This window comes from Mesorhizobium sp. ORS 3428 (genome assembly GCF_001854785.1).
Taxonomy (GTDB): Bacteria; Pseudomonadota; Alphaproteobacteria; order Rhizobiales; family Rhizobiaceae; genus Mesorhizobium.
In genome coordinates this window covers 226396-457081 of record NZ_MDFL01000126.1, presented here as the reverse complement: position 1 = coordinate 457081, position 230686 = coordinate 226396, and the positions used below count along the sequence as shown (strand labels likewise).

Below are 230686 nucleotides of genomic sequence, written 5' to 3'. Positions count from 1 at the left end.
TACGATCGGACAGCCGGAATGGAGGAGCAGGAAACATGTATCGCGCACCGGTCGAGGATATTGCCTTCACGCTGAAGCATGTGGCCGGGCTGAAGCCCGCGCTGGAGGCCGGCATCTTCGGCGATCTCGGCGAGGATCTGGTCGACGCGATCCTGGCCGAGGCCGGCCGCTTCGCCGGCGAGGAGGTAGCGCCGCTCTACAAGATCGGCGACGAGCATGGCGCGGTGTTGACGGATGCTTGCGTCACCACGCCGCCCGGCTGGAAGGAGCTTTACCGGCGCTGGATCGACGGCGGCTGGAACGCGCTGTCCGGTCCAGAGGAATTCGGCGGCCAGCGCCTGCCCACGATGCTCTCCGTCGCCGCGCTCGAAATGTGGAACTCGGCCGCCATGGCCTTCGGCATCGGCCCGACCCTCACCATGGGCGCGGTGGAAGCTCTCGAAAAGCACGCATCCGAGGCGCTCAAGGCCAAATATCTGGCAAAACTCGTGTCGGGCGAGTGGATGGGCACGATGAACCTGACCGAGCCGCAGGCGGGTTCCGACCTCAACGCGCTACGCACCCGCGCCGAGCCCGCCGGCGACGGCACCTACCGCATCTTCGGCCAGAAGATTTTCATCACCTATGGCGAGCACGATTTCACCGACAACATCGTGCATATGGTGCTGGCAAGGCTGCCCGACGCGCCGCCCGGCACGCGCGGCATCTCGCTGTTCCTGGTGCCGAAATTCCTGGTCAATGACGATGGTTCGCTCGGCGCCCGCAACGACGTCTTCTGTTCAGGCCTCGAGCACAAGCTCGGCATCCATGCCTCGCCGACCTGTACCATGATCTATGGCGACGGTTTTCAAGGCATGACCCCCGGCGCCGTCGGCTGGCTGGTCGGCGAGGAAAACAAAGGCCTCGCCTGCATGTTCACGATGATGAATAACGCCCGCCTTGCCGTCGGCATGCAGGGCGTGGCAGTGGCCGAGACGGCGACGCAGAAGGCGATCGCCTATGCCAATGAGCGTCGCCAGGGCAAGGCGTCGGACTATTCAGGGGCCGGCATGGCGCCGATCGTCCATCACCCGGACGTGCAGCGCAATCTTTTGACCATGCGGGCGCTGACCCAGATCGCGCGCGCCATCAGCTATTCCTGCGCGCACGCCATCGACCGCGCGCGCGTCGCCGAAGGCGAGGCCGCCGCCAATTGGCGCGACCGCGCCAATCTGTTGACGCCGCTGGCGAAAGCCTTCTCGACCGATGTCGGCGTCGAGGTCGCGTCGCTGGGCATCCAGGTGCATGGCGGCATGGGCTTCATCGAGGAGACGGGCGCGGCAGCGCTTTATCGCGATGCCCGCATCGCGCCGATCTATGAAGGCACCAACGGCATCCAGGCGATCGACCTTGTCTCGCGAAAACTGCCGCTGGGCGGTGGCGACCATGTGCACAGATACATCGCCGAATTGAAGGCGGTGGYCGATGCGGTGCGCATCTCCAATGTCGAAGATTTCGGCCGCACCGCCGATGGCCTCGACCGGGCGCTGGACGACCTCACCGAGGCAACGCGCTTCCTGCAGACGCTGATGGTCCACGGCCGGGCCGATGCCGCGATGGGCGGCGCCACGCCCTATCTGCGCCTGATATCCCTCGCCGCCGGCGGCGCCTATCTGGCGCAAGGGGGGCTTGCCGATCATGGCCGCATCGCCCTTTGCCGCTTCTTTGCCGAAAACCTGCTAGGCGAAACGCGCGCCCTGAGGGAACGCGTCATTGATGGCGCCGACAGCCTCGCCGCCGCCGGCAAGGCGCTGATATCGGCCTGAACGCCCCGACATTCGAAGGAACCGACCGTGACCGACCATATCCTGATCGAGCGCCAGGGCGCCGTGCAGATCATCCGCATGAACCGGCCGGACAAGAAGAACGCGCTGACGCGCGCCATGTACGCCAAAATGTCGGCCGCTCTGGCAGAGGGTGACGCCGATCCGGCGATTCGCGTCCACGTCTTTCTCGGCGTGCCCGGCGCCTTTTCTGCCGGCAACGACCTCGCCGACTTCCTCGTCGTCGCCACCGGCGGCGAGGGCGGCAACGAAGTCTGGGATTTCCTGATGGCGCTGGCCAAGGTGGAGAAGCCGATGCTGTCGGGCGTCGACGGCATCGCCGTCGGCATCGGCACCACGCTCAATCTGCATTGCGACCTGACCTTTGCCACACCGCGCACGCTCTTCCGCACGCCCTTCGTCGACCTTGGCCTCGTGCCGGAAGCCGGCTCGAGCCTGCTGGCGCCGCAGATCCTCGGCCGCCAGGGCGCTTTCGCGCTACTCGGCCTCGGCGAAGGACTTTCGGCTGAGYGCGCCAAGGCAGCCGGCCTGATCTACGACGTCGTAGCGGAAGATGCGCTCGAAGGCGCGGTGCTGGCCGCGGCCGCTGAGATCGCCRCCAAGCCGCCGCAGGCGCTGAAGATCGCCCGCGACCTGATGCGCGGCTCCCGCGAGGAACTCATCGCCCGCATCGAGGTGGAGAGCGAGCATTTCCGCGAGCGGCTGAAGTCTGATGAGGCGCGCGCCGCGCTGACGGCCTTCATGACGCGTAAGAAGGGATAGACTAGAAGCCTGCGGGCGAGGGTGCCCCGCCGCAGCAGGCGCCGGCCGAAATCACGTCAGCTTCTTAACGGCCTGTTCGTCCAGCGCCTTGCCGAAAGCCTCCGGTGTCCAGCCGGCATCGAGCGCGCGATGGAACAGCGCCTGCTGCGTTTCCGGCGCCAGCCCGCCGATCGGTGGATCGCGATCGAGATTGGTCGGGAAGGAATAGCCTTCGGCGGTCGAGGCGATCGCGTTCGCGGCCGAAGCTTTCGAGATCGCGCCYGCGGCCAGCATCCTCTGGATCGCCGGGTAGAGCGTGCTGCTCATCCTCGTGCGGTCGACACTTTCCATCGCCCGGCCATAGGCTGACGAGACCTGCAGCAGATTGGCCATGCGGCGGATGTCGGCGGATCGGTTGTTGCCGGCGGCATGGAACAGGGCCGGATTGAAGAAGGCCGCGTCGCCCTTCTCCAGCGCAAGCTGCACATGATGTTTGGCGAAATATGCCCTGAACTCCGGCAGGCCTGTGGCGAGGTAGCCCGGCAGATAGGCTTGCGAATAGGGGAGATAGAGCGTGGGGCCGCTCTCCAGCGGCATGTCGCAATGGGCGACGGCTCCCTGCAGCGTCAGCACCGGCGAAATGCTGTGTACATGCACGGGATAGCGCTCGATGATTTCGGGCGTTTGAAAGCCCAGATGATAGTCGCGATGCGCCGATTGCGCCGCGCCGCCGGGGTTCACGGAGTTGATCTGCGACGTCATCTGATAGGCCGGACCGTGCCAGGCTTCCGAGATGAGCGCGATGATGTCGTTGCCGTAATAGGCGGCGAAGGCTTCGGGGTCGCGCAGGCAGAATTTTTCGAGCGCATTCCAGATGCGGTCATTGGCGCCCGGCTTGGCGAAATGGTCGCCGCCACCGGTGCCGGTCGCATGCTGCTCGGCGATCATCTCGTTGAACAGCCTTGTTGCGATGTCGACCGGCGCCGTATCGGCAAACGCCTTCTTGAAAGCCACGACGCCCGGCCCTCCGGTCAGCGCCTCGACCCATTCCGCCAGCAGTGCCTTTCGCGTTTCAGGATCGGTCGCCGCCTCGCGGACTGCGTCGCCGTCATAGATCAGCACGTTCTTTTCGACGCTCGCGGCGAACGGGTAATCGGCAGGATTGGTCGTTTGCCCGACGATCGCCCGGAAACCCTCGATGTCGCACTGAGCTTTCGTCAGCCAGACCCGCTCGGACCTGATCTTGGCTAGGTTGTCGGCCTTCATGACGCATCCTCCTGTTGCCGTCGTGGTTCTCGCTGCTGTATACCGCAATCTGGGGTGCTCGTTGCCTCTGAAACACCTCAAAAACACCTCAGAAGATGTCCCGCCCTTTTCTCCTCAAGGATATCGCCCTCCAGGCTGGGCTCAGTCTCGCGACCGTCGATCAACGAAAGGCCGGGCGTTCGCGAGCACACCATCCGCCGCGTCAGGCAGGCCATCGGCGAACTCGAAAAGCAGCGCGACCAGATCGGCCTTTCCGGCCGCAAATTCGTCCTTGATGTCGTCATGGAGGCTCCGTCGCGCTTCAGCGAGGCGGTTCGTCAGGGCTTGGAACAGGCGATGCCGTCGCTGCAGCCGGTGATATTTCGTGCCCGGTATCATTTCGCGGAGACGCGCGGAGTAGGCGATACGGTGGCGATCATCGAAGCGCTGCAGCGCCGCGGCAGCAACGGCGTGTTCCTCAAGGCTCCCGATGTCGCGGAGGTGAGGGGCGCGACCGCACGGCTCGTCGGCGCCGGGGTTCCCGTCGTCACTTTGGTGACGGACCTTCCCGACACCGGACGGCAGGCCTATGTCGGAGTGGACAACCGGGCGGCGGGCGAGACTGCGGCCTATCTTCTCGGCGAATGGCTCGGCGACGGTCCGGCACGCATTCTCGTGACCATCAGCAGCAACCGTTTCCGCGGCGAGGAAGAGCGCGAGATGGGCTTCAGGCAAGCGCTTCGCGAACGCTATCCCGCGCTTGRCATCGTCGAGGTCAGCGAAGGCCATGGCCTCGACCGCAACACCGGTATGCTCGCGCGGGCGGCCTTGCGGGAGCATGCCGACATTGCCGGYGTTTATTCGATCGGAGGCGRCAACCGGGCGGTCGTCGATGCTTTCGCCTCGCTCGGCCGACGCCGACAATCTCGAACTCCTGCGCGCCGGCCGCATCAGCGCCGTGCTGCATCACGATCTTGGCCAGGACATGCGAAACGCATGCCTGCACATCATGCGCGCCCACGGATTGCTGCCGAAATCGCCTGTCTCCGGCATGGCCAACATCCAGGTCATCACCCCTTTCAACCTGCCGCAGACGGCGGCAGGGCTGTAAGGCAGCGCCGCGTTGCCTCAGGGATAGAGCCGCGTCTTGTCCCAGCCGCCCTCGGCGTTGCGTGAAAAGACAACGCGGTCATRCAGCCGGAACGGCCTGTCGTGCCAGAACTCGATCGTCTGCGGCAGGATGCGGAAGCCCGACCAGTATTTCGGCCGCGGGATGTCGCCGATCGCGTAGCGCGCGGTGTACTCCGCCACCGCCTTCTCCAGCGCGAAGCGGCTTTCGAGCGGCCGCGACTGCTTCGAGGCCCAGGCGCCGATGCGGCTRCCGCGCGGCCGCGTCGCGTAATAGGCGTCGGCCTCGGCGTCGCTGACGATCTCCACCGGCCCGCGCACGCGCACCTGGCGGCGCAGCGATTTCCAGTGGAAGCACATCGCTGCCTTCATGCTGCCAAGAATCTCGCGGCCCTTGGCGCTCTCGAAATTCGTGTAAAAGACAAATCCCTTTTCGTCGAACCCCTTGAGTAGCACCATTCGCACATCCGGCATGCCGTCGACGTCGACCGTCGCCAGCGCCACGCCGTTGGGGTCGTTGATCTCGCTCTTGGTGGCGTCCTCCAGCCACGCGGCAAAGAGCCGGAACGGCTCTGCCGCCTCTGTGAAGTCACCGCTTGTTAACTCAGTTTCGTTCATAGCTTTCCAAATTTTTAACGTTGCGGGAGGAGTTCGCCGATTGTCGCGTATCGCGCAAGCTTTTGACAGCGGGCAATGGAGCGTCATCGCTTCGGCCAGCGCCAAGGCTGCGTTGCTGACATTGGTGCTCCCGATTGCCGCCTGCGGCGCCGGCGGCYTCAGCCTCGAGAAAGCGGCGGTCGACCGCTCGATCATAACCTCCAGCACCCCGTCCTCGCCAGCCGTGCCTGCGCCCAGCGACAAGGACTCCGACCAGACCACCATCGGCAATGCGGTCTCTTCCGCCGACATCCAGGAACTCGCCGGCCAGGCCGTGCCATGGGCCAATGCCGGCACCGGCTCGCGCGGCTCGATCACCGAATTGGTGGAGCTTAACGATGGCGGCCTGAACTGCCGTCGCTTCACCGCCACGCGCGAGAGTTTCGACGGCGTTGCCTTGTACAAGGGCGAGCTCTGCATGGCCGGCGCCGGCGGCTGGCGCATGCAGGAATTCAAGGCGCTCTGATCTGTTTCGGGGCGCCCCGTTTTTCGGTCGCCGATCGCTTTCGCGCTACTGGAATTTCTTCCTATGCAGGCGCATATAGGGGGCGACCATCTTCTCTTACAGGCAGGAAGCATGCGCGACCCCTATGAGGTGCTGGGCGTTGCCAGAAACGCATCGGCCAAGGAAATAAAATCGGCGTACCGCAAGCTCGCCAAGCAGCATCATCCGGACCAGAATCCGAATGATCCGAAGGCGAAGGAGCGTTTTGCCGCCGCCAACCAGGCTTACGAGATCGTCGGCGACGAGAAGACGCGCGCCGCCTACGATCGCGGYGAGATCGATGCCGACGGCAAGCCGAGGTTCCAGGGCTTTGAGGGCGCGGCCGGCGGCGATCCGTTCGCCGGGTTCCGCCGCCAGCAAGGCCCCGGCGGGGCGCATTTCGAATTCCGCACGGGACGTCCGGGCGGCGATCCGTTCGACGGCAACAGCGACATCTTCAGCCAGATCTTCGGCGATGCCTTTTCGGGTATGCGCGGCGCGGGCAGAGGTGGCGATCGCCGCCAGCCGATGCAGGCGCCTGACCTGAACGTCACGCTGGACATCACAGTCGAGGAGGCGGCCACCGCGGAGAAGGTGACGGCGATGTTCCCCGATGGCCGCAAGATGGYGGTCAAGCTTCCGGCCTATGTCGAGGACGGCCAGACCATTCGGCTGAAGGGTCAGGGCGAGCAGGGGCCGGGCCAGCCGGGCGACGCGCTGGTCAAGATCCACATCCGCCGCCATCCCCGCTACCGCATCGAGGGGCGCGACCTGCATGTCGACCTGCCGGTCGATCTGGCCGACGCGGTGCTCGGCGCCAAGGTGGCGGTCGAGACGCCGACCGGCAAGCTCGCCGTCAACGTTCCGGCATGGTCGAGCTCGGACAAGGTGCTACGCCTGAAGGGCAGGGGTTTGCCGGAAAAAGCCGGCGGCCACGGCGACCTCTATGCCCATGTCCGGCTGATGCTGCCTGAAGGCGGAGACGCCGGTCTCGAAGCGTTGTTGCGGCACCAGAAGGGCTGATTGAGAGAGTTTTCTCCCGCGGACAGTCCGCTTTCAACGCTTGAAGGGGCTCTGTGCCTGTGCGATAGGGCTCCACAAAGCTGACATTCTTGCGGAGAACGCGCACATGGCGGGTGTACAGGGCCTGATGGCCGGTAAGCGGGGCCTTATTCTCGGCGTCGCGAACAATCGGTCGATCGCTTTCGGTATCGCCAAGGCCTGCGTCGATCACGGCGCCGAAATCGCGCTGACCTATCAGGGCGAAGCCTTCAAGAAGCGGGTCGAACCGCTGGCGGCGGAGCTCGGTGCGCACATCGCCGGCCATTGCGACGTCACCGATCCGGCCAGTCTCGACGCCGTTTTTGCCGACATTGCCAAGCACTGGGGCAAGCTCGACTTCCTTGTCCACGCCATCGCCTTCTCCGACAAGGACGAGCTGACCGGCCGCTATGTCGAGACGACGCGCGACAATTTCCTGCGCACCATGGACATTTCGGTGTTTTCCTTCACCACCATCGCCAAGCGCGCCGAGCCGCTGATGGCCGAAGGYGGCTCGCTGCTGACGCTGACCTATTACGGCGCCGAAAAGGTGATGCCGCACTACAACGTCATGGGCGTTGYCAAGGCGGCCCTCGAAGCCAGCGTGCGCTATCTCGCCGTCGACCTCGGCGCCAAGAAGATCCGCGTCAACGCGATTTCGGCCGGCCCGATCAAGACGCTCGCCGCCTCCGGCATCGGCGACTTCCGCTATATTCTGAAGTGGAATGAATACAACGCGCCGCTGAAGCAGACGGTGACGCAGGAAGAGGTTGGCGATTCCGGCGTCTACTTCCTGTCGGACCTGTCGCGCGGCGTGACCGGCGAGGTCCACCACGTCGATTCCGGCTACCACGTCGTCGGCATGAAGGCGGTCGACGCGCCGGACATCTCGACCGTCAAGGACTAGTTCTCTCTCCGTCTACCCTCCGTCGAAAGCAATTCCAGGAAAAGCGCGTAACGGTTTCCGTCCGGAATTGCCAAAAACAAACAGTTGGAGCAGTTGRGCGATCCTACCGAACGCTGCACTGCTCGAGCCCCAGGCCCGACCTCCGGAAGACCTGATGTATCCGCTCGTCTACATCGCGCGTCATGGCCAGACGGAATGGAACGCCGAGCATCGCTTGCAAGGCCAGGCCGATACCGACATGAACGCGACCGGCCGCGAGCAGGCGCGCCGCAACGGCCGCCGGCTGGCCGAATTCATCGGCAATCCCGCTGATTTCGACTTCGTCGCCAGCCCGATGCGGCGCGCGCGAGACCATGGAGTTGATGCGCACCGCGATGGGGCTCGACCCGCTCGCTTACCGCACCGATCCGCGCCTGGTGGAGATGAGCTTTGGCGACTGGCAGGGTTTCACCTTTGCCGAGCTCGAGGCCAGGCTTCCCGGCTCGACCGACGGACGTCGACACGCCAAATGGGATTTCCAGCCGCCCGGCGATGGCGCGGAAAGCTACGAAATGCTGCTCGAACGGGTAAAGCCATGGTTCGACGCGCTTCGTGGGCAGACGGTCTGCGTCACCCATGGCGGCGTCATGCGCTGCCTGTTCCGCATCGTCGAAGGGATGTCGAAGAAGGAAGCGGCGAGCCTCGAGATCCCGCAGGACCGCCTGCTCCGGCTGGAAGGCCGGAGCCTGAAGTGGCTGTGAAGCAGACGACTCAACCTCGTCATCCTAGGGTCTGAGCGCGTCGCTCCGCTCCTTGCTTCGCCCTAGAATGATTGAGCTTTCGGCGTTCCGGCAAATTTCTTAAGTGGTCCTTACCGGCGCACCGCGTTGGCAAAGACCTCGCGGCGTAGATTAATTCTGGTCGCTGTCCGGCAACTGCATGTCAGTCACGACGTTCTCGCCGTTGGTCACGTCATAGGCGATTACGATGTCCATGCCGGGCTTGAGCGCATCGAGATCGGTTTCGGCGTTGAGCTTGTAGGACTTTCCGTCGTCGAGCGTCAGCGTCAGCGTTTCCTTGTCGACCTTCTTGATCAGCCCTTCGGTCTGGCCGGCGAACGCGGCGGTGGAAATCAGCAGCATGGCGCCAACAGCGCCAATCAGGGTACGCATCGTCGTCCTCTTTGGTCATTACGCCGGCTGCTCAGCAGCGGATCTCAATGGCGGATGGAAGAGAGCAGAAACCAACCGAATGTGTCAAAACTAAATCCGCCAGATCACAGTTTGATGCACCCGAACACCGTTTGACCGCTGTGGAAAACGCCAATAGAAGGCAGCCTACAGCGCCGCGCATCCTCTTGGGTGCGCAAGGACGCTGTAGGATTTTTGATTTGCGCGTGATCCTTTCTGATGTCGGGGTCATGCGTCAGCCGGCTGCGCTGCCGGGCAGGGCGTTTTCGATGTCTCACAACACATTCGGCCATCTGTTCCGCGTCACCACCTGGGGCGAAAGCCATGGGCCGGCGCTCGGCTGCGTGGTGGACGGYTGCCCGCCCGGCATCCGCTTCAAGCGCGAGGATATCCAGGCCGAGCTCGACAGGCGTCGCCCCGGCCAGTCGCGCTTCGTCACGCAGCGCCGCGAGCCGGACGAGGTGAAGATTCTCTCGGGCTTCATCCTCGACGAGGACGGCGAGACGATGATCACCACCGGGACGCCGGTTTCGATGCTGATCGAGAATGTCGACCAGCGCTCGAAAGACTATGGCGAGATCGCCCGCCAGTACCGGCCGGGGCACGCCGACTACACTTACGACGTCAAATACGGCCTGCGCGACCATCGCGGCGGCGGCCGCTCCTCGGCGCGCGAGACGGCGGCAAGGGTCGCGGCGGGCGCTCTTGCCCGCAAGGTGGTGCCGGGCATGGTGGTGCGCGGCGCGCTGGTCTCGATGGGCGAGAAATCCATCGATCGCGCCAACTGGAACTGGAATTTCGTCGGCGATGCCGAAAACCCGTTCTTCACCCCCGATCCGGCCTCGGTCCCCGTCTTTGCCGCCTATCTCGACGGCATCCGCAAGGCCGGCTCCTCGGTCGGCGCGGTGATCGAGATCGTTGCTGAAGGTGTGCCGGCGGGCCTCGGCGCGCCGATCTACGGCAAGCTCGACCAGGACATCGCTTCGGGCCTGATGTCGATCAACGCCGTCAAGGGCGTCGAGATCGGCAACGGCTTCGAGGCCGCCCGCATCACCGGCGAGCAGAACGCCGACGAGATGCGCATCGGTAATGACGGCAAGCCGGTATTCCTGTCCAACCATGCCGGCGGCATCCTGGGCGGCATCTCGACCGGCCAGGCGATCGTCRCCCGCTTCGCCGTCAAGCCGACCTCTTCGATCCTCACGCCGCGCAAGTCCATCGACAAGGACGGCAAGGACGTCGAGGTCATGACGAAGGGCCGGCACGATCCGTGCGTCGGCATCCGCGCCGTGCCGATCGGCGAGGCCATGGTTGCCTGCGCGATCGCCGACCATTATCTGCGGCATAGAGGACAGACAGGAAAGGCAGTAGGCAGTAGGGAATAGGCAGTAGCGGACGCGGCCCAGCCTGGCACCACCTTTTCTTTCCCTACTGCCTAATCCCTATTCCCTGCGAGCAAAGCGAGCGCCCATGTCATACGACCAGAAGAAGATCGTCGAAGCGATCCGCGCTTTTGAGCGCGGCGAGATCGTCGTCGTCATGGACGATGACGGGCGCGAGAATGAGGGCGACCTGATCGTCGCCGCCGTTCATTGCACGCCGGAAAAGATGGCCTTCATCGTCCGCAACACCTCCGGCATCGTCTGCACGCCGATGCTGCGCGAGGATGCGAGGCGGCTGAACCTTGCGCCGATGGTGGCCGACAATGATTCCGCCCACACCACCGCCTTCACCGTAAGCGTCGACTTCAAGCACGGCACTACGACCGGCATTTCCGCCGACGACCGCACGCTCACCGTGCGCAACCTTGCCAACGGCAATGTCGGCCCGTCCGATTTCGTGCGCCCCGGCCATATCTTTCCGCTGATCGCGCGCGAGGGCGGCGTGCTGATGCGCTCAGGCCATACCGAGGCCGCGGTCGATCTCTGCAAGCTCGCCGGCCTGCCGCCGGTGGGCGTCATTTCCGAGCTGGTCAACGATGACGGCACCGTCAAGCGCGGGCCGGAGGTTCAGGCTTTCGCCGAAGAACATGGCCTGAAGCAGGTCTCGGTCGCCGACCTCATAGCCTACCGGCAGCGCAAGGAAACCCTGGTCGAGCGCGTCGCCTGTTCCGACATCGAGACGCCCGGCGGCAAAGCACAGGTCTTCACCTACACGCTGCCCTGGGATTCCATGCATCACGTCGCGGTCGTCTTCGGCGACATCCGCGACGGCGAGGAGGTGCCGGTGCGCTTGCATTCCGAGGATGTGGTGAGCGACGTCTTCGGCACCGGCCACCGCCTGGAGGGCATCATGAAGGCGATGGGCGAGCGCAAGCGCGGCGTCATCGTCTATCTGCGCGAGGGCTCGGTCGGCGTCGCCCATCAGGAGCGCAGGCGCCCCGCCAGCGGCGAGCGCGAGGACCATGAGGAAGCGCGCCGCCGCGAGAGCGAGTGGCGCGAGATCGGTCTCGGCGCCCAGATCCTCAGGGATCTCGGCATTTCCTCGATCAACCTGATCGCCTCGCGCGAGCGCCACTATGTCGGCCTCGAAGGTTTCGGCATTCATATCGCCAAGACCGAGATTCTTTAGGCCACGGGCGGAGCACGGGGGCCTCGGCTAACTCCCAACCTCTGCAATGATCATCGGATGGCTGTACGTTCGTACCATCACTCAGCCGGGATCACTTCGCCCCTATCCACATCGCAGCCTTCCRCCGCCAGCCGGCATTGACCGACGAGCACGGTGGTCAAAGCGATCGCGCCTGCCGCGACGGACACCCAGAACCCATTTTGCGGGCCGAAGCTGTCGACCATCCCGCCGGCGGCGAAGGAGCCCAGCRCCATGCCGATGCCGATCCCGGTCGTCACCCAGGTGACGCCTTCCGTCAGCATGGCAGCCGGCACGTGGCGCTCGATCAGGCCGAAGGCGGTGATGAAGGTCGGCGAGATCGCGACGCCGCTGATGAAGACCGCAATTGCCAGCGTCAGCACCGTGTCGGCAAAGAGCAGCGGCAGCGTGGTGAGCGCGATGACGGTGACGGCGACAGCCAGTTGCCGCTGCAGCGGCGCCTTCAGGCTGAGCGCGCCGACGATAATGCCGAGCACGAACGACCCGAGCGCATAGACGCCGATGACGAGGCTCGCCGACTCGGGCTGGCCGAGTTGCTTGGTGATCGCGACGGTTGTGACTTCGGTGGTCGCGAAGGTCGCGCCGACGAAGACCAGGGCGAAGGTGATGATCTGCACCGGCCTGAGACGGATCGCCGAGCTGGCCGTGCCATGCTCCGCCGGCCGCACCGGCGGTTCCGTCGAGCGCTGCAGCAGGAATGCCGCCGAGCCGAAGGCGAGCAGCAACGTGCTCACCACCGTGCCTGCTTCCGGAAACAGCGCGGCGCTCAGGCCGACCGACAGCGAGGCGCCGGCGACATAGACCAGCTCGTCCGCCGCCGATTCGAAGGCAAAGGCCGTGTTGAGCTCGGGGCGATTGCGAAAAATCTCGGTCCAGCGCGCCCGCACCAGGGCCGGAATGCTGGGCATGGCCGCGGCAAACAGCGCGGAAAGGAACAAGGTCCATACGGGCCAGTGCTGATTGGCCGCCGCGATCAACGCCGCGAAGGAAAGCACCGAGACAAGCGTCGCCGGTACGGCAACCCGGGTCTGGCCGAGCCGGTCGACCAGTCGCGAGACCTGCGGCGACAGGAAGGCGTTGACCAGCGCATAGGTCGCTGAGACAGCACCGGCCAGCCAGTATTCGCCATGCGTCTGCGACAGCATCGCCACGATGCCGATCGGCGCCATGGCGATCGGCAGCCGCGCGACGAAGRCAGCTGCGGCAAAGCCCTTCGTGCCGGGAGCCCGAAAGATTTCCGAATAGGGGTTTCGCATGGTCCTACTCCTCGACAAGGGAAGGCGCCGCAATTACATACGCAGCGTATGAGTGTGCAGATAATTCATACGTCGCGTATGTCAATTGGCATACGTTGCGTATGTGAATAGGGCCAGAGGCCATGCATCGACCCCGCAAGGAGATGATCGCGGAGACGCGCGCCAAGCTGATCGCGGCTGCGCGCCATGCCTTTGGCACCATCGGCTATGCGGAAGCTTCGATGGACGATTTCACCGCTTCGGCGGGTCTGACGCGCGGCGCGCTCTACCACCATTTCGGCGACAAGAAGGGGTTGCTGYAGGCTGTGATCGCCGAGATCGACGGCGAGATGGCTGCCCGGGTGAACGAAGTGGCCTCGCGGGCTCCCACCCGCTGGCAGCATTTCGTCGATGAATGCACCACCTATATCGAGATGGCGCTGGAGCCGGAGATCCAGCGCATCATGTTCCGCGACGGCCCAGCCGTGCTCGGCGATCCGGCGCAATGGCCGAACGCCAATGCCTGCATCGCTTCGATGACCGATCACCTGACCAGGCTGCAGCAAGACGGCGTCGTCGTTCCCGACCTCGACCCCGAGACCGCCGCGCGGCTGATCAACGGCGCCAGCAGCCAGGCCTCTCAGCACATCGCCAATTCCAGGGATCCCGAAGCGACGTCGAAKAAGGTGGTGGCGGCATTCAAGCAACTGCTCGAAGGGTTGAAAAACGGGTAGCCCTAGCTCTCCGACATGTGTTCCCAGGCAACTATTTAGGTCGGCTCTGCCCCTCAGCCTTACCCTCTCTCCGATGAAGGACGGGGAGAGGGGGCGCMAGCGCCGGATCGTTTCCCTTCCCCCCTCGTTCACGGGGAGAAGGTGCCGGCAGGCGGATGAGGGGCGGCATCGGCTTAAACAATTGTCCCCCGCTCAAAATCGCTTCGACATTGACTTTGGCCGGCGTGAGCGCATCCTCTCCGGCCATTCTCTTACAGCGCCGCGCGTTCTTCGAACGCGCAAAGGACGCTGTAACACTTTTGATGTTGCGCATGATCCTGTCCGAAAATCGGCTCCGATTTTCGGGGTCATGCGCAGGGCGGGGAGTCGGGGCCATGTGGGACTTCAGCATCGGCCGGTCGGTGTCCATCATGATGCGGACATGGCCGTTCATCGTCTTTCGCATGATCGTCTATTTCGGCATCACGGTGGCCTACATCATAGCGACCGGCACCGGCGCCAGCGTCGGCTACGGTGTCGGTCACATCTCGACCGATCCGGACGGGCCGATGTCGTTTGCCTTATGGGGCGGGGTTGTCGGCTTCGGCGTCGTCTCGATCGCCGTCTACTGGATCCGCGAATACATCCTCTATGTGCTCAAGGCCGGCCACATCGCGGTCATGGTCCATCTGATCGATGGTCATGATGTTCCTGACGGCCAGGGCCAGATCGCCTATGCGAAGGAAGTGGTCACCCGGCGCTTCGCCGAGGCCAACATCCTTTTCGTCGTCGACCAGCTGGTCAAGGGCGCCATCCGCGCCATCACCGGCCTGATCGGCGGCATCGCCGCATTCCTGCCCATACCTGGCTTGAGCGGCATCGTCAGCTTCATCAACACGGTCATTCGCCTGTCGCTGACCTATGTCGACGAGATCATCCTCGGCTACAACATCCGCATCAATTCGAGCTCGCCTTTCGAGACCGCCAGGCAAGGCGTCGTGCTCTACGCGCAGAACGGCAAGCACATGGTCAAGAATGCCGTCTGGTTGGCGGTGATCATGTGGGGTGTGTCCTTCGTCATCTTCCTTTTGATGCTCGCGCCCGCCGGCGCGATCCTCTGGGTCATGCCGGGGCAGCTTGCCGGCTGGGCCTTCGTTCTGGCTATCGTCTTTGCCTGGGCCTTCAAGGCGGCCTTCATCGAGCCCTTCGCCATCGCGTCGCTGATGCAGGTCTATTTCGACACCATCGAAGGCCAGGTTCCGAACCCCGAATGGGACCAGCGGCTGGCCGAGGYCTCTTCGAAGTTCAGGGAGCTCCGCGACAAGGCGCTCGGCTCCTTCGGCGGCTCGCGCTGGGACGCGCCGAGGGCGGCCTGATCACGGCTTAGGTTGTTCCGCACTACCAAGGCGGGCGATCGCCGATTTGAGCGGCACCTCGCCGGCGCCGCAAAAGGTCTCGCTCATCACCAGGTCGGAGAGCGGCAGGCGCTTGCCCCACCCATGCGCTTCGAGGTCCGGCCGCGGCGCGAATTGCGAGACGCGGCCGACGCAGAGATAGGCGATCGGCGTCACATGCTCGGGGATCGCGAGCAGCCGTTTCAGCGCCTCGGTCTCGATGATGCTCACCCAGCCGACCCCCACACCCTCGGCGCGCGCCGCCAGCCAGAAATTCTGCACCGCGCAGACGGTGCTGTAGAGGTCCATTTCCGGATTGTGCCAGCGCCCGAGCGGCGAGTTCTTTGAACGCTGCCGGTCGCAGGTGATGCAGAGGTTGAGCGCGCTTTCGCAGATGCCTTCGAGCTTCAGCTTGCGGTAGAGGGCCTGGCGCTCCGCCTCGATCGCCGGCAGTTCCTGCTCGCGCGCGGCCAGAAACAGGTCGCGTACCTGCCGCCGCCTTGTGGCATCGCGGATAACGATGAAGTTCCATGGCTGCATATAGCCGACCGACGGCGCGTGATGGGCGGCCGTCAGCAGYCGCGCCAGCACGCAATCGTCGAGATCGTCGGAAACGAAATGGCTGCGCACATCACGCCGGGTGAACATCGCCCGGTAGACGGCGTCGCGTGCCAATTGGTCAAAGTCATCGCCGCCTGCGGCGGCCGCTCGTGCCTGCATCGCTTGTCCCCTTGCGATAGTCCTCCACCTGACCAAGCGGACGACCATGTCTGCCGGGCCGGTCTTCTGGCTCGGGATCAACCCGCTCCGGCGCCTTCCCGTCTTGGACAGTGGCTTTTGCCGGCGCGGTCCCCCTCACAGCGTTGGGCACGCCACGGAATTCAACCGTGTTCCCGATTCTCCCGCGTGTTGCGGGCACCAGGCAGCGATACGACCTTATCGTGGAGCAGAGGCCGCGCCAATGCCGCCAGCGACATGGCAGGGCGCGATTTCCCCAGCCATTCGGCGCTCAAACATGGTCATCCGGGCTGCGGGCGCCTAGATTAGGCGCCATGACCACCCGTCTCTACACCCATCCGGTATTCCTGGAACACCTCACGCCGCCCGGCCACCCCGAGCGGCCCGACCGTCTGCGCGCCATCGAGCGCGTGCTGGATGACGAGGCCTTTTCGGCCCTCGACCGCGTCCAGGCACCGGAAGGCGACGAGAGGGCTATCCTTTATGCGCATCCGGAAGACTTCATCGCCCGCGTTCGCGCCGCGATTCCCGAGACTGGCATCGTCTCGATCGATGCCGACACCAGCGCCAGCCCGAAAAGCTGGCAGGCCGCGGTAACGGCGATCGGCGCCGCCAATRCCGCCGTCGACGATGTCTTCGAAGGCCGCGCCGCCAACGCGTTTGTTGCCGCGCGCCCGCCCGGCCACCACGCCGAAAAGACGACCGCAATGGGCTTTTGCCTGTTCAACACCGCGGCGATCGCAGCCCGCCATGCGCAGAAGCGGCATCAGGCCGAGCGCGTTGCCATCGTTGACTGGGACGTTCACCACGGCAACGGCACGCAGGACATTTTTTGGGACGATCCCTCGGTGCTCTACTGCTCGACCCACCAGATGCCGCTTTATCCGGGCACTGGAGCCAAGAGCGAAACCGGCGTCGGTAACATCGTCAATGCGCCGCTTGCGCCGCGCACCGGCAGCGAAGCATTTCGCGACGCCTTCCTGTCGCGCGTGCTGCCGTCGCTCGACGCTTTCGCGCCCGACCTGATTATCATTTCCGCCGGTTTCGATGCGCACCATCGCGATCCGCTCGCCGAGATCAACCTGACCGAGGATGATTTCGATTGGGCGACCGGCCAGCTGATGGAGCGCGCCGGGCGCCACAGCGGCAACCGGCTCGTCAGCCTGCTCGAGGGTGGCTACGATCTGCAGRGACTGGCATTTTCGGTCGCCGCCCATGTCGGGCGGCTGATGAAGGGATAGGATATGGCTGGCGAAGGCAATGAGGACGTCAAGGCGATGAGCTTCGAACAGGCGCTCGACGCGCTGGAGAAGATCGTCGATGATCTGGAGCGCGGCGACGTCCCGCTTGACCAGTCGATCAAGATCTACGAGCGCGGCGAGGCGCTGAAAGCCCACTGCGACCGGCTGCTCAAGGCCGCCGAGGACAAGGTGGAGAAGATAAGGCYGTCCCGCGACGGCAAGCCGGTGGGAAYGGAGCCGCTCGACGGCGAATAGATCGGGAGGGGCGGGGAGGAGAAAGGCAAGGAGTTCAAGCATGTGCCGAAACATCAAGACCCTGTTCAACTTCGATCCGCCGGCGACCGACGACGAGGTCCATGACGCGGCACTGCAGTTCGTGCGCAAGCTGAGCGGCTCGACCAAGCCCTCCAAGCGCAACGAGCATGCCTTCAACCACGCCGTCGAGGCGATTGCCGCGGCCGCGCGCGAGCTCATCGATTCGCTTGAAACCACCCAGYATCCCCGCAGTCGCGAGGAGGAGGCCGCCAAGGCGAAAGCCCGGGCCGCGCTCCGCTTCGCCTGAGGCCGTCGCATGAGCTTCTTTCCAGGCAATGATCCTGAGGCCGGCGACGCCTTCGCCTGCGACCAGATCGAATTGATGGTCATCCCCAACGCCAAGGATATCGGCGGTTTCGAGGTTCGCCGCGCCTTGCCGACGGCGAAGCGCCGGCTGGTCGGTCCATTCATCTTCTTCGACCGCATGGGACCGGCCATCCTGCGCGCCGGCCATGCGATCGATGTGCGCCCGCATCCGCATATCGGGCTGTCCACCGTCACCTATCTGTTCGACGGCAAGATCAGGCATCGCGATTCGCTCGGCACCGAAATGGTGATCGCCCCCGGCGACGTAAACCTGATGACCGCAGGCCGCGGCATCGTCCACTCCGAGCGTACGCCGCAAGAGCTGCGTGGCGCTCCGATGTCGATTTCCGGCCTGCAGACCTGGCTGGCTTTGCCGGACGGCAAGGAGGAGATTGCGCCGATCTTCGCGAACACGTCGGTGATGCAGCTGCCCAGGATCGACGCCGAAGGCGTTAGCGGCCGCGTCGTGATCGGCGAATTTTCCGGGCTGCGCTCGCCGGTCGCGACCGCAACGGAGACGCTTTATGCCGACCTGCGGCTGGCCGCGGGCGCCAGTGTCAAAATCCCCGCCGACGCCGAGGAACGAGCCATCTACACGCTGGAAGGCGAGGTATCGATTGCGGGCGACCGCTTCCCGGCCGAGCGGCTTCTGGTCTTCAAACCGGGCGACGAGATAGTCGTTTCGTCCGAGCGGGGAGCGCATTTCATGCTGTTCGGCGGCGCCTCGCTCGGCTCCAGGCGCTATATCTGGTGGAATTTCGTCTCGTCGTCGAAGGAACGCATCGAACAGGCAAAGGAAGAATGGAAGACAGGCCGCTTCGACATCGTTCCTGGCGATGAGGAAGAATTCATTCCGCTTCCGGAAGGTTGAACCGCGTCACTGACACGCATTTACATTCGTACTCCGGCAGCCTATCTCCCGCATATAATGGCGCGTATTCGTGAAGGTTAGCGCAAGGTTAAGTTTCAGCAGGCTGCTCAAGAGTGAACCCAAAGCCCGACACGCCGCTCCTCGACAAGGTCCGCATCCCCGCGGATTTGCGGGCGCTTGACGAGAGCGAGCTGCCGCAGCTCGCGACGGAACTGCGCGCCGAGCTGATCGATGCCGTTTCCTACACGGGCGGCCATCTCGGCGCCGGTCTCGGTGTCGTCGAGCTGACGGTTGCGCTGCATTATGTGTTCAACACGCCGGAAGACCGGCTGATCTGGGATGTCGGCCACCAGGCCTATCCGCACAAGATCCTGACTGGCCGCCGCGACCGCATACGCACGCTTCGCCAGGAAGGCGGTTTGTCCGGTTTCACCCGCCGCAGCGAGAGCGAATACGACCCCTTCGGCGCCGCGCACTCCTCGACCTCGATTTCCGCCGGCCTCGGCATGGCCATGGGCCGGGACCTTTCTGGCGCCCGCAACAACGTCATTGCCGTCATCGGCGATGGCGCGATGTCCGCCGGCATGGCCTATGAGGCGATGAACAATGCCGGCGCGCTGGATGCCCGCCTGATCGTGATCCTCAATGACAACGACATGTCGATCGCGCCGCCGACAGGCGCTATGAGCGCCTATCTGGCGAGGCTCGCTTCCGGCAAGGCCTATCTTGGCCTGCGCGATTTCGGCAAGAAGCTGACATCCTATCTCGGCAAGCGCGCCGACCGCGCCATCACCCGCGCCGTGGAGCACGCGCGCGGCTACGTCACCGGCGGCACGCTGTTCGAGGAGATGGGCTTCTATCACATCGGTCCGATCGACGGACACAATCTGGAGCACCTGATCCCGGTGCTGAAGAATGTGCGCGACAATGCCGACGGCCCGGTGCTGATCCATGTCGTGACCCAGAAGGGCAAGGGCTACGCGCCGGCCGAAGCCGCCGCCGACAAATATCACGGCGTCAACAAGTTCGACGTCATCACCGGCGCGCAGGCCAAGGCGCCGGCGAACGCGCCGAGCTATACCAAGGTCTTTGCCGAAAGCCTGATTCAGGAGGCGCGGGAGGACGACCGCATCGTGGCCATCACCGCCGCCATGCCGAGCGGCACCGGTCTCGACCTGTTCGGCGAGGCGTTTCCGGCAAGGACCTTCGATGTCGGCATTGCCGAGCAGCATGCGGTGACCTTCGCCGCCGGCCTCGCCACCGAAGGCTACAAGCCCTTCGCCGCCATCTATTCGACCTTCCTGCAGCGCGCCTACGACCAGGTCGTGCATGACGTCGCGATCCAGAAGCTGCCGGTGCGCTTCCCGATCGACCGCGCCGGCTTCGTCGGCGCCGACGGCGCCACCCATTGCGGCGCCTTCGACACGACCTTCCTGACGACATTGCCCGGTTTCGTCGTCATGGCCGCGGCGGACGAGGCGGAATTGCGCCACATGGTGCGCACTGCCGCCCAGTACGATGACGGCCCGATCTCCTTCCGCTACCCGCGCGGCAACGGCATCGGCGTCGAGATGCCTGAGCGCGGCTCGGTGCTCGAAATCGGCAAGGGCCGCATCTTGAAGGAAGGCACCAAGGTGGCGCTTCTTTCCTTCGGAACGCGGTTGCAGGACTGCCTGCTGGCGGCAGAGGAACTCGGCGCCGCAGGCCTTTCCACCACTGTTGCCGACGCCCGCTTCGCCAAACCGCTGGACGAGGATCTGATCCGTCGCCTCGCTCGCTCGCACGAGGTTCTGGTGACGGTGGAGGAGGGCGCGATCGGCGGCTTCGCCAGCCAGGTGCTGCATTTCCTCGCCCATGAAGGCTTGCTGGAAAGCGGCCTCAAAGTGCGGCCGCTGGTGCTGCCGGACGAGTTTGTCGACYACGCCAAGCCCGAGAAGATGTATGCCGACGCGGGTCTCGATTCGGCCGGCATCRTTCGCACGGTTTTCGCCGCGCTTGGCCACGGCATCCAGGCGCAGCGCGCCTGAACTGAAATCTGAACCTGCTGAATCGCTTTGCCGGCTTCCGGCTGCAACTGTTTGTCAACGCTCCACTTTGGCGGTTCGCTCGCCCTATCTTTTGGGTGTTGCCTGACGCCGCAGCGGCCGCGCCCATTTCGGTTGAGCCTCCACCTACAGGCTTGATGTCGGCGATTGGGCGCCGCGCTTTACGGACTGTTTTCTAGAACCACATGTCGCGCACGCAGYGGCCATCGCGCGGCAGGTCGTCGAATGTGTCGAGACCGTCGAAATGGTCGATTGGCAGGTGGGCGACGGCCTCCGGCGGCGCCAGCCTGACATTGACGGCGATGCGGGTCCGGCCGCTGGCGCCCGTACGCAGGCCGCGCCAGGCGAGCACGCAGGCGCATTTCGGGCAGAACAGGATTTCAAGGGCCGGCTCGGCGACGTCCGCGCGCGTATAGGAACTCACCGGTCCCTCGAGGCGGATGCGTTCGTCGACATAGTCATAGGCCCAAAGCGTGCCATAGCGACGGCAAAGCGAGCAGTTGCAGGCCGTGATCGACCCCGGATCGCCTTCGAGGGTCCAGTGGGCAGCGCCACAGTGGCAGGTTCCCTTCAGCATCGCCTCCTCCTCGGCTGATGAAACGCCTCGCATTCTGCCGCCCTTTGCGCCAGATTCAAAACGCTGCCATTGCCTTCGCGTCCGGCTTTCGCCAATGAAGGCCRATGAACTCTCCTGTGCCATCAAGCGCGCGCCGGCGTCTCGACGAACTGCTTGTCGAGCGCGGCCTGTTCGCCAGCCGTTCGCGCGCCCGCGACGCGATCGAGCGCGGCACGGTCACGGTTGACGGTGCGGTTGCCCGCAAGCCCGGCCAACCCGTCGCGCCCGACTGCGTCGTCGCGATCAGCGATCCGGCCCAGGCCTATGTGTCGCGCGCAGCGCTGAAACTCATTGCCGGCCTCGATCGCTTTGGGCTCGATCCGTCGGCAAGCGAGGCGCTCGATATCGGCGCCTCGACGGGCGGCTTCACCCAGGTGCTGCTCGAACGCGGTGCTGCCCATGTCACGGCGATCGATGTCGGGCATGGCCAGATGCATCCCGACATCGCTGGCGACCCGCGCGTGACGTTGGTCGAAGGGCTGAACGCCCGCGACCTGACCTCCCGCGATCTTGCCGGGCGTATCCCGGATTTCCTTGTTTGCGATGTCAGCTTCATCTCGCTGAAACTGGCGCTGCCGCCGGCCCTTGCCTTGGCGGGCGAGGGCGCCAGGGCGCTGCTGCTCGTCAAGCCGCAATTCGAGGCCGGACGCGACGCGATCGGCAAGGGAGGGCTGCTCAGGGACCCCAGTGAGGCCCAACGCGTCGCCACCGGTTTACGCGACTGGCTTGCCGGCTGTTCCGGCTGGCGCGTGCTCGGGCTGCATCCGTCGCCGATCGAAGGCGGCGACGGCAATCACGAGTTTCTGCTCGGCGCGATCAAGGACGCTGCGCCGAAATGAGCGCGCGCTTCAGCATCGTGAGGCTCGGCTCGCAGGGCGACGGCATCGCCAGCGCCGAAGGCGGCGAGGTTTTCATCCCGTTCACGCTGCCGGGCGAGACGGTCACCGCCGCGCGCCAGAAGGATCGCGCCACGCTGATGTCGGTGCTTGACGCCTCGCCGCTCCGGATCGCTCCGGCCTGCCGTCACTTCACCGAATGCGGCGGCTGCGCGCTGCAGCATTTCGAGGCCGAAGCCTATTGGCAGTGGAAGCGCGAGCGGGTCGTGCAGGCGCTGAAGGCCAAGGGCATTGCCTGCGAGATCGAGGCGCTGGTGCCTTGCGCGCCGCACACTCGGCGCCGCGTCGTCTTCAGCGCGCGGCGCACCGAGGCCGGCATGCTGCTCGGCTTTGTGCGTGCGCTCTCCTCCGAGATCATCCCGATCGAGGAATGCCCGATCTCGCTGCCGGCGATCGTCTCGGCCCTCGACCGCCTTCGCACTCTTGCCGGGCTGGTCTGCGCCACGCCGCAAGCCTTCCACATGACGGTGACCGTCACCGCGTCCGGTCTCGATGTCGCCGTCCAGGATGCCGGCAAGCTCGGCGAGAACCAGCGCCGCATCGCCTCCAATTTCGTGATGGCCGAGGGCCTGGCGAGGCTTTCGGTCGACGGCGAGGTCATCGTCGAGCCGAAAAAGCCGGTGGTGCAGTTCGGATCGGTCGCCGTCGCGGTGCCGCCCGGCGCCTTCCTGCAGGCGACGGCGGCCGCCGAGCAGACGATGGCGAGCCTTGTCGGCCAGCATCTGTCGCGCGCCAAAAAAATCACCGACCTGTWCGCCGGCTGCGGCAGCTTCGCGCTGAGGCTCGCGGCGAAGTCGGAGGTTCACGCCGTGGAGGGAGACGCGCCGGCCCTTGCGGCGCTCGATCGCGCCTTCCGTTTCGCCGGCGGCTTGAAGCGGGTGACCAGCGAACGCCGCGACCTGTTCCGGCGGCCTTTGACCTTCAAGGAATTGAACGGTTTCGACGGCCTCGTCTTCGATCCGCCGCGCGCCGGCGCCGAGGATCAGTCGAAGCAGATCGYCCGCTCGGACGTGCCGCTGGTCGCGGCTGTCTCGTGCAATCCGGTGACGCTGGCGCGGGACCTGCGCATTCTTATCGACGGCGGCTATACGCTGAGGAGCGTGACGCCGATCGACCAATTCCTGTGGTCGCCGCATGYCGAAGCCGTCGCGCTGCTGGAGAAGCCGAGACGGCGCCGCTWGTCCACAACAGGCCGTTCGCCAGAAATTTTTGTGAAGTCTCTRTTCTTTCGACGAAATTGTGCCCTAAAGCCGCCTTTTTGCAGGGATCTTAATTCGCACTGTTAGGGAAACATTCCTGCCTCTCCGGCGTTAATGCTGCGGACGGATGGCGGATAGCGGATGGCAGACTGCAATGCGTACGCTTCAGAAATTCCTCGGCCTCGTCGTCGTTCTTATCTTTTTCGCGGTCAACACCACGACCGGGGCACTGGCACAAGGTGAAAAGCGGCTGGCATTCGTCATCGGAAATGGTGCCTATCAGTCCGGCGAGCTCGCGACTGCCGCCAATGACGCTGGCCTGATCGCGCAGACCTTGCAGGCGGCCGGTTTCGATGTTGTCGGCGCGCGCGATGTCGACCAGGAATCGCTGCGCGGCGCGTTGCGCGATTTCCTCGGCAAGGTCTCCGCTGCCGGTCCCGACGCGGTCGTCTTCGTCTATCTCGCTGGCCACGGCGTGCAGTTCGAAGGCGAAAATTACTTCTTGCCGGTCGATGCCCGGATCGCCAATCCAGCCGACGTGCCGCTTCAGGCGATGCGGCTCTCCGATGTCACCAAGTCGCTGGCCGGATTGCCGACGAAGGTCAACATCGTCGTGCTCGACGCGGCGCGCCCGAATGCCTTCCCGAAGATGAGCCAGCCTCTGGCCGGCGGCCTCGCGCTAGTCGATCCCGACCCGAATATGCTGATTGCGTTCAATGCGGCTCCAGGAACGGTCGCGCCGGAAGGCAAGGGCCCCTACGGCGCCTATGCTCAGGCGCTCGCCGAGATGATACGCGAAGGCGGGTTGTCGCTCGACGACGTGTTCGACCGCACGCGGCTGCGTGTCAACGAGGCGACGCAAGGTGCGGAAGTGCCGTGGAATGCCTCGAAGATCACCACGCCTTTCGTCTTCTTCGACCGTGCTGCGGACGCGCCCGCGCCCAAGGTTTCGGAGGCCGAATCCCGGTCCAATCGGACCAGGGCGATCCGCGATTTCAACGCCCATGACGCTTATGTCGCGGCTCTCGACCGCGACACGATGCGCGGCTACCAGGATTTCCTCGTCGCTTATCCACACGATCCGATGGCTAAGCGCGTGCGCGCCATCATCGCGGCGCGGAGAGAGGCTATCACCTGGCGCGAGACCTGGCTGGAGGACACGCCGGAAGCCTACTGGTCCTATCTGCGGCGTTACCCGCATGGCCCGCATGCGTGGGATGCGCGCCGGCGGCTCGAGCATTTCGATGCTGCCTTGGAGCCGCCGGAGGAATTCACGGTCTATGACTATGATGTGCCGCCGCCGCCGGAGGAGGAAATCGTCTATGTCGACCGGCCGGTGCTCTATTTCGCCGATTTCGACTTCGAGCCGCCGCCGCCGATTGCAGTGATCTTCCTGCCGCCGCCGCCGCCGGACTTCGTCGTGTTGGTGGCGCCGCCGCCACCGGTCGATATCTTCGTCCTGCCGACGCCGGTGTTCGTGCCGATACCCGTGTTTATCAACCCGCCGCGCAACATCGTGCCACCGCCGAACGACATCATCTTCAACAACATCCACAACACGACCGTCATCAACAACATCAACACGACGATCAGGAACGAGACCATCAATCAGGCCGCGCAGCCAAGCGGCACTGCTCAGGGCGGCCTCACTACAGGCCAGAAGACGGCCGGAGCTGCCATTGGAGTCGGCGCCACCGCGATGGCGGCCAGGGTCGCGCTGCCGCYGCTGCTCAAGAAGAAGGCGGACACGTTCCGTCAAGCCCCGTCCAATCAGCAACAGGGCGGCTTGCCGCCGAAAGCTGGCCAGCGTGTGACACAGGGCCAGCAGCCTGGTGCCGAGACTCCCCAGTCTAAGACCCTGTCCACCGGTAAGCTTGAAACCGAGCACGCCTTGCCCGGAGCGAACGGCAAGAAGTTGCCGCTCGTCAACGGCAAGCCGGTGCTCAACGGCGAGAATTTGCCCGGCAACAAGTCCAGGAAGCAGTTCGGCAAGCAAGGCGTCGTGGGCGGCAACCAGGAGGCGACAGGAAATGCCGGCGCCGCCGTCACCGGAGAGCAGGGCACGGGTGAGCAGAAGGGCAAAAAGCTCCGCAAGCTGCCGACCGTCAACGGCCTGCCGGCCGACAACGGGCAGAGCGCACAGGAGAAATTCAGGAAGAACAATCCGAATGCACTCTCCGACCAGACCAGCGGCAAACCGAAAAAGCTGACGCGCAAGGATCTCTCCGCCGGCCAGTCTACTGTCGAACCGAGCGAACAGGGCACGCCCAGCGGAAATGAAAAGGGCCGAAAGCTCCGCAAGCTGCCGACCGTCAACGGTGAGCCGGCCGAAAACCGGCCTAGCGTGCGGGAGCGGTTGAGGAAGAACAATCCGGAAGAGTTCTCCAACCAGGGTCAGGCTTCGGTCAACGAGAATGCCAGGGGCAGGAAGTTCCGCAGATTGCCGACTGTCAACGGTGAGCCAACCGACAACGGACCGGCCGTGCAGAAGCGGTTCAGGAGGAACAATCCGGAGGAGTTCTCCACCGAGAATCAGGGCTCGGCCAGCAGGACCGACAGGGGCAGGACGTTGCGCCGGCTGCAGAACAGCGAAGAAGGGGCCGCCGGCCCGGAGGTCAACGTCCAGCGCAACTTCAAGGTCAACAGGCCGAACGAGAATGCGCAGCGCCAGTTCAGGCAGGAAAGGCCAAACGAGCAGGTGCTCCGGCCGCAGAGATCGGAGCCGAGGCCGGAATTCCGCGCGCAGCCGAGACAGCAGATGCAAGAGCGGCGCCTCCCGCAGGAGCCGCCGCCGCAGCAATTCAAGAAGAAGCCGTCTTGCGGACAGCCGGGCGAACCGGCCTGCAACCAGTAGGCTGTCGCGGCCGGGCAGCCTTCTCATGGGCCGGAATTTCCTGGTCGATGATTTGCTAGAGCAATTCCAGGAAAAGTGCGCAGCGGTTTCCGTCCGGAATTGCGTCAAAACAATGAGATAGAGCGGTTCTGCGTTTCTTTGAAACGGCGAACCGCTCTAGGCGCGCGTCAGCCCGTCAAGGGCGGATCGCGCCGGCCGCTGAGTCTATGAGTTTGGCGACATGCGTTTCGTTGTGCCGCCGCGCTGGTTGATCGACACCCAGATGTTCGGGTTCTGCTGCGACTGGCGCTTGAGGAAGTAATAGCCGGTAGCGTTCCAGGGCCTGACCTCGTCGACAAGGTTGTCGAGGACGAGGTCGCCCTTGTCCGTCTTCACCGTCAGTATGGTGTGGCCTTCATTGTTCAGGTCGCGCACTACCGTCATCAGCAGCGCCTGGCGCGGAAACCCCGCTTCCATGAGAAGCTTGCGCTTGTAGAGCGCGTAGACCTTGCAGTCGCCCTTGCCGTCCACGGGATAGTCCCAGTGGTCCATCATCGTGCCCCAGTGCTCGTAGTTGCTGACGGGCTCGATGGAACTGTTCGCTTTTTGGTTTATCCGCTTGAGGATGCGCAGGTTCTGGGCGGTCAGCTTGACGTTCGCGGCCGGCAGGGCCRGCACATTGCACTCTTTCGGCCGGCGGTGGCAGAAATCGACCCACCCATAGGGAATGCTGGTGCGTCCTCCGACCGCGGCGGAGCGGACTCCGTCCGCCGAAGGCTGCGTCGATGGCCGCGTGAACAATGTCGACTGCGCCGCCGCCGGATCGACAGATACGGACGTCGCACCGATCAACGAAACAAGGCCGAGGAAGACAGAAGAGGTCAGGACGCCAGGGGAACACAACAATGCCAACACCACCGCAACGAGAAGACTGGCGATGAGTAAATGCGGAAACCGCGGTGCGATCAACTAAACAATTAATAATTTCCTAACGCGATTGTGTTCGCGCCCCAGCGAGGTCGCTAGCTTCCTCTAGGTGACATCAATCGCGAGCATGACGCTGTCGCGCTTCGGCAAGGACGCCCGCGTCCATTTCTTCCGTCGTTACGAGTTTTTCGGAGCCGGCCATTCTGGCGTACCTCGATATAGGACGAGGTAAGATTTGCCAATGTCGACCCAGATTCAACCTCAGCCAGCACCGGAAAGAATGCGCTCGACGAAAGCCGGCACCACTTATGTCGCCGGCCCTTCCACCTGCTCGGCGAAGCGTGAGGCCCAGCCTGCGCATTTCRGGTTGAGCTCGACCGTATGGGCGCCAGCGGCGCGCGCCCCCTCCACGAAACCCGCCGCCGGATAAACGCTGCCGCTCGTTCCAATCGCCGCGAACAGGTCGCAATCTTCCAGCGCCTCGCCGATCTCTTCCATGMGGTAGGGCATTTCGCCGAACCAGACCGCGTCCGGCCGCAGCCGACCCCTCACGCCGCAAGCCGGGCATTCAGATTGAAGTGCAATATCGTCACGCCATTTGCTGCTTTCGCCGCAGTCCTGGCAAAGGGCGCGGCCGAGTTCGCCATGCATATGTATCAGTTTCCGCGAACCTGCGCGCTCATGCAGGTCATCGATGTTCTGCGTGACGATCAGGACGTCGCCCGCGAGTTCCTGTTCCAACTTGGCGAGAGCCCGGTGCGCCGCATTGGGCTCGATGCTGCCCAACTGCCGCCGCCGCATATTGTAGAAATCCTGCACCTTGGCGGGGTCGCGGGCAAAGCCTTCAGGCGTCGCGACGTCCTCGAGCTTGAATTTCGCCCAGACGCCTTCGGGATCGCGGAACGTGGCGACGCCCGATTCCGCTGAGATGCCGGCACCAGTCAGGATGACGATCTTGGATCTGGACATGGCCGGGACGCCGGCATTGAAACATCGCTATCGCAGGCGATGTTACCGGAACGGTCCTGGCGGCTCAAACCCTGGTGCCGCCCACCGTCATCTGGTTCATTCGCAGATGCGGCTGGCCGACGCCGACGGGCACGCCCTGTCCGGCCTTGCCGCACATGCCGATGCCATTATCGAGCTTCATGTCGTTGCCGACCATGGTCACGCGATGCATGGCGTCAGGGCCGTTGCCRATCAGCATCGCGCCCTTGATCGGCTGCGTCACCTTGCCGTCCTCGATCATGTAGGCCTCGGTGCAGCCGAACACGAATTTTCCCGAGGTGATGTCGACCTGCCCGCCGCCGAAGGAGACGGCATAGATGCCGTTCTTGACCGAGGCGATGATCTCCTCCGGGTTCATGTCGCCCGAGGTCATGTAGGTGTTTGTCATGCGCGGCATCGGCTGATGCGCATAGCCCTCGCGCCGGCCGTTACCGGTCGCCTTCATGCCCATCAGCCGCGCGTTCTGGCGGTCCTGCATGTAGCCGACGAGCTTGCCGTCCTCGATCAGCACATTGCGCGCCRATGGCGTGCCTTCGTCGTCGACGGTAAGCGAGCCGCGCCGCTCGGCAATCGTRCCGTCGTCGACGACGGTCACACCCTTCGCCGCCACTTGGCTACCCATCAACCCGGCGAAGGCCGAGGTCTTCTTGCGGTTGAAGTCGCCCTCCAGTCCGTGGCCGACCGCCTCGTGCAGCATCACGCCCGGCCAGCCGCTGGAAAGCACGATATCGAACGTGCCCGCCGGCGCCGGGACGGCTTCCAGATTGACCAGCGCCTGCCTCAGCGCCTCGCGCGCGGCATGCTTCCAGCTCTCTTCGGTCAGGAACTCGCCAAAGCTCTTGCGGCCGCCCATGCCGTAGGAGCCGCTTTCCTGGCGGTCGCCATTGCCGACCACCACCGATACATTGATCCTGACCAGCGGGCGGATATCGCGCACAACCTGACCGTCGGCGCGCACGATCTCGACATGCTGCCAGGAAGCGGCGAGCGAGGCCGTCACCTGGCGCACGCGCGGATCGGCGGTGCGCAGCCAGGCGTCGATCTCCTGCAACAGCTTCGCCTTTGCCTCGAAACTGGGCGAGGGAATGGGGTTCTCGTCGCCATAGAGGTGGCGATTGGTGCGGGCCGGCGCGGCGGCGAGCGTGCCGGAGTAACCGCCCTTGACCGCCGAGACGGCGTCGGCCGCACGCAGCAGCGAGGCTTCGGACAGGTCGCTGGAATGGGCATAGCCGCTCGCCTCGCCGGCGACGGCGCGCAGCCCGAAACCCTGGTCGGTGTTGAAATTGGCCGTCTTCAGCCGGCCGTTGTCGAACATCAGCGACTCGCTCTCGCTGTATTCGAGGAACAGTTCGCCGTCGTCGGCGCCCTTGATTGTGTCGGCGACGATCTCTTTCACGCGATCGTCAGAAATGTCGAATTGGCCGATCAGGTTGTTCATGGCAGGGCTGTCCGCTGGCTGTTTCGGTTTCCCCCGATGTAGGGGCCGGGGCGGGTCGAGACAATCGGYGGCCTTTACATCAGCAAATCATCGCCGCGGGCCGACCTACGGCCGCACTGCTGCCGCAAGGCTCAGGGCAGGGCGGCGAAGCCTTCGGCGAATCCCTTGAGGTCGACGGGAATGCCGATGCCTTCCTCCGGCGTCTGGAAGACGATGAAGGTAGCCGAAGTGCCGTTCTTCAGCGTGTCGAGGAGCGGCTTCTCGAGGATCACTTCGGCATAGCAGCCGTCCTGGAAGCAGCGCACGAAATAGGCGCGGCCGATGTCCTTGCCGTCGACGTTGAGGCCAAGCCCGTTGGGTAGCAGAACGCCCAGCGGCGCGAGCACCCGCAGGATCTCGGCCTTGTTGTCGGCGGTGCGCAGCACCACCACCGAAAGCCCCATTTCCGGCCGGTCCTCGGCGACGACATTCTGCATCATCACGCATTGTTCGGAGGTCGCGCCGGCCGGTGTGTCGCAGATGATCGACCACGCCCCATGCGTCGACTTGACCGTGCCGCTGGGCGGCGCGGCGGTCTGAGGCGGCGCGGCGCTTGCCACGCCTGTCAGGCTGGCGCCAAGCAGGGCGGCAAGGAAGACGACCTTCGCCAAGGGTCTCGAAAGCCAGGAAGTCATGACGGCTCCATTGCGAATCACGGCACTTWAAGCTGCGCTAAAGCCAAGTAAAGGACGAGACGGTCGCCGGCCCGCCCCAATACCGGCAATTACCCGCTTTTCCATAGCAAATTCGCCCGAATTGCGACCGTGCGCCGCGCGGCGCGGCAATGGTCGGGAACGCCCCTCGGGTTGCGCGCAAAAATGCCGCACGGTTTCGCCCGCTCCTTCCTTGCGGAGGGGAATAGAGTATGGTTTGAACCACCCTGGGAGCGGACCGGGATTCCCAATCCCGGCGTCGTTCGTTATTGGTGCGATCCGATCGCAGGAAGTGGGAGACGAGAGGGCGATGAGAAAATTCCTGGCAAGCGCCAAATATCTGGCAGGTGCTGCAGCCGCAGGTGCGCTCCTCTCCAGCGCATCCGCCTATGCGGATCAGCCGCGGCCGTGGGAGACCGGCTTCCAGGCGCCTGCGACCGACATGATGCGGCAGATCGAGTGGTTCGGAAACTACACCTTCGCCTTCATCGTCGTGATCACCCTTCTGGTGCTGGTCCTGCTCGCCTACTGCATCCTGCGCTTCCGCGCGAGCGCCAATCCGGTCCCTTCGAGGACCAGCCACAACACGCTGATCGAGGTGATCTGGACGGTCGGGCCGGTGGTCGTGCTGCTGCTTATCGCCATTCCGTCCTTCCAGCTGCTCACCGCGCAGTACAYGCCGCCGGAAGAGGCCAAGCTGACCGTCAAGGCGACCGGCAACCAGTGGAACTGGGACTACGAATACCAGGTCGACAAGACCTTCTCCTTCAACTCGGCCGTGCTCCAGGATGCTGACCGCGCCAAGGCCGGCAAGGAAGATCGCAACCTTTACCCGCGCCTTCTCGCGGTCGACAACGAGCTGGTGGTGCCGGTCAAYACCATGACCCGCGTGCTGATCACGGCCACCGACGTCATCCATTCCTTCGCCGTGYCGTCCTTCGGCATCAAGATGGACGCCGTGCCCGGCCGCACCAACGAGACCTGGTTCAAGGCGGAGAAGGAAGGCCTCTACTACGGCCAGTGCTCGCAGCTCTGCGGCAAGGATCACGCCTTCATGYCGATCGCGGTTCGCGTCGTCTCCGACGCGCAGTTCAAGACTTGGCTTGACAGGGCCAAGACCGACGTGCCGGGCGCCAACAAGGCGCTGATGGCCGAGATCGACGGCGCCAACAAGGTAGCGGCCGCCGGCAATTGATGCCGCGGCCAAGCAGGAATTAGGGAACGGAGCGGAACATGGCAGAGGCAACAGCTCACGACCACCACGACCACAGGCCGCATGGCTGGGTCCGCTGGGTGTACTCGACCAACCATAAGGACATCGGCACGCTCTACCTGATCTTCGCGATCATCGCCGGCATCATCGGCGGCGCGCTTTCGGTCGCCATCCGCATGGAACTGCAGGAGCCGGGCATCCAGATCTTCAGCGGTCTGGCGCAGATGGTCTACGGCATGCATGGCGACGCCGCTATCGACGGCGGCAAGAGCATGTACAACGCCTTCGGCGCCGCGCACGGCCTGATCATGATCTTCTTCATGGTCATGCCGGCCCTGATCGGCGGCTTCGCCAACTGGATGGTGCCGATCATGATCGGCGCGCCGGACATGGCCTTCCCGCGCATGAACAACATCTCCTTCTGGCTGCTGCCGCCGGCCTTCCTGCTGCTGCTCGGCTCGATGTTCGTRCCGAGCGCGCCCGGCGCCTTCGGCCCCGGCGGCGGCTGGACGATCTATCCGCCGCTCTCGACATCCGGCCAGCCCGGGCCTGCGATGGACCTGGCGATCCTTGCGCTCCACATCGCCGGCGCTTCGTCGATCCTCGGCGCGATCAACTTCATCACCACCATCTTCAACATGCGCGCCCCCGGCATGACGCTGCACAAGATGCCGCTGTTCGCCTGGGCGGTGCTGATCACAGCCTTCCTGCTGCTCTTGTCGCTGCCTGTCCTGGCGGGCGCCATCACCATGCTGCTCACCGACCGCAACTTCGGCACCTCCTTCTTCGTGCCGGACAATGGCGGTGATCCGCTGCTCTTCCAGCACCTGTTCTGGTTCTTCGGCCATCCGGAAGTCTATATTCTGATCCTGCCGGGCTTCGGCATCATCAGCCACATCGTCTCGACCTTCTCGAAGAAGCCCGTCTTCGGCTATCTCGGCATGGCCTACGCCATGGTCGCGATCGGCGCCGTCGGCTTCATCGTCTGGGCCCACCACATGTACACGACCGGCCTGTCGCTCGACACGCAGCGCTATTTCGTGTTCGCTACCATGGTCATCGCGGTGCCGACCGGTGTGAAGATCTTCTCCTGGATCGCCACGATGTGGGGCGGCTCGATCAGCTTCAAGCCGCCGATGCTGTGGGCGCTGGGCTTCATCTTCCTGTTCACGATCGGTGGCGTCACCGGCGTTCAGCTCGCCAATGCCGGCCTCGACCGCTCGCTGCACGACACCTATTTCGTGATCGCCCACTTCCACTACGTGCTGTCGCTGGGCGCGGTGTTCGCGATCTTCGCCGGCTGGTACTACTGGTTCCCGAAGATGACCGGCTACATGTACTCGCCGGTGATCGCCAACACCCACTTCTGGGTCACCTTCGTGGGCGTCAACCTGATCTTCTTCCCGCAGCATTTCCTCGGCCTCGCCGRCATGCCGCGCCGCACCGTCGATTATCCTGACGCGTTCACCGGCTGGAACATGATCTCGTCTTACGGCTCCTACATCGCAGCCGTCGGCGTTGCGATCTTCCTCTACGGCGTGTTCGAGGCCTTCCAGAAGAAGCGGGTCGCGGGCGCCAATCCGTGGGGCGAGGGTGCCACCACGCTCGAATGGCAGCTGCCTTCGCCGCCGCCGTTCCACCAGTGGGAACAGCTGCCGAAGATCAAGTAAGCAGCGTCCCGACGCTTACGAGGCCGCCGGCGAGCCGGCGGTCTTGGCCAACGGAATGATGGACTTTAAGTACGCATGGCCATTGCCGACCACAGACTGATGGAGGAAGCGGGCTTTCGCATGTCGGAAGCGACCGCGGGCGATTTCTTCGCCCTCCTGAAGCCGCGCGTCATGTCGCTGGTCGTCTTCACGGCCTTTGTCGGCCTTGTCGCGGCGCCTGTCGCCATCAACCCGCTGCTGGCCGTGATCGCGATCCTGGCGATCGCCATCGGCGCCGGCGCCTCGGGTGCGCTCAACATGTGGTACGACGCCGACATAGACGCGGTGATGACCAGGACGGCCGGCCGTCCGGTGCCGGCCGGCCGCGTCACGCCCGGCGAGGCGCTGAGCTTCGGCCTGGTGCTCTCGGTTCTGTCGGTGATGACGCTGGGCGTGCTCATCAACTGGCTGTCGGCCGCGCTCCTTGCCTTCACCATCTTCTTCTACGCCGTCATCTACACGATGTGGCTGAAGCGCTGGACGCCGCAGAACATCGTCATCGGCGGCGCTGCCGGGGCCATCCCGCCGGTGATCGGCTGGGCGGCGGTGACCGGGTCGGTCAGCCTCGAAAGCCTTATCCTGTTCCTGATCATCTTCCTGTGGACGCCGCCGCATTTCTGGGCGCTGGCGCTGTTCAAGTCGGATGACTACGCTCGCGCGGGCATCCCGATGATGCCGAACGTCGCAGGACCTGCCTCGACCCGCCGCCAGATCTTTGCCTATGCGCTGGTCCTGGCGCCGGTCGGCGTGCTGCCCTGGGTGCTCGGCTACACCACGGCTGGCTACGGCGTCGTCTCGGCCGCGCTGGGCGCGGGCTTCGTCTGGTACGCCTGGAAGGTGCTCGGCATGGCCGACGACGACCGCGCGATGAAGCCGGCCAAGGCGCTGTTCGGCTACTCGCTGCTCTATCTCTTCGCAATCTTTGCCGCCTATCTCGTCGACAGCGTGGTCGGGCGCGCCCTCATGACGGGGGGAGCATGATCGTGGCCGACAAGAACCTCGAACTGGTCACCTTGACCGAGCGCCAGCAGAAGGCGCGGCGCAACCGCTCCGTCGCCATCGGCGTGGCGCTGGCCGCGCTCGTCATCATCTTCTACATCGCCACCATCGTGCGCTTCGGTCACAATGCCGCGGGYCTGATACCGACGAATCTGATGTGAGGCGGCGATGAGCGGCGAAAACACCAGACCCGTCAGGAAGAACAGCAACCGCATCGTCGTGGCGGTCTGCCTTGCCTTCTTCACCGGTATGGTTGGCATGGCCTATGCGGCGGTGCCGCTCTACAAGATGTTCTGCCAGGTCACCGGCTATGGCGGCACCACGCAGCGCGCCGAGAAGCAATATGCCGGCCGCGTGCTCGACCGCGACATCACCATCCGCTTCGACGCCAACACCAACGGCATTCMGTGGCAGTTCGAGCCCGTGGCGCGCTCAGTGACCATCAAGATCGGCGAGACCACGCAGGCGCATTACAGCGCAACCAACAAGTTCGACCGCCCCATCACCGGTCGCGCCTCCTTCAACGTGCAGCCGGAAATGGCCGGCGCTTATTTCAACAAGGTGGAGTGCTTCTGCTTCACCGACACGACGCTGCAGCCCGGCCAGACGCTGGATATGCCGGTCGTGTTCTATGTCGATCCAGACATCGTCAACGTGCCGGAACTGAAGGACTTGAAGACCATCACCCTGTCCTACACGATGTTCCCGGTCGAGAAGAAACAGCCGGTCGCAGCCGCCACCGGCGGCAGCAAAAAAGTTCCAGATTCCGAAGCAAGCCTCGGGGGTTGATATGGCAGACGCGCACGCAAAACCGAACCACGACTACCATCTCGTCAATCCCAGCCCTTGGCCTTTCCTGGGCTCGATCGGCGCGCTGGTGACCGCAATCGGCGCTGTGTGCCTGATGCGCTATCTCAGGGCCGACAGCTTCCCGGTCTTCGGCCACAACATCGCCAACCCGTGGCTGTTCTTCATCGGCCTTGTCATCGTGCTCTACACGATGTTCGCTTGGTGGTCGGACACCATCAAGGAAGCGCATGAGGGCCACCACACGCGCGTCGTGTCGCTGCACCTGCGCTATGGCATGATCATGTTCATCGCCTCCGAGGTGATGTTCTTCGTCGCCTGGTTCTGGGCCTTCTTCGACGCCAGCCTGTTCCCGGGCGAGGCGGCGCAATATGCCCGCGCCACCTTCACCGGTGGGATGTGGCCGCCGAAGGGCTTGGAAGTCCTCGACCCCTTCCACCTGCCGCTCTACAACACCATCATCCTGCTGCTTTCGGGCACKACGGTGACCTGGGCGCACCATTCGCTGCTCCATGGCGACCGCAAGGGCCTGATCAACGGCTTGGTGCTGACCGTYGGCCTCGGCATGCTGTTCACCATGGTGCAGGCCTACGAGTACATGCATGCGCCCTTCGCGTTCAAGGATTCGATCTACGGCGCCACCTTCTTCATGGCGACCGGCTTCCACGGCTTCCACGTCATCATCGGCACCATCTTCCTGCTCGTCTGCCTGGTCCGCGCGATGCGGGGCGACTTCACTCCGAAGCAGCATTTCGGCTTCGAGGCGGCCGCCTGGTACTGGCACTTCGTCGACGTGGTCTGGCTGTTCCTGTTCAGCTGCATTTATGTCTGGGCCTCGAACGGAGCCATGATCGAACCGCACTGACGCGAGCCTGCGAAAGTCAATGAGGCGGCTGCGGCGACGTGGCCGCCTTTCTTTTTGAGCGAAAGGGTCTACGGTGCGGATATGAGCGAAGACAAGGCGATCTGGCCCCCAATCGACCCGATTTCGGCCGGCCTGCAAGGCCGCTGTCCGCGCTGCGGCGAGGGCAAGCTGTTCTCGGGTTTCCTCACCGTCGGCAAGCGCTGCTACAATTGCGGCCTCGACTATTCCTTCGCCGATGCCGGCGACGGTCCGGCGGTGTTCGTCATCCTGATCATCGGCTTCATCGTCGTCGGCCTGGCGCTGTGGATGGAGGTGACGCTCAGCCCGCCGCTCTGGCTGCATTTCATATTGTGGATACCGCTGGCGCTGGTTCTCTGCCTGACGGCACTGCGCCTGATCAAGGGCGTGCTGATCACCCAGCAGTACAGCAAAAAGGCTTCCGAAGGCAGGCTGGACGCCGGGCAATGAGCGGCGCGACCGGTTCGACCACCGGCCGCTCGCGGCCGCGCAACGGTTTGCTGCTTGGGCTCGGCCTAGTCCTGTTCGCCATTCTAGTCGCACTCGGCACCTGGCAGGTCCAGCGCCTGCACTGGAAGGAAGGGCTGCTCGAGACCATCGACAGGCGCACCCATGCGGCCCCCCTGCCGCTGGCGGACGTCGAGAAGGAATTCGCCGCCTCGCATGATGTCGACTACACGCCGGTGAGGGTGAGCGGCACTTTCCTGCACCAGGGCGAGCGGCATTTCTTCTCCACCTGGGAAGGGGACACCGGCTTCAACGTCTACACGCCACTGTTGCTCGACGACGGTCGCTTCGTGCTCGTCAATCGCGGCTTCGTTCCTTACGACCTCAAGGATCCGGCCAAGCGGCGGCAGGGCGAGGTCGCCGGCAAGGTGACGGTGACCGGTCTTGCCCGCAATCCGCTGCCGGGGAAGCCGTCGATGATGTTGCCCGACAACGATATCGCCAAGAACATCTTCTACTGGAAGGATCGCGGCGCGATGGCCTCGAGCGCGGGCCTGCCGGCAGGCGCCGTGCTGGTGCCGTTCTTCATCGACGCCGACAAGACGCCGAATCCCGGTGGCTTGCCGGTCGGCGGCGTCACCATCATCGACCTGCCGAACAACCACCTGCAATATGCCGTCACCTGGTATGGCCTGGCGGCCGCCCTTGCCGCCGTGCTGATCCTCAGGCTCCGCCGCACGGCAAAGCAGGGGTGAATGCCGCCGCTCTTGACAGGGCAGGGGTAGGCACCTCATTTCGCGTCCAGCTTTTCGAGTGAACCGGCCCGTTTTGATGAGTAAGACCAAGCCACCGCTGACGATCAGGCTCTGCCAACCGCGCGGCTTCTGCGCCGGCGTCGACCGTGCCATCCAGATCGTCGTGCTGGCGCTGAAGAAATACGGCGCTCCGGTCTATGTCCGGCATGAGATCGTGCACAACCGCTATGTCGTCGAGGGGCTGCAAAGCCTGGGCGCGGTGTTCATCGAGGAACTGTCCGAGATTCCGCCTGAACATCGGCAATGCCCGGTGGTCTTTTCCGCGCATGGCGTGCCGAAATCGGTGCCGGCGGATGCCGAGGCGCGCAACCTCTTCTATCTCGACGCCACCTGTCCGCTGGTGTCGAAAGTCCACAAGCAGGCCATGCGTCACCAGCGGCGCGGCCGCCACGTGCTCCTGATCGGTCATGCCGGCCATCCGGAAGTGATCGGCACGATGGGCCAGTTGCCGGACGGCGCGGTGACGCTGATCGAGACCGAGGCGGACGCGGCGCGCTTCGTGCCGGCCGACCCCGCAGCGCTTGGCTTCGTCACCCAGACGACGCTGTCGGTCGAGGACACCGCCGGCATCATCCGGGCGCTTGAGGAACGGTTCCCGCAACTGCATGCGCCGGCGGCCGAATCGATCTGCTACGCCACCACAAACCGCCAGGAAGCGGTGAAGGAAACGGCCGCCGGCGCCGACCTCTTCCTCGTCGTCGGCGCGCCCAACTCGTCCAACTCGCGGCGCCTTGTCGAGGTGGCGGAGCGCGCCGGTGCCGCGATGTCGCTTCTCGTGCAGCGGGCCGCCGAAATTCCGTGGGATGAGATCGCCGACATTTCGACGCTCGGCCTGTCGGCCGGCGCTTCGGCGCCGGAAATCATTGTCGATGAGATCATCGACGCGTTCCGGCAGCGTTTCGACGTCACGATCGATCTGGCCATTACGGCCACGGAAACGGAGGATTTTCCGGTGATGCGGGTATTGCGCGATGTCGAACTGACGGCGGCCGACATGGCCTTCGTCAACGGAGCCGCGTGAAGCCAATGGCTGTCTACACCGATGTCAACGAAAGCGAGCTCACCACCTTCCTGAAGGCCTATCCGGTAGGCGAACTCCTGTCCTACAAGGGCATAGCCGAAGGCACCGAGAACTCGAATTTCCTCGTCCACGCCTCCACCGGCTCTTACATCCTGACGCTTTACGAGAAGCGCGTCGACAAGGCCGATCTGCCCTTCTTCCTCGGCCTGATGGGTCATCTCGCGCGAAAAGGCATTTCCTGTCCGCTTCCGGTCACCGCCCATGACGGCACCGTCATCGGCACGCTCGCCGGCCGCCCCGCGGTCATCATCACCTTCCTCGAGGGCCTTTCGCTGAGGCGCCCGACGGCGACGCACTGCGGCGAGGTCGGCAAGGCGCTGGCCGAGCTTCATCTCGCCGGCCGCGATTTCCCGATGCGCCGGCCGAACGCCCTTGCCATCGACGGCTGGCGCAAGCTCTGGGCCGCCTCGCGTGATCGCGCCGACGAGGTCGAGCCGGGGCTGGCAGCCGAGGTCGACGCCGATTTCGCCGATTTCGAGCGCAACTGGCCGACCGGCCTGCCGCAAGGCATCATCCATGCCGATCTCTTCCCGGACAACGTCTTCTTCCTCGGCGAGAAACTGTCGGGCCTGATCGATTTCTATTTCGCCTGCGACGATCTCTACGCCTATGATGTCGCCACCTGCCTCAACGCCTGGTGCTTCGAGAAGGACTTCTCCTTCAACCTCACCAAAGGCGCGGCGCTGCTTGCCGGCTATCAGGCGGTGCGACCGCTCGAGGGCGACGAAGAGGTGGCTCTGCCGATGCTGGCGCGGGGCTCGGCGCTGCGCTTCATGCTGACCAGGCTCTATGACTGGCTGACTATTCCGAATGGCGGCCTGGTTATAAAACGGGACCCGACCGAATATATTCGCCGCATGCGTTTCCACAGGGCGATCAAGTCTCCCTCCGAATACGGACTGACATGAACAAAGAAGTCGAGATCTTCACCGACGGCGCCTGCTCGGGAAATCCCGGGCCCGGTGGCTGGGGCGCGGTGCTGCGCTACAATGGCGTCACCAAGGAACTGTCGGGCGGCGAGGCGGAAACCACCAACAACCRCATGGAACTGCTTGCCGCAATTACGGCGCTCAACGCACTGAAGCAGCCCTGCACGGTCGATCTCTACACTGACAGCAAATATGTCATGGACGGCATCTCCAAATGGATCCATGGCTGGAAGAAGAACGGCTGGAAGACCGGCGACAAGAAGCCGGTCAAGAACGGCGAGCTCTGGCAGGCGCTCGACCAGGCCGCCAGTCGCCACAAGGTCATCTGGCACTGGGTGAAGGGCCATGCCGGCCACCCGGAGAATGAGCGCGCCGACGAACTGGCGAGGCAAGGCATGGCGCCGTTCAAGTCGAAGTCTGTGCGGCCGGCACCGGTTGCGACCGCGCCGAGGCCGGAAGGCGCTCCAGCGAGGAAACCAGTTCCCCGACGCTCGACCCAGAGCTACTGAGGTCGCAGGACGTTCTCTATCGGATCGCCAGCGCCGTCGAGAACAGGCCAAGCGCGAACACCGTGTGCGACACAAGGTTGAGGGCGCGCACCAGCATCGGATTGGGCAGTTTGGACGCTGYCCAGCCGGCGCCCATGCCCGGCGCCAGCAGGAACCAGCCGGCGCCGACGGTGACGATGCCGAGGATGAAGGCCGGCAGGAAGGTCGGCGCCGCCAGCCAGCCGGCGCCCGCGAGCGCCACCAGGATCACACCGTAGAGGATGCCGACGAGGTAGTGGAACACCCAGCCCAGCGCCTTCTCATGCGCATAGGGCATGGCCTTGCCGATATCGTCGTGGAAGACTTTTTCGGGCAGGTGCCGGACCCAGYGGCCGACCAGTCCCCAATTCGGCCTCGGCAGCCCGAACACCTTGTTGAGGAAAATCGCCCAGACGTCCATGAAGACCGTGGCGCCGATGCCGATCGCGACGGYGCGCCAGATGATGTCGAACATCAGAGCTGCTCGAGGATCTTGGCCGCGCCGCTCTCGGCGACCCCCGGCTTGGTCTCGATATTGAGGGCCTTCACCGTGCCGTCGTCGACGATCATCGAAAAGCGCTTCGAGCGCAGTCCCATGCCGCTTGCGGAAAGATCATTGTCGAGGCCGACCGCCTTGGCGAAATCGCCATTGCCGTCGGCGAGGTAGAGGAGCTTGCCTTCGCCGCCACTGAAGCGCGCCCAGGCGCCCATGACGTGGACGTCGTTGACCGAGACAACCGCGATGGTGTCGACGCCGCGCGCCAGGATGGCGCTGTGGTTCTCAAGATAGCCCGGCAGGTGGTTGTTGCTGCAGGTCGGGGTGAAGGCGCCTGGAACGCCGAACAGCACGACCTTCTTGCCGGCGAAGATTTCGGCGCTGGTCATCGGCTTCGCGCCGTCGGCGGTCATCACCTTGAAGGTTGCATCGGGCAGTTTTTCGCCAACCGAAATGGTCATGACTTTCCTCGCTTGGGAGATTGGGAAGGATCGACATCTGCGATATCGGACTGAGCGGCGTCCCGCAACCATTCACCAAGGCTGGATCAAGGGAAAGGCAGCAACCCGTCGACCGAACCCTCGGCGCTCGTCAGCGTGTAGTAGAGCCCGCCATCGGTGGGYGTCGCCGACGGCCGGTCGAGGATCGGCACTGTGAACACCAGCTTGCCGTCCTTTTCGCTGCGTTTCGGCGCGCCGAACATGTAGTCATGATCGCCGGCGATGAAGAAGTCGACGGAATCCGGATTGCCCGGCAAATGCGCCTCGACGACAAGCGTCTCGTGATCGCCGGGCAGCACCCGGATGCCGAAATCGGGCCGCGCAGGGGAGGGGAGCGTTGCAAGCGCCGTCTTCACCAGCGCGGCGTCGGTAGCGTTGTCCGGATCGTAAGCCGGATCGACGCTGAGCCGCGTCTGCACCGGGATGCAGATCGTCTCGCATATGCCGAGGAAAATGTTTGCGTCGATGGTCGCCGGCTGGTCCGGCGCCGCCAGCGTGAAGGTAACCGGCAGCGACACGGGGCGGTCGTAGCCGGCSCATTTGCCGTAGCCGTCATCGTGGCGCTGCGGCGGCGGAAACGAAAGCCGCGCGTCGGCGATGTTGGTGCTGGCCGAGACGTCGAGCTGCGGCGGCACGCCTGAATCGCCGGGGTCGCGCCAGTAGGTCTTCCAGCCGGGTTTGAGCGCAATGTCGAGGACGCCGTGGATCTTGCCCGCCTCGTCCGGCTTGCCGCTTGTCACCAGCCGCACCTTGCCGCCTTCGCTATTGTACCAGACCGAGGACGAGGCCACGGCCGGCAGAACCGATCCCAGGCCGATGGCGGCGCCGAGCGCCAGAATATTCAGGTATCGCATGGCGGTGATTTGATCGCCCGTTCTTGGCCGCGCAATGATTTCATGGTTCTGCCGGTATCATATTTGCGTGACATCCGGCACCCTGACCATCTTTTCGGCGCGGCGGAAACGCGTTACGCTCAAACCCATGGACTTGTTGCGCCACAAAAAGATGGCCGCCGGGCGCGGCTTCCTCGACGATCAGTTCCTGATTGCCATGCCGGGCATGAAGGACGACCGTTTCACGCGCTCGGTCATTTACATTTGCGCCCACAGCGACGAGGGCGCGATGGGCCTCATCATCAACCAGACTCAGCAGATGTTGTTCCCGGACCTCCTGGTCCAGCTCGGCATCATGAACGAGCAGGAAGCGATCCGTTTGCCGGCCCATGCCCGCGACTTCGTCGTGCGCAATGGCGGGCCGGTCGACCGCAGCCGCGGTTTCGTGCTGCATTCCGGCGACTATCGGGTGGAATCCTCGCTCAGCGTCTCCGACGACATCTGCCTGACCGCGACCGTCGACATCTTGCGCGCCATCTCGACAGGCCGCGGGCCGCGGCATGCGCTGATGGCGCTCGGCTATTCCGGCTGGGGCGCGGGGCAGCTTGAAAGCGAGATTGCCGAGAACGGCTGGCTGACCTGCCCGGCAACGCCCGAGCTGTTGTTCGACACCGACCTCGAACGCAAATACGACCGCATCCTCGCCTCGATCGGCATCGATCTCGCCCATCTCAGCGCCGCCGCCGGCCACGCCTGAGGGCCTCTACCTACGCTCGCGGTTAGTAGGACGCTCCCGACTTCGTCATCCTAGGGCGCAGCCGGAGCGAAGCTCCGTCGCGGAGACCCTAGGAACCATGCCGTTACATCGACCATGGAGTGTGCGGCGGTGCAGAATTCTGCACCGTCTAGGCCTGCGTAAGCGGATACTGCTCCCTCAGCGTCTTCAGCACCTGGTCCCCGGGCATCGGCGCGCCGAACATGAAGCTCTGGACATATTCGCAGCCCATCTGGCGCAGCTCCAGCGCGTCGCTGTCGTCCGAGATGCCTTCGGCAACGACGGACAGGCCGAGCTCATGCGCCATGTTGACCATGGATTTGAGCAGCACCGCCCGCTTCGGCGTGRCATCGTCGACGAAGCTCTTGTCGATCTTGATCGTGTCGAAGGGGAAGCGRGTCAGGTAGGAGAGCGACGAATAGCCGGTGCCGAAATCGTCGAGCGACAGCCCAATGCCGAGCTGCTTCAGCTTGGTCAGCACATGCGCGGTCTGCTCGGGATTGTCCATCACCAGCGACTCGGTGAGCTCCAGCCGGAAGCAGCGCGGCTTGAGGTTGGCGCGCGCGATGACCGAGCGGACGTCGCTGACCAGGTCGCGGCGGATGAGCTGCCGGCTTGAGAGGTTGACCGAGACCGACAGCGGCGCGTCGCCGATCTGCTTCTGCCAGGCCGCCAGATCCTCCGCCGCCTGCTGCATGGCGAACAGGCCGAGTTGCACGATCAGCCCGCAATTCTCCGCCACCGGAATGAAATCCCCCGGCGGGATCATGCCGCGCCGCGGATGATCCCAGCGCAGCAAGGCCTCGAAGCCCGCGACGCTGCCGTCCTCCAGCCGCACGATCGGCTGGTAGGCGAGCGTGAACTCACGCCGCTCAATGGCGCGGCGAAGGTCGGATTCGAACTGCAGCCGATCGGTGCCTACGGTGCGGAAGGCCGGCCGGAACGGCTCGATCCTGTCGCCGCCGAAGCGCTTGGCCTGGTGCATGGCAAGCTCGGCGTCCTTGACCAAGTCCTCGGACGAGGTTTGCGCCGTCGTCCAGGTGATCAGGCCGATCGATGCGGTGAGCACGATCTCGCGCTTGGCGAAGGTGATCGGGTTGCTGATCGCATGTTTGACGGCATCGGCCATGGCGGCGATGCGGGCCGGGTCCTGCTCGGAGAGCAGCATCAGCGCGAACTGGTCGCCGGCGAAGCGCGACAGCGAATCCTTCGGCTTCAGCAGCCGGTGCAGCCGGCGCGCGACGGTGAGAAGAATGGTGTCGCCGGCCGAGATGCCGAGGCCGTCATTGACCTGCTTGAAGCGGTCGATGTCGATGACGAAGACGGTTGGGCGCACCTTGTCCTCGGTGCGAGCGATCGAGATGATCGCCTCCAGCCGGTTCATGAACAGCTCGCGGTTCGRCAGGCCGGTCAGGTTGTCGTGCACGGCGTCGTGCAGCAGCCTTTCCTCGGACTTCTTCTGCTCGGTGACGTCGACCATGGTGCCGACGCAGCGGATCACCTCGCCGTCCGACCCGATCACCGGTCGCGCGCGCAGCGAGAACCAGTGATAGTGCCCGTCGGCGCCGCGCAGGCGGAAATTCTGCGCCACTCGGCCGCGGCGGTGCTCCAGCACCACGTCGAGCGTGGTGCGGAAGGTATCGCGGTCGTCGGCATGCAGCACCGGCAGCCAGTTGCGGGCAGCACCTGACAGGCTGTTGGGGGTGAGGCCGAGCTGCAGGCTGATATCGGGCTTGGTCACCACGCGGTCGCGCAGCACGTCCCAGTCCCACACGATGTCGCCCGATCCGGCAACCGCGAGCGCCTGGCGCTCGAGGTCGGAGAACAGCCCCTGATGCAGCGCGCCGCCGGCAAAGGCATGCTGCATGACGGTGAAGCCGATGAGCAGAATGATCAGGATGAGGCCGCCGCCCAGCGCCGGCTGGGCGATGTCGTTGTCGAGCATGCCGGTAATGGCCATCCACGAGCCGCATAGCCAGAGCAGCACCATGACCCAGCTCGGCACCAGCATGATCGCACGGTCATAGCCACGAATACCGAGGAAGATGATGAGTCCGAGCCCAGTGAGCGCGGTGGCGGCAAAGGAAATGCGGGCGATGCCGGCGGCGACCGCCGGATCGACGATGGCCACGCCGGCGATCAAGAGCAGCCCGAGGATCCAGACCAGCGCGCCATAGCTGAAATGGCCATGCCATCGGTTGAGGTTGAGATAGGCGAACAGGAACACCACGAAGGTCCCCGCCAGCGCCACCTCGGTGCCGGCCCGCCACATCTGCTCATTGCCGGGCGAGATCTCGATCACCTTGTTGAGGAAGCCGAAATCGACGCAGATATAGGCAAGCACCGCCCAGGCGAGCGCGGCGGTCGCCGGGAACATCGAGGTTCCCTTGACCACGAACAGGATGGTCAGGAACAGCGCCAGCAGGCCGGCGATGCCGATGACGATGCCGCGGAACAGTGTGTAGGAATTGACCGAGTCCTTGTAGGATTCCGGATCCCACAGATAGACCTGCGGCAACTTCGGCGAGGCAAGCTCTGCTACGAATGTCACCACCGTTCCGGGGTTCAGCGTCACCCGGAACACGTCGGCGTCGGGGCTGGTCTGGCGGTCGAGCGCGAAGCCTTCGCTGGGTGTGATCGCCGCGATGCGCGTCGAGCCCAGATCCGGCCAKAAGATGCCGGAATTCACCAGCCGGAAATGCGGCGCGACGATCAGCCGGTCGAGCTGCTGGTCGGTGCTGTTGGCGAGCGCGAACACCGCCCAGTCGCCGGTCGAGCGCGCATCATTGGCCTCGACCTCGATGCGGCGCACGATGCCGTCGGGGCCGGGCGCGGTCGAAACCTGGAAATGCTCACCCTGGTTCCGGTAGATCGCGACGGCGCCCGAAAGGTCGAGAGCCTTGTCGTCGCGCGCGATCTTGATCGGCTCGACGGCAAGCGCGGGCACGACTGCCGAAAGCGTGATGACGACTGCCAGTATGAGGGCGAACAGCGACGCTACTCGCGGAAAATTCGTCACATATCAGCCCTTCGTTCCATCGCCCGGCGGATCGTCCGCGATCCGGGCGTAGAGGTAGTGATCCTGCCAGATGCCGTTGATCCTGAGATAGGATCGCAGAAGTCCTTCGCGCCGGAATCCGGCTTTTTCAAGCACGCGGATCGACCGAGTGTTTTTGGGAATACAGGCAGCCTCGATCCGGTGCAACCTCAGCGTATCGAAGGCAAAGCGCGACACCAGCTTGACCGCCTCGGTCATCAGGCCGCGGCCGCCGAAGCGCTCGCCGATCCAGTAGCCTATATGGCCGCTTTGCGCGACGCCGTGGCGGATGTTGCCGAGCGTGATGCCGCCGGCGAGCTTGCCGCTCGACTTCTCGAAAATGAAGAAGGCGATGGCCGTGCCTTGCGCATAATCCTCGCGATAGCGGCTGATGCGCAGCCGCCAGGCTGTGCGGTCGAGCTCGTCCGGCTGCCAGCGCGGCTCCCATGGTTCCAGGAAGGCTCGGCTCTCGCCGCGCAGCGTCGACCATTCCCGGTAATCGTTGGTCAGCGGCACGCGCAGCGTGACCTTTTCGCCCTTCAGTGCCGGCAGGTCGCGGCGAAAGAAAGGAAGCGCGAACACGACTTTTGGTCGGAGATTAGACGGCGAGCCTGCGGGCCGTCGTCTGCGGGCCCGCAAGCGATTCGAGAATCGCCTCGTAGGGCGCCAGTGTGCCTACAGGGCCGACGGCCGTCAGCGTCGGCTTGGTCGAGAACAGACGCGACGAAAGGTCGGTCAGACGGTCGACGGTCAGCGCCGCCAGCCGCTCCATCAATTCCTCCTTGGCGATCGGCCGGCCGAACAGCAGCAGCTGCCTGGCGATCTGCGAGGCGCGGCTGGCCGGGCTTTCGGCCGACATGATGAGCCCGGCGCGGTATTGCGCCCGCGCCCGGTCGAGCTCCTCCTGCAGGATGCTTTCGCCGGCTTTTTGYAATTCGTCGATGATGACCGGCACCAGCTCGGCGATGTCGCTCTGGCCGGTCGCGGCATGCACGCCGAAAATGCCGGTGTCGGAAAAGCCCCAGTGGAAGGCATAGACCGAGTAGCAGAGGCCGCGCTTCTCGCGCACTTCCTGGAAGAGCCTCGACGACATGCCGCCGCCCAGGATCATCGACAGCACCTGCGAGGCGTAGAAGTCGCGCACATGGTAGGCGCGGCCCTCGAAGCCGAGCACGATCTGCGCGTCCATCAGGTCGCGGTCCTCGCGGAAGTCGCCGCCGACATATTGCGCGTATTGCGGGATGTTGCTGGTGGCCTTGGCGCGGAAGCCGCCGAGCTTCTTCTCCACCTCGCGCACGAAATTGTCGTGCTTGATGTCGCCGGCGGCCACGATCACCATGCGCTCGGCGCCATATTGCCGCTCGATGAAATCGTGCAACTGCCTGGAGGTGAAGGATTTGACCGTCTCCGGCGTGCCGAGGATGGAGCGGCCGATGGTCTGGTGGCGGAACGCGGTTTCGGTGAAGCGGTCGAAGACGATGTCGTCGGGCGTGTCGTGCGCGGCGCCGATCTCCTGCAGGATTACATGCTGCTCGCGCTCCAGCTCCTCGGGGTCGAATTCGGACTCCTGCAGGATGTCGGCCAGGATATCGACCGCCAGCGGCACGTCGTCGGAAAGCACCCTGGCATAGTAGGACGTCGTCTCGACGCTGGTTGCGGCGTTGATCTCGCCGCCGACATTCTCGATTTGCGAGGCGATCTGGAAGGCGCTGCGCCGCCTTGTGCCCTTGAACGCCATGTGCTCGAGCAGATGGGCCATGCCATGCTCTTCGTCGCGTTCATTGCGGGCGCCTGACTTGACCCAGGCACCTAGGGCAACGGATTCTAAGCTTGGAAGGGTTTCGGTGGCGACTGTCAGGCCGTTCGACAGACGGCTTACCTCAACACCCATATGGCAAGTACTCCCTAACGCGCCGCCCGCGTGTGGCGGCTCACGTAATCTTCCACCATTTTCAAGTCGGATGGAAGTATCGTGTATTTTTCGTCGGCTGTCATCAAGCCGCCGAGCCAGGCGGGGAGCGCAGGCTTGACGCCGCTGGCAGCCTCGACAGCCGCGGGGAATTTTGCCGGATGCGCGGTGCCGAGCACCACCATCGGCACTGCACCGGAGGCGTGGCCGGCGGCCACATGCACGGCAGCCGCTGTGTGCGGATCGAGCAGATAGCTGCTTGCCTCAAGCGTCGAGCGGATCGTGGCGGCGACTTCGTCGACGCTGGCGCGGCCGGCGTCGAATTCGGCGCGGATCCTCGCCATTTCGCCGGCCTCGATGGTGAAGGCCCCGGACTGCTTGAGCCCGTTCATGTAGCGCCTGACCGTCGCGGTGTCGCGGCCTGCCGCCTCGAACAGCAGGCGCTCGAAGTTCGACGACACCTGGATGTCCATCGACGGCGAGGTGGTGGCGAACACGCCCTTGGTGCGGTATTCGCCGCTCGCCAGCGTGCGCGCCAGTATGTCGTTGTCGTTGGTGGCGATGACCAGCCGCTCGACCGGCAGCCCCATGCGCTTGGCGGCATAGCCGGCGAAAATATCGCCGAAATTTCCCGTTGGCACGGTGAACGATACCGGTCGCTCGGGCGCGCCGAGCGACAGCGCCGAGGAGAAGTAGTAGACGATCTGGGCCATGATGCGGGCCCAGTTGATCGAGTTCACGCCCGACAGCGACACCCCGTCGCGAAAAGCGTGGTCGTTGAACATGTCTTTCACCAGGCCCTGGCAGTCGTCGAAATTGCCTTCGATCGACAGCGCGTGGACGTTTGCAGCGCTCGACGTCGTCATCTGCCGCTGCTGCACCGGCGAGACCTTGCCGTTGGGGAAGAGGATGAAGATGTCGGTGCGGTCGCGCCCGGCAAAGGCGTCTATCGCCGCGCCGCCTGTATCGCCCGAGGTGGCGCCGACGATGGTGGCGCGTTTGCCGCGTTCGGCAAGCACATGGTCCATCAGGCGGGCGAGCAACTGCATCGCCACGTCCTTGAAGGCGAGCGTCGGGCCGTGGAAGAGCTCCAGGATAAAGCTGTTGGTGCCCGTCTGCACCAGCGGGCAGACCGCCTCGTGCCGGAAGGTTGCATAGGCTTCCCGCACCAGCCGTTCGAAGACCGGCGCCGCGATCTCGCCGCCGAGGAAAGGCGTGAGCACCCGGATGGCGAGGTCCGGATAGGCAAGGCCGCGCATGGCGCGGATGTCGGCGGGCGAAAATTGCGGCCATTCGCGCGGCAGGTAAAGTCCGCCGTCGCGCGCCAGCCCGGCCAGAAMCGCGTCGGAAAATCCAAGCACGGGCGCATCCCCGCGGGTACTTACATATTGCATCGTCAAAGGCCTATTGCTGCCGGCCGCGTCATCCACGGCAATTGGTTAATTTTCCGAGCCGGCTCAGTCGCATTTTTGCCGCGGCGTTGATATACGTCACCGGCTTTGTGAGAGGGAAGTGCACTTCATGGGGTTTTATTCGGTCAACCGTCGTTTTGTCGCGGGTCTGGCGCTTGCCGGCTTTATGCTTGCCGCCGCCGGCTGCCAATCGAGCGACAATGGCATCCTGAACTTCGGTTTTAGCAAGAAAGACCCGACCGCGCCGCCACCGCCGCAGAACCCTCAGGTGCTCGCCAGCCAGCTGCGCGCCTACTGCCCGAAGGTGACGCTGCGCGACGGCACCGCCTTCTTCAACACCTATGCCAAGGGCGCTGCCGCCAAACCCAAGAAAAAGAAGGGCGACGCAACGGCGGATGCCGATGCCGCGGCTGCTGCCGCGCAGCTGGGGCCCAATGGCCAGCCGATCGATCCCAATCACGATCCGTCCAAGATCATCTACCAGGCTTCGATAACCGACGTGACGCGCGACTGCACCCATGCCAACGGCCAGCTGACGATGAAGATCGCGGTGGCCGGCAAGGTCGTGCCGGGACCGATGTTTGCGCCCGGCACCGTCACCATGCCGATCCGCATCGCGGTCCAGCACGGCACCGACGTGCTCTATTCGCAGCTGCATCAATACCAGGTGCAGATCACCGATCCGTCGGCCGCCACGCAGTTCGTCTTCACCGACGCCAATGTCGTGGTGCCGGAACCCAGCGCGACCGACTACCAGGCCTATGCCGGCTATGACGAGAACGCGCCGGCTGCAACGGACAAGTCGAAGGTGAAGAGAAAGAAGCGCGTCGTCGCAGCGGCGACGAATTAGGGAGTCTTGGGCAGGGTTCGTTCGAAACTCGCAGGAGCGAGCTTCCAGCGAACCCTCAAGCGTCTTCCGACCACTCCGAGAGCGCGGCAATCGTGCTGCCGAGTTCGGCGAAGCGGCGAATRACCGTTTCGGCCCCGGCCTCGGTCAGCGCGTCGGCGTGGCCGGGATAGCTGTGTCCGGCGCCGGTGAAGCCGATGACGCGCATACCGGCTGTCCTGGCGCCGGTAACGCCGTGCACCGAATCCTCGATGACGAAAGTGTTCTTCGGGTTCGCRCCGAGCTGCTCGGCGGCGAACAGGAACACGTCCGGCGCCGGCTTGGTCTTCTTGCTGGGGATGTCGAGCCCCGAGAAGATGCGGCCGGCGAAGAACGGCAAAAGCCGCACCTTCTCCAGCATGAACTCGATCCGCTCCGTGCGCGAATTGGAGCAGACGGCGCGCGGCGCGGTGACGGCCGCCACCGCTTCGTGGGCGCCGTCGATGACGCGCACGTCGCTGCGCAACCTGCGGTCTACAAGTTCCTCGGCGCGGTCGATTAGCGAGGCCTGGAACGGGATATGCGACTTTTCCTCGAGCCGCAGCATGATGTCCTTGAAGGTCAGCCCGGCATAGCTTTCGAAAATCTCCTCCGCCGAGATCTCGAACCCGGCCGATGTCAAAAGTTCGGCTTCGACGCGCGCGGCGACGATTTCGGAATCGACGAGCACGCCGTCGCAATCGAAAATGACAAGGTCTGGCTGGGGCATGGCAATCCGGAACGTGGGAGAAAACATGGCCTGACTGGCCCAAGCGGCGCGGCATACACCAATGGGCTTGTCTTCGCAAACCGCGCGCGCAAGGCTCTGCAGCTTTCACCGAATGTTTACGCTGATCGGTAACCATAACGGCCAGTTAAACGTAACGCGTGCCTTGGGTGTAACAATGTCTGCCGTGCGTCTTCTCGACGAGCTTTCCCGCGCTCCCCAGCAGTCCGAATGGCTGGACAAGATCCTGAAAGGCGACTGCGTCGCCGCCCTCGACAGGCTGCCAGAAAAGTCGATCGACGTCATCTTCGCCGACCCGCCCTACAATCTGCAGCTCGATGGCGACCTGCACCGGCCCGACCAATCCAAGGTCGATGCGGTCGACGACGACTGGGACCAGTTCGAGAGCTTCGAGGCCTATGACGCCTTCACCCGCGCCTGGCTGCTTGCGGCGCGCCGCGTGCTGAAGCCCAACGRCACCATCTGGGTCATCGGCTCCTACCACAACATCTTCCGCGTTGGCGCCCGCATGCAGGATCTGGGCTTCTGGATCCTGAACGACGTCGTCTGGCGCAAGACCAATCCGATGCCGAACTTCCGCGGCCGGCGTTTCCAGAACGCGCATGAGACGATGATCTGGGCCTCGCGCGACCAGAAGGCCAAGGGCTATACCTTCAATTACGAGGCGCTGAAGGCCTCGAACGATGATCTCCAGATGCGCTCCGATTGGCTGTTCCCGATCTGCACCGGCGCCGAGCGGCTGAAGGACGAGAACGGCAACAAGCTGCATCCGACGCAGAAGCCGGAAGCGCTGCTTGCCCGCATCATGATGGCTTCGACCAAGCCGGGCGACGTCGTGCTCGATCCCTTCTTCGGTTCGGGCACAACCGGTGCCGTCGCAAAGCGGCTCGGCCGCCACTTCGTCGGCATCGAGCGCGAGCAGGCCTATATCGACGCCGCCAACGAGCGCATCGCTGCCGTTCGCCCGCTGGAAGGCGCCGACCTGACCGTGCTTTCCGGCAAGCGCGCCGAGCCGCGCGTCGCCTTCATCAGCCTGATCGACACCGGCCTTGTGGCGCCGGGCGCCACGCTCTACGACGCCAAGAAGCGCTGGGCCGCCAAGGTACGCGCCGACGGCACGCTGGCCATCGGCGACAGCGCCGGCTCGATCCACAAGATCGGCGCCGAGGTGCAGGGGCTCGATGCCTGCAACGGCTGGACCTTCTGGCACTATGAACGCAGCGGCGGTCTCACCCCGATCGATGAGCTGCGCCGCATCGCGCGCCTCGGCATGGAACGAGCAGGCGGCTGATACGCCTGAATCAAGAGTTGAATCAACGCTTCAACGGATCGCCGCAAGCGATTCAGATCAAGCCGCAATCCCCAGCCGCTCAAGGTCTGCTTGAAGCGCCTTGGCGTCGGTGAACAGCACTGCCTGCCAGCCCGCGGCCTTGGCGCCGTCTACATTCTTCTGGCTGTCGTCGATGAACAGCGTCGCCGGCGGTTCGAGCCCGAAGGCGGTGACGTGGTGATCGTAGATGGCGCGGTCCGGCTTGATCAGGCCGATCTCGCCCGAAACGGTGACGCCGCGCGGACGCTCGAGGAATTCGAAGCGCCGGCGGGCTTCCACGAAAGTGTCGGCGGCGAAGTTGGTCAGCATGGTCACATCGCGGCCGCGCTCGATCAGGCCGACCATGATGGCGACGCTGTCGTCATAGGCGTGTGGCACCATCTCGTGCCAGTAGCGGCGGAAATTGCGGATATTCTCGGCATGACCGGGATGCTCGGCGATCAGCAGCGCCTCGGCCTCTTCCCAAGTCCGTCCGCGATCCTGCTCGATGTTCCAGGCGCTGGTGCAGACATTGTCGAAGAACCATTTCCGCTCCTCGGCGTCCGGGATCAGCCGGCTGAACGGAAGGTCCGGATCATAGTGGATCAGCACCTTGCCGATGTCGAACAYGATGTGGCGGATTTCGGTCATTGCGGTCCTTTCGATGCGGGTGCTGCGGGCGTTGCTTCTTGGTCGCGCCCGGTATCGCCGCTTCGATCACCTTTTTCATGACGGTCGGCAGCGCTTCCCCGGAAATTTCATGGGCCAGCGACCAGAAATGCCCATTGGGTGGGTCACCCTTGATGTGGGCATGGAAGACGTCGAGTTCGAGCGCGAAATGGGTGAAGACGTGGCCGATCCGCCCGGCGCGCCGCCAGTCGGCCGGGAAGGGCGCTGCGTCTTCCGTGGTCGCCCCATCGATCCGCGCGGTCCAGGCCGTGGTCGGCACTTCCGTCATGCCGCCCAGCAACCCTTTGTCAGGTCGCTTGCGCAAAAGAATGGCGCCATCATCGCGTTGGGCAACAAAGGCGGCACCGCGCCTGAGCGGCTTGTCGTCCTTGGGCAGGCGGAGCGGAAAACGCTCCGGATCGCCCGACAGGATGGCGCTGCAATCCTCCCTCACCGGGCACAGCATGCAACGCGGCCGCCGCGGCGTGCAAATCGTCGCGCCGAGATCCATCATCGCCTGGGCGAAATCGCCGGGCCTTTTCTGCGGCACGAGCTTTTCGACCAGCGCGCGGATCTCGGGCTTGGCCTCGCTGAGCGGCGTTTCAACCGAATACAGCCGCGACACCACGCGCTCGACATTCCCGTCGACGACAGCCGCCGGGCGGTCGAAGGCGATTGCCGCGATCRCCGCCGCCGTATAGGCGCCGATGCCCGGCAACTCCTTCAATCCTGCCTCGGTGTCGGGAAAGCGACCGCCCAGCCGCGCTACGAGATCGGCACAGGCCTTCAGGTTGCGCGCCCTGGAATAGTAGCCGAGCCCGGCCCAGGCCTTCATCACCTCTTCGGCGGGCGCCGCCGCCAGTGCCTCGACGGTGGACCATTTCTCCAGGAAGGTGCGGAAATAGGCTTTCACCGCTTCGACCGTGGTCTGCTGCAGCATCACCTCGGACAGCCATACGCGATAAGGGTCAGGTTTCGCGCCACGCGCCAGCGCGGCCGGCGTCACGCGCCAGGGCAGGTCGCGGTGATGCGCGTCGTACCAGGCAAGCAGGCGAGCGGCGATGCTGCTATTTCCGGATACGGCCTTCTCGGCCTTGCGGGTCTGGTCTTGCGGTGCCATTGATCGGGCGAACTGAGGATCGGAGAACGCACATGGCAGGGAAAGGGCCGTTCGGCAATCCCGTTCCGGTGAGCGATCTCGCGACCGAGATCCTCGATCCGGTGCTGAGGAAGCGTGCCGGCATGTCGATCGGGCTGGTGCAGTCCTGGGAAGAGATCGCCGGTCCCCGTCTTGCCCGCCATTCGCGCCCGGAGAAGATCCAGTGGCCGCGCCGCCTGCATGAGGACGACCCGTTCGAGCCGGCGCTGCTGGTCATTGCCTGCGAAGGCATGGCGGCGCTGCACCTGCAGCATGAGGCCGGCGAGGTGATCAACCGCGTCAACGCCTTTTTGGGCTTCAACGCCATCGGCCGCATCAAGATCGTTCAGAAACCGGTGCTGACCGACAAGGCCCGCCCGAAACCGGTGCCAAGGCCGCTCAGCGAGGCCGAGAAATCGAGGCTGGCGCGCACGGTCGGCAAGATCGAGGATGCCGGCTTGCGCGCGTCCCTGGAGCGGCTTGGGGCAACCATCCTGGGACAAAAAAGGTCATGAGCATGTCTCCCGAAAATGTGCAGCGGTTTCTGGAAAGGACATGCGGCGTGCTGCAAAAATGTCGTCGATATCGCGTATTCGTGATCGCGTCCGAAAAATTTGGCGATTGGATTGGGGACGGCGATGCCTTAATTCGCGCCAACTCTCGCCTTTTCTAGCCTTTGCATTGCAAAATCCAACCGATATCAGGTGATTCGCATGAACCGTCCGCCGTTTGCAAAAAGCTTGTCCCGCAGAAACCTTCTGACCACGCTGGCCGCCGTTCCTGCAGTGGCGCTGCTTGCTGCGTGCAGCAACTCGGACGAGGAGGCGAAGGCGGCCGATGTGAAGCCCGCCAATCCGTCGACGCCCGCCAAGCCGGCCACCCCGGCGGCGGTTCAGGCGCCGGAAGCGCAGGGCACGGTCGATATGGCGGAACTGCTCAAGCCCGGCGCTCTGCCTGAAAAGCAGCTCGGCAAGGACGACGCCAAGGTCACCATCGTCGAATATGCCTCGATGACCTGCCCGCACTGCGCGCACTTCAACAACACGACCTTCCCCGAGTTGAAGAAGAAATACATCGACACCGGCAAGGTCCGTTACATCCTGCGCGAATTCCCCTTCGACCCGAGCGCCGAGGCCGGCTTCATGCTGGCGCGCTGCGCTAAGGACAACTACTTCGCRATGGTCGATGTGCTGTTCAAGCAGCAGCCCAGCTGGGTAGGCGTCAACAACACCAAGGAAGCGCTGCTGCAAATCTCCAAGCTCGCCGGTTTTACACAGGAGTCCTTCGAGTCCTGCTTGACCAACCAGAAACTTCTGGACGATGTGAGAGCAGTCCAGAAACGCGGAGCGGACGAGTTCAAGGTCGACTCGACGCCGACCTTCTTCATCAATGGAAAGACCTACAAAGGGGCGATGTCGATTGAGGAAATGTCGGCCATCATCGACCCTCTGCTCTGACGTTCAGGCCGCGCCGAGGCGATCGCACCTCGGCGTTCTAGGCTCCATGGGGCGGCGCGAATGAAGTTTTCGCGCCTTCGCCTCCTCGGTTTCAAGTCCTTCGTCGAGCCCGGCGAGTTCGTCATCGAACGCGGGCTGACCGGCATTGTCGGGCCGAACGGCTGCGGCAAGTCGAACCTTGTCGAAGCGCTGCGCTGGGTGATGGGCGAAAGCTCCTACAAGAACATGCGCGCGTCCGGCATGGACGACGTGATCTTTTCCGGTTCCGGTGCGCGTCCGGCRCGCAACACCGCCGAAGTCACGCTCTTCCTCGACAACAGCGACCRCACGGCGCCCGCCGCCTTCAACGACGCCGACGAGCTGCAGGTGTCGCGCCGCATCGAGCGCGAGGCCGGCTCGCTCTATCGCATCAATGGCAAGGAAGCCCGCGCCAAGGACGTGCAGTTGCTCTTCGCCGACCAGTCGACCGGCGCGCGTTCGCCTTCGATGGTCGGCCAGGGCCGCATCGGTGAGCTGATCCAGGCCAAGCCACAGGCGCGCCGTGCGCTTCTGGAAGAGGCTGCCGGCATTTCCGGCCTGCATACGCGCCGGCACGAGGCCGAGCTCCGGCTGAAGGCGGCCGAGCAGAATCTGGAACGCCTGGACGACGTCGTCGGAGAACTGGAAAGCCAGATCGACAGCCTGAAACGCCAGGCGCGCCAGGCCTCGCGCTTCAAGAACCTGTCGGCCGATATCCGCAAGGCCGAGGCGACGCTCTTGCATCTGCGCTGGACGCTGGCCAAGACCCAGGAAGGCGAGGCGCGCTCGGCGCTTGCCGTAGCCACCACATTGGTCGGCGACCGCGCCGCAGCCCAGATGGCCGCTGCCAGAGAGCAGGGCATCGCCGCGCACCGGCTGCCTGACCTGCGCGACGCCGAAGCCGCCGCGGCGGCCGCCTTCCAGCGCCTATCGATCGCCAAGACGCAGATCGAGGAAGAGGCCGGCCGCATCCGTTCGCGCCAGGCGGAATTGGAGCGCCGGCTGCAGCAGCTCGACGGCGACATCGCCCGCGAGGAGCGGATGGTGCGCGACAATGCCGACATCCTCGAGCGTCTGCGCAGCGAGGAAGCTGAACTAAATTCCGAAAATGCAGGCGCCGCCGAGCGCGAGGCAACAACGCGCGCCGCCTTCGAGCAGGCCGGCGCGACGCTGTCGCGAAGCGAAGCGAAGCTTGCCACGCTGACTGCCGAACGCGCCGAGGCCGCCGCGTCGCGCCACCAGATCGAGCGCACGCTGCGCGAGACCGCCGAGCGGCGCGACCGCTTCGCCCGCCAGCTTGCCGAGGTCGACCGCGAGCTCTCAGACATCGTGGCGCGCATTTCCGGCCTGCCCGATCCGGCCGAGAAGCGGCTCTTGGTCGAAGATGCTCTGGCCCGCCTGGAAGAGAGCGAGGCCGGCGCCATCGCCGCCGAGCAGGCGGTCGCTGAGGCGCGTGCCGCCGAAAGTGCCGCCCGCCAACCGCTGCAGGACGCCAAGGCCGAGCTCGCGCGCATCGAGACGGAAGCGCGCACGCTGGCCAAGATCCTCAACGCCGCAAGCGGCGACCTCTTCCCCTCGGTGCTGGAGCAGATCAGCGTCGAGCGCGGCTACGAGACCGCATTGGGTGCGGCGCTCGGCGAAGATCTCGATGTCCCGCTTGATCGCAGCGCGCCGGTGCATTGGGGCGAGAGCGCGGTCCAGCCCGGCGATGCGGCGCTCCCCGAAGGCGTGAAGAGCCTTGCCAGCGTGGTGCGCGCGCCGGCGCAGCTTGCACGCCGCCTCGCGCAGATCGGCATCGTCGATGCCGCCGACGGCCGACGGCTGCAAGCGTTGTTGGCGCCCGGCCAGCGGCTGGTCAGCCGCGACGGCGCGCTCTGGCGCTGGGACGGCCTGACCGCCAGCGCCGACGCCCCGACCGCCGCCGCGCAGCGGCTGGCGCAGAAGAACCGCCTGGCCGAGCTCGATGCCGAAGCCGTGCAGGCGACCTGCCTCGTACGCGAGGCCGAGGAGGCGCTGGCGCGTGCCGAGCAGGCGATGCGCCAGGCGAGCGAGGCCGAACGCAACGCCCGCCAGGCCGGCCGCGATGCCCAGCACGGGCTGGATGCCGCTCGCACCGCGCTGGCCGAGGCCGAGAAGGCCGGCGGCGAGGTGGCGAGCCGGCGTGCCGCGCTCGAAGAGGCGCGCGCCCGCATCGTCGACAGCCATGAGGAGACGCAAGCTGCGTTCCTCGAAGCCGAGGAGATGCTCAAGGACGCGCCTGATCTCGGCGACCTGCAGCTGCAGCTCGAACAGGCTTCCGCCAATGTCGCGCGCGACCGCGCCACGCTCGCCGACGCGCGCGCCGTGCATGAGGGACTGCGCCGCGAGGCCGAGGCGCGGATCCGCAGGCTCGATGCGATCGGTGTCGAGCGCAAGAACTGGCTCGAGCGTGCCGAGAACGCCTCGACGCAGATCGCTGCCCTTGACGAGCGGAAGGCCGAGGCCGAGGCTGAGCGCGCAAGACTGGCCGACGCGCCCGACGAGATCGACGCCAAGCGTCGTGCGCTGTTAACGCAACTTTCCGAGGCCGAGGCGCTGCGCCAGGCAGCCGGCGATCGCCTGCAGGAGGCGGAGAACCGCCAGGCCGAGCTCGACAAGGCGGCGACTGCGGCCATCCAGTCGCTCGCCGAGGCGCGCGAGACGCGCGTCCGCGCCGAAGAGCGGCTGACGGCGGCCGACGAGCGGCGCGCCGAGGTCGAGGCGCGCATCCAGGAAGCGCTGAACACGCCGCCGCATCTCGTCATCAAGCATACCGGGCTCGAAGCCGACGATCCGATGCCCGACATGGCCGAGGTCGAACGCCAGCTCGACCGGCTGAAGATCGAGCGCGAGCGCCTCGGCGCCGTCAATTTGCGCGCCGAGGAAGAGCAGAGGGAGCTGTCCGAGCGGCTGGAAACCATCGTCTCCGAACGCGAGGACATCATCGAGGCGATCCGCAAGCTCCGCCAGGCGATCCAGAACCTCAACCGCGAGGGACGCGAGCGGCTGCTGTCGGCCTTCGAGGTGGTCAACGGCCATTTCCAGCGGCTGTTCTCGCATCTGTTCGGCGGCGGGACGGCCGAACTGCAGCTGATCGAGTCGGAGGATCCGCTGGAGGCGGGGCTGGAAATCCTCGCCCGTCCGCCTGGCAAGAAGCCGCAGACGATGACGCTGCTTTCCGGCGGAGAGCAGGCGCTGACGGCAATGTCVCTGATCTTTGCCGTGTTCCTCACCAATCCGGCGCCGATCTGTGTGCTCGACGAGGTCGACGCGCCGCTCGACGACCACAATGTCGAGCGCTTCTGCAACCTGATGGAAGAGATGGCGAAGACGACCGAGACGCGCTTCGTCATCATCACCCACAACCCGATCACCATGGCGCGTATGGACCGCCTGTTCGGCGTCACCATGGCCGAGCAGGGCGTCAGCCAACTGGTCTCGGTCGACCTGCAGGCGGCCGAGGCGATGCGCGAGGCAAGCTGAGCCGCCTCGGCGCCAGGATCAGCAAGTCTACTTCTCTGATGCCGAGGCCGGCGCGGTGTAGCGGCGGCGCACGGCTTCCAGCACCAGCTTGCGGCTTTGCTCGGGCGACAGCCGCTTGTCCTTCTCGGCCTCGGCCGTCTCGCGGGCCAGGTCCTTATCCCTGATCTGGTGGCGGAACCATTTGGAATAGTCGCCGGCGCGCAGGTGATGCATCCAGGTCTTGTCGTCGACGCCTTCCGCCATCCGGGCGAAAATGATCAGATTGTGGGCCCTGAGTTTCATCGCCTTCTTCGGTCCGGTGAAATAGAAGCTGCCTGCCTCGTCCAACTCGCCTTCGGCATATTTGCGGCTGTGCCGCTTCAGCGACTGGTCGGGCTCGATCGGCTTCACGGTGAAAGGCATCTTGTCGTCGTGCGGTCGCCACAGCAGCACGCGGTTGCCCTCCGGCGTGGGAATGTCCTTGGGCGCCTTCAGTCCGGTCTCCTTGCAGAAGGTCTTGATGACGTCCTTCGCCTTCGGGCCGAGCGCGATCACGGCGGTGACCAGGCGCAAGACCCCCGTCGAGACCGCTTCAGGATGCACGGTGATCAGTACCGTGCCGGGCAGCTCGAGCGAAAGCACCGCGCGCGTGTCCTCACGCTTCTTGGGCAGGAGGTGATGCGCCTCGTCGATGATCAGCCAGTGCGGCCTTGCCGTGCGGTAGCGGACGCTGCCGAGGCCGGGCAGCAGCTCGGCAAAGAAGTCGGGCCGCTCGTCCACCTTCAGCGCCAGTCCGTTGACCACAACATTGGTACCCGGCTTGTCGATCAGCTCCAGCAGTTGGTCCTTGCTCGGCGCGCTGGCGGCATTGCCGAGAGGCACCGCGCCCGCCAGGCCATCATAGTCGCCTTCCGGATCGAAGATGCAGAACTGCAATCCCTTTTCGACGAGCCGCTCGGTCAGTGCGGTGGCCAATGTGGACTTGCCGATGCCGGAACTTCCGGCGATCAGAACCGTCTCGACCGGCGACAGATAGACGTTCCTCTCGCGCGCGGTCCCGAGCAGGACACCGCGCGAGCGCTTGCGGACGATCAGATGGTCGAGCTTGATGAGCTTTCGGATCAGCTCCTCGACGCCCTTGCCGCGCGCGCTTTTCGTGACGAGGTCGGCGGTCTCCTTGACTGCCGGCAAGGCATTGGCGACGGCGACGCTCAAGCCCGCGGCACGAAGGAAGGCGTGATCGTTCTCGGCATCGCCGATGGCCGCCACATTGTTCGGCGACAGCTTGAGATCGGCAAGCGCCGCCGCGAGTCCCGTCGCCTTATTGGTGCCGCTGGGCAGGATCATCACCGCGCCCTTGTTGAAGCTGATCTCCAGCTCCAGCCCGAGCTTCTTGATGACGTCGAGCACTGTGGCCTGGTGCGGTTCCCAGGTGGCGACGATCGAGCGGCCGACCGAGAGCGGCTTGACGCCGCGCTTCTTCAGCCTGTCGATGAGATCGGCGGAAGGGCAAGGCGAAATCGCGCGCTCTTCCTCGCTGGCCGGGGTGTAGATCAGCGCGCCGTTTTCAGCGACGACCTTGTCGAAGATGCCGATCTCCCGAAACGTTTCCTTGAGGTCGCGCAATTCACGGCCGGTGACCAGGATGAGCTTGCGGCCGGACCTTTTCAGCTTCTCCAGGGCCGAGAGCGTGCTTGCCGAAACCAGGCCGTTATGCGCCAGCGTGCCATCGTAGTCGCTGGCCAATGCCATGAAATACATCGGGTGGTCCTCTCCGCTGGCGGTCGCTCGGTGCTTCCGGAACGAACAACGTCTGTCGGCGGAAAAGGTTTAGGCCGACGGTTTGAGCAGCGAGGAATGCGGTGTCCCGGCCAGCAGCCTGGATGCAGTGATAGCCGATACGCTGCGCAAGGAGTGAAAGGCGATCAAAGACCGCCTGCGGGCATGTTCGGCCCCAAGCAGACCGTTGCCGATTGGCTTTCGCCGGGCGCGAGCACCATGCGGCCGGTGCCTTCCTCGAGGCGGTTGAAGGCGTCCGTGATGACCAGCCTTTCGCGCCCGCCGGCGGCGCTTATTTCAAAATTCCCGTCCATCTTCCCCCGATGCCTTGACTCTCGTCGTCGCCTGGATAAGACATATCATATGAATAGTWTGAAGAATACGAAGTCCTTCAGCACCGCGCGCACATCGCGGGTCGTCGCGGCGGTCGCGAGCGGCTCGACGGCGCTGCATGCGACGGTGGTCGAGCAGATCGGGCTGCGCATCGTGCAGGGCGATTTCCTGCCGGGCGAGGCGCTGCCCAATGCCGATGACTCCAGCGAGATGCTGGGTGTCAGCCGCACCGTGCTGCGCGAGGCGATCAAGGTCCTGGCGGGCAAGGGGCTGGTCGAGTCGCGGCCGAAGACCGGAACGCGGGTGCGGCCGCGCTCCGACTGGAACTTCCTCGATCCTGATGTCCTTTCATGGCGTTACGCGGCCGGCGTCAGCGCCGAGGACGTCACGGCGCTGTTCGAGTTGCGCCGCGCGATCGAGCCGATGTCGGCGGCGCTCGCGGCCAGGCGCGCCACGCCGGCGCAGCTCGCCGAGCTCAATGCCGCTCTCGCCGAAATGGAAGCCGTGGGCGACGATGGCGATCGCTTCGCCAAGCCCGACCTCATCTTCCACCAGACCATCCTGCGCATGACGGGCAACGAGCTGATCGGCTCGCTGGCGGCGCTGGTGGAGACGGCGCTGATGATGAGCTTCCGGCTTTCCAACGACAATCCGGAGGGGCAGCGTCACTCGCTGCCGCTGCATCGCGAGGTGGCCGAGAAGATCGCCGCCGGCGATGGACCGGGCGCGCAGCAGGCGCTGCTCGTGCTCATCGACAATGCCGAGGAAGACGTTCGCCGCAGCGTCGAGAACCGCAACAGGCGCCGCAAGGAACAGAGACGTGAGTGACGAAAAGCGCAAGCTGCGGTCCGCGGCGTGGTTCGGCGGCGACGGCAAGAACGCCTTCATGCACCGCAGCTGGATGAAAAACCAGGGCATTCCGGCCGACGCCTTCGACGGACGCCCGGTGATCGGCATCTGCAACACCTGGTCGGAGCTGACCCCGTGCAATGCGCATCTGCGGGCGCTCGCCGATCACGTCAAGCGCGGCGTCTACGAGGCCGGCGGCCTGCCGGTCGAGTTTCCGGTGACCTCGCTCGGCGAAAGCAACATGCGCCCGACCGCCATGCTGTTCCGTAACTTGGCGAGCATGGACGTCGAGGAATCCATCCGCGGCAACCCGATCGACGGCGTCGTGCTCATGGTCGGATGCGACAAGACCACGCCGGCGCTGCTAATGGGGGCGGCGTCGTGCAACCTGCCGACCATCGCCGTGTCGGGCGGGCCGATGCTCAACGGCAAGTTCCGCGGCCAGGACATCGGCTCCGGCACTCATGTCTGGAAATTCGCCGAGGAGGTGAAGGCAGGCCGCATGAAGGTCGAGGATTTCCTCGCCGCCGAGCAGGGCCAGAGCCGCTCCGCCGGCAGCTGCATGACGATGGGCACCGCCTCCACCATGGCCAGCATGGTCGAGGCGCTGGGCATCGGCATGCCGGACAACGCGGCGATACCGGCTGTCGATTCACGCCGCGGCGTGCTTGCGCAGCTCGCCGGACGGCGGATCGTCGAGATGGTCCACAAGGACGTGACGATCTCGCAGATACTGACACGCGAAGCCTTCGAGAACGCCATTCGCGTCAACGGCGCCATCGGCGGCTCGACCAATGCGGTGCTGCACCTCATCGCGATCGCGCACCGCGTCGGCGTCGACCTCAGTCTCGATGATTGGGACCGCCTGGGCCGCGACGTGCCGACCATCGTCGACCTGATGCCGTCGGGCCGGTTCCTGATGGAAGATTTCTACTATGCCGGGGGGCTGGCTGCGGTCATGGCGTCGCTCGATGGAGTGGGGTTTCTTCATCGCGACGCCATGACCGTCAGCGGAAAGACCATCGGCGAGCTGATCGACGGCGCACCGAACTACAATCCCGAAGTCATCAGGCCCCTCGACCGGCCGCTGACCAGGGAAGGCGGCATATCGGTGCTGCGTGGCAACCTCGCGCCCAACGGCGCCGTCATAAAGCCGTCCGCAGCGACGCCGGCGCTGATGCAGCATCGGGGCAGGGCGGTGGTCTTCGAGAACATCGAGCATTACTACGCCCGCATCGACGATCCGGACCTCGACATCGACGCCTACTCGGTGATGGTGCTCAAGAATTGCGGGCCGCGCGGCTATCCCGGCATGGCCGAGGTCGGCAACATGCCGCTGCCGGCGAAGCTCCTGAAGCAGGGCGTCTCCGACATGGTGCGCATCTCCGATGCGCGCATGAGCGGCACCGCCTATGGCACCGTGGTCCTGCATGTCRCGCCGGAGGCCGCAGCCGGCGGGGCGCTCGCTTTGGTCCGCGACGGCGATCTCATCGATCTCGACGTGGCCGGCCGGCGCCTCGAGCTGCTGGTTTCCGAAGAGGAACTTGCCGCCCGCCGCCGCGACTGGAAGCCGCCGGCTCCGCCTCAGGGCGGCTACCAGAGCCTCTATGTCGAGCGCGTGCTGCAGGCCGACAGGGGCTGCGATTTCGATTTCCTCGTTGGCCGCCGCGATGCCGGCATTCCCCGCCATTCGCATTAGGTGCCCGCGATGAGCAATGAGACCGGCTACGCCATCTATCCCAGCCTCAGGGGCCGCAGCGTCTTCATAACCGGCGGCGGCAGCGGCATCGGCGAAAGCCTTGTGCGCCATTTCTGCGCGCAAGGCAGCCGTGTCGCCTTCGTCGACCTGGCGGTAGAGTCGTCGAGGCAACTGGTCGCGGCGATCGCCGCCGAAGGCCATTCGGCGCCGCTCTTCATTCCTTGCGACCTGCGCAATATCGAGGACCTGCAGGCCGCCGTCGAGCAGGCGAGGGAGCATAACGGCTCCATCCAGGCGCTGTGCAACAACGCCGGCAATGACGATCGCCATCAGACCGCGGATGTCAGCGTCGCCTACTGGGACGACCGCATGGCGGTCAACCTGCGCCACCAGTTCTTTGCGGCACAGGCCGTGCGGCCGCAGATGAAGGCTCAGGGCGGCGGCTCGATCATCAATTTCGGCTCGATCACCTGGATGGTCGGTGACGCGGATTGCCCGGCCTATGTCACGGCGAAGGCGGCCGTCTACGGTATGACGCGGGCGCTCGCCCGCGAGCTCGGCCCCGAGCGCATCCGCGTCAACTGCATGGTGCCGGGCTGGGTGATGACGGAGCGCCAGATGCGCCTTTRGCTGACGCCGGCCGGAGAGCGCCAGATCGAGGAAAGGCAATGCCTGCCCGACCGGCTGCAGCCTTCCGACATCGCGCGCATGGCGCTGTTTCTCGCCGCCGACGACAGCCGCATGTGCTCGAGCCAGCAATTCATCGTCGATGGCGGCTGGGTGTGACCGGCATCGGACCACAGCAAAAAGGGTGCATCATGCGTCTCGTTCAGTTCCAATCGCCCGATGGCAGCCGCCACGTTGGCCGCGTCAGCGCCGATGGCGATCACCTCCATTTCCTCGCCGGCACGAGCACGGTCCTCGACCTTGCCACGGCGGCGATCGCCGAGGGCAAGTCGATCGCCTCGCTGGTCGAGGAGCGGACCGGCGCCGAGAAGGCTGATTACGACCGGCTGCTGCGCGACGGCCGCGTGCTTGTGCCCGTCGATCATCCGGAGCCGGCGCGCTTCCTCGTCACCGGCACCGGCCTGACGCACACGGGAAGCGCTGCTGCACGCGACAAGATGCATGTGCTGACCCATGGCAAGGACGCCGCCGAATCCGACTCGCTCAAGATCTTCCGCATGGGGCTGGAAGGCGGCAAGCCGGCGCCGGGCAAGCTCGGCGTCCAGCCCGAATGGTTCTTCAAGGGCGTCGGCACCTGTGTCGTTCCGCCCGGCGCGCCACTGCCGCTGCCGGCCTTCGCCAAGGCGGGCGCCGAGGAGGCCGAGATCGTCGGCCTCTATCTCAACGGACCGGACGGCCGCCCCTATCGCATCGGCTATGCGCTGGGCAACGAATATTCCGACCATGTGACTGAGGCCGAGAACTACCTCTATCTCGCGCACTCCAAGCTGCGCTCCTGCTCGATCGGTCCCGAATTGCTGATCGGCGAGCTGCCGCGGGAGGTGCGCGGCCATTCCCGCATCCGGCGCGACGGCGCTGTCATCTGGGAGCAGGAATTCCTGTCGGGCGAAGCGCACATGTCGCACTCGATCGCCAATCTCGAGCACTACCATTTCCGCTACCCGATGCATCGCCGGCCGGGCGACCTGCACGCCTATTTCTTCGGCGCGGCGGTGATGAGCTACGCCTCGGGCATAAGGACGGCGCCGGGCGACGAATACGAGATCGAGGCGCCGGAATTCGGCAAGCCGCTGTGCAACCGCATGCAGGCTGTGCCGGACGAGGGATTGGTCGCCGTCACCGCGTTGTGAGGGTCCAAGCGCCGTTGGCTGCGATCCACCGGACAACAAATGCCGCAACAACAAATGGGAGAATGATCATGCTGCTGAAAAAACTGCTTCTAGGGATAGCGAGTGTCGGCCTGGGCATCGGGCTGATGGCGTCGTCGGCGCTGGCCGCGAACCTGCGCGTTTTGGCCTGGGACGGCTATGCCGATGCCGACTGGGTCAAGGAATTCACCGCCGAGAGCGGCATCGGCGTCGATGTCGTCTTCATCGGCAGCGACGACGAGATCTGGGCCAAGATCAAGGGCAGCGAAGGACAGGACTTCGACGTCTTCGCCGTCAATACCGCGCAGCTGCAGCGCTATATCAAGGCCAATCTCGTCACGCCGATCGACCTGTCGAAGCTGCCCAATCAGAAGGACACGCTGCCGCGCTTCCGCGACATCACCAAGGTCAGCGGCGATACCAAGGACGGCAAGGTCTACGGCATCCCATTCTGCTTCGATTCCATCGGCCTGATCTACGACACCGACAAGGTGAAGCCGGCTCCGACCTCAATGTCGGTGCTGTGGGACCCGGCCTACAAGGGCAAGGTGCTGGCCTATGACAATGGCGAGCACAATTTCTCCTTCACCGCGCTGACGCTGGGCTACAAGGATCCCTTCAATCTCAGCCCCGAGCAGATGGCGGCGGTCAAGGCCAAGCTGATCGACCTCAAGCGCAATGTCCTGAGCTTCTATACCACCGCCGACGAGGCCCAGCAGATCTACCAAAACAACGACGTCGCGCTGATCTGGGCCAATTACGGCCAGCAGCAGGTCAAGGCCCTGCAAAAGATTGGCGCCCACGTCGCCTACATCAATCCGACGGAAGGCGCGCTTGCCTGGCTCGACAACTGGGTCATCTCCAAGGGCGTCCGTGACAAGGACGCGGCCGAGAAGTGGATCAACTTCATGCTGAGCAAGAAGGTCAGCGGTGCACTGTCCGAGCGGACAGGCTTCGGCAATACCGTGGTCGAGTCGAGCAGCGCCGGCGGCAACGACAAGCTGGTCTGRCTCAACAATGTCGAGGATCCGCTGAAGCGTTCCGACCTTTGGAACGAGATCAAGGCGACACCCTGAGCTACTCTCGCTGCGTTTGAGGACTTGGCGGTCCGGATCCTTCCGGGCCGCCGATACGGCATTTTTTGAAAGTAGGCCATGAACCAGACTGGCGACCTGCTCACGCTACGCTCCGTCTCGAAATCCTATGGCACGGTCCCCGTCCTCCACGATATCGACCTTGCGATCCGCGACGGCGAGTTCCTGACCGTGCTGGGGCCGTCCGGTTCGGGCAAGACCACGGTGCTCAGGCTGATCGGCGGCCTCGAGCCGTTGACGTCGGGCGAAATCCGGCTCGACGGCCAGGATATCAGTGGCATGCCGATCAACCGGCGACCGTTCAACACCGTTTTCCAGGACTATGCTCTGTTCCCGCATCTGACCGTCGCCGGCAATGTCGGTTACGGGCTGTCGGTTCGCCATGTGCCGCGCAAGGAGATCGCGCGCCGGGTCGCGGAAGCGCTGGAGCTGGTGCAACTCGGGCGCTTCGCCGACCGTTTTCCGGCCCAGCTCTCCGGAGGCCAGCGCCAGCGCGTGGCGCTCGCCCGCGCCCTGATCTGCCAGCCCCGCCTCGTCCTGCTGGACGAGCCGCTTGCTGCGCTCGACCTCGAATTGCGCCGGCAGATGCAGGAGTTCCTGAAATCCATCCAGCGCGAGGTCAAGACCACCTTCCTCTTTGTCACCCACGACCAGGAGGAGGCGATCGGCATGGCCGACCGCATCTGCGTCATGCAGGCCGGCCATATCCGCCAGCTCGGTACCCCGCACGAGCTCTACTACAAGCCGAATTGCGAGTTCGTGGCGCGCTTCTTCGGCGAGAACAATCTGGTGGCCGGCACGCTCGGCGAGACGCAGGGCGAGTTCCGTGCGATCGAGACGGCGCTCGGCCGGCTCGTCTGCTCGATCGCCGGCCAGCCGCATCTAAAAACGGCGGCCGCCGGCGCCGCCGGCTTCGCGGCCTTCCGCCCCGAAGCGCTGCGCCTTGCCGGCGACGACGAGGCCGAGAACCGTCTTTCCGGCACGATCGCCGATCTCGCCTTTGCCGGTTCCTCGACGGTCGCCACCATCACGGCCGGCGGCGATGCCGCGCAGCGCCTGAGGCTGCGCTTTCCGAGCCAGGTCAACGGCAGCGCGTTGAAAGCCGGCGAGACCGTGGCGCTTTGCTTCGCGCCGCATGAAGGCCATCTGGTGCTGGCATGAGCGGGACCGGCTCGCCGCAACCCCTCGACGGGCGGTGGTCGCATCTGGTGACGGCGCTCGCCTTCGCGCTGCCGGCGATCTTTGTGCTTGCGCCGCTGGCGATCTTCCTCGTCTACAGCTTCTTCAGTGTCGACCAGGGCCAGATCGTCTACGCGCCGACACTCGCCAACTATGCGCGTTTCTTCACCGATCCGGTCTTCCTCCCGGTGTTCTGGCGCACGATCGTGCTCTGCCTTTCGGTGGCGGTGATCTCGATCCTGCTCGCCTATCCGGCGGCCTATTTCCTGACGACGCTTGAAGGCCGGTGGCGCTATGCGCTGCTGATGCTGCTCATGGTGCCGCTCCTGATGAGCTACGTCATCAAGATCTACGCGATCCGCAGCATCCTCGGCCTCAACGGCTTCCTCAACAAGGCGCTGGTGGCGCTCGGCATCATCGCCGAGCCGTCGACGCTCTTCGTCTTCAACATGAATGCCATCCTGCTCACGCTAACGCTGCTCCTGATCCCCTTCGCCATCCTGCCGATCTTTMTGGCGCTGGAGCGCATCCCCCAGGTGCTCTTGCGCGCCTCCGACGATCTCGGCGCGAGCGGCCTGCAGACGTTCCTGCGCATCACCTTGCCGCTGTCCTTGCCCGGCGTCGCCTCGGCGGCGAGCTTCGTCTTCGTGCTGGCGATCGGCGATTTTCTGACGCCGCAGATGGTCGGCGGCATCAGCGGCTTCACCTTCGGCCGCATTCTCTACAGTCAGTTCGGTACCGCCTATAACTGGCCCTTCGGCGCCGCTCTATCGGTGGCTTTGGCCATCGTGGTGATCGTCGCGATCCTTCTCGGCGAGCGGTTCGGGCGCAACCGGGGGGCTTCGCATTGATCGCCGCTCCGCGCCTGTCCACGATCCTTCTCGCCGCGGTCACCACGCTGGTCGCGGCGCTGCTCTACAGCCCGCTTTTCGTGCCGATCGTGTCGTCCTTCTTTCCGGTAGCGCGCGGCGAGGTTGACTGGTCGTCGCCGACGGTCGAGACCTATGTCGCGCTGGCCGGAAACCACGAGATCCTCCTGGCGCTGCGCACCACGCTGGTCGTCGGCGCCTGCACGGTCGTGCTGTCGGTGGTCAGCGGCACGCTGCTTGCCCTCTATTATCACGGCCGCCGCGCCGGCCGGTCGCTGCTGCAGTTCATCATCTTCCTGCCGTTCTTAATGCCGCCCATCATCAGCGGCCTCGCGCTGCTGATCTTCTTCCGCGAGGTCGGCATCGAGCGCTCGCTGCTGACGGTCATCGTCGGCCACACCGTCTTCGTTCTGGCGATCGTCTACCGCACGGTGCTGACGCGCCTGCAGTCGATGAGCCGCACGCTTGTGGAAGCCTCCTACGACCTCGGTGCCACGAAATGGCAGACCTTCTGGCGCATCATCCTGCCCAACCTGTCGAGCGCCATGGTCGGCGGCGCCATCCTGGCCTTCGCCCTGTCGTTCGACGAGACCATGATCACCATCCTCGTCACCGGCACCCAGACGACGCTGCCCGTCCGCCTGTGGGCGATGATGCGGCTCGGCTTCTCGCCAGACATCAACGCGCTGGTCGCGCTGATCCTGATGTTCACGGTGCTGTTGTGCGCCCTTGCGGCGCGGTTCCTCATCCCGAAGCAGATCGCCACGCAGCGGACCTGAGCGCTGACGCCGCAACGCTGAAAAGCCGTTCCAGGCGTCCGCCTGGAACGGCTGCATTGGGGGAGGATGGCCGCACTTCCTGAGTGCGTTGGCGCTCGAGTCTATTGCGCGGGCACCTGGGCCGGCTGCGGCTGTTGGGCTTGCTGCTGCAGTTGCTGCTTCAGCTTTCGTGCTGCCTTCTGCTTCTTGTGCAGTTCATGGCCGGCGACACAACCGCCCATCGCGCCCAGCACTCCGTGGCGCCCTGCGTAATGTCCGGCAATGCCGCCGGCGATCGCTCCTGAAATGCAGCCGACGGCGCCCGCCTGCGAGGCATGCATGGCAAGAACCGGGACAAGCAGGGCTGCAATCGCGAACTTCCTCATGGGGTGGACCTTTCAGGGCTGATGAGCATTTGCAGCCAGGTGGAATTGCTTGGCGTGGCGGAAATGCAGCTAAAACAAACAGATAGGCGGGTGCCGACTTCCTCATGCTGTAGCGGAAACCGAAGGGTCGAAGCATCTGGCGAAGGTTATGATTGCCAATGACCAAAGTCATAYGGTCACGGTACAGTCGATGGAACTCTGGTCGGGACGGTGACGTTCGGTCCGGAGTATCGCTCGAAATCGCCGAAGCCCTGGAGCAGTCGGCCGGAGCAGGAGGCCCATCCGATGTATGTTTTGCTGAAGGTCCTGACCGTCATCCTCGTGGCGGGCGCGATGGCCATGGCGTTCGCCCATGCTCTGGAGCTGCCAGGCAAAATGCGGCTGGGCAGGCATGAGTATTTTGTCGTCCAACGGATCTACTATCCGGGCTTCACCATCGGAGGCGGCATCGCCGAGGTCGGCGGCATCGTCGCGACGTTCGCGTTGACGCTGATGTCGAGCGGCGCCGTCCAATTCCGGCTGATCGCCGGCGCGCTCGCCGCGCTCCTCGGCATGCAGCTCGTCTTCTGGTTCATGACCCAGCCGATCAACAAGCACTGGCTGCAAGAGGTGGAATTGACTGCGCCGGCGAAGCGCTTCTTCGCGACCGAGGGCAGCGACGGCACCACGCTCCCGCCGAAGGAAGAGTGGAAGGCGCTTCGTGACCGGTGGGAGCTCTCGCACGTTCTCCGCGCGGGGTTCGCAATGCTGAGCCTGATCCTGCTGACCACGGCAATTGCCATCGAAAGCAGCTGATGTCTGGCTGGGCTTTTGCGCCCGAGCCGCTCGAAATCTCAAAGCAGGACAGGGCTGATCTGTCGGTCGGGCGCTTGACCGGGCCTCACGACTATGTCGGCAGCACCAGAGTGTTGTGCTCGCTCTCGCTCAGGCGAACGTGCCCCCCGAAGCGCCGGCATTCGCGGTCCAGCGTCTGGCCGAGCCAGGCGGCCTCCTCGTCGGATGCGCGAGCGAGCCGGAATTTCTGCATGCGGAAGGGCACCATCTCGAAACTCAGAAGATGATGGCTCATGTCATCCAAATCGACGAAATAGGCCAGTGAGAGGTCAGGGCGGAACGCTTCGTGTCCGCCGATCCCTTCATAATCGTTGATGAAATCGCCGCATCCGTAAAGGATCGGCTTGCCCGAGCGGACCTCGATCGCCAGGGGGTGGTGCGAAGAGTGCGCGTGGACGACATCGACGCGGGCGCTGTCGATGAGCCCGTGGGCGAAGCGTGTATGCGCGACAGGCACTTCATAGCCCCAGTTGGGACCCCAATGGACAGAGACAAGGACTACGTCGCCGGGTCGGCGCCAGCGATCGATGGTGTGGATGACGGCTGCCAGCGCATTTTCGTCCAGACTGGCAAGGACATTCACTCCGGGCCGTCTCTCCCGGAAGCCCAGCCGTCGGGAACCCCGCTGGATGGGCAAGCGAAGGCGAATACAAGAAGCCGCCTGCCCGGTGTGGTTTCGAGGATGGCGGGAGCGGCAGCCGCATCGGCATCCAGCCCCGCGCCGGCCGTCGCGAATCCCGCATCTTGTGCCGCGCGCAGCGTATYCCTCAGGCCGGCCGATCCCCAGTCAGCGGCATGGTTGTTGGCAAGGACGCAGCAGTCGATATCCGCGGCAGCTATGCAGCCCAAATTCGCAGGATGCATCCGATAATTGATGCCCTTCGGCTCAGGTTTTCCGTCGGCAGTGACGCTGGTTTCCAGGTTGATGATCCTCAAATCCGGTTCACGGCGATCGATCTGGTCCAGCGCGTCGCCCCAGATATAGTCGAAGGGCGCCCCCCTCGGGATTTCGCCCGAACGACTTTCCGCCAACTTCACGTAGGCAAGAGCAGAGCGGATATGCGGTTCGTGCAAGGTCGGATCGCAAGGCTGCGGCATGATCTGGTCGATGCCACGACCGGTCATCACATCGCCGCACAGAAACAGTTTCATTTCGCGCAATTCCCTTCTTCACACACTGGATCTGGTGGAAGACGCCGAAGGTGYAAGRCTCTATCCCTTCRAGCCAGAGGCCCGAGCGGCTGCTAAACAGTTCAGAGCTTGGCGATGCCGGGGAAGAAAAGATAGCAGGCGAYGCTGATGACGATGAGATAGCAGAGCACCACCAGGCACCAGAAGAAATTGTGCCGAATGACCGCGCCTTCGTTGCGCACGAAGCGCGTGGTGGAAACGCCGACACTGGCGGTCTGCGGCGCGATCGGCTTTCCGATCTCTGCGCCGACCGAGTTTACGGTCGGCAACAGCAGCGGCGGAAAGGCGAGGAGTTGGCCGACCAGCGCCTGGAACTTGCCGAACATCGCGTTGGTGGACGTGTTGCTGCCCGAAAGGGCGACCCCGATGAAGCCGAGCAGCGGAGCGACGATGATGAAGGCGGGGCCGAGCGACGCAAAGGCCTTCGCCAGCGAAGCCGCCATGCCGGAATAGTTGTATACATAGGCCAAGCCGAAAATGAACACGCCGACGAGGCAAGCGCCCCACATCTGCGACCATGTCGTCGTCCAGATCTCGGCAAGCTGCCGGCCGTTCACGCGAAGCAGCAGCGCGACAATGATCCATGACGCAAGGATGGCGGAGCCCCCGACGAACGGGGTCCAGCTGAAGGCGGCGGTGATCGTCGCGCCCTGCGTTATCGAGGATGCTGCGGCCACCTGCATTTTTACAAGCGAGATGCTGGGCAGCTTGGACCATGGCCCGGTCCAGGCCACCACGACGACGATCAGAACCGCGATCGGCAGCCAGGCCTGGAAGATGTCGCCGGCCGAAAGGCCGTGAGATGTTGCAGTTGCAGAACCGGTGAGCGGCTCGCCGCCATAGGCTCGCATCTGCTTCGGCTGCCAGACTTTGAGCAACAGCAGCAGGCAGACAAAGCACACGATTGCGCCGGCAACATCCGGCAGGTAAGGGCCGAGATAGGTGCCGACCGGCAGCTGTCCGGCGATGTAGGCGAGGGATCCGACCACGGCCAGGGGCCATGCCTCCCACATGCCCTTCCTGCCCGAGACGAGATACAGAAGGATCCAAGGCGGCAACAGCGCCAAGAGCGCAACGATCTTGCTGATCGAGCTTGACAGCTCCAGCAACGGATAGCCGGTAACGGCCGCGAGAGCGATGATCGGCGCACCGAGCGCTCCGTACGAGACCGGTGCGTTGTTGGCAATCGCGGCAACCCGGATGGCGTCGAGGTCCGGAATCCCGAGGGCGATCAGGATCGGGGCGACGAACGCCCACGGATAGCCGAAGCCGACAAGACCTTCCAGGAGGGCGCCGAACGCCCAGGCAAACATGATGGTCTGCACCCGGACATCCTGCGTCCCCTGCGCTACCAGCCAGCGCCGCAATTTGTCGAACGCGCCGGAGACGACCAGCGTGTTGAACAGCATCACGCCCCAGAACGTGATCCAGTCAACGCTCCATACGCCTGTCGCGGAGCCGTAGAGATAGGCACGGATGCCATCACCAAGCGGCATGCGCCACACCCACAGTCCGAGCGCAAGCGTAATCACGGAGCCGACGAGCGTCGCAACCCAGGCCGACCAGCGAAGCGCAGCGAGCATGAAAAGCAATGCCGCGRCCGGGATCAGGGCCACGAGCCAGGTGATGAACAGGTTTCCGGTGGGGTTGAGAATCTGGCTGAACATGTGAAAGACCGCCCATCTTGAGGTTGGCGCAGACGTTTCGTGTTCAAGCAGCGAGGGCAGGGACCAAGGATTCCCAGTGGTCCAGCAAGGGCGCTTCAATTGCTTGCCAAAGGCCCCTGCGACGCGTCGCTTGCCGCTCCGGCAATCGGACCCTCAAATTAGCGGATTCTTAGATTAGCAGATTTTGCATGCAACGTTAACACRAACCTGGAACCRCAACGACGCGATCCATCAGGCTGCGTGGCCAATGCTTTGCATCAACTGCTCGATTGGAACTTCACCGGAGCAGTTCACCGATTCACGGAAACGCAGACTGTTCCGTCTCCTTGTTTTGACGCAAATCCGGAGCAGCAAACCGTTTCGCACTTTTCCTGGAATTGCTCTAGGAGATTGAAAAATAAGGGAAAACAAGTGGCTGGGGCGCCAGGATTCGAACCTGGGAATGTCGGTACCAAAAACCGATGCCTTACCACTTGGCGACGCCCCAGCAGCCGGGCCGTGCCCGCTGCGCGCGGCCTTATAGGACGAGGCGGGAGAAAGCTCAATGGTGGGAATAGGGGAATAAGGGAATAGCGAGTAAGGCAGTAGGGAATAGGCACGAGTTTCCTTACCGACCGCCTTGCTCCCTACTCCCCTATTCCCCCCAGACCGCGAGTTCGTTGCCGGCCGGATCGGTGAAATGGAACCGCCTGCCACCCGGGAAGGGGAAGATCGGTTTGATGATGCTGCCGCCGGCATTCTCCACCGCCTCCAGCATCTCTTCCAGGTTTTCGGAGTAGAGCACGGGCAGYGGCCTGGCGGACGCCTCGCCGGCATCGGCCTGGAAGYCGCCATCCAGCCCCTCGGCAAAGGCGGAATAGGTCGGGCCGTAATCGGTGAACGACCAGGAAAACGCCGCGCTGTAGAACGACTTGACGCTGTCCAGCGTTCCGCCGGTCGCCGGCAACTCCAGATAGTCGAGTTTTCCGTTGAGTTTCATCGCGCTACTCCACCCTTGTTCTTGATATGTTCTATATGGCAAGGCCATCTGCCGGCAAGTCCTTTTGACGCAGCGTTTGATTAATCGATTTGTAGCACCCGGCTTGCCCTGCCGACGCCTTGCCATTCGCACTGCAGCATCATATCGCTCGGACCGGAAGGACGGGGAACCGGACCTGGGTCCGGGTGTTGTATATCTTCCAAGGACTTGGAGGGCGAGCATGACCAAGTGGGTTTACACCTTCGGCGACGGCGCCGCCGAAGGGCGTGCCGGCGACCGCAATCTTCTCGGCGGCAAGGGTGYCAACCTGGCCGAGATGTGCAGCCTCGGCCTGCCGGTGCCGCCGGGCTTCACCATCACCACCGAAGTCTGCAACGCCTACTATGCCAATGGCCGCACCTATCCGTCCGAGCTTGAGGCCGATGTCCTTGCGGCGCTCGACCATATCGGCAGGATCACCGGCCGCCGTTTCGGCGACCCGTCGAAGCTGCTTCTGGTATCCGTGCGTTCCGGCGCCCGCGCTTCGATGCCCGGCATGATGGACACCGTTCTCAATCTGGGCCTCAACGACGAGACGGTCGAGGCGCTTGCCGCCGATTCCGGCGATGCGCGCTTTGCCTATGACAGCTACCGCCGCTTCATCCAAATGTATTCCGATGTCGTCATGGGCCTCGACCACGAGGTGTTCGAGGAAATCCTCGAGGACCAGAAGGCGAGCCTCGGTCATGAGCTCGATACCGAGCTGACGGCCGTCGAGTGGCAGGGTGTGATCGCGCTCTACAAGGCCAAGGTCGAGGAGGAGCTCGGCAAGCCTTTCCCTCAGGATCCGCGCGAGCAGCTCTGGGGCGCCATTGGCGCTGTGTTTTCGAGCTGGATGAACAACCGCGCCATCACCTACCGCCGCCTGCACGACATCCCGGAAAGCTGGGGGACAGCGGTGAACGTCCAGGCCATGGTGTTCGGCAATATGGGCGACACGTCCGCCACAGGCGTCGCCTTCACCCGCAACCCTTCGACCGGCGAGAAGCAGCTCTACGGCGAATTCCTGGTCAACGCCCAGGGCGAGGACGTGGTGGCCGGCATCCGCACGCCGCAGAACATCACCGAGGTGGCGCGCATCGCCGCCGGCTCCGATAAGCCGTCGCTGCAGAAGCTGATGCCGGATGCCTTCCAGGCCTTCGTCGACATCTCCGACCGGCTTGAAAAGCACTACCGCGACATGCAGGACCTCGAATTCACCATCGAGCGCGGCAAATTGTGGATGCTGCAGACTCGCTCCGGCAAGCGCACCGCCAAGGCGGCGCTCAGAATTGCCGTCGAGATGGCGAAGGACGGGCTGATCACCAAGGAGGAGGCGGTAGCCCGCATCGACCCGGCCTCGCTCGACCAACTGCTGCACCCGACGATCGATCCGAAGGCCGAGCGCGATGTCATCGGCGTCGGCCTGCCAGCCTCGCCTGGCGCCGCAACCGGCGAGATCGTCTTCTCGTCCAGCGATGCAGAGGAGGCCAAGGCGCAGGGGCGCAAGGCGATCCTGGTGCGCATCGAGACCAGCCCCGAGGACATCCACGGCATGCATGCGGCCGAAGGCATCCTCACCACGCGTGGCGGCATGACCAGCCATGCGGCCGTGGTGGCGCGCGGCATGGGCAAGCCCTGCGTGTCGGGCGCCGGCTCGCTGCGCGTCGACTACAAGGCCGGCGCGCTGATTTCGATGGGCCAGACCTTCCACAAGGGCGACATCATCACCATCGACGGCGGCAACGGCCAGGTGCTGAAGGGCGCGGTCGCCATGCTGCAGCCGGAGTTGTCCGGCGATTTCGCCGCCATCATGGAATGGGCCGACGCGGCGCGCCGCATGAWGGTGCGYACCAACGCCGAGACGCCGCTCGACGCGCGCATGGYGCGCTCCTTCGGTGCCGAGGGCATCGGGCTTTGCCGCACCGAGCACATGTTCTTCGACGGCGACCGCATCGTCGCCATGCGCGAGATGATCCTCGCCGACACCGAGAAGGACAGGCGCGCCGCGCTGGACAAGCTCCTGCCGATGCAGCGTTCGGATTTCCTCGAGCTGTTCGAGATCATGGCCGGCCTACCGGTGACGATCCGCCTGCTCGACCCGCCGCTCCACGAATTCCTGCCCAAGACCGAGGCCGAACTCGCCGAGGTCGCGGCTGCCATGAACGTGCCGGCCGACAAGCTCCGCCAGCGGACCGAGGCGCTGCACGAATTCAACCCGATGCTCGGCCATCGCGGCTGCCGGCTCGCCGTCTCCTATCCCGAGATCGCCGAAATGCAGGCGCGTGCCATTTTCGAGGCGGCGGTCGAGGCCGGCCACAAGGCCGGCGCGCTGGTTGTGCCCGAAATCATGGTGCCGCTGGTCGGCCTGGTGAAGGAACTGGAATACGTCAAGGCGCGCATCGATGCGGTGGCGAAAAGCGTCATGCAGGAGACCGGCACGAAGATCGATTACCTTACCGGCACCATGATCGAATTGCCGCGCGCGGCGATCCGCGCCCATGTCATCGCCGAGGCTGCCGAATTCTTCTCCTTCGGTACCAACGATCTGACGCAGACGACCTTCGGCATCTCGCGTGACGATGCGGCCTCCTTCCTGGAAACCTACCGGCAAAAGGGCATAATCGAGCAGGATCCGTTCGTTTCGCTCGACGTCGACGGCGTCGGCGAGTTGGTGCGGATCGCGGCTGAAAAGGGCRGGGCGACACGCCACAGCATCAAGCTCGGCATCTGCGGCGAACATGGCGGCGACCCGGCCTCGATCCGCTTCTGCGAGGAGGTCGGCCTCGATTATGTGTCGTGCTCGCCCTATCGCGTGCCGATCGCGCGGTTGGCCGCCGCGCAGGCGGCGGTGCAGGCCGCGAAAGGCAAGGCAAAGCGCGCCGCCTGACCGGCGCGCACCTTACAATTTTGTATGGAAACTCACGCGAACGTGCGCGTGCTGGTTCAGAATCTGGACATCCTTCCCAAGCAGTGTCTTTGTTCCGAATTCCTCGGCGCGAGAAACGGATGTTGCAGATTTCCCCCAGTTCTGTCCGGTCGATCCTGATCCTGCAGACCAAGTTCGTCGGCGACATCGTGCTTGCCTCGACATTGGCGAAGAACCTGCAGCTCGAATATCCGGGCGTCAGGATCGTCTTCTTCTGCGAGGCCCGCTTCGGCGGCTTCCTCACGGCGCATGGCATCGCGTCCGAAGTCATTACCTTCCGCCGTGCCCATATGCGCGGCACGCCGCTGCAGCGCGGGCGCGAGATGCTGCGGACCGTGCGCGAATTGCGCCAGCATCACTTCGACATGGTTATCGACATAGCCGACTCGAAAACCACGCGAATCATTTCCGGTCTGATCGATGCTCCGGTCCGGATCGGTCACTACCCGACCGAACGGCCGATGCGCTGGTACGAGCGCCAGCCGGCAAATGTCAGGATGAAGCCCTTCGGCTTTGGTGAGCAGCATTATCTCTACCGCTATCTGTCGCCGCTKGAGGCGATTGGCGTGGAACTGCGCGTGAGGGCGCCGGCGATCCGCCCGTTGCCCCCCGAAACGACGCGGGCGCTCGCTTTGCTCGGCAAATATCATCTCAAGCCGAACCGCTTCGTGGCGGTGCATGCCGGAGCGAGCTTCCCCGGCCGCCGCTGGCAGCCCGAACGCTTTGCCGCCGCGATCGACCGGATATCGACCGAAACCGGGCTGGACGTCGTTCTGGTCGGCGGTCCCGACGAGAGCGAGGCGGCGGACAAGATCATGGCGGCTGCGAAGACGCCGGTCGTCAACCTGGTCGGCGCGCTCTCGCTGGAAACGCTGCTCGCGCTCTTCAAGGAAGCTCGGCTGTTCGTCGGCAACGAGAGCGGCCCGATGCATATGGCGGCGGCGGCCGGCACTCCGGTCGTCGGCCTGTTCGGCCTGACCAACCCGGTTGAGTGGGGGCCCGTCGGCGTCCCTAGCATCTCGGTGCGGCCGTCCATGCCTTGCGACTGCGTCGGCGGCGATCTGTGCCGCCGGACCGATCCGGCCAAGGCGTGCTGTGTCTGGCGCCTCGAAGTGGATGCCGTGGTCGACGCGGCGCGCGAACTCCTGTCGCGGACCGAGGTGACACTGGACCAGGCGGTCTAGCAAGTAAGGATTCGAGGCGCGTCGCCTGAAATCCGTTTCGATGCGACGCGCACCAACCCCCACGCAAATTGTCGCGCTGCATCTTTTCGGATGCGAGCCGTCCCGATTTTCGCCTAGATCGAGGTCTTGGTGCCGCCTTGTCTCGCGGTGAACGGCTGGGCGTGCCGGGCTTGGGAAGAATGACGGGTCTGCTTCGGAAATCTCTTTGCGCGATCGCGCTGTCGCTGGCGTCGATCTCGGCCGGCAATGCGGGGACACTTGTCGAGCCGACATTGCATCTGACGCCGCAGCAGGGCGGCGGCGGTCGGGTCGCGCTTACGCTCGACGCCTGCGGCGGACAGACCGACACGCGCATTCTTTCGGCGCTTGTCGATAACAGGATTCCCGCGACCATCTTCGTTACCGGCATCTGGCTGAAGCGCAATGCTGCCGCTGTCGAGATCATGCGGGCGCATCCGGACCTGTTCGAACTGGAAAATCACGGCGGACGCCACATCCCGGCGGTCGACACGCCGCGCAAGATCTACGGCATCCGCAGCGCCGGCAGTGCGGAAGCCGTTGAGGCCGAGGTCGAGTCGGGCGCCGCTGCGCTTGGCAAGGCCGGCGGGCCGGCGCCGAAATGGTTCCGCGGCGCCACCGCCGAATACAGCCCGTCGGCGATCGCGGTGATCCGCAAGCTCGGCTTCAAGATCGCCGGCTTCTCGATCAACGGCGATGGCGGCTCGCTGCTCGGGGCGAAGGAGACCACCCGGCGGATCGCCGCCGCCAAGGACGGCGACGTCATCATCGCCCACATCAACCAGCCGACCCATGCGGCGGGCGAGGGCGTCGTTCAGGGCCTTCTGGCCCTGAAACAGAAAGGCATGACCTTCGTGCGGCTGGACGATGCCGAGGGTGTCGGCAACGACGGCACCACGGATTGATTCCCGGTGCCGAAGGGCCAGGGATTGTAGCGTCCGGCGGGTTGTAGCCCGAGCGTCGTCATCCCAGGGCGAAGCAGGAGCGAAGCTCCGTCGCGAAGGCCCTGGGATCCATGCCGTTACCCCAGCCGAAGAATGCAAACGGAGCAAAATACCGCATCACAGCAGCGCTTCGAGCTCACGGCATGGATCCTTGGGTCTGCGCTCCGCTGCGCATCGCTACGCCCAAGGATGACGACGCGGCAGTCGTCCCGGCTAATCTCCAGCGTTCATGACCTGTGGGACGTTGCGATGGTTCCCAGTCAATTGCGTTCAGCCCGGCGTGGCCTCGACCGTCACCTTGCTCGTATAGAACGCGCCGTGATCGCGGATCTCGGTCATTTCGTCGAAAGGCTGCTCATAGGCCCACATCGCGTTCTTGCCGGTTTCGCCGGCTGACAGCATGCTCCAATAGCTCGCATCGCCCTTATAGGGGCAATGCGTCGAATGCTCGGTCCTGGCGAGCTTGTCGAAATCGATGTCGTCGAAGGGAATGTAGAAAACGGCCGGATAGGGTGGTTCCGACAAGAGCAAGGCTCGTGTTGACCTGGCGATGACAGTGTCGCCCGCGCGCACCGTGACGGCGCCGTGATAAGGCTCGACCGTTATTACCTTGTCGGGATTGCGCTGAAAGCCGGGGGCGGGGTTGGCGCGCTTGTCCATGACGGTTCTCCTCAGCAACTTGCTTGGCGGTTGTCCGTCAGAGGTGGGTTRGATCGGYACCTCGCGCAAGGCTGAGYGTACGCGAATCGCGTCCCAGCGAAAAAATCCTAACTGATACCGACGATCAGGCGGCGGCCTTGAACGCGTCCATGAGGCCTGCATAGGCGGCGGCGATGCCGGCCACCGGATTGGTGCTTCTCGCCGCTGTCTCGACCTTCAGCGCGCCGCCCGAGGTCGGCAGCGTAAGCAGCAGGAACTGGCGGTTGCCGCCGTCGCCGACACATGCGGCTGCGACGTGCTGGCCTTCACCGTCATTCTCGACGCACATCTTGAACAGCAGGGTTCCGCCGACAGCCTCCAGTGCGCCGCCGACGACTTCGGCAAATTCGTCGTCGGAAACGGTTTTGGAGTCCGGCGTCAGATCGTCCAGACTTTCGGCAAGCGTGCTTTCGAGGGCTTGTTCATCGAGCTGCACGTCCATGCGAACCTCTCCATTCGCCAATCTCGCCCAGCCCGTTAACGATCCTTAACGGCGACGATGGCCGGATTATGGCGGGTTTCCGGGGCCGTCCGATCCATCCGCCGCCTTGGACTTATGACGGCTGGACAATCCGCCGGATCATTCCACAATGCATGAAACAACGACGCAAAAGCGCAAAAAGGGGAGGAGCCGAGATGYTCGGACTGATGCAGGAATGGCCGCTGCTCTGCCACAAGCTGATCGATCACGCCGAACGCCAGCACGGCGGGCGCGAGATCGTGTCGCGTTCGATCGAAGGCCMGATCGTGCGCACGACCTTCGCCGATATCCGTCATCGGGCGCTCAAGGTGGCRCAGCGGCTGGAGCGAGACGGCTTCGCGCTCGGCGACCGCATCGCCACGCTTGCCTGGAACACCGCCCGCCACATCGAGGCCTGGTATGGCATCATGGGCATTGGCGCGATCTATCACACGCTCAATCCGCGCCTCTTTCCCGAACAGATCGCCTGGATCATGAACGATGCCGAGGACAAGGCGATCTTCGTTGACCTGACCTTCGTGCCGCTGCTCGAAAAGATCGCCGGCCAGGTCAAGTCGCTGGGGCAGGTAATCGTGCTGACCGACCGGACGCATATGCCGCAAACATCGCTGCCGAATGCGGTTGCCTATGAGGAATGGCTGGCCGAGGCCGACGGCGACTTCGCCTGGAAGACCTTCGACGAGAATACCGCCGCCGGCATGTGCTACACCTCCGGCACCACGGGCGACCCGAAAGGCGTCCTCTACAGCCATCGTTCCAACGTGCTRCATGCCATGATGGCCGCCATGCCCGACGCCATGGGTGTTTCGACGCGCGACGTCGTACTGCCCGTGGTGCCGATGTTCCATGCCAATGCCTGGGGTCTCGGGCAGGCCGCGCCGATGATCGGCGCCAAGCTGGTGATGCCCGGCTGCAAGATGGACGGCGCTTCGATCTACGAGTTGCTCGACACAGAAAAGGTCACTTTCACCGCCGCCGTGCCGACGGTGTGGATGATGCTGCTGCAATATCTTGAGGAGACCGGCAAGAAACTGCCCTATGTCAACAAGGTCGTCATCGGCGGCTCGGCCTGTCCGCGCGCCATCACCGCCAAATTCCAGGACGATTACGACGTGCAGGTGGTGCATGCGTGGGGCATGACCGAGATGTCGCCGCTCGGCACGCTCTGCACCATGAAGCCGCAATATGAGGCGCTGACCGGCGATGCCCGGCTCGACGTCCAGGRCAAGCAGGGCCATCCGCCCTTCGGCGTCGAAATGAAGGTGACGGACGATGAGAACAACACGCTGCCCTGGGACGGCAAGACCTTCGGGCGTCTGAAAGTCCGCGGCCCGGCGGTCGCGCGCGCCTACTATGGCGGCGTCGGCTCCGAGCAGTTCGACGCCGAAGGCTGGTTCGACACCGGCGACGTCGCGCATATCGACGCCGGCGGCTACATGCAGATCACCGACCGCGCCAAGGATGTCATCAAATCGGGCGGCGAATGGATCTCCACCATCGATCTCGAGAATCTCGCCGTCGGCCATCCCGATGTGGCGGAGGCGGCGGCGATCGGCGTGCCGCATTCCAAATGGGGCGAGCGGCCGCTGCTGGTGGTTGTGCGCAAGCCGGGCAAGGAGCCGAGCAAGAGTGACATCCTCGCCTTCATGAGCGGCAAGGTGGCCAAATGGTGGATGCCCGACGACGTCGCCTTTGTCGGCGAAATTCCCCACACGGCCACCGGCAAGATCCAGAAGATCACTTTGCGCGAGCAGTTCAGGGATTACCGGCTGCCGACGGATTGAGGAATGTTCAATCTTTCGACTTCAAGCCTGGGCCAAAAACATCTAGGAGCAATCCCAGGAAAACTGCGCAGCTGTTTTCCGTCCGGAATTGCGCAAAAACAAACAGTTAGCGCAGTTCAGCAATTTCGCCAAACGCTGAACTGCGCTAAGTCTCGGCCGGGCTGGGGTGATGCGGCAGACGATGGCTACTATTCCTGAACGGCAGACGTCGAGGGCGGCCGGCTGGTCGCGGAGGATCGGAGCATTTTCGCTCGTCCTTTTGCTGACCGTCTTTGCCGGTTATCGCCTCGACCTCGTCGACACGCCGCCCTTCCTGTGGGTGCTGGCGATCGTCGCGCTGCTTGCGGCGCTTGCGCTGCTGCTCGCCGGGCTAGYACTGTCGAGGCTGTGGAATTTCGGCGGTCGCGGCGGCCGCGATCTCAGCGTCGGCGCGCTGCTGGCGCTGCTGGTGCTTGCCCCTTTCGGCGTCGCCGCCTATTGGGCGACGATCTACCCGCCGCTGCGCGACATCTCGACCGATCTCGACGATCCGCCGGTGCTCGACACCAGCGACCGGACAAGCGACATGAACGGGCTGTCGGCGCCGACGCCCGGCGAGCAGACCCTGCAGGCGCAGGCCTATCCGCTGGTCACCGGGCACAGCTACAACCTGCCCTTCGAGACCGTGGTCGACGCCGTCGAAACCGTGCTCGACCGGCGGGACTGGCAGCTGACCGCGCCTTATCCCGACATCCACGGGCAGAGCGAGGCGACGATCACTGCGGTTGCCAGAAGCCTCGTGCTCGGCCTGCCGGCCGACGTTGCCATCCGCATCACCGACGAAGGTGATTCGGTCATCGTCGACATGCGCTCGGCCTCGCGCTACGGCCGCTACGACCTCGGCGACAATGCCGCCCGCATCACCGATTTCCTCGCCGAGCTCGACCAGGAGGTCGCCGGCCAGGTCGGCGCGGCGCCGGCCGAATAGAGCAATTCCAGGAAAAGTGTGCAGCGGTTTTCCGTCCGGAATTGCGCAAACAAGGAGGCGCAATTCCAGGAAAAGTGTGCAGCGGTTTTCCGTGCGGAATTGCGCAAGAGTAAACAATTCATGCCGGCGTGAAGATGCCGTCGATCGCGGGGTCGCCGTCGGTGGCGACGAAGCCGCGCGCCACCAGGTCCTCGAGATGGGCGAGCACCGACAAGCCGGCGGCGCCGTGGAGCCGCGGGTCGGTGTCACGATAGATCGCCGCGACCATGTCCTTGATCGTCCGGTCGCCGCTTCGGATACGCTCCAGGATCGCGCGCTCGCGCATCTTGCGATGCGCCTTCAGCTCCAGCATGAAGCTGCGGGGTGCGGTGACCGGCCCGCCATGGCCGGGCAGAAGCAGGCGGTCGTCGCGCTCGATCAATTTGTCGAGCGATTTCATATAATCGGCCATCGCCCCGTCCGGCGGCGCGACGATGGAGGTCGCCCAGGCCATGACATGGTCGGCCGAAAACAGAATACCTGTCCCTTTGAGCGCAAAGGCCGCATGGTTGGCGGCGTGGCCCGGCGTCAAGACCGTGCCGATCGTCCAGCCGTCGCCGTGGGTAAGGATGCCGTCCGCCAGCGCGACATCGGGGATGAAGCCCGTGTCGGCGCTGGCATCCAGCGGGTTCACCTCGCCGATGCGCAGCGGCCGCGCCGGTCGGTGCGGACCTTCGGCAAGCACGGATGCTCCCGTGCGCTGCTTCAGCCGCGCGGCGAGCGGCGAATGATCGCGGTGGGTGTGGCTGACGAAAATATGGCTGACCGGCCTGCCGCCGATTGCCGCCAGCAGCGTTTCGAGATGTTCATCGTCATCCGGTCCGGGATCGATCACGGCAAGCGTGTTGCGGCCGATGAGGTAGCTGTTGGTGCCATGGAAGGTGAACGGGCCTGGATTCCTGGCGGTGATGCGCAGCACATCCGGCGCGACCGGAACCGCCTGGCCATAGGCGGGATCGAAGCGTGTGTCGAATTCAAGCGTCATGCGAACCCTGCTGCTTGAGCGGCAAAATCATTGCCGGTTCCTGCGTAAGCCAATATAGGAAAATCAATGCATGTCTCCCAAAACTGCGCAGCGGTTTGGGAGAACGACATGCATCAAGACAAAATTTTAAAGCGCGTCGCTGGACTCGTTTCTCCGCGACGCGCTTTAAGCCAGCAAATCAGCCACAATGGGGAAGACCATGGCAACTGCAACCACGATGCGCCCGCTCGTTTCGCTCGCTCTGCCCGACCAGGGCGTGGCCAGGCTGGCGACGCAGCTCTTTCTGGCGCTTGCCGGAACCCTCCTGCTCACGCTTTCGGCCAAGACGAAGGTCGTTCTCGGTCCGGTCGACATCTCGCTGCAGACGCTCGCCGTGCTCCTGATTGCGTCGGCCTTCGGCATGCGGCTCGCCGTGGCGACGCTCATCCTCTACCTCGCCGAGGGCGCGTTTGGCTTGCCCGTTTTCCAGGGCACGCCGGAAAAGGGCCTCGGCATCGCCTATATGCTCGGCTCCACGGGCGGCTACCTGGCCGGCTTCGTGGTGATGGCCGCGATTGCCGGCTGGGCCGCCGACCGCGGCTGGGACCGCTATCCGGTGAAGCTGTTCGGCGCGATGCTCGCCGCCGAGATCGTCATGATGGCAATGGGCTTCGCCTGGCTGGCGGCGCTTATCGGGCCGGAAAAGTCGTGGCAGTTCGGCGTCGCGCCGTTCATCGTCGGCGACCTGATCAAAGTGGCGCTCGCCGCCAGCCTGGTGCCGGCCGTCTGGGCGCTGCTGCCGAAGCGGTCCTGATCAATCCATTCCAGCAGATCGAACAAAAGGCCGGCGCCCGAGCGCCGGCCTTTTTCATGCAGCGGCCGGATTTGCCCGAGACCGTCGCCTGCCGGATGACAGGAAAGCGAAGTAGCTTCTGGAGAATTCCAAGCCGACAATTGACAAGCCGGTGCCCGAAACCTAAGCACGTGCAACTTGGCGTCGAGGCGGGGGCCGCGGTAGTTCAAGGAGAGCTTGTTGAAAGGAATTATCCTTGCGGGCGGCAGCGGAACACGTCTCTATCCGCTAACATTAGCTGTATCTAAGCAAATCCTGCCGATCTACGACAAGCCGATGATCTATTACCCGCTGAGCGTGTTGATGCTCGCGGGAATCCGCCAGATCCTGATCATTTCAACTCCGCGCGACTTGCCGGTCTTCCGTGAATTGCTGGGCGACGGGTCCGAATTCGGGCTGGAGCTTTCCTATGCCGAGCAGCCGCAGCCGAATGGTCTGGCCGAGGCTTTCATCATCGGGCGCGACTTCATCGGCAGGGACGGCGTGTCGATGATTCTCGGCGACAACATCTATTTCGGCGACGGGCTGTCCAAGCTCTGCCGCACGGCGGCGGCACGCGAAAGTGGCGCCTCGGTCTTCGCCTACCATGTCGACGACCCGGAACGTTACGGCGTGGTCTCGTTCGACAAGGCCACCGGCAGGGCTTTGACCATCGAGGAGAAGCCGCAAAAGCCGAAGTCCAACTGGGCGGTCACTGGCCTTTATTTCTACGACAACAATGTCGTCGACATCGCCTCGACGATCCGCCCCTCGGCGCGCGGCGAGCTCGAGATCACGGCTGTCAACAACGCTTATCTCGAACGCGGAGAGTTGCAGGTCCATCAACTCGGCCGCGGCTATGCCTGGCTCGACACCGGCACGCATGACAGCCTGCATGAGGCGTCGTCCTTCGTGCGCACCATCGAGCACCGCYAGGGCATAAAGGTCGCTTGCCCCGAGGAGATCGCCTTCGAGCAGGGCTGGCTTGGCGCCGACAAGGTTCTGGAACGCGCCGCGCGCCTGGGCAAGAATGAATATGCCGCCTACCTTCGCAAGCGGGTCGCCGATCTGACGGAGGAACGAGTTGCTTGAGGTCATGCCGCTCGGCCTCGAGGGCGTGCTGGAGATCGTGCCGAAACGGCATGGCGACGCGCGCGGTTTTTTCAGCGAGACCTGGAATGCCGAGCGATTCGCCGAGGCCGGCATCGATCTCGTCTTCGTGCAGGACAACCATTCCTATTCCGCGGCGGCCGGCGTGCTGCGCGGGCTGCACTACCAATTGCCGCCAYGCGCCCAGGACAAGCTGCTGCGCGTGGTCCGCGGCAGCATCTTCGATGTCGCAGTCGACATCCGCCGTTCCTCGCCGACCTTCGGACAGTGGGTGGCGCTGGAGGTGTCGGCTGAGATGGGCAACCAGATTCTGGTGCCGAAGGGGTTCGCGCACGGCTTCGTCACGCTCGTGCCGGATACTGAGGTGCTGTACAAGGTAACCGACACCTATTCGCCCGAGCATGACCGCTCGATCCGTTTCGACGATCCCGAAATCAGCATAAAATGGCCGGCGGTTGCCGGAGGGTTCCAGCTGTCGGACAAGGACCGCAACGCGCCATTGCTTGGCCTAGCCGAGGTGTTTGCGTGAGGAGAGCGGGCGGCATGAATTTCCTGGTCACCGGCGGCGCCGGCTTCATCGGCTCGGCCGTTTGCCGGCATCTGTGCGCCAATCCGGCCTATCGCGTCACCAATCTCGACAAGCTGACCTATGCCGGCAACCTCGCGTCGCTCAGGCCGATCGAGAACGCGCACAACTACCGTTTCGAGCAGGCCGACATCTGCGACGAGCGCGCGGTGCTGGAGATTTTGCGCCGCGACGACATCGACATCGTCATGAACCTCGCCGCTGAAAGCCATGTCGACCGCTCGATCGACGGACCGGGCGCCTTCATCGAGACCAACATCGTCGGCACCTACCGCATGCTCAGCGCCGCGCTGGAATACTGGCGGGGCCTGCCTGAGGCTCGCCAAGGCCGCTTCCGCTTCCACCATGTCTCGACCGACGAGGTGTTTGGCGACCTTCCCTTCGATGGCGGCATGTTYGTCGAGGAGACGCCCTATGCGCCGTCTTCGCCCTATTCGGCTTCGAAGGCGGCGTCTGACCATCTGGTTCGCGCCTGGCACGAGACCTACGGCCTGCCGGTCGTGCTTTCCAACTGCTCGAACAATTACGGCCCCTATCATTTCCCCGAGAAGCTCATCCCGCTGGTCATCCTCAACGCGCTCGACGAGAAGCCGCTGCCGGTCTACGGCGTCGGCGCTAATGTGCGTGATTGGCTGTTCGTCGAGGATCACGCGCGCGCCCTGGAACTGGTCGCGACCAAGGGTCGGCCGGGCGAGAGCTACAATGTCGGCGGCAATTCTGAGCGCAGCAACCTCAGCGTCGTTGAGGCGATCTGCGACCTTCTCGATCGCAAGCGCCCGCGCGCCGGCGGCGGCAGCTACCGCGACCTGATCACCTTCGTCACCGACCGCCCCGGCCACGACCGCCGCTACGCGATCGACGCCTCCAAGATCGCGCGCGACCTAGGCTGGGCGCCGCGGGAGAATTTCGACAGCGGCCTGGCAAGGACGGTCGACTGGTATCTCGACAACAAATGGTGGTGGGAGCCGATCCGCGAGCAGCGCTACAATGGCGAGCGGCTGGGCCAAGGCCCAATTGAAAACGGAAAAATCGAAAACAGCCCGATCGCTAACCGGCCGGTCGAGAGCAGGGAGGGGGCCGCGTGAGGCTTGCCGTGACCGGACGCGAGGGCCAGGTTGCCTTGAGCCTGATCGAGGCGGCGCGGAGCCGCAACGACGTGGAGGTCACCGCAGTCGGTCGGCCGGCGCTCGACCTGGCACGGCCAGACACGGTGTTTCCGGCACTCGAGGCTGCGAGGCCCGACATTATTGTCTCGGCCGCGGCCTATACGAATGTCGACCAGGCCGAGGTCGAGAAGGACCTGGCCTTCGCGGTGAACGCTGCCGGCGCCGGCGAGGTGGCCGAGGCGGCGGCGCGGCTCGGCGTTCCCGTCATCCATCTGTCGACCGACTATGTCTTTGACGGCACCAAGGACGGCGCCTATGTCGAGACCGACCAGACCGCGCCGCTCGGCGTCTACGGCGCCTCCAAGCTCGCCGGCGAGGAGAGGGTGGCGGCCGCCAACCCGCACCATCTCATCCTGCGCACGGCCTGGGTCTACAGCCCCTTCGGCAGGAACTTCGTCAAGGCTATGCTGCGGCTCGCCACCGAGCGCGACGAGATTGYGGTCGTAGCGGACCAATGGGGCAATCCAACCTCGGCGCTCGACATCGCCGCAGCCATCCTGCACGCGGCTGCGAGGCTGCACGGCGACAACAATTTTGTCGCCTACGGCATCTATCATCTGGCCGGCAGCGGCGAGACCAACTGGAGCGGCTTCGCCCGTCACATCCTCGACACAAGCCGGGCATTGGGTGGTCCGCATGCCAGCGTGCGCGACATCGCGATCAAGGACTATACGACCAAGGCGCGACGGCCGGCTAACTCGCGGCTGTCCAGCGCGGGGTTTCAGGGCGCGTTTGGGTGGACGGCGCCGGAGTGGAGGGAGGCGGCGGAAGGAGTTGTGCGCCGGCTTGTGCAAGGCGAGATGAGACAGGCATTGAGTGCATGAACGAAAATCCGTCCCCTAAAAATCTGGAAAATGYCGCACGACTGGCGGGCGCCGGCACGGCTGCGTCAAAAGCTCGCAGGAGAGCAAAGCGTGYGGCGGCGAAGCTAGCCTCGAAGCGCACCTGCATCATGGTGCTCGGCATGCATCGTTCGGGCACGAGTGCGCTGACCCGGATACTGAATCTGTTGGGGGCCGGGCTACCAGAACGGGTTATTGCTCCGGATGAGAACAATGCCAATGGCTACTGGGAGCCGACTAGCCTCAACACCCTTAATGAAAAAATGCTCGCGGAAGCTGGCAGCAGTTGGGATGACTGGCGCCCGTTCGAGGAGCAAAAGCTACCGGGAGGGCGAAGAAAGTTTTATCGAAAGCAAATCGCCCGGATCATTGGCGAGGAATACGGCRGCACGCCTCTATTCGTTATCAAGGAACCGCGCATTGCGCGCTTCGCCGAAATGTACGCCGACATATTACAATCGCTGGAAATCGATGTCCGCTATGTGTTTGTGTCCCGAAATCCTTTGGCGGTTGCTGCTTCGCTTGAAAAGCGCGGCGGCTCAAGTCAGGAGTTTGGGACACTGCTGTGGCTTCGGCACGTACTGGACGCCGAGCACGCCAGTCGTGGTAACCTCAGAGCTTTCGTCTCGTATGAAGCAATCGTGCAGGAATGGCGACCCTGTCTGCAAAGGATAGAAAAGACCCTCTCGCTGACTTGGCCCCGTTCCTTCGATGAGGCGGAATTGGATATCGACGCCTTCATCTCATCTGCTAGCCAGCATCATCACGCGAGTCTGGATCAACTTGACGCTGGTACGACGGTCGCAGGGTGGGTGAAAGACAGCTACGCCGCACTTCGGACTCTTGAAAACGACCCTCACGGCCTACAGTCGCGTAAAACGCTTGATCGTGTGAGACAAGCATTCGATGGGGTCGCCACTACGTTTGGTGATGCGGTCTATCCTGATCGTTATGCGCTCAATGCCTCGTTGGATGCTGBGGAACGCCGCATTCAGGATATCGTAGCGGAAAGTAGTGCCAAGCTTAATGCCTTCAGTCAGGCGTTAGCTCAGCAGAAGATTGAGTCTCAATTGCGTGAGAATAAGCTTCAGGAGCAACTTGTCAAAGCACGCACTACTGCGAACGAGTGGCGCAAGAAGGAGAGGCACTTAGTCGAGATGCTGAAGGATGAGCGAACAGTCGCTCTGGCGCAAGTTGGACAACTAGCCGCAATGCGCGACGAACTGGCAAGCATTCGACAAACCTTGGAAACGGCGTCAGCGACTAACGGCCCGTTTTCCGTCGTCCAAAGTGAACGTCAGCAGCTCGAAATTGCACTTGCTCGCAGCCAAGCAGAAGTTGCAACTTACRCAAAGGCGATTGAGCAATTGCGCAGCAGCACAAGTTGGCATATTACCGGTCCATTTCGTGCTGCCAAGTATTTGTTGACCAACCCTCGTGGTTCCGCTGGCGCACTGCTTGGATTTGGAAGGCGAGTGATACGTCGCCTGCCGGTTCCAAGCAGTATCAAGCATGCCGTCAAAACGCGCCTTCTCCGCTATAATGTCGTGCGAARGGCTGGAAGTTTATCCCGTCAAGATACAATCGATAGCCCCGGGGGTAGCGGCACGACCATAGCAACTCCGTTACCCCTCGGCAGCAGCCTTAACATAGAGGCTGAATATATCAGCCAAGTTCTTGCAATCGCGAAGCGTCCTGTCGGCACGGATTTGGCCTATGTCCCGCGCTCTGAGGAAGTCATAAATTTCGAGCGCTCACAATTGAAGGTAATAGCGTTCTATCTGCCGCAATTCCACCCGATACCTGAGAACGACGAATGGTGGGGGAAGGGATTCACAGAATGGACGAATGTCTCCAAGGCAGTTCCTCAATATATTGGTCATTACCAACCACATCTGCCCGGGGAACTGGGATTCTACGATCTGCGGATCGTTGATGTCATGCGGCGGCAGGCAGACTTGGCCAAGGCCTACGGAGTAGCGGGGTTCTGCTTCCACCATTATTGGTTTGGCGGCAAACGGCTACTTGAAAAGCCAGTCCGGCAATTCCTGGAGAATACGGATATCGACGTCGAGTTCTGTCTGTGCTGGGCAAACGAGAATTGGACACGTCGGTGGGACGGTCAGGAGCATGATGTGTTGATGGCACAGCARCACTCGCCCAGCGATGACGTTGCATTTCTCGATGACATCCTTCCGGCGTTGCGAGATCGGCGCTACCTGCGGCACCAAGGTCGCGCAGTTCTTATCGTTTATCGTGCAAGCCTGCTTCCTGATCCCGCTGCAACGGCGGCCCGGTGGCGTGAGCGCRCTCAAGCCGCAGGCGTCGGCGATCTCTATCTTGTCGCCRCACAAACTTTTGGAATATTGGATCCGCGCCCGCTGGGCTTCGATGCTGCCATTGAATTCCCGCCCCACATGGGAATGGCGTCGGGCCTAAACGGTCAACTGAAAATCGTGAACCCAGACTTTCGCGGTCAGGTCTATGATTACGAAGAGCTTGCGGCGTCCTATGGCCAAAAAAGGCGTGCGCCTTATCAACTTATCAAAACGGTGAGTCCGAGTTGGGACAACGAGGCGCGGAAGCCGGGCAGCGGCCACAGTTTCTATGGCGCAAATCCGGCCACCTATGCCAAGTGGCTCAGGACCGCATGCGATATCACCACGGACAATTTAGCGAATGATCTCACGCAACCACCAATGGTATTCGTTAACGCTTGGAATGAGTGGGYAGAAGGCGCGCATTTGGAGCCTGATCGAAAATTCGGGTACGGCTACCTGCATGCGACCRCCAACATATTACGTGACTTCATCGTGCCCGACCGGCACCTCGTTGAGTTGGCTGAAAAATCTCGGAAGTCGTTTCGCAAGGGATCAAGGTTAGCTGTTGTCCTGCACTTACACTACGACGATTTGTTCGAGGAGATCCGTGAAAGTCTCTCTAATGCTGGTCGCGCTGACCTTTTCGTAACATTGAGACAAGATGCGCCAGGCATTGTGGCTGAGCGCGTTCTCGACGCCTTCCCTAACGCGCATTTGTCATATTTCCGCAATCGCGGGCGCGACATTCAGCCGTTCCTCCAATCGTTGCCGCTTCTGCTGAGTGAGGGCTACGAAATAGCCTGCAAGGTGCACAGCAAAAAGTCGCTACATCGACGTGATGGCAATGCTCTCAGGGACAGTGCGCTGAAGAGCCTTCTAGGGTCACGCGAATGCGTGGAGCAGATAATCGGGCGTTTCGACGAGGATCCTAAGTTGGGGCTGCTGGCGCCAGCCGGATCGCTTCTCGACTTGGGCGAGTTGGATAGGAACATTCTCAACCGCAATTGGCTGGATCAGCTTTTGCCAAGACTGGGAATGCYGGCTCAAGTTGGACGTTACGACGCAGTTTTTCCTGCGGGTTCGATGTTCTGGTTCAGACCGAAGGCGCTTAGACCGCTTGCATGTTTAGCGCTCAATCCTGACGAGTTCGAAGACGAGGTCGGGCAGATCGATGGAACGCTTGCACATGCAGTTGAGCGACTGACCGCCGCAGTGGCTTTGCACACCGACCACTCGGTTGCTGAAACCGATTCTCATTGAAGGACGAGCGATGACTACCATTGAGAATTTCCGACATTACTCGGATAGTGAACGGCGGGACATGCTCGTAACGAATGTTCGAGACCCCGTGCTTTCCGGACTCAGGTTTCCATCATTTCCGGCAGATCACCTGCAGTCACAGTTCGTCGGCTCCGGCAATGAGAACGCACTTCGGGAGGCATACAGCTTCTACGCGCGGTCGACGGTCGAGCCTTGTCCCATACGCTAAGCGGACGACACTGAGGCGATGGCCTCAGACCTGGATAAATGAGCGCTAACCTCGTCCTGTCTCTTATTCGCCGCGAAGTTGCCGGCCGCTATCGCGGATCGGTGCTTGGGCTGTTGTGGTCATTCCTTAACCCACTGTTCATGCTGGCCATATACACTTTCGTTTTCGGCGTAGTCATGAAATCTCGCTGGACGGTCCCTGATCAGCAGAGCGCYGTGCATTCCACCGGTGAGTTTGCCGTCATTCTTTTTTGCGGCCTGATCGTCTTCCAGTTTTTCGCGGAAGTGGTGTCTCTGGCGCCCGGGCTCGTTGTTGCAAACGCCAACTATGTCAAGAAGATCGTCTTTCCGATCCAGATACTCCCAGTAGTTTCAACTGGGGCCGCTCTGTTTCACGCGGTCGTTAACCTAGCGGTTCTGCTGTTCTTCACTTACGTGGTGTTTGGTGGCATTCCGATGACAGTGGGACTGGCACCGGTGGTTTTCGTGCCTTTGGTTGTCTTGGTGCTCGGAATTGCCTGGATACTGGCTTCAATTGGCGTCTATTTTCGCGATATAAACCAGATTGTGGCGCCGCTGGTTACGGCGACCTTATTTCTGTCGCCGGTGTTTTTTCAAAGGACGTCGCTGCCGAGCTGGCTGCAGCCTTGGCTTTCGCTTAATCCGCTCGCCGTCCCGGTTGAGAGTTTCCGCAACGTAGTGGTGTTTGACGTTCAGCCAGATTGGACGTCGCTTGCCTATTATTCGGTAGCAGCGATTGCAGTCGCGCTTCTCGGCTACCAGTTCTTTCAGAAGACACGTAGGGGCTTCGCCGATGTCCTCTAATGTGCTTGGTGTCGATACAAGCGGACGTGGCTCAAATGTTGCTATTCGTGTGCGCCAGGTATCGAAGCACTATGCCATGTTCGAGCGACCGGAGGACCGCTTCAAGCAAATGGTCGTGCCCCGGTTAGAGCGCCTGATTGGCAAGGCGCCCCGTCGCTACTACCGTGACTTTGCAGCGCTGTCCGACGTTTCGTTTGAGATAGGCCGCGGTGAAACGGTCGGCATCATAGGGCGCAATGGGTCGGGCAAATCGACCCTTCTGCAAATTATTTGCGGCACGTTGCAGCCCAGTGGCGGCTCGGTCGAGGTCAATGGCCGCATCGCCGCGCTGCTTGAACTTGGAGCTGGTTTTAATCCTGACTTCACAGGTCGCGAAAACGTCTTTCTTAACGCTTCGATCTTGGGCATTCCGCGCAACGAGATGGAATGGCGCTTCGATGACATAGCGCGTTTCGCCGATATTGGCCCCTTCATCGACCAACCGGTAAAAACCTATTCGTCTGGCATGTATGTGCGTCTGGCATTCGCCACCGCGATCAATGTCGACCCAGATATTTTAGTGGTGGATGAAGCTTTGTCGGTAGGAGATGAGGCCTTTCAGCGCAAATGCTTTGCCCGCATCGAGCAGATCAAGGACAAGGGCGGTACCATTCTGTTCGTCAGTCACGGTGCTCAAACTATCGTTCAATTGTGCACACGAGCCATACTAATCGATAGCGGTGAGAAGATATTTGAAGGACGACCAAAAACGGTGACCGGCCATTATCAGCGACTGGTCAATGCAAGTCCGGAAGCTGCTCCAGAAATCCGTGCCGGGATTCTGGCGCTGAATTCTACATCGCCGAGGACCCAAGTGCCGGATGGAGTTTTTGATGGAGGCTTCGAAGAACCAATTATTGCCGACTCCGCACAGGTAATCAATTTGAACAAGACGCCAGTATCCGAGGATGATGGGCTCGCAGATTACCACGATCCCAATCTCGTTTCACAGTCCGCAGTCAGGCTTGAGGAGCGAGGCGCAAGCATACACGATATTCGCCTAATCACGGTCTATGGGGATGCCGTCAATGTATTACGGATGGGTAGGCGATACGTACTGKAATATAATGTCGATTTCCACTTGGATGCTGAAAACGTATCGTTTGGTTTTGCAATTAGAACTGTTAGCGGCTTAACGGTGGCCGGTGCGATGAGTACCGATATTGCATCACTGAAAACCAATGTGATCCGTGGGTCGCGCCTTAAGGTTTGCTTTGAATTCAACTGTTTGTTGCTTCCAGGCACATATTTCCTCGGTGGGGCCGTCTATGGAATCAGTGAGAAAAGTTCGGACCTGATGCATCGGATGGTTGACGCGCTAGTTATCCGGGTGGCTCCCGAAACCGATCTACTTGCCAAGGGCTTATTCGACCTGTCACCGCAGTTAAGCCTGCACAATATTGAGGGCTAGATAATCGTGCGTGATCCGCTTTTGGGAAAGGACGAGGTTGGCCGAATCATTCTGCGGGCGGCTAAACGCCACGCCGGCTTCTCCTTTGTGCGCTTGGGTGACAGCGAGGGTGCATTACTTCTTTATGATCCCAAGACGGCTACAGAAGAAGATTATAAGTATTTTCGTTGGATGTTTGGCCCAGATGTTAATCCAGACATGTTGGTGCAATTGGCGCGACGGTTGTCGGAAGCGCTATCAACCGCCGATTTGGTTGGCAACCGAGACGACGTCTGGTATGCAGACTCGTCGGCGCGCCACCTTAAACTCGAAGATCCTGATTTCACAAATCGGTTTCGTAAAAGCCTCAAATTGCGTGAAGTTGAAAGGTCGCTGGAAGACCATGCGGTGCGGCGACTATTCGGGTTGCACCGATGGAGCCTCGCCCATACGCGGCACGGCACACCTCTCTGCTCATCTTGGGTAGCCTACGATTTAGCGCTGCAACATTTTTGGGAAAGACTGATTGCTCGCCACAAGTCAGTGACGCTTATTCATTGCTCACCTACGTTGCCGGATCGGCTAAGGCAAGTACTGGGCGTCGAGGTCAGGCATATCCGAATCCCCGACATGGCCGTCCACCGCGATCGGTGGCCGGACGATGATGGCACAGAGGCAATCTACCCAGATAGCTTCGATCGGGTGCATAAGGTAATTGACGTGCCTCAGCATGGCCGGCTTGTACTGATCGGGGCGGGAATACCRGGAAAAGCCTATGCGGCAACAATCAAGCGGCAAGGCGGAATAGCACTTGATCTCGGTGGGTTGTTGGATGCGTGGGAYGGTCGAGGCACACGTCCTCTTGTCTATGCTACGAAGACACCTGCCCAGGAGCCTTCTCGCGGGCATGAGCCTTACATGCTGCAAAGGCCTTCACGTCTTCCCGATTGGATGCGTCATCTCTCGCAGCGATTCCACAGATAGGCACAGAATTCCTGGCCAATCAGAAAGGACCGGAACGCCAAAAACCCCCTAGCCCTCTCTCCCGCTCCGCGCTAAGGCGATAACCGGGTCGCGGGGCTGGGGATTCGCAATCTGGAGTAGCGGCGGGACGATGGTCGGCCCGGCGCGGTTCTGGTAGTGATAGCCGTACGCCTGGAGTTCAGTACTACCCAATGACATCCTACGTAGAAGCCGTATCGGGCCTGCGACCAAGGATGCGGCGCGCCATCATCATGGTTCAGGACCTGATCATGGTCCTGATCGCGGTGGCGCTCAGTCTCACGCTCTCGCAGTCGCGGCTTTCGTTCGACGCGTTCTCCGCCGGCGGGCTAGCCTGCTGGACAGTCATCGTGCTCTTCGCCCATCTGCTGTTTCGCTCTTGCGGCCTCTACAACACCGTGTGGCGCTTTGCCTCCACGCCCGACTTCTTCAACATCCTCAAAGGCTGCGGAAGCCTTACGGTCGTCCTCTATCTGGCTTCGCTCGCATTCCGCACCTTTTTTCAGCCGGTAGCCGGTCTCAACGAACGCCAGTTCATCGTCTTCTTCCTGGTCTCCTTCACCATCATTTCGGCGCCCAGGCTCTACTACCGCTTCCTTCGCGACGGCGCGAGCTGGCGCATCCTGCGCCGCGCTTCCGGCGACGCGCCGGTCAAACAGGCGCTGTTCATCGGCCGGCTGGGCGAGGCCGACGTGATCGCCCGCTTTACCCGCACGGCCGTGCCGGCCGAATATGCCATCGCCGGCATCATGGCGACCGAGCCCAACGTGCCGCTCGGCACCAAGATCCAGGGCGTTCCGGTGGTCGCGGTCCGTCCGCGCCTAGTCGAGGTGCTGGAGGAATATGYCAAGGGCACCGAAAACCTCGATCTCCTGATCTTCGGCAAGGGGGTCGAGCGCGAGATCGAGGACTATGCCGAACTGGTGCGCGTTGCCCGCCACAGCGGCATCGCGRTCGTCCAGTTCTCCGGGCTCTCGGAACTGGGGCAGGGCGGCAAGCTGGTGCTCGACACCGTCGAGATGGAAACCATCATGCGCCGGTCGGCGGTCGCCACCGACACGACGCGCATCGGCGCCTTTGTCGGCGGCAAGCGCGTGCTGGTCACGGGTGGCGCCGGCTCCATCGGCCGCATCCTGGTCAAGCGCGCGCTGGAGCTCGGCGCCGAGGCGGTGCTGGTGGCCGACAATTCAGAGTTCGGCATTTTCCAGCTCGATCAGATGATCGACGATGAGCATCGCGACCGGCTGACGAGCCGCATCGTCGACGTCACCGACCGCCCGCACATGACGCGCCTCGTCAGCGAGTTCAAACCGTCGATCGTCTTCCATGCGGCGGCGCTCAAGCACGTGCCGCTGCTGGAAGAAAACTGGGAAGCGGCGATCGAGACCAATGTCTTCGGCACGCTTGCCTGCGCCGAGGTGGCCGCCGCATGCGGCGTGCCGCAATTCCTGCTCATCTCCAGCGACAAGRCCGTCGACCCGACTTCGGTCCTCGGTGCCACCAAGCGGGCGGCCGAGCAGATCGTCGCCTCGCTGCATGAAACGCACGCCGCGCCGTCGCAACAGCGTGCCGGCGGCCTGAATGGCCATCATGCCGGCGTCTCTCGTCCAGATGTCACTCGTCCAGGCACCAAATTCATCGCCGTGCGCTTCGGCAATGTCTTCGGCTCCAACGGCTCGGTGGCGACCATCTTCCAGGCGCAGATCGAGGCCGGCGGCCCCGTCACCATCACCGATCGGCGCATGACGCGCTATTTCATGACCGTGGCCGAGGCTGTCGATCTCGTCATCATGTCGGCCGCCGACGCCGACCAGCGCCAGGGCAGGGACGACTACGCCATCTATATGCTCGACATGGGCCAGCCGGTGCCGATCCTCGAAGTCGCCGAAACCATGATCCGCATGGCCGGCAAAAGTCCTTACACCGACATTCCGATCCGCTTCACCGGCATCCGGCCGGGCGAGAAGCTGCACGAGAGGCTGCATAGCGAGAACGAAGAGGTGGTCAAGCTTGATATGGCCAAAGTCTTCGGTCTGCGGACCGACGTCGTCGACTGGGGAAGGATAAAGGCCGCGCTGCCGGCGCTGGTGACCGCGATGCGGGACCAGGACAAGGCCGCGGCGCTTGCCATCCTGGCGGGGCTGCACCGGGCGCAGGAGGGGCTAGTCGAATCGTCCGAGCGGGCGGTGCCGAAAACAGCCGGACAGATCGGCTAGACCTGTGCTTTGCGCCCGCGATTGGCTGTTGAGGCCCGCCCGAACGCCCGCGATTGAATGGTTCTGAAGCCGTGACCAGACACGATCACCGCGTCGCCGTCTTGATGGGCACGAAGGATGGCGCGGCATTCATCGACGAGCAATTGCAATCCTTGCTCGCGCAATCATGGCCTGCCGTCGACCTCTGGGTTTCCGACGACGGCTCGACGGACGCCACGATCGCAATCATCGAGGCGTGGCGCGCGCGCTGGGACAAGGGTTCCCTGACGCTGGTCGAAGGCCCGCGAAAAGGCTTCGCCGCCAATTTCCGCTCGATGATCATCGATGCGCGCATCGATGCCGACTACTACGCCTTTTGTGACCAGGATGATGTCTGGGAAGCGGACCGGCTGGAGAGCGCCATCCGCTGGATGGAGTCAGAGGACGCAAAAACGCCGCTCCTGTTCTGTTCGCGCACGGCGACCATTTCGCAGACCGGCGTTCCAGCCGGCTATTCGCCGCTGTTCCGGCGCCCGACTTCTTTCCGCAACGCGCTGGTGCAAAGCATCGCCGGCGGCAACACCATGCTGCTGAACCGCGCGGCGCGCGACCTTCTGGCCAAGGCGTCCGCGAGAGCCGAATTCGTCAGCCACGATTGGTGGGCCTATCTCGTCGTCACCGCCGCAGGCGGCAAGGTGCGCTACGAGCCGCGGCCGCTGGTCAGATACCGACAGCACGGGGCAAACCTTGTCGGCGCCAATGTCTCGTGGAGGGCGAGGCTTTCAAGGCTCGGCCGTCTGTTCAAGGGCCAGTTCGCCATCTGGACCGACAGCAATCTCGGGGCTCTCGCCGTCAACCGCGACCTCATCACGCGCGATGCAGCACTCTGCCTTCGCCTGTTCATCCGGGCGCGCAAGGGCAGCGTTTTCAGGCGCTTCAGCCTGCTCGGCAAGAGCGGCGTCTACCGCCAGACCCTCATGGGAACGCTCGGGCTCTACCTCGCCTTCCTCTGGCGGCGGATCTGATCCGTGGCGGCGAAGCGCGCCTTCGACCTGATTGTCGCGGCGGTGATGCTGGCGCTGACGTCGCCTGTCGTTTTGGTTGCCATGCTGGCCATCCGGGCGACGTCGCCGGGACCGGCAATCTTCTCCCAGATCCGCGTCGGYCGGGGAGGTGCTCCCTTTTCCTGCCGCAAACTGCGCACGATGCATCGTGACACGCCGTCCCTGCCCACCCACGAGGCGCCGGTCAACTCGGTCACCGCGGTCGGCAAGGTGCTGCGCCGGACCAAGATCGACGAACTGCCGCAGCTCTGGAACGTGCTCAAGGGCGAGATGAGCCTTGTCGGCCCCCGTCCGTGCCTGCCGACTCAGACCGCACTGATCGAACAACGGCGACGACTGGGCGTGCTGGAGGCGCTTCCCGGCATCACCGGGCTCGCGCAGATCAAGGGCATCGACATGTCGGACCCGGGGCTCTGCGCCGAGACCGACGCCGCCTACCTCAAGGCGGCATCGGTCGGCTTCGACCTCAGAATTTTGCTCGRCACGCTCTTCCGGGCATCAAAATGAGGACCTAACGCGCTTCGCGCTTCAAGCGATGCGCCAGGTCGCGAAGCCGATGAAACGTGTCTGCCTCCGGCGTCCAGCCCTCCGATGCCAGCAGCGACGGATCGCAGATTTGCGTCGCGGTCAGTGCCTGCCATGACGCCCGCTTGCCGAGCAGCGTCGCTGCCAACCCAAGCGGCAGGGAAGGCAGGGGAAGAAGGCGGGTCGGACGGCCGAAACCCTGCCGGAACGCCGTGATGATTTCGGATATCGCCAGGGGCGCGGCGCTGCCTGCGACATAGGCCGGTCCGAGCGGTCCGGGACGGCTGAGAAGATGCAGCACCGCCCCCGCAGCCTTCTCGGCCGAGATCAGCGAACGCACGCCGGCCAGAGCGCCGGCGGGCAGCGGCACGGCGCTGTCGGCCACATGCATCAGCGCCGCCATGTTCCCCTTCATGCCCTCGCCATAGACAGGCGGCAGGCGCAGCGCCGCGGCATCCGCGCGTCCGGCCGGTGCGTAGGCCCCRAGCACCGCGATCTCGCCTTCGCGCTTGGAGCGGCCATAGGCGCATTGCGGGGCAGGGGGCGACGCTTCGTTGATCGTGTCGCTGAAGCCGGRACCGGCCACTGCGCGGATCGAGGAAAGGTAGATGAAGCGACCGCCGGCAGATGCTGCCGCCGCCTTGGCCAGCCGCCCGCTCAGCGTCGCATTGGCGGCCATATAGTCCGCTTCGCTGGCTTCGCGATCGTTGTTGAGCGCAGCGCAGTGGACGACATGCGCCACGTCGCGCATCAGCGCCAGGAAGGCCTCTTCGGGCGCATCGGCGCCGGGCAAGTGAACGGCGTCGCCGACAGCCGAAAGCCTTTCCGGCCGGCGCGAGGCGATCCGTATGTCGAACCCGCCCTCGCGCAAGCGGTCGACGACCCGGCTCCCGATAAAGCCTGTCGCGCCGGTGACCAGGACCTTCATGGTTGTCGGCTGGCGTCCGGCGTGGTGGCCGGCGCGCTCTTGCCGATTGGCGGCACCGTTCGTCCGCTGGCGAGGTAGGTTCCGCAGATCAGGAACACCATCAGTGTCGAATCGAAAATATCGTGTCCGACGATTATGCCGGTCATTCCGCCGGTCAGGTAGGTGATCACGGTGACGATGAGCATCGTTGCGCCGAACCGCTCGACCGGGTCGGCGCTGACGCGCACCACCCGTATCGCATTCCAGGCCGCGACCACGAAGATCGCCGCCAGCGCCAGCGCCCCCAGCAAGCCGGCCTCGACCAGCGCGGTGATAAAGCCGTTGTGGAAGTGGCTGAACCCTTGCGTCATGCCGAACAGGTCGTGAAAGCCCTGCTGCATCACTGCCCTGCTGCCCGAGACGCCGTGGCCGAAGACMGGCATCTCATGAAATCCACGCAGCCCGATCTCCCACATCGCCACGCGCAGGCCGAGCGCCRTCGAGTGATCGCCCTTGGTGGTCAGCGCGTCGTAGTCGCTGAACAGGAAATCGGTGCGGTCCACGATGACGGGGTAGCCGATTGCCGCAATCACCAGGCATACCGCGCCCGCTATCGCCGCCAGGCGTATCAGCTTGACATGGGCGAAGCGGCGGCGGTTGATCAGCACGATGGCGATAGCGGCTATCGGCAGGGCCAGCCATATCATGCGCGATCCTGAATAGACGACGGCTACTGCTCCTGCCAGCGCCGCGGCGGCCAGCGGCTTCCAGCCCTTCACCATCCCCGAGAGCGCGCCCGCAAGGCACGTCATGGCGGCAAGGCAGGTCACGGTCGCGAATACGATCGCATTTCCCGCGCCGCCCTCGGCCCTGATGCCCATCCAGTGATACTGGAAGACAGCCATCGCCAACGCRCCGTAACATGCCGCGGCGCTCGCAAGAATGGCGATGCGCACAAGGGTGACCTTCTCCGTGATGCTCCAGGTCGARTAGGAGATCGGGAAGAACAGCAAGGTGATGAGCGGCAGGAAATATCTCAGATCCGCTCCGAGCGCGCCATTGACGATCGAAGCCAGCACCATGGCGGCGCAATAGGCATAGATCGCCGCCGTCATGGTGAGCATCGGCCGGTCGAAGTTGAACTGCCGCCGCCCGACGGCAAGCAGGAGCACGGACCAGACCGCGCCGCCGTGGAAGACGAAGCTCACCGCCGATCCGAGCACCGGCGGCGAGAAGAAGCAGAGGATGGAGAAGTAGATGTTGATCTGTGTTGGCGTGAGGTGGCGCCGGAGCGTTGTAAACGGGTTCAATGCCTTGCTTCGCAATCTTCAAGGTTGTGTGCAGAACTGCGGAGGCGGCCAACAGCTGCCCTCGACCGATCTCCGTTCCGTTGCACTCGCCCCGTTCCCCGCGCCGGTATAGCGGCTGGTTCCGCTCTCCGATAGGGTGGCTGATGGATGTCCAGCCAAAAATCGGTGGCGTGGACGAAGGCCCTTGGATGTCAATTCACCCGATCGGGGTAATAGGTTTTTCGGCGCCTTTCAATTAGTCCAACTAGCTGGGAGGATTTTCCATTTTCTCGGAGCTACTTGGAAAATTCATTCCCGAACCGCGACGCTTGGCAAGTGTCTTGCATTGTTATGGGCAATGACRATCTGCTAAAACGCCCGCGAGAAGTGTCCAGGGCTTGACGGGCTGTTTGAGGGGAAACCGCGCCAATCGCCTGCTGCAAGGTCTGGCCGGCACGAAAGAACGCTCAATAGCCCATGAACATCGCGCTCACGCATCTGCAGCGGCTCGAGGCCGAGTCCATCCACATCTTCCGCGAGGTCGCCGCCTCTTTCTCCAAGCCGGTCATGCTCTATTCGGTCGGCAAGGACTCCTCGGTGYTGATGCATCTCGCGCTCAAGGCCTTCTATCCCGCCAAGCCGCCTTTTCCCTTCCTGCATGTCGACACCACCTGGAAGTTCCGCGAGATGATCGCCYTTCGCGACCAGATGGCGCAGAAGCTCGGCTTCGACCTGCTCGTCCATGTCAACCAGGACGGCGTTCGCGACAACATCAATCCCTTCGACCACGGCTCCAACACTCACACCCATGTGATGAAGACGGTGGCGCTGCGCCAGGCGCTCGACAAATACGGCTTCGACGCCGCCTTCGGCGGCGCGCGGCGCGACGAGGAGAAGTCGCGCGCCAAGGAGCGCATCTTTTCCTTCCGCAACGCCCAGCATGCCTGGGACCCGAAGAACCAGCGGCCGGAAATGTGGAAGATCTTCAACACCCGCATCGCGCCTGGCGAATCGATCCGCGTCTTCCCGCTGTCGAACTGGACCGAGCTCGATATCTGGCAGTACATCCTGCAGGAGAACATCCCGATCGTGCCGCTTTATTTCGCCAAGGAGCGGCCGGTCGTGGAGCGGGACGGCATGCTCATCTTGAAAGACGACGACYGCATGCAACTGCGCCYCGGCGAGAAGGTCGAGAACCGACTCGTACGTTTCCGCACGCTGGGCTGCTACCCGCTGACGGGCGCCATCGAATCTGATGCCGACACGCTCGAAGCCATYGTCGGCGAGATGYTGACCGCTCGCACGTCCGAGCGCCAGGGCCGCCTCATCGACCGTGACGAGGCAGGCTCCATGGAAAAGAAGAAGCGCGAGGGGTATTTCTGAGCATGCGCCACATCACGGCCGACAGCCTCGCGCCCACCGACTCGATCCGCGACTACATGGCCGCGCAGGAAAAGAAGTCGCTATTGCGCTTTCTCACCTGCGGCTCGGTCGACGACGGCAAGTCGACGCTGATCGGCCGGCTGCTCTCCGACACCAAGCAGATCTTCGAGGACCAGCTCGCCGCGCTCGAGCGCGATTCGCGCAAGCACGGCACCACCGGCGACGACGTCGACTTCGCGCTTCTGGTCGACGGGCTGGAGGCCGAGCGCGAGCAGGGCATCACCATCGACGTCGCCTATCGTTTCTTCGCCACGCCGAAGCGCAAGTTCATCGTCGCCGACACGCCCGGCCACGAACAGTACACGCGCAACATGGCGACCGGCGCCTCGACCGCCGATCTCGCCATCGTGCTGATCGACGCGCGCCAAGGCGTGCTGCGCCAGACCAGGCGCCATTCGATCATCGCCTCGCTGCTCGGCATCCGCCACATCGTGCTTGCCGTCAACAAGATCGACCTCGTCGGCTTCGACAAGACTGTCTTCGACAGCATCGTCGCGGACTACAGCGCGTTCGCGAAAGGACTGGGCTTCACGAGCGTCGTGCCGATTCCGATGTCCGCGCGCTTCGGCGACAACGTCACCATCCGCTCGGAACGTACCCCCTGGTATTCCGGACCGTCGCTGATCGAGCATCTCGAAACCGTGTCGGTCGACGAGGCGGCTGTCGAATTGCCGTTTCGCTTCCCCGTCCAGTATGTGAACCGACCCAACCTCGACTTCCGCGGCTTTGCCGGCACCGTCGCTTCCGGCACGGTCTCGCAAGGCGACGAGGTTGTCGTCGCCAAGTCCGGCAAGGTCTCCCGCGTCAAGCGCATCGTCGCGCATGGCGGCGATCTTGAGCAGGCGGTTGCCGGCCAGGCCATCACGCTCGTCCTGGAGGACGAAGTCGAGGTATCGCGTGGCAACATGCTGGTGTCGCCGGCCRCACGTCCGCAGGTCGCCGACCAGTTCGCCGCCAACATCGTCTGGTTCGACGAGCAGGCGCTGCTGCCCGGCCGCTCCTACATACTGCGGACCGAGACCGACCAGGTGAGCGCGACTGTCACCGAGCTCAAATACCGGGTCAACGTCAACGATTTCGCGCATGAGGCGGCGAAGTCGCTCGACCTCAACGAGGTCGGCGTCTGCAACCTGTCGACGCGCGCGCCGATCGCCTTCGACACGTTCGCCGAGAACCGCACGACCGGCGCCTTCATCCTGATCGATCGCATCAGCAACGCCACCGTCGGCGCCGGCATGATCCTGCATTCGCTGCGCCGCGCCGAAAATATCCACTGGCAGTCGCTCGACGTCGGCAAGCGGGGCCGCAGCGATTTGAAGAACCAGCGCCCGGCCGTGTTCTGGTTCACCGGCCTGTCCGGCTCGGGCAAGTCGACCATCGCCAACCTATTCGAGAAGAAGCTGTTCGCGTCCGGCCGCCACACCTATATCCTCGACGGCGACAATGTCCGCCACGGCCTCAACCGCGACCTCGGCTTCACCGATGCCGACCGCGTCGAAAACATCCGCCGCGTCGCCGAGGTGGCCAAGCTGATGGCGGATGCCGGACTGATCGTCATCGTCTCCTTCATCTCGCCTTTCAGCGCCGAGCGGCGTATGGCGCGCGAACTGATGGCGGAGGGCGAGTTCGTCRAGGTGTTCGTCGACACGCCGTTCGAGGAATGYGCCCGCCGCGACCCGAAGGGCCTTTACGCGCGCGCATTGAGCGGTGAGATCAAGAACTTCACCGGCGTCGATTCCCCCTATGAGACGCCGGCGAATCCCGAAATCCATCTCAAGACGTTGGGCAAGACGCCTGAGGAGATGGCGGAAGCCCTGGAACACTGGCTGGACGAACGCGACATTGCCGAAGAACAGTATGACAATGGCGGCGGTATCTGACGACGAGGCGATGCTCGGCCTGTTCGAGCGCCTGGCGCTCGATGCCGGGCGCGAGGTGATGCGCGTTTTCCATGAAGGCTGCGCGGTCGACAGCAAGTCCGACAGCTCGCCGGTGACGGAAGCCRACCGGGAAAGCGAGAAGATCATCCTCGCCGGCCTGCGCGCGTCTTATCCGGACATTCCTTGCGTGGCCGAAGAGGAGGTTGCGGCGGGGATCGCCACGCCCGACCTCGAGGGCGCCTTCTTCCTGGTCGATCCGCTCGACGGCACCAAGGAATTCGTTAACCGCCGCACCGATTTCACCGTCAACATCGCGCTGGTACGCCGCGGCGTGCCGGAAGTCGGCGTCGTCTTCGCGCCCTGCACGGGACGCTTTTTCTCCGGCCGGCCGGGCAAGGCGGAATCCATCGAAGTCGACGGCGACTACCGCATCGTCGGCCGCAGGCCGATCACRGTGCGCGAAGGGGGCTCACCCCTCGCCGTCGTGGCCAGCCGCTCGCATAACACGCCGGAGACGGACGCCTTCATTCGCGATCTCGGCGCGGCCGAAATCGTCTCGATCGGCTCCTCGCTGAAATTCTGCCTCGTCGCCGCCGCCGAGGCCGACGTCTATCCGCGCTTCGGCCGCACCATGGAATGGGATACCGCGGCGGGAGACGCGGTGCTGCGCGCCGCCGGCGGCATGACRCGAACGCTGGATGGCCAGCCGCTCGTCTACGGCAAGCGCAACCAGGCCAACGACACCGATTTCGCCAACCCGCATTTCATTGCGAGCGGGAAGAGCGGGGCTTAGGGCTTTGGTGATGGCCGCCCACCTCGCGTCGTCATTCTAGGGCGGAGCAAGGAGCGAAGCGACGTGCGCAGACCCTAGAATCCATGCCGTGACGCTAAGGCGTTGTATCGTTTACAGAATTCTGCCCCGCCGCGCGCTACACAAAAGTCACGGCATGGATCCCCGGGTCAAGCCGGTCAAGCCCGAGGATGACGAAGGCGCTGTTTAAGCCGCCGCAACCTGCGCCGAGTTCGAGCCGATATAGTTGCGGATCGTCTCGATGATCCGATCCTGGTCGGCTTCGCTGAGATAGGGATGCATCGGCAGGCAGAGGATCTGCTTCGGTAAGCCTTCCGAGACGGCGAGGCCGGTCGGCGTGCGCGGATAGTCGCGATAGGCGACCTGCTCGTGCAGCGGCTTCACATAGTAGATGACCGACGGGATGCCCTTTTCGCCGAGATGCGCCTTCAGCCCGTCGCGCTTCGGCGTCTCGATGGCGTATTGCGCCCAGGCCGAGCGGCCGTGGCCCAGGTTGCGCGATGCCTTGACGATGTCGCCAAGGCCTTCGGCGTAGCGTTGCGCCACCACCTGGCGGGCCACCATCTCTTCTTCCAGGATGGCGAGCTTTTCGATCAGGATCGCGGCCTGCATCGTGTCGAGGCGCGAGTTGATGCCGACGCGGATATTGTCGTATTGCGTCTCGCCCTTGCCGTGGAAGGCGAAGGATCTGAGCTTGTCGGCCAGCGCATCGTCATTGGTGAACATCGCGCCGCCGTCGCCGTAGCAGCCGAGGGGCTTGGCCGGATAGAAGCTGGTCGAGCCGACATGGCCGAAGGCGCCGCACATTGTGCCGTCGGCGGAGCCGCCCATCGACTGCGCCGCGTCCTCGATCACCAGCAGCCCTTCGCGCTTGGCGATCGCCATGATTGCGTCGTAATCGGCGGCAAGCCCGAACAGGTCGACCGGAATGATCGCCTTCGGCTTCAGCCGGCCTTCCTTCTTGATCATCTCGATCGCCGCCTCGAGGCTGGCGATGTCGATGTTGTAGGTGTCGGGATCGACGTCGACAAAGACGGGCTCGGCCTTAGCGAGCGCCACCACTTCGGCCGTTGCGGCAAAGGTGAAGCTCGGCACGAACACCGCGTCGCCGGGCCCGATGCCGGCGGCAAACAGCGGCAAAAGCAGCGCGTCGGTGCCGTTGGCGCAGGCCACTACGTTCTTGACGCCGACGTAAGACGCGAGCTTCTTCTCGAATTCGGCGACCTGCGGGCCGAGAATGTAGCGGCCGTCCTCGACGACACGGTCGATGGCGGCCTTCAGCCGGTCGCGGATTCGTTCGCGCTGCGCGCCAAGATCGATGAACTGCATGTCGGCCTCAAATGCTGCCAATAAACCGGCCCGCTGGTACCAGACTTGGCACGGCTGAGAAAGCCGGCCGAGAGCAGCGCAAATTGCTGAAGTGTCGCAGCTTGTTACCGTCTTTTGCCGGGGCCGTGCGTGAAGGAAGCCGGAAAATCCGGCTTCGAAGGGCATTTTCAGCGCCTGTCATCGCGGTGTTCCGGATCTTGGAAACATAAAGTGATCGCTCGGGCAGGGGCGGTCGGCCGGCCCGCGCGACCGATCAGGCGATTTCATGCCGCCAGGGCGGGTTGGCGCCGGCCCGTGACACGGTCACCGCGGCTGCCTTGGCGCCAAGCTCCAGCGCCTTGCGGATCGCGTCTTCGGACAGGCCGCCGATCGCCGCCTTGGTGAGCAGGCCCTGCTCGTGCAGCGAGGCGAGGATGCCGGCATTGAAGGTATCGCCGGCACCGACCGTGTCGACCACCGTCACCTTCTGCGGCACGACCGTGACCTTGTGCTCCCGACTGTAGCCGACGGCCCCTTCGCTGCCATGGGTGACGACGATCAGCTTTGGTCCGCGATCGAGCCAGTTGCGGACAACGTCCTCATGCGAGCCCGCCTCGTCGAACCAGTTGAGGTCCTCGTCGGACAGTTTCACGATGTCGGCCATGGCCATCATCTCGCGGATACGTCTCAGATGCTTGGCCTTGTCCGGGATGAAGTTCGGCCGGATGTTGGGGTCGAGCATCATCACCCGGCTCTTGTGCTCGCGCCRCATGAACTCCTCATAGGCCGACCCGGCCGGCTCTGAGATCAGGCTGATGGCACCGAACAGCATCGCCTCGATCTCGGCCCCGAGCTTCGGCAGGTCCTCGACGGTCAGCATGCGCCCGGCGGTATTCTCGTCATAGAAAGTGTAGGTCGCCTGGCCGTTGTTGAGCCGCACGAAGGCGAGCGTCGTCGGGCGGGGGGAGGTGTGCGCATAGGTGGAGCTCACCTTGCTCGCCTCCAGCGCCTCGCGGAACTGGCCGCCGAACAGGTCTGAGGAGAGGCCGCAGAAGAACGCCGCCGGCGCACCGAGCCGGCCAAGCGCGATCGCCGTGTTGAACACCGCGCCGCCGACATATGGCGCGAAGGCCGCTTCGCCTTCGGTGGTCGTGCGCGGCAACATGTCGATCAGGGCTTCCCCACAGCAGAGGATCATGGCGTCTGGCTTTCTGGCGGATGGATCACGCCCTTGCGGATGATGATGTTGGCGTAGAGCCTGGGTTCGCTGGTCGCGACGATCGCATGCGCGGCCTTGACGCGTGCGTAGAAGTCGGGGCCGGCCAGCGCAACCACCTTGCGGCCTGGCGCGCGACTTGCGCAGACCGCTTCCATTTCATGGTGCACCGGATCGGCCAGCGCCGGATCGCCTTCGACTGAGGCGCGGAACAGCGCCTCCGGCACCGCCTCGTCCACCGGCAGCACGCTGAGGATCGCGTCGAGCACCGGAATGAGATGGTGGCCGTCGGCGCGGACCAGCCGCCGCGCCTRCTCCTCGGCGGGATAGTTGCCGTCGACGATGGCGATCTCGTCGCCGTGGCCCATGGCCCTGAGTGTCGCAAGAAGCTGTGGGCCGAGCAGCGACGGGATGCCGATCAGCATGGTCAGGCGCTCCTGGAGATCGAGGTCGGCCCGATCAGGAAACGTTCGGAAAGCGGCAGGCTGGCGCCGCCCAGGGCCCGCGCATGGATGCCGACTGTTCCCTCGCGCACCACGGGCAGCTTCAGCCCCTCGGCGTCGAGGCCGGCGATCGCGTCGGTCACCGCATCGACCAGTCGGCGTCTCACCTCGATCGGCATCCAGCCGTCGATAACCGCCGCTTCGAAATCGATGACCGAGGACGCGGCGACGATGGCATAGGCCAGCGCCTGCGCGGCATTGGCAATCCATTCGTCGAGCTCCGCGCCGATCTCCCCCCATTCCTGCGGCGAGGTCCAAAGATAGGAGCCGTCGATGCCTTTCGCGCTGAGCGCCTTTTCCAGCATCGCGATCGAGGCCACGTCGATGAGCTGCGCCGGCTTGCTGCCTGGGCTCGGCACCGGCATCGAGCCCAGCGCGCCGGCATTTCCGGTCGGGCCGCTGAACAGGCGGCCGTTGAGCACGATGCCGCCGCCGGCAAAGGCGCCGATATAGAAATAGACGAAGTCGCGCGCGCTTCCCCCCTGGCCGAAGACGAGCTCCGCCCCGCAGGCGGAGGTGGCGTCGTTCTGCAGGTAGACCGGAAAGTCGCACTGGGCCTGGATGTCGGCGCGGATGTCGCGATGGCGCCATTCGTCCATGATCTCGCGCGGCGCGCCGGCGGTGTCGGCCCAGTTCCAGAGCTCGAACGGCATGGCGATGCCGAGCCCGGCAATGCGCTTGTCCTGCGCCGGGGTCAGTTCGCCGCGCATCTTCTTGATGCCGGCTGTGACGAACTCGACCGTCTCGCGCGGCGCCGGGTAGCGGTAGGAATTCTGCAGCATCGATCGCACATTGCCGAGGAAGTCGATCAGCACCAGCTCGGCGCTGCGGCGGCCGATCTTGAGGCCGATGAAAAAAGCGCCCTCCGGGTTGAGCGCCATCGGGATCGACGGCTGGCCGATCTTGCCGCGCAGCGGCGGCTGGCGAAGAAGCAGCTTGTCTTCYTCGAGCTCGCGCATGATAACTGACACAGTCTGGGCCGACAGCCCGGTCATGCGCGCAATGTCGGATTTGGCCAGGCTCCCGTGCTGGCGCACCAGGGACAGCACGAGCCGCTCGTTGTGGTCGCGCATGCCGCTCTGGTTCGTGCCGCGATGCAGGCGGCTTTCCAGAGCCTCGGGCGAACCGTGCCTCGCAATGCCGGTCTCCACCCTGTTCCTCCCGTCGGTTTCCCCTCGCTAGTTTTCGTTCAGAATGAGTGAACGGCGCAAGCCTGTCAATAATAAATAAGAGTGATTTAATTATTGACAGAAGTCTCGGACTGGTGTCTTTTGAGGTGGCGTCCACGCTGGGAGAATGGTTGGATGCGCTTGAGACGCCGGGTTGGCCGGCGTCCGGAATGGTTCAATTGGGAGGAAATCGTGACCAAGAAATCGCTGCTGAAATCCACCGTGTTCGCTGCTGCCGGGCTGGGCTTGATGGCGTTCGCCTCGTCCGCGTCGGCCGCCGGCGTCGGCGCCTGCCTGATCACCAAGACCGACACCAACCCCTTCTTCGTCAAGATGAAGGAGGGCGCGACCGCCAAGGCCAAGGAACTCGGCGTCGACCTCAAGACCTATGCCGGCAAGATCGATGGCGACAGCGAGAGCCAGGTGGCCGCGATCGAAAGCTGCATCGCCGACGGCGCCAAGGGCATCCTGATCACCGCCTCCGACACCAAGGGCATCGTGCCGACGGTGAAGAAGGCGCGTGATGCCGGCCTGCTGGTGATCGCGCYCGACACGCCGCTCGATCCGATCGACGCCGCCGACGCGACTTTCGCGACCGACAACCTCGAAGCCGGCAAGCTGATCGGCGCCTGGGCCGCCGCCACGCTCGGCGACAAGGCCAAGGACGCCAAGATCGGCTTCCTCGACCTCACCCCCTCGCAGCCGACCGTCGACGTGCTGCGCGACCAGGGCTTCATGATGGGCTATGGCATCGACGTGAAGGACCCGAACAAGATCGGCGACGAAACAGATCCCCGCATCGTCGGCCACGACGTCACCAACGGCAACGAGGAAGGCGGCCGCAAGGCGATGGAGAACCTCCTGCAGAAGGACAACTCCATCAACGTCATCCACACCATCAACGAGCCCGCCGCGGTCGGCGCCTACCAGGCGCTCAAGGCCGTCGGCCTCGAAAAGCAGGTGCTGATCGTCTCGGTCGACGGCGGCTGCCCCGGTGTGAAGTCGGTTGCCGAGGGCGTGATCGGCGCCACCTCGCAGCAATATCCGCTGCAGATGGCGGCGCTGGGCATCGAGGCGATCGCCAAATACGCCAAGGACGGCACGAAGCCGAAGCCGACCGAAGGCAAGAACTTCTTCGACACCGGCGTCAATCTCGTGACCGACAAGCCGGCGAACGGCGTGAAGTCCATCGACACCAAGGAAGGCCTGGCCAAGTGCTGGGGCTGATGCCTGCCTGACAGGCCTGTAAACCTGGCGGCCGGGGGGCTTGATCCCCGGCCGCATCGGGTGGACGATACATTTTCGTAGGCGCTGATAAGCCGGCGGCAGACCGGAATGCGTGAACGCGGCGCGGAGYCGTGACAAAGCTCCGTAAGACGGGAGGAGATATGTCGCAGATTCAGGAATTCGAGAAAGGTCTCTCAGGCAGCGATACCAGCGTCGCCGCCTTCGAGGAGCACGGCAAGTCGTTCGTCAAGCGCGCCCAGCATTTCCTGCATTCCACGCCGGCGGCGGTGCCGCTGATTGTGCTGGTGCTGTCGATCATCATATTCGGCATTGCCATTGGCAGTCGTTTCTTCTCGTCCTACACCTTGACGCTGATCCTGCAGCAGATCGCCATCGTCGGCATTCTGGGCGCCGCCCAGACGCTGGTCATCCTGACCGCCGGCATCGATCTGTCGATCGGCGTGGTGATGGTCATCTCGGCTGTGGTCATGGGCAACTGCGCCATCACCTACGGCATGCCGACAATTCTGGCGGTGCTGATCGGGCTTGCCGCGGGCGCCATATGCGGCCTGCTCAACGGGCTGCTCGTCGCCTACATGAAGCTGCCGCCCTTCATCGTCACGCTCGGCACCTGGAACATCGTCATGGCCACCAATTTCATCTATTCGGCCAATGAGACGATCCGCGACGCCGATGTCGATRCCCAGGCGCCGCTTCTGCACCTTTTCGCGCTGAGCTTCAGGGTCGGCTCGGCGGTCCTCACGGCCGGCGTGATCGCCATGGTCCTGCTGGTGATGTTCCTGTGGTACGTGCTCAACCACACGGCCTGGGGCCGCCACGTCTACGCCGTCGGCGACGATCCCGAGGCCGCCAAGCTTTCCGGTATCCAGACCAAGTCGGTGCTCGTGGCCGTCTACACGCTTGCCGGCCTGATCGCCGCCTTCGCGGCCTGGGTCTCGATCGGCCGCAACGGCTCGATTTCGCCGTCCGCCGCCGTCACCGACTACAATCTGCAGGCGATCACCGCGACGGTGATCGGCGGCATCTCGCTCYTCGGCGGCCGCGGCTCGATCCTCGGCACGCTGTTCGGCGCCATGATCGTCGGCGTCGTCTCGATGGGCCTCAACATGCTGGGCGCCGACCCGCAATGGAAAGTGCTGCTCACCGGCGTCCTGATTATCGGCGCCGTGGCGATCGACCAGTGGATCAGAAAGGTTTCGGTGTAACCATGACCCAGCAGGCTGTCCTCACCGCGCGCGGCCTCACCAAGCGCTATGGCCGCGTGACCGCGCTCAACAACTGCGACTTCGATCTCTATCCGGGCGAAATCCTGGCGGTGATCGGCGACAACGGCGCCGGCAAGTCGACGCTGATCAAGGCGATCTCCGGCGCCGTGCATCCTGACGAGGGAACCATCGAACTGGATGGCAAGCAGGTGCAGTTCAAATCGCCAATCGAAGCCCGCGAGGCCGGCATTGAGACCGTCTACCAGAACCTCGCGCTTTCGCCGGCGCTGTYGATCGCCGATAACATGTTCCTCGGCCGCGAGATCAGGAAGTCCGGCCCGCTCGGCAGCTGGTTCCGCATGCTCGACAGGCCCACGATGGAAAAGCGCGCCCGCGACAAGCTCACCGAACTCGGCCTGATGACCATCCAGAACATCAGCCAGGCGGTGGAAACGCTCTCGGGCGGCCAGCGCCAGGGCGTCGCGGTGGCGCGCGCCGCTGCCTTTGGCTCGAAAGTGGTGATCATGGACGAGCCGACGGCAGCACTCGGCGTCAAGGAAAGTCGGCGCGTGCTGGAACTGATCCTCGACGTCAAGAAGCGCGGCCTGCCGATCGTGCTCATCTCGCACAACATGCCGCATGTCTTCGAGGTCGCGGACCGCATCCACATCCACCGGCTTGGACGGCGCCTTTGCGTCGTCGATCCCAAGCAGATTTCAATGTCGGATGCCGTCGCGCTCATGACCGGCGCCAAGAAGCCGCCGGAAGACGCKCTGGCGGCCTGATCTCCATCCACCACGGTAAACTGCCGCCGCGGAACCAGATGACATCGCAGCCTAAATCGATTGAATGTATGCTGCAATGCGGTAGAGRGGGGTAGGAGGAACCGTGAAAGCCGGTATGATCGCGGCAACAGCACGAGAGGCGATATGACATCCGCCATGACGATCGAAGCCCCCGCTTTCGACAACTCCGACCCCAAGACGCTCGCCGACGAAGTCTTGATGTCGCTCAAATACCGGCTCGGCAAGGACATCACGGTCGCCACGCCCTATGACTGGCTGACCGCCTCGATCAAGGTCGTGCGCGACCGCATCGTCGATCACTGGATCCAGGCGACCAAGGAGGCCTACGACCAGCAGGAAAAGCGCGTCTACTACCTTTCGCTCGAATTCCTCATCGGGCGGCTGATGCGCGACGCCTTCTCCAACCTCGGCCTGATGGAGAGCATGCGCAAGGCGCTGGCTTCGCTTGGCGTCGATCTCGACCTCATTGCCGGCCTCGAGCCGGACGCCGCGCTCGGCAATGGCGGCCTCGGCCGGCTCGCCGCCTGCTTCATGGAAAGCATGGCAACAGTCGACATCCCGGCGCACGGCTACGGCATCCGCTATGCCAACGGCATGTTCCGCCAGGAGATCCATGACGGCTGGCAGGTCGAACTGCCCGAGACCTGGCTCGATCACGGCAATCCCTGGGAGTTCGAGCGGCGCGAGCGTTCCTTCGAAGTCGGCTTCGGCGGCTCGGTGGAATCGATCACCTCCAAGGACGGCCGGCTGGAACGCCATGTCTGGAAGCCGACTGAGCATGTGCTGGCTGTCGCCTACGACACGCCGGTCGCTGGCTGGCGCGCCAGGCGCGTCAACACGCTGCGGCTCTGGTCCGGCATGCCGGTCGACCCCATCCTGCTCGACAAATTCAACGCCGGCGACCACATCGGCGCGCTGGCCGAAAGCAACAAGGCCGACGCGCTGTCGCGCGTGCTCTATCCCGCCGATTCCCATATGGYCGGGCAGGAGCTCAGGCTGAGGCAGGAATATTTCTTCTCGACCGCCTCGCTGCAGGACATCGTGCAGCGGCATCTCAGCCAATATGGCGACCTCAAGTCGCTGCCCGAGAAAGCGGCGATCCATTTGAACGACACCCATCCAGCGGTCGCCGTGCCGGAGCTGATGCGGCTGTTGATGGACGTCCACGGCATGGATTTCGACCTCGCCTGGGACATCACCAAGCGCACCTTCGCCTACACCAACCACACCCTGCTTCCCGAAGCTCTGGAAAGCTGGYCGGTGCCGCTTTTCGAGCGCTTGCTGCCGCGCCACATGCAGATCGTCTACGCCATCAACGCGCAGGTGCTGTTGGAAGCCCGCGCCACCGACCAGTTCTCGGGCGAGCAGATCGCCCGCATCTCGCTGATCCAGGAAAACGGCGACCGCCGTGTGCGCATGGGCAATCTCGCCTTCGTCGGCTCGCATTCGATCAACGGCGTCTCTGCCCTGCACACCGAGCTGATGAAGGAGACGGTGTTCGCCGATCTCCACAAGCTCTATCCGGACCGCATCAACAACAAGACCAACGGCATCACGCCGCGACGCTGGCTGATCCAGTGCAATCCCGGCCTGACCGGGCTTGCCCGCGAGGCGATCGGCGACCGCTTTATGGACGAGATCGAGGCGATCAAGGATCTCGATCCTCTCGCCGACGACGCAGCCTTCCGCGAGAAGTTCGCCGGCGTGAAGCGGCAGAACAAGGCGAGGCTGGCGAACCTCGTCGCCGACCGGCTCGGCATCAGGCTCGATCCTTCGGCGCTGTTCGACATCCAGGTCAAGCGCATCCACGAGTATAAGCGCCAGCTGCTCAATATCCTGGAGGCGATCGCGCTCTACGACCAGATCCGCTCGCATCCCGAGCGGGACTGGATGCCGCGGGTGAAATTCTTCGCCGGCAAGGCGGCGCCCAGCTACCACAACGCCAAGCTGATCATCAAACTGGCCAACGACGTCGCCAGGGTCATCAACCGCGATCCGGCGGTGCGCGGCCTGCTGAAAATGGTATTCGTGCCGAACTACAATGTCAGCCTGGCCGAGCTGATGATGCCGGCCGCCGATCTTTCCGAGCAGATCTCGACCGCTGGCATGGAAGCCTCCGGCACCGGCAACATGAAGTTCGCGCTCAACGGCGCCTTGACCATCGGCACGCTCGACGGCGCCAATGTCGAGATCAAGGAGCGCGTCGGCGACGACAACATCTTCATCTTCGGCCTCACCACCGCCGAGGTGGCCGACCGGCGCAACAATGGCTATGAGCCGCGCGGCGTGATCGAGGCTTCGCCGGAGCTGTCGCAGGCGGTGTCGGCGATCTCGTCCGGCGTCTTCTCGCCCGATGATCCCAACCRCTACCGCGATCTGATGAACGGCCTCTACCAGAGCGACTGGTTCATGGTGGCGGCCGACTTTGATTCCTACGCCGCTTGCCAACGCGAGGTGGACAATGTGTGGCGCAACAGTCCGGACTGGTACGCGCGCGCCATCCGCAACGTCGCCCGCGTCGGCTGGTTCTCGTCGGACCGTACCATCCGCCAATATGCGAAAGAAATCTGGAACGTGCCTGCCTGATGTGATTGCATGAGGCCACGAACAACGTGGTCCAGTTCCCAGGGAGGGACGCTGCCTGATGAGGAAGCCGCGCGCGACCACTGCGACTAGCGGGCCGGACGGACTGGCGGCAGCCGGCGACGTCGCTGCGATTGTCGCCGGAACGCACGGCGATCCCTTCGCCGTTCTGGGCGTGCATGAGGCCGGCAAGGGTTTCGTCGCCCGCTGCTTCGTGCCGCATGCCGAATTCGTCACCGCCCATACTTTGACCGGCAAGGAAGCCGGCGAACTGACCCGCCGTGACGATGCCGGCTTCTTCGAGGGCAGACTGTCGATCCGCAAGCGCCAGCCGCTGCGCTATCACGCAAGGAATGCCGGCGGCGACTGGTGGCTGACCGATCCCTATTCCTTCGGCCCGGTGCTCGGTCCGATGGACGATTACTATATGGCCGAGGGCTCGCACTTAAGGCTCTTCGACAAGCTCGGCGCGCATATCATCGAACATGAGGGCGCCACCGGCGTGCACTTCGCCGTCTGGGCGCCGAATGCCAGACGCGTCTCGGTGGTCGGCAATTTCAACGAATGGGACGGTCGCCGCCACACAATGCGCGGCCGCAAGGACACTGGCATCTGGGAGCTGTTCATCCCGGACCTCGGCTCAGGCCGGCCCTACAAGTTCGAGATCATCGGCCCCGACGGCGTCAGGCTGCCGCTCAAGGCCGATCCGTTCGCCTTCGAATCCGAGCTGCGTCCGGCGACCGCTTCGGTGACGGCGCCGCCGATGGCGCATCAATGGGGCGACGAGGYGCACCGCAGCTTCTGGCAAAAGGCAGATCCCAGGCGTGAGGCGATCTCGATCTACGAGGTCCATGCCGGTTCGTGGCAGCGCCGCGACGACGGCACGTTCCTCACCTGGGACGAACTCGCCGCGCGGCTGATCCCTTACGTGGTGGAGACGGGCTTCAGCCATATCGAGTTCCTGCCGATCTCCGAGCATCCCTACGACCCGTCCTGGGGCTACCAGACCACCGGCCTCTATGCGCCGACCGCCCGCTTCGGCGATCCCGAGGGCTTTGCCCGCTTCGTCGACGGCGCGCATCGCGCCGGCGTCGGCGTCATCCTCGATTGGGTGCCGGCGCATTTTCCGGTCGACGAGCATGGGYTGGTGAAATTCGACGGCACCGCGCTCTATGAGCATGCCGATCCGCGCCAGGGCTTCCATCCCGACTGGAACACCGCGATCTACAATTTCGGCCGCCGTGAGGTTTCTTCGTTCCTCGTCAACAACGCGCTGTTCTGGGCCGAGAAATATCATGTCGACGGCCTGCGGGTCGATGCGGTCGCATCGATGCTCTACCTCGACTATTCGCGCAAGGCGGGCGAGTGGATTCCCAACGAGAGGGGCGGACGCGAGAACCTGCAGGCGGTCAGTTTCCTGCAGAAGATGAACAAGGAGCTTTACGGCCATCATCCCGGCGTGATGACGATCGCCGAGGAATCGACCTCATGGCCGAAGGTCTCGCACCCGGTGCACGAAGGCGGCCTCGGCTTCGGCTTCAAGTGGAACATGGGCTTCATGCACGACACGCTGGAGTATCTCTCCAAGGAGCCGGTCTACCGCAAATACCATCACAACGAGATCACCTTCGGCCTGATCTACGCCTTCTCCGAGAATTTCGTGCTGCCGCTCTCCCATGACGAGGTCGTGCACGGCAAGGGCTCGCTGCTCCACAAGATGGCCGGCGACGACTGGCAGAAATTCGCGACGCTGCGCGCCTACTACGCCTTCATGTGGGGCTATCCCGGCAAGAAGCTTCTGTTCATGGGCCAGGAATTCGCCCAGCGCCGCGAGTGGAGCGAAGCGCGCGCGCTCGACTGGAACCTGATGGATTACGCTCCGCACCGCGGCGTCTGGCAGGTGGTGCGCGACCTGAACTACCTCTACCGCTCGCGCCCGGCGCTGCATGCGCGCGACTGCGAGCCGGAAGGCTTCTCCTGGCTGATCGTCGACGATCACGACAACTCCGTCTTCGCCTGGCTGCGCAGCGCGCCGGGCGGCAATCCGATCGCCGTCATCTCCAATTTCACGCCGGTGCCGCGCGAGAACTATCGTGTGCCGCTGCCGCAGGCGGGAGAGTGGCGTGAGATCATGAATACCGACGCCACCGACTATGGCGGCTCCGGCAAGGGCAATGGCGGCATGGTCGTGGCGAGCAGGGAAGGGGGCGGCACGTCGGCGACGATGCTCTTGCCGCCGCTCTCGACGATGATGCTCGAATTCGTCGCGGACTGAAGCAGATGATGTCTCATCGTGCTCAAGCAATGTTCCGGACAGCTCAGGAGGGAGGCAGACAATGGCAGAAATCAAGAGAACCCAGCCGCTGGCGCGCGATGCCATGGCCTATGTGCTGGCCGGCGGCCGCGGCAGTCGCCTCAAGGAGCTGACCGACCGGCGCGCCAAGCCCGCGGTCTATTTCGGCGGCAAGACGCGCATCATCGATTTCGCACTGTCGAATGCCCTCAACTCCGGCATCCGCCGCCTCGGCGTCGCCACCCAGTACAAGGCGCATTCGCTGATCCGCCACCTGCAGCGCGGCTGGAACTTCCTGCGGCCGGAACGAAACGAGAGCTTCGACATTCTGCCCGCCTCGCAGCGCGTCTCCGAAACGCAATGGTATGAAGGCACGGCCGACGCCGTCTACCAGAACATCGACATCATCGAAGCCTACGGCCCCGAATACATGGTCATCCTCGCCGGCGACCACATCTACAAGATGGACTACGAGCTGATGCTGCGCCAGCACGTCGATGCCGGCGCCGACGTCACCGTCGGCTGCCTGGAAGTGCCGCGCATGGAAGCGACCGGCTTCGGCGTCATGYATGTCGACAAGAAGGACACCATCATCTCCTTCATCGAGAAGCCCGCCGATCCGCCCGGCATCCCGGACAAGCCGGACTTTGCGCTGGCCTCGATGGGTATCTATGTGTTCAAGACCAAGTTCCTGATGGAGCAGCTGCGCCGCGACGCGGCCGAACCCGGTTCCAGCCGCGACTTCGGCAAGGACATCATTCCTTACGTCGTCAAGAACGGGAAGGCGATCGCTCACCGTTTCGCCAAGTCCTGCGTGCGCTCCTCCCATGAGGCCGAGCCCTACTGGCGCGATGTCGGAACCGTCGACGCCTATTGGGAGGCCAATATCGACCTCACCGACGTCACCCCCGCACTCGACCTCTACGACCGCGACTGGCCGATCTGGACCTATTCGGAATTGAAGCCGCCGGCAAAGTTCGTGCATGACGAGGACGGCCGCCGCGGCGAGGCGATCTCCTCACTGGTCTCCGGCGACTGCATCGTTTCCGGCGCCTCGCTGCGGCGCAGCCTGATCTTCACCGGCGCCCGCATCAATTCCTATTCGAAGCTCGAGGAGGTGGTGATGCTGCCCGACGTCCAGGTCGGCCGCAACGCGCACCTCAAGCGCGTCGTCATCGACCATGGCGTCCGCATTCCGGAAGGGCTGGTGGTCGGCGAGGATCCGGAGCTTGAYGCCAAGCGCTTCCGCGTCTCGGAGAAGGGCATCAGCCTGATCACCCAGGACATGATCGACAAGCTGTCGCTCTGATCGACAAAGTTGCCAGTCTGATCAACCACTTGTCAGTCTGATCAACAAGCTGTCACTTTAGGTTGTTTTTGTGCATGTCATTGTCCCAAAGCCGCTGCACACTTTTGGGCGACAAGCACTAGGAGCGGATCGTTAAGCGCATGCAGGTTCTGTCGGTCACGCCCGAAATCTTCCCGCTGGTAAAGACCGGCGGGCTTGCCGACGTGACCGGCGCGCTGCCGATCGCCCTCGCCGGCAAGGGCGTGGCGATGCGCACGCTGGTTCCCGGCTATCCGGCGGTGATGGAGCGCTTCAAGAAAAAGAAGGCCGTCTACCACTACCCGCTGCTGCACGGCGGCAAGGCCTCGGTCCATGCCGTCAGGATCGGTGAACTCGACCTCTTCGTGCTCGACGCGCCGCATCTTTTCGACCGCCAGGGCGGGCCCTACGGCACCGCCTCCGGCTCCGACTGGCCCGACAACTGGCGGCGCTTCGCGGCGCTCAGCCAGGCCGGCGGCGACATCGCCGCCGGCGCGATCTCCGGTTACCAGCCCGACATCGTGCACGCCCATGACTGGCAGTCGGCGATGACGCTTGCCTATATGCGCTACGGCAAAGCGGTCGGCGTGCCGTCGCTGATCACCGTGCACAACCTTGCCTTCCAGGGCCAGTTCGGGGCCGGCATCTTCGGCGAGCTCGGCCTCCCGGGCGCGGCCATGCAGCTCGACGGCGTCGAATATTATGGCGGCGTCGGTTTTCTCAAGGCCGGCCTGCAGGCCGCCTGGGCGATCACTACGGTGAGCCCGACCTATGCGCAGGAGATCCGCTCGCCGGAATTCGGCATGGGCCTCGACGGCTTGATCAACATGCGCGCGGTCGACCTCTACGGCATCGTCAACGGCATCGATGTCGGTATCTGGAACCCGGCGACCGACAAGCATCTGGTGGCCAATTATTCGGCGGAGAAGCTGGAGGCTCGAGGCCTCAACCGCAAGGCGGTCGAGGACCGCTTCAATCTCGAGAGCGACGACAGCCCGATCGTCTGCGTGGTCAGCCGGCTGACCTGGCAGAAGGGCATGGACATTCTGGCCGCGGTGGTCGACGGCATCGTTCAGCGTGGGGCGCGACTGGCAGTCCTGGGCTCCGGCGATGCCGGCCTCGAAGGCTCGCTGCTTGCCKCCGCGGCGCGGCATCGCGGCCGCGTCGGCGTCGTCATCGGCTACGACGAAGCGCTCTCCCACATCATGCAGGGCGGGTGCGACGCCATCGTCATCCCGTCGCGCTTCGAGCCTTGTGGGCTGACGCAGCTCTACGGACTGCGCTATGGTTGCGTACCGGTCGTCGCTCGCACCGGCGGCCTCGCCGACACCATCATCGACGCCAACGAGGCGGCGTTGTCGGCGGGCGTCGCCACCGGCTTCCAGTTCGCGCCGAACAATGGCGGCGCGCTGCTGCATGCCATCCGCCGGCTGGTCGAGGCGCATGCCAGGCCCGCGAGCTGGGCCTCGATCCAGCGCCAGGGCATGAAGGCCGACGTCTCCTGGGACAAGAGCGCCGAGAAATATGTCGAACTCTATCGCTTGCTGCTTTCGAAAAGGGCTGCCTGAGGCATGATCAAGACCGTCCCCACCAAACCCTATACCGACCAGAAGCCCGGCACCTCGGGCCTGCGCAAGAAAGTGCCCGTGTTCCAGCAGGAGCACTATGCCGAGAACTTCATCCAGTCGATCTTCGACGCGCTGGAAGGCTTTGAAGGCAAGACGCTGGTCATCGGCGGCGACGGCCGCTTCTACAACCGCGAGGTCATCCAGAAGGCCATCGCCATGGCCGCCGCCAACGGCTTCGGCAAGGTTATGGTCGGGCAGGGCGGCATCCTCTCGACGCCGGCAGCCTCCAACATCATCCGCAAATACAAGACTTTCGGCGGCATCATCCTGTCGGCCAGCCACAATCCGGGCGGCCCGCACGAGGATTTCGGCATCAAATACAATGCCGGCAATGGCGGCCCGGCGCCGGAGAAGATCACCGACGCGATCTTCGAAAAGACCAAGACGATATCGAGCTTCAAGATCGCCGACATCGGCACGGTCGACATCGACACGATCGGCACCTTCCAGGCCGGCGGCATGACGGTCGAGGTCTTCGACCCGGTCAAGGACTAYGCCGAGCTGATGGAAAGCCTGTTCGACTTCGACGCCATCCGCGCCAACTTCAAATATGGCTTCCGCATGCGCTTCGACGCCATGCATGCGGTGACTGGTCCCTATGCCAAGGAAATTCTTGAGCGCCGGCTCGGCGCGCCGAACGGCACCTGCCGCAACTTCAAGCCGCTGCCGGATTTCGGCGGCCATCACCCCGATCCGAACCTGGTGCACGCCAAGCATCTCTACGACGAGATGATGGGACCGGATGCGCCGGATTTCGGCGCCGCCTCGGATGGCGACGGTGACCGCAACCTGATCATCGGCAAGGGCATCTTCGTCACCCCGTCGGACTCGGTGGCGATGCTTGCCGCCAACGCGCATCTGGCGCCCGGCTACAAGGAAGGCCTGAAAGGCATCGCCCGCTCGATGCCCACCAGCGGTGCCGCCGACCGCGTCGCCGAAAAGCTCGGCATCGGCATCTACGAGACCCMGACCGGCTGGAAGTTCTTCGGCAACCTGCTCGACGCCGGAATGGCGACGATCTGCGGCGAGGAGWGCGCCGGCACCGGCTCCAACCATGTGCGCGAGAAGGACGGGCTGTGGGCCGTGCTTTTGTGGCTCAACATCCTCGCGGTGCGCGGCGAGAGCTGCAAGGACATCGTCACCAAGCACTGGGAAACCTACGGCCGCAACTACTATTCGCGCCACGACTATGAGGAGGTCGAGACCGAGCGGGCGAACGCGTTGGTCGATGAATTGCGCGCGAAGCTCGGCTCGCTGCCCGGCACCAGCGTGCGCGGCATGAAGATCGCCAGCGCCGACGACTTCGCCTATCACGATCCGGTCGACGGCTCGGTGAGCAAGAACCAGGGAATCCGGATCCTGTTCGAGGGCGGCTCGCGCGTCGTCTTCCGCCTCTCCGGCACGGGCACTTCCGGAGCCACACTGCGCGTCTATATCGAGCGCTACGAGCCGGACAAGAGCCGGCACGACCTCGACACGCAGGAAGCGCTCGCCGATCTCATCGCAGCCGCCGACGACATTGCCGGCATCAAGCGCCACACCGGCCGCAACAAGCCGAGCGTGATTACTTGAGGGTGGCATCGAGCGCCTTCCCTTCTCCCCTTGTGGGAGAAGGTGGCCGAGCGAAGTTCGGTCGGATGAGGGGTGCTCCAGCTTGGCGCAGGCCTGCGTTCAAATCGGTAATGCCTCATTCCTTCCAACACCCCTCATCCGTCTCGGCGCTGCGCGCGGATCCACCTTCTCCCACAAGGGGAGAAGGGGRGGGCGGGCCGCGCCCATGACCCAGCTCGGCGCAACCGTCACCAGCGGCGGCATTCGCTTTGCCGTCTGGTCGTCATCGGCGAGACGGCTGTGGGTTTCGATTTTTGACGATACGGGAGCCCGCGAAGTAGAGCGGCTGGAACTGAAGCCGGAAGGCGAGGGGGTGCATACCCTCTTCGTCTCCGCACTTTCAGAAGGCACGCGCTACGGTTTTCGCGCCGACGGGGACTATGCGCCGGATCGCGGTTTATGGTTCGATCCGGACAAGCTTCTCACAGATCCCTATGCGGTCGAGATCGATCGACCCTACCGCTACCACTGGCGGCTCGCCGCCAAACGCAATGAAGGCGCCGACACCGCCGCGTTGATGCCAAAGGCAGCGGCGCGCACGCTGCCGCAGCCGCTATCGCCCAAGCCGCCGCTCTTCCAGCCCGGCGGCCTGATCTACGAGATCAACGTCCGCTCCTTCACCAAGCTGCATCCGGATGTCGCGGAAGCGCAGCGCGGCACCATCGCAGCGCTCGCCCATCCTGCCGTCCTCGAGCATCTGAAGCGTCTCGGCGTCTCCACGGTCGAGCTCATGCCGATCACGGCCTCGATCGACGAGCGGCACCTCCCGCCGCTGGGGCTGAAGAACGCCTGGGGCTACAACCCCGTCACCTTCATGGCGCTCGATCCGCGTCTGGCGCCCGGCGGCCTGACGGAATTGCGCGACACCGTCGCGGCGCTTCGCGATGCGGGCGTCGGCACCATCCTCGATCTCGTCTTCAACCATACCGGCGAGAGCGACCGGCTGGGGCCGACGCTGTCGCTGCGCGGCCTCGACGCGCAGGCCTATTACCGGCATTTGCCGGACGGCAGGCTGGCCAACGACACCGGCACCGGCAACACGACGGCCTGCGATCAACCGGCCGTGCAGCAGATGGTGCTCGACACGCTCCGCCATTTCGTCCGCCATGCCGGGGTCGACGGCTTCCGCTTCGACCTCGCGTCGGTACTCGGCCGCGTGGAGGGGACGTTCGAACCAAACGCGCCCCTGCTCGAAGCCATCGCCGGCGATCCTGTGCTCGCCGACCGCGTGCTGATCGCCGAGCCGTGGGACATCGGTCCGAACGGCTATCAGCTCGGCAATTTCCGGCCGCCATATCTGGAATGGAACGACCGCTACCGCGACGATGTCAGGCGCTTCTGGCGCGGCGACGCCGGCGCGATCGGTGCTTTGGCCACCAGGCTTGCAGGCTCGTCCGACGTTTTCGGCGGTGCAGGGCAGCCAGCGATCCGCAGCGTCAATTTCATCGCCGCGCATGACGGCATGACGCTGGCCGATCTCGTCGCCTATGAGAAGAAGCACAACGCGGCCAACGGCGAGCAGAATCGCGACGGCCATGACGACAACCTCTCCTGGAACAACGGCGTCGAGGGCGAGACGGCGGACGCGGCGATTACCAAGGCGCGTTTCGACGACCAGCGAGCGCTGCTTGCGACGCTCTTTGCTTCGCGCGGCACGATCATGCTGACCGCTGGCGACGAGTTCGGCAGAACACAGAAAGGCAACAACAACGCCTATGCGCAGGACAACGCCATCACGTGGCTCGACTGGGACGGCCGCGACCAGGCGCTGGAGCAATATGCCTTTGYGCTCGCGACGCTGCGCCGGGCCTTCCCGGCGCTGTCGGACACGCATTTCCTGACCGGCAAGCCGGCGGACGGTTCAGAAATCCCTGATGTCGCCTGGTTGACCGAGACCGGCGCGCCGCTCGGCGAGGCCGACTGGAACGATCCCGGACGACATCGCCTCGTCATGATGCTCGGCGATAGCGGGGCCGGTCGCCTTGCCGTCATGGTCAATGGCGACCGCCGCCAATGCGTATTCACCTTGCCCGCGCGGAAAGGTTTTGAGTGGCATTCCGCTATCGAGACGCAGGCGATCGACCTTGCGCGGCCGCTGCCCGGCCGAAGCGTGAATTTCATGATCGAGCGCCGGGCCGCAAAAGCCCGCGCCAGGAAGGGTCCGTAATGGCTGGCGAAAATGCTGAATGGTGGCGCGGCTGTGTGATCTACCAGATCTATCCGCGCTCCTTCCAGGACACGACCGGTAACGGCAGCGGCGATCTCAAGGGCATCACGTCGCGTCTTGCCCATGTCGCTTCCCTCGGTGTCGATGCCGTCTGGCTCTCGCCCTTCTTCAAGTCGCCGATGGCCGACATGGGCTATGACGTGTCGGACTATCGCGATGTCGATCCGATGTTCGGCATGCTGGAGGATTTCGATGCGCTGGTCGCTGAGGCGCACCGGCTCGACCTGAAAGTGATCATCGACCAGGTGATTTCGCACTCGTCCGACAGGCACGAATGGTTCGTCGAGAGCCGCGCCAGCCGCGATAATGCGAAGGCCGACTGGTATGTCTGGGCCGACGCCAAGCCAGACGGCAACCCGCCGAACAACTGGCTGTCGCTGTTCGGCGGGCCGGCCTGGGAGTGGGATGCCACCCGCCGGCAGTATTACATGCACAATTTCCTCGCCGCGCAGCCGGACCTCAACTTCCACACCCCGGAAGTGCAGGACGCGCTTCTCGACACGGTGCGTTTCTGGCTGGAGCGCGGCGTCGACGGCTTCCGGCTGGATACGGTCAACTACTATGTCCATGACCGCTGGCTGCGCGACAACCCGCCGCTGGCTTCGAGCGTGGCCGGCACCAATGTCGCGACCACAACCTATGCCTTCCAGGAGCATCTCTTCGACAAGACGCGGCCGGAAAATCTCGACTTCCTCAAGCGTTTCCGCGCGTTGCTCGACGAGTATCCGGACCGGGCGGCGGTCGGCGAAGTAGGCGACGAGGAGCGCTCGCTGCAGACGCTCGCCGCCTACACCTCCGAGGGCGACAAGCTGCAAATGTGCTACACCTTCGACCTGCTCGGCCCGCAATTCTCGGCCGCCCATGTGCGCGGTTGCGTCGAGGCTTTCGAGAATGCGGTTGTGGACGGCTGGGTTTGCTGGGCCTTTTCCAACCACGACGTCACGCGCCATGTCAGCCGCTGGATGCGGCCGGGCGAAAATCCGGATACGGTGGCGAAATTCGCGATCGCCCTGCTTTCGTGCCTGCGCGGCTCGATCTGCCTCTACCAAGGCGAGGAGCTTGGGCTGGAGGAAGCGGAGCTTGCCTATGAGGACCTGCGCGATCCGCTGGGCATCCGCTTCTGGCCGGGCGTGAAGGGTAGGGACGGCTGCCGCACGCCGATGGTCTGGGAGGCGGCCGCCGAGAATGGCGGCTTCTCCACGGCCAGGCCCTGGCTGCCGGTGCCGCAAGCGCACCGCGCCCGCGCTGTCGATGTGCAGAACGGCCAGGAACAGTCGGTGCTTGCCGCCTATCGCTCGATGCTGTCCCTGCGCAAGCGCCACCCGGCGCTGGTAAACAGCTCCATCCGATTTCTCGACGCGGAAGGCGATGTGCTGGCCTTCGTCCGCGAGCGCGACGACGAGAGGCTGCTCTGCGTTTTCAATTTCGCCGGCGAGCCGGCCGACTGGCCGTTGCCGGAGGAACTCGGCGGCATCGAGCCGATCGCCATTGCCGTCGATGCCAGCGGAGTTCTTGAAGAGAGAGCGCTCGCGCTGCCGGCTTTGGGCTGCTTTGTCGGGCGGACAGGCTGACGGGCTATTACTGCACCAGCACCGCGCGCCCGCAGGTCGCGCCGGTCACCCGAACGTCGGCCTCGCCGACATGCACCCCAAGCGCTGCAAGCACATTGTAGACGAGATTGTCGACCGGCGCGGTCACRCCATCGAGCAGCGTCGTCACCGCCGGCTTCACCGTGCCGAGCAGGGCGCTCACATCGATGYCGAGGCCCACTGCTTTAACCGACAGCGACAGGTTGTTGACGAGCGAGGTCGTGAGCGACTGCGTCAGGTTCTTCGTCGACGCGGTCTTGATCGTTTTGTTGGCAATGTCGGTGGCACTGAAGGCCAGCTTCGTCGGTGCCGTGTTGGTGATCGYGGTCGCCGCGGATCCGGTCACCTGCAGCAACGGCACGAGCAACACCTTTAGATCGGCGATCTCGGCGTCGTGGAAGGACTGCGGCCTGGTGAAGTCGACGAAGCCGCTGGCATCGCTGTCGGCAAGGTGCGCCTCGACAACGCCGGGCTGCGCGGCAATCGAGACCTTGATGCTGGAAGGGCCTGTGGGGCAACTGATATCGGTCAACTTTGCCTCGGCATAGGCGACCTCGACATTGAGCGGCAGGTTGACGGCGAGCAGCTTGGTGCCGCTGCCAAGGTTGGGCGTGCCGACGGTGACGCTGGCATTGAGCTTGATGCGCGTCTGCGCGGTGCGCACCACTGTACCCGCTTCTCCGACCGCCAGCCAGGGCGAGTTCTGCATGGGCTCGCCGACGGCGATGTCGAGGGTCGTCGATGTCAGCCCGGGTATGGTGGCGCCGAGATTGAGGGCAACCTGGTTGGTCCCGTTGGCGAGCGCCGCGGCCGCGGTCAGCATGCTCAGGGCGCTTGCGCCCACCGAAAGCCCGGCGGGCTTCTGGCCGAGGCCGAGGCTGCCCACCGAGCCGAGGTCGACGAGATGGCTGAGCGGGATCTTGACCGCGTTGGTGGCGCTTGAGGCCATTGTCTGCAGCGCGACCTTGGCCGTCCGATCCAACCCGGGAACGTTGGCCATGGCGGTTGCGATCTGGCCGACCGTAGCCTTCGAGGCCAGCACGTCCGAATAGCTCACGCCGGTCATATGCAGTTGCGTCGCCAATGCATCGGTAAATGAGAGCACGTCGACATCGGCCGAGATCAGCGAATTGTAGTCCATCACGCTGAGCGAGATGTTGCCGCCGAGAAGCCCGCCGAGCAGCGCGTTGAGAATGCCGCCATTGACGCTGGCAAGCCGCGAGCCGACCGAGAATGCCGCTTCGGGCTGGGCGCTGGCGGTGGCCRTCGTGCCGATCACCGGCGGTGCCATCACCGAGGCGGCGAAATAGAGCGTGCCCTGTTTCTTCAGCGACACCTGGACGGCGTTGTAGGGGCGTTTGCCTGCCTCGAAGCGGCTGCCGGCCGCTATGGAACTGACCCCGGAATAGCGTCCAGGCACGACCTGCACGACTGCCTTGCGGCCGGTCGGCGCGATGTTGCTCCCCGAGTGCTGCACGGCGACGGACGTGATTCCATTGTCCTTCAGYGTCGTCAGCACCGCTTGCTCGGCATTGTTGATGTTGGCGGCGGCGGTGATCGCGGCGAGGTCGACGATCGACTGCGCGGCGCGGCGCTCATTGTAAAGCGAGCCTTCGTCGATTGCGAAGGCGGTCAGCGCCAAAGCGACCGGCGTGCAGAGCGCGGTCATGACCGCAAAATTGCCGCGCCGGTCGGCCATCAGCCGCCGGGTGGCGCTCATCAATCCCCCCGCGGAATTGCGCATCAAATGCCCCCGACCCGGATTGTCGATTGACGCTGGATCGTCACGCCGGGCAGCGGCAGGTCGTGCAACAGGTTCCAGATCGGCAGGTCGCGCGCGTCATAGCTGACCGAGACGACGAACTGGCTGCCGTCGACGGCGCTGTCCCTGGCGTYGACCGTCAGCTTGTTGGGGTCGACAAAGGGATAGCCCGCGACATCGTGGGTGATGAAATCGGTCACCAGTGCCCGGCGCTCGGTTTGGTTGAGACCGGCGATCGCCGTGCGCGCCGCGTCGGCGGCGATCTGCTGGACCGAATGGCTGGCACCGAAATATATTCCGTATGCAACCATACCGAGCAGAAGCAGGATGAAGATCGGCGCCAGCATGGCGAATTCGACCGCCGACGTTCCGGCGGCGTCAGTCGGAAAACGAGACCAGGGAGCAAGCAATTTTCGGTTCTTCAGCATGGTCCGGACAATGCCAAAGCCCACCTGCAAAAATAGAAAACGACCGGAACAACCGAAAGCTGCACCAAGTTGAACGGCGACATAAACTTTAGATTTCGCTGTTTTAGCGAGGCGCCGCTCACTCAACGTCAAGCAGCGGGTAGTTGAAATAAGATTTCGCTCTGTCTAGTCTCGCCGCCACCAGCTGCCGGAAGGGACCGGCGGCACGCTCAAAAGGAGCCCGTCGAACGGTTCCGGGGCGTCAACTTGAAAGGCGTGGTTGAGGGGCCGCGTCCAAAGGGAGAGACTTTCATGCTGAAAAATCTGCTGAAGGCGACCGTGTTCGCCACCACCATGGCCTTGGCCGCCGGCACCTTCTACACGCCGGCCTTCGCCGAGACCGTCTACAACCGCGGCGCCGCCGCCGAGGCGGAGACCGTCGATCCGCACAAGACGTCGACGGTCTACGAAGCCGATATTATACGCGACCTGTTCCAGGGTCTCGTCATGCATGACCAGAAGACCAACCTCATTCCGGGGGCAGCCGAAAGCTGGACGGTGTCCGACGACGGCACTGTCTACACCTTCAAGCTGCGCAAGGACGGCCTCTGGTCGGATGGCAGCCCGGTGACGGCGGACGACTTCGTCTATTCGTTCCGTCGGCTGGAAGATCCGGCCACCGCTGCAGAATACGCCTCGATGCTCTATCCGGTGAAGGGCGCCGAGGACTTCAACACCAAGAAAGGCAAGGCCGAGGACATGGGCGTGAAGGCGATCGACGCCAACACGTTGCAAGTCACGCTGAAGGCCCCGACGCCCTACTTCCTGGAGATGCTGACCCACCAGGCGACCTATCCGGTCAACAAGGCTTCCATGGACAAGCTCGGCGCTGACTGGATCAAGCCGGGCAAGCTGGTCTCCAACGGTGCCTATACGCTGAAGGAGTGGGTTCCCAACGACCACATGAAACTGGTCAAGAACCCGAAGTTCTGGGACGCCGGGAGCGTCAAGCTCGACGTGGTCAACTACATCCCGACCGAGGATCGCTCGTCGGCGATGAAGCGCTTCGAGGCCGGTGAACTCGACAGTTATGGTGACCTGCCGACTGAACAGCTCGCCGATCTCAAAACCAAATTCGGTGACCAAGTCCGTGTCGGGCCATATCTCGGCACCTATTATTATGCGATCAAGACCGACAAGGCGCCTTGGAACAATGTCGAGCTGCGCAACGCCATCTCGATGGCGATCGATCGCGACTTCCTCGCCGAGAAAGTCTGGCAGAACTCGATGYTGCCCGGCTATTCGATGGTGCCTCCGGGCATCGAGGGCTACACGCCGGCACTGGCCAAATATGCCGACATGTCGCAGATCGACCGCGAGGATGCGGCCAAGAAGATCCTGGAAAAGCTAGGCTATACACCCGAGCATCCGTTGAAGATGGAGATCCGCTACAACACCTCGGAGAACCACAAGAACACGGCGGTCGCCATCCAGGAACAGCTGAAGCCGCTCGGCATCGAGGTGACGCTGCTCAACACGGACACCAAGACCCATTACGGCTTCCTCGAGCAGAAGGGCAACTACGACGTCGCCCGCGCCGCCTGGATCGCCGACTACAAGGATCCGGAGACCTTCCTCGGCATCTCGCGCAAGGCCAGCGGCAACAACTACTCGAACTATAACAGCCCGGCCTATGAGGCCGCGATGGACAAGGCAGCCGCCGCCGGCGGCAAGCCCGAGGAGCGTATGAAGGATCTCGCCGCGGCCGAGCGCATCCTCGTCGACGACGTCGCCCAGATCCCGCTGCTCTACTACAGCTACCACGACATCGTCTCTTCGAAGCTRCATGGCTTCACCGACAATGTGATGGACATTCATCCGTCCCGCTTCATCTCCAAGGACTGATAAGAAACCTTGGCCGTGCCGTCGCTCTCTTTTTGGGAGCGGCGGTTGCGGTCTGTCGTCGTGCCKGGCCGAAAGTCGGATTGGATTTTCGGCAATGCTGGTGCGAAGATCAGAGATGCCAGCGCGCCACGGTCTCGTCTGGAGAGCTGTCGCCCTGGCTGAAGCGGGGCGCCGATGCTGCGTTATGTCTTCCGGCGGCTGTTGACCGCCATCCCGACGCTATTCGTCATTGTGACGGTGGCGTTCTTCCTGATCCGGATCGCGCCAGGCGGCCCGTTCAACCAGGAGCGGGGCTTGAGCCCCGAAATCAGGGCCAATCTCGAAGCCCAGTTCGGCCTCAACGATCCGCTCTGGCTGCAATATGTCCACTATCTCGGCAATCTTTTGCGCGGCAGTTTCGGACCGAGCTACAACCTGCCGGACTTCACCGTCACCGAGCTCTTCGCCAAGGGCCTGCCGATCTCCGTCCAGATCGGCACGTCGGCACTGGTGCTGGCGCTGCTGCTGGGCTCGATCCTCGGCACGATCGCTGCGCTCAACCAGAATAAAATAGCCGACTATTCAGTGATCGCTTTAGCCACCGCCGGCAGCACCATCCCCACCTTCGTCACCGCTCCTGTGATCCAGCTCGTCTTCGGGCTTTCCTGGAAGCTGTTGCCGATCGGCGGCTGGGGTGACGGCGCCTTGATCAACAAGGTCGGGCCGGTGTTGACGCTCGCCCTGCCGCAGATCGCCATCGTCGCCCGCCTGATGCGCGGCTCGATGATCGAGAGCCTGYGTTCGCACCATATCCGCACCGCCCGCGCGCTTGGCCTGTCGGACTGGTCGGTGGTGGTCAAGCACGCTTTGCGCGGCGCCGTGCTGCCGATCGTTTCCTTCACCGGTCCCGCAGCGGCGGCATTGCTCACCGGCTCGATCATCGTCGAGACCATCTTCTCCATCCCGGGCGTCGGCCGCTATTTCGTCGATGCCGCGCTCAACCGAGACTACACACTGGTCATGGGCACGGTCGTGGTGATCGCGCTCTTCACCATCGTCTTCAACCTGATCGTCGATCTCCTCTACGCGGTCGTTGATCCGAGGGTGCGCTATGACTGAGCTCGCCGTAGCCGTTCCGGAGCCGATCGTCGGCCGCTCGCTGTGGGGCAATGCCTGGGCGCGGCTGAAGCGCAACCGCGCCGCCATGTTCAGCCTCTATTATCTGGCGCTGATCGCCGTCATCAGCGTGTTCGGCCCCTGGTTTGCGCCGCATGAATACACCACCATCTATGGCGACTATGTGCGCACGCCGCCGAGCCTATCGGCCTATCCGAAGCCCGACATGATCCAGGGCGCGCTGGCCGACGCCATCAAGCGCATGCGCGTCGACATCAAGGAGTGGCACCAGGACGGCAGCCGCGTCATCGTCACGGTCACCTCGACCAAGCCGATCGACGACCGCAGCGTCCGCTATCTCGACCGCTCCGACRCTTTCGACGACACGAAGATCGAAAGCAAGTCACCCGACGGGCGCGAAGCGACGATGAGCTCGGCCGTCAGGCAGCAATATTTCATCTTCGGCACCGACAATACCGGCCGCGACTTGCTCTCGCGCACGATGATGGCGGGGCGAATTTCGCTCGCCATCGGCCTGCTTGCCGGCGTCGTCGCCGGCGTCATCGGCGTCATCTACGGCGCGACGGCCGGCTTTGCCGGCGGTCGTGTCGACGAGGTGATGATGCGCATCGTCGACGTGCTTTATTCGCTGCCCTTCATCTTCTTCGTCATCATGCTGGTGGTGTTCTTCGGCCGCAACTTCGTGCTGATGTTCCTGGCGGTTGGCGCGGTGCTGTGGCTCGACATGGCGCGCATCGTGCGCGGCCAGGCGCTGTCGATCCGCAGGCAGGAATATGTCCAGGCGGCGGAAGCGATGGGCGTCGGCCAGCGCGGCATCCTGGTGCGCCACGTCATCCCCAATCTGCTCGGCCCGGTGGTCATCTACATGACGCTGCTCGTGCCGCAGGTGATCATCCTGGAAAGCTTCCTTTCCTTCCTCGGCCTCGGCGTTCAGGAGCCGATGACCAGCTGGGGCGTGCTGATCTCGGTCGGCGCCAAGAACATCGGCACCGCCAATTGGCTGCTTCTGTTCCCGGCCTTCTTCCTCGTCTCGACGCTGTTTGCGCTGAACTTCATCGGCGACGGCCTGCGCGACGCGCTCGACCCGAAAGATCGATAAGGATGGGGATCGCTGACATGGGCTCCGAAACGATCCTCAGCGTCAAGGACCTGCGCGTCCGCTTCCAGACCCTCGACGGCACCGTGGAGGCGGTCAAGGGCATCAACATCAAGGTCAATGCCGGCGAGACCGTCGCCGTCGTCGGCGAATCCGGGTCGGGCAAGAGCCAGACGATGATGGCGGCGATGAGCCTGCTCTCCTCCAACGGCGAGGCGACCGGCCAGGTCGATTATCGCGGCCAGAATCTTCTGTCGATGACCAAGAGCGAGCTCAACAAGGTCCGCGGCCGCAAGATCAGCATGATCTTCCAGGAGCCGATGACCTCGCTCGATCCGCTCTACACAATCGGCAACCAGCTGATGGAGCCGATCCGCAGGCATCGCGGCTTGAACGCCCAGGCGGCGCGCGAAGAGGCATTGAAGCTCTTGCGACTGGTGCACATCCCCGATCCCGAGCGTCGGATGAAATCCTATCCGCACGAAATGTCGGGCGGCCAGCGCCAGCGCGTCATGATCGCCATGGCCCTGGCCAACGATCCCGACATCCTGATCGCCGACGAGCCGACGACGGCGCTCGACGTCACCATCCAGGCGCAGATCCTGATGCTACTGGCCGAACTGCAGCGCAAGCTCGGCATGGCAATCGTCTTCATCACCCACGATCTCGGTATCGTGCGGCGCTTCGCCGATCGCGTCTATGTCATGCGCCAGGGCGAGGTGGTGGAGGAAGGCGAGGCGGAGGCGCTCTTCGCCAACCCGCAGCATGCCTACACCAAGATGCTGCTCGCGGCCGAACCGACCGGCACCAAGGCGGCGCCGCCCGCCAGTTCGCCGGTGCTGCTCGAAGGCAGGAATGTCGAAGTCGTCTTCAAGATCGGCGGCGGCTTCCTCGGCGGCGAGCCGCTGATGCTGCACGCCGTCGACAAGATCTCGGTCAGGCTGAAGCGCAACCAGACGATAGGCATCGTCGGCGAGTCCGGTTCCGGCAAGTCGACGCTCGGGCGCGCGTTRCTCAGGCTCCTGCCCAGCGACGGCGTGATCCGCTTCGGCGACCGTGACATTTCCGAAGCCGATCGCCAGGCGATGCGGCCGCTCAGGCGCGAATTGCAGCTCGTTTTCCAGGACCCGTTCGGCTCGCTGTCGCCGCGCATGACGGTCGGCCAGGTCATCACCGAAGGGCTTTTGGTGCACGAGCCCTCGCTGACCGGCAGGCAGCGCGACCAGCGCGCCGTCGAGGCGTTGCGCGAGGTCGGCCTCGATCCCAACGCGCGCAACCGCTATCCGCACGAATTCTCAGGCGGCCAGCGCCAGCGCATCGCGATTGCCCGCGCCATGATCCTGAAGCCGAAAGTGGTCGTGCTGGACGAGCCGACCTCGGCGCTCGACCGCTCCGTGCAGAAGCAGATCGTCGAGCTCTTGCGCAAGCTCCAGGCCGACCACCAGCTGTCCTACCTCTTCATCAGCCACGACCTCGCGGTGGTGCGCGCCATGGCCGACTACATCATCGTCATGAAGCAGGGAAAGATCGTCGAGGAAGGTCCGACCGAGGAGATTTTCGGCAATCCGCGCGAAGCCTACACGCAGACGCTGATGAACGCGGCGATCGATTCGACCAGGTTCCGCATCAGCGCTTGAGGACGGCCGCCGTTCGGCTGCGCGCAGCTCAATGCGAGGACGGGCATTGGCGCTTCCTTGCCGCGATGATCGCCTGCTGCTGTTGCTGCAACCGCTGGATCCTCGCGGTGTCCCGATTGGCGACCACCGTCTTGACTCGCTCGCCGCCCAGCAGCCAGTTCGGCACGCTGGTGCTCGCGACCTTGCCTCGGCTGATCGCCGTCCGCGAGATGTCGGTGGCGATGTCGCCGAGCGCGCTGTTGAGCTCGGCGCAGCYCATCTTGTCGTATTGCCCCGCATCGATCGATACGACGGTTGACGAGCAGCCGGCCGCGAAAAGCAGCATCGCGGTCACCGGCAAAATGGCCACAGGCGTGAACGTCATGCTTTCACCTGGTCTCGCCGTCCCAATCGCCCCGCTTAAAACAAAGGCAGGCGCCATTAGGCCAAGCTAAGTGTTCGCTGTCGAGCACAATGGGCGCCAGTGGCCGTTCGGGCTCGCAGTTTGACGCCGAAAGATTAATGCCGAGGCGGGAGCAACAAGCATCCAAGTGCTTGTTTTTTCTGGTCGGAGTGGCAGGATTTGAACCTGCGACCCCATCGTCCCGAACGATGTGCGCTACCAGACTGCGCTACACTCCGTGACCAGACGGCGGGCTTATAACCGCCACTTTCCGATCCTGCAAGCGCCAATGGTTGCGCGAGTGTCGCATTTCTTTCGCTTTCGCCAAGCTTCCTGGATGGCATGGGATTTAGTCGTCGGGTAAAGACCGGCTTAAAGGCTTCTGTGACAAGCCGTGCCCCCATGGATCGGCTTTCGGCCGCTGGAGTTTCAACCCTTGCCCTTGATGATCATCGGTGAAGCCCGGCCCAACAGCTTCGAATTCGAGACCTCGGCGCTGATCAGAGCGTCGGGTTTTCGCGAATATGACGCGCGCTGGTGGTTCGGCCATCCGGGTTCGACGAAGGCGCCAGATCTCAACCTGATCGGCGTCCAGGCACTCGGCATGGGGCTGGGTACGCTGATCCGCCGTCTGGGCGTCAGGCCGGACATCGTCGCCGGCCACGATTTCCGCTCCTATTCGCTGTCGATCAAGCTGGCGCTGGTCTCCGGCCTGATGGCGGCGGGCGCGCGGGTCAAGGACATCGGGTTGGCCTTGTCACCCATGGCCTATTTCGCCCAGTTCGCGCTGGACACGCCTTCGGTCGCCATGGTCACCGCGTCGCACAACGAGAACGGCTGGACTGGCGTCAAGATGGGTGCGACGCGGCCGCTCACCTTCGGTCCGGAGGAGATGAGCGCGCTGAAGAGGATTGTGCTTGCAGCCGATTTCGACCTTGCCGGCGGCGGCACGTATGAGTTCGTTTCCAGCTTCCGCCAGACCTATCTCGACGATCTTACCAAAGGCAAGCGCGTAGCGCGCAAATTGCGCGTTGTCTGCGCCTGCGGCAATGGCACTGCGGGCGCCTTCGCGCCGCAAGCACTTTCCCGCATCGGCTGCGAGGTGATTCCGCTCGATGTCGAGCTCGACCATGACTTCCCGCGGTACAACCCGAATCCTGAGGACATGCAGATGCTGCATGCGATCAGTGAAAAGGTGCTGGAGGCTGGCGCCGACGTCGGTCTGGGTTTCGACGGCGATGGCGACCGTTGCGGCGTCGTTGACAACGAAGGCAACGAGATCTTTGCCGACAAGATCGGTGTCATGCTCGCCCGGGACATTTCATCGCTCCATCCCGGCTCGACCTTCGTTGTCGACGTCAAATCGACGGGGCTCTTCGCCACCGATGTCGTGCTCAAGGCAAACAGTGCGGTCACCGATTACTGGAAGACGGGCCATTCCTACATCAAGCGTCGCGTCGCGGAACTGGGCGCCGTGGCCGGCTTCGAAAAATCGGGCCATTTCTTCTTCAACCAGCCGATCGGCCGCGGCTATGACGATGGCCTGATCACCGCGATCGCCGTCTGCCAGATGCTTGACCGCAATCCGCAAAGCTCGATGGCCGATCTCTACCGCGCGCTGCCGCTGACCTACGGAACGCCCACCATGTCCGCTAGTTGCGCGGACGAGGCGAAATACGGCGTGGTCGACCGCGTGGTGGCGGATTTCCAGGCGATGCTGCACGATGGTGCCGACTTCGCCGGCCAGAAGATCGCCGCTCTGATCACCGTCAACGGCGTACGCGTCGTCGCCGAGGACGGCACTTGGGGGCTGGTGCGCGCCTCTTCCAACAAGCCTGAGCTAGTCGTCGTAGTGGAGRGCCCCGTATCGTCCGAGCGGCGCCGACAGATGTTCGAGGCAGTCGACGCCGTGCTGCGGCGCAGCCAAGAGGTCGGCGCTTACAATCAGACTTTTTAGCTGGTTGATGAAACCCGTTCGAGGATGCGGCAGCTTCACGGCCGCTGCCCAGTTGCTTGCCAAGCCGAAAACGACGGTCAGYCGCCGTGTCGCTGCGCTCGCGCGCGAGGTCGGGGTCCGGCTGCTGCAGCGCACGACGCGCAGCCTCAGCATGACGGATGCGGGTCGCCTCTATTGCCTGCGGAGTAGCGAGGCGCTGCGCACAATCGAGGAAGCAAATCTGCGCCTTGCCGAGACCAGGGCGGAACCGTGGGGTACTATTCGCATTTCTGCTCCCGTCGGCTTTGCCGGCCATTTTCCCACGCAGCCGCCATCTTTCGCCTCTGGTCAAGATCTTCATCGATCTGGCAAAGGACCGGATTTCCAAGCGGGTAAACACCGCTTAAAGCATCTGCTATCGGCCCAACTTTTGAGTGCGAGATCCGAATGAGCCAGCGCATCGTCAGTTTCGTCATGAGCGGCGGTGTTGGCTCACGGCTCTGGCCGCTGTCGCGCGAGGACAATCCGAAGCAGTTTCATGATTTTTCCGGTGACGGCTCGATGCTGGCCAAGACCTTGCGCCGGCTGGCGTCCCGGCCGGAAGGCGAGACGCCGATCTTCCTGATCGCCTCCGAGCRCCACGCCGGGCGCGTTCATGCCGACCTTGCCGGCGTTGACCTCGCCGGGGGCGGCCCGCTCTTCGAGCCCACGGGACGCAACACCGCTGCCGCAGTCGCCCTGGCCAGCCTGCGCACGCTCTCCGAATATGGCGACGAACTGGTTCTGGTGGTGCCTTCTGATCATGAAATCGCCACCGAGCACCAGTTCTGGCAGAGCATCGAGGCGGGCGCCGAGGCAGCTTTGGCCGGCCGGCTGGTGGTGTTCGGGATCAAGCCGATGCAGCCCGAGACCGGCTATGGTTATATCGAGGTCGCGTCCGACAGGGCCGGCGTGTTCAATGTCTCGCGCTTCGTCGAGAAGCCTAATCTCGCCACCGCGCAGGCCTATCTCGATGCTGGCAATTTCTACTGGAACACCGGCATCTTCCTGTTTCGCGCCGGCGCCATGCGCGACGCCTTTGCCGCTTTCGAGCGAAGATCTGGCAGGCGACCGAAGCCGCCTACAAGGCGGCGACCAGCGATCTCTCCGGCCTCTACATGCCGCTGGAGCTCTATTCGGCCATCCCGTCGACCTCGATCGACTACGCCATCATGGAGCGGGCCAGTGACATCGCCATGGTGCCGGCCGGCTTCCGCTGGAACGATCTCGGTTCCTGGCAGTCGCTGCTAGATGTCGGCCCGTCCGACGAGCATGGCAACGTCATTGTCGGCGACGTCATCGCCATCGATTGCGAGAATTCCTACATCCGCGGCGATGGCCGGCTGCTGTCGGCGATCGGCATGAAGGATGTGGCCATCGTCTCGACGGCAGATGCCACCTTCGTCGCGCCGGTCAGTCACAGCCAGCACGTGAAGAAGATCGTCGAGCAGCTGGAGAAATCCGGCCGGCTGGAGACGCGGTTCACGCCGGCGCATGACCGCGTCATCGAGAGCGGCGCCTGGCAGCGGCGTGTGCGGCACTGGCTGTTCGAGGAGACGCTGCCGCTGTGGTCGACGCTCGGCGTCGACGAACGCCATGGCGGCTTCCACGAGGCGCTGGGCTTCGACGCCGCGCCGCTTTTGAAGCCGAAGCGCATGCGCACGCAGGCGCGCCAGGTCTATGCTTTCGCCGTCGCCAAGGAGCGCGGTTGGGATGGTCCGGCCGACCGGCTGATCGCGCATGGCATCGACTTCATGGCCGGGAAGGGCCGCACCGACAGGGGCGGCTGGGCCAGAACGCTCAATATCGACGGCTCGATCGCCGACCCGGTCGAGGATGCCTACGACCATTCCTGCGTGCTTCTGGCGCTTGCGCATGCTCACATCTCCGGTCATCCCGACGCCTTGCGGCTTGGGGAGGAGACCTTTACGTTCCTCGATGCCCATCTCGAGGACAGCCGCATGACCGGCTTTCTCGAAACCTCGGACGGTGCGGGCGAGCGGCGCTCCAACCCGCATATGCATTTGCTCGAGGCATTCTTGGCCTGGCACAAGGCCACTGGTGAGCGCGCCTATCTGCGCCGTGCCGCGCGCATCATCGACCTCTTCCGAAGTCATTTCTTCGACGCTGAAAGCTGGACGCTCGGCGAATATTTCGACGAAGCCTGGAAGCCCGTGAGGGGTGAGAAGGGCGGTTGGACCGAGCCCGGCCATCATTTCGAATGGGCCTCGCTGCTCGTCGACTTCGCCGCCCGCAGTGGTCAGACGGAGCTCAGCGCGTTCGCCCGCAAGCTCTACGCCTCGGCCGTCGCCAACGGCCTGAACCGCGCCACCGATCTCGCCTATGGCGCCGTCACACGCCAGGGCCTGCCGCTCGATCGGGTGTCGCGCAGCTGGCCACAGGCGGAAGCGGTGAAGGCGGCGATCGCGCTCGACGGTTCCGGCGGACCGGACCTCAAGCCCGAGATCGAGGCGCGCGTCGGCCGGCTGTTTCGCTGGCACATCGACCCGGCGCCGCTCGGCCTCTGGATCGATCGCATCGACGAGCGCGGCCGCTCACTGGCCACCGACGTGCCGGCAAGCATCTTTTATCATCTAGTCTGTGCTCTGACACAGTATCTGGACGGGACGGCGGAGACTGGGTGAGCGGAGATTGGCCGTTCGCCTTCGCCCGTCAATACGGGCTCGCCACGTCGCCGGTCTCGACATAGACAGCCTTGAGCTGCGAATAGTGYGCCAGCGCCGCGAGCGAGTTCTCGCGGCCGATGCCGGACTGCTTGACGCCGCCGAAGGGCATTTCCACCGGCGTCAGATTGTAGGCGTTGATCCAGCAGGTGCCGGCCTGCAGCTCGGCGATCACCCGATGGGCGCGCGGCAGGTCGCGGGTGAAGACGCCGGCGGCGAGGCCGAATTCGCTGTCGTTGGCGCGCTCGATCACCTCGTCCTCGCTGTCGAATTTGAGCACGCTCATCACCGGCCCGAAAATCTCCTCGCGCGCGATGCGCATGTTGTCGGTGACGTCGGTGAACACCGTCGGCTCGATGAAGAAGCCGCCCTCGAAACCCTGCAGCGACGGCACGTTTCCGCCGTAGGCGAGGGCGGCTCCTTCCTGCTTGCCGATCGCAATGTAGAAGACGACCTTGTCCTGCTGCGCCTTGTTGACCAGCGGTCCCATCTGCGTTTCCGGATCGAGCGGATCGCCGATGCGGATCTTCTTGGTGCGCTCGATCAACCGATCGACGAAGCGGTCATGAATGCCCCGCTGCACGAAGACGCGCGTGCCGTTGGAGCAGATCTGGCCGGTCGAATAGAAATTGCCGAGCATGGCGCCGCCGATGGCGTTTTCGAGATCGGCGTCGTCGAAGACGATCAGCGGCGACTTGCCGCCGAGCTCCATCGTCGCGTGCTTCATCTTCGAGCCGGCAAGCGACAGCACCTTGCGGCCGGTCGGCACCGAGCCGGTCACCGAAACTTTTGCCACGACATCGTGGCCGACAAGGCCGGCGCCGACATCGCCATAGCCCTGCACGACGTTGAACACCCCGTCAGGCAGGCCGGCCTCGCTGTAGATCTCGGCCAGTGCCAGCGCCGAAAGCGGCGTGTTCTCGGACGGTTTGAACACCATGGCGTTGCCCATGGCGAGCGCCGGCGCCGACTTCCAGCCGGCGATCTGGATCGGATAGTTCCAGGCGCCGATGCCGACRCACACGCCGAGCGGCTCGCGCCGCGTATAGGCAAACGGTCCGCCGAGATCGACCATCTCCCCGTTGAAGGAGGCGACTGCGCCGGCGAAATATTCGAGGCAGTCGGCGGCCGAAGGCGCATCCGCCACCAGCGTCTCCTGGATCGCCTTGCCGGTATCCAGCGTCTCGATGCGAGCAAGGTCGGCATTGCGCGCCCGCAGAATGTCGGCGGCGCGCCGCAGGATCCGCCCGCGCTCGACCGGCTTCATCCGAGCCCAGGCCGGCTGGGCGGCGCGCGCCGCCTCGATGGCGAGTTCCAGCACATTCGGCGTCGCCGAATGCAGCGTCGCGATGGTCTCGCCTGTCGCCGGGTAGATAACCGGCAACGGCGCGCCGCCTTCGTCCTCGATGTAGCGGCCGTTGACATAATGCGATGCCGTTGGCTGGGCGCGCATGGGCGGTTCTCCAGTTCTCTTTCGAGGGCGAAGCGATCCGCCCGGATCATGCGCTATCTGTCGGCCACCTGCCAGCGCGGATTGATCCATGGCTCGTGGTTGGACGGCGCGAGCGGCGTGCGACCGAGGATGTGGTCCGACGCCTTCTCGCCGGTCATGATCGAGGGCGCATTGAGGTTGCCGTTGGTCACCCGCGGGAAGATCGAGGAGTCGGCAACGCGCAGGCCCTCGACGCCAATCACCCGGCATTCCGGATCGACGACGCTGGTAAGGTCGTTGGCGCGGCCCATCCGGCAGGTGCCGCAAGGATGGTAGGCGCTCTCGGCATGGTCGCGGATGAAGGCGTCGAGCTCGTCGTCGGTCTGCACATGGCTGCCCGGCGAAATCTCCATGCCGCGGAAGCCGTCGAAAGCCTTCTGGCCGAAGATCTCGCGCGTCAGACGGATGCAGTGGCGGAACTCGCTCCAGTCGTCCGGATGCGACATGTAGTTGAAGCGGATAACCGGTTTCGCTTTCGGATCTGGTGAGCGAAGCGTCACCGAACCGCGCGACTTGGATCGCATCGGCCCGACATGCGCCTGGAAGCCGTGCGACTTCGCCGCCGCCTTGCCGTCATAGCGCACGGCCGCCGGAATGAAATGGTATTGGATGTCGGGGTAGTCGACGCCCGCCTGCGAGCGCACGAAGGCCGCAGCCTCGAAATGGTTGGTGGCGCCGAGGCCCGACTTGAAGAACAGCCACTGCGCGCCGATCATTGCCTTGGAGAACGGATTGAGCACCGAATTCAGCGTGATCGGCCTGGTCGATTCCTGCTGGATGTAGAGCTCCAGATGGTCCTGCAGATTGCGGCCGACGCCCTGGCGGTCGGCGATAACCTTTATGCCGTTCTCCTGCAGATGCGCGCCGGGGCCGATACCTGACAGCATCAGGATCTTCGGCGAATTGATCGACGATGCCGCAACGATCACCTCACGTCGCGCCTTAACGAGCTGAATCTGTTTGTTAGYTTCGATCTCGACACCGATGGCGCGTTGATTCTYGATCACCACACGGCGGGCGAAACCCTTGAGCAGGCTAACATTCTTTCGCTTGAGAGCCGGCTTCAGATAAGCGTTGGCGGCCGACCAGCGGCGCCCACCCCAAATCGTCTGTTCCATCGGGCCGAAGCCTTCCTGCTTCGATCCGTTGTAGTCGTCGGTGAGCTCGAAACCGGCCTGGCGGCCAGCCTCGATGAAGGCGCCGTAGAGCGGATTCTTCCGAGTGCCGCGCTGCACATGCAGCGGGCCGCCGTGGCCGCGCCAGCCGGCCTCGCCGCCGTCGGAATCCTCCATGCGCTTGAAATAGGGGAGCACGTCGGCGAAGCCCCAGCCGGTCGCGCCCTGTTCGGCCCAGTGGTCGAAGTCGCGCGCATGGCCGCGCACATAGACCATGCCGTTGATCGAGGACGAGCCGCCGATCACCTTGCCGCGCGGGGTGGCAAGCACGCGGCCGCCGAGATGCGGCTCGGGCTCGCTGGCGAAACCCCAGTCATAGAGGCTCATGTTGAGCGGGATCGACAGGGCCGACGGCATCTGGATCAGCGGCCCCATATCGGTGCCACCGAACTCGATGACGATCACCGAATGCTTGCCGTCCTCCGACAGCCTGTAGGCCATGGCCGAGCCGGCGGAGCCGGAGCCGATGATGACAAAATCCGCTTCAAGCATTGTTCATATGCGCCATAAAGTCGGCGAGCGAGACATTGCCGCCGGTAGCCACTACGAGGACGGTCTTGCCCGCCACATCCACCTTGCCGCCCAGCAGCGCTGCGAGCGATGCCGCGCCCGAAGGCTCCAGCACCAGCTTCATGCGCTCGAAGGCGATCTTCATTGCACGCCGCACCGAGGCGTCGTCGACGGTGACGCCGCGGACGCCGGCAGCACTCACTGCCGCGAAGGGCGCTTCGCCGGGCTTGCGGGCCATCAGCCCGTCGCAGATCGATTTCGGCCCGATCGGCATCGTCTCTATCGCACCGTGCGCCAGCGACGAGCCCATGCCGTTGAAGCCTTCGGGCTCGACGGCGATGATCTCGGTCCTCGGCGACAGATAGTGGAAGGCGAGCGAAACGCCGCCGATCAGCCCGCCGCCGCCGACCGAGCAGAAGACAAGGTCGGCGTGAGCCTTCGTCGCCGCCAACTGGTCGAGCGCCTCCAGCCCCGCGCCGGCCTGGCCGGCGACGATCTCCGGATCGTCGAAGGGATGAAGCAAGGTGAGATGTTCAGTCTCGGCGATCTCGCGCGCCTTGGCGGCGGCTACCTCCTCGCGGGCGCGATCGCCATGATCTGTGAGCACCACGCGCGCGCCGTAGCCGGCGGTCGCCTCCCGCTTGGCCGCTGGAGCGTCGATCGGCATGACAATGGTGACGGGAATGCCGAGCGCCTGGCCGGCCGCCGCCAGCCCTTGCGCAAAATTGCCGGAGGAATAGGCGACTACACCCTTCTTCGCCTCGTCGGGCGACAACCGCTTCAGCCGCCAATAGGCGCCGCGCACCTTGAAGGAGCCTGCCCATTGCAGCGATTCCGGCTTGACGAAGACGCGCGCGGCGCCCGTTTCCCTCGCAAGTGCCRCCGATTCGAGCAGCGGCGTCACCTGCGTGGCCACGGAGGTCACGCCATAGGCCTGTTTCAGATGGTCGAGGTCGGGGACGAGAACGTCTGCCATCATTCGCCTCGCGGAAAGCGCTTCTGTTCCTCGAGATTGTCGAGGTTCATGTGATTGCGCATGTAGCGCTCCGAGGCCTTCTGCAGCGGCTGGAACTCCCATGGGTAGTAGGCGCCGTTGCGCAGCGCCGGGTAGACCACCCAGCGCCGCGCCTGGCTGGCGCGCACGGCGGCATCGAAGGCGGCCATGTCCCAGCGCGTCCTGACCTTCTCCATGAAGGTCGAGACGAGACCGGCATGCGCCGGATCGGCGGCGAGGTTGGTGAGCTCGCGCGGATCGGCCTCGAGATCGAAAAGCTGCGGCGGATCGAGCTCGCAATGGACGAATTTGTAGCGTCCTTCGCGGATTGCCACCATCGGCGCGTAGGAGCCTTCGGCGGCATATTCCATCAGCACCGGTGCGGAGCGCGCTTTGCCGTCCAGCAGCGGCAGCAGCGACTGGCCGTCCGTCCAGGGCGCTATTGCCGCGATATCGATGCCGGCGAGTTCGCAGAGCGTCGGCGTCACGTCGAGATTGGAAACCGGCGCGCTGACCAATCCGGCATTGATGCCCTTGCCAGCCATCATCAGCGGCACGCGTGCCGAGCCCTCGTAGAAGCACATCTTGAACCACAGGCCGCGCTCGCCCAGCATGTCGCCATGATCGGAGCAAAACAGCACGATGGTGTCGTCGAGCATGCGGGTGCTTYCCAGTACCGAAAGCAACTCCCCTACCTTGTCGTCGAGGTAGGAGATGTTGGCGTAGTAGCCGCGTCGCGAGCGGCGGACCTGCTCCGGTGTGATGTCGAAGCTGTCGTAGTCGGAAGCCTTGTAGAGGCGCTTCGAATGCGGGTCCTGCCGGTCATAGGGAATGAAGCCGACCTCCGGCCCCAGGGCCGGGCAGTCGGCGTAGAGATCCCAGTATTTCCGTCGCGCGACATAGGGGTCGTGCGGATGGGTGAAGGAGACGGTCAGGCACCATGGCCGGCGTGCGGTATCGTCCGAGACGCGCGCGAACTCGTAGAGCTTCTGCACGGCGTGGAAAGCGACCTCGTCGTCATACTCCATCTGGTTGGTGATCTCGGCGACGCCGGCGCCGGCGACCGAGCCCAGATTGTGGTACCACCAGTCGATGCGCTCGCCGGGCTTGCGGTAGTCCGGCGTCCAGCCGAAATCGGCGGGATAGATGTCGGTGGTGAGCCGCTCCTCGAAGCCGTGCAACTGGTCCGGCCCGACAAAGTGCATCTTGCCGGACAGCACCGTGTGGTAGCCGGCGCTGCGCAAATGATGCGCGTAGGTCGGGATCGAGGAGGCGAACTCAGCCGCGTTGTCATAGACCTGGGTTCGCGACGGCAGCTGGCCGCTCATGAAGGAGGCGCGRCCTGGCGYGCAGAGCGGCGAGGCAGYGTAGTTGCTGGCGAAGCGCGCCGAGCGGGCGGCAARCGCTTTGAGGTTGGGCGCATGYAGGAAATCGGCCGGACCGTCCGGGAAGAGCGTGCCGTTGAGCTGATCGACCATGACGATCAGGAAATTGGGTCGCCGGGTCGTCAAGGCAGGCTCCGTCCGTTGAGTTTGGTTTCGAGATAGTCTTCGACGAGCGCGATCGCGCTCTGCGCGTTGGGCACCCCGTCCTTCAGCGCGCGCCGGATGTAGAGACCGTCGATCAGTGCCGCGGCTGCCTCGGCCACTCGGTCGGCCTCGGTTCTTGGCAGAATGCCGGTCAGCCCGCTCATCAGGTTGGAATTGAGCCGCCGCGCATAGACGCGAAGCAGACGCCGCAAGGCGGAGGACTTCTGCGCCTCGACATAGAAGGCGAGCCATGCGGCTATTGTTTCGGGCTGGAACTGCTCGTCGGAGAAACTGACCGCGACCACGGCCGAGACGCGCTGGCGCGGCGTTGTTGCCACGCGAAGCGCACGCCTTGCGTCGGTGTTGAGTTCGGCGAGGATGTGCCGCATCGTCGCGAACAGCAGCTCGTCCTTGGCGCCGAAATAGTGATGCGCCAGCGCCGACGACACGCCGGCGCGGCCGGCGATCTCCGACATGGTCACGTCCAGCGAACCGCGTTCGCCGATCGCCGAGATCGTCGCGTCGATGAGCGCCTTGCGGCGCAGCGGTTCCATTCCGATTTTCGGCATCTGCGGGTCCAATTTGCAGCGAGATTATTTTTTATTGACGGATCAATCAATAAAAATCGGATTGGGAACAACCGATCGTCCCGCTCTGGCTCATCCGTCGGACTRGAAAAAAGTTCACTATTGAACAATATTGAATCACGTGCCGTGGCAGGAACGTGTTAGGCTGCGCGGCAAATGGAGGCTGCCATGACCGCATGCATCGTCGGCTGGGCGCATTCGCGCTTCGGCAAGCTCGAAGGCGAGACGCTGGAGGGCCTGATCACCAAGGTCGCCGTGGACGCGCTCGACCATGCCGGCATCGGCCCGGATGATGTCGACGAGATCGTGCTCGGCCATTTCAACGCCGGTTTCTCGCCGCAGGATTTCACCGCCAGCCTGGTCCTGCAGGCCGATGACAGGTTGCGCTTCAAACCGGCGACGCGCGTCGAGAATGCCTGCGCCACCGGCTCGGCCGCCGTCAGGCAGGGCATCCGCGCCATTGATTCCAACGCCGCCCGCATCGTGCTGGTGGTCGGCGCCGAACAGATGACGACCACGCCCGGTCYCGAGATCGGCAAGAATCTGCTCAAGGCCTCCTATCTGCCGGAGGATGGCGACACGCCGGCGGGCTTTGCCGGTGTCTTCGGCAAGATCGCGCAGGCCTATTTCCAACGCTATGGCGACCAGTCCGATGCGCTCGCCATGATTGCCGCCAAGAACCACAAGAACGGCGTCGATAATCCTTATGCCCAGATGCGCAAGGATTTCGGCTATGAGTTCTGCCGCCAGGAGAGCGAGAAGAACCCCTTTGTCGCCGGTCCGCTGAAGCGCACAGACTGCTCGCTGGTCTCGGACGGTGCGGCGGCGCTGGTGCTTACCGATACCGCGACGGCGCTGAAAATGCGGCGCGCAGTCACCTTCCGCGCCAATGAGCATGTCCAGGATTTCCTGCCCATGTCGAAGCGCGACATCCTCGCCTTCGAAGGCTGCGAGCGGGCCTGGGGCCAGGCACTGAAGAAGGCCGGCGTGACGCTCGACGACCTCTCCTTCGTCGAGACCCATGACTGCTTCACCATCGCCGAGCTGATCGAATATGAGGCAATGCGGCTGGCGAAGCCCGGCGAGGGTGYGAAGCTGGCGCTGGAAGGCGCGACGGCGAAGGACGGCCGCCTGCCGGTCAACCCCTCCGGCGGCTTGAAGGCCAAAGGCCACCCGATCGGCGCCACCGGCGTTTCGATGCATGTGCTGACAGCCATGCAGCTGACCGGCGAGGCGGGCGGCATTCAGGTGCCGGGTGCGAAACTCGGCGGCATCTTCAACATGGGTGGCGCCGCGGTGGCGAACTACGTTTCCATCCTCGACCGGATCAGGTAGAAGCGGCCCGCATTGAAGCGGCGCCCATGCGCCCGCGCGGGAGACATCATGGCAAATCCGGTTCTCGTCGAGGTTTTGCGTGGCGCGGTGGTCGAAAGCGCGCATCGTGGCGCCGTCAGCGTTTTCGATGCCGACGGCAAGTCCGTCTTGGAGATCGGCGACACGGCGCGACCGGTGTTTCCACGCTCGGCGGTGAAGGCAATCCAGGCGCTGCCGCTCGTCGAGAGCGGTGCCGCCGACGCCTTTGGCTTCGGCGACCGCGAATTGGCGCTGGCTTGCGCCTCGCATTCGGGCGAGCCGGCGCATGTCGAACTGGCGCAAGCGATGCTCGCCAAGGCCGGTCTCGACAAAACTGCGCTCGAATGCGGCTCGCACTGGCCGTTGAGCCAGGCCGCGACAATTGCGTTGGCGCGTGCCGGTGGCGCGCCGAACGCGCTGCACAATAATTGCTCCGRCAAGCACGCCGGCTTCCTCTGCACCTGTGTGCATTCCGGTGTCGCCCATGGCGGCTACGTCAAAGCCGACCATCCGCTGCAGGAGATGGTACGCGACGCGATGCATTCCGTGACTGGCGCCGCGCACGATGTCGACCACTACGGCACGGATGGCTGCTCGATCCCCACCTATGCCGTGCCGCTGAAGAGCTTCGCGCGCGGCTTCGCCCGGATGGCTACGGGCAGGGGCTTTTCGCCGGAGCGCGCCAGGGCGGCGAAGCGGCTGCTTTCGGCCTGCATGGCCGAGCCTTTCCTTGTGGCTGGCACCGGCCGCGCCGATGTCGCGCTGATGCAGGCCGCCCCCGGCCGCATCTTCGTCAAGACCGGCGCCGAGGGCGTCTATTGCGCGGCCTTGCCCGAACTCGGCCTCGGCATTGCGTTGAAATGCGATGACGGCGCCGGCCGTGCCTCCGAGGTGATGATCGCGGCGGTGCTGGCAAAGCTGCTGCGCAGCGACGAAGCACTCGCGGAAAAGCTTGCTGAGCTCACCCGTCCGCTGGTCGAAAGCCGGAACGGCGCCAAGGTCGGCGAACTGCGGCCGACGGCGGCGCTGAACTAGAGCCGTTCACCGTTTCACGGAAACGCGCAACCGCTCTATCTCCTTGTTCTGACGCAGTTCCGGACGGAAAACCGTTTCACGCTTTTCCTGGAATTGCCTCTAGCTGACCTTGTTCCGCTCGACGGTCAGATGCGCATAACCGCTACCGGTTGACTGCGTGAGATCGCCCGTCACCGGATCGGCCCAGCGCTGGCCGATGATGGCGCCGTTCTGCGCGCCGTCGATGACATTGTCCGAGATGACGGCGGTGCCGGAGCCCTCGACGACGCTGACGACGATTCCGGTGCCTGCCTTGCGGATGATGTTTCCGGTCGCCACGACGTTGCGCAGATAAGGTCCCCAGCCGAGCTGCATGCCGTAGAGCGGTGCGTTCTCGACGACATTGCCCGAAACCGTCGTATCTGCCTCGGCACTGATGCCGACACCGAAGCCCGGCGGATCGGCGGTATAGGGGCCGATTGTCGAGAGGTTGCGCACGATGTTGTTCGAGCACACGGCCATGCGGCCGCCTTCGTTGAAGTTGACGATCGAGATGCCGTTGGCGGCGCCGTCGACCAGATTGTTGCTGAGGATCGCGCCTTCGAAGGAGAATTCCGAGTAGATCCCGGTCTCTCCTGAGCGCGAGCAGGTGTTGCCGGTGATCTGCAAATTGCTGGAACTGTTGGCGCGGATCGCCGAGAAGGCGCAGTCGGAAACGATGTTGCCCGAGATGATAACATTGCCGGCGCGGAAGGCGTTGATGCCGTTGCCGTTCTGGCCGGTGCCGCCGCTCCTCGCGCCGATGCGCTGCACGCGGTTGCCRCTGACGATGGTGCCGTCCTCCGCCTGTTGCCAGCGATGCACCAGAATGCCGCCATTGCCGCAGTCCGAGACGGTGTTGCCCGAGATTTCCAGCCCGCCCGCCTCGACCGAATAGATGCCGGCGTCCGCCGCTCCCGAAATGTCTGAGCGGCCGACACGGCCGGCGACATGTTCCAGCGCCACCCCGTTCTTGCCGCTCCCCGTGACCTGGCAATTGTCGATGACGAGATGGGCGACTCTGCGCAGATCAAGCAGGCCTTGCGCATAGTCGGCCAGCCAGCGGTTGCTGCCGTCGAGCACCAGTCCGCTGAACTCGATATGGTCAGCCTGTTCGGCCATCATCAAGTGGCCATTGCCGCCATAGACGATGCGCGTGGCGCCTGCCACGCCGGACAGGCGCACGCGTGCGGGCAGCTTCAGGTTGGAAACGACATAGGTGCCCGGCGGCAGGAACACCGGCGCGTCGCGGTCGCTGGCGTCACTGAGCATCTTGGCAAAGACCTTGCTCTGGTCGTCCAGCGCGCCAGGCTGCACGCCGATCTCGATGGCGTTGATCGAGCCGCGCATGGCGGCCATCTCGATGCCGGGCAGCATCTTCGCCGATGCCTTGCCGGCAAAGAGCCCCGCGACGGCAAAGCCCGCGGATTGGGCAAGCAGCGTTCGTCTGTTCAGCATCGGCACAGGTCCCGGCGTTTCGCCCGGTCCCTCGCAGGAATCGTGCCAAAGCTAGGTGGTCGGCAAATCGCTTGTGCAGAGCCCGCGCCGGGCCTAAGTTCATGGTATGAGCAGAGCTTTCACACGCGAAGAAGACAGCGAAAATGCCATTGCCGGCGTTGGCGAACGGCCGATCAGCCCGCACCGCAATCTGGTGACCGAGCGGGGCCTTGCGATGATCGAGGAGAATCTCGCCGAACTGCGCGATCTGATGGCCAAGGCCGAAAGGAAGGGCGATCGCGAGCGCCTTGCGGTCGTGTCGCGCGACCTGCGCTACTGGACCGCCCGGCGCGAGAGCGCCGAGCTTTCCGTGCCTGAGCCGGGCAGCGACGTAGTGCGCTTCGGCATGGGCGTCACGCTGGAAAACGACGGCGGCAAGAAGGTGCATTGGCGCATCGTCGGCGAGGACGAGGCCAATCCTTCAAAAGGCAGCATTTCCCATGCCTCGCCGATGGCTGTCGCGCTGTTCGGCAGGAAGGTGGGCGAGGTCGTCACCGTCAACGGCAAGGAATGGGAAATCGTCAAGCTCTCGGACAAGGTCGAGAATTAGCACCCTAGCGCAGGGATTTTGACCGGTCGGCTATRCTTGCGTTGCAGGTCGCATGCCTTGGAGATTGGCCGAAACGCCCGTCCCGTTGTCATCTTTGGGCGGAGCGGGAAGCGAAGTGTGGCGCGGAGCGTCTACTTTGCCAGCTTTTGCAATCCGACTGAGAATTTGTCCATGACATCGCGAGCGGCACTCATCTGCCGTTCGAAATTGTCGTGCACTGGCCTTAGAATGATGCCGTCGCCAGTTTCGATGATCTGAAGCTGATCGCCCACTTTAAGGTTCAAGCTGTCGAGCATTTCGCGCGGCACGATCACGGCGCCGGATCCATCGTCGAGCTTGTGAATGATCGTTTTCATGATGGGGCTCACCCTTGGTTGTAGCAATCATTATGGCACAACCTTAAGCGATGCGGCAACGTTCGCTAAGCCGCCAATAGCCGATCCATCAGCCTGTCCGCCGCCTGCGGAATCACGGTGCCCGGCGGGAAGATTTCCGCCGCTCCCGCCTTCAGAACTGCATCATAGTCCTGCGGCGGGATGACGCCGCCGGCGACGATCAACATGTCGCCATGGCCGAGCTTCCTCAGCGTTTCCTTGAGCTCGGGGATCAACGTCAAATGCCCGGCGGCGAGCGAGGACGCGCCGATGATGTCGACACTGTGCTGCACCGCCAGCTTTGCGATCTCTTCCGGCGTCTGGAACATCGGTCCGACGGTGACGTCGAAGCCGAGATCGGCAAAGGCGCTGGCAATCACCTTTTGGCCGCGGTCGTGGCCGTCCTGGCCCATCTTGGCGACCAGGATGCGCGGCTTGGCGCCGGATTTCTTCTCGAATGCCTCGATCTTTTCCTTGAGCCGGTCGACTGCCGGATTGTCGCCGAGCGCGTCGCGATAGACACCGGAGATCGTCTGCACAGTGGCCGCATGGCGCCCGAACACCTTCTCCAGCGCCAGCGAGATCTCGCCGACGGTGGCATTGGCGCGTGCCGCGCGGATCGCGAATTCCAGCAGGTTTTCGCCGCTCTCGGCCGCGCGGGTGAGGGCGGTTAGCGCATCCTCCAAGGCAGCGACGTCGCGGGTGCCCTTCAGCCGCTGCAGTTTTGCCAGTTGCCGCGCCTTCACTTCGGCATTGTCGATCTTGAGCACATCGACCTCGATATCCGCTTGCGGACGATGCGCGTTGACGCCGACCAGCACCTGCTCGCCGGAATCGATGCGCGCCTGGGTGCGCGCGGCCGCTTCCTCGATGCGCAGCTTCGGAATGCCTTTCTCGATAGCGGCCGCCATGCCGCCGAGGTTTTCCACCTCCTCGATATGGGCAAGCGCACGGGCCGCCAGATCGTGGGTCAGCCGCTCGACATAGGCCGAGCCGCCCCACGGATCGATCATGCGCGTGGTGCCGGATTCCTTTTGCAGGATGAGCTGCGTGTTGCGGGCGATGCGCGCCGAATGGTCGGTCGGCAGCGCCATCGCCTCATCGAAGGAATTGGTGTGCAGCGACTGCGTATGCCCTTGGGTCGCCGCCATCGCCTCGATCATCGTGCGGGTGATGTTGTTGTAAGGGTCCTGCGCCGTTAGCGACCAGCCGGATGTCTGGCAATGGGTGCGCAGCGAAAGCGAGCGCTCGTCCTTCGGCGCAAAATTCTTCTTCATCAGGCTCGACCAGAGAAGCCGGGCGGCCCGCAGCTTGGCGACCTCCATGAAGAAGTTCATGCCGATCGCCCAGAAGAAGGAGAGACGGGGCGCGAAGCGGTCGATATCGAGGCCCGCGACGACGCCGGCGCGCGCATATTCGATGCCGTCGGCAATCGTATAGGCAAGCTCGAGATCGGCCGTCGCGCCGGCTTCCTGCATGTGGTAGCCGGAGATCGAGATCGAGTTGAACTTCGGCATATGCCGCGAGGTATAGGCGAAGATGTCCGAAACGATCCGCATCGAAGGCTTCGGCGGATAGATATAGGTGTTGCGGACCATGAACTCCTTCAGAATGTCGTTCTGAATCGTCCCTGCGAGATCCTTTTGCGCGACGCCCTGTTCCTCCGCCGCCACGATATAGAGCGCCATGATCGGCAGCACGGCGCCGTTCATCGTCATCGACACCGTCATTTCATTGAGCGGAATGYCATCGAACAACTGGCGCATGTCGAGGATGGAATCGATAGCCACGCCCGCCATGCCGACATCGCCGGCGACGCGCGGATGGTCGCTGTCATAGCCGCGATGGGTGGCGAGGTCGAAAGCGACCGAGAGACCCTTCTGGCCGGCGGCGAGGTTTCGCCGGTAGAAGGCGTTGGATTCCTCCGCCGTCGAGAAGCCCGCATATTGCCGGATCGTCCAGGGCTGCTGGACATACATGGTCGGGTAGGGGCCGCGCACGAAGGGCGGCAGGCCCGGATAGGTGTCGAGATTGGCAAGCCCCTTGAGATCGCCTTGGCCGTAGAGATGCTTCACGGCGATTCCTTCCGGCGTCATCCGCTGGCCCTTGAGCTCGACCGGCGCGCGGCGCGGCGCCGACCAGCCGATCTGGCTGAAATCGGGGATCATGATCCGGCTCCGATCGATTGGTCGATGCGCACCGGAAACAGCGGCTCGCACATGGCCACGCCTTCCGTCAGCGCCGGCCGGCGCTCGGCCTTCAGCGTCTCGACCGGGCGCTCGCTGCCGGCGCGGTAAAGCGTGGTGCCGACGATGCCGCGTTCACCCGCCCGATAGGCGGCATTGCGTTTCGCCGCGGCTGTCTGCACGCGGTTCTGGATATAGCCCTGCTGCAGGCTGTTGAGCACGCCGCCTTCGGCTTCGATGCGCTGGAATTCCTCCCAGGCCGCAGCGCAAAGATCGTTGGTCAACGCCTCGACCGCGCCGGAGCCGCTGGCCGGATCGGCGACATGATGGATATGGCTTTCATGCGCCAGGATGAGCTGCGCATTGCGGGCGACGCGGCGGGCAAAGCCGCCCGGCAATCCGTGCGTAATCGTGTGCGGCAGGATCGAGATCGAATCGGCGCCGCCGGCGGCAGCCGCGAAACCGGCGATAGCGGTGCGCAAGATGTTCGTCTCCGGATCGGCAACGGTCATCATGCGATAGGAGGTCTCGGCGTGGACGCTCGCCGTCGAGGCCGGGATCGAGCAAGCTTCCTGAATCCGCGCCCAGAGCTTGCGCAGTGCCCGCACCTTGGCCATCGACAGGAACTGGTCCTGGTCGACGCTGAGCGCGAAGCCGATAAACGGCGCCGCATAGACCAGCGGCTGGCGCGCCTTCTCGAACATCCTGAGATAGGAGACGGCCGAGGCCATCATCGTGCCGAGCTCCTGCGCTTCGGTGGCGCCGGCATTGTGGAACACGCGGCCGTCGGCTTCGAGCAGCACGCCGGGCACGCCCATAGAGAAGAAATGTGCGAGCGACTGCGGCATCGACTCCTGCAGCGCCTCGATGGAGGTGCGCAACCGCCCGGTGCCGGCGAAGATCGCCGCCGGGTCGATGCCGAAGGAAAGGTTGAGCTTCGTCGGATCGGAGCGGCGCTTGGTCAAAAAGGCGAGCAGCCAGTCCGCCACGGCGCGGCTCCAGGGATGTGCATCGATGCGGACCTGCATGCGGTTCAACGGCACGCCGTCGAGCACCGCTTCCAGCGCTTCGGCTGTCCTCGGCAGGCCGTAGCCGAAGGCGTTCGGCGCGCCCTCGAAAACCAGCGACAGGCCGGTCGCGCCCTGCGCGATGTCCTCGAGCGTCTGGGCGCTGGCGCGGGCGAGGTCCGGATCGTCGACGCGCTGGCTGACGATCCAGGGCGACTTCGGATTGGTGCGCACCAGCGGCTCGGCCGACTTCGAGCGTTCGCTGAGCGGCTCGATGCGGATGCCGTCATCGGTGTGTGAGACAAGCTTCTCCTCGAAGGAGCCGCCGGCAAGCGCTTTTTCCGCCAGCGCCAACCAGCGCTTGGCGTCCGGGTTCGGAAGGTCGACATCCCTGGTCAAGGCGCCGGCGCCCATCGCACTCCTCGTCTTCTTGCCGCATCAGCCGCCAGTCTAAGGTGCTCGGTCGGATATCACAATGCAACATCCGTCGCGGTCGCCATGGCGGCCGCCAAGCGATTGCCAAACATGCTCAAAATCCGCAAGCTTCGAAAGGTCGATTTCGGCAGCGGCCTGGTTTTCGCCGACGGCCCCGATTTCGAAGACGGGCATTGTCGCTCAGCGGCAGCGTTACTATACCTCGATTGAGGCTCGGACGTTTTTGACAAGCAGATTGCGGAGACCGGATATATGGCTGACGACACCAGCATCTTCATCGGCGCCAGTCGCAAGCCCGACGATTCCTACCAGCGCGCCGAGGAGCTTTTGCTGCGCTACGGCAACCGCCACGGCTTGATCACCGGCGCCACGGGCACCGGCAAGACGGTCAGCCTGCAGGTGCTGGCCGAGGGCTTTTCCAACGCCGGCGTGCCGGTCTTCTGCGCCGACATCAAGGGCGATCTTTCCGGCATCGCCATGATGGGCGAAGCCAAGGATTTCCTGGTCAAGCGCGCCGGAGAGGTGAAGCTCGATCCTTACCAGTTCCAGGAATTCCCCGTCATCTTCTGGGATCTGTTCGGCGTGCAGGGCCATCCGATCCGCGCCACCATCTCGGAAATGGGACCGCTGCTGCTCTCGCGGCTGATGAACCTCACGGAAGCGCAGGAAGGTGTCATGAACATCGCCTTCCGCATCGCCGACGAAGAAGGCCTGCTGCTGCTCGACCTCAAGGACCTGCAGGCGCTGCTGGCCAACATCGCCGAGCGCGCCGACGAACTCAGCGCCCGTTACGGCAATGTCACGAAGCCGTCCGTCGGCGCCATCCAGCGCACGCTCTTGGTGCTGGAGAGCCAAGGCGCCGCGAATTTCTTCGGCGAGCCGGCGCTGCGCATTGCCGATCTCATGCGCACGACCCGCGACGGCCGCGGCGCGATCAGCGTGCTCGCCGCCGACAAGCTGATGATGAATCCCAGGCTCTACGCCACTTTCCTGCTTTGGCTGATGTCGGAGCTGTTCGAGGAACTGCCCGAGGTCGGCGACCTCGACCGGCCGAAGCTGGTCTTCTTCTTCGATGAGGCGCATYTGCTGTTCGAGGACGCGCCGAAAGTGCTGATCGACCGCGTCGAGCAGGTGGTGCGGCTGATCCGCTCCAAGGGCGTTGGCGTCTATTTTGTCACGCAGAACCCGCTCGACATTCCGGAAAAGGTGCTGGCCCAACTCGGCAATCGCGTCCAGCATGCGCTGCGCGCCTATACGCCGCGCGAGCAGCAGGCGGTGCGGACCGCGGCCGAGACCTTCCGGCCGAATCCCGATTTCGACTGCGCCACCGCCATCAGCCAACTCGCCACCGGCGAGGCGCTGGTTTCGATGCTGGAGGACAAGGGCGTGCCGGCCATGGTCCAGCGCACGCTCATCCGGCCGCCGTCCTCGCGACTCGGGCCGATCACCCCGGACGAGCGCCGCAAGATCATCGCCGAGAGTCCCGTTGCCGGCCAGTACGACCAGGCGGTCGACCGCGAATCGGCCTTCGAGATACTGCAGAAGAAGGCCAGGGAGGCGCAGGACGCCGAAGCGCAGGCGCAGCAGCAAAACAGCGGCGGCTCGCGCTGGACCATTCCGGGCCTGGACGACATCTTGGGGTCGGGCGGCCGGCGGTCCTCCAACCGCCAGACGGTGGCGGAGGCCGCGATCAAGTCGGTGGTGCGCTCGGTCGGCTCGTCCGTCGGCCGCGCCAWCGTGCGCGGCATCCTGGGCAGCCTGGCCAGAGGACGTTAGGGCATGTCGCCCAAAAAGTGTGCAGCGGTTTTGGGAAAACGACATGCATGAGAAATGCATGCGCTCAAAGCGCCTTCGAATCCGCTTCAAACCGGGCGGCCGGGATCATGACGGCAATCTCAGCCTGACCTTGGCGGCAGGAGCGGCCGGCGACTTTGTCGGAGGCTGYACAGCTCTAACCCCCTCGCGCTGAAAGGGTTGTTCAAGCCGCCGCTCCCGCACCTGCGGCTGCCGCGCTTGATCAGCGCTCCAGGCGCTGATCGCCTGGGCGGCGCCCAGCCACAGCAAAGGCACGATTTCGATGACCACCCGATGTTCCACCAGGCGTCCGAAAAGCACGGTGGATACGAGGAACGGTACGCCGAACCACAGCAGGGTCCGTTTCAGCACAGGGTCAAGATACCGGTGCAGGAGTAGAATGGGCAGGTAGAGACCGGCCCCGAAGCGGGCGAAATAGGTCAACAGATAGAGGGGGTTGGTGAACAGCGAGAGATTGTCCGTCAGATGGATCTCGTAGTTGGTCCCCGGGACGCTGGCATAGGGATTGGGCATCCCCGGAATGAACCATCTGATGGCAGCCTGGAGCGCGATAAAGATGATCACTTGCGCCGCCAGCGCCTTCGCCAGCGTACGGCGCTCGACCACCCCCCAGGACGCCGCAACGAAGGCCGGCACCATGAACATGGCGGTTTCGCGGTTCACGGTGGCGAGCGCGAACACACCGAGATAAGCCATCAGCCAGGCTGTTCGCAGAGTCTGAACGAAGCGTGCAAGACAAAGCACGAGGGCCAGCATGAAGACCGCTGACGGAAGGTCGTACACATAGCGGAAATACGGCACCGCCAGCCATTTGCCCAATGCAAGAACGCCGCTGTCGACCCCCAATACCGAGTGGACTTCCAGGTTGGGTACGATCAGATGCAGTGCCACCGGAACCGTGATCGTCAGGGCCAGAATCCCGCCTAAGAGATCCGATGTCGCGATGCGAAACGCCTGAAGGCTCTTGTGTGCCACGACGACCAACAGCATCCATGCGACGACTTCGGTCGCGGCAAACAGGAGGTCGACATCGAACCAGGGGGCGACGCTCTTGATCGCGTGCACGATAAGCGGCATCAGCACCCGGCTCTGAAATGGCGCCGCCGCGATGAAGTCGGCCATTCGCGCCGGACTCGCGATCCACCAGATGTTCGTCGAGGCATAGTGAAACGCCGTCAGCAGGATAGCGTAGGACAGTAACGCGGCGAACCATGCCAGCCGCATGACGCGGGTACTGGTGCCGATCGGCGCATTTGTTGGTACTGCCAGGACCACGGGCACCTCCGGATTATCGAAACGTGTGGCCTACCGCAGACATCGGTCCGATTGTGACTAACCCCTATCGAGGAGGTGGGTTCAATCACTCATCCGGACCGAGAGTCGCACTCTGTGAGGGAGGAAAGTCTGCCGCGGCCAATTGGCGGCTGGATTCCTCGCATATCTCTCCAGCGCGGGACCCGAGACGGCCTGCCTATTGTTTTTTCGCGAAGGCGCCCTGCGCGAGCCAGCCTGGACCGTACGGCAGTCTGCCTGCCCCTTGTTGGTGCAGAAAGAATTATAAGAATCAATAATTTAAGTACTTTATCCACTGAAAAGTCACGTCCTCGGCGTTGTCATGCGACACCCGTCGCAATTCCGCCATTTCTACAACCTACGCGGCAAGCTACTTGGGGTAGTGACTACAAAAGGGGCGCTGCGTGGGGCGATATTTTTTGCTCGTCTTCTTGAATCTGTCGTGTCTGGGCGTTTTATTAAGTCTTCCTCCTGCTGATCTGCGTGGCTCCACCGTAACGGCGTCTGCTGCGCCGTCTAAGCCGCCGGCTGCGTCGCCGGYTGAGGCCATGAGAGCTGTTGCAGYGGTCGGTATGGCCAAAGGGGACGTCATGCCTTTGCGCTTGCTCGGYACCGAGATGATAAGTCAGGTCACCGGCAAGAATTCCCGGAACGACACAGCTGCGCGCTGGGATGTCCACGGGACCGACCTTGGTCACATGTTCTGGCACCGGGGCCAGCTCTATATGGTCTTTGGCGACACTTTCGGGCCAGGTGGCTTTGGCGGAAAGAACTGGCGCAGCAACGTCATGGCCCGGATTGCCGATYCGGATCCGCGCCACGGGTTTCCGTTCGAGACCATGATCACCGGGCCTGACGGCGCGGCAAAGGAATTGATCCGCTCCCGCAAGATCGATGGCGACGAGAAGACCGTCATCCCGACCCAGGGCATCTCCCTTGGGGCGCGCATATATCTCCACTACATGTCGGTGCAGCATTGGGGCGAGACAGGCGGCAACTGGACCGTCGGCCATTCAGGCATCGCCWATTCCGATGACGACGGACAGACATGGACGGCGCCGGCGGGCGCGACATGGCGCGAGGCCTGCGGTTTCGAGCAGGTTGCCTTCGTCGCGGCGGACGGATTTCTYTACAGCTTCGGCATACCTGAAGGGCGCTTCGGCGGAGTGAGGCTGCGCCGGGTTGCGCGTGAGCATGTCCTTACGCCCGATGCCTACGAATACTGGGACGGCGCGAAGTGGGGCGCCGATCCGAAATCCGCGGCCGTCGTCGTGCCCGCACCGGCAGGTGAGCTCTCCGTCGCTTGGAGCGAGCCTCACCACCGTTGGCTGATGATGTATCTCGATGAAAAGCGGCGGGCCGTGGTGCTGCGCACCGCCCCCGCGCTAACTGGCCGCTGGAGCGATGCTCAGGTGGTGGTGACCGCGGATCAATATCCGGGTCTCTATGCTCCCTACATCGTCCCGGGAACCGAGATCGATGCCGATCTTTACTACACGATGTCCCAATGGGGTCCTTATAACGTCTTCCTCATGCACACGAAGCTCGATCCGGCCGCCCCGGCAGTCGCCTCCGCCGGCGCTCCGACCGCGCCGCTTGGCGCCGCGGTAACACCGGTCGCCTCGAAGTGATCGGCCGCTTCGTCGCTTTTTGGATTTGCACACGTATTTGGGCGCAACTGGCAGAGCCGCTTGGCCGGATGACCTATTCGGCACAGGAGCAGAGTTCGTCCGGTTCACGAATGTGTTAGGACCGGCCTGCTGTCGCGTGGTTGCCTGGTAACAGAGCGTATCAACTTATTAAAACCGATAACTTTTCCGGCCAGAGCCATGGGACGCGCCCAGACCTGGGTGGCCGGCCGATGGCCAGGCGCTAGATGTAAGCCCGGAACCGGACCGCGGCGGGCAGCATTCCCTAAAGTCCCTTGTTGTCCACGCCGGTCCCTGTTGTCCACATCGGATTGTCAAGGTCTTGGAATCGGGGGGCAGCGAGAATGGCTGTGAACGATCCAGGAGACATCTGCGTAGACGGACGAACCGTCGCTGCGCTCTCCCCGGTCAGAGCCATCCTTTAGATGAGGAGGCCAGGATATGAGGAGGTTCATCGCCTCGATCTGCTTCGTGATGGCATTGACCGTTCCGACAGCCGCTTTCGCCTATGTCGGGCCAGGAGCAGGTTTGGGCCTGCTGGGCGCCCTTTGGGCACTCGTTGCCGCGCTGGCAACGGCTCTTTCGTTCATCATAGCCTGGCCGTTTCGCAAAGCGCTGAGGCGCCGGCGTACTTCGCGTGGAAGGGACCCGACCGAAAAGCGCGCCGACCCGGCCCGCCGGGCTGAACGTCAGGGCTCGAGCGACGAACCTGGCCATTGAGGCAATCCGATGGGTCTCCTGGATCTGCCTTCGCCGCTTCTCTCGGTGCTGGACAATTGGCTGACGCCATTCCTGCCGTCGGCAGCCAAGCTCGTGCTTTGGGCGGCGCTTGGGGCTTTTCTTTGCATGGAGCTCTACCGGGTCCTGTCGCCGCAAAAGCGCATTGCAGAAATCAAGCTGGCATATGCGCGGGCACGGCAGATCGTCGCCGACTTCGACGGCGAGTTCGAGGAAGCCTGGCCCCTTCTTCGCCGCATGCTGACGCTGGCGCTGCGGCGGGTGGCGTTGGTGTTTCCGGCAACCATCGCCGCTTCCCTGCCTTTGCTCCTGGTCGCCGTTTGGCTCGACGGCCAATACGGGGATGTCTACCCGCCGCCGGACGCACAAGTTGGGGTCGTTGTATCCAACGACTTCACGGGACGCTGGGTGAGCGGCAGCAATGGCGTCCCGCACGCGCAGATCGTCGACCGGACGGGAGCGGCAATCGCCGAGGTGCCGGTGACAAGGGCGGTTTCCGTCATCCGGAAATGGCGTTGGTGGAACGTGCTGATCGGCAACCCCRCCGGCTACCTGGCGGACGACTTGCCGTTCGATAGGATCGACCTGGGCCTGYCCCGGCAGCAGGTTCTGGGGATCGGTCCTGCCTGGCTGCGCGGCTGGGAAGGCATCTTCTTCGCGGCGACGCTCCTTGTTGCGCTGATGCTCAAGAGCCTGCGCGGCATCGCATGACAGGCAGGCATCATAGCCGGGCGGCGAGTCTGGAGGTCGATGGCTGGACGGAGGCTGTCGGCGGGCTTCTCGAGCGTTTCCCGGGTTTCTGGATCAAGGTCGGGGACTGGGAAACGCGACTGCTTGCCGAGCGGATCGACGGCACCGGGGTGAAGCAGCCAATCTACATTGCCGGCCTCGCCCGTTCGGGCAGCACGATCCTGCTCGAACTGCTTGCACGCCATCCCGACACGGCCAGCCATCGCTATCGCGACTTTCCTTTGGTGCCCGCGCCCGTGGCATGGAATTGGTTCGTCGACCGCGCCGGGCGCACAGGGCAAGTAGCTGCCGAGCGAGCGCATCGCGACCGCATCAAGGTGACGCCGGAGAGCCCCGAGGCATTCGAGGAGGTCCTCTGGATGGCTTTTTTTCCGAACCTTCACGATCCGTCGACGAACGCGGTGCTGAATGAAAGCGCGTGCCACCCCAGCTTCGAAGCCTTCTATCGGGACCATATCCGCAAGCTGCTCGTGTTGCGGAAAGCCAGCCGCTATCTCGCCAAGGGCAACTACAACGTCACGCGCCTGCGCTATCTGAGGAAACTGTTTCCCGATGCCCGCTTCATCGTGCCCATCCGCGATCCGACCTGGCACGTCGCATCGCTGATGAAGCAGCACCGGCTCTTTTCCGACGCGGAGAAAAAGGACCGGCGGGTCCTGCGCCACATGCGCCGCAGCGGACATTACGAGTTCGGATTGAATCGCGTGCCGATCAATGTCGATGGCCGGACGRCCGCTGAGATCGTCGGGCTCTGGAAAAGCGGCAAGGAGGTCGCGGGATGGGCGGCCTATTGGGCCTCGATCTACGGATATGTCGCGACGGTGCTGGATGATCCGGCCATGGCCGGGAGCATATTCGTCATCCGCTACGAGGACCTTTGCCGCGATCCAGGCGCTATGGTCTCGGCGGTACTCGACCACTGCCGCCTTGAAGACCGCGGCCTGAAGCAAACGGCGCAAGCGACCATGAGCTTCCCAGCCTATTACGAGCCATCKTTCACGCAGGCCGAGCGCAGCGAGATCCACGACCGCACGGCGGCTGTTGCTGGCCGGTTCGGATATGGGTGAGCACAAGGTCATGTTCAGGTTCTTTCCACCGCGTTTCACGGTAACGACGCGTCGGGGGCAGAAACAGCCCTTGCGCCGGGCTTCCCGTGCCCGCCTTGCGCAAAAGACAGAGCAGCAGCCGAGCAGTTCGGCAACCCATCGCGGCCGAGGGCCTGGACGCGCGATGGAGAAAATCGGAACTGCGCTCTTCCTGTTGATGATCGTCTTTGTCGCCTTCGTCGCGGGAGCGATGACGGTCTTCGGCCGGGTATTTCCGTCGGAATTTCTTCGCGACGCCTATCGGGCTGGAGAAGCCCTGGTCCTGCAGCGGCAGATCATCGACAACCCGGTTCTCGCCAATCTCTATCAGCCGGCCCGCACTCCTGCCCGCGGCGTCACCATCTATGAYCCGCAGCGTGCCGAACCCGGATATACGCTCTACACGTCCGGAGACGACAATGCGGCGCGTCTCGTCGCGATGGACGGCCATGTGGTGCACGAGTGGCGCCGCCCGTTCAGCGATATCGCGAAGAGCGGTGCCTTCGGCAGAAAGCCGCAGCCCGACTCGCTCGTCTACATGGACAGGGCGGTCGTCTTTCCGAACGGCGATCTTCTGGTCATCTACATTTCATCCGCCGATTCCCCGTGGGGCTACGRCATGGTCAAGCTCGACAAGGATTCCAATGTGATCTGGAGCTACCTCGCTCCCGTCCATCACGATCTGACCGTCGCGCCGGACAATCGCATCTACACGCTCTCCAATGAGTTCGACTTCAACCCAGTCGAAGCCGCGCCGCAGCTCGACCGCCCACACCTAGACGATTTCGTGGTCGTCCTTTCGCCGGACGGAAAGGAGATCAGGAAAGTATCGCTGACGGACGCCTTCCTGCGCTCGCCCTACTTCTCGCTTTTGGYCGTCCTGCCCTACTTCGCTCTTGCCGATCCGCTCCATCCCAACACGGTCGAATATATCGACGCGAACAAGGCGAAGAACTTTCCATTCGCCGAGGAGGGCGATGTGCTGGTTTCCTTCCGGGACATGTCGCTCATCGCGGTCCTTTCCATGAAGACCGCTGAGATCAAGTGGGCAACGCGCGGCCCGTGGCTCGGACAGCACGACCCGAGAATTCTGCCGAACGGCGACATCATGCTTTTCGACAATCTCGGCGGCATCCRGCACGGCAACAATTCCAGGGTGATCCAGTACGACCCGCGCACCTCGAGCGTAAGGTGGAGCTACGCCGGCAATGCCCAGCACCCGTTGTCCAGCGCGCTGCGCTCCGATGCCCAGCGTCTTGCCAATGGCAACACGCTGATCACCGAATCCGACGGTGGGCGCATTTTCGAAGTGACGCCCCCGGGAGACATCGTGTGGGAGTTCGTCAATCCGATCCGTCGCGGCCCCCACGACGAGCTTATTCCGATCGTGAACGGTGGCGAGCGCATAGATCCCGCGATGTTCGATTCCGCGTTTCGCAAAACGCTCGAAGGAGAACCGCGCCAGGCCTCACGCTAATGCATGTCGCCCAAACGTGCGCAGCGGTTTGGGGAACGACATGCATCAAAACAAAGACTTAAAGCGCGTCGTCTGAATACGTTTCAGCGCGACGCGCCTTTGTGCACGTTACAGCTTCAGCGCCTTGAAGACGCGGCGAGGCATCAGGCGGATTGCCAACATGATCCAGCGCCAGAACGACGGCACATAGACGACGTCCGTCCCCTTGAGGATGGCCCGATGGATGCGCCTGGCGACGGTTTCGGGCTGCGCCCAGAGCAGGCCTTTCTCGAATCCCGCAGTCATTGGGGTGTCGACAAAGCCGGGCCTGATCGTGGTCACGCCGACACCGGCCTTGTAAAGCCGCTGCCGCAAGCCCTCCAGGAAAGTGTCGACAGCCGCCTTGGCCGCTCCGTAAACGTAATTGCTTTGCCGCCCGCGATCGGCAGCGACTGAGGTGACGACCGCGATCCGGCCGCTTCCCTTGCGTTCCATCAGCTCCGACAGGCGCGTGAGCAGTGCGACGGTGCTGACGGCGTTCGTCTGGATCTCCTGCACTGTCAGCTTGGCCGATGCCTGACAAAGCTGTTGGTCGGGCAAGGTGCCGTGTGCCACCAGCGCCACGTCGATGCCGCCGAGAGCCTGCTCGGCTTGCTCCAGAACCGCGCGGTGGCGGTCCATCTCGTTGACGTCCAGGACTTCACACCCCGCGATCTCGGCGCCTCTCACGGCAAGGTCGTCGGCCTCAGCCTTGAGCCTGGCCTTGCGCCTTGCGACGAGAAACAGCCTGTCGCCGTTTTCCGCGAAGAGACGGGCCGTTGCTTCGGCAATTGCCGAGGTCGCTCCGATGATCAGCACCTTATGCATCGGCTGCCCCCTCTCTCGTGTCGCCGGAAGTCACGCGTCGCCAGAAGTTGGACATGAAAGCGGGATCGCGATAGCGCTCGAAACGATGCAGCGCTGGATAGCCGCGCTCGAAGATCCTTGCCTTCATGCGGGCATCCTTGGCCGGATAGACGGCGCCGCCCGCCTCGGCGGTGATCTCGTCCAGCGTATCGAGCAGGGCGAGCGTCGACCGGCCACGATCGGGAAAATCGAGGGCGAGCGTCGTCCCGGGTCTCGAGAAGGACAGCCAGCCTGGCGGCTTGCGGTCGCCGAAAACCTTCAGCACGGAGAGAAAAGATCCTTCCCTGGCTCGTGCCACCCGGGTGATGAGCTCGCCGATCGCGCCCTCTGCCTGGTCCTGCGGGATGACGCATTGATATTGGTAGAAGCCCTTGCGGCCGAACAGCCTGTTCCAGTTCGGTACGGCATCGAGCGGATAAAAGAACGGCTCGTAGTGGACGATCGCGCGCCGGGGGCGCGGCCACCGGTAGACGGCGGCGTTGAACAAGCCGACCGCGGCCCGCGGCAGCAGCGAGATCGGCGGCGTGAACGGCAATCCCGGCTTGCGGCGGGAAGGCGCGACGGCATGATTCCCGGCTGCGTGGTTGCCGCGGAAGAAAAGCCCGCGAGCACCGCCCGGCCCGGGTGTGAGGGAATCGATCCAAGCGACCGTGTATTCGTAGGCATTGTGCGAGGCGCGGCTGAGTTCCAGGAACTCCTTGACGCGCGAGAAGCGCAGGCTCTCAACCTCGATTGCCGGCCCGTCTATCCGCTTGAGCGCAATCTCGGCCCAAAGAATGACGCCGGTGAGTCCGAGCCCGCCGATGGTTGCTCCGAACCAGTCGGCATTCTCGCGCGGCGAGCACAGAAGCCGGCTGCCGTCGGAGCRCAGCAGCTCGAAGCGCCGCACATGATGRCCGAAGCTTCCGGCCCAATGATGGTTCTTGCCGTGGACGTCGTTGGCGATGGCTCCGCCGACCGTCACCTGCTGCGTGCCCGGCGTTACTGGGAGAAACCAGCCCTTTGGAACGAAACGGGCAAGGATATCCGACAGGAGAACGCCGGCTTCGCATCGGAGCACACCCGTCTCGGCGTCGAACGAGATGAACCGGTCGAGGTCGCGAAGATCGACGAGAGTGCCGCCGCTGTTCAGGCAGCTGTCGCCGTAGCTGCGCCCGTTGCCATAGGACAGGAAGGGACCGAGGCCCTCGGGAAGCTGTTCGTCGCGCCAGTGCAGACGGATCGCGCCTTGCGTGCCCGGCGCCGACGGTCGCCCCCACGACCGGTATCGGCCATCGCGTCCCATCACATCGCCAGCCAGATTACGGCGCCTCCAAGGACTGCGAATGTCAGGCTGAGACGGTCGCGTGCGGCGAAGATCAGCGGATCACTGCGCATCTCGCCGCGGCAGGTCTTGATCCAAATCCGCGTCACCCAAAAAACGAGAACGGGCACGAAAACCCAAAGAAGGTCAGGGCGAGTATAGGCAACCAGGACCTGCGGGGTGCTGAGATAAAGGGCAAGGACGAGGGCTGCGACATAGCCCGCGCCCACCCCCATGCTGTTGAGCATCTGCAGATCGGCAAGCAGATACCCTCGGCCCGAACTCACCTTCTTGCCGTGCCGCTGCATCAGCAGCAGTTCCGCGCACCGCTTGGCGAATGCGAGGCTGAGAAAAATGAAGATGGAGAAGGTGAGCAGCCATTGGGAGAGCGGGATGTTTGCCGCCGCGCCGCCGGCAAAAACTCTCGTCGTGTAGAGCAGGGCGAGCGTTACGACATCGACCGCCTCCAGGCGCTTGAGGAAAAACGTGTAGGCGAGCGTGACGGCATAGTAGAGCGCGAGCACGGCACCGARCTGCCAAGGCAGGAACGAGCTTAGCGCGACGGATCCCGCCAGCAGCGCCGGAATAAGCATGAACCCTTGCGCGATCGGAAGACGGCCTGAGGCAAAGGGCCGGCTGCGCTTGTCGGGGTGATGCCGGTCGTCCTCGATGTCGACGATATCGTTGAGCACATAGACGCTCGAGGCGCAAAGGCTGAAAGCGAAAAAGCCTGTCACAAGCGCCACCAGCGCCTCGGTGTCGGTAAATCTAAGCGCGGCAATCAACGGGGTGAAGACAAGCAGGTTCTTCAGCCATTGGTGCAGGCGCAAGGCATGGACGTAAACGGAAAGCGTCGGCTTGGTGCGCGGAAACACCTCGTCGACATTCGCGTTGGCAAACGCCCAGTTGAGCGTGCGCGGCGACGCATTGACCACAGTCGCAAATCGCGCGGCGCGCCAGATCGGAAAGTCCGCAGCAGCATTTCCGGYATAGTCGAACCCATCGGCGCCGAAGCGATCGCGCAGGGCGGCGAGCTTGTCGTGGCTCGTCAGGTTGCGCTTTCCGTCGCTGGCAAAAACCTCCTCGAACAGACCGAGCTGATGCGCGATCTGATGAGCAAGGGATTCGTGYGCGCCGGTCGCCAGAACGAGCGTTCGGCCACGGGCTTTCTCCTGTTTCAGGTGTTCGACGAGCGGTCTGTTGAAAGGCAGGGCCGAGAGGTCCAGCGCCACCCTTTTTGTGACCTGCGCCTTGAAGGCGGCCTTGCCGCGCATGAGCCAGAGCGGCAGCAGCAGGATCGACAGGAACGACCGCTTCACAAGCACGATGACGGACTCCACCAGCAGGTTGCTGCGGATCAGTGTTCCGTCGAGGTCGACGACAAGGGGAACCGACGATTTTGCGGCGCGCGGCGGTTTATCGGCCTTCGGGATCGCTTGGAGATGCTGCATGAGGGCTCTTTCTCTCTGACCTGTGCCCCGAACCTGCCGCTATCGGACCGGGAAAGGCTTCGATAGCTGACCAGGCGCCTAGTCCGAGCGCCACCGCGAACCAGAGCGTGGCGAGTCGAACAATTGTGGTTGTTGCAACGGCTGCGGGCGCCGTTGCGCCGGCGTAAGCAAGAAGGGAAATCATCACGATTTCTGTGCTGCCGAGGCCGCCGGGCAGAAAGGACAACGCGCCGGCAAGCATGGCGGTTGCGTAGATTCCGATTGCGAGTTGAGGCCCAATATTGAGGCCTAGTTCCCTGGCCACGATGTATGTGCCGATGCCTTCCGCGCCCCAGGCAAGGAGGCCCAGAAGGGTTCCGATGACGGCAAGCCGGACCGTCATCATTGACCGGACGTCATGAAGGAACGCCGTTGCAGTATTGGCCAGGGACGGAACGAGCCGTCCCGGCAGAAACCCGGAAAGCCGTTCGAGACGCGCAATCGTAGCGGGATGCTGGGCAGCGACCAGCGCTGCCACCAACCCTGCGCCGAGAAGGCCCAACCAGCGGATGGCGGCGCCGGAAGAAGCAGCGATGAACATCGCGAGGATGCCGACCGCGACCACGTCGAACAGGCGCTCGTTGTAGAGAGCCGCCAGACAGCGCCTCGGGCTGATGCCAAACGGGCGGAGATAGAAGGTGCGCAGCGCTTCACCGACCTTTCCCGGCGTCGTAGTCAACGCAAATCCGGTCAGATAGATCAGGAAATGCCTGGACGGGGGCAGCGCGGTCGAAGAAGGGGAAAGCATCAGCGACCAGCGCCAGAATCTGAGCGCGTAGTTCGCCAGGGACAACAGGAGAACGATGGCCAGCACGCGCAAGTCGATTGCTGCCATGGCGGCCATGACGTCGCGAAAGCCGACGCTCGAGGAAAGCACCAGATAGGCAGCGACAAAAATAACGATTGTTGGAACAAGAAAGCTTCTCGCGCGAAGTATGTTTCTGCCTTGTTCACTACTCAGCATGTGCACGCGCGCTCCGGAACTCGCGGTCTGGTATGCGTATCTTTGCGGCTGGGCCGTGAAGCGAACTTCCGGAATCCGGCCGGACTCTGCACCCGGCGTTTGGGCCCGTCTCCCGGCCAGGGGCGATGACCGTTGGTCTTTGCGGTCTGCCATGGCCTGGACCTTCCGACCCAGGCCTCGGTCATGAACGCCGCAGATTCTGCAAAGTTCCAGACGCCGTTTGCCTGGCGGCGATCCATCCAGCGAAGCCAACGCGGTGGAATCTGACGCGCTTGGTGGCGGTCTACCGAGCGACCCAAATCATGGCGCTTGGCCAAATCTTGACTTTTGGCTTGTACGCCGTCGGCCGAGTTCGATGGCGCCGAGCCAAGATCGCTGGAAAAGGGGCGGCGCAGCCGTTAAGCTGGATCGCCGCAAGCTACCGGCTCATTGGCTAAATTTCGCCCTTTGTGCTTTCAGTTTAGGCAGTGAAACGCACCGGTTCGCGCGAGGAAAGATTTTCCCTATCGAACCGCAATTTCTTGAAATACCGGCCGCCTCAAATTATGGCCTTTGACGTGTTGTTTGCCGGGGGCAGACTCGATAATGCCGATACCGCATGCGATCACGAACCATTGTGCCCGGGAAGCCGAAAGCATCTTCCAAGGTTGCGGCAAGGCCGCAGGGGCATCAGGAGTCCGAATGGCGGCGCGGTGATGATCTGTCGGCCTGGTTTCCAGACATTCCTGCTGAGAGACAGYCGCTGCTGAACGCCAAAGGCGGGCTGTCGGTCGGTCATACTCGGCTGGTGCAGCAATTCTTGAGCAAGAATTTCTCCCGAAAGCTTTCGCTCGCGGAGATGGCGGCGGTCTGCGACCTCTCTCCCTACCATTTCGCCCGCGCCTTTTCGAAGACCTTCGGGATATCGCCGCATCAGTATGTCCTCATGCTTCGCTTGGATTTCGCCGAAAAGCTGCTTGCTGAAAGTGACATGTCGATCACGGACATCGCCGATTTGATCGGGTTTTCGAGCCAGAGCCACTTCACCACCACCATGAAGAGGTATCGCAATATCACCCCTTTGCAGGTGCGGGAGAGGCGATCGCAGGCCGGTAAGTAAGGTGGCGATAATTTGTTGGTCGGTTATTTATCGGTCGGCTTATAAAAGGAATATCTAAAGTAAATTTGCGTTAACCTCCAGAATATCGGCTGTATATTTTCATACAAACAGCAATTTGTTGAAATACGAGTTTCTGAAAACGTGTCTTTCTCCGGCAGGCTGGGCATTTCGGATTCTGAGCGGGCTGAGGGAGACATGAGCGACGATACGGCTATCGGCCGGGGCCTTTCCGAGGAGATCGGCTACTGGCTGGAGTCGGCATCCAGGACGCTCGATAAGCGCTATGGAAATGGCGTGCCCCAGGCCAAGCAAGATGTGCTGCTCGCCCATTATCTCTATGGTCTCACCACCGTGATTCACGCAAAGGACGCGCCTGCCGTCCATCTGGCGGCGGTGCGGTCCTACCTCGGCCGGCTCCTTTCGGACGAGCGGGTCACGAGAGCGCTCCAGGCCGTGCCGGAGGAGGGGGACTCCTGGCTTGAAAACACACTCGATCGCGTCGAGGCGATCGGTGAAAAGCAAGGCCATGCGCTGCTGGCGCGCGGCCTCGACATCGTCATCCCATTTCCGAGCAGACACGCATCGGCGGCGGGGTCGGCGGAACCTGCCGCGATCGAGCGCGACCCATTGAATGAGGCACTCCCGCAATGAATCTCAGGCAAGGACGAACCATCCGGCACGGATCGGCCCGCTTCGCTGGAAACTGGGTTCCCGGCGCTGCCGACAGCCGCTCGTTTCGCCGCCGCTTGATGGCGGCGCTGCGCAAGGCGCATCGCGTGCTCGGCATGAAACGTGAGCGGTTGGGGCATGGGATGCTCGGCACCGGCGGGGCGGCCGGCGCGCTGCTCGTCGTGGTCGGGATCATGACACCGCAAGCGGCGTTCGCRCAGGTTGCCATGGGCAATKGGGTTGTAAGCAATCCCGCAAACTGCACCAATCCCAGTGCTGCGACTGCAGGCAGCACCGCTATCGGCTGCGGCAGTAGCGCCGGGCCCAGTGCGACAGCCATTGGCTATGGCACCGTTGCCAATGGCCAGAACGCCCTGGCGATAGGTGACGCAAACAGCACGACCGGCGATGGTTCGATCATCATCGGCTATGCCAATTCGGCCAACGGCCTCAATGCGATAGGCATGGGTGTCTTTGCGAACGCCACCGGCATCAACGCCCTTGCGGTAGGCGGCAATGCCCACGCCAACGGGGACGGATCATCTGCCTTCGGCGTCAACACCACTGCAAACGGCGCAGGTGCGACCGCGATCGGCAATGGGACGAGTGCTTCGCTGAATGCTGCGGCGTTCGGCCTTGCTGCCGCGGCAAGCGGGCTGCGCGCCACCGCGCTCGGGTATGGGGCGAAAGCGTCGGGAGTGGATTCGTTTGCCCAGGGCAACAACGCCAGCGCAAGCAACCAGAATGCCATCGCGATAGGCTTCCAGGCGGTCGCGTCCGACATCAACACCATTAATATTGGCGGGCGCACTGTCGCGGGAACGGGTGCCCTTGCACAGGGCGCCATCGCCCTTGGCACGGATGTGATGGCATCTCAGCAAAGAACCGTTGCCATAGGCGTCCTGACCAAAGCAACGGGAACGAGCGCTACGGCGATGGGCAACACAGCCAGCGCCTGGGGCAACCAGTCCATCGCCCTCGGCCTGGGTGCGCAGGCAGGCGTTCAGGCCAATACGGCTTTGCCAAATAGCATCGCGATCGGCACGAATTCGCTGTCTTCCGGTGGGTTTGCCATYGCGATGGGAACTGCCTCAATTGCCAGCGGCTCCGCCAGCACCGCGATTGGCAACACGGCTGTTGCAAGCGGCCAAAACGCCTCATCGTTCGGGTCTGGAGCGAGTGCGACAGGAGATAATTCTCTCGCTGCCGGCGTCAGCGCCAGCGCCAGCGGAATCGCCAGTACCGCGCTCGGCATCGGCGCCAATGCGTCGGCGGCGAGCGCCATCGCCGTCGGTAACAACGCCAAGGCCGATGCCGCCAACGCGGTGGCCATGGGAACCAACGCGGTGGCGACCGGCGGCCAGGCGGTCTCCATCGGCGCGAACAACACCGCTTATGGGGACGGCGCGGTCTCGATCGGCGATCCGAGCTATGCCAGCGGCACCGGCGCCTTCACCGGTGGCGCCAACAACATCGCCAACAGCGACGGCACGGCGAGCGCCACCGCTTCCAATCAGGCCGCCGGCGCGGTCGCGATCGGCAACAACAACAAGGCGATCGGACAGGGCTCCGTGGCGCTGGGTAACGGTTCCACCGCAGGTGCGGCCGGCTTCGTCGGCAATGTCGCCTTGGGCAATGGCGCAACGGCGACGGCAAGCTCCGGCGATGTCGCGCTAGGCTCGGGCTCGGTGACAGCCGTGGCCGTCGGTACGGGCAGCGCCACAATCGGCGGCACGACTTACACCTTCGCCGGAACGACGCCGACCTCGACGGTGAGCATCGGCGCTCCGGGCTCCGAGCGGACCCTTACCAATCTCGCTGCGGGACGGCTCAGCGGCAGCTCGACCGACGCGGTCAACGGCTCGCAGCTCTTCGCGACCAACCAGAAGGTGACGCAGAACTCCACTGACATCGCCAATCTCAGCTCGTCGCTCACCAACATCAACAATGGCGCCGGCATCAAGTATTTCCACGCCAATTCTACCCTGGCCGATTCCCAGGCTCTGGGGACCGATTCTGTCGCGATTGGCCCCAATGCGGTCGCCAACAATCCCGGCGACGTGGCGATCGGCCTGAATGCGGTTTCCGGCACGACAACCGCGGTCGGCGGCACGGTCATCGGCGGCACGACCTATACCTTTGCGGGCGCGACGCCGGCCGGCGCGTTCTCGGTCGGTTCTGCGGGCGCCGAGCGCCAGATCCAGAACGTTGCGGCCGGGCAGTTGAGCGGCTCGTCGACCGATGCCGTCAATGGCTCGCAGCTTTTCGCCACTAACCAGCAGGTGACGAAGAACACAAACGATATCGCCGCCAATACCGCCAACATCACCAATCTCGGCAACACGATCAGCAGCATCGCCGGCGATACCTCAACCACCTACACCGACGCCAATGGCGACGGCATTCGCTATGTGCGCACCAACGACAGCACGCTGCCTGTCAGCGACGCCTTCGCGCAAGGGGTCGGCTCCTCCGCGCTGGGTTACCAGGCGACGGCATCTGCCGGCGATTCGCTGGCACTTGGCCGGGGCACCCAGGCTACCATCGCCGGTTCGGTTGCGATCGGTGCGGGCTCGGTGTCCGATCGCGCGATCGCGGCGGTGTCGGGATCGATCATCTCCGGCACCGGTCTTGTTCCCTACAACACAACGGACAAGACCCTGCTCGGCGCCGTTTCGGTGGGTACCTCCATCTCCTATCGCCAGATCACCAATGTGGCCGACGGCACCGAGGACCAGGACGCGGTCACGCTTCGCCAGTTGAAGGGTGCGCTGAGTTCCTTCGCGGTGACGCCGACCCAGTATTTCCACGCCAACTCGACGGCCTCGGACTCGCTGGCGGCCGGTGTCGATTCGGTCGCGATCGGCCCACGCACGACCGTCAATGGCAACAATGGCATCGGCATGGGGAACGGCGCCATCGTGCAGTCAACGGCGCCGGGCGGCATCGCGATCGGCCAGAACGCGACCGTCAACCAGGCCGACAGCATCGCCTTCGGCACGAACTCGACCGCGAACGGCACCCAGGCTATGGCGCTCGGCGCCGGCGCCACGGCCAACGAACCGGGCAGCGTCGCGCTCGGCGCTGGCTCGACGACGGCGGCGGCGGTCGCCACGACGGGCACGACGATCAACGGCGTTGCCTACACCTTCGCCGGGACCACTCCGACGAGCACGGTGAGCGTCGGCAGCGTCGGCAACGAGCGCACGGTCACCAACGTGGCGGCGGGCCGGATCAGTTCCACCTCCACGGACGCCATCAACGGCAGCCAGCTCTACGCGACCAACCAGGCCGTCGAAGCAGTGCAGGGGAGCGTCGGCAATCTGAACGAGTTCGCGGTCCAGTACGACAAGAACCCGGACGGCACCAAGTCGAACTCGCTGACGCTCGTCGGTGGCGACGTGAATGCCCCTGTGGTCATCCACAATGTCGGCGCCGGCACTGCCGACACCGACGCGGTCAACGTCAAGCAGCTCACCGACGGGCTGGCGCTCAACCTCGCGGACTCCAAGACCTATACCAACCAGGTGGCTGCCACCACGCTCCAGCAAGCCAACGCCTATGCCGACTCCAAGCTCAGCCAGCTCAACATGGACATGGGCGAGGTTCGGGGCGAGGCGCGCCAGGCCGCCGCGATCGGTCTGGCGGCGGCGTCGCTGCGCTATGACGACCGACCCGGCAAGCTGAGCGTGGCGGCCGGCGGCGGCTATTGGCGCGGCGAGGGGGCCGTCGCGTTCGGCGCCGGCTACACCAGCGAAGACGGGAGAGCCAGGGCAAACCTGTCCGGCACGACGGCGGGGGGGCACTGGGGTGTCGGYGCAGGCGTCAGCTTTACTCTGAACTGAGTCAGCCCATGGCCAGGCACGCAGTTTCCGCTGCCGCAATGGGCATGGCTTGCCTGCTCCTGTCCGGCCCGCGCGCGGTCGGGCAGGAGGCGGTACCGGCTGCCTATCGGATACGACCTTCGGAAGTCGCCGTGCCTGCGGACGTGAAGCTTGGCCAATATCAGCGGATCACACGCCCATTCGAAAACTGGACGCTGATCTGCGACGAGAACCTGCAGGCCAGGAAGAAGGTGTGCAACATCAGCCAATCCTTCATCGACCACGGCCAGGCGCTGGTCTTCAGCTGGTCGCTTGCCGCTGACGAGAAGGGCAAGCCCTTCATGATATTGCGAACGCCAAGCCAAGCTGGCGCCGGAAGCAGGCTTTCGCTGAGATTTGCCGGCCGCAAGCAGCCGGTGGACGTTCAACTGCAGGGCTGCGACACGTCGGTTTGCGTCGGTTATCTCCCCGTCGGTCCCGTGCTTCGCGGAGAGATCGCCAAGGAGACCACCRTCCAGGTTTCCTATTCCCTGCCGTCGGGGGCGACCGTCAGCCTCGACGCGCCGTTCAAGGGGCTCAAGATCGCGCTGTCGGCCATCAAATAGAAAGACTTACGAATGACACGCCAATCCATCGAGGAAAGAATTCTGATGCGCCCTGAGCCCATGGTGCCGCAAGAGCCGCCGGCAGGCCCGCCGAGGCGTTCATCGCTCCGGCGGCTGCTGCGAAACACGGCGCTGCTTGGTGCCTTCGCCGTCATGATCGCAGCGGGGGTCATCCTGTCGTTCCGTTTCTTCCCCGCGCTGGGGACTTTCGTGGCGGGCACGGCCTCGGCGCAATCGCAAGCGCCCGTGCAGGCCAAACCTGCCGAGAACCGGCCCACGGAGAACCGACCCGCGCCGGCAGATGCCTCGGCAAACAAGACGCCGTTCCAGGCGCACGCCACCCAGGCCGGCATCCGCACCTGTTCCAACGTTTTTGCCGCGCTCGGTCAGGCTCTCACTGCGGGATCGACCTATGCGGTGCAGACACAATGGGATAGCACCGCGCCGGATACGCATGCCTTGCAGGCCGTCGCCGGGATGAGCTACGACCTGCCCGACTACAAAACGCAGGCGGCCGGCGTCGTCTTTGCCTCGCCGATCGRCCAGACTTGCGAAGGCGGCTTCGTGCGGGTGGCTCCGTTCCAGCGCTCTTGCCAGGATGTCGCTGCGACTCTCCCGAAGGGCAGCCAACTGGCGGACAATCTTTCGAACACGATGCTGTTCAACCTGGCCAACAATGGCGGCCAGGCGCTGCTCGTGCCCACCGGAAATACCTGCATCGTCGTCTCGGTCGCGCGCATGGCCGGCTAGAGCGCCCGGCCTGACGGTGGATTGCTGAATAGCCACAACTGCTGGAGCACGAAATGCCGATCGATCGCCGCATCTCATTGCCGCTGCTTGYGGCGCTCGCCGGGCTTACGGTTGCGAGCCACGCCGCGGACCTGGTGGCGGCGCCGCCGGCGCCGCCGGAGCCGCCAGCCGAGGAAAAAGGCATCTGGGGAGCGATCGCCTTTTCGCCGGTCGACGGCCGGCACGGCTTCTTCTGGGGCGCCGACAAGCGCGACGAGGCCGAGGACATTGCGCTCAAGCATTGCGAGAATGCGGACGGTGCCGGCTGCCAGCTTGTCAAGGTGTTCCGCAACCATCGCCACTGGGACGATGACGACGGCACAGGCTTCCCTTATGAGCACTGCGCGGCGCTCTCGGTCGGCAAGACTGCCCATGCCGGCAAGCCCTTCTTCTGGGGCGCCGCGTCGGCCACGACCCGCCGCGAGGCCGAGGACAAGGCCACGGCGCAGTGCGGCGGCAAGGAGAAGGAGTGCAAGATCCGCGAATGGGTCTGCACCTGACGCAAGGCCTCTCGATCAGAGGGCAGGGCGCTTGGCGATGGCAAGGCCGATGCCGAGCGCGATCATCGCGCCGCCGGAAGCCTCGCGCAGCCGGCGTATCGCGCCGGTGCGCCCTGCAGCACCTTCCCTGATGCGGCTCGCCGCGAAGGCGACCACGACATCGGCAAGGGTGTTGAGCGTCACCGACACGAAGCCGAGGACCATGAACTGCAGGGCGACGTGGCCGGCGCCGAGGTTCACGAATTGTGGGATGAAGGCCAGAAAGAAGGCCGCCGTCTTCGGGTTCAAGGCCTCGACCAGCACCCCCTCTCGAAACGCTCGCCTGGCGCCGACCGCGGGCGCCGGGGTGCCGCCCTCCAGCATTGTCTTTGCCTCGCGGCGGGCGGACTGGAAGGTGCGGAAGCCGAGCCACACGAGATATCCGGCGCCGACCAGCTTCAGCCCCGTGAACAATTCCGCGCTTGCGAGCACGATTGCCGAAACGCCCAGGCTGCCGGCAAGCACATGCACCATGCCGCCCAGACCCGTCCCGACACTGGAGGCGATGCCCTCGGCGCGCCCTCCGGCCAGTGTGCGCGCAGCGACGTAGAAAATGCCCGGTCCAGGCGTGATGGCGAGCAGGAAGGCCGCGGCGAAATACAAGGCGAACTGGGTCAGGTCAGGCATGACGGGCTCACTGGTGGACGGGATCGTATTCACAACGGAATGAGTCGGGCGACCTCGCGGTCCGAAGGCCGCTCGCTCGCCGAGAGGCCGGCCACGACGCCGGCGCGATCGGCAGCGTTGCGGTTTTGGCTCATCTTGCGCTTGCCCTCGATCCTCGTGATCGGCATGCGCAGGCCGACAATGCCGCGCAACTGCGCCTGGATGAAATCCGCCGGCGCATCCGATACGGCCCAGGGAGCGGTGCGCCCGCCTTCATGGAGATTGGTGAGACGCGTCACGATTTCGAGCACCCGGTCGGCATCCTCGAAGAATTCGACCGGCCCATAGGCGTGGACGGCGACATAGTTCCAGGTCGGCACCACCTTTCCGGTTTCCTGCTTGGTCTGATACCAGGCCGGCGTCACATAGGCGTCCGGCCCCATGAATATCGCCAGCCCGTTGCCGAGCGGTGGAACGCGCCACTGTGGATTGGCCTTCGCGACATGGCCGTAGATCGTGCCATGCTCGCCCTCGCTCTCATCGAGCAAAAGCGGCAGTGGCGTCGCCAGCGGCCCGTCGGCGGTAGCGGTGACCAGGGTTACCAGCCGCGCCGCGCGGATCGTTGCCCTCAGRCTCTCCTTGTCGTCGTCGCGGAAGGCGGGCGGTATGTACATGATGAAACTCCTTGCGTTGCAAGCAAGGATGCCTGAAGTCTGGCTTGGCTAAAACGTCCAGTTTTGAAGGTTTTGGGTGGTCCAGTTGGAGCAGGACGGTGTCGCGCGCCGGATCATCGCGGCGATCAAGGAGCAGATACACAGYGGCGCCTACCGGCCCGGCGACCGCCTGCCCTCGACGCGGGCCTTCGCGGCCGAATRGGGCGCGTCCCGGACCACGGTGACGGCAGCCTACAGCCAGCTCGATGCCGAAGGCTACCTGATCATCCGGCACGGGGCTCGCGCGATCGTGGCGCCGGGACTTGAGACGGCTTCGGCCAAGACGTCTCCCGCGACCGGCGCACCCCGCAACCTGTCGGCATTCRCCCGACGCCTGCTCGCTCTGCCTGCCCCGGCGAAACAGCAGCCGGCCAGGGTGGCCGATTTCCGCTATGGCGACCTGTCCGGGGAGGATTTTCCGGTGCTGGCCTGGCGGCGGGCATCGAACAAGGCGATTCTCAGACGCAGCACGCGGATGCGCTATGGCGACCCTCAAGGGTCTTCCGCTCTCCGCAGCGCGCTTCAGGGTTATCTATGGCGCGCTCGCGGCGTCAGTTGCACGCCGGACCAGATCGTCGTGGTCAACGGCTCGCAGCAAGGGCTCGATCTCTGCGCAAGGCTGCTCCTCGACCCCGGCGATCCATTTGTGATCGAGAACCCCGGCTATCTGCTCGCCCGCCATGCCTTTGTGGCGGCGGGCGGCGTCGCTGTGCCGGCTGCGGTCGACGCGGACGGGCTGAGGACGGATTCGCTGCCGCGTGCCCGTCTCGCTTACGTGACCCCCTCGCATCAGTTTCCGCTCGGCGGCGTGCTTTCGGCGAGGCGGCGGCGCGCCCTCCTGGCCTGGGCCACGGCGACAGGCGCCTATATTGTCGAAGACGATTACGATGGCGAATACCGCCACGACATCGCGCCCATCCCGCCCCTGCAGACGCTCGACCCGGACACGGTCATCTATGTCGGCACGCTGTCGAAGACGCTTTCGCCCACCTTGCGGCTCGGCTATCTCGTCGCTCCCGCCAGCCTGTGTCGGGCGTTCGGCGAGGCGAAGCGCCTGACCGACCGGCATGCTCCGATGCTGGAGCAGGACGTGTTGGCCGACCTGTTGGCGAGCGGCGCCTACGAGCGTCACGTTCGCAGCATCCGCAGAAAGAACGCCGAGCGCAGGGAAGTCCTGCTACAGGCGCTGGCCGATCACCTGGGGCAGAGGGTCTCGGTCGCCGGTGCCGAAACCGGACTGCATGTCGTTGCCTGGTTGAACGGCATCGCTGCCGAGCGCGAGCCGGCGATCATCGCGGCGGCACGCGCCGCCGGGATAGGCCTCTATCCCGTCTCCCCGCTCTACGACCCAACCGGGCCCCGACCTGAAACAGCCGGTTTCATCCTTGGCTATGCCGGGCTCGACGCGGAGGCGCTGCGACGCGGCGTTGCGGTGCTGGCGACTGTTCTCGCCGAGCATTACTGAGTCCGCCTAACGCATGTCTCCCGAAAGTGGGCACCGGTTTCGGGACAAAAACATGCGTAAATCAAAGCCTGAAGCGCATGGAGCGAATCTGAAAGATCGCGACGCGCTTTAGAAGATCTCGTCGGTAAGCTCTCTGATCGGACCGAGCATGGTCGAACCGGTCGGCACGCCGTTGTCGATCGGGATGGCCCTGCGCTCGGGCAACTCGGACACCGGTTGGCCGAGATCAGCCGTCACGATGACCGGCGTCTTGTTCGGCACACGATCATAGAGGTCGATGATGTCCTGGTTGATCAGGCGCACGCAGCCCGATGAGACCGACTTGCCGATCGACCACCATTCCGGCGAGCCATGCAGGCGGTAGAGCGTGTCCTGGTTGCCCTGGAACAGATAGAGCGCGCGGGCACCGAGCGGGTTCTTCAAGCCCCCGGGCATGCCGCCATTCTTGGYGCTGAACTGCTCCAGTTCTGGCTGGCGGGCGACCATCTCGTCTGGCGGCGTCCACTTCGGCCACTTCTGCTTCCACTGCACCACGGCATCGCCTGACCATTCGAAGCCGGCGCGGCCGAGGCCGACGCCGTAGCGGATCGCCTGGCCGCCCTCGCGCACAAGGTAGAGGAAATGGTTGGTGGTATCGACAACGATGGTGCCGGGCCGCTGTCCGGTCGGGTCGGGTACGATCTGGCGCAAGTATCTGTGATCGATCTTGCTCACCGGGATGGCCGGCAGGTCGAAGCCGTTGTCGGACATYGGTCCGTACATCGTCTCGTAGTCGCCGAGCGGCGGCTCCACATAGGCCGGCGGCGGCGGCTGAATGGGTTCGGGACCGGGACCGGTGGTGGTGCAGGCAGAAACCGCGACGGAGGCAGCGCCAAGGGCAGTGAAATTGAGGAAGCCACGACGGCTGATGCGGAAGGATGCGTCTGACATGGTCGCCTTTTCTAGGTCGCAGTTCGCAAGAATGCATGGTTCCGCAGGCTGGCCGCCGGCAGCTCCAATAACAGTCGGCGGTGATAGGCGGTTCCAATTCTGGCCTGAGGGTGGACAAACAAAGGCGAAGCTGWGACTGCAAGACATCTGTTGCGTTGCAGCAACAGCAAGATCAGCCACCTGCAAGAAGGCCTTCGAGCGAAGGCAGGATCAGCCCCGGCGGCAAGTCCTGATACTCGTCCGGCTGGTTGGTGCGATTGATCCAGACGGTACGGAAGCCGAACTTGGTGGCGCCCGCGACGTCCCAGCGGTTGGAGGACTGGAACGACACCGCCCCCGGATAGAGCCGCCAGGCGGTGACCACCATGTCGTAGACCGATGGATCGGTCTTGAAGCGCCGGATCTCATCGACCGAGAAGACGTCGTCGAGGATCTGGTCGAGCGCCGCGGATTTCGCCGCCGCCTGCAGCATCTCCGGCGAGCCGTTGGACAGGATCGCGAGCTTTGCGCCCGATGCCTTGAGCGCCTTCAGCACCGCCGGCACTTCCGGATAGCAGTCGAGCTGCCAATAGGCCTCGAGCAGCCTGTCCCTCAGCGCCGGATCGACTGACGGCACCTTGCGCAGCGCGAAATCGAGCGCCTGCTCGGTCAGTTGCCAGAAGTCGGCATAGGCGCCCATCAGCGTCCTGACCCAGGAATATTCGAGCTGCTTGGCGCGCCAGATTTCGGAAAGCTGCTGGCCGTCCGGCCCGATCTCGCCGGCATGGCGGCGCACGGCCGCATGCACGTCGAACAACGTGCCGTAGGCGTCGAAGACATAGGCCGCATGATGCATGAAGAGAGTTTTGCGGCGAGCCGGGGCGCCGCGCAAGCATTGATTGCGCTCAAGTGCCTCTGGCCTCAACGATTTTTCCCGATGTCGGTTGACGCAGGCCGTCAAAGCATCGTCAATGGCGGGCTGAAAATCATCTTGTGGACGCGAACCATGACACTTGCGGCTGCGGCGCAATCCGCGACATGGACCTATGTGGACGGTGACTGGTACGAGGGCAATGTCGCCATTCTCGGACCCCGCAGCCATGCCATGTGGCTGGGCACCAGCGTGTTCGACGGCGCCCGCTGGTTCGAGGGCGTGGCGCCCGACCTCGATCGTCATGCCGCGCGCGTCAATGACTCGGCGATCGCGCTCGGCCTGAAGCCCACCATGACCGCCGAAGAGATCGTCGGGCTGACCTGGGATGGGCTGAAGAAATTCGACGGCAAGACCGCGGTCTACATCAGGCCGATGTACTGGGCCGAGCATGGCGGCTACATGGCCGTTCCTGCCGATCCGTCCTCGACCCGCTTCTGCCTCTGCCTCTACGAATCGCCGATGATCCCRCCTTCCGGCTTTTCGGTCGGCGTCTCGCCGTTCCGGCGCCCGACCATCGAGACGATGCCGACCAACGCCAAGGCCGGCTGCCTCTATCCCAACAACGGCCGCGCCATTCTCGAGGCCAAGCGGCGCGGCTTCGACAATGCGCTGGTGCTGGATATGCTGGGCAACGTCGCCGAGACCGGCACGTCCAACATCTTCCTGGTCAAGGACGGCCGCGTGATGACGCCGGCGGCGAACGGCACCTTCCTCTCCGGCATCACCCGTTCGCGCACGATCAGTCTGCTCGGCGACTATGGCTTCACGACCGCCGAAAAGGCGCTCTCGGTCCGTGATTTCCTCGAAGCGGACGAGATCTTCTCGACCGGCAACCATTCGAAGGTGGTGCCGATCACGCGCATCGAGGATCGCGATCTCCAGCCAGGGCCGGTGGCCAAGAAGGCGCGCGATCTCTATTGGGATTGGGCCCATTCGACTTCCGCCGCCTGAGCGGATAAAAAGGCGATCGGCGCTTCATTCCGGAGTTGCCCCAGCCCATTCCAGACCTATCTTAGTCCGGTAGTTTCACCGGACTTTTTCCTGAGGGAGTACCATCCATGGCTTTTGAGCTGCCCGCTTTGCCCTACGACTATGAGGCCTTGCAGCCCTATATGTCGAAGGAGACGCTGGAGTATCACCACGACAAGCACCACAAGGCGTATGTCGACAACGGCAACAAGCTGGCCGCCGAGGCTGGAATGGGCGACCTGTCGGTCGAAGAGGTGGTGAAGCAGTCCTTCGGCAAGAATGCCGGGCTCTTCAACAATGCCGCTCAGCACTATAACCACATTCACTTCTGGAAATGGATGAAAAAGGGCGGCGGCGGCAACAAGTTGCCGGGCGCGCYGCAGCAGGCCATCGACAGCGATCTCGGTGGCTACGACAAGTTCAAGGCGGATTTCATCGCCGCCGGCACCACCCAGTTCGGCTCCGGCTGGGCCTGGCTCTCCGTCAAGGACGGCAAGCTCGCGATCTCGAAGACTCCCAACGGCGAGAACCCGTTGGTTCATGGCGCTTCGCCGATCCTCGGCGTCGACGTGTGGGAGCACTCCTATTACATCGACTATCGCAACGCGCGGCCGAAATATCTCGAAGCCTTCGTCGACAGCCTCATCAACTGGGACTACGTCCTCGAACTCTACGAAAAGGCGAGAGCCTGATCAAATCTGCGAAAAGCCCCGGCATGCCGGGGCTTTTCTTTTTCGGCCAGCGCGGCAGGCTCATCCCGAAAAGAAAATCACTGTGGCGTCGAAGGGAATATTTCCGCCGCGACGTCCGTTAACGTCCAGTCGCGTAGTCTCTTCACCTCACCACGGAGCCAAATGAATGAGAAAGCTTGTCCTCGCCATCTCTATGCTCGCCGTTGCCGGTTCGGCGGCCGTCGCTGATCCGATCAAGGATCGCCAGGCTTTGATGAAGGAGCGCGGCAAGCTCGCCGGCCAACTGTCGAAAGTGGTCAAGGGCGAGGAGGATTTTGACGCCGCCGCCGTGCTGACGGCGCTGAAGGCGCTGCACGCCAACGCCGAGAGGTTCGATGCCGAGAAGCTTTTCCCGGCCGGCAGCGACAAGGGCGGCGACACCACGGCCGCGCCGAAGATCTGGGAAGACATGGCCGGCTTCAAGAAAACCGAGGACAAGCTCCTGGCTGACGTCAAGGATGCGGTCGCTTCGCCGCCGGGCGATGTCGATGCCTTGAAGGCGCAGCTCAACACAATCGGCGGCGACTGCGGCACCTGCCATCAGAACTACAGGATCAAGAAGGGCTGATCGCCCGATATGGCATGGCTGAAGAAGCTCGTCGGCGCCCTCATCGTGCTGGGCGGCGCCGGCGCGGTCGCCGGCTGGGCACTCTCGGCGCCGGTCCGGCTTGACGCCGCGGCCGTCGCGCAATTCGGCCCCGGCGACGCCGCCAGGGGCAAGCGCATTTTCAACGCCGGCGGCTGCACCTCCTGCCATGCCCGGCCAGGCGCCAAGGGCGATGCCCGGCTCGAACTTGCCGGCGGGCTGGAGTTGAAGACGCCGTTCGGCACCTTCGTGCCGCCCAACATCTCGCAGGACGCCAAGGACGGCATCGGCGCCTGGAGTGAGGAGGACTTCGCCAACGCCATGCTGAAAGGGGTCTCGCCCTCCGGCGAGCACTTCTATCCGGCCTTTCCGTATGCCTCCTACGCGCGCATGAAGCCGGCCGACATCGCCGACCTCTATGCCTTCATGAAGACGCTGCCGGCCGTCGCCGGCAAGGCGCCCGGCCACAGGCTTTCCTTCCCGTTCAACATCCGCCGCGGCATCGGCCTGTGGAAGCGGCTCTATCTCAGCCCCGAGCCGGTCATCGCGCTGCCTGGCGGCACACCGGACAAGGTGCTGGCCGGCCGCTATCTGGTCGAGGGGCCAGGCCATTGCGGCGAATGCCACACGCCGCGCGACATCGCAGGCGGCGTGAAGAAGGCCGAGTGGCTGGCGGGCGCCGTGGCCGCCGAAGGCTCGGGCATCGTGYCCAACATCACGCCCGGCGGACGCAGCATCAAGGACTGGTCGGAGGCCGACATTGCCAACTACCTCGAAACCGGCTTCACGCCGGATTTCGATTCCGTCGGCGGCGCCATGGTGGAGGTGCAGCGCAACATGGCGCAATTGACGGCCGACGACCGCGCCGCAATCGCCGCCTATCTCAAGGCTGTCCCGCCGCATCCCAACGGCTATCCGGCGCGCAAGCCGGCGGGTTGATGCATGCGGCGTCCGCTCGCGGGGAAGTGAATGATGGCGCCTGTGCAAGACAGATTGGCATCGCAGCCACGCATTAGTTGACTTGAATACTCATGTATAATAGCGCTTCGGGCTAATTCTAAGTAGACCGAAGCCTGCCATGCCCTCCATCGACCTTTTGTCCCAATTCGCCCATGGCGAGCAGCGTGCGGCGCTTGTCTTCGCCGACGGACGGACGCTCTCCTACGGCGAGCTTGGCAGCCTTGCGCTGCGCTTCGCCTCGCAGTTGGGACAAGGAAAAAAGCGGCTCGTGGCCGTTTCAGCAGAAGCTTCCGAGCATGCGGTCGCTGCCTATCTCGGAGCACTGCAGGCCGGCCACGTAGTGGCCATGCTGCCGCCCTGCGATGGCAGGCTGTGGGACGATTTCCTCGCGGACTTCCAGCCGGATTTCACCTATCGGCCGGTCGGCGGCCGCTGGCGTCTCGTGGAAGAGGCTTGGCCGGCGAGGAGCGTCGAGCCGCTGCATCCCGATCTCGCGCTGCTGCTGATGACGTCCGGCAGCTCGGGCGCCGCCAAGGCGGTCAGGCTTTCCTACGGCAATCTTGAATCCAATGCCCGTTCGATCRCGACCTATCTCGAGCTCTCGTCCTCGGACCGGGCCGCTCTCGTGCTGCCGCTCAACTATTCCTATGGGCTGTCCGTCCTGAATTCGCATCTGATTGCCGGCGGCAGCATTCTCTTTCCCGGCGTCTCGGTCATGGACGGCAGTTTCCTCAGGATAATCGCCGACGGCGGCTGCACGAATCTGTCCGGCGTCCCATATTCGTACGAGCTTCTGGAACGGGTGCATTTCCGCGACGCCGAGCTCGGGACCCTGCGCATGATGACGGTGGCCGGCGGAAAGCTAGGTCCCGACCTCATCCGCCTCTACCGGGACCACATGCGCGCCAGGGGCGGCCGCTTCTTCGTAATGTATGGCCAGACCGAGGCGACTGCGCATCGCTTTCGTGCCGCCGGAGAGCCTTTCCGACCAGGAGGAGCGGATCGGCGTGGCAATTCCAGGTGGCAGCCTTGGCATTATCGGCGACAAAGGGGAGCCGATCAGCCGGCCGGGCAGCCCTGGAGAACTCGTCTATCGCGGCCCGAACGTGATGATGGGTTACGCTGCCCGGCGCGCCGACCTCGCGCGCGGCGCCGAACTCGAAGTTCTCAACACCGGCGACATTGCCGTAAAGGACGAAAAGGGTTTCTTCCGCATTGTCGGGCGCAAGAGCCGCTTCGCCAAGATCGCGGGGCTGAGAATCGGCTTCGATGTCATGGAGAGATCGTTGGAACGGGCGGGCATCGCCGCCGCGGTCCTCGGGGACGACCGGGGACTGCAGGCCTATGTGATCGATGCCGGTTCGACCGGAAGGGCACAGCGCCTTCTTGCCGAGGCCAGCCGCCTGCCGGCCAATCTGGTTCGCGTTGTGGCACTGCGGGACTTTCCCAGACTTGCCTCCGGCAAGATCGATTACGCCTGCCTTGAGCGGGAGAGGCTGCAAGGGCGTGCCGATACCGCCGCCGACCCGGGCAGCGTGCTTGGCGCCTATGCCCGCGTGTTCTACCCGCTCACTGTCGGACGCAACGACAGCTTCGTGTCGCTGGGCGGAGATTCCCTTCGCTTCCTGCAACTCGCGCTGGAGCTCGAACGCCTCGGCTTGGGACTGCCGGACGGTTGGGAACGCCTGAGCGTCGCGGAAGTGACAAATCGGCATGCGGCGACGCGGCCTCGCGAGCGCAGCCAGGCAAGCGAGATTCCGGCCGACTTGGTGCTGAGGGTCCTCGCGATCCTGCTCGTGGTGGTGCATCACGAGACGCTGTGGCCCATTCCCGGCGGCTCCGGCGTCATGATGCTGCTCGTCGGCTTCAGCCTCGCTCGCTTCCAGTCCGCCCATTTCATGGCCGGCCGGATCCGGCACGCGCTGAGGCCTGCGGTCGACGTCCTGATCCCTTATTTTCTCATCGTTGCCGCCTACACGGTTGGCTGGCGGGCGATCCCTTGGTCCTCGCTGACGCTTACCGGCAACTTCGGCTATGCCGAACCGGAGCGTCACGAGATGATCCCGTATCTTTACTGGTTCATCGAGGCCTATGCGCAGACGCTTTTGGTCTTCGCTCTCATCTTTGCCATTCCGGCTGTGCGCAAGCTCTGCCTGGCTCGACCCTTTGCCTTCTCGCTCGGCCTTCTGGGATTTGCCGCCGCGGCGCGCTTTTCCGTCCCGCCATTCGTCGACATAGGCAACCGCCAGATCTTCGCGATCTACTGGGTTTTCCACCTGGCCGTCTTCGGCTGGTGTGCCGGTCTTGCCGACAGTCCCTCAAAGAGGCTCGTTCTGACTGGATTTGCCGCGGCTGTGCTGGGTTATCTGGCCTTTTGGGAGTCAGTCTGGTTCGGGACGACGGTCAAGTATCTGATGATCTTCGCGGCGCTCTTGGTTCTTCTCTATCTGCCGCGTGTCCGCTTGCCGTTGGCCGCGGGGCGGGTGGTTGCGCAAGTCGCCGTCGCCGCCTTTCCGATCTACCTGTTCCATCGTTTCGTTCCGGAACTGTTGATGGCGCCTGTCGCAGGCGCACTGCCTGGCCCCATCTTCCAGCTGTTGGCGATTGCCGGCGGCATCGGTATGGGCATCATCGCCGGCAAAGGCCTGGCAGGCATGCGAATTCTGCGCGGCAAATTTGTTATCGGCAGCCAGCCGGAATTGCGCTCCGCCTGAGCGCCTCATTGCGGTCGCGTTAAACAGCTTTCGTTATGGGTGACGGTCGCCCAAAAAATCGAAGCCGTTCTCGAAAAAGTGATTGTAGTCGCAGGTCAGTTCCTCGCCGGGCGCGATGTCCCGCAGCGCATAGGTCTCCTCGGGCGAGGAGACGTCGCAGTTCGGATCGTCCGCGTGGTTCATGTAGCGCGCGTCGTCCGCCTCGAAGACGATGAAGTTGGGATCGCGCCGGTCCGGATAGGAGTAGCGGTCGAGATAGGATTTCACGGGACCGGATTCATTCTCGTAGGTCTCGATCGGAATTTGCCGGTCGAACCTTGGATCGAGCTTCCAGATCAGCGTGCCGCGCGGAATGTGGTGCTTGGCGAAGACACCGATGCCCTGGATGGGCGATTTGTCGAGATAGACGTCGACGAGCAGCATGACGAACCTTGCGAATGGATAGCCCCCGCGACCTGGAAAGGCCGCGCCCAAAAGGACGGCGCATTGCGTAGCGCGCGGCCTTGCCGATTGYGAGCGGAAAATTAGAGCAATTCCAGGAAAAGTGCGAAGCGGTTTTCCGTTCGGAAATTGCGACGGACAAAGAAGCAATTCCAGGAAAAGTGTGCCGCAATTCTCCTGATATTGTCGGATCATCTAAGCTTTGCCGGTCACCTTCAAGGCAAAGGCATAGATGTAGGCGATCTCCTCCAGCCGCGAGAACCGGCCGGAGGCGCCGGCATGGCCGGACTCCATGTTGATCTTGAACAGCACCGGATTGTCGCCGGCCTTGCGATCGCGAAGCCGCGCCACCCATTTCGCCGGCTCCCAGTAGGTGACGCGCGGGTCGGTCAGCCCGGCCAGCGCCAGGATCGGCGGATAGTCGAGCGCCGCGACATTGTCGTAGGGCGAATAGGCCGCGATCGTGTGGTAGTCGTCGGCAGACGCGATCGGGTTGCCCCATTCCGGCCACTCAGGCGGCGTCAGCGGCAGGCTGTCGTCGAGCATGGTGGTGAGCACGTCGACGAATGGCACCTCGGCGACGATGCCGCCGAAACTTTCGGGCGCCATGTTGGCGATCGCCCCCATCAGCATGCCGCCGGCTGAGCCGCCTTGCGCGACGATGCGGTCGTGYCGCGTGTAGCGTTCAGCCACCAGATGGCGCGCGCAGGCGATGAAATCGGTGAAGGTGTTCATCTTCTTCGCCCGCTTGCCGTCCTCGTACCAGCCATAGCCCTTGTCCTTGCCGCCGCGCACATGGGCGATGGCGTAGACGAAGCCGCGGTCGACCAGCGACAGGCAGTTGGTGTTGAAGGCGGCAGGAACCGTGATGCCATAGGAGCCGTAGCCATAGAGCAGGCAGGGTRCAGAGCCATCGAGGGGCGTGTCGCGATGGTGGATCAGCGAGATCGGCACCAACGCGCCGTCAGGCGCGGGCGCCATCAGCCGGCGCGTCACATAATGCGCCGGATCATGGCCCGAAGGCACTTCCTGCGTCTTCAAAAGCACGCGCTCGCGGGTGCGCATGTTGTAGTCGAACACCTGCGCCGGCGTCGTCATCGAGGAATAGGTGAAGCGCATCACCTCGGTGTCGTATTCGTAGGAACCGGAGAGGCCGAGCGAGAAGGCTTCCTCGTCGAAGGAGATGAAATGCTCCTCGCCGCTCGCGCGGTCGCGCACGACGATGCGCGGCAGGCCGTCCTTGCGCTCCAGCCTGACCATGTGATGCTTGAAGCCCAGCACGGACAGGATCAGGCGGCCGGGTTCATGYGGCACCAGCTCTTTCCAGTTGGCGCGTGCCGGGTTCTCCGCCGGCGCGGTCATGATCTTGAAGTCTTTGGCGCCGTCGGCATTGGTGAGGATGAAGAAGACGTCGCCGCCTTCTTCCAGATCATATTGCAGGCCGGTTTCACGTGCCGCCACCAGTTTCAGTTCGGCAAGCGGCTCATCGGCGCGCATCAGCCGGTATTCGKAGGTTTCATGGTCGTTGATGCCGATCATGATCCACTCGTTGGAGCGCGTGCCGCTGACATCCATGAAGAAGCCCGGATCGGTCTCCTCATAGACCAGCCGGTCATTCTCCGGATTGTCGCCGAGCGCGTGGAAGAACACCTTGGACGGACGATGGTTGTCGTCGAGGCGGGTATAGAAGAAGCCGTCATCGCCGGCATTCCACACGCCGCCGCCACCTGTATCCGCGATCTGGTCGGAGAGTTCCTTGCCGCTGGCGATGTCGCGCACGCGCAACGCGAAGAATTCCGAGCCCTTGTCGTCGAAAGCCCACAGGAGCTTGCGATGGTYGGCCGAATGGTCGACGCCGCCGAGACGGAAATAGGGCTTGCCTTCCGCTTCCTTATCGCCGTCGAGCAGGATCTCGTCGGCGCCGCCGTCGCGCGGCGTGCGGAAATAGCGCGGCTGCTCGCCGCCCTGCCGGAAAGACGAGCCATAGGCATAGGGGCCGTCCTTCATCGGCACGGTGGAATCGTCCTCCTTGATGCGCCCCCTCATCTCGGCGAACAGCTTGGCTCGCATTTCGGCCGTGTCGGCCATCAGCGTCGCTTGGTAGACATTCTCGGCCTCGAGATGGGCACGTATCGCGCCGTCGAGCAGGGAAGGGTCCCTGAACATCGCCTGCCAATTGTCGGCCCGCATCCAGGCATAGTCGTCGGCGCGGGTGATGCCGTGATGCTCATCGAAGACGCGGCGCCTCTCGGGCCGCGGCGGGTTGGCGGTCGGGAAGGATAAGGCTCTGGTCATTACGTCTCGCTGCGGAATTTGCTTGGATGGCAAATGAACACGCCGCTCGGCAACGGTTCAAGGGGCAGGGTTCAAGTTGGTCTACAGAAGATAAGTCGACGGGGGAAAGATGAAATCCTGTGTGCGCGCGGCCTTGGCTTTCGCTGTCGCTGCGGCCGTGCTCGGCCTCGCCAGCCAGTCTCATGCAACCGTGTTCGCAGCCTGGCCAGTGGCGGGCGTGCCGCTCGGCGACACGCTCAACGCCCGCGAATATCCGTCAAACACATCGCAAATGCAGGCGGCCTATCCGAACGGCACCGTCCTGCAGATGACAGGCCGCTGCAAGGGCGGGATAAATCTGCTCGACATTGCCGGCCAGCCGCACCGGCAGCAGCGACAGGCGATCCGCTATCGCTGGTGCGAGATCTGGCACGACCCGGCACGGAATGGTCACTTCGTCGCCGGGTGGGTCTACGGCAAATACATCACGCCATATTGAGAGTTTCTTCGCGGCCAACTGGTTGCGCRCCATGCGAGTGTTCGACGCCTGAAATCCGCAGGGTTTGTCGTGCTGACGCCACGGACGGGCAAGCATTGGTCAAGCATTGACAGCCTAGTTTATCGCCACCTGAGGTATAAAAGCATTCTTGACGCTACGTCAGGTCGCGCTGGTCCGACCACAAAAATCTCGGTAAGTTACACGGCGCACGACTTTTTGAAGCTGAATCGGCAATATTTGATGAATATCGCCGAATATAATTCAATGGGCGAATTGACTTACTTGCAGCACAGCGCCATTAAGATGACGCGACGCGAATCGCAGGCGCTTGCCTGCATGAAATTCGCGCGATGCCCGAACCTAGAAAAAGGGCACAGTCTAGAAACAACTCTCGTTGGGGCCTGAGCACAATGGATATCGTCGAAACACCTTCCAACAATAGTGACGCGCTGATCGAGYTGACCGCCGATGTAGTCGCGGCCTATGTCAGCAACAACCCGGTGCCGGTCGGCGAACTGCCGAACCTGATCGCCGATGTGCACGCCGCCCTCGGACGCGTCGGCGGCGCGACGGAGCAGCCGTCAGGCGAGAAGCAGAAGCCTRCCGTCAATCCGAAGCGCTCCGTGCATGACGACTACATCGTCTGTCTTGAAGACGGCAAGAAGTTCAAGTCGCTGAAGCGCCACCTGATGACACACTACAACCTCACCCCGGAAGAATACCGCGAGAAGTGGGGTCTTGACGCCAACTATCCGATGGTCGCGCCCAACTACGCCGCGGCCCGTTCGCAATTGGCCAAGAAAATGGGTCTCGGCCGCAAGCCCAAGGGCCGCCGGTAAGGGCTGTCACCTTTGACAAGTGATGACGGCGCCCGCGTGGCGCCGTTTGCCTTTCAGGGCGGTTCGTCGCCTGTCTGGAACCGCGTCAGGCCGTCTGCTTCAATGCGGCGTCGGCGTCGCGCTTGATGCGCTTGACCATCGAGCGCAGGCCGTTGGCGCGCTGTGGCGACAGGTGCTCGTCGAGCCCGAGTTCCTTCAGCGTCACTTCCGCGTCGGTGCTCTGGATCTCACTGGCCGGCCGACCCGAGAACAGCGCCAGCATGATGGCGACGAGGCCGCGCACGATGTGGGCGTCCGAATCGCCCTTGAAGCTGATCACCGGATCGAAGCCCGCTCCCTGCTCTGTCGTCAGCCACACCTGGCTGACGCAGCCCGGCACCTTGTTGGCCGCGGTGCGCTCGGCTTCGGGAAACGGCGGCAACGCCTCGCCGAGCTCGATCACATAGCGATAGCGGTCCTCCCACTCGTCGAGCAGGGAGAAGTCATCGCGGATCGTTTCGATCGATGTGCTCATGGCCTGCATATAGTGACCCGGCGCCGCTACGTCACGGAAAAAGAAAGACGCCGCGGGCGTCGAGAGGTCGGACCGGCCCGCGGCGTTAGAGCAATTCCAGGAAAAGTGTGAAACGGTTTTCTGTCCGGAACTGCGCCAAAAACTAGATGAAGCCGAGCAAACGGCTGAAAAAGAATCTCAGTTCTTCGCCGTCAGCATCACCGGGATGTTGACCTTGGCGGGCAGCACGATGTCTTCGGCGACGCTGCCGGTCGTCTCGGCGGAAGTTTCCGCGACCTTCGCCTCGGGCGTGGGCGCCTTTGACGACTGCTGATCGTCCAGCATGGCGGCGGCGATCTTGGCGGTTTCCTTGGCCCGCACGGTGATGGTGTGCATCGCTGACTTGCCGGTTTCGCAGACGTCCGGCTTGCGCTCGCAGATGCCGGCAATGTCGCCGACCGCCTCACGCGCCGCAAACAGGGCCTGGATCGGCCCGACCGCTTCGCGGCCGTCCTCGTCTGGCCCGACGCTGAGCGGCAGCGCCAGGAGCACCAGCGAAAACCAGAAAGCCATCCTGATCAGAAAGCCCATCTCAATGCCTCTCGTAGTGACCGGGTCGTGCATCCATCGGCATGACCTCTTTTATGGGCAGGACAGTGGCACGCTCGCACAAAGGACGGCTTGCGCGGAAGCGGCGAATTTTCTTCAAATTTTAGGCAAATTCGAAAGGATCGGTTTTCGCAGTTCATTTGCCGAAAAGCTCAACGACTGGATTAACTTTACGATAACCATATATCTTACTGTTATTACACGATTTTTCGAATGAAGGCGAGTAGCCGGCTTCAGTTTTGGCCAATCCTTGGCACACCGGCCGCGGCTAACGCACCATTTACCATGGCGGCAGATCGACCGGCATTGCGGTCACCGCGTCCCAATATTTTCCGCGGGTAGGGCGCTCGCCTCGTCTGCCTTATCCATTCCTTAAACGCTGGATGCGACCTTCAAGCCAATCAAGAGTCACCTGCAAAGCAGAGCAGTTCACGACCGGGTACGAGTGCGTTGAGTTCGATTACGGCCAGATACGTTCCTCTGCCTGGCGCGGTTGCCGCCGGCTGCGAACGCATGGTTCATCCGACCGTTACGGGCGAGGCTGAGCGGCGGCGACATCGCCGCTTCATCGGCGTCATGCTTGCTGCTCCGTTTCTGGCCGCGGGCGCCGCGGTGGCGCTGGTCACCGCGGGCCTCGGCGTGGCCGTCATGACGGCAACCATCTTCGCCGCCTTCGGCCTTTGCTGGTTCGCGGCACTCCTGGTGGCGGCATCGGGGCGCATGGCACTCGCCGGCCAGGCTGCGCTCGCGATTGGCGGCCTTGCCCTGGCCGGTGYCATTGCCGCGGCAGGCGGGCTTGCCTCGCCGGTCGCCCTCCTTGCCGTGGCGCTGCCGGTCGAGGCCTGGTGGGTCGTCGGTTCGCGGCGCGCAGCGCTTTCAGGGGCGCTGGCGGCGCTCGGCGCCATCCTGCTGCAGCCCTTTGCGAGCGGGTTTCTGCCCCTCGGAGCGGCCGCGATCGCCACCTGGCACTGGCTGCTGCCGCTCGCTTGGGTGCTCACGCTCTTGCCGCGCGCGGCCGCCTTCGCCAATCCGGCCAAGGCGCGCGAGGTGGAGCCTGCCGCCGACCGTCTCGAGGATATCATCGAGGCCGTTGTGCTGCGCGTCGGCCGCCAGGGCGAAGTGCTCGACGCCTCGGCGAAGGCGCGTACCATTCTGAAGCTGGCGCCGGAGCTCTTGTTCGGTACCGGTCTGTTCGACCGCATCCATCTCTCTGATCGCGTCGCCTATCTCACCGCGCTCGCGGACATGCGCGAGGGCGCGTCGAAGCGCCGGCTCGACCTTCGCATTCGGTTGCCGCGGGAAGGCGCCGGCTTGGCCGACAACTTCCGCGCGTTCCGCCTGGAGTTGCTGCGCGGCGAGTTCGAAAAGGATGTCTTCACCTTCGTGCTGTGCGAGAACGAAGACGTCGTGGCGCTGCGCGAGGAGCTTGCCGCGGCCAAGGAGGCTGCCGCGGCCGCCGAAGTGGCCAAGGGGCGTTTCCTGGCGGTGGTCAGCCACGAGCTGCGCACGCCGCTCAATGCCATCATCGGCTTCTCCGACATGCTGCTGCATGAGATGTTCGGCGCCTTCCGCGATCCGCGCCAGAAGGAATATGTCGGCCTGGTCAGGGAGTCCGGCCAGCATCTTCTGTCCGTCGTCACCTCGATCCTCGATGTCTCGCGTATCGAGGCCGGCGCCTATGCGACCGAGCTGGAACCGTTCCGCTTCGTCGAGGCGGTCGAGATGTGCCGCTCGATGATGCGGCCGCTGGCCGAGGCCAAGAGCATCGTGCTCGGCACACAGATCGCGCCGGACGCGGGCGAGATCAACGCCGACCGCCGCGCCGTTCAGCAGATCCTGATCAATCTCGTTTCGAACGCGGTAAAGTTCACGCCGGACGGCGGCAGCGTGATGATCGGCGCCAAGCGCGTCGGCTCGCGGCTGCATTTCTGGGTGAGCGACACCGGCATCGGCATCGACGAGAAGGATTTCGCCAGCCTCGGCAAGCCGTTCATGCAGATCCAGAACGACTATACGCGCCGTTTCGAGGGAACCGGCCTTGGGCTGTCGCTGGTCAAGGGCCTTGTGGCGCTGCACGAGGGCACGATGTCGATCGAGAGCGCTCCCGGCGAGGGCACGACGGTGACGATCAGTCTGCCGGTGAGCGGGCCGAAGCGGCGCGCGGGCGCGCCGGCTGGCGTGCTGCCGATTCCGGTTGCAAAGCCGAAGGGGGATGCAAATGGGGACAGCAATGGCTCGCTCCGCAAGACGGCCTAAGGTGGTCGAGCCCGAGCGCGGCGTCCTTGCCGAGGGCGCGGTGGCCGTCGGCCAGGTTATCTCGCGCAACCCCGTTCTGGTCGGCGGCTCGACAGCTTTCCTGGTGACGCTGTTCTACGTCTCGGCCAACGCGCTTTGGTATCAGCCTTTTCCGCATACGGGCGCCTTCTTTGCCACCAGAAGCATCGAGAACTTTCCGCATACCGTCTCGAACGAGCCCGAAACCACCATCAACATCGTGCGGCAGGCGCCGGCACAGCCCGCCGCCAAGCCCGACCCGGTCGTCCAGCAGGTGCAGGGCATATTGAAGGACCTCAATTTCTACGACGGCACGGTCGACGGCCTCACGGGGCCCGCCACGCGCAAGGCCATCCAGGCCTATCAGCTGAAGGTCGGCCTGCCGGCATCCGGCGAGGTCGACGGCGCGCTGCTCGACCAGCTCGGGGCCAGGCAGACGACCTCGGCCATCCCGCATCCGGCGCCGCGGCCAGCGGGCGGCGCAGCCGTTCCGACGCCGGCTCCGATCCCGGCCTCGGCGCCGGCCAATGGCGGCGCTCCGGATGCCCGCATCGTCAAGATCCAGGCCGGCCTCAAGGCCTTTGGCAACAACGACATGCAGCTCGACGGCGTCGTCGGCGCGCGCACCAAGGCCGCCATCAAGGAATTCCAGGCGCTGTTCGGCCTGCCCGAGACGGGCGAGCCGGATGAGGCAGTCTACGTCAAGATGCGCGAGATCGGCCTGACGAACTGAGCGGGCGTTGACCGTTCCGGTTCCTTTGCCAATGCTGTAAGGAGCCGCGCATGTCATCTGGAACCTTGCCATGCGCGTGACCACCGACCTCTGGGTATCGGCCTTGCTGCGCCGTGTCTTCACGGCGGGCGGTTTTGCCGCGGTGGTCAAACGCGGCGCGACCGAGGCGGGCGCCGTTTTCGTRCTGTCGCGCGGCCGGCTGGGGGAGGTTGCTCTCTACGGGCCGGYGCCGCAGACGACCTATGATTCGGCCAAGCCCGACGAGCGCTTCTTCACGTTACTCGACTCCGGCGACAATGCGGCAGCATTCGATGCGCGGCTGGAGAAGGAGAAAAGATTCGACCCTGACATCTGGGTGGTCGAGATCGAGGCGGGCGCCGTTCCCGTTGACGAGATTCTGTTAGTCAAAGCGGATTAGGCGACGGTTGCCAGGATACTCACAGCAGAAAGCCGGTAGCGGACTTCCGTCCAAAAACGCGTAAAAACAAACATTTAGGGCAGCTCAGCGATTCTGCCGAACGCTGAGCTGCCCCGGAGCCTTCGGGAAGGCGAGGCGACGATCAGTGCGCGTGGGCCGATGGCGCCGTCTTGCCCTGACTGACCGACGGTGGGGTCTTTGATGTAACACCCGTCGGCGTTTCCGACGCGGGTACTGTGTGCTCCTCTCCCGACAGCGGACTACCGTCGCCTGGGACGGAAGTGCCCGGTCGGCCAGGGTTGTTCGTGCCATTCTGGAAAGGCTGGCTCGATGTCGTCAATCCGCCGGCCCCCACGGCAGTGAACAGGTGATCGGATGCCGACGCGGGGCCAGCAAGCAACAAAAGCATCGCTAAGAACACAGGTGTTCGCATCATGGTCTCCAATCATTGTAGGATTGTTCAGCGTCCGTCCGATGCCCGACCTTGAGTTGCTCGCAAGGTCGAACTGGGGCAAGGGGCGGCGCCAGCTACAGAAGGGGACGTCGCCCCTTCATTTTACCCAACGCCGTCTTATGTCGCTCTATTCCCAAAAAATGCGACGGCAACAGTGAGGCATCGCGGGGTGCTCGCGGCTTACTTCCGATATTCGCTTCGCGAACTGGTCGTACCGGACGCTCAATCGCGTTAGGACGCCTTGAGGCTGGCGATCGACCCGCTTTTGGAGACCTGGGGCTCGGCGCCTGTCGTCTCGGCGGCGTTGCCGCGGATTGCACGGGACAGCGTTTCGGCCTTCCAGGCCCGCACCTTGTCCAGCGCTGTTTCGCGATGCAGCAGCCGGTAACGGTCGAGGAACAGCCGGATCGCCTGCGGATGTGGGAACTCGCCCGGATAGACCGCGACCGCGATCAGGAAAGCCCTGTCTTCGCTGAGGTCGAGCGCCTTGAGCGCCGCCAGCAGCCCGGTGTAGCTCGACTGCTCGGTCACCGAACGGGCCGTGGCGAAATCGATCGCGAGCGCATCGGCGAGTGCTGTCTGGAAGAAGGCGGCGTTGCCGGTCAGCGCCGTCTCGCGCAGCTTCACATAGGCTGGCTGGCCCAGGAACAGGTTGACGCCAACGCCTTCGCCGGCAGGTCGCATCATCGAGCGCAGCCGGCGGCGCGCATTCTCCTCGGCTTCGCCGCGAACCTGACGGCCGTCTTCCGGGGCGGGCACCGGTTTTGCCGGCGCGAGCTTCGTGATCGTCTCCGATGGCTGCGACTTGACCAGCGTCGGCCTCTCCAGCGCGCGGATCAGGTGGGCGATCGTCGGATTGAGCTCCTTGCGGCGGGCGATCGCGCGCGCATGCGGCAGGCCATGGCGGCCGATCAGCGCGATGAGGTCGATGTCGCTCAGCGCGTTCGAGCGCGTGAGCAGCGGCGCCGCGATCTCGACCGGCTCCTCGGCCAGTCGCCGCACCAGCGCGGCGGGCGCGTATTCGCATTCCGAAAGGGCGGCCGCGACATAGCGGCGCGATTCGACCGAGACATCGTCGAACAGCGGCAGCGTCAGATCCTCGAGCTGGGCAATCTCGCGGCGCGAGGGGCGTGTCAACGAGCAGAAGGCCGATACGGCGGCCCGGAACAGCCTTTCGGCCTTTCCCGCTTCGGTCCGGATAGCAATTTGCCTGAAATCCGAAGATGACACGGAGGATACGCCCGATACTCTACACAGACCCGGCTCCGCGCAATCCGGCCGTGCCAGTTTCGCGTCCCCAGGGAACAAAGATCAAATTAGCGGCGATCCGTTAGCGCTCCGTTAACCCTCTGCCCGGCTTAATCAACTTTGGAGGCGTTGCGTTGTGCTCCGGGTCAACCGAGAGGAATGCGCGAACCATGGGCATGGTCCTGTCTTTTGTGCCGCGAGCGGCACCGATCAATCGAGCAAGTCACGACACCGATACGGCGGCGGTCATCATTTTCCCCGGCGTCCGCTATGAGCCGCAGCCGAAAGCCGGCGCGGCGCGTCCGGATGGCCCGGACAAGCCAGGTTCGCCCCGGCCTCCCGCGCCGCACCACTGATTGTTTCGCCTCAGTAGTCTTGCAGCTCGCAGGCGCTCTGCTCGAGGAAGCGCGACACGATCGGCTTCCAGCTCTCGTCGGGCACGAAGGCGCGGACGACGAAGATGCCTTCCTCGATCGGCGCCTCGACGAAGATCGCGCCCTGCAACTCCTCCGGAAGATCGCGCCGCACGTCGATCATCTGCGCCGGTGTCAGCACCACGGCATCGAGCTTCTCGCCATTGGCGTTGTGGTCGTTGAAGGAATAGATGTTGTGGCCGCTGCGGTCATAGACCGAGGCGGACCAGAACGGCACGTCGCCCGGCGCCCTGATCCGCACCARCCCGTCGGCTAGGTTGAAGCGGCAGGCGGCCGCGTAGAATAGCGGGTCGACCGACTTCACCACCGGCGCGCCGCCAGCCTCTGCGTCCAGTCGCGTCATCTTGTAGAGATCCGAGGCCATTGCCAGCCGCGACCAGGCATCGCGCTCGGAGAATTCCGGCACGAGGAACAGCACCACGATGTGCACGATGCCGGCGCCGATCAGGCCGAGGATCAAGGCATGYAACAACTTACGCATTGCAGCCCGCCTTCAGGATGCGCGGCAGCGTCACGTCGGAAAGCCCGGTGCTGCTCGCGATCGGCGTGTCGTAGAAGGTCAGCACGAAATACATTGTGCCGAAGCCGTTGGTGAGCAGCCAGTTGCCGGGGGCAGGGCGGTTGCCGACGGAGATGACGACCGTATTGTCGGGCCGCCGCAGCACCTCGTAGGATTGCAGCGCCGCCTGTCTCGCCTTGCCGGTGTCGATGACGCCGAGCGACTGGTCGGCGGCGTAAAGCGTCCAGAACCGGGCGGTTGGATAGCCGCCCTCGATCGTATAGGCGCATTCCCGCTTCAGCGACTCGCCGGCCTCGTCGCGCTCGGCGACGAAGGAGAGCCCCTCCGCCCGGCCGAGCGTCAGCACACCCTCGCGCGCTACGCGCGCCTTCAAATAGGGGTCGGCGGCCTGGGTGCCGATTTCGGGAAAGGCGGTCCATCGCCCAATGCGGATCGCGCCAACGCCATCCTGCGCGTTGAGCGCGTACCACACGCTGCTGCCGCCCAGGCCGATGGCTATGGCAAGCGAAAGCAGCGTGAGGAATGCGTTCTTGAGCATGGAGCGCCGGAACAGAGGAGGTTGCTCGGGATATCGCGGCGCGGGGCCTCGTGGCAAGCAGGCTTGCTAAACCAGGCCTCCCGAATGTGGAACTGATCTCGGGACAAAGACATGCGCGGTGATCACATCTAAAGTGCCGACAGCGTCTCCGGCGCTTTCGGTGCATCGAGCACGGGCGCTGCCTGGAACGCCTTTGTCATGTCCCTTAGCGTCTGAGTGGTGCGGCTGGACAGCACCGGCGGGCGCTCGGCCTGCTCCTCAGCCGCCGCATCCGCGGCCTCCTTCTTCGCCGCTTCCTCCGCCTTGGCCGCGACCTCCGGATCGACCCACGGATGATCGAGGCCGGGGATCGGCTTCAGGTCGATGTTCTGGTGCGCGTAGACCATCAGCCGCTGCCAGACCATCGCCGGCAACGAGCCGCCGGTCATCTTGTTGGTCGGCGTGAAGTCGTCATTGCCGAGCCAGACGGCGGCCGTGTAGTTGCCGGTGAAGCCGACGAACCAGGCGTCGCGGTAGGATTGCGTGGTGCCCGTCTTGCCGGCGACGACGATGTTGGGAAGCTGGGCGCGGCGGGCCGTGCCGATAGCCGGCACGGCCGCCAGCATCGTGTTCATGTAATGCAGCGCTTTCTCCGACAGCACGCGGTGCGGCGGCGGCGCGTCCTTGGTCCAGTCATAGACCACCTCGCCGGTGCGGGTGACGAGCTGGGTGATGCCGTGCCTGGAGCCGACGAAGCCGTTCTGGGCAAAGACGCTGTAGCCGGTCGCCTGGTCCATCACCGTCATCAGGGACGTGCCGAGCACCATGGTCTTGTGCGATTCCAGCGGCGATTCCACGCCCATCGATTCGGCCATCGCCTTGATCGGGGCGATGCCGAGATAATCCTTGGCGAGCCGCACCGGCACCGTGTTGATCGACTTGGCGATTGCCGTAAGCAGCGTCACGTTGCCGGCCGATCCGCCGCTGTAGTTGTGCGGCGACCAGTTGCCCCAGCTGACGGGGCCGCCGGAGACCACCGAATCCGGCGTGAAGCCGTGCTCCATTGCCGTGGCATAGACATAAGGCTTGAAGGACGAGCCGGCCTGCCGCAGCGCCTTGGTCGCGCGGTTGAACTGGCTGGCGCCATAGTCGCGGCCGCCGACGATGGCGCGCACCGCGCCATTGGTCTCGATGACGACGACTGCCCCTTCGGTGACGTTGTATTCCTTGCCGAACTGCCTGAGGTGGAACTCAACTGACTCTTCCGCCGCCTTCTGGATATTGGCGTCGAAAGTGGTGTGGGCGACCAAGGAATGCTGGCCCGTCTTGGCGATTTTCTTGACCTCGTCGAAGGCCCAGTCGAGGAAATAGTCGGGGCTCTTCTGCTCGCCGCGGTCGACGACGTCGGCGGGGTGCAGCCTGGCCTGCAGCACCTGGYCCTCGGTCATGAAGCCGGAGTCGACGAGGTTGGAGAGCACCACATTGGCGCGCGCGCGGGCAGCCGGCAGGTTGATGTGCGGGGCGTATTTGGTCGGCGCCTTGAACAGGCCGGCGAGCATGGCCGCCTCGGCGAGGTTCAGGTCCTTGACGCTCTTGCCGAAATAGAAGTCCGCCGCCGCCTCGATGCCGAACGTGCCGCCGCCCATATAGGCGCGGTCGAGATAGAGCTGCAGGATCTCCTTCTTGGAGAGGTTTGCCTCCAGCCACAGCGACAGGAAGGCTTCCTTGATCTTGCGCTCCAGGGTGCGCTCGTTGGACAGGAACAGGTTCTTGGCGAGCTGCTGGGTGATGCTGGAGCCGCCCTGGACGACCGAATTGGCGCGCACATTCTCGAAGATCGCGCGCGAGAGGCCGAGAACGTCGATGCCGTAGTGGTCGAAGAAGCGCCGGTCCTCGGTGGCGAGCACCGCCTTGATGACGATGTCCGGCATCTCGTCGACCGGCACGGAATCGCGCTGGATGATGCCGCGCTGGCCGATCTCGTTGCCGTAGCGGTCGAGGAAGGTGACGGCGAAGTCGCCCTGGTTGCGCCAGTCGCCGGCGGTGATCTCGAAGGCCGGCATGGCCAGCGCCAGGAGCACAACAAAGCCGCCGGCACCCATGGTGAAGCCTTCGCTCAGCACCTCGATGATGGCGCGCCGCCAGCCATGCAGGCGAAAACGGCGCGAAAAGATGGTGGCCGCTTCCCAGAATTGGCCCGCCTTGAAGCCGATCTCGTAGAGCGAGGAATCGAGCCACGCGTCGACGGCGAGCAGTGCCGCTGCGATCCGGCCTCTTCTCTTGCGTGGTTTTGAGGGACTTGCCATTCCAGGATTCCGCCGCGGACGGCGCCTGAATGCCACCCTGCAAATTCAGCRCCGCCCATTAGACTATTTGTCCATTTTCGCCCTGCCCACAAGAGCGGCAAAGCCACACCTCAACCTTTGTGATCGGACGCTGGGACGCTCGCAGGATTGGGACATCACCGCGCCGCGATGAAGCGCATGAAATGCGCCACATCGGCGTCGGTCGGCTCCTGGCCGGTGAAGGAGCGCAGATAGGCGGCGAGATGGCTGACGCGGGCCTCGACCGGCTCCTTGAGGTCGAGCACGTAGTAGCCGATCTGCATGTAGTAGAGTACGCGCGCCCGGATGAAGGCGTCCTCGTCGTCATAGCCGTGCCGGCGGTACATGTCGCGGATGGCGAGAAGGCGTTCGTCGTCGGCCTGGTCGATCATGCGCCGCACGTCGGCGGAGCGTCTCGCCCATTCGCGGATGGCGAAATCGAGCCTCGGGTCAAACAGGCGCTCGTCGGCCCAGCATTCGAACACGTTCATCACGCCCATGATGATGGTCTCGGCCGGGCGCCGCGCGCGCTCGACGATTGCCTTGGTGTTGGTGTCCTGCCAATGCCTGAGCAACTGGTCGAGCAGGTCCTGTCGGCTTTCGAAATACCAGTAGAAGCTCGAGCGCGACACGCCGAGCTTCTGGCCGAGCGTGAGCACGCGCACGCTCTCGATGYCGTCTGAAATCAGCGTCTCGAGCGCCAGATTGATCCAGTCCGAGCGCGTCACCTTGATGTTGCCGGGAACCGGTTCGGCCGGAGGAGCGGTCATGATCATGGCCGCACAATAGGCATGGCATCAAGTGGCGCGCAAGCGCCCTGTACACTTGTGTCTAGACACTCATGTACAGGGCGTGTATCGTAAGGCCTCCAACGAGAGGGAGAGGCTCGTGAAGTCGCATTATCGCGCGGTCGTCATCGGGGGAGGCGTGGTCGGCGCCTCGGTGCTCTATCACCTGGCGCGGTTCGGCTGGAGCGACGTGGCGCTGATCGAGCGCGCCGAACTGACGGCCGGCTCGACCTGGCACGCGGCGRCCGGCTTCCATGCGCTGAACGCCGATCCAAACGTCGCGGCGCTGCAGGACTACACGATAAAGCTCTATCGCGAGATCGAGGCCGAGTCCGGCCAGAATGYCGGACTGCACATGACCGGCGGCGTCAACATGGCGAGCGATCCCGAGCGCTGGGAATGGCTGAAATCGGCCTGGGCGGTGTTCCAATCGGTCGGCATCGAGACGGCGCGGCTGGTGACACCCAGGGAGATCAAGGAGATCTGCCCGATCGTCGACGTCAGCGGTGTGCTCGGCGGCCTCTACGATTCCAACGAGGGTCATCTCGATCCTTACGGCACGACGCATGCCTACGCGGGTGCCGCGAAAAAGCGCGGTGCCGACGTCATCCTGCGTAACCGTGTCGTCGAGTTGAAGCCGCGCGCCGATGGCGGCTGGGATGTCGTCACGGAGAAAGGCACGATCGTCGCCGAGCATGTCGTCAATGCCGGCGGTCTCTGGGCCAAGCAGGTCGGGCGGATGGCCGGCGTCGACCTGCCTGTAACGCCGATGGAGCACCACTATTTTGTCACCGAGGACATTCCCGAGGTCGCGGCCCTCGACAAGGAGCTCGGCCTTGCGGYCGATCTGGACGGCTTTTCCTACCTGCGGCAGGAGCGCAAAGGCGTACTCCTAGGCGTCTACGAGCAGAACCCGAAGCATTGGAACATGGACGGAGCGCCGTGGGACTACGGCATCGAGCTGATCCCCGAGGATATCGACCGCATCAGCCCGGAACTCTCCGAGGCCTATGAGCGCTTCCCCTGCCTGGCGACCGCCGGCATCCGCAAATGGGTGAACGGCGCCTTCACTTTCACGCCGGACGGCAACCCGCTGGTTGGCCCGGTGCGCAGCCTGAAGAACTACTGGGTCGCCTGCGGCGTCATGGCCGGCTTCAGCCAAGGTGGCGGCGTCGGCAAGTCGCTGGCCGAATGGATGATCTACGGCGAGCCGCAGGCCGACATCTTCGGCATGGACATTGCCCGCTACGGCGTCTTCGCTGCCAACCGCGAATATCTCAGGCAAACGACACGCCAGTTCTATGCCCGTCGCTTCGTCATGACCTTCCCCAACGAGCGACTGCCGGCGGKCCGGCCGCTGAAGCGCCCCGGCGCCTATGACGGCATGACGGCTGCGGGCTGTGAATGGACGGCGTCGTGGGGGCTGGAAATACCGGCCTATTTCGCACCGATGGGCTTCCGCGAGGAGACGACGCTGAAGCGCTCCAACGCCTTCGACATCGTCGGCGACGAGGTGCTGCAGGTGCGGCGCGCCGCCGGCCTGGTCGATACAACGGCCTTCTCGCGCTATGCCGTGTCCGGTCCCGGCGCGGAGGCTTGGCTCGACCGGCTGCTCGCCTGCAGGCTGCCGAAGCCCGGCCGCGCGAAGCTCGCGCCGATGCTTGGGTCCGACGGCAGGCTGAAGGGCGATCTCACCCTGCTCAACTGGGGCGGCGGCGAATACTGGATCATGGGCTCCTACTACCTTCGCGAGTTCCACATGCGCTGGTTCGAGGCGCATATGGCCGAAGCTGTCTCCGTCACCGACATCTCCGACGCGATGTCCGGGTTCCTCGTTACCGGCCCAAACGCACGCAAGATCGTTGAACGCACCACGCATCAGGATATCTCGGCGCAAGCCTTGCCGTTCATGTCCTGCGGCGAGTTCGACATCGGCATGGTGCGCGCCCGGGTCGCCCGGCTGTCGATCGCGGGCGAGCTCGGCTTTGAGATCAACTGCCCCGCCACCATGCATGCGAGCCTGCGCGAGCACCTGCTTGCCGCCGGCGAGGATCTCGGCCTCGCCGAGTTCGGCTACTACGCGCTCAATTCGCTGAGGCTTGAGAAGAGCTTCGGCATCTGGTCGCGCGAGTTCACGCAAGGCTACACACCCGGCCAGACGGGCCTCGACCGCTTCATCGCTTTCGACAAGGGCGACTTCATCGGCCGCGAGGCGGCGCTGAAGGAGCGCGAAGCTGGTGTCTCGCAACGGATCGTCACGCTCGAGGTCGACGCCGTCGATGCCGACGCCAGCGGCTTCGAGCCGGTCTGGCACAAGGGCCGGCGTGTCGGCTTCGTCACCTCCGGCGGCTATGGCTACACCGTCTGCAAGAGCGTCGCCCTGGCGTTGGTGGATGACGATTTCGCCGGGGATGGGACAGCGCTTTCCGTACACATTGTCGGCGTCGAACGGCCGGCGCGCGTCATCGCGGCCTCGCCCTACGACCCCAAGGGCGAGGCGATGCGGCAATAGGGAGGATTGGACATGATTGACGAGGCCGCACGCGATCTGAGGCGCGAACGCCGGCGCGCACGCAACGGCGATGCGGGCAGCGCGTCGAGCCGCCGCCCGAACTATCGTTCGCTGAAGAACCCGTTCCTGCCGCAGCCGGTCTTTTCTGACGACCAGGTCGCCGCGATCCACGACACGGCGCTGCGTGTGCTGGAGGAGCTCGGCATCAAGGTGCTGCTGCCGGAAGCGCGCGCCATTCTTGCCAAATCAGGCGCCTTGGTCGACGAGGACAGCCAGATGGTGAGGATCGGCCGCGACATGGTCGAGGCAGCCCTTGCCTCGGCGCCGCGCTCGATCTTGGCGCATGGCGGCGACCGCTCTCGCGATCTTGCGCTGGAACTCGGCACGATAACCTTCCTCGCCGGCTCCGGCGCGCCAAACRTCACCGATCTCGAACGCGGCCGGCGGCCGGGCACGCTCGCCGCCTTCGAGGAATTCATGAAGCTGCTGCAGCATTTCGACGTGTTGCACATGCTCGGCCCCTGCATCGAGCCGCAGGACGTCGACACCCGCTTTCGCCACTATGCCACCGGCCGGGCGCAGCTCACCTTGTCCGACAAGCTCCCCTTCGTCTTCGCGCGCGRCACGCCGCAGGTCGAGGACTGCTTCGAGATGGTCCGCCTGGCGCGCGGCCTGTCGGAGGACGAGTTTCGCGCGGGCGCCTATTGCTACACCGTCATCAACACCAATTCGCCGCGCCAGATCGACATCCCGATGGCGCAAGGCATCATCGACTTCGCCAAGGCCGGCCAGGTCTCGATCATTACGCCCTTCTGCCTGGCGGGCGCCATGGCGCCGATAACGGTTGCCGGCGCACTGACGCTCCAGCATGCCGAGGCACTGGCCGGGCTGACGCTGGCGCAGCTCGTACGGCACGGCGCACCGGTGGTCTACGGCTCCTTCTCCTCCAATGTCGACATGAAGTCGGGAGCGCCGGCCTTCGGCACGCCCGAGCACGTCAAGGCGACGCTCGGCGCCGGCCAGCTCGCCCGCTTCACCGGCCTGCCTTGGCGTTCGGGCGGCGGCAGCGCCGCCAATGTTTCCGACGCGCAGGCAGCGCATGAGACGCAGTTCGCGCTATGGGGCTCGGTGCTGGCGGGCTYGACCGTCTGCATCCATGCCGCCGGCTGGCTGGAAGGGGGCTTGAGCGTCTCCTTCGAGAAGCTGATCACCGACATCGAAGCCCTGCAGACGGTCGCCGAGCTTTGCGCCGCGACGCCGGGCGACGCGGACGCCATCGGCTTCGAGGCCATCGCCGAAGTGCAGCCCGGTGGCCATTTCTTCTCGGCCGCCCACACTATGGCACGCTACCGCACCGCCTTTTACGAGCCGCTGGTGGCCGACTGGTCGAATTTCGGCAATTGGACCAAGGCCGGCGCCAAGACCGCCACCGAGCGCGCCACCGGCATCTGGAAGCGCATCCTTGCCGATTTCCAGCCGCCGCCATCCGCTGCCGCCACCGCCGGCGTGCTCGATGAGTTCATCGCGCGCCGTACCGAGCAGGGCGGCGCGGCGCCGGTGTCGTGAGTCTAAAAACGTAATAATTTCGAGGCTTTCGCAGTTCACGTTACGGTTAAGACTATTCGTGATCTGGCGTTGGATCGCGAGCGTGGTTACGTTGCCGATCAGGGTGGTGACGAACGGAAGGCTGCTTGCGATGGACGGTAAATGACGGCGCCTGGCGATTTGATGCAGGCCTTGTTCCTGAGGCTGAAGACCGATGCGTCGCTTTCGGCGTTGCTGGGCGGTGCCGGCCTGCTCGAGCGCGCCGACGCCAAGGCAGCCTTTCCTCATGTCACCTATGGCCGCACCAGCGCCTTCGACCTCGAGACCGGCGCCGACAATGACAACGATCAGCTCGTCACGCTGCATATCTGGTCGAAGGCTCAAGGGGAGGCCGAGACGCGCCTCATCATGGACAGCATCAAGGCGCGCCTCGACGGCGCGGCGCTCTCGATCGGCCCGCGCGGCCAGACGCGCCTGTTGCTGGAATTCGCCGAGGCGCGCTACGACGATGACCTTGCGGTCTATCACGGGCTGCTGCGCTTCCGCGCGCTCACCCAGGAAGTGCCCGAGGGATCGGCTCAGCCCTGAAGCTGAGCCTGGATTTCGGCCTTGTCGATGACCGACCAGACCTCGCGAATGCGCCCGTCCTGGAACTCGTAGAAGACGTTCTCGGCGAAGGAGACGCGCTTGCCGTTCACCGGCAGGCCGAACAGAACGCCTTTCGGCCGGCAGTCGAAATGGAGCCGGGCGGCTACGCGCGGCGGCTCCGAAACCAGGAGCTCGATGTTGAAACGCAGGTCGGGAATGGCCTGGAAGTCGCTTTCCAGCATCCGGCGATAGCCTGAAAGCCCGATCGTCTCGCCATTATACTGCACCTCCTCACCGACGAAGCTGCCGAGATTGTCCCAGTCCTGTTCATTGAGGCAGGCGATGTAGCCCTTGTAGAGATCGGCAAGATCCTCACTGCTCATGGCGCTTTCCCATCGTCATCCAGCTCAAGGCGCAAAACTAGCGCATGACCTGCCTGCGAAAACCGTAGCCGCGCCGGTGATTGTCCGGCTATGAATTCGAGGTCCGGCTTGATGGGGGCTCGGGCTGCAGGATCGCATTCATTCGCCTCGCGCTGGGGCAATTCCAGCAAAGTGCGTASCGGGTTTCCGTCCGGAAGTGCGTAAAATCAAGTATTAAGGGGGCGTGGCGGGCATGGGTTTTCGACCGATCACCGTTCATTTCACGTTCAGCACATATGCGTTAGAAGCGTGATCATGAAAACGCTCCGCTCCCATATCCGCACCGCGACGCTGGCGCTTGCCGCAGCCGGACTTATTGTGTCCCAGGCGACGGCAATGCCGGTCATCGAGCCGTCGGTCGATAAGCCCGTCGTGCTTGCCGCCGGCGATTGCTATGCGATCGGCCAGCAGGTCGCTGCGCAGAGTGGCGGCACGCTCGCCAAGGCTTCGCAGTCGACGCGGGGCGGGCAGCAGGTCTGCGTCATCGTCGTGCTGGTGCCCGGCAAGGAGGGCCAGCGCCCGCGCCGCTCGGAGATCGTCGTCCCGCTGAACTGACCCTGTCGGTTCCCTGGCCGGCGGAATCGGCCTATATCTCTAGCCCGTTAACAGGCTTCAACCCATGCGTGTTCTCGTCGTCGAGGATGACAAGGATCTCAACCGGCAGCTGACCGATGCGCTGGCCGATGCCGGCTATGTGGTCGACCGGGCTTATGACGGCGAGGAAGGGCATTTCCTCGGCGACACCGAGCCTTACGACGCCGTTGTCCTCGACATCGGCCTGCCGCAGATGGACGGCATCAGCGTCGTCGAGCGCTGGCGCCGCGGCGGGCGCAAGATGCCGGTGCTGATCCTGACCGCGCGCGACCGCTGGAGCGACAAGGTGGCCGGCATCGATGCCGGCGCCGACGACTATGTCACCAAGCCCTTCCACATCGAGGAGGTGCTGGCGCGGGTGAGGGCGCTGATCCGCCGCGCCGCCGGCCATGCCTCGTCCGAGCTCACTTGCGGTCCGCTCCGGCTCGACACCAAAGCCTCCAAGGCCGATGTCAACGGCCTGCCGCTGAAGCTCACCTCGCACGAGTTCCGTTTACTTGCCTATCTGATGCACCATATGGGCGAGGTGGTGTCGCGCACCGAACTGGTCGAGCATCTCTACGACCAGGATTTCGACCGCGATTCCAACACGATCGAGGTGTTTGTCGGGCGGCTTCGCAAGAAGATGGGCATCGACATGATCGAAACCGTGCGTGGCATGGGCTATCGCATGCGAGAGCCGGAGGCGTAACGCGGAACCGGTGAAGCCAACCATGAGAACGCGGCTTTCACGGCTGCGGCTCTGGCCGCGCTCGCTGACCTTCCGTGTCATCGCCTTTTCCACCATCTGGGCGATCCTGACGCTGGTCGTCATCTTCACCCTCATCACCACGCTCTACCGGCAGGCCAGCGAGCGCGGCTTCGAGAGCCTGCTTTCGGCGCATCTGTTCAACCTGATCGGCTCCGTCGGCATCTCCGACAGCGGCGCGCTCACCGGCTCGCCCGACCTTGGCGACCTGCGCTTCTCGGAGCCGAATTCCGGCTGGTACTGGTCGGTGGAACCGGCTTCCGAAGGGGTGYACGGCGAAATCCATTCCTCTTCGATGACGACCTCGATCCTTTCGCCCAGCGTCGCCGAGGTGCCGTTCAACGCCAACTTCCAGCGCAGCTACGCGACCGAAGGCATCAAGGGCGAGGAGCTCGAGGTCTTCGAAAGCGAGTTCGTGCTTGATGCCAAGAACCGTGCCGCGCGCTTCCGCGTCATGGGCAACCACAGCGAACTGGAACAGGAGATCGCGAGCTTCCAGCGTCGTCTGGCCACCTATCTCTCGTTGTTCGGCGTCGGCATGATCGCCATCAACGCCATCGCCATCCTGCTTGGGCTGCAGCCCTTGCGCCGCGTGYGCAATGCGCTGGCCATGGTGCGCGAGGGCACGGCCCAGCGGCTCGGCGGGCGCTTCCCGGCCGAGATCGAGCCGCTTGCCAACGAGACCAATGCGCTGATCGAGAACAACAGGCGTATCGTCGAGCGCTCGCGCACGCAGGTCGGCAACCTTGCTCATTCGCTGAAGACGCCGCTGGCGGTGCTGATCAATGAAGGCCGCGCGCTCGGCGGCGCCAAGGGCCAGCTCATCGCCGAGCAGGCCGCCTCGATGCAGAAGCAGGTCGATCATTATCTGCAGCGCGCCCGGGTCGCCGCCCAGCGCGACAGCGTCGTCTTCCGCACGCCTGTGTCGCCGCTGGTCGAGCGCATGGTTCGGGTGTTGCGGAAGCTCAACCCGCAGACGAAGCTCACGCTTACGCTGCCGCCGGCCGAGATCGTCTTTGCCGGCGAGCGCGAGGATCTGGAGGAATTGCTCGGCAATCTGCTCGACAACGCCATGAAATGGGCAAAGAGCATCGTTGCGGTTTCAGTCGCGCTCGATCCGGAAAGCGCCAACCTGTTTGAAATCGTCATAGAGGATGACGGCTCCGGCATTCCCGAAGACAAGGCGCGCGAGGCGCTGAAGCGCGGGCGGCGGCTGGACGAGACGAAGCCCGGAACCGGGCTCGGATTGGCCATTGTCGCCGATCTCGTCAACGAGTATGGAGGCGCCTTGGTGCTGGAACGGTCCGGCATGGGCGGCTTGAGGGCAGTGGTGAGATTGCGGAGCCTTCAGTAATGTTTTTTATCGATTTTTGTGCGGCCGGTCGCGGCCAAATTTCCGACAAATATCAATACTATGGGCTTGCCGTCCTCCCCGACGGCGCGGCCCCCGGCACATCTCGCTCGAGAAGTCCATCCCGCTCAAGAGAACCGGTTGCTGGCATGAAGATTCGCGTCGCGCTCGTTTCCGTTCTCGTGGCCGCTTCGGGCTGCACCACACTCGGCAGGGGTGGTCCCGCCTCTCCGGTCACACCGGCTGCGACCAATCCGTCGGCTGGCAAGCTGGGCACCAGCATCGTCTCGGCGATGAATGGCGGGCTCATCGGCGGCTCGATCGGCGCCGGCTTGAGCGACGCTGAAAAGCGCAAGGGCCTCGAGGCGGAATACAAGGCGCTGGAGTACCATACCAGCGGCCAGAAGGTGACGTGGAAGAGCGACAGTTCCTCCCACTATGGCGAGGTGGTCGCCGCGCAGCCCTACCGGGTCGGTTCGCAGGACTGCCGCCAGTACACGCACACCGTGTACACCGGCACATCCGGCGTCACCGCGCGCGGCACGGCCTGCCGCAATGCCGACGGCAGCTGGACGCCGCTGACCTAACTGAGATCGGTCGGCGCGATTGATATCGATCAAGGTCGGGCGGCGCTTCTGCCGTCAAAGCGTCGCAGGATCGCCGTGTTGGCAGGGCAGGGCTCTGCCTTTATTGGAATAGCCWTGCTGTTCTGGGTCATAGCCRCAATCCTTACGCTGGGCGCCAGCCTGGCGGTGCTTTTGCCGCTGGYCGGYGGCACGAAAGGTGCGTCGCCCGCTGGCGATCACGACCTCGAAGTCTATCGCGACCAGCTTTCCGAGCTTGACCGCGACGTGGCGCGCGGCCTGATCCAGCCGGCCGAGGCCGAGGAAGCGCGCGCCGAGATCGGCCGCCGCATCCTGCGTCTCGGCTCGGGCAGCCAGTCGGACGCGGAGGCGCCCCGTCCCTCGCACGCTGTAAGGCTGGTTGCCACCGCCGCCGTGCTGGCGGTGCCGCTGGTGAGCTGGGGACTTTATGGGGAACTGGGCTCGCCGGACCTGCCCTCGCAGCCGCTGGCCGAACGGCTTGCCAAGAACCCGGCCGATTCCTCGGTCGACGAGCTGGTCGCGCGCGCCGAGGCCCATCTTGCGGCCAACCCCTCGGACGGCAAGGGCTGGGACGTGCTGGCGCCGGTCTATCTGCGCCAGCAGCGCTATGCAGACGCGGTGACGGCCTATCGCAATGCCATCCGCCTCGACGGCGACAGCGCAACCCGCCAGGCGGGCCTCGGCGAGGCGATCGCCAACGCCGCCGGGGGTATCGTGTCGGCCGAGGCCCAAGATGCCTTCGAGGCGGCTCTGAAGCTCGACCCCGCCAACGCCAAGGCGAGCTTCTATCTGGCGGTGGGCCTAGCGCAGGAGGGCAGGAAAGCCGAAGCCACGRCCGCCTGGCAGAAGATGCTCGGCGGGCTTGCGCCGGATTCGCCTTGGCGCAGCGCCGTCCAGCAGGCGCTCGCCGAAACGACCGAACCCGCAGCCGCGGCTGGCAAACCTGCCGATGGGCCGGACGCCGGGCAGGTCGAGGCGGCGCAGCAGATGTCGCCGCAGGATCGGCAGGCGATGATCGAAACCATGGTCGCGGGCCTCGACGACCGGCTGAAGCAAAATCCGCGCGACGAGGAAGGATGGATGCGGCTCATTCGTTCCTATGTCGTGCTCGGCAAGGCCGACCAGGCGCGCAACGCGCTCGGCCGCGCTGTTGCCGCCTTCGGCGCCGACAGCGCGCAAGCCAAGAAATTCACCGCCTTTGCCGCCTCCCTCGGCGTGACGGCGACGGAGTAAGAGATGACGCGCAAGCAGAAGCGATTGTCGGTGATCCTGGCAGGGCTTGCCTTTCTCGGCGCCGCCGCCGGCCTCACCTTCTACGCGCTCGGCCAGAAGGCCTCCTATTTCTACATGCCGGCCGATCTTGCCACCGCAACCGTTCAGCCTGGACAGCGTATCCGTCTCGGCGGCCTCGTAGGCAAGGGCACAATCGTGCGCGGGCAGGGCGCCACCGTCGCTTTCTCGGTCACCGACAATCAGAAGTCGGTGAAGGTCACCTATACCGGCATCCTTCCCGATCTCTTTCGCGAGGAGCAGGGTGTCATCACCGAAGGCGCCTTCGGCCCGGACGGTGTTTTCGTCGCCGACAGCGTGCTCGCCAAGCATGACGAGCGCTATATGCCGAAGGAAGTCGCCGACGGCCTGAAGGCCAAGGGCGTCTGGCAGGAGAGCAAGAGTCAATAATGGTTGAGACCGGACATTTCGCGCTCGTGCTGGCTTTTGCGCTGTCGCTGGTGCAGATGCTGGTGCCGCTGGTCGGCGCGCGCACCGRCAATCAGCGGCTGATGGCGGTCGGCGGTCCGGTCGCGGTTACCGGCTTAGCGCTCACCGCGCTCTCCTTCACGGCTCTTGCCAGCGCCTATGCCGGCTCCGATTTCTCGGTGGCGAGCGTGTGGGAAAACTCCCATTCGCTGCAGCCGATGATCTACAAGATCACYGGCACCTGGGGAAACCATGAAGGCTCGATGCTGCTCTGGGTGCTGATCCTGACCTTCTTCGGGGCGCTCGTCGCTGTCTTCGGCTCCAATCTGCCGGCGACGCTGAAGGCCAATGTGCTTGCCGTGCAGGGCATGATCGGCGCCGCCTTCTTCCTGTTCATCCTGGCGACGTCCAATCCCTTCATTCGCCTCAACCCGGCGCCGATCGAAGGGCGCGACCTCAACCCGATCCTGCAGGATCTCGGCCTCGCCATCCATCCGCCGCTGCTTTACCTCGGCTATGTCGGCTTCTCGATCTGCTTCTCCTTCTCCGTCGCGGCTTTGATCGAAGGCCGCATCGACGCCTCCTGGGCGCGCTGGGTGCGGCCCTGGACGTTGGTAGCCTGGATGTTCCTCACCGGCGGCATCGCCATGGGCTCCTACTGGGCCTATTACGAACTCGGCTGGGGCGGGTTCTGGTTCTGGGATCCGGTGGAGAACGCCTCCTTCATGCCTTGGCTCGCCGGCACGGCGCTGCTCCATTCGGCAATCGTCATGGAGAAGCGCTCGGCGCTGAAGATCTGGACGCTGCTCCTGGCGATCCTCACCTTCTCGCTGTCGCTGCTGGGCACCTTCCTTGTGCGCTCCGGCGTGCTCACCTCGGTCCATGCCTTCGCCACCGACCCGGCGCGCGGCGTCTTCATCCTCTGCATCCTGACGCTGTTCATCGGCGGCGCGCTGGCGCTGTTTGCGCTGCGCGCCTCGCGGCTTACGGCGGGCGGCCTATTCCATCCGATCTCGCGCGAGGGCGCGCTGGTCCTCAACAATCTCTTCCTCACCACGGCCACGGCGACGGTGCTCGTCGGCACGCTCTATCCGCTCGCGCTGGAAGCCATCACCGGCGGCAAGATTTCGGTGGGCGCGCCCTTCTTCGACCTGACCTTCGGCCCGCTGATGCTGCCGCTGCTCGCCATCGTGCCGTTCGGCCCGCTGCTTGCCTGGAAGCGTGGCGACATCTTTGCTGCTTCCCAGCGCCTGATGGCGGCCTTCGCGGTGGCGCTCGCCGCGATGCTGGTCACCGGTCTGTTCATCGATGGCGCCTCGGTTTTCGCCGCGCTTGGGGTCGGGCTCGCCGTCTGGTTGGTCGCCGGCGCGTTGACCGATCTTGCCATCAAGTCGGGAGTCGGCTCGGTCGCGCCCGCCATCATGCTTCGGCGCTTCGCCGGCCTGCCGCGCTCGGTCTTCGGCACCGCGCTCGCCCATCTCGGCCTCGGGCTCACCTTGCTCGGCATCGTCGCCACGCTTTGCTTCGGCACCGAGAAGATTCTTGCCATGCGTCCCGGCGAGACGGTCGAGCTCTCCGGCCACACGCTGCGCTTCGAAGGGCTCCTCCCGCAGAAAGGCCCGAACTTCACCGAGGATCGCGGCCGCTTCATGCTGATTGGCGCCGACGGCAATGCTGACGGCGAGATCACCTCGGCCAAGCGCTTCTACCCGGTGCGGCAGACGGTGACGACCGAGTCCGGCATCAGGACGCTGGGGCTCAGCCAGCTCTATCTGTCGCTCGGCGACGAAGGCAAGGACGGCTCGGTGGTCGTGCGCCTGTGGTGGAAGCCGCTGGTGACGCTGATTTGGGGCGGCGGGCTGGTGATGATGGCGGGCGCCGCCATGTCGCTGCTTGATCGGCGCCTGCGCGTCGGCGCGCCGTCTCGCCGCCGCAAGCCGGCTGCCGCGGCCGTATCGGCGAGCCTGACATGAAAGCGAAGTTTTCCCTCGCCTCGCTGGTTCTCCTGCTGGCGCTTGCCTTCGCCGGCACTGCACAGGCGGTGAAGCCCGACGAGGTGCTGCCCGATCCGACGCTGGAGGCGAGGGCGCGCGCGCTCTCCGAAGGCCTGCGCTGCATGGTCTGCCAGAACCAGTCGATCGACGAATCCGACGCCGACCTTGCGCGCGACCTGCGCATTCTCGTGCGCCAGCGCCTCGTCGCCGGCGACACCGACCAGCAGGTGATGGACTATATCGTTTCGCGCTATGGTGAGTTCGTGCTACTGAAGCCGCGCTTCAGCCCGCGCAATGCACTTCTGTGGGGCACGCCGGCGCTGCTGCTTCTGGCCGGCGGCATCTTCATCGTGATGAGCGCCCGCTCGCGCCGCCCGGCGCCGGACAGCGTCCTCAGCGCCGAGGAAAAGGCGGCGCTGGACAAGCTGCTGCGCAATTAGCGCACGAATTGCGGACCTCGGAGGCTTGGCGGAAGCATCTGCGGCGCCGCTTCGCGGCTGCTCCGCCCGTGGATGACGACGCGGCAGGTGCTTCCGCCAAGCCTCCGGGTGCTGCATGCCTCACCCCTTGCCTGCCCTATCCCGCGCTTGATGCGCTCGATCATCTTAGTCTCCCAATCGACTGAGACTCGAATTCGGTTCGTATGGCCTGTGGTCATTTTGAACCTCGTGATCGCACGCACCGTCGCCAACCACCAACATTACAAAATTTTCATGCACCGGAAATGGCGCCGTAATGTGCGCCCATCTAATCCTCTTGCCCGAGGATGCTTCGCCTGAGCGCATCCCTTCGAAAGAGGAAACAAAACCCATGAATATTGCCCCCAATTCATATTCCAGAACCCGCAAGCGCCTGATGGCGGCCGTCGCTTCCCTGGCTGTCGTGGGTGCGGTCGGCGCGGGCGCGCTCGCCACCGGCACTGCCCCCGTGCTGGCCGATGCGGTGCGCGTCGAGGCCCCGCAGGTTCCAAGCTTCGCCGATRTCGTYGAGCGTGTCTCGCCGGYGGTCGTCAGCGTCAAGGTGAAGGCAAAGGTCCAGCCGACGGCCGATGACGGCTCCGACGATCAGAACGGCTTTGACAACTTGCCTGACAATCCGCAGCTGCGCCGCTTCTTCAGGGAATTCCGCGGCTTCGGCGACCAGGGCGGCCAGTTCGGCATGCGCCCCTTCGGCCACCGCAACCACGGCAATGGCGAGCCGCGCCCAGTGGCGCAAGGCTCGGGCTTCTTCATCTCCGAGGATGGCTATCTCGTCACCAACAACCACGTCGTTTCGGAAGGCTCCGATTTCTCCGTCGTCACCAATGACGGCAAGGAGCTCGACGCCAAGCTGATCGGCACCGATCCGCGCACCGATCTTGCCGTGCTGAAGGTTGATGGCGGCGGCAAGAAGTTCACCTATGTCGACTTTGCCGACGACTCCAAGATCCGCATCGGCGACTGGGTGGTGGCCGTCGGCAATCCGTTCGGCCTCGGCGGCACCGTCACCGCCGGCATCGTCTCGGCCCGCGGCCGCGATATCGGCGCCGGCCCCTATGACGACTTCATCCAGATCGACGCCTCGGTCAACCGCGGCAACTCGGGTGGTCCGACCTTCAACCTCAACGGCCAGGTGATCGGCATCAACACCGCCATCTTCTCGCCGTCGGGCGGCAGCGTCGGCATCGCTTTCGACATTCCGGCCTCGACCGCCAAGCAGATCGTCCAGGACCTGATGAAGAACGGCTCGGTCCAGCGCGGCTGGCTCGGCGTCGAGATCCAGCCTGTGACCAAGGACATCGCCGAATCGCTCGGGCTGAAGGCGGAGAAGGGCGCGCTGGTATCGAGCGCCCAGGACGCCGGCCCCGGCAAGAAGGCCGGCATCGCCGCCGGCGACGTGATCACTCAGGTCGACGGCAAGGATGTCGAGTCGCCGAAGGAACTCGCCCGCATGATCGGCGCATATGCGCCGGGCAAGTCGGTTGACGTTACTGTGTGGCGCAACGGCAAGAACGAGACGGTCAAGGTCGATCTCGGCACCCTACCTTCGAGCGACAAGCAGGCCTCGAACGAGGACCACAACAAGCAGTCGGCGCCGCCCAAGGCCGACACGCTGGCTGATCTCGGCCTCACCGTCACCAAGTCGGAAAACGGCAAGGGCCTGGTGGTGACCGATGTCGACCCGGACAGCGACGCGTCCGACCGCGGCATCCAGCCCGGCGACATCATCACCTCGATCAATTCGGCCGAGGTGAACAACACCGACGACGTCTCCAAGGCGATGGCGGATGCCGCCAAGTCGGGCCGCAAGGCTGTGCTGATGCAGATCAGCCGCGACGACACGAACCGCTTCGTCGCGCTGCCGGTCGGCAAGGGTTGATCCGATAGGGCGGTTGATCGTTTCACGGAAACGCACAACCGCTCTTTGTTTTGACGCAATTCCGGACGGAGAGCTGTTTCACCCTTTCCTGGAATTGCTCAGCGTCTTTTCCTTGCGGCGGTTTCAACATCCCCGAACCGCCGCGGGGAAAACATGGGACCGAGCACGTCAGTCAGTCACCGTGTTTCGCTCCCGGCGGCAGCGGGTTTCCCATCACCCGCTGCCGCTTCAACTGAAAGGCCAAGGCAATGGCTGCCCCTCAATCTTCCGCCGAAATCGCGTATAACAGCTCCATGAAGATTCTCGTCATGGAAGACGATCGCGAGGCAGCGGAATACCTGAAGAAGGCCTTCGCCGAGGCGGGTCACACCGCCCATGTCGCGGGTGACGGCGAGACAGGCTTCGCGCTTGCCGACGCCGGCGACTATGACGTGATGGTGGTGGACCGCTTGATGCCGCGCCGCGACGGCCTGTCGGTGATCGCGGCACTGCGCTCGCGCGGYAACACCACGCCGGCGCTGATCTTGTCGGCGTTGGGCGAGGTCGACGACCGCGTCACCGGCCTGCGCGCCGGCGGCGACGACTATCTGACCAAGCCTTACGCCTTCTCCGAACTGCTCGCGCGCGTGGAGGTGCTGAACCGGCGCGCCAGCGCCCGCGAGGCGGAGACCGTCTACCGTGTCGGCGATCTGGAGCTCGACCGGCTGTCGCATTCGGTCAGGCGCGCCGGCCGGGAAATCACGCTGCAGCCGCGCGAATTCCGGCTGCTTGGATATCTGATGCGCCATGCCGGCCAGGTGGTGACGCGCACCATGCTGCTCGAGAATGTCTGGGACTATCATTTCGATCCGCAGACCAACGTCATCGACGTTCATGTCTCGCGCCTGCGCGGCAAGATCGAAARGGGCTTCGACAAGCCAATCCTGCACACGATCCGCGGCGCCGGCTACATGCTGAAAGGCGGCTAGGGCATGATCCCGAAAAAGTGGGAACCGGTTTTCGGAAAAGATCATGCTACAACAAGGAGTTAGATCAGGATGACGATTCGACAGATCGTCATCCTGATCTAAGAGCAAATGGCTCTTTCCCTTCCCGCCATCATGAAGACGACGGCGGCCCGGCTCTCGGCGCTTTATCTTCTGCTTTTCGCGCTTTGCGCCGTGCTGCTGGTCTTCTACATGACATCGCTGTCGGCGCACATGCTGACCGCGCAGACCCAGGAGACCATCAACGACGAGGTGCTGGGCCTGGCGCAGGCTTACCAGCGCGGCGGCTTGCCGGTGCTGGTGCGCGTGGTCGAGTCCCGCTCCCGCCAGCCCGGCGCCAACCTCTATCTGATCGCCGACGCCAACGGCCAGATCCTGACCGGCAACGTGCAGAGCCTTGAGCCTGGGGTCATCGAAACCGAGGGCTGGACAACCAAGCCCTTTTCCTACCAGCGCTTCGGCGAGGGCGAGCTCGACCGGCTGCGCGGCGAAGGATCCGACCAGACCGCGCCGCCGCCCGGAGCCGGCGGTGYGCAATCCGAGGGTGAGAAAGGCCATAATGCGATCGCGCTGGTGCTGAGACTCCCCAACCAGATGATCATGCTGGTCGGCCGCGACCTCGGTGAGCCCGAGCGCTTCCGCGCCGTTATCCGCCGCGCGCTGACGCTGGCGCTGGGCATGATGGGCCTCGGCGGTCTTTTGATCTGGTTCTTCGTCGGACGCGCGGCGCTGAAACGCATCGACAGCGTCTCCGACGCAAGCCGCCGCATCATGGGTGGCGATCTTTCCGGACGGCTGCCGGTGAGCGGCGCCGGCGACGAATTCGACCRCCTCTCGGAAAACCTCAACACGATGCTGGCCCGTATCGCCACGCTGAACGAGGGGCTGAAGCAGGTCTCCGACAACATCGCGCATGACCTGAAGACACCGCTGACCAGGCTGCGCAACCGCGCCGAGGCGACGCTTGCCGGCAAGCAAAAGACGATCGACTACCRCCAGGCGCTGGAGGGCACGATCGCCGAGTCCGACCAGCTCATCAAGACGTTCAACGCCATCCTGATGATCTCGCGGCTGGAGGCCGGCTATTCCTCCGAGACGACCGGCCCCRTCGATCTAGCCGCCACGGTGAGCGACGTGGTCGAGCTCTACGAGCCGGTGGCTGAGGAGGCGGGCGTTGCCGTGGAAGCCACGGTGCCGGAAGCGATCACCATCAACGGCAACCGCGAGCTGATCGGCCAGGCGCTGTCCAACATCGTCGACAATGCAATCAAATACTCGACCGGCGCCGCCGAGGACCCGAGAGTGCGCGTCACGCTGGAGCGCGTCGGCGACGAGATCAAGCTCGTCGTTTCCGACAACGGCCACGGCATCCCCGACGATGCCRATCGCGCCAGGGTCACCGAGCGCTTCGTGCGGCTGGAAAAGAGCCGCTCGCAGCCGGGTTCCGGCCTGGGCCTCAGCCTCGCCAAGGCGATCATGACTTTCCACAACGGCAGGCTTGATCTTCTGCCCGCTAATCCCGGATTGTCCGTGGTCATGAGTTTCCCGGCACCGGAGACGCATTGATGGCGGCGAGGATGGCAAAGAAACGGCAAGAAACCGAGTGGCAGCTGCGCCCGACGCTGGCCCTTCACCCGCGGGATAAGGACCATGCGCGCCGGGAATTGTCCGAGATCGCGGACGCCGCCGCGGACGACGGCCTGTCCCGCCTGGCGGCCTTCCTTGCGGGCGAGGGCCCGCTGCAGGACCTGCTCGCTGCCATCTTCGACCTGTCACCCTTCCTGCGCGATGTAGCCCGCCGCCGGCCGGCGATACTCGACACGCTGTTCGACCAGACGATCGAGGCACGGCTCGGCGACATCGGCGAGGCAATCGATCGCGCGGCGCAGGCCGAGAATGTTTCGGAATCGAACCTGATGATGGCGCTGAGGCAGTGGAAGGCCGAGGCCCATTTCCTGATCGCGCTCGCCGATCTTGCCGGCGAAGCCGAAACCGCGGTGACGGTGCGACGCCTCAGCGACCTGGCGGATGCCTGCACCCGCGCCGCGGTCGATTTCCTGCTGCTCGACGCGCACGGACGGGGCAAGCTCAAGCTGCCCGACGCAAATGACCCGGCGCACGGCTCGGGCTGGATTCTGCTCGGCATGGGCAAGCTCGGCGCGCATGAGCTGAATTTCTCTTCCGACATCGACCTCGTCGTCTTCTTCGATCCGGAAGCGCCTGCCGTCGTCGACCCGCTGGACGCGACGGAGCTTTTCTCGCGCCTTACCCGCCGGCTGGTGCGCATCCTGCAGGATCGCACCGAGCACGGCTATGTCTTCCGCACCGATCTGAGACTGCGTCCCGATCCCGGCTCGACGCCGCTCGCCATTCCTGTCGAGGCGGCGCTCCGCTACTACGAGGCGCGCGGCCAGAACTGGGAGCGCGCCGCCATGATCAAGGCGCGTCCGGTGGCGGGCGATCTTGCCGCGGGTACGGTCTTCCTCAAGGAATTGCAGCCCTATGTCTGGCGCAAATACATGGACTACGCGGCAATCGCCGACGTCCATTCGATCAAGCGCCAGATCCATGCCCACAAGGGCCATGGCGAGATCGCGGTCAAGGGCCACAACGTCAAGCTCGGCCGCGGAGGCATCCGCGAGATCGAATTCTTCGTCCAGAYGCAGCAGTTGATCGCCGGCGRCCGCTTTCCGGAATTGCGCGGCCGCGAGACCGTGCCGATGCTTGGCCAACTTGCGGCGCGCGGCTGGATCACCGCCGATGCACGCGATGCCCTGATCCGGCAATACTGGTTCCTGCGACGCGTCGAGCATGCCATCCAGATGGTGGCCGACGAGCAGACGCACGTCCTGCCCGCGGAAGACGAGGAGCTGGAACGCATCGCGCTGATGCTTGGCTTTGCCGGTGAGGCCGAGTTCGCCACGGCCTTCCGCGCCTCGCTGCAGCAGGTCGAGCGCCACTATGCGGCGCTGTTCGAGACGGCGCCCGAACTGTCGGCCGGCGTCGGCAACCTGGTCTTCACCGGCGATGTCGACGACCCCGACACGCTGCAGACCTTGCATCGGCTCGGCTTCCAGCGGCCGAGCGACATCTGCCGCGTCATCCGCGGCTGGCATTTCGGCCGCTATCGCGTCACCCAGTCGGCCGAGGCGCGCGAGCGGCTGACGGAGCTGACGCCGGCGCTGCTGAGGGCTTTCGGCCAGACCCGCCGCGCCGACGAGGCGCTGATGCGCTTCGACGAGTTCCTTGCCGGCCTGCCGGCGGGCATCCAGCTCTTCTCGCTTCTGCAGTCCAATCCGGCGCTGCTCAAGCTGATGGCGACGATCATGGGTGCAGCCCCGCGGCTCGCTGCCATCATCACGCGCCGGCCGCATGTCTTCGACGGTCTGCTCGATCCGGCCTTGCTTACCGAACTGCCGGACCGCGCCTATCTCTCGGCCCGGCTTGCCGCCTTCATCGAGGGCGACCGCGCCTATGAGGATGTGCTCGACCGCCTGCGCATCTTTGCCTCCGAGCAGAAATTCCTGATCGGCGTGCGCCTGCTTGCCGGCTCAATCGATCCGGCGCGCGCCGGCCGCGCCTTTTCCGACCTCGCCGACCTCACAATCGAGGCCGCGCTCAACGCCGTCATTGCCGAGTTCGCGCAGCGCCACGGCAGGGTCGCCGGCGGCAGGGTGGCGCTGCTCGGCATGGGCAAGCTCGGCAGCCGCGAGCTCACCGCCGGCTCCGACGTCGACCTCATTCTCCTCTACGACCATGATGCGGAGGCGGAAGAGTCCGACGGCGAGAAGCCGCTAGCGACCTCGCACTATTATGCCCGTATGACGCAGCGGCTGATCGCGGCCGTGTCGGCGCCCACGGCCGAAGGCGTGCTTTACGAGCTCGACCTTCGCCTGCGCCCTTCCGGCAACAAGGGGCCGGTCGCCACCCATGTGGATGCCTACAAGAAGTACCAGCGCCAGGATGCCTGGACTTGGGAGCACATGGCGCTGGCAAGAGCACGCGCCATCGGCGGCGATCCAGCACTTTGCGCCGAAGCCGAGGACGAAGTGGCGGCGGTTCTCGCCCAGCCGCGCGACGGCGCCAAGGTTAAGGCGGATGCCTTGGAGATGCGGGCGCTGATCGACAAGGAAAAGCCGCCGCGCGATCTCTGGGACATCAAGCTGATCCCGGGCGGCCTCATCGATCTTGAGTTCATCGCCCAGGTCGCCGTCATCATCGGCGCGATCGAACCGGGAAGGCGGGCAACGGCGACCGCCGATGTGTTGGCGAGACTGGCGCCCGGTTTCGCGACCTCGGACGTCCGGCAGGAACTCAGCAGCGCCTGGCAGCTCTATCTGGCGTTGACCCAGATGATCAGGCTCTGCCTGACCGGTGAATTCCAGCGCGACGATGTCCCGCCGGGGCTTTYGGATCTGCTTCTGGCGGTCACCGACCTGCCGGATTTCGGTGTGCTTGAAGCACACCTCAAGGAGACGTCAGGGAAGGTCAGGAAGGATTTCGATCTTCTGCTTCGTGCGGGAGCGCCGTAACGATCAAGGTTTCCCAGCCCTGARGCCGCATGGCTACTCGGTACGTTGAACCTTGCGAAGCGCGCGACGTGCATGCGCCTGCAGTATCCGATCGCGAAGATGTGTATAAAAGCGGGGYGGCAGCATTCCATATTGGAAGCGCGCAGGCCTGCTCCCCGGTATGGGCCTGAGATCAGGACCCGGCCAAAGGAAATCGTTGGTTTCGCTAACCACGACCCATGAGGGCATCGCGTCGAGCCCGAGGTGAGCTTTGAGCGGAGCAGGCAGTTCTATGGCGTCGGCAGGATCAGTCGGGGCGGTATGCGTGATCGGAACCACCGTCACGACCTCGCGCCCCTCAACGACCCGGCGCGCAGCTACAATGGCGCAAGGCCTGTCCTTGCGACCATCTTCCGCACCGTCTTTGTATTCTTGGGCCCAGAGGTAGGAGTAGGAGATCACCAATCCGGGGACGGGCCTGGGTAAGCTCACGGGTTCCAGTCTTTAAGCATTGCGTCAAGCTCGTCATATTGCGCTGGGACGCTGCTTTCGGCGATGGCGTTGAGGGTTTCGTCGTCCAGTTCTTGGACGGGACGGGCAACCCTTCCCTTGACCAACACTGCGAACATCGCCGCAGAAAGAAGCACCGTGTGGGTACGGCCGTTCTTCGTAATCGCGACCGGCGCTCGTTGAGCGGCGTCCTGAAAGCGGCCGACATTTTGTTGGAACTCAGTGGATGTCACGCGCATGATAAGTCACCTCTTTATCCAAAATAGATAAAGTAGATAACTTCTTCAAGGCGGCGTTTTCGCTTGGTGCAAGCTGTCACGCCGCGGCCTTCACCGTCTGCGGCGACTTCTTGAGCGGGATGCGCACCGAGACGATGGTRCCGACGCCCTCGGTCGAGCGGATCTTCAGCGCGCCGCCCTGCRGCTCGGCAAGCGAGCGCGAGATGGCAAGGCCGAGGCCGGAGCCGGTATGGTTCTTGGAGAACTGGTTCTGCACCTGCTCGAACGGCCGCCCGAGCTTGCTCAACGCCTGCTTGGGGATGCCGCAGCCATTGTCCTCGATGGTGAGCACCAGCGCGCCGGATGCGCTGCGCGCACGGACCGTGATCTTGCCGCCCTGTCCGGTGAACTTCACCGCGTTGGAGAGGAGGTTGATCGCGATCTGCTTGATCGCGCGGCGGTCGRCATAGAGCCTCATCGAGTCGGCGATGCGCGTGTCCACGGTGATCGACTTTTCCGCCGCCTRCAGCGAGATAACGCGCACCGTCTCCTTGATCAGCGGGCAAAGGTCGATCTCCTCACGGTCGACCGAGAATTGGCCGGCTTCGATCTTCGACATGTCGAGTATGTCGTTGATGACGCCGAGCAGGTATTTGCCGCTGCCGTTGATGTCGCTGGCATATTCCTCGTAGCGCTCGGAGCCGAGCGGTCCGAACAGGCCCTGCTGCATCAGCTCGGAAAAGCCGATGATGGCGTTGAGCGGCGTGCGCAATTCATGCGACATGTTGGCGAGGAATTCGGACTTCGCCCGGTTGGCGGCCTCGGCGCGCTCGGTCTCCTTCATATATTTGCGGTTGAGCTCGACCAGCTCCTTGGCGCGCTCCTCCTCGGCGCGGCGTGCGAGGCTGAGATCGTGGATCGTAGCCATCAGGCGGCGCTCGCTGTCGACCAGCTTTTCCTGGTGCAGCTTGATCTGGGTGATGTCGGAGCCGACCGAGACGATACCGCCGTCCCTTGTCCTGAGTTCGTTGACCTGCAGCCAGCGGCCGTCCGCCAATTGCCTTTCGATGGTGACGCCGCCATGCGGCCCGTTGGCATTGGCGAGCCTCCGCTCTGAGGCGAAGGCGAGCATGCGCTCCTCCAGCATGGCGCGGGTGGCGCCCGGCACCACGTCGCGGTCAGAGAGCCCGTTATCCTTCTGGAATTTGGAGTTGCACATGATCAGCCGCTCGGCGGCATCCCACAGCACGAAGGATTCGTTGATGTTTTCGATCGCGGTTCTCAGCCGCATGTCCGCCGCTTCCGAACGCAGCGCCAGGTGCCGCTGCTCGGTGACGTCGACGGCGATGCCGATCAGCTGGATCTCCGGCGCCTCCGGGTCGATCACCTGCGCGCGGGCGCGCATCCACACCCATTGCCCATCGGCATGGCGCATGCGGAACACCTGGTCGATATGATCGATCTCGCGCTCGACGATGCGGTTGGCGAGCTCGAAGAGATCACCGTCATCCGGGTGGATGATCTCGTCGACCTCGCCGAAAGACAGCATCGTGTCGCAGGGCTCGTAGCCCAGCATGTCGTACATYGAACGCGACCAGTACATCTTGCCGCGCACCATATCCCAGTCCCACAGGCCGCAGCGGCCGCGCACCAGCGCCATGTCGATGCGCTGATGCGCCTCGAGATAGATGCGGTCGGCTGCCTGGGCGCGCGCCGCCTGGCCGAAATAGGCATAGAGGATGACGATCAGCACGCCTGCCGTCAGCACGAACAGCGTGACGTTGAGCGACACCGTCTTGCGCCAGCTGTCGAACACGGCCTCCTTGGGCACCAGAGCGGCAGCGGCGTTCTTGCGGTCGCCTGTAAGGCTGACCGCGGCGAACCAGTCCTTGCCGGCGATGCTGACATCCATCACGCCGGCGCGGTCGCCGAACATGAACAGCGGCTGTCCGCCGAGCACGAGGCTATCGAGCGAGCGTCCCTGCCAGCCCGTCGACGATGGCGACACGGCGATGATCTTGAAGGCGCCGTCGGTGATGGCCAGCACATGGCTGCGGCCCATCGCACCCTGGCGGCCGGTGGTCTCCAGCAGGTCAATGGCATTGGCGCCCGCGGCGTTCGGGTCGGCGGTGATCGCCTGCGCCATCTGGCCGGCGGCGAGGGCCAGCACCGCCTTGGCGTCCCGCTCGACCTCGTCGCGTTCGTTGACCAGCGATAGGAAGCGCAGGGCGGCGATGACGATGAGGAAGATGATGATCAGTGCCGGGATCGAGCGGCGCAGCAGCGGCTCTGCCGCCAGCAGCCGCTGATAGGCGGGCTCGGCGATCAGACGCGCATTGCCGGCAAGCCTGTCGCCCCTTGCCTCGCGACGCGCAAAAGCCTTCCCTCCGGGCGCGCCCCACGCGTCCGTCTTGGCCATAAATGGCACTCCCCGAATTGCCGAACTTGACGATCCGGCTACGCCGCACGCCCGAATCGTCAGTAAGGAATCAAAGGTGATTCGCCTTGTCCAGAGGCGCGGCTAAAAAAGATTAAAAGTTGATTGAAATTCGCGCTTTTCCCCTTCTCCCCTTGTGGGAGAAGGTGGATCGGCGCGATAGCGCCGAGACGGATGAGGGGTGTTCCAGCGGAGTGAGACGCTGGTGGCATCTGGAGCACCCCTCATCCGTCGCCTTCGGCGACGCGTTCTCCCACAAGGGAAGAAGGAGAGGGCGCTACGCCAGCGTCCGCTCCACGATGTCGCGGAGGTCGGCCGATAGGTTCTCGGCGTTCGCCATCTGCAGCAGCGCCTGCCGGGCCTTGTTCTGCCGGATCGGTTCCAGCGAGCGCCATGACCGCAGCGCCGTCGCCAGCCTTGCCGCCACTTGCGGGTTACGCTTCTCCACCTCCAGCACGGTGTCGGCGAAGAAGCGGTAGCCCTGGCCGTCGGCGCGATGGAAGCCGGTCTGGTTGGCGCTGGAGAAAGTCCCGATCAGCGAGCGCACCCGGTTCGGGTTGGCGATCGAGAAGGCGGGGTGCTGCATCAGCGCGCGCACTGTCTCGACGGTCTGGGGCCCTGGCACGCCGGCCTGGATCTGGAACCATTTGTCGAGCGCCAGGGGATCTTTGCGATATTTGGCCTCGAAGATTGCCAGGGCCTCGAGCGCCTGAGGCGAGCCGGCATGGCGATGTGCCAGCACGGTGAGCGCCGCCGCGCGATCCGTCATATTGGTTGCCGCGCAGAAATGCGCCGCCGCAAGCGCCACGCCTTCGGGCAGCAGCGAAAGGTAGTCGAGCAGGATATTGCGCAACGCGCGCCGCCCGGCGCTCGCTGCGTCGGGCGTGAACGGGCCTTTGTCGGCAAGGCTGTCATAGATGGTCGAGAAGGCCTCGCGGTTCGCCTTGGCGATCGTCAGCGCCAGGGCTTCGCGCGCTGCGAAGACGGCGTCGGGGTCGATGCCCTTGCCGATGTCGCGGGCGATGTCCGCTTCCGCGGGCAGCGCCAGCGCCAGCGCCCGGTAGGCCGGCTCCAGCGTCTCGTCGCCGGCGATCCTGYCGGCAAGCTCGGCGAGCTTTTCCGCAAAGGCCGGCTTCTTGCCGCCGAGGACGTGGCGGAAGGCTGCGATCAGCGCATCGGTGAGGAGCGTGTTGACCGCCTGCCAGCGCGAAAAAGAGTCGCTGTCATGGCTGGCGAGGAAGAACTGGTCGTCAGCCTTCTGTTGCACCGAGAGCGTGATCGGCGCCGAGAAGCCGCGATTGAGCGACACCGAAGGCCGTTCCGAAACGCCGGAGAAGCGCACGCTGTGCCGCCGCTTGCGCACATGGATGACGCCGTCTTCGACGGTGGCGCCCTCGACGCTTTGCCAGGTGACCGGTTTGCCGCTGGCGCCGACAAGGCCGAAGGCCAGCGGAATGTGCATTAGCCGCTTGCGGCTTTCCGAAGGCGTCGGCGGCACTGACTGCTCGATCTCCAGCGTGAACGCCTTGGCCGCGGCATTGTAGGAGGAACTCACCGTCAGGTTCGGCGTGCCGGCCTGGTGGTACCAGAGCGCGAATTGCGCGAGGTCTCGCCCCGAGACGTCCTCAAACACCTTGAGGAAGTCCTCGATTGTCGCCGCCTCGCCGTCATGCCGCTCGAAATAGAGGTCCATGCCGGCGCGGAATGCCTCCGGCCCCAGAATGGTGCGGATCATGCGCACCACCTCCGAGCCCTTCTCGTAGACGGTCGCCGTGTAGAAGTTGTTGATCTCGCGGTAGCGCCGCGGCCTGACCGGATGCGCCAGCGGCCCCTGGTCCTCGGGGAACTGATGYGCGCGCAGCGTGCGCACCTCGGCGATGCGCTTGACAGYCCGCGAGCGCTGGTCGGCGGAGAATTCGTGGTCGCGGTAAACGGTCAGCCCCTCCTTCAGGCAGAGCTGGAACCAGTCGCGGCAAGTGATTCTGTTGCCTGTCCAATTGTGGAAATATTCATGCGCGATGATCGCCTCGATATTGGCGAAGTCGGCATCGGTCGCCGTCTCCTCATCGGCCAGCACATATTTGTCGTTGAAGATGTTGAGGCCCTTGTTCTCCATCGCGCCCATGTTGAAGTCGGACACGGCGACGATGTTGAACACGTCGAGGTCATATTCGCGGCCGAAGGCCTCCTCGTCCCATTTCATCGAGCGCTTCAGGGCGTCCATCGCGTAGCCCGCGAGCCGTTCCTTGCCGGGCTCGACGTAGATGCCGAGCTCGACCTTGCGGCCGGACATGGTGGTGAAACTGCCCGCCACCTTGCCGAGCGCGCCCGCCACAAGCGCGAAGAGATAGGAGGGCTTCGGGAAGGGATCATGCCAGACCGCATAGTGCCGGCCGTCGGCGARCACGCCGCGTTCGACGGGATTGCCGTTGGAAAGCAGTAGTGGCGCTTCGTTGTGCGGCGCCTCGATGCGCACCGTATAGACGGACAGGATGTCCGGCCGGTCGAGGAAATAGGTGATCCGGCGAAAGCCCTCGGCCTCGCATTGCGTGCAGTAGACATTGTTGGAGCGGTAGAGCCCCATAAGCGCCTCGTTGCGCGACGGYGCGATCTCGGTCTCGAGGCGAAGCTCGAAGCGCTGCGCCGCCGGCGGCTTCAAGATGGTCAACTGGTCCGGCGTCGCCTGGTAGTCGGCCGCCGAGAGCGCTTGCCCGTCAATGGCAGCGCCAAGCAGCGTCAGCCCGTCGCCGTCGAGCACAAGCGGCGCGGAAGCGRCAACCCCTTCTCGCCGCTCGACGCTGAGCACGGCAGTGACGCGGGTCGCATCCGGCGACAGATGGAAATCGAGACTGATCCGCGGAATGAGATAGTCGCTGGGGCGATAGTCTTCGAGTTTGAAGACATGGCCGGTGTCGGTGCGCATTCCGTTGCTTTTCCTGTCGATTTCGGGCGGACAGCGCGCGGTGCTGGTCCAAGAATTTTTGAAAGCCCGCGCTCTTTACACGAAACGGTCACTCGACAAAACTGCGTCAGCGCCTATTTCTGGGCTTCGTTCTCCGATCATCGTCACGAGGCATGGATGACCGTCGTCACACCGAAATTCGGCATGGGCGCAACCGTGCACGTCGATATCCCCACAACGCCTGAGCGCATCTGGGCGGCGATCCGGGACGCCGCGACAAAGTGAGCACCGGGGCGGGGTCGAACAGGGGAGCTGCCGGCGATCACGCCGACGGYCACGGGACGCTGCGGGGCATCGCGCTGAAGATCGTTTCGGTGACGGTCTTCGTCGCTATGTCGACCTGCATCAARGCGGCYGGCACCGTGCCCRCTGGCCAGATCGTCTTCTTCCGTTCCTTCTTCGCCATCTTTCCGATCGTCGCCTTCCTTGCGTTCAAGGGACAGCTCGACACGGCGTTCTCGACCAAACGGCCGTTCAACCACATCGCGCGCGGCGTCGTGGGCGTCGGCGCCATGGGACTGGGCTTCTTCGCGCTGACTAGGCTGCCGCTGCCGGAGGCGATCACGCTCAATTACGCGCAGCCGCTGCTGGTCGTGATGTTCTCCTCGATCTTCCTCGGCGAGTCGATCCGGGTCTATCGCTGGAGCGCAGTCGCCGTCGGCCTTGTCGGTGTGCTGGTCATCTCCTGGCCGGAACTGACGCTCCTGAATTCCGACGAGGCGCTCGACGACCAGGAAGTGGTGGGCGTAATGGCGGCCCTCATCGCTGCCGCGATCTCGGCCGTCGCCATGCTTCTGGTGCGCAATCTCGTGCAGACCGAGAAGACGGCGACCATCGTGCTGTGGTTCTCGTCGACGGCGAGTTTGCTGGCGYTGCTGACGTTGCCTTTCGGCTGGCAGATGCTGACTCCGGCGCAGGCCGCCCTGCTGATTGCAGCCGGCTTTTGCGGCGGGCTCGGCCAGATCCTGATGACGGCGGCCTACCGGCATGCCGAGGCGTCGGTCGTTGCGCCCTTCGAATACACCTCGATGATCCTCGGTGTCGTCGTCGGCTATTTCGTCTTCGGCGACGTGACCACGCTGAACACGCTGGTCGGCGGCATCATTGTCGTCGCCGCCGGCATCTTCATTATCTGGCGCGAGCGGCAGCTTGGCCTGGAGCGCACGCGCACAAGACGGGCGACACCACCGCAAGGTTGATCTGTTTCAAAGAGATAGCTTCAAAAGCCGAGTTCCGTCACACCCACCTCTGTCCTGCCGGACATCTCCCCTGCAAGGTGAGAGATCGGATGTCGCCATGCCTTTCGCCGATCACCGACGTTGCAGGACGAGCGCCGTCGGCAAAGTTGCTAATCTCCCCCTTGCGGGCCCTTGCGGGGGAGATGGGCGGCAGGCCAGAGGGGGTTGCTGTCCCTCGACCGTTCCAATTGAGAGCTATTGAGAGCTTCGCTCCTTCGCTAGCCGCACCAGCACCGTCCGCGTCTGCTCGTCGGCCGGGAAGAAGGACTCGATCGCCAGTTCCGACAGCGTGACGTCGAGCGGCGTGCCGAACACGGTGATCGTACTGATGAAGGAGAGCACCGCACCGCCATGCGCGAGCCGCAGCGGATGCACGATGCCGCTCGGCTCGACCGGCGCCGGCCGGCTGCTCCTCAGCCCGGATGGATAGGTGCGCAACTCGCGCTCCAGCTCGATCAGCACCGGGTCGCCGGTCGCGTCGTTCTGGTGCTTCAGGCGTTCGAGCAGATGCGCGCGCCATTCGGCGAGATTGACGATGYGCGGCGCCACACCGCCCGGATGCAGGCTGAGCCTGAGCACATTGACCGGCGGCTTGAGCAACGACGGCTCGGAGACATCGGCGAGGAACGGGCCGATYGCCGCGTTGGCGCAGACGAGGTTCCAGTGGCGGTCCACGGCAAGGGCAGGGAAGGGCTCGTGGCCCTTCAGCACCGTCTCGACCGCCGCCATCGCCGGCGCCAGCGTTGCATCGGTCAGCGGCTTCTCGCTGAAGCTTGGCGCGAAGCCCGCCGCGAGCAGCAATTGGTTGCGCTGGCGCAACGGGATCGAAAGCTGTTCGGCCAGATGCAGAACCATCTCCCGCGACGGCTGGGCGCGCCCGCTCTCGACGAAGGAGAGATGCCGCTGCGAGATATCGGCTTCCATGGCGAGGTCGAGCTGGCTCATGCGCCGACGCGTGCGCCATTCGCGAATGAGACTGCCGGCGGAGATTTCGGATGTGGTCATGGGGAAGGACTAAGGCGACCGGGGGAGCAATTCAATTACCTTGGAGGTTATGGCGCCGACGTCGGAGATTGGCGAAGGCGATGGCGACGTCCGATCTCCCCCATGTGGGCTTATGTGGGGGAGTTGCCTGGCAAGGCAGAGGGGGGCGCTGTCCCGCTGACCTATCAGCTTTCAGAATTGCAGCGCCGTAAGAAGAATTGCAGAAGTTGGCGATCCTTCGCGCGCCCCTCTGTCCTGCCGGACATCTCCCCCACAACAAGGGGGGAGATCAGCTGGCTGCCAACCCCCTCAGCTTTGCCTTCACCTCGAGGAAATCCCGCCACGCCAGCTTCTTGTGCGCCGGCGTCCTCAGCAGATAGGCCGGGTGCAGCGTAGGCATGGCGGGAATGGCAATGCCCGAGGCCGTCGTGTGGACGCGCCAGTTGCCGCGCAGGCGCAGGATGCCGTCCGTGGTGTGGAGCAGTGTCTTGGCGGAAGGACCGCCGAGATTGACCAGCACCTTGGGATTGACCAGCTCGATCTGCCTTTCGATGAACGGGCGGCAGATCTCCGTCTCGTGCGGCGTCGGCGTGYGATTGCCGGGCGGCCGCCAGGGGATGACATTGGCGATATAAGCTGAATTGYGGTCGCGGCCGATCGCCGCCAGCATGCGGTCGAGCAGCCGGCCCGAGCGGCCGACGAAGGGCAGGCCTTCGAGGTCCTCGTCGCGGCCCGGCGCCTCGCCGACAAGCATCAGGTCGGCATCGGGATTGCCGTCGGCGAAGACCAGGTTCTTGGCGGTGAATTTAAGGTTGCAGCCATCGAAGGCCGCCATGTGCTGGCGCAATTCAACGAGTGTCGAGGCGCTCGCCGCCAGCTGCCGCGCGAGCAGGACCTGCCCCTCGTCGGGCACCGCAGCGGTGGCGGGCATGGGCCGGGCGGGCGCGTCCGGGATTCTGCTCGCGTCCAGACTGAACGATGCCGTTGACGTCTCCGGCGCCTTGCTTGGTTCCCGGCCTGGCTCAGGTGCCGGGCGCTCCTCCGAGCCGCTTTCATGCATGGGTGCCGCCGGCGCGGGCGCGCGCTCGGCCTGCTTCGGCCTGACCTCGGCGAACCGGTTGATGGGCGCGTCTTCCAGCGCATCGTCGACGCCGGCGCTGGCATAGAAGGCGAGCAGTTCGGCGATGTCGATCGGGTTGTTGGGGGAGGTGGCAGTCATGGCGCCACCATCGTCCGCATGGCGGCATTTTGCAACATGGCGACAGCAATCTCGCCCCTCGAGGCGGGAGATGGCCGGCAGGCCGGAGGGGGTCGCCTCAACCGGCTCAACGCAAAGTGGCGCCGGCGCTTCACGCGCGGCGACCCCCTGTGTCGCCTTCGGCGACGTCCCCCTTGAGGCCGGAGATTACCCTGTCGGTATGCGCGGATCCTGCACCAGATAAAACGTCCAGCGCGGTGTGTAGTCGGTGATCAGGAATTCGAAGGTCGCCGTCTTCAGCGGGTCGACCTTGCCGTTCTTGAACAAGAGCCGGTCGTAGGGTTCGAACTGGCGGTCGAAATCGGCGAAATTGGTGGAAACGATGTTGTCGGGCGTCTTGTTGCGCTGGTCGAAGGACAGGCCGTCGCCGAACACGCTCGGCTGGTCGAGGATTTCCTGAAGCTCGAACTGGAACTCCACCCAGGGCACCGCGCTGTTGTTGAGCACGTCGATGCGCATGTACATGATGCCGTTGGCCACTTCGCCCGCCTTGCCGAAGGCCTCGATTGGCCTGGTGGCGCGGATGGTCAGCGTCACCGGCGTCGCCGAATTCAGCTCTTCGGTGACGATGAGCGGGTCTTCCTTGGTGCCGATGCCTGAAGCGCCGGTGACGCGGAAGCCGCCAAGTTCGTCGGAAAAGGAATAGGCGCCGGTCGCCCACACTCTCTGCGGATCGGCCTCGGCGGGCCCAAGCGAAAAGAGGAGCGGAAGAACCGCCCGGCAGAGYACGCCGGGCGTGAAGAGTAAGCGCTTCGATGAAAAGCCGGATGGCTCGGGAGTGCGCATGGGGTGAAGTATTG

Annotated in this window: 193 protein-coding genes, 2 tRNA genes, 7 pseudogenes and 1 riboswitch; of the genes and pseudogenes, 127 read left to right on the top strand and 75 right to left on the bottom strand. The window is 64.1% G+C overall.

Going from position 1 to position 230686, the window contains the following annotated elements:
• The first annotated feature begins 35 nt into the window (after positions 1–35).
• Together ORS3428_RS20955 and ORS3428_RS20950 are read left to right on the top strand one after the other, a co-directional pair.
• Complete coding sequence (locus ORS3428_RS20955) at positions 36–1805, top strand: acyl-CoA dehydrogenase family protein (RefSeq protein ID WP_071100161.1); 1770 nt, start codon at positions 36–38, stop codon at positions 1803–1805.
• 27 nt (positions 1806–1832) lie between these two features.
• On the top strand, positions 1833–2585 hold the full coding sequence (locus tag ORS3428_RS20950; RefSeq protein ID WP_071100160.1) for a crotonase/enoyl-CoA hydratase family protein: 753 nt from the start codon (positions 1833–1835) through the stop codon (positions 2583–2585).
• A 51-nt stretch (positions 2586–2636) separates the two neighbouring features.
• Here the strand turns inward: ORS3428_RS20950 and ORS3428_RS20945 are convergent, their stop codons facing one another.
• Positions 2637–3830, bottom strand: coding sequence for a phytanoyl-CoA dioxygenase family protein (locus tag ORS3428_RS20945; RefSeq protein WP_071100159.1), 1194 nt, complete (start codon positions 3828–3830; stop codon positions 2637–2639).
• Between the two features lie 95 nt (positions 3831–3925).
• Here ORS3428_RS20945 and ORS3428_RS20940 point away from each other — a divergent pair.
• Positions 3926–4920, top strand: a pseudogene (locus tag ORS3428_RS20940) (LacI family DNA-binding transcriptional regulator).
• 17 nt (positions 4921–4937) lie between these two features.
• Here the strand turns inward: ORS3428_RS20940 and pdxH are convergent.
• Positions 4938–5555, bottom strand: a complete 618-nt coding sequence (gene pdxH / locus ORS3428_RS20935; protein WP_071100158.1) for a pyridoxamine 5'-phosphate oxidase — start codon at positions 5553–5555, stop codon at positions 4938–4940.
• A 40-nt stretch (positions 5556–5595) separates the two neighbouring features.
• Here pdxH and ORS3428_RS20930 point away from each other — a divergent pair, with 40 nt between their 5' ends.
• The 4 genes and pseudogenes from ORS3428_RS20930 (at position 5596) to ORS3428_RS20915 (ending at position 8766) form a co-directional block, all read left to right on the top strand.
• Positions 5596–6060, top strand: coding sequence for an RT0821/Lpp0805 family surface protein (locus tag ORS3428_RS20930; protein ID WP_071100157.1), 465 nt, complete (start codon positions 5596–5598; stop codon positions 6058–6060).
• 111 nt (positions 6061–6171) lie between these two features.
• A complete protein-coding gene (locus ORS3428_RS20925) occupies positions 6172–7101 on the top strand; it encodes a DnaJ C-terminal domain-containing protein (protein WP_071100156.1) in 930 nt (309 codons plus the stop codon).
• 106 nt (positions 7102–7207) lie between these two features.
• Positions 7208–8026, top strand: coding sequence for an enoyl-ACP reductase FabI (gene fabI / locus ORS3428_RS20920; RefSeq protein WP_071100155.1), 819 nt, complete (start codon positions 7208–7210; stop codon positions 8024–8026).
• 214 nt (positions 8027–8240) lie between these two features.
• Positions 8241–8766, top strand: a pseudogene (locus tag ORS3428_RS20915) (histidine phosphatase family protein).
• A gap of 150 nt (positions 8767–8916) precedes the next feature.
• Here the strand turns inward: ORS3428_RS20915 and ORS3428_RS20910 are convergent.
• Positions 8917–9177, bottom strand: a complete 261-nt coding sequence (locus ORS3428_RS20910) for a DUF1344 domain-containing protein (RefSeq protein ID WP_071100154.1) — start codon at positions 9175–9177, stop codon at positions 8917–8919.
• Between the two features lie 287 nt (positions 9178–9464).
• Between ORS3428_RS20910 and aroC the strand changes: the two genes are divergently transcribed.
• Together aroC and ribB are read left to right on the top strand one after the other, a co-directional pair.
• A complete protein-coding gene (gene aroC, locus ORS3428_RS20905) occupies positions 9465–10580 on the top strand; it encodes a chorismate synthase (RefSeq protein WP_071100284.1) in 1116 nt (371 codons plus the stop codon).
• A gap of 85 nt (positions 10581–10665) precedes the next feature.
• Positions 10666–11766, top strand: coding sequence for a 3,4-dihydroxy-2-butanone-4-phosphate synthase (gene ribB / locus ORS3428_RS20900; protein WP_071100153.1), 1101 nt, complete (start codon positions 10666–10668; stop codon positions 11764–11766).
• A gap of 77 nt (positions 11767–11843) precedes the next feature.
• Here ribB and ORS3428_RS20895 read toward each other — a convergent pair whose 3' ends face one another.
• Positions 11844–13061, bottom strand: coding sequence for an MFS transporter (locus tag ORS3428_RS20895; protein ID WP_071100152.1), 1218 nt, complete (start codon positions 13059–13061; stop codon positions 11844–11846).
• Positions 13062–13183: 122 nt separating this feature from the next.
• Here ORS3428_RS20895 and ORS3428_RS20890 point away from each other — a divergent pair, with 122 nt between their 5' ends.
• Entirely contained in the window at positions 13184–13774 is a 591-nt protein-coding gene (locus ORS3428_RS20890) for a TetR/AcrR family transcriptional regulator (RefSeq protein WP_071100151.1), read from the top strand.
• 374 nt (positions 13775–14148) lie between these two features.
• On the top strand, positions 14149–15129 hold the full coding sequence (locus tag ORS3428_RS20885; protein ID WP_071100150.1) for a hypothetical protein: 981 nt from the start codon (positions 14149–14151) through the stop codon (positions 15127–15129).
• Here the strand turns inward: ORS3428_RS20885 and bluB are convergent, their stop codons facing one another.
• The gene (gene bluB / locus ORS3428_RS20880) at positions 15130–15867 is read right to left on the bottom strand and encodes a 5,6-dimethylbenzimidazole synthase (protein ID WP_071100149.1); all 738 of its coding nucleotides are present in this window, start codon (positions 15865–15867) and stop codon (positions 15130–15132) included. It abuts the gene before it with no gap.
• Positions 15868–15906: 39 nt separating this feature from the next.
• Positions 15907–16085, bottom strand: a riboswitch (cobalamin riboswitch).
• 114 nt (positions 16086–16199) lie between these two features.
• Here bluB and ORS3428_RS20875 point away from each other — a divergent pair.
• The 5 genes from ORS3428_RS20875 (at position 16200) to dxs (ending at position 20645) form a co-directional block, all read left to right on the top strand.
• Positions 16200–17126 (top strand): histone deacetylase family protein, encoded by a 927-nt coding sequence (locus ORS3428_RS20875; protein WP_071100148.1) that lies wholly within the window; start codon positions 16200–16202, stop codon positions 17124–17126.
• Positions 17127–17129: 3 nt separating this feature from the next.
• The gene (locus ORS3428_RS20870; RefSeq protein ID WP_071100147.1) at positions 17130–17381 is read left to right on the top strand and encodes an exodeoxyribonuclease VII small subunit; all 252 of its coding nucleotides are present in this window, start codon (positions 17130–17132) and stop codon (positions 17379–17381) included.
• A 40-nt stretch (positions 17382–17421) separates the two neighbouring features.
• Positions 17422–17688, top strand: a complete 267-nt coding sequence (locus tag ORS3428_RS20865) for a DUF2277 domain-containing protein (protein WP_071100146.1) — start codon at positions 17422–17424, stop codon at positions 17686–17688.
• A 9-nt stretch (positions 17689–17697) separates the two neighbouring features.
• Positions 17698–18618 (top strand): pirin family protein, encoded by a 921-nt coding sequence (locus tag ORS3428_RS20860; RefSeq protein WP_071100145.1) that lies wholly within the window; start codon positions 17698–17700, stop codon positions 18616–18618.
• A 113-nt stretch (positions 18619–18731) separates the two neighbouring features.
• On the top strand, positions 18732–20645 hold the full coding sequence (dxs, locus tag ORS3428_RS20855; RefSeq protein ID WP_071100144.1) for a 1-deoxy-D-xylulose-5-phosphate synthase: 1914 nt from the start codon (positions 18732–18734) through the stop codon (positions 20643–20645).
• A gap of 193 nt (positions 20646–20838) precedes the next feature.
• Here dxs and ORS3428_RS20850 read toward each other — a convergent pair whose 3' ends face one another.
• Positions 20839–21240 carry a GFA family protein gene (locus ORS3428_RS20850; protein WP_071100143.1) on the bottom strand — a complete coding sequence of 134 codons (402 nt, stop codon included), beginning with the start codon at positions 21238–21240 and terminating at the stop codon, positions 20839–20841.
• Positions 21241–21344: 104 nt separating this feature from the next.
• Here ORS3428_RS20850 and ORS3428_RS20845 point away from each other — a divergent pair, with 104 nt between their 5' ends.
• The 3 genes and pseudogenes from ORS3428_RS20845 (at position 21345) to ORS3428_RS20835 (ending at position 26228) form a co-directional block, all read left to right on the top strand.
• Positions 21345–22118, top strand: coding sequence for a TlyA family RNA methyltransferase (locus ORS3428_RS20845; RefSeq protein ID WP_071100142.1), 774 nt, complete (start codon positions 21345–21347; stop codon positions 22116–22118).
• Positions 22115–23353, top strand: a pseudogene (locus tag ORS3428_RS20840) (class I SAM-dependent RNA methyltransferase); the annotation flags it as partial. The gene ORS3428_RS20845 and the pseudogene ORS3428_RS20840, both read left to right, overlap by 4 nt.
• 175 nt (positions 23354–23528) lie before the next feature.
• Complete coding sequence (locus ORS3428_RS20835; protein WP_071100283.1) at positions 23529–26228, top strand: caspase family protein; 2700 nt, start codon at positions 23529–23531, stop codon at positions 26226–26228.
• A 204-nt stretch (positions 26229–26432) separates the two neighbouring features.
• Here the strand turns inward: ORS3428_RS20835 and ORS3428_RS20830 are convergent, their stop codons facing one another.
• The 4 genes from ORS3428_RS20830 to ORS3428_RS20815 all read right to left on the bottom strand — a co-directional run bounded on the left by ORS3428_RS20830 (position 26433) and on the right by ORS3428_RS20815 (position 30254).
• On the bottom strand, positions 26433–27113 hold the full coding sequence (locus ORS3428_RS20830; protein ID WP_083355240.1) for a transglutaminase-like cysteine peptidase: 681 nt from the start codon (positions 27111–27113) through the stop codon (positions 26433–26435).
• Between the two features lie 327 nt (positions 27114–27440).
• A complete protein-coding gene (locus ORS3428_RS20825; RefSeq protein WP_071100140.1) occupies positions 27441–28103 on the bottom strand; it encodes an NAD-dependent deacylase in 663 nt (220 codons plus the stop codon).
• 64 nt (positions 28104–28167) lie between these two features.
• Positions 28168–29580: a metalloprotease TldD gene (tldD, locus tag ORS3428_RS20820; RefSeq protein ID WP_071100139.1), complete on the bottom strand. Its 1413-nt coding sequence runs from the start codon at positions 29578–29580 to the stop codon at positions 28168–28170.
• Positions 29581–29711: 131 nt separating this feature from the next.
• On the bottom strand, positions 29712–30254 hold the full coding sequence (locus ORS3428_RS20815; RefSeq protein ID WP_071100138.1) for an invasion associated locus B family protein: 543 nt from the start codon (positions 30252–30254) through the stop codon (positions 29712–29714).
• 328 nt (positions 30255–30582) lie between these two features.
• On the opposite strand from ORS3428_RS20815, the gene coxB reads away from it, so the two are divergent.
• From coxB to rnhA, 11 genes are all read left to right on the top strand, one after another.
• Positions 30583–31467: a cytochrome c oxidase subunit II gene (coxB, locus tag ORS3428_RS20810; RefSeq protein ID WP_108723109.1), complete on the top strand. Its 885-nt coding sequence runs from the start codon at positions 30583–30585 to the stop codon at positions 31465–31467.
• 38 nt (positions 31468–31505) lie between these two features.
• Positions 31506–33155 carry a cytochrome c oxidase subunit I gene (gene ctaD, locus ORS3428_RS20805; RefSeq protein ID WP_071100136.1) on the top strand — a complete coding sequence of 550 codons (1650 nt, stop codon included), beginning with the start codon at positions 31506–31508 and terminating at the stop codon, positions 33153–33155.
• A gap of 75 nt (positions 33156–33230) precedes the next feature.
• Positions 33231–34175 (top strand): heme o synthase, encoded by a 945-nt coding sequence (locus ORS3428_RS20800; RefSeq protein WP_071100135.1) that lies wholly within the window; start codon positions 33231–33233, stop codon positions 34173–34175.
• Complete coding sequence (locus ORS3428_RS20795) at positions 34172–34354, top strand: hypothetical protein (protein WP_071100134.1); 183 nt, start codon at positions 34172–34174, stop codon at positions 34352–34354. Before ORS3428_RS20800 ends, ORS3428_RS20795 begins: the two co-directional genes overlap by 4 nt.
• Positions 34355–34361: 7 nt before the next feature.
• A complete protein-coding gene (locus ORS3428_RS20790; protein WP_071100133.1) occupies positions 34362–34982 on the top strand; it encodes a cytochrome c oxidase assembly protein in 621 nt (206 codons plus the stop codon).
• Between the two features lies 1 nt (position 34983).
• Positions 34984–35865: a cytochrome c oxidase subunit 3 gene (locus ORS3428_RS20785; protein WP_071100132.1), complete on the top strand. Its 882-nt coding sequence runs from the start codon at positions 34984–34986 to the stop codon at positions 35863–35865.
• Between the two features lie 81 nt (positions 35866–35946).
• Complete coding sequence (locus ORS3428_RS20780; protein ID WP_071100131.1) at positions 35947–36333, top strand: DUF983 domain-containing protein; 387 nt, start codon at positions 35947–35949, stop codon at positions 36331–36333.
• Complete coding sequence (locus ORS3428_RS20775; protein WP_071100130.1) at positions 36330–37085, top strand: SURF1 family protein; 756 nt, start codon at positions 36330–36332, stop codon at positions 37083–37085. The genes ORS3428_RS20780 and ORS3428_RS20775 overlap by 4 nt, the downstream gene beginning before the upstream one ends.
• A 76-nt stretch (positions 37086–37161) precedes the next feature.
• Positions 37162–38166 (top strand): 4-hydroxy-3-methylbut-2-enyl diphosphate reductase, encoded by a 1005-nt coding sequence (gene ispH, locus ORS3428_RS20770; RefSeq protein WP_071100129.1) that lies wholly within the window; start codon positions 37162–37164, stop codon positions 38164–38166.
• Between the two features lie 5 nt (positions 38167–38171).
• Complete coding sequence (locus tag ORS3428_RS20765) at positions 38172–39134, top strand: homoserine kinase (RefSeq protein ID WP_071100128.1); 963 nt, start codon at positions 38172–38174, stop codon at positions 39132–39134.
• Complete coding sequence (gene rnhA, locus ORS3428_RS20760) at positions 39131–39664, top strand: ribonuclease HI (protein WP_071100127.1); 534 nt, start codon at positions 39131–39133, stop codon at positions 39662–39664. The genes ORS3428_RS20765 and rnhA overlap by 4 nt, the downstream gene beginning before the upstream one ends.
• A 16-nt stretch (positions 39665–39680) precedes the next feature.
• Here rnhA and ORS3428_RS20755 read toward each other — a convergent pair whose 3' ends face one another.
• The 3 genes from ORS3428_RS20755 to ORS3428_RS20745 all read right to left on the bottom strand — a co-directional run bounded on the left by ORS3428_RS20755 (position 39681) and on the right by ORS3428_RS20745 (position 41532).
• The gene (locus ORS3428_RS20755; protein ID WP_071100126.1) at positions 39681–40157 is read right to left on the bottom strand and encodes a DUF2938 domain-containing protein; all 477 of its coding nucleotides are present in this window, start codon (positions 40155–40157) and stop codon (positions 39681–39683) included.
• A complete protein-coding gene (locus ORS3428_RS20750) occupies positions 40157–40639 on the bottom strand; it encodes a peroxiredoxin (protein WP_071100125.1) in 483 nt (160 codons plus the stop codon). Before ORS3428_RS20750 ends, ORS3428_RS20755 begins: the two co-directional genes overlap by 1 nt.
• Before the next feature lie 86 nt (positions 40640–40725).
• The gene (locus ORS3428_RS20745; RefSeq protein WP_071100124.1) at positions 40726–41532 is read right to left on the bottom strand and encodes a protein-disulfide reductase DsbD domain-containing protein; all 807 of its coding nucleotides are present in this window, start codon (positions 41530–41532) and stop codon (positions 40726–40728) included.
• A 127-nt stretch (positions 41533–41659) separates the two neighbouring features.
• Here ORS3428_RS20745 and ORS3428_RS20740 point away from each other — a divergent pair, with 127 nt between their 5' ends.
• The gene (locus ORS3428_RS20740) at positions 41660–42268 is read left to right on the top strand and encodes a YqgE/AlgH family protein (protein ID WP_071100282.1); all 609 of its coding nucleotides are present in this window, start codon (positions 41660–41662) and stop codon (positions 42266–42268) included.
• Between the two features lie 148 nt (positions 42269–42416).
• Here ORS3428_RS20740 and ORS3428_RS20735 read toward each other — a convergent pair whose 3' ends face one another.
• Genes ORS3428_RS20735 through thrC form a run of 4 tightly spaced genes read right to left on the bottom strand, consistent with a single transcriptional unit; the run spans position 42417 to position 48626 of the window.
• Positions 42417–45305 (bottom strand): EAL domain-containing protein, encoded by a 2889-nt coding sequence (locus ORS3428_RS20735; protein ID WP_071100123.1) that lies wholly within the window; start codon positions 45303–45305, stop codon positions 42417–42419.
• Between the two features lie 3 nt (positions 45306–45308).
• Positions 45309–45905, bottom strand: coding sequence for a GNAT family N-acetyltransferase (locus tag ORS3428_RS20730; protein WP_071100122.1), 597 nt, complete (start codon positions 45903–45905; stop codon positions 45309–45311).
• Positions 45906–45921: 16 nt separating this feature from the next.
• Positions 45922–47214, bottom strand: coding sequence for a M16 family metallopeptidase (locus tag ORS3428_RS20725; protein ID WP_071100121.1), 1293 nt, complete (start codon positions 47212–47214; stop codon positions 45922–45924).
• A gap of 14 nt (positions 47215–47228) precedes the next feature.
• Complete coding sequence (thrC, locus tag ORS3428_RS20720) at positions 47229–48626, bottom strand: threonine synthase (RefSeq protein ID WP_071100281.1); 1398 nt, start codon at positions 48624–48626, stop codon at positions 47229–47231.
• Positions 48627–48753: 127 nt separating this feature from the next.
• On the opposite strand from thrC, the gene ORS3428_RS20715 reads away from it, so the two are divergent.
• Positions 48754–49494: a hypothetical protein gene (locus tag ORS3428_RS20715; RefSeq protein WP_071100120.1), complete on the top strand. Its 741-nt coding sequence runs from the start codon at positions 48754–48756 to the stop codon at positions 49492–49494.
• 55 nt (positions 49495–49549) lie between these two features.
• On the opposite strand, the gene ORS3428_RS20710 is transcribed toward ORS3428_RS20715, so the two are convergent.
• Positions 49550–50239 carry an HAD family hydrolase gene (locus ORS3428_RS20710; protein WP_071100119.1) on the bottom strand — a complete coding sequence of 230 codons (690 nt, stop codon included), beginning with the start codon at positions 50237–50239 and terminating at the stop codon, positions 49550–49552.
• A gap of 175 nt (positions 50240–50414) precedes the next feature.
• Here ORS3428_RS20710 and ORS3428_RS20705 point away from each other — a divergent pair, with 175 nt between their 5' ends.
• Positions 50415–51548: a site-specific DNA-methyltransferase gene (locus ORS3428_RS20705; protein ID WP_071100118.1), complete on the top strand. Its 1134-nt coding sequence runs from the start codon at positions 50415–50417 to the stop codon at positions 51546–51548.
• A 57-nt stretch (positions 51549–51605) separates the two neighbouring features.
• Here the strand turns inward: ORS3428_RS20705 and ORS3428_RS20700 are convergent, their stop codons facing one another.
• Positions 51606–52217: an HAD family hydrolase gene (locus tag ORS3428_RS20700; protein ID WP_071100117.1), complete on the bottom strand. Its 612-nt coding sequence runs from the start codon at positions 52215–52217 to the stop codon at positions 51606–51608.
• Positions 52162–53355, bottom strand: a complete 1194-nt coding sequence (mutY, locus tag ORS3428_RS20695) for an A/G-specific adenine glycosylase (protein ID WP_083355228.1) — start codon at positions 53353–53355, stop codon at positions 52162–52164. The genes ORS3428_RS20700 and mutY overlap by 56 nt, the downstream gene beginning before the upstream one ends.
• A gap of 32 nt (positions 53356–53387) precedes the next feature.
• Here mutY and ORS3428_RS20690 point away from each other — a divergent pair, with 32 nt between their 5' ends.
• The 3 genes from ORS3428_RS20690 to smc all read left to right on the top strand — a co-directional run bounded on the left by ORS3428_RS20690 (position 53388) and on the right by smc (position 58349).
• On the top strand, positions 53388–53888 hold the full coding sequence (locus tag ORS3428_RS20690) for a DUF721 domain-containing protein (protein ID WP_071100116.1): 501 nt from the start codon (positions 53388–53390) through the stop codon (positions 53886–53888).
• Between the two features lie 198 nt (positions 53889–54086).
• The gene (locus tag ORS3428_RS20685) at positions 54087–54830 is read left to right on the top strand and encodes a DsbA family protein (RefSeq protein ID WP_071100115.1); all 744 of its coding nucleotides are present in this window, start codon (positions 54087–54089) and stop codon (positions 54828–54830) included.
• A 60-nt stretch (positions 54831–54890) separates the two neighbouring features.
• Positions 54891–58349 carry a chromosome segregation protein SMC gene (gene smc / locus ORS3428_RS20680; protein WP_071100114.1) on the top strand — a complete coding sequence of 1153 codons (3459 nt, stop codon included), beginning with the start codon at positions 54891–54893 and terminating at the stop codon, positions 58347–58349.
• 27 nt (positions 58350–58376) lie between these two features.
• On the opposite strand, the gene ORS3428_RS20675 is transcribed toward smc, so the two are convergent.
• Positions 58377–60089: an HAD family hydrolase gene (locus tag ORS3428_RS20675; RefSeq protein WP_071100113.1), complete on the bottom strand. Its 1713-nt coding sequence runs from the start codon at positions 60087–60089 to the stop codon at positions 58377–58379.
• Positions 60090–60253: 164 nt separating this feature from the next.
• Complete coding sequence (locus tag ORS3428_RS33370; RefSeq protein WP_157895980.1) at positions 60254–60421, bottom strand: hypothetical protein; 168 nt, start codon at positions 60419–60421, stop codon at positions 60254–60256.
• Between the two features lie 49 nt (positions 60422–60470).
• On the opposite strand from ORS3428_RS33370, the gene ORS3428_RS20670 reads away from it, so the two are divergent.
• The 8 genes from ORS3428_RS20670 to ORS3428_RS20635 all read left to right on the top strand — a co-directional run bounded on the left by ORS3428_RS20670 (position 60471) and on the right by ORS3428_RS20635 (position 68744).
• Positions 60471–61268: a FadR/GntR family transcriptional regulator gene (locus ORS3428_RS20670; protein ID WP_071100112.1), complete on the top strand. Its 798-nt coding sequence runs from the start codon at positions 60471–60473 to the stop codon at positions 61266–61268.
• Positions 61261–62988 carry an IlvD/Edd family dehydratase gene (locus ORS3428_RS20665; protein WP_071100111.1) on the top strand — a complete coding sequence of 576 codons (1728 nt, stop codon included), beginning with the start codon at positions 61261–61263 and terminating at the stop codon, positions 62986–62988. Before ORS3428_RS20670 ends, ORS3428_RS20665 begins: the two co-directional genes overlap by 8 nt.
• A gap of 9 nt (positions 62989–62997) precedes the next feature.
• Positions 62998–63774 carry an SDR family NAD(P)-dependent oxidoreductase gene (locus ORS3428_RS20660; RefSeq protein ID WP_071100110.1) on the top strand — a complete coding sequence of 259 codons (777 nt, stop codon included), beginning with the start codon at positions 62998–63000 and terminating at the stop codon, positions 63772–63774.
• A 32-nt stretch (positions 63775–63806) separates the two neighbouring features.
• On the top strand, positions 63807–64805 hold the full coding sequence (araD1, locus tag ORS3428_RS20655) for an AraD1 family protein (RefSeq protein WP_071100109.1): 999 nt from the start codon (positions 63807–63809) through the stop codon (positions 64803–64805).
• 68 nt (positions 64806–64873) lie between these two features.
• The gene (locus ORS3428_RS20650; RefSeq protein ID WP_071100280.1) at positions 64874–65899 is read left to right on the top strand and encodes an ABC transporter substrate-binding protein; all 1026 of its coding nucleotides are present in this window, start codon (positions 64874–64876) and stop codon (positions 65897–65899) included.
• A 78-nt stretch (positions 65900–65977) separates the two neighbouring features.
• Entirely contained in the window at positions 65978–67078 is a 1101-nt protein-coding gene (locus ORS3428_RS20645) for an ABC transporter ATP-binding protein (RefSeq protein ID WP_071100108.1), read from the top strand.
• A complete protein-coding gene (locus ORS3428_RS20640) occupies positions 67075–67947 on the top strand; it encodes an ABC transporter permease (protein WP_071100107.1) in 873 nt (290 codons plus the stop codon). Before ORS3428_RS20645 ends, ORS3428_RS20640 begins: the two co-directional genes overlap by 4 nt.
• The gene (locus tag ORS3428_RS20635; protein ID WP_071100106.1) at positions 67944–68744 is read left to right on the top strand and encodes an ABC transporter permease; all 801 of its coding nucleotides are present in this window, start codon (positions 67944–67946) and stop codon (positions 68742–68744) included. The genes ORS3428_RS20640 and ORS3428_RS20635 overlap by 4 nt, the downstream gene beginning before the upstream one ends.
• 101 nt (positions 68745–68845) lie before the next feature.
• Here ORS3428_RS20635 and ORS3428_RS20630 read toward each other — a convergent pair whose 3' ends face one another.
• Positions 68846–69109, bottom strand: a complete 264-nt coding sequence (locus ORS3428_RS20630) for a hypothetical protein (RefSeq protein WP_071100105.1) — start codon at positions 69107–69109, stop codon at positions 68846–68848.
• 294 nt (positions 69110–69403) lie between these two features.
• Here ORS3428_RS20630 and ORS3428_RS20625 point away from each other — a divergent pair, with 294 nt between their 5' ends.
• Positions 69404–69904: an anthrone oxygenase family protein gene (locus tag ORS3428_RS20625; protein WP_443136864.1), complete on the top strand. Its 501-nt coding sequence runs from the start codon at positions 69404–69406 to the stop codon at positions 69902–69904.
• 91 nt (positions 69905–69995) lie between these two features.
• Here the strand turns inward: ORS3428_RS20625 and ORS3428_RS34245 are convergent, their stop codons facing one another.
• From ORS3428_RS34245 to ORS3428_RS20605, 5 genes are all read right to left on the bottom strand, one after another.
• Complete coding sequence (locus ORS3428_RS34245) at positions 69996–70526, bottom strand: CapA family protein (RefSeq protein WP_274534819.1); 531 nt, start codon at positions 70524–70526, stop codon at positions 69996–69998.
• Positions 70523–71095: a CapA family protein gene (locus ORS3428_RS34240; RefSeq protein ID WP_274534818.1), complete on the bottom strand. Its 573-nt coding sequence runs from the start codon at positions 71093–71095 to the stop codon at positions 70523–70525. Before ORS3428_RS34240 ends, ORS3428_RS34245 begins: the two co-directional genes overlap by 4 nt.
• A 101-nt stretch (positions 71096–71196) precedes the next feature.
• The gene (locus ORS3428_RS20615) at positions 71197–72801 is read right to left on the bottom strand and encodes an L-lactate permease (protein ID WP_071100103.1); all 1605 of its coding nucleotides are present in this window, start codon (positions 72799–72801) and stop codon (positions 71197–71199) included.
• Between the two features lie 412 nt (positions 72802–73213).
• A tRNA-Gln gene (locus tag ORS3428_RS20610) sits at positions 73214–73288 on the bottom strand.
• Between the two features lie 147 nt (positions 73289–73435).
• Positions 73436–73780: a VOC family protein gene (locus ORS3428_RS20605; RefSeq protein WP_071100102.1), complete on the bottom strand. Its 345-nt coding sequence runs from the start codon at positions 73778–73780 to the stop codon at positions 73436–73438.
• 220 nt (positions 73781–74000) lie between these two features.
• On the opposite strand from ORS3428_RS20605, the gene ppdK reads away from it, so the two are divergent.
• From ppdK to ORS3428_RS20590, 3 genes are all read left to right on the top strand, one after another.
• On the top strand, positions 74001–76688 hold the full coding sequence (gene ppdK / locus ORS3428_RS20600; RefSeq protein WP_071100101.1) for a pyruvate, phosphate dikinase: 2688 nt from the start codon (positions 74001–74003) through the stop codon (positions 76686–76688).
• 119 nt (positions 76689–76807) lie between these two features.
• Entirely contained in the window at positions 76808–77911 is a 1104-nt protein-coding gene (locus ORS3428_RS20595) for a glycosyltransferase family 9 protein (RefSeq protein WP_071100100.1), read from the top strand.
• A gap of 179 nt (positions 77912–78090) precedes the next feature.
• On the top strand, positions 78091–78834 hold the full coding sequence (locus ORS3428_RS20590; RefSeq protein WP_083355227.1) for a polysaccharide deacetylase family protein: 744 nt from the start codon (positions 78091–78093) through the stop codon (positions 78832–78834).
• Positions 78835–79143: 309 nt separating this feature from the next.
• On the opposite strand, the gene ORS3428_RS20585 is transcribed toward ORS3428_RS20590, so the two are convergent.
• Entirely contained in the window at positions 79144–79533 is a 390-nt protein-coding gene (locus ORS3428_RS20585) for a DUF427 domain-containing protein (RefSeq protein ID WP_071100099.1), read from the bottom strand.
• A 124-nt stretch (positions 79534–79657) separates the two neighbouring features.
• Positions 79658–80014 (bottom strand): hypothetical protein, encoded by a 357-nt coding sequence (locus ORS3428_RS20580; protein WP_071100098.1) that lies wholly within the window; start codon positions 80012–80014, stop codon positions 79658–79660.
• A 194-nt stretch (positions 80015–80208) separates the two neighbouring features.
• Here ORS3428_RS20580 and ORS3428_RS20575 point away from each other — a divergent pair, with 194 nt between their 5' ends.
• Positions 80209–81837 (top strand): fatty-acid--CoA ligase, encoded by a 1629-nt coding sequence (locus ORS3428_RS20575; protein WP_071100097.1) that lies wholly within the window; start codon positions 80209–80211, stop codon positions 81835–81837.
• A gap of 181 nt (positions 81838–82018) precedes the next feature.
• Positions 82019–82804 carry a DUF1499 domain-containing protein gene (locus ORS3428_RS20570; protein WP_071100278.1) on the top strand — a complete coding sequence of 262 codons (786 nt, stop codon included), beginning with the start codon at positions 82019–82021 and terminating at the stop codon, positions 82802–82804.
• A 118-nt stretch (positions 82805–82922) separates the two neighbouring features.
• On the opposite strand, the gene ORS3428_RS20565 is transcribed toward ORS3428_RS20570, so the two are convergent.
• The gene (locus tag ORS3428_RS20565) at positions 82923–83828 is read right to left on the bottom strand and encodes an MBL fold metallo-hydrolase (protein ID WP_071100096.1); all 906 of its coding nucleotides are present in this window, start codon (positions 83826–83828) and stop codon (positions 82923–82925) included.
• A 199-nt stretch (positions 83829–84027) separates the two neighbouring features.
• Here ORS3428_RS20565 and ORS3428_RS20560 point away from each other — a divergent pair, with 199 nt between their 5' ends.
• The 12 genes from ORS3428_RS20560 to ORS3428_RS20505 all read left to right on the top strand — a co-directional run bounded on the left by ORS3428_RS20560 (position 84028) and on the right by ORS3428_RS20505 (position 99174).
• Positions 84028–84621: a biotin transporter BioY gene (locus ORS3428_RS20560; protein WP_071100277.1), complete on the top strand. Its 594-nt coding sequence runs from the start codon at positions 84028–84030 to the stop codon at positions 84619–84621.
• Positions 84622–84840: 219 nt separating this feature from the next.
• Complete coding sequence (gene rfbA / locus ORS3428_RS20555; protein ID WP_071100276.1) at positions 84841–85731, top strand: glucose-1-phosphate thymidylyltransferase RfbA; 891 nt, start codon at positions 84841–84843, stop codon at positions 85729–85731.
• Complete coding sequence (gene rfbC / locus ORS3428_RS20550) at positions 85724–86278, top strand: dTDP-4-dehydrorhamnose 3,5-epimerase (RefSeq protein WP_071100095.1); 555 nt, start codon at positions 85724–85726, stop codon at positions 86276–86278. The genes rfbA and rfbC overlap by 8 nt, the downstream gene beginning before the upstream one ends.
• 14 nt (positions 86279–86292) lie before the next feature.
• Positions 86293–87420 (top strand): dTDP-glucose 4,6-dehydratase, encoded by a 1128-nt coding sequence (gene rfbB, locus ORS3428_RS20545; protein WP_244508045.1) that lies wholly within the window; start codon positions 86293–86295, stop codon positions 87418–87420.
• A complete protein-coding gene (rfbD, locus tag ORS3428_RS20540) occupies positions 87417–88325 on the top strand; it encodes a dTDP-4-dehydrorhamnose reductase (protein ID WP_071100094.1) in 909 nt (302 codons plus the stop codon). The genes rfbB and rfbD overlap by 4 nt, the downstream gene beginning before the upstream one ends.
• A 140-nt stretch (positions 88326–88465) precedes the next feature.
• Entirely contained in the window at positions 88466–91924 is a 3459-nt protein-coding gene (locus ORS3428_RS20535; RefSeq protein ID WP_172833710.1) for a glycoside hydrolase family 99-like domain-containing protein, read from the top strand.
• Positions 91925–92191: 267 nt separating this feature from the next.
• Positions 92192–92977: an ABC transporter permease gene (locus ORS3428_RS20530; RefSeq protein ID WP_071100092.1), complete on the top strand. Its 786-nt coding sequence runs from the start codon at positions 92192–92194 to the stop codon at positions 92975–92977.
• The gene (locus tag ORS3428_RS20525; RefSeq protein WP_071100091.1) at positions 92967–94427 is read left to right on the top strand and encodes an ABC transporter ATP-binding protein; all 1461 of its coding nucleotides are present in this window, start codon (positions 92967–92969) and stop codon (positions 94425–94427) included. The genes ORS3428_RS20530 and ORS3428_RS20525 overlap by 11 nt, the downstream gene beginning before the upstream one ends.
• A gap of 6 nt (positions 94428–94433) precedes the next feature.
• Positions 94434–95390 (top strand): hypothetical protein, encoded by a 957-nt coding sequence (locus ORS3428_RS33105; protein ID WP_131802936.1) that lies wholly within the window; start codon positions 94434–94436, stop codon positions 95388–95390.
• A 191-nt stretch (positions 95391–95581) separates the two neighbouring features.
• Positions 95582–97624 (top strand): UDP-N-acetylglucosamine 4,6-dehydratase, encoded by a 2043-nt coding sequence (locus ORS3428_RS20515; RefSeq protein WP_071100089.1) that lies wholly within the window; start codon positions 95582–95584, stop codon positions 97622–97624.
• Positions 97625–97695: 71 nt separating this feature from the next.
• Positions 97696–98628 (top strand): glycosyltransferase family 2 protein, encoded by a 933-nt coding sequence (locus ORS3428_RS20510; protein WP_071100275.1) that lies wholly within the window; start codon positions 97696–97698, stop codon positions 98626–98628.
• Positions 98629–98631: 3 nt separating this feature from the next.
• On the top strand, positions 98632–99174 hold the full coding sequence (locus ORS3428_RS20505) for a sugar transferase (RefSeq protein ID WP_274534817.1): 543 nt from the start codon (positions 98632–98634) through the stop codon (positions 99172–99174).
• Between the two features lie 4 nt (positions 99175–99178).
• On the opposite strand, the gene ORS3428_RS20500 is transcribed toward ORS3428_RS20505, so the two are convergent.
• Both ORS3428_RS20500 and ORS3428_RS20495 read right to left on the bottom strand, forming a co-directional pair.
• Positions 99179–100120: an NAD-dependent epimerase/dehydratase family protein gene (locus ORS3428_RS20500; protein ID WP_071100088.1), complete on the bottom strand. Its 942-nt coding sequence runs from the start codon at positions 100118–100120 to the stop codon at positions 99179–99181.
• Complete coding sequence (locus ORS3428_RS20495) at positions 100117–101409, bottom strand: O-antigen ligase family protein (RefSeq protein ID WP_071100087.1); 1293 nt, start codon at positions 101407–101409, stop codon at positions 100117–100119. The genes ORS3428_RS20500 and ORS3428_RS20495 overlap by 4 nt, the downstream gene beginning before the upstream one ends.
• Positions 101410–101865: 456 nt before the next feature.
• Here ORS3428_RS20495 and cysD point away from each other — a divergent pair, with 456 nt between their 5' ends.
• The 3 genes from cysD to cysQ are packed head-to-tail and all read left to right on the top strand — an operon-like array spanning position 101866 to position 105504.
• Positions 101866–102771 carry a sulfate adenylyltransferase subunit CysD gene (cysD, locus tag ORS3428_RS20490; protein ID WP_071100086.1) on the top strand — a complete coding sequence of 302 codons (906 nt, stop codon included), beginning with the start codon at positions 101866–101868 and terminating at the stop codon, positions 102769–102771.
• A gap of 2 nt (positions 102772–102773) precedes the next feature.
• Complete coding sequence (gene cysN / locus ORS3428_RS20485; RefSeq protein ID WP_071100085.1) at positions 102774–104711, top strand: sulfate adenylyltransferase subunit CysN; 1938 nt, start codon at positions 102774–102776, stop codon at positions 104709–104711.
• Between the two features lie 10 nt (positions 104712–104721).
• Positions 104722–105504 carry a 3'(2'),5'-bisphosphate nucleotidase CysQ gene (gene cysQ, locus ORS3428_RS20480; protein WP_071100273.1) on the top strand — a complete coding sequence of 261 codons (783 nt, stop codon included), beginning with the start codon at positions 104722–104724 and terminating at the stop codon, positions 105502–105504.
• 204 nt (positions 105505–105708) lie between these two features.
• On the opposite strand, the gene ORS3428_RS20475 is transcribed toward cysQ, so the two are convergent.
• The 4 genes from ORS3428_RS20475 to ORS3428_RS20460 form a co-directional block, all read right to left on the bottom strand.
• Positions 105709–106851, bottom strand: coding sequence for a DegT/DnrJ/EryC1/StrS family aminotransferase (locus tag ORS3428_RS20475; RefSeq protein WP_071100084.1), 1143 nt, complete (start codon positions 106849–106851; stop codon positions 105709–105711).
• A gap of 253 nt (positions 106852–107104) precedes the next feature.
• Positions 107105–108028 (bottom strand): carbohydrate kinase family protein, encoded by a 924-nt coding sequence (locus tag ORS3428_RS20470; RefSeq protein WP_071100083.1) that lies wholly within the window; start codon positions 108026–108028, stop codon positions 107105–107107.
• Positions 108025–108471: an RbsD/FucU family protein gene (locus ORS3428_RS20465; protein ID WP_071100082.1), complete on the bottom strand. Its 447-nt coding sequence runs from the start codon at positions 108469–108471 to the stop codon at positions 108025–108027. Before ORS3428_RS20465 ends, ORS3428_RS20470 begins: the two co-directional genes overlap by 4 nt.
• 2 nt (positions 108472–108473) lie before the next feature.
• Positions 108474–109700, bottom strand: coding sequence for an ROK family transcriptional regulator (locus ORS3428_RS20460; RefSeq protein ID WP_071100081.1), 1227 nt, complete (start codon positions 109698–109700; stop codon positions 108474–108476).
• Positions 109701–109967: 267 nt separating this feature from the next.
• Between ORS3428_RS20460 and ORS3428_RS20455 the strand changes: the two genes are divergently transcribed.
• The 10 genes from ORS3428_RS20455 (at position 109968) to bglA (ending at position 126217) form a co-directional block, all read left to right on the top strand.
• Positions 109968–110945, top strand: a complete 978-nt coding sequence (locus ORS3428_RS20455; protein ID WP_071100272.1) for a sugar ABC transporter substrate-binding protein — start codon at positions 109968–109970, stop codon at positions 110943–110945.
• Positions 110946–111106: 161 nt separating this feature from the next.
• Positions 111107–112171 carry an ABC transporter permease gene (locus tag ORS3428_RS20450; protein WP_071100080.1) on the top strand — a complete coding sequence of 355 codons (1065 nt, stop codon included), beginning with the start codon at positions 111107–111109 and terminating at the stop codon, positions 112169–112171.
• Positions 112172–112173: 2 nt separating this feature from the next.
• Positions 112174–112956: an ATP-binding cassette domain-containing protein gene (locus tag ORS3428_RS20445; protein ID WP_071100079.1), complete on the top strand. Its 783-nt coding sequence runs from the start codon at positions 112174–112176 to the stop codon at positions 112954–112956.
• A gap of 144 nt (positions 112957–113100) precedes the next feature.
• Positions 113101–115563: a glycogen/starch/alpha-glucan phosphorylase gene (locus ORS3428_RS20440; RefSeq protein WP_071100078.1), complete on the top strand. Its 2463-nt coding sequence runs from the start codon at positions 113101–113103 to the stop codon at positions 115561–115563.
• A gap of 58 nt (positions 115564–115621) precedes the next feature.
• Positions 115622–117835 (top strand): 1,4-alpha-glucan branching protein GlgB, encoded by a 2214-nt coding sequence (gene glgB / locus ORS3428_RS20435; RefSeq protein WP_071100077.1) that lies wholly within the window; start codon positions 115622–115624, stop codon positions 117833–117835.
• 61 nt (positions 117836–117896) lie between these two features.
• Positions 117897–119162, top strand: a complete 1266-nt coding sequence (glgC, locus tag ORS3428_RS20430; RefSeq protein ID WP_071100076.1) for a glucose-1-phosphate adenylyltransferase — start codon at positions 117897–117899, stop codon at positions 119160–119162.
• Positions 119163–119302: 140 nt separating this feature from the next.
• Positions 119303–120748, top strand: coding sequence for a glycogen synthase GlgA (gene glgA / locus ORS3428_RS20425; RefSeq protein ID WP_071100075.1), 1446 nt, complete (start codon positions 119303–119305; stop codon positions 120746–120748).
• 3 nt (positions 120749–120751) lie between these two features.
• Complete coding sequence (locus ORS3428_RS20420) at positions 120752–122380, top strand: alpha-D-glucose phosphate-specific phosphoglucomutase (RefSeq protein ID WP_071100074.1); 1629 nt, start codon at positions 120752–120754, stop codon at positions 122378–122380.
• A gap of 205 nt (positions 122381–122585) precedes the next feature.
• Positions 122586–124586 (top strand): glycogen debranching protein GlgX, encoded by a 2001-nt coding sequence (gene glgX / locus ORS3428_RS20415; protein ID WP_071100073.1) that lies wholly within the window; start codon positions 122586–122588, stop codon positions 124584–124586.
• Positions 124586–126217 (top strand): beta-galactosidase BglA, encoded by a 1632-nt coding sequence (gene bglA / locus ORS3428_RS20410; protein ID WP_071100072.1) that lies wholly within the window; start codon positions 124586–124588, stop codon positions 126215–126217. The genes glgX and bglA overlap by 1 nt, the downstream gene beginning before the upstream one ends.
• A 7-nt stretch (positions 126218–126224) precedes the next feature.
• On the opposite strand, the gene ORS3428_RS20405 is transcribed toward bglA, so the two are convergent.
• Positions 126225–127955, bottom strand: a complete 1731-nt coding sequence (locus tag ORS3428_RS20405; RefSeq protein WP_244508044.1) for a pilus assembly protein TadG-related protein — start codon at positions 127953–127955, stop codon at positions 126225–126227.
• A 23-nt stretch (positions 127956–127978) separates the two neighbouring features.
• On the bottom strand, positions 127979–128425 hold the full coding sequence (locus ORS3428_RS20400; protein WP_083355239.1) for a TadE/TadG family type IV pilus assembly protein: 447 nt from the start codon (positions 128423–128425) through the stop codon (positions 127979–127981).
• A 291-nt stretch (positions 128426–128716) separates the two neighbouring features.
• Here ORS3428_RS20400 and ORS3428_RS20395 point away from each other — a divergent pair, with 291 nt between their 5' ends.
• From ORS3428_RS20395 to ORS3428_RS20380, 4 genes are all read left to right on the top strand, one after another.
• Positions 128717–130309, top strand: a complete 1593-nt coding sequence (locus tag ORS3428_RS20395) for a peptide ABC transporter substrate-binding protein (RefSeq protein WP_071100070.1) — start codon at positions 128717–128719, stop codon at positions 130307–130309.
• 174 nt (positions 130310–130483) lie between these two features.
• The gene (locus tag ORS3428_RS20390; RefSeq protein WP_071100069.1) at positions 130484–131407 is read left to right on the top strand and encodes an ABC transporter permease subunit; all 924 of its coding nucleotides are present in this window, start codon (positions 130484–130486) and stop codon (positions 131405–131407) included.
• Positions 131400–132524 carry an ABC transporter permease gene (locus tag ORS3428_RS20385; RefSeq protein WP_071100068.1) on the top strand — a complete coding sequence of 375 codons (1125 nt, stop codon included), beginning with the start codon at positions 131400–131402 and terminating at the stop codon, positions 132522–132524. The genes ORS3428_RS20390 and ORS3428_RS20385 overlap by 8 nt, the downstream gene beginning before the upstream one ends.
• Positions 132525–132541: 17 nt before the next feature.
• Positions 132542–134158 carry an ABC transporter ATP-binding protein gene (locus ORS3428_RS20380; protein WP_071100270.1) on the top strand — a complete coding sequence of 539 codons (1617 nt, stop codon included), beginning with the start codon at positions 132542–132544 and terminating at the stop codon, positions 134156–134158.
• Positions 134159–134186: 28 nt separating this feature from the next.
• Here ORS3428_RS20380 and ORS3428_RS20375 read toward each other — a convergent pair whose 3' ends face one another.
• Both ORS3428_RS20375 and ORS3428_RS20370 read right to left on the bottom strand, forming a co-directional pair.
• Complete coding sequence (locus ORS3428_RS20375; protein WP_071100067.1) at positions 134187–134522, bottom strand: hypothetical protein; 336 nt, start codon at positions 134520–134522, stop codon at positions 134187–134189.
• A gap of 180 nt (positions 134523–134702) precedes the next feature.
• Positions 134703–134779: transfer RNA gene (locus tag ORS3428_RS20370), tRNA-Pro, on the bottom strand.
• Positions 134780–134985: 206 nt separating this feature from the next.
• Between ORS3428_RS20370 and ORS3428_RS20365 the strand changes: the two genes are divergently transcribed.
• The 3 genes and pseudogenes from ORS3428_RS20365 to ORS3428_RS20355 all read left to right on the top strand — a co-directional run bounded on the left by ORS3428_RS20365 (position 134986) and on the right by ORS3428_RS20355 (position 139160).
• Complete coding sequence (locus ORS3428_RS20365; RefSeq protein ID WP_443136867.1) at positions 134986–136497, top strand: phosphomannomutase/phosphoglucomutase; 1512 nt, start codon at positions 134986–134988, stop codon at positions 136495–136497.
• 7 nt (positions 136498–136504) lie between these two features.
• Positions 136505–136795, top strand: a pseudogene (locus tag ORS3428_RS20360) (LysR family transcriptional regulator); the annotation flags it as partial.
• Between the two features lie 128 nt (positions 136796–136923).
• Positions 136924–139160: pseudogene (locus ORS3428_RS20355) on the top strand (AGE family epimerase/isomerase).
• Positions 139161–139188: 28 nt separating this feature from the next.
• Here the strand turns inward: ORS3428_RS20355 and betB are convergent.
• The 5 genes from betB to betI are packed head-to-tail and all read right to left on the bottom strand — an operon-like array spanning position 139189 to position 145468.
• Positions 139189–140652: a betaine-aldehyde dehydrogenase gene (gene betB / locus ORS3428_RS20350; RefSeq protein WP_071100065.1), complete on the bottom strand. Its 1464-nt coding sequence runs from the start codon at positions 140650–140652 to the stop codon at positions 139189–139191.
• Between the two features lie 53 nt (positions 140653–140705).
• Entirely contained in the window at positions 140706–142358 is a 1653-nt protein-coding gene (gene betA, locus ORS3428_RS20345) for a choline dehydrogenase (protein WP_071100064.1), read from the bottom strand.
• Complete coding sequence (locus tag ORS3428_RS20340; protein ID WP_071100063.1) at positions 142351–143355, bottom strand: threonine/serine dehydratase; 1005 nt, start codon at positions 143353–143355, stop codon at positions 142351–142353. The genes betA and ORS3428_RS20340 overlap by 8 nt, the downstream gene beginning before the upstream one ends.
• Positions 143352–144881 (bottom strand): choline-sulfatase, encoded by a 1530-nt coding sequence (betC, locus tag ORS3428_RS20335; protein ID WP_071100062.1) that lies wholly within the window; start codon positions 144879–144881, stop codon positions 143352–143354. The genes ORS3428_RS20340 and betC overlap by 4 nt, the downstream gene beginning before the upstream one ends.
• A complete protein-coding gene (gene betI, locus ORS3428_RS20330; protein WP_071100061.1) occupies positions 144878–145468 on the bottom strand; it encodes a choline-binding transcriptional repressor BetI in 591 nt (196 codons plus the stop codon). The genes betC and betI overlap by 4 nt, the downstream gene beginning before the upstream one ends.
• A gap of 186 nt (positions 145469–145654) precedes the next feature.
• Here betI and ORS3428_RS20325 point away from each other — a divergent pair, with 186 nt between their 5' ends.
• Together ORS3428_RS20325 and ORS3428_RS20320 are read left to right on the top strand one after the other, a co-directional pair.
• A complete protein-coding gene (locus tag ORS3428_RS20325) occupies positions 145655–146821 on the top strand; it encodes an acetyl-CoA acetyltransferase (protein ID WP_071100060.1) in 1167 nt (388 codons plus the stop codon).
• 48 nt (positions 146822–146869) lie between these two features.
• Positions 146870–147874 (top strand): asparaginase, encoded by a 1005-nt coding sequence (locus tag ORS3428_RS20320; protein WP_071100059.1) that lies wholly within the window; start codon positions 146870–146872, stop codon positions 147872–147874.
• A gap of 99 nt (positions 147875–147973) precedes the next feature.
• On the opposite strand, the gene ORS3428_RS20315 is transcribed toward ORS3428_RS20320, so the two are convergent.
• On the bottom strand, positions 147974–149350 hold the full coding sequence (locus tag ORS3428_RS20315) for a TIGR03808 family TAT-translocated repetitive protein (protein ID WP_071100269.1): 1377 nt from the start codon (positions 149348–149350) through the stop codon (positions 147974–147976).
• A gap of 106 nt (positions 149351–149456) precedes the next feature.
• Between ORS3428_RS20315 and ORS3428_RS20310 the strand changes: the two genes are divergently transcribed.
• Positions 149457–149939, top strand: a complete 483-nt coding sequence (locus tag ORS3428_RS20310; protein ID WP_071100058.1) for a GreA/GreB family elongation factor — start codon at positions 149457–149459, stop codon at positions 149937–149939.
• A gap of 131 nt (positions 149940–150070) precedes the next feature.
• On the opposite strand, the gene ORS3428_RS20305 is transcribed toward ORS3428_RS20310, so the two are convergent.
• The 3 genes from ORS3428_RS20305 to ORS3428_RS20295 form a co-directional block, all read right to left on the bottom strand.
• Positions 150071–150295, bottom strand: coding sequence for an AbrB/MazE/SpoVT family DNA-binding domain-containing protein (locus tag ORS3428_RS20305; protein WP_071100057.1), 225 nt, complete (start codon positions 150293–150295; stop codon positions 150071–150073).
• Positions 150296–150360: 65 nt separating this feature from the next.
• Positions 150361–152481, bottom strand: a complete 2121-nt coding sequence (gene scpA, locus ORS3428_RS20300) for a methylmalonyl-CoA mutase (protein ID WP_071100056.1) — start codon at positions 152479–152481, stop codon at positions 150361–150363.
• Complete coding sequence (locus ORS3428_RS20295) at positions 152478–153920, bottom strand: methylmalonyl-CoA mutase subunit beta (RefSeq protein ID WP_071100055.1); 1443 nt, start codon at positions 153918–153920, stop codon at positions 152478–152480. The genes scpA and ORS3428_RS20295 overlap by 4 nt, the downstream gene beginning before the upstream one ends.
• Before the next feature lie 84 nt (positions 153921–154004).
• Between ORS3428_RS20295 and ORS3428_RS33360 the strand changes: the two genes are divergently transcribed.
• Positions 154005–154151 carry a hypothetical protein gene (locus tag ORS3428_RS33360; protein ID WP_157895978.1) on the top strand — a complete coding sequence of 49 codons (147 nt, stop codon included), beginning with the start codon at positions 154005–154007 and terminating at the stop codon, positions 154149–154151.
• Positions 154152–154193: 42 nt separating this feature from the next.
• The gene (locus ORS3428_RS20290; protein ID WP_071100054.1) at positions 154194–155717 is read left to right on the top strand and encodes a helicase HerA-like C-terminal domain-containing protein; all 1524 of its coding nucleotides are present in this window, start codon (positions 154194–154196) and stop codon (positions 155715–155717) included.
• Between the two features lie 105 nt (positions 155718–155822).
• Here ORS3428_RS20290 and ORS3428_RS20285 read toward each other — a convergent pair whose 3' ends face one another.
• Positions 155823–157031, bottom strand: coding sequence for a hypothetical protein (locus ORS3428_RS20285; protein ID WP_131802935.1), 1209 nt, complete (start codon positions 157029–157031; stop codon positions 155823–155825).
• A 635-nt stretch (positions 157032–157666) separates the two neighbouring features.
• Between ORS3428_RS20285 and ORS3428_RS20280 the strand changes: the two genes are divergently transcribed.
• The 4 genes from ORS3428_RS20280 (at position 157667) to ORS3428_RS20260 (ending at position 162748) form a co-directional block, all read left to right on the top strand.
• Positions 157667–158680, top strand: a complete 1014-nt coding sequence (locus tag ORS3428_RS20280; protein WP_157895977.1) for a DUF4185 domain-containing protein — start codon at positions 157667–157669, stop codon at positions 158678–158680.
• A gap of 864 nt (positions 158681–159544) precedes the next feature.
• On the top strand, positions 159545–160147 hold the full coding sequence (locus ORS3428_RS20270) for a hypothetical protein (RefSeq protein WP_131802934.1): 603 nt from the start codon (positions 159545–159547) through the stop codon (positions 160145–160147).
• On the top strand, positions 160144–161253 hold the full coding sequence (locus ORS3428_RS20265; RefSeq protein ID WP_071100049.1) for a sulfotransferase family protein: 1110 nt from the start codon (positions 160144–160146) through the stop codon (positions 161251–161253). Before ORS3428_RS20270 ends, ORS3428_RS20265 begins: the two co-directional genes overlap by 4 nt.
• A 163-nt stretch (positions 161254–161416) precedes the next feature.
• The gene (locus tag ORS3428_RS20260) at positions 161417–162748 is read left to right on the top strand and encodes an arylsulfotransferase family protein (RefSeq protein WP_071100048.1); all 1332 of its coding nucleotides are present in this window, start codon (positions 161417–161419) and stop codon (positions 162746–162748) included.
• A 108-nt stretch (positions 162749–162856) separates the two neighbouring features.
• Here ORS3428_RS20260 and ORS3428_RS20255 read toward each other — a convergent pair whose 3' ends face one another.
• Genes ORS3428_RS20255 through ORS3428_RS20240 form a run of 4 tightly spaced genes read right to left on the bottom strand, consistent with a single transcriptional unit; the run spans position 162857 to position 167390 of the window.
• Positions 162857–163594 (bottom strand): SDR family oxidoreductase, encoded by a 738-nt coding sequence (locus ORS3428_RS20255; RefSeq protein WP_071100047.1) that lies wholly within the window; start codon positions 163592–163594, stop codon positions 162857–162859.
• Positions 163587–164918, bottom strand: coding sequence for an FAD-binding oxidoreductase (locus ORS3428_RS20250; RefSeq protein ID WP_071100046.1), 1332 nt, complete (start codon positions 164916–164918; stop codon positions 163587–163589). The genes ORS3428_RS20255 and ORS3428_RS20250 overlap by 8 nt, the downstream gene beginning before the upstream one ends.
• Entirely contained in the window at positions 164918–166387 is a 1470-nt protein-coding gene (locus tag ORS3428_RS20245) for a UbiA family prenyltransferase (RefSeq protein ID WP_071100045.1), read from the bottom strand. Before ORS3428_RS20245 ends, ORS3428_RS20250 begins: the two co-directional genes overlap by 1 nt.
• Positions 166353–167390 (bottom strand): lysylphosphatidylglycerol synthase transmembrane domain-containing protein, encoded by a 1038-nt coding sequence (locus ORS3428_RS20240; RefSeq protein WP_157895976.1) that lies wholly within the window; start codon positions 167388–167390, stop codon positions 166353–166355. Before ORS3428_RS20240 ends, ORS3428_RS20245 begins: the two co-directional genes overlap by 35 nt.
• A 598-nt stretch (positions 167391–167988) precedes the next feature.
• Here ORS3428_RS20240 and ORS3428_RS20235 point away from each other — a divergent pair.
• The 7 genes and pseudogenes from ORS3428_RS20235 (at position 167989) to ORS3428_RS20210 (ending at position 174876) form a co-directional block, all read left to right on the top strand.
• Positions 167989–168489, top strand: a complete 501-nt coding sequence (locus ORS3428_RS20235) for an AraC family transcriptional regulator (protein ID WP_083355223.1) — start codon at positions 167989–167991, stop codon at positions 168487–168489.
• 195 nt (positions 168490–168684) lie between these two features.
• Positions 168685–169140: a hypothetical protein gene (locus ORS3428_RS20230; RefSeq protein ID WP_071100043.1), complete on the top strand. Its 456-nt coding sequence runs from the start codon at positions 168685–168687 to the stop codon at positions 169138–169140.
• 98 nt (positions 169141–169238) lie between these two features.
• A pseudogene (locus ORS3428_RS20225) lies at positions 169239–172446 on the top strand (beta strand repeat-containing protein); the annotation flags it as partial.
• Between the two features lie 14 nt (positions 172447–172460).
• The gene (locus ORS3428_RS34455; protein ID WP_443136866.1) at positions 172461–173003 is read left to right on the top strand and encodes a YadA-like family protein; all 543 of its coding nucleotides are present in this window, start codon (positions 172461–172463) and stop codon (positions 173001–173003) included.
• Between the two features lie 8 nt (positions 173004–173011).
• Positions 173012–173587: an invasion associated locus B family protein gene (locus tag ORS3428_RS20220; protein ID WP_071100041.1), complete on the top strand. Its 576-nt coding sequence runs from the start codon at positions 173012–173014 to the stop codon at positions 173585–173587.
• Between the two features lie 153 nt (positions 173588–173740).
• Positions 173741–174337 carry a hypothetical protein gene (locus tag ORS3428_RS20215; RefSeq protein ID WP_131802933.1) on the top strand — a complete coding sequence of 199 codons (597 nt, stop codon included), beginning with the start codon at positions 173741–173743 and terminating at the stop codon, positions 174335–174337.
• A gap of 53 nt (positions 174338–174390) precedes the next feature.
• On the top strand, positions 174391–174876 hold the full coding sequence (locus ORS3428_RS20210; protein ID WP_083355221.1) for a DUF4189 domain-containing protein: 486 nt from the start codon (positions 174391–174393) through the stop codon (positions 174874–174876).
• Positions 174877–174891: 15 nt separating this feature from the next.
• On the opposite strand, the gene ORS3428_RS20205 is transcribed toward ORS3428_RS20210, so the two are convergent.
• Both ORS3428_RS20205 and ORS3428_RS20200 read right to left on the bottom strand, forming a co-directional pair.
• Positions 174892–175542: a LysE family translocator gene (locus ORS3428_RS20205; protein ID WP_071100039.1), complete on the bottom strand. Its 651-nt coding sequence runs from the start codon at positions 175540–175542 to the stop codon at positions 174892–174894.
• Positions 175543–175571: 29 nt separating this feature from the next.
• Positions 175572–176195, bottom strand: coding sequence for an FMN-binding negative transcriptional regulator (locus ORS3428_RS20200; protein ID WP_071100038.1), 624 nt, complete (start codon positions 176193–176195; stop codon positions 175572–175574).
• 76 nt (positions 176196–176271) lie between these two features.
• On the opposite strand from ORS3428_RS20200, the gene pdxR reads away from it, so the two are divergent.
• Positions 176272–177699, top strand: coding sequence for a MocR-like pyridoxine biosynthesis transcription factor PdxR (gene pdxR, locus ORS3428_RS20195; protein WP_108723104.1), 1428 nt, complete (start codon positions 176272–176274; stop codon positions 177697–177699).
• Between the two features lie 108 nt (positions 177700–177807).
• Here the strand turns inward: pdxR and ORS3428_RS20190 are convergent, their stop codons facing one another.
• Together ORS3428_RS20190 and ORS3428_RS20185 are read right to left on the bottom strand one after the other, a co-directional pair.
• Positions 177808–178629: a L,D-transpeptidase gene (locus ORS3428_RS20190; protein ID WP_071100036.1), complete on the bottom strand. Its 822-nt coding sequence runs from the start codon at positions 178627–178629 to the stop codon at positions 177808–177810.
• Positions 178630–178801: 172 nt separating this feature from the next.
• Positions 178802–179464, bottom strand: coding sequence for a haloacid dehalogenase type II (locus ORS3428_RS20185; protein WP_071100035.1), 663 nt, complete (start codon positions 179462–179464; stop codon positions 178802–178804).
• A 150-nt stretch (positions 179465–179614) separates the two neighbouring features.
• Between ORS3428_RS20185 and ORS3428_RS20180 the strand changes: the two genes are divergently transcribed.
• From ORS3428_RS20180 to ORS3428_RS20160, 6 genes and pseudogenes are all read left to right on the top strand, one after another.
• The gene (locus ORS3428_RS20180; RefSeq protein ID WP_071100266.1) at positions 179615–180493 is read left to right on the top strand and encodes a branched-chain amino acid aminotransferase; all 879 of its coding nucleotides are present in this window, start codon (positions 179615–179617) and stop codon (positions 180491–180493) included.
• 107 nt (positions 180494–180600) lie between these two features.
• Entirely contained in the window at positions 180601–181203 is a 603-nt protein-coding gene (locus ORS3428_RS20175; protein WP_071100034.1) for a superoxide dismutase, read from the top strand.
• A gap of 166 nt (positions 181204–181369) precedes the next feature.
• A complete protein-coding gene (locus ORS3428_RS20170) occupies positions 181370–181810 on the top strand; it encodes a c-type cytochrome (protein ID WP_071100033.1) in 441 nt (146 codons plus the stop codon).
• A gap of 9 nt (positions 181811–181819) precedes the next feature.
• Entirely contained in the window at positions 181820–182767 is a 948-nt protein-coding gene (locus ORS3428_RS20165; RefSeq protein WP_071100032.1) for a cytochrome c, read from the top strand.
• A gap of 139 nt (positions 182768–182906) precedes the next feature.
• Positions 182907–183689, top strand: a pseudogene (locus ORS3428_RS34235) (AMP-binding protein); the annotation flags it as partial.
• A gap of 106 nt (positions 183690–183795) precedes the next feature.
• Positions 183796–185502, top strand: coding sequence for an AMP-binding protein (locus ORS3428_RS20160; RefSeq protein WP_274534816.1), 1707 nt, complete (start codon positions 183796–183798; stop codon positions 185500–185502).
• Between the two features lie 33 nt (positions 185503–185535).
• On the opposite strand, the gene ORS3428_RS20155 is transcribed toward ORS3428_RS20160, so the two are convergent.
• Both ORS3428_RS20155 and ORS3428_RS20150 read right to left on the bottom strand, forming a co-directional pair.
• Positions 185536–185925, bottom strand: a complete 390-nt coding sequence (locus tag ORS3428_RS20155; RefSeq protein WP_071100031.1) for an SET domain-containing protein — start codon at positions 185923–185925, stop codon at positions 185536–185538.
• Between the two features lie 213 nt (positions 185926–186138).
• The gene (locus ORS3428_RS20150; RefSeq protein ID WP_071100030.1) at positions 186139–188238 is read right to left on the bottom strand and encodes a S9 family peptidase; all 2100 of its coding nucleotides are present in this window, start codon (positions 188236–188238) and stop codon (positions 186139–186141) included.
• Between the two features lie 109 nt (positions 188239–188347).
• Between ORS3428_RS20150 and ORS3428_RS20145 the strand changes: the two genes are divergently transcribed.
• Together ORS3428_RS20145 and ORS3428_RS20140 are read left to right on the top strand one after the other, a co-directional pair.
• Positions 188348–188716 (top strand): hypothetical protein, encoded by a 369-nt coding sequence (locus ORS3428_RS20145; RefSeq protein WP_071100029.1) that lies wholly within the window; start codon positions 188348–188350, stop codon positions 188714–188716.
• 410 nt (positions 188717–189126) lie between these two features.
• The gene (locus ORS3428_RS20140; RefSeq protein ID WP_071100028.1) at positions 189127–189555 is read left to right on the top strand and encodes a MucR family transcriptional regulator; all 429 of its coding nucleotides are present in this window, start codon (positions 189127–189129) and stop codon (positions 189553–189555) included.
• 85 nt (positions 189556–189640) lie between these two features.
• On the opposite strand, the gene ORS3428_RS20135 is transcribed toward ORS3428_RS20140, so the two are convergent.
• Positions 189641–190069 carry a SufE family protein gene (locus tag ORS3428_RS20135; RefSeq protein ID WP_071100265.1) on the bottom strand — a complete coding sequence of 143 codons (429 nt, stop codon included), beginning with the start codon at positions 190067–190069 and terminating at the stop codon, positions 189641–189643.
• A gap of 177 nt (positions 190070–190246) precedes the next feature.
• On the bottom strand, positions 190247–190639 hold the full coding sequence (locus tag ORS3428_RS20130) for a DUF5330 domain-containing protein (RefSeq protein ID WP_071100027.1): 393 nt from the start codon (positions 190637–190639) through the stop codon (positions 190247–190249).
• A gap of 531 nt (positions 190640–191170) precedes the next feature.
• On the opposite strand from ORS3428_RS20130, the gene ORS3428_RS20125 reads away from it, so the two are divergent.
• From ORS3428_RS20125 to ORS3428_RS20115, 3 genes are all read left to right on the top strand, one after another.
• Positions 191171–192913, top strand: a complete 1743-nt coding sequence (locus ORS3428_RS20125; RefSeq protein WP_071100026.1) for a sensor histidine kinase — start codon at positions 191171–191173, stop codon at positions 192911–192913.
• Positions 192888–193664, top strand: coding sequence for a peptidoglycan-binding domain-containing protein (locus ORS3428_RS20120; RefSeq protein ID WP_071100025.1), 777 nt, complete (start codon positions 192888–192890; stop codon positions 193662–193664). Before ORS3428_RS20125 ends, ORS3428_RS20120 begins: the two co-directional genes overlap by 26 nt.
• A gap of 70 nt (positions 193665–193734) precedes the next feature.
• Positions 193735–194082, top strand: coding sequence for a DUF1491 family protein (locus tag ORS3428_RS20115; RefSeq protein ID WP_071100024.1), 348 nt, complete (start codon positions 193735–193737; stop codon positions 194080–194082).
• Between the two features lie 685 nt (positions 194083–194767).
• On the opposite strand, the gene ORS3428_RS20110 is transcribed toward ORS3428_RS20115, so the two are convergent.
• The 5 genes from ORS3428_RS20110 to ORS3428_RS20085 all read right to left on the bottom strand — a co-directional run bounded on the left by ORS3428_RS20110 (position 194768) and on the right by ORS3428_RS20085 (position 200355).
• On the bottom strand, positions 194768–195766 hold the full coding sequence (locus tag ORS3428_RS20110; protein WP_071100023.1) for a DUF2336 domain-containing protein: 999 nt from the start codon (positions 195764–195766) through the stop codon (positions 194768–194770).
• 384 nt (positions 195767–196150) lie between these two features.
• A complete protein-coding gene (locus ORS3428_RS20100) occupies positions 196151–196699 on the bottom strand; it encodes a DUF1254 domain-containing protein (RefSeq protein WP_071100021.1) in 549 nt (182 codons plus the stop codon).
• Positions 196692–197276, bottom strand: a complete 585-nt coding sequence (locus ORS3428_RS20095) for a DUF1214 domain-containing protein (RefSeq protein WP_071100020.1) — start codon at positions 197274–197276, stop codon at positions 196692–196694. Before ORS3428_RS20095 ends, ORS3428_RS20100 begins: the two co-directional genes overlap by 8 nt.
• A 128-nt stretch (positions 197277–197404) precedes the next feature.
• Positions 197405–199561, bottom strand: coding sequence for a transglycosylase domain-containing protein (locus tag ORS3428_RS20090; RefSeq protein WP_071100019.1), 2157 nt, complete (start codon positions 199559–199561; stop codon positions 197405–197407).
• 155 nt (positions 199562–199716) lie between these two features.
• A complete protein-coding gene (locus tag ORS3428_RS20085) occupies positions 199717–200355 on the bottom strand; it encodes a TetR/AcrR family transcriptional regulator (RefSeq protein ID WP_071100018.1) in 639 nt (212 codons plus the stop codon).
• A gap of 112 nt (positions 200356–200467) precedes the next feature.
• Between ORS3428_RS20085 and ORS3428_RS20080 the strand changes: the two genes are divergently transcribed.
• The 3 genes from ORS3428_RS20080 to ORS3428_RS20070 all read left to right on the top strand — a co-directional run bounded on the left by ORS3428_RS20080 (position 200468) and on the right by ORS3428_RS20070 (position 205012).
• On the top strand, positions 200468–202879 hold the full coding sequence (locus ORS3428_RS20080; protein ID WP_071100264.1) for a GcvT family protein: 2412 nt from the start codon (positions 200468–200470) through the stop codon (positions 202877–202879).
• Positions 202880–202891: 12 nt separating this feature from the next.
• Complete coding sequence (locus ORS3428_RS20075) at positions 202892–204445, top strand: trimethylamine methyltransferase family protein (protein ID WP_071100017.1); 1554 nt, start codon at positions 202892–202894, stop codon at positions 204443–204445.
• 141 nt (positions 204446–204586) lie between these two features.
• On the top strand, positions 204587–205012 hold the full coding sequence (locus tag ORS3428_RS20070) for a DUF3168 domain-containing protein (protein ID WP_071100016.1): 426 nt from the start codon (positions 204587–204589) through the stop codon (positions 205010–205012).
• Here the strand turns inward: ORS3428_RS20070 and ORS3428_RS20065 are convergent.
• Positions 205003–205395 (bottom strand): ester cyclase, encoded by a 393-nt coding sequence (locus tag ORS3428_RS20065; protein ID WP_071100015.1) that lies wholly within the window; start codon positions 205393–205395, stop codon positions 205003–205005. The two genes, ORS3428_RS20070 and ORS3428_RS20065, sit on opposite strands and share 10 nt — an antisense overlap.
• A gap of 294 nt (positions 205396–205689) precedes the next feature.
• On the opposite strand from ORS3428_RS20065, the gene ORS3428_RS20060 reads away from it, so the two are divergent.
• The 12 genes from ORS3428_RS20060 to ORS3428_RS20000 all read left to right on the top strand — a co-directional run bounded on the left by ORS3428_RS20060 (position 205690) and on the right by ORS3428_RS20000 (position 220300).
• Positions 205690–205989, top strand: coding sequence for a hypothetical protein (locus ORS3428_RS20060; RefSeq protein WP_071100014.1), 300 nt, complete (start codon positions 205690–205692; stop codon positions 205987–205989).
• A gap of 64 nt (positions 205990–206053) precedes the next feature.
• On the top strand, positions 206054–206719 hold the full coding sequence (locus tag ORS3428_RS20055) for a response regulator transcription factor (protein WP_071100013.1): 666 nt from the start codon (positions 206054–206056) through the stop codon (positions 206717–206719).
• Between the two features lie 22 nt (positions 206720–206741).
• On the top strand, positions 206742–208130 hold the full coding sequence (locus ORS3428_RS20050) for an ATP-binding protein (RefSeq protein WP_071100012.1): 1389 nt from the start codon (positions 206742–206744) through the stop codon (positions 208128–208130).
• A gap of 146 nt (positions 208131–208276) precedes the next feature.
• Positions 208277–208714, top strand: a complete 438-nt coding sequence (locus ORS3428_RS20045) for a hypothetical protein (protein ID WP_071100011.1) — start codon at positions 208277–208279, stop codon at positions 208712–208714.
• Between the two features lie 114 nt (positions 208715–208828).
• Positions 208829–209965, top strand: coding sequence for a c-type cytochrome biogenesis protein CcmI (gene ccmI / locus ORS3428_RS20040; RefSeq protein ID WP_108723121.1), 1137 nt, complete (start codon positions 208829–208831; stop codon positions 209963–209965).
• Positions 209966–209968: 3 nt separating this feature from the next.
• Positions 209969–210412: a cytochrome c maturation protein CcmE gene (gene ccmE, locus ORS3428_RS20035; RefSeq protein ID WP_071100010.1), complete on the top strand. Its 444-nt coding sequence runs from the start codon at positions 209969–209971 to the stop codon at positions 210410–210412.
• Positions 210412–212403, top strand: coding sequence for a heme lyase CcmF/NrfE family subunit (locus tag ORS3428_RS20030; protein ID WP_071100009.1), 1992 nt, complete (start codon positions 210412–210414; stop codon positions 212401–212403). Before ccmE ends, ORS3428_RS20030 begins: the two co-directional genes overlap by 1 nt.
• The gene (locus tag ORS3428_RS20025) at positions 212400–212864 is read left to right on the top strand and encodes a cytochrome c-type biogenesis protein (protein ID WP_071100008.1); all 465 of its coding nucleotides are present in this window, start codon (positions 212400–212402) and stop codon (positions 212862–212864) included. The genes ORS3428_RS20030 and ORS3428_RS20025 overlap by 4 nt, the downstream gene beginning before the upstream one ends.
• A 370-nt stretch (positions 212865–213234) precedes the next feature.
• The gene (locus ORS3428_RS20015) at positions 213235–214782 is read left to right on the top strand and encodes a Do family serine endopeptidase (protein ID WP_071100006.1); all 1548 of its coding nucleotides are present in this window, start codon (positions 213235–213237) and stop codon (positions 214780–214782) included.
• Between the two features lie 293 nt (positions 214783–215075).
• Positions 215076–215750 carry a response regulator transcription factor gene (locus tag ORS3428_RS20010; RefSeq protein WP_071100005.1) on the top strand — a complete coding sequence of 225 codons (675 nt, stop codon included), beginning with the start codon at positions 215076–215078 and terminating at the stop codon, positions 215748–215750.
• 108 nt (positions 215751–215858) lie between these two features.
• Positions 215859–217334 (top strand): sensor histidine kinase, encoded by a 1476-nt coding sequence (locus ORS3428_RS20005; protein ID WP_071100004.1) that lies wholly within the window; start codon positions 215859–215861, stop codon positions 217332–217334.
• On the top strand, positions 217334–220300 hold the full coding sequence (locus ORS3428_RS20000; protein ID WP_071100003.1) for a bifunctional [glutamine synthetase] adenylyltransferase/[glutamine synthetase]-adenylyl-L-tyrosine phosphorylase: 2967 nt from the start codon (positions 217334–217336) through the stop codon (positions 220298–220300). Before ORS3428_RS20005 ends, ORS3428_RS20000 begins: the two co-directional genes overlap by 1 nt.
• Before the next feature lie 467 nt (positions 220301–220767).
• Here ORS3428_RS20000 and ORS3428_RS19990 read toward each other — a convergent pair whose 3' ends face one another.
• The 3 genes from ORS3428_RS19990 to pepN form a co-directional block, all read right to left on the bottom strand.
• Positions 220768–221028: a type II toxin-antitoxin system Phd/YefM family antitoxin gene (locus ORS3428_RS19990; RefSeq protein WP_071100001.1), complete on the bottom strand. Its 261-nt coding sequence runs from the start codon at positions 221026–221028 to the stop codon at positions 220768–220770.
• A 76-nt stretch (positions 221029–221104) separates the two neighbouring features.
• Positions 221105–223426: a PAS domain-containing sensor histidine kinase gene (locus ORS3428_RS19985; RefSeq protein WP_071100000.1), complete on the bottom strand. Its 2322-nt coding sequence runs from the start codon at positions 223424–223426 to the stop codon at positions 221105–221107.
• A 295-nt stretch (positions 223427–223721) separates the two neighbouring features.
• A complete protein-coding gene (gene pepN / locus ORS3428_RS19980; protein WP_071099999.1) occupies positions 223722–226367 on the bottom strand; it encodes an aminopeptidase N in 2646 nt (881 codons plus the stop codon).
• Between pepN and ORS3428_RS33100 the strand changes: the two genes are divergently transcribed.
• The gene (locus tag ORS3428_RS33100) at positions 226347–226631 is read left to right on the top strand and encodes a hypothetical protein (protein WP_131802932.1); all 285 of its coding nucleotides are present in this window, start codon (positions 226347–226349) and stop codon (positions 226629–226631) included. The genes pepN and ORS3428_RS33100 overlap by 21 nt on opposite strands.
• Positions 226628–227605: a DMT family transporter gene (locus ORS3428_RS19975; protein ID WP_071099998.1), complete on the top strand. Its 978-nt coding sequence runs from the start codon at positions 226628–226630 to the stop codon at positions 227603–227605. The genes ORS3428_RS33100 and ORS3428_RS19975 overlap by 4 nt, the downstream gene beginning before the upstream one ends.
• A 234-nt stretch (positions 227606–227839) precedes the next feature.
• On the opposite strand, the gene ORS3428_RS19970 is transcribed toward ORS3428_RS19975, so the two are convergent.
• The 3 genes from ORS3428_RS19970 to ORS3428_RS19960 form a co-directional block, all read right to left on the bottom strand.
• Complete coding sequence (locus ORS3428_RS19970; RefSeq protein ID WP_071099997.1) at positions 227840–228649, bottom strand: helix-turn-helix domain-containing protein; 810 nt, start codon at positions 228647–228649, stop codon at positions 227840–227842.
• A 268-nt stretch (positions 228650–228917) separates the two neighbouring features.
• A complete protein-coding gene (locus ORS3428_RS19965) occupies positions 228918–229847 on the bottom strand; it encodes a uracil-DNA glycosylase (RefSeq protein WP_071099996.1) in 930 nt (309 codons plus the stop codon).
• 186 nt (positions 229848–230033) lie between these two features.
• Positions 230034–230672, bottom strand: coding sequence for a hypothetical protein (locus ORS3428_RS19960; RefSeq protein ID WP_071099995.1), 639 nt, complete (start codon positions 230670–230672; stop codon positions 230034–230036).
• Between the last annotated feature and the right edge of the window lie 14 nt (positions 230673–230686).

What these genes read in the sequence shown, in the direction of transcription:
- ORS3428_RS20475 (WP_071100084.1), bottom strand. Translation starts at nt 106,851, where the DNA reads ATGCAGTTCATCGATCTTGGCGCGCAGCGCGAACGAATCCGCGACCGG.
- ORS3428_RS20775 (WP_071100130.1), top strand. Translation starts at nt 36,330, where the DNA reads ATGAGCGGCGCGACCGGTTCGACCACCGGCCGCTCGCGGCCGCGCAAC.
- ORS3428_RS20205 (WP_071100039.1), bottom strand. Translation starts at nt 175,542, where the DNA reads ATGCCTGACCTGACCCAGTTCGCCTTGTATTTCGCCGCGGCCTTCCTG.
- ORS3428_RS20910 (WP_071100154.1), bottom strand. Translation starts at nt 9,177, where the DNA reads ATGCGTACCCTGATTGGCGCTGTTGGCGCCATGCTGCTGATTTCCACC.
- ORS3428_RS20580 (WP_071100098.1), bottom strand. Translation starts at nt 80,014, where the DNA reads ATGGACGTGCAGCTCGATGAACAAGCCCTCGAAAGCACGCTTGCCGAA.
- ORS3428_RS20170 (WP_071100033.1), top strand. Translation starts at nt 181,370, where the DNA reads ATGAGAAAGCTTGTCCTCGCCATCTCTATGCTCGCCGTTGCCGGTTCG.
- ORS3428_RS20750 (WP_071100125.1), bottom strand. Translation starts at nt 40,639, where the DNA reads ATGACCATTTCGGTTGGCGAAAAACTGCCCGATGCAACCTTCAAGGTG.
- ORS3428_RS20645 (WP_071100108.1), top strand. Translation starts at nt 65,978, where the DNA reads ATGAACCAGACTGGCGACCTGCTCACGCTACGCTCCGTCTCGAAATCC.
- ispH (WP_071100129.1), top strand. Translation starts at nt 37,162, where the DNA reads ATGAGTAAGACCAAGCCACCGCTGACGATCAGGCTCTGCCAACCGCGC.
- ORS3428_RS20155 (WP_071100031.1), bottom strand. Translation starts at nt 185,925, where the DNA reads ATGCTGCTCGTCGACGTCTATCTCGACAAATCGCCCATCCAGGGCATC.
- ORS3428_RS20240 (WP_157895976.1), bottom strand. Translation starts at nt 167,390, where the DNA reads ATGCTGAGTAGTGAACAAGGCAGAAACATACTTCGCGCGAGAAGCTTT.
- ORS3428_RS20070 (WP_071100016.1), top strand. Translation starts at nt 204,587, where the DNA reads ATGACGGCGCCTGGCGATTTGATGCAGGCCTTGTTCCTGAGGCTGAAG.
- ORS3428_RS20715 (WP_071100120.1), top strand. Translation starts at nt 48,754, where the DNA reads ATGGGGTTTTATTCGGTCAACCGTCGTTTTGTCGCGGGTCTGGCGCTT.
- ORS3428_RS20560 (WP_071100277.1), top strand. Translation starts at nt 84,028, where the DNA reads ATGGCAACTGCAACCACGATGCGCCCGCTCGTTTCGCTCGCTCTGCCC.
- betI (WP_071100061.1), bottom strand. Translation starts at nt 145,468, where the DNA reads ATGCCGAAAATCGGAATGGAACCGCTGCGCCGCAAGGCGCTCATCGAC.
- ORS3428_RS33100 (WP_131802932.1), top strand. Translation starts at nt 226,347, where the DNA reads ATGGCCGGTGTCGGTGCGCATTCCGTTGCTTTTCCTGTCGATTTCGGG.
- ORS3428_RS20780 (WP_071100131.1), top strand. Translation starts at nt 35,947, where the DNA reads ATGAGCGAAGACAAGGCGATCTGGCCCCCAATCGACCCGATTTCGGCC.
- ORS3428_RS20675 (WP_071100113.1), bottom strand. Translation starts at nt 60,089, where the DNA reads ATGTATTTCATGGCATTGGCCAGCGACTACGATGGCACGCTGGCGCAT.
- ORS3428_RS20025 (WP_071100008.1), top strand. Translation starts at nt 212,400, where the DNA reads ATGAAAGCGAAGTTTTCCCTCGCCTCGCTGGTTCTCCTGCTGGCGCTT.
- ORS3428_RS20585 (WP_071100099.1), bottom strand. Translation starts at nt 79,533, where the DNA reads ATGGACAAGCGCGCCAACCCCGCCCCCGGCTTTCAGCGCAATCCCGAC.
- ORS3428_RS33360 (WP_157895978.1), top strand. Translation starts at nt 154,005, where the DNA reads ATGGCGGCCGCCAAGCGATTGCCAAACATGCTCAAAATCCGCAAGCTT.
- ORS3428_RS20230 (WP_071100043.1), top strand. Translation starts at nt 168,685, where the DNA reads ATGAGCGACGATACGGCTATCGGCCGGGGCCTTTCCGAGGAGATCGGC.
- ORS3428_RS20130 (WP_071100027.1), bottom strand. Translation starts at nt 190,639, where the DNA reads ATGGGCTTTCTGATCAGGATGGCTTTCTGGTTTTCGCTGGTGCTCCTG.
- ORS3428_RS20815 (WP_071100138.1), bottom strand. Translation starts at nt 30,254, where the DNA reads ATGACTTCCTGGCTTTCGAGACCCTTGGCGAAGGTCGTCTTCCTTGCC.
- ORS3428_RS20310 (WP_071100058.1), top strand. Translation starts at nt 149,457, where the DNA reads ATGAGCAGAGCTTTCACACGCGAAGAAGACAGCGAAAATGCCATTGCC.
- ORS3428_RS20860 (WP_071100145.1), top strand. Translation starts at nt 17,698, where the DNA reads ATGAGCTTCTTTCCAGGCAATGATCCTGAGGCCGGCGACGCCTTCGCC.
- ORS3428_RS20295 (WP_071100055.1), bottom strand. Translation starts at nt 153,920, where the DNA reads ATGGGCGCCGGCGCCTTGACCAGGGATGTCGACCTTCCGAACCCGGAC.
- ORS3428_RS20590 (WP_083355227.1), top strand. Translation starts at nt 78,091, where the DNA reads ATGACGGGTCTGCTTCGGAAATCTCTTTGCGCGATCGCGCTGTCGCTG.
- ORS3428_RS33370 (WP_157895980.1), bottom strand. Translation starts at nt 60,421, where the DNA reads ATGGACGGGAATTTTGAAATAAGCGCCGCCGGCGGGCGCGAAAGGCTG.
- ORS3428_RS19990 (WP_071100001.1), bottom strand. Translation starts at nt 221,028, where the DNA reads ATGCGCGTGACATCCACTGAGTTCCAACAAAATGTCGGCCGCTTTCAG.
- ORS3428_RS20095 (WP_071100020.1), bottom strand. Translation starts at nt 197,276, where the DNA reads ATGCTCAAGAACGCATTCCTCACGCTGCTTTCGCTTGCCATAGCCATC.
- ORS3428_RS20120 (WP_071100025.1), top strand. Translation starts at nt 192,888, where the DNA reads ATGGCTCGCTCCGCAAGACGGCCTAAGGTGGTCGAGCCCGAGCGCGGC.
- ORS3428_RS20185 (WP_071100035.1), bottom strand. Translation starts at nt 179,464, where the DNA reads ATGCATCATGCGGCCTATGTCTTCGACGCCTACGGCACGTTGTTCGAC.
- ORS3428_RS20135 (WP_071100265.1), bottom strand. Translation starts at nt 190,069, where the DNA reads ATGAGCACATCGATCGAAACGATCCGCGATGACTTCTCCCTGCTCGAC.
- ORS3428_RS20800 (WP_071100135.1), top strand. Translation starts at nt 33,231, where the DNA reads ATGGCCATTGCCGACCACAGACTGATGGAGGAAGCGGGCTTTCGCATG.
- ORS3428_RS20255 (WP_071100047.1), bottom strand. Translation starts at nt 163,594, where the DNA reads ATGCATAAGGTGCTGATCATCGGAGCGACCTCGGCAATTGCCGAAGCA.
- ORS3428_RS20845 (WP_071100142.1), top strand. Translation starts at nt 21,345, where the DNA reads ATGAACTCTCCTGTGCCATCAAGCGCGCGCCGGCGTCTCGACGAACTG.
- ORS3428_RS20065 (WP_071100015.1), bottom strand. Translation starts at nt 205,395, where the DNA reads ATGAGCAGTGAGGATCTTGCCGATCTCTACAAGGGCTACATCGCCTGC.
- bglA (WP_071100072.1), top strand. Translation starts at nt 124,586, where the DNA reads ATGGCTGGCGAAAATGCTGAATGGTGGCGCGGCTGTGTGATCTACCAG.
- ORS3428_RS20565 (WP_071100096.1), bottom strand. Translation starts at nt 83,828, where the DNA reads ATGACGCTTGAATTCGACACACGCTTCGATCCCGCCTATGGCCAGGCG.
- ORS3428_RS20060 (WP_071100014.1), top strand. Translation starts at nt 205,690, where the DNA reads ATGAAAACGCTCCGCTCCCATATCCGCACCGCGACGCTGGCGCTTGCC.
- ccmE (WP_071100010.1), top strand. Translation starts at nt 209,969, where the DNA reads ATGACGCGCAAGCAGAAGCGATTGTCGGTGATCCTGGCAGGGCTTGCC.
- ORS3428_RS20690 (WP_071100116.1), top strand. Translation starts at nt 53,388, where the DNA reads ATGGCAGGGAAAGGGCCGTTCGGCAATCCCGTTCCGGTGAGCGATCTC.
- ORS3428_RS20145 (WP_071100029.1), top strand. Translation starts at nt 188,348, where the DNA reads ATGAAATCCTGTGTGCGCGCGGCCTTGGCTTTCGCTGTCGCTGCGGCC.
- ORS3428_RS20765 (WP_071100128.1), top strand. Translation starts at nt 38,172, where the DNA reads ATGGCTGTCTACACCGATGTCAACGAAAGCGAGCTCACCACCTTCCTG.
- ORS3428_RS20045 (WP_071100011.1), top strand. Translation starts at nt 208,277, where the DNA reads ATGAAGATTCGCGTCGCGCTCGTTTCCGTTCTCGTGGCCGCTTCGGGC.
- ORS3428_RS20305 (WP_071100057.1), bottom strand. Translation starts at nt 150,295, where the DNA reads ATGAAAACGATCATTCACAAGCTCGACGATGGATCCGGCGCCGTGATC.
- ORS3428_RS20055 (WP_071100013.1), top strand. Translation starts at nt 206,054, where the DNA reads ATGCGTGTTCTCGTCGTCGAGGATGACAAGGATCTCAACCGGCAGCTG.
- araD1 (WP_071100109.1), top strand. Translation starts at nt 63,807, where the DNA reads ATGCGTCTCGTTCAGTTCCAATCGCCCGATGGCAGCCGCCACGTTGGC.
- ribB (WP_071100153.1), top strand. Translation starts at nt 10,666, where the DNA reads ATGTCATACGACCAGAAGAAGATCGTCGAAGCGATCCGCGCTTTTGAG.
- ORS3428_RS20740 (WP_071100282.1), top strand. Translation starts at nt 41,660, where the DNA reads ATGGACTTGTTGCGCCACAAAAAGATGGCCGCCGGGCGCGGCTTCCTC.
- ORS3428_RS20630 (WP_071100105.1), bottom strand. Translation starts at nt 69,109, where the DNA reads ATGAGGAAGTTCGCGATTGCAGCCCTGCTTGTCCCGGTTCTTGCCATG.